At 72.9% G+C, this 168,176-nt stretch carries 156 protein-coding genes, 2 tRNA genes and 1 riboswitch (1 of these 159 cut by a window edge); of the genes, 96 read left to right on the forward strand and 62 right to left on the reverse strand.

Annotated elements, in window-relative coordinates; all coding sequences use genetic code 11:
• From NOCJ54_RS0100505 to NOCJ54_RS0100515, 3 genes are all read right to left on the reverse strand, one after another.
• Window positions 1-1,287 carry the 5' portion of a hypothetical protein gene (locus tag NOCJ54_RS0100505; protein ID WP_028653879.1) on the reverse strand. 237 nt of this gene lie to the left of the window's left edge, so only the first 1,287 of its 1,524 coding nucleotides appear in the window; it begins with the start codon at window positions 1,285-1,287; its stop codon lies beyond the left edge, outside the window.
• Window positions 1,280-1,789 (reverse strand): RNA polymerase sigma factor, encoded by a 510-nt coding sequence (locus NOCJ54_RS0100510; protein ID WP_028653880.1) that lies wholly within the window; start codon window positions 1,787-1,789, stop codon window positions 1,280-1,282. Before NOCJ54_RS0100510 ends, NOCJ54_RS0100505 begins: the two co-directional genes overlap by 8 nt.
• A 105-nt stretch (window positions 1,790-1,894) precedes the next feature.
• Window positions 1,895-3,835 (reverse strand): hypothetical protein, encoded by a 1,941-nt coding sequence (locus NOCJ54_RS0100515; protein WP_028653881.1) that lies wholly within the window; start codon window positions 3,833-3,835, stop codon window positions 1,895-1,897.
• A 173-nt stretch (window positions 3,836-4,008) separates the two neighbouring features.
• Here NOCJ54_RS0100515 and NOCJ54_RS23140 point away from each other — a divergent pair, with 173 nt between their 5' ends.
• The 5 genes from NOCJ54_RS23140 (at window position 4,009) to NOCJ54_RS29270 (ending at window position 9,379) form a co-directional block, all read left to right on the forward strand.
• Entirely contained in the window at window positions 4,009-5,328 is a 1,320-nt protein-coding gene (locus tag NOCJ54_RS23140) for a cell division protein PerM (RefSeq protein WP_051485315.1), read from the forward strand.
• Between the two features lie 235 nt (window positions 5,329-5,563).
• Window positions 5,564-6,178, forward strand: coding sequence for a phosphoribosylglycinamide formyltransferase (gene purN, locus NOCJ54_RS0100525; RefSeq protein WP_028653882.1), 615 nt, complete (start codon window positions 5,564-5,566; stop codon window positions 6,176-6,178).
• A 12-nt stretch (window positions 6,179-6,190) separates the two neighbouring features.
• Window positions 6,191-6,266: riboswitch (ZMP/ZTP riboswitch) on the forward strand.
• Between the two features lie 42 nt (window positions 6,267-6,308).
• On the forward strand, window positions 6,309-7,898 hold the full coding sequence (gene purH / locus NOCJ54_RS0100530) for a bifunctional phosphoribosylaminoimidazolecarboxamide formyltransferase/IMP cyclohydrolase (RefSeq protein ID WP_036516315.1): 1,590 nt from the start codon (window positions 6,309-6,311) through the stop codon (window positions 7,896-7,898).
• A 108-nt stretch (window positions 7,899-8,006) separates the two neighbouring features.
• Window positions 8,007-8,876, forward strand: coding sequence for a bifunctional methylenetetrahydrofolate dehydrogenase/methenyltetrahydrofolate cyclohydrolase (locus tag NOCJ54_RS0100535; protein ID WP_028653884.1), 870 nt, complete (start codon window positions 8,007-8,009; stop codon window positions 8,874-8,876).
• A gap of 194 nt (window positions 8,877-9,070) precedes the next feature.
• Complete coding sequence (locus tag NOCJ54_RS29270) at window positions 9,071-9,379, forward strand: DUF3017 domain-containing protein (protein ID WP_186449650.1); 309 nt, start codon at window positions 9,071-9,073, stop codon at window positions 9,377-9,379.
• A 197-nt stretch (window positions 9,380-9,576) separates the two neighbouring features.
• On the opposite strand, the gene NOCJ54_RS0100545 is transcribed toward NOCJ54_RS29270, so the two are convergent.
• Window positions 9,577-10,563: a malate dehydrogenase gene (locus tag NOCJ54_RS0100545; protein ID WP_028653885.1), complete on the reverse strand. Its 987-nt coding sequence runs from the start codon at window positions 10,561-10,563 to the stop codon at window positions 9,577-9,579.
• Between the two features lie 96 nt (window positions 10,564-10,659).
• On the opposite strand from NOCJ54_RS0100545, the gene NOCJ54_RS0100550 reads away from it, so the two are divergent.
• Window positions 10,660-11,328: a hypothetical protein gene (locus tag NOCJ54_RS0100550; RefSeq protein ID WP_157514748.1), complete on the forward strand. Its 669-nt coding sequence runs from the start codon at window positions 10,660-10,662 to the stop codon at window positions 11,326-11,328.
• 254 nt (window positions 11,329-11,582) lie between these two features.
• Here the strand turns inward: NOCJ54_RS0100550 and NOCJ54_RS23150 are convergent, their stop codons facing one another.
• On the reverse strand, window positions 11,583-12,668 hold the full coding sequence (locus tag NOCJ54_RS23150) for an MIP/aquaporin family protein (RefSeq protein WP_084254835.1): 1,086 nt from the start codon (window positions 12,666-12,668) through the stop codon (window positions 11,583-11,585).
• A 258-nt stretch (window positions 12,669-12,926) separates the two neighbouring features.
• Here NOCJ54_RS23150 and NOCJ54_RS0100560 point away from each other — a divergent pair, with 258 nt between their 5' ends.
• Window positions 12,927-15,116, forward strand: coding sequence for an NADP-dependent isocitrate dehydrogenase (locus tag NOCJ54_RS0100560; protein WP_028653887.1), 2,190 nt, complete (start codon window positions 12,927-12,929; stop codon window positions 15,114-15,116).
• A 191-nt stretch (window positions 15,117-15,307) separates the two neighbouring features.
• The gene (locus NOCJ54_RS0100565) at window positions 15,308-18,853 is read left to right on the forward strand and encodes an ATP-binding cassette domain-containing protein (RefSeq protein ID WP_051485316.1); all 3,546 of its coding nucleotides are present in this window, start codon (window positions 15,308-15,310) and stop codon (window positions 18,851-18,853) included.
• A gap of 188 nt (window positions 18,854-19,041) precedes the next feature.
• Here the strand turns inward: NOCJ54_RS0100565 and NOCJ54_RS0100570 are convergent, their stop codons facing one another.
• Entirely contained in the window at window positions 19,042-19,650 is a 609-nt protein-coding gene (locus NOCJ54_RS0100570; RefSeq protein ID WP_028653889.1) for a TetR/AcrR family transcriptional regulator, read from the reverse strand.
• A gap of 108 nt (window positions 19,651-19,758) precedes the next feature.
• Here NOCJ54_RS0100570 and NOCJ54_RS0100575 point away from each other — a divergent pair, with 108 nt between their 5' ends.
• From NOCJ54_RS0100575 to NOCJ54_RS0100605, 7 genes are all read left to right on the forward strand, one after another.
• The gene (locus NOCJ54_RS0100575) at window positions 19,759-21,096 is read left to right on the forward strand and encodes a cytochrome P450 (protein WP_028653890.1); all 1,338 of its coding nucleotides are present in this window, start codon (window positions 19,759-19,761) and stop codon (window positions 21,094-21,096) included.
• A 26-nt stretch (window positions 21,097-21,122) separates the two neighbouring features.
• Window positions 21,123-21,980 carry an SDR family oxidoreductase gene (locus tag NOCJ54_RS0100580; protein WP_028653891.1) on the forward strand — a complete coding sequence of 286 codons (858 nt, stop codon included), beginning with the start codon at window positions 21,123-21,125 and terminating at the stop codon, window positions 21,978-21,980.
• 61 nt (window positions 21,981-22,041) lie between these two features.
• On the forward strand, window positions 22,042-23,271 hold the full coding sequence (locus NOCJ54_RS0100585) for an MFS transporter (protein WP_232221636.1): 1,230 nt from the start codon (window positions 22,042-22,044) through the stop codon (window positions 23,269-23,271).
• A gap of 33 nt (window positions 23,272-23,304) precedes the next feature.
• Complete coding sequence (gene trpS, locus NOCJ54_RS0100590; protein WP_028653893.1) at window positions 23,305-24,393, forward strand: tryptophan--tRNA ligase; 1,089 nt, start codon at window positions 23,305-23,307, stop codon at window positions 24,391-24,393.
• Entirely contained in the window at window positions 24,393-24,896 is a 504-nt protein-coding gene (locus NOCJ54_RS0100595; RefSeq protein ID WP_028653894.1) for a 2'-5' RNA ligase family protein, read from the forward strand. The genes trpS and NOCJ54_RS0100595 overlap by 1 nt, the downstream gene beginning before the upstream one ends.
• Window positions 24,897-24,927: 31 nt before the next feature.
• Window positions 24,928-25,830: a YihY/virulence factor BrkB family protein gene (locus NOCJ54_RS23155; RefSeq protein ID WP_036516317.1), complete on the forward strand. Its 903-nt coding sequence runs from the start codon at window positions 24,928-24,930 to the stop codon at window positions 25,828-25,830.
• Window positions 25,827-26,054, forward strand: a complete 228-nt coding sequence (locus tag NOCJ54_RS0100605; RefSeq protein WP_028653895.1) for an SCO4848 family membrane protein — start codon at window positions 25,827-25,829, stop codon at window positions 26,052-26,054. The genes NOCJ54_RS23155 and NOCJ54_RS0100605 overlap by 4 nt, the downstream gene beginning before the upstream one ends.
• 250 nt (window positions 26,055-26,304) lie before the next feature.
• On the opposite strand, the gene NOCJ54_RS27890 is transcribed toward NOCJ54_RS0100605, so the two are convergent.
• From NOCJ54_RS27890 to NOCJ54_RS0100630, 5 genes are all read right to left on the reverse strand, one after another.
• Window positions 26,305-27,591 carry an adenylate/guanylate cyclase domain-containing protein gene (locus tag NOCJ54_RS27890; protein WP_051485318.1) on the reverse strand — a complete coding sequence of 429 codons (1,287 nt, stop codon included), beginning with the start codon at window positions 27,589-27,591 and terminating at the stop codon, window positions 26,305-26,307.
• Between the two features lie 106 nt (window positions 27,592-27,697).
• A complete protein-coding gene (locus NOCJ54_RS0100615; protein ID WP_028653896.1) occupies window positions 27,698-28,441 on the reverse strand; it encodes a succinate dehydrogenase/fumarate reductase iron-sulfur subunit in 744 nt (247 codons plus the stop codon).
• The gene (locus tag NOCJ54_RS0100620) at window positions 28,438-30,501 is read right to left on the reverse strand and encodes a fumarate reductase/succinate dehydrogenase flavoprotein subunit (protein ID WP_036516318.1); all 2,064 of its coding nucleotides are present in this window, start codon (window positions 30,499-30,501) and stop codon (window positions 28,438-28,440) included. The genes NOCJ54_RS0100615 and NOCJ54_RS0100620 overlap by 4 nt, the downstream gene beginning before the upstream one ends.
• Before the next feature lie 16 nt (window positions 30,502-30,517).
• Window positions 30,518-31,159: a succinate dehydrogenase cytochrome b subunit gene (locus NOCJ54_RS0100625; RefSeq protein WP_232221646.1), complete on the reverse strand. Its 642-nt coding sequence runs from the start codon at window positions 31,157-31,159 to the stop codon at window positions 30,518-30,520.
• A 214-nt stretch (window positions 31,160-31,373) separates the two neighbouring features.
• A complete protein-coding gene (locus tag NOCJ54_RS0100630; RefSeq protein WP_028653899.1) occupies window positions 31,374-32,759 on the reverse strand; it encodes an FAD-binding oxidoreductase in 1,386 nt (461 codons plus the stop codon).
• A gap of 261 nt (window positions 32,760-33,020) precedes the next feature.
• On the opposite strand from NOCJ54_RS0100630, the gene NOCJ54_RS0100635 reads away from it, so the two are divergent.
• Both NOCJ54_RS0100635 and fdhD read left to right on the forward strand, forming a co-directional pair.
• The gene (locus NOCJ54_RS0100635) at window positions 33,021-35,324 is read left to right on the forward strand and encodes an FdhF/YdeP family oxidoreductase (RefSeq protein ID WP_232221637.1); all 2,304 of its coding nucleotides are present in this window, start codon (window positions 33,021-33,023) and stop codon (window positions 35,322-35,324) included.
• Window positions 35,325-35,349: 25 nt separating this feature from the next.
• Window positions 35,350-36,195, forward strand: a complete 846-nt coding sequence (gene fdhD / locus NOCJ54_RS0100640) for a formate dehydrogenase accessory sulfurtransferase FdhD (protein WP_028653901.1) — start codon at window positions 35,350-35,352, stop codon at window positions 36,193-36,195.
• 4 nt (window positions 36,196-36,199) lie between these two features.
• Here fdhD and NOCJ54_RS0100645 read toward each other — a convergent pair whose 3' ends face one another.
• The 3 genes from NOCJ54_RS0100645 to NOCJ54_RS0100655 all read right to left on the reverse strand — a co-directional run bounded on the left by NOCJ54_RS0100645 (window position 36,200) and on the right by NOCJ54_RS0100655 (window position 38,937).
• Complete coding sequence (locus tag NOCJ54_RS0100645) at window positions 36,200-37,120, reverse strand: LysR family transcriptional regulator (protein ID WP_028653902.1); 921 nt, start codon at window positions 37,118-37,120, stop codon at window positions 36,200-36,202.
• Window positions 37,121-37,155: 35 nt separating this feature from the next.
• Complete coding sequence (locus NOCJ54_RS23165) at window positions 37,156-38,208, reverse strand: glycosyltransferase (protein ID WP_051485320.1); 1,053 nt, start codon at window positions 38,206-38,208, stop codon at window positions 37,156-37,158.
• Between the two features lie 75 nt (window positions 38,209-38,283).
• Window positions 38,284-38,937: a hypothetical protein gene (locus NOCJ54_RS0100655; RefSeq protein WP_028653903.1), complete on the reverse strand. Its 654-nt coding sequence runs from the start codon at window positions 38,935-38,937 to the stop codon at window positions 38,284-38,286.
• A 106-nt stretch (window positions 38,938-39,043) separates the two neighbouring features.
• On the opposite strand from NOCJ54_RS0100655, the gene NOCJ54_RS0100660 reads away from it, so the two are divergent.
• The 10 genes from NOCJ54_RS0100660 (at window position 39,044) to NOCJ54_RS0100700 (ending at window position 49,523) form a co-directional block, all read left to right on the forward strand.
• Window positions 39,044-39,418, forward strand: coding sequence for a hypothetical protein (locus NOCJ54_RS0100660; protein WP_028653904.1), 375 nt, complete (start codon window positions 39,044-39,046; stop codon window positions 39,416-39,418).
• Window positions 39,419-40,403: 985 nt separating this feature from the next.
• Window positions 40,404-40,802, forward strand: a complete 399-nt coding sequence (locus NOCJ54_RS30635; protein WP_442937257.1) for a histidine kinase — start codon at window positions 40,404-40,406, stop codon at window positions 40,800-40,802.
• Window positions 40,793-40,990 carry a hypothetical protein gene (locus NOCJ54_RS30640; protein ID WP_084254837.1) on the forward strand — a complete coding sequence of 66 codons (198 nt, stop codon included), beginning with the start codon at window positions 40,793-40,795 and terminating at the stop codon, window positions 40,988-40,990. Before NOCJ54_RS30635 ends, NOCJ54_RS30640 begins: the two co-directional genes overlap by 10 nt.
• A gap of 63 nt (window positions 40,991-41,053) precedes the next feature.
• The gene (locus NOCJ54_RS23175) at window positions 41,054-41,626 is read left to right on the forward strand and encodes a response regulator transcription factor (RefSeq protein ID WP_232221638.1); all 573 of its coding nucleotides are present in this window, start codon (window positions 41,054-41,056) and stop codon (window positions 41,624-41,626) included.
• 64 nt (window positions 41,627-41,690) lie between these two features.
• Window positions 41,691-42,080 carry a VOC family protein gene (locus NOCJ54_RS0100675; protein WP_028653906.1) on the forward strand — a complete coding sequence of 130 codons (390 nt, stop codon included), beginning with the start codon at window positions 41,691-41,693 and terminating at the stop codon, window positions 42,078-42,080.
• A gap of 58 nt (window positions 42,081-42,138) precedes the next feature.
• The gene (locus tag NOCJ54_RS0100680; RefSeq protein ID WP_232221639.1) at window positions 42,139-43,869 is read left to right on the forward strand and encodes a methylmalonyl-CoA mutase family protein; all 1,731 of its coding nucleotides are present in this window, start codon (window positions 42,139-42,141) and stop codon (window positions 43,867-43,869) included.
• A 23-nt stretch (window positions 43,870-43,892) separates the two neighbouring features.
• Window positions 43,893-46,019 (forward strand): methylmalonyl-CoA mutase, encoded by a 2,127-nt coding sequence (scpA, locus tag NOCJ54_RS0100685; protein ID WP_396954675.1) that lies wholly within the window; start codon window positions 43,893-43,895, stop codon window positions 46,017-46,019.
• A 10-nt stretch (window positions 46,020-46,029) separates the two neighbouring features.
• A complete protein-coding gene (gene meaB, locus NOCJ54_RS0100690) occupies window positions 46,030-47,022 on the forward strand; it encodes a methylmalonyl Co-A mutase-associated GTPase MeaB (protein WP_028653909.1) in 993 nt (330 codons plus the stop codon).
• 171 nt (window positions 47,023-47,193) lie between these two features.
• A complete protein-coding gene (locus tag NOCJ54_RS27895; RefSeq protein ID WP_051485322.1) occupies window positions 47,194-48,255 on the forward strand; it encodes a ScyD/ScyE family protein in 1,062 nt (353 codons plus the stop codon).
• A gap of 71 nt (window positions 48,256-48,326) precedes the next feature.
• Window positions 48,327-49,523, forward strand: a complete 1,197-nt coding sequence (locus NOCJ54_RS0100700) for an amidohydrolase (RefSeq protein WP_028653910.1) — start codon at window positions 48,327-48,329, stop codon at window positions 49,521-49,523.
• Between the two features lie 120 nt (window positions 49,524-49,643).
• On the opposite strand, the gene NOCJ54_RS0100705 is transcribed toward NOCJ54_RS0100700, so the two are convergent.
• From NOCJ54_RS0100705 to NOCJ54_RS0100725, 5 genes are all read right to left on the reverse strand, one after another.
• Window positions 49,644-50,609 (reverse strand): hypothetical protein, encoded by a 966-nt coding sequence (locus NOCJ54_RS0100705; protein ID WP_028653911.1) that lies wholly within the window; start codon window positions 50,607-50,609, stop codon window positions 49,644-49,646.
• A gap of 181 nt (window positions 50,610-50,790) precedes the next feature.
• On the reverse strand, window positions 50,791-52,083 hold the full coding sequence (locus NOCJ54_RS0100710) for an ABC transporter permease (protein WP_028653912.1): 1,293 nt from the start codon (window positions 52,081-52,083) through the stop codon (window positions 50,791-50,793).
• Window positions 52,080-53,450 carry an ABC transporter permease gene (locus NOCJ54_RS23185; protein ID WP_232221640.1) on the reverse strand — a complete coding sequence of 457 codons (1,371 nt, stop codon included), beginning with the start codon at window positions 53,448-53,450 and terminating at the stop codon, window positions 52,080-52,082. The genes NOCJ54_RS0100710 and NOCJ54_RS23185 overlap by 4 nt, the downstream gene beginning before the upstream one ends.
• Complete coding sequence (locus NOCJ54_RS0100720; RefSeq protein WP_028653913.1) at window positions 53,447-54,961, reverse strand: ABC transporter ATP-binding protein; 1,515 nt, start codon at window positions 54,959-54,961, stop codon at window positions 53,447-53,449. The genes NOCJ54_RS23185 and NOCJ54_RS0100720 overlap by 4 nt, the downstream gene beginning before the upstream one ends.
• 190 nt (window positions 54,962-55,151) lie before the next feature.
• The gene (locus NOCJ54_RS0100725; RefSeq protein WP_028653914.1) at window positions 55,152-56,234 is read right to left on the reverse strand and encodes a BMP family lipoprotein; all 1,083 of its coding nucleotides are present in this window, start codon (window positions 56,232-56,234) and stop codon (window positions 55,152-55,154) included.
• 197 nt (window positions 56,235-56,431) lie between these two features.
• Here NOCJ54_RS0100725 and NOCJ54_RS0100730 point away from each other — a divergent pair, with 197 nt between their 5' ends.
• From NOCJ54_RS0100730 to NOCJ54_RS0100745, 4 genes are all read left to right on the forward strand, one after another.
• Window positions 56,432-56,827: a cytidine deaminase gene (locus NOCJ54_RS0100730; protein WP_232221641.1), complete on the forward strand. Its 396-nt coding sequence runs from the start codon at window positions 56,432-56,434 to the stop codon at window positions 56,825-56,827.
• Complete coding sequence (locus NOCJ54_RS0100735) at window positions 56,820-58,109, forward strand: thymidine phosphorylase (protein ID WP_028653916.1); 1,290 nt, start codon at window positions 56,820-56,822, stop codon at window positions 58,107-58,109. The genes NOCJ54_RS0100730 and NOCJ54_RS0100735 overlap by 8 nt, the downstream gene beginning before the upstream one ends.
• A gap of 32 nt (window positions 58,110-58,141) precedes the next feature.
• A complete protein-coding gene (locus NOCJ54_RS0100740; protein ID WP_028653917.1) occupies window positions 58,142-58,657 on the forward strand; it encodes a hypothetical protein in 516 nt (171 codons plus the stop codon).
• Between the two features lie 70 nt (window positions 58,658-58,727).
• The gene (locus tag NOCJ54_RS0100745; RefSeq protein WP_028653918.1) at window positions 58,728-59,807 is read left to right on the forward strand and encodes an adenosine deaminase; all 1,080 of its coding nucleotides are present in this window, start codon (window positions 58,728-58,730) and stop codon (window positions 59,805-59,807) included.
• A gap of 100 nt (window positions 59,808-59,907) precedes the next feature.
• Here the strand turns inward: NOCJ54_RS0100745 and NOCJ54_RS0100750 are convergent, their stop codons facing one another.
• Together NOCJ54_RS0100750 and NOCJ54_RS0100755 are read right to left on the reverse strand one after the other, a co-directional pair.
• Window positions 59,908-60,429, reverse strand: a complete 522-nt coding sequence (locus tag NOCJ54_RS0100750) for a hypothetical protein (RefSeq protein ID WP_028653919.1) — start codon at window positions 60,427-60,429, stop codon at window positions 59,908-59,910.
• Window positions 60,413-61,042, reverse strand: coding sequence for an ATP-binding protein (locus NOCJ54_RS0100755; protein ID WP_028653920.1), 630 nt, complete (start codon window positions 61,040-61,042; stop codon window positions 60,413-60,415). The genes NOCJ54_RS0100750 and NOCJ54_RS0100755 overlap by 17 nt, the downstream gene beginning before the upstream one ends.
• 110 nt (window positions 61,043-61,152) lie before the next feature.
• Between NOCJ54_RS0100755 and NOCJ54_RS0100760 the strand changes: the two genes are divergently transcribed.
• Both NOCJ54_RS0100760 and NOCJ54_RS0100765 read left to right on the forward strand, forming a co-directional pair.
• The gene (locus tag NOCJ54_RS0100760; RefSeq protein ID WP_028653921.1) at window positions 61,153-62,688 is read left to right on the forward strand and encodes a protein kinase domain-containing protein; all 1,536 of its coding nucleotides are present in this window, start codon (window positions 61,153-61,155) and stop codon (window positions 62,686-62,688) included.
• A complete protein-coding gene (locus tag NOCJ54_RS0100765) occupies window positions 62,681-63,916 on the forward strand; it encodes a dipeptidase (RefSeq protein WP_232221642.1) in 1,236 nt (411 codons plus the stop codon). Before NOCJ54_RS0100760 ends, NOCJ54_RS0100765 begins: the two co-directional genes overlap by 8 nt.
• 15 nt (window positions 63,917-63,931) lie before the next feature.
• On the opposite strand, the gene NOCJ54_RS0100770 is transcribed toward NOCJ54_RS0100765, so the two are convergent.
• From NOCJ54_RS0100770 to deoC, 3 genes are read right to left on the reverse strand one after another with little or no spacing between them, the layout of a single operon-like run.
• A complete protein-coding gene (locus NOCJ54_RS0100770; RefSeq protein ID WP_028653923.1) occupies window positions 63,932-64,801 on the reverse strand; it encodes an aldehyde dehydrogenase family protein in 870 nt (289 codons plus the stop codon).
• A complete protein-coding gene (locus NOCJ54_RS0100775; protein WP_028653924.1) occupies window positions 64,801-66,237 on the reverse strand; it encodes an aldehyde dehydrogenase family protein in 1,437 nt (478 codons plus the stop codon). Before NOCJ54_RS0100775 ends, NOCJ54_RS0100770 begins: the two co-directional genes overlap by 1 nt.
• Before the next feature lie 5 nt (window positions 66,238-66,242).
• Entirely contained in the window at window positions 66,243-67,226 is a 984-nt protein-coding gene (deoC, locus tag NOCJ54_RS0100780; protein WP_028653925.1) for a deoxyribose-phosphate aldolase, read from the reverse strand.
• 24 nt (window positions 67,227-67,250) lie between these two features.
• Between deoC and NOCJ54_RS0100785 the strand changes: the two genes are divergently transcribed.
• Window positions 67,251-67,808, forward strand: a complete 558-nt coding sequence (locus NOCJ54_RS0100785; protein WP_028653926.1) for a hypothetical protein — start codon at window positions 67,251-67,253, stop codon at window positions 67,806-67,808.
• A 133-nt stretch (window positions 67,809-67,941) separates the two neighbouring features.
• On the opposite strand, the gene NOCJ54_RS0100790 is transcribed toward NOCJ54_RS0100785, so the two are convergent.
• Window positions 67,942-69,612, reverse strand: a complete 1,671-nt coding sequence (locus tag NOCJ54_RS0100790) for a phospho-sugar mutase (protein WP_028653927.1) — start codon at window positions 69,610-69,612, stop codon at window positions 67,942-67,944.
• A gap of 104 nt (window positions 69,613-69,716) precedes the next feature.
• Here NOCJ54_RS0100790 and NOCJ54_RS27900 point away from each other — a divergent pair, with 104 nt between their 5' ends.
• Window positions 69,717-70,634, forward strand: a complete 918-nt coding sequence (locus NOCJ54_RS27900; RefSeq protein ID WP_051485324.1) for a YitT family protein — start codon at window positions 69,717-69,719, stop codon at window positions 70,632-70,634.
• Between the two features lie 30 nt (window positions 70,635-70,664).
• On the opposite strand, the gene NOCJ54_RS0100800 is transcribed toward NOCJ54_RS27900, so the two are convergent.
• Entirely contained in the window at window positions 70,665-71,651 is a 987-nt protein-coding gene (locus tag NOCJ54_RS0100800; protein ID WP_036516321.1) for an aldo/keto reductase, read from the reverse strand.
• 73 nt (window positions 71,652-71,724) lie between these two features.
• Between NOCJ54_RS0100800 and NOCJ54_RS0100805 the strand changes: the two genes are divergently transcribed.
• Window positions 71,725-72,162, forward strand: a complete 438-nt coding sequence (locus tag NOCJ54_RS0100805) for an SRPBCC family protein (protein WP_028653929.1) — start codon at window positions 71,725-71,727, stop codon at window positions 72,160-72,162.
• Here NOCJ54_RS0100805 and NOCJ54_RS0100810 read toward each other — a convergent pair.
• From NOCJ54_RS0100810 to NOCJ54_RS0100820, 3 genes are read right to left on the reverse strand one after another with little or no spacing between them, the layout of a single operon-like run.
• Entirely contained in the window at window positions 72,148-72,720 is a 573-nt protein-coding gene (locus tag NOCJ54_RS0100810; RefSeq protein WP_028653930.1) for a VanZ family protein, read from the reverse strand. The genes NOCJ54_RS0100805 and NOCJ54_RS0100810 overlap by 15 nt on opposite strands.
• Window positions 72,721-72,763: 43 nt before the next feature.
• Window positions 72,764-73,579, reverse strand: coding sequence for an SDR family NAD(P)-dependent oxidoreductase (locus NOCJ54_RS0100815; protein ID WP_028653931.1), 816 nt, complete (start codon window positions 73,577-73,579; stop codon window positions 72,764-72,766).
• Window positions 73,576-74,304 (reverse strand): SDR family NAD(P)-dependent oxidoreductase, encoded by a 729-nt coding sequence (locus tag NOCJ54_RS0100820; RefSeq protein WP_028653932.1) that lies wholly within the window; start codon window positions 74,302-74,304, stop codon window positions 73,576-73,578. Before NOCJ54_RS0100820 ends, NOCJ54_RS0100815 begins: the two co-directional genes overlap by 4 nt.
• Before the next feature lie 140 nt (window positions 74,305-74,444).
• Here NOCJ54_RS0100820 and NOCJ54_RS23195 point away from each other — a divergent pair, with 140 nt between their 5' ends.
• The 3 genes from NOCJ54_RS23195 to NOCJ54_RS0100835 are packed head-to-tail and all read left to right on the forward strand — an operon-like array spanning window position 74,445 to window position 77,340.
• Complete coding sequence (locus NOCJ54_RS23195; protein ID WP_036516324.1) at window positions 74,445-75,785, forward strand: flavin-containing monooxygenase; 1,341 nt, start codon at window positions 74,445-74,447, stop codon at window positions 75,783-75,785.
• Window positions 75,782-76,411: a TetR/AcrR family transcriptional regulator gene (locus NOCJ54_RS0100830; protein ID WP_145723739.1), complete on the forward strand. Its 630-nt coding sequence runs from the start codon at window positions 75,782-75,784 to the stop codon at window positions 76,409-76,411. Before NOCJ54_RS23195 ends, NOCJ54_RS0100830 begins: the two co-directional genes overlap by 4 nt.
• Window positions 76,408-77,340 (forward strand): alpha/beta hydrolase, encoded by a 933-nt coding sequence (locus tag NOCJ54_RS0100835; RefSeq protein ID WP_028653934.1) that lies wholly within the window; start codon window positions 76,408-76,410, stop codon window positions 77,338-77,340. The genes NOCJ54_RS0100830 and NOCJ54_RS0100835 overlap by 4 nt, the downstream gene beginning before the upstream one ends.
• Here NOCJ54_RS0100835 and NOCJ54_RS0100840 read toward each other — a convergent pair.
• Window positions 77,325-77,996, reverse strand: coding sequence for a biliverdin-producing heme oxygenase (locus NOCJ54_RS0100840; RefSeq protein ID WP_232221643.1), 672 nt, complete (start codon window positions 77,994-77,996; stop codon window positions 77,325-77,327). The genes NOCJ54_RS0100835 and NOCJ54_RS0100840 overlap by 16 nt on opposite strands.
• A gap of 181 nt (window positions 77,997-78,177) precedes the next feature.
• On the opposite strand from NOCJ54_RS0100840, the gene NOCJ54_RS0100845 reads away from it, so the two are divergent.
• The 6 genes from NOCJ54_RS0100845 (at window position 78,178) to NOCJ54_RS0100870 (ending at window position 85,257) form a co-directional block, all read left to right on the forward strand.
• Window positions 78,178-79,296 carry a heme/hemin ABC transporter substrate-binding protein gene (locus NOCJ54_RS0100845; protein ID WP_036516326.1) on the forward strand — a complete coding sequence of 373 codons (1,119 nt, stop codon included), beginning with the start codon at window positions 78,178-78,180 and terminating at the stop codon, window positions 79,294-79,296.
• A gap of 92 nt (window positions 79,297-79,388) precedes the next feature.
• Window positions 79,389-80,408, forward strand: a complete 1,020-nt coding sequence (locus NOCJ54_RS0100850) for a FecCD family ABC transporter permease (protein WP_269634504.1) — start codon at window positions 79,389-79,391, stop codon at window positions 80,406-80,408.
• Entirely contained in the window at window positions 80,405-81,220 is an 816-nt protein-coding gene (locus tag NOCJ54_RS0100855; protein ID WP_051485326.1) for a heme ABC transporter ATP-binding protein, read from the forward strand. Before NOCJ54_RS0100850 ends, NOCJ54_RS0100855 begins: the two co-directional genes overlap by 4 nt.
• Window positions 81,217-82,359, forward strand: a complete 1,143-nt coding sequence (locus tag NOCJ54_RS0100860; protein WP_051485327.1) for a hypothetical protein — start codon at window positions 81,217-81,219, stop codon at window positions 82,357-82,359. Before NOCJ54_RS0100855 ends, NOCJ54_RS0100860 begins: the two co-directional genes overlap by 4 nt.
• Window positions 82,349-83,791: a hypothetical protein gene (locus tag NOCJ54_RS27905; RefSeq protein WP_157514750.1), complete on the forward strand. Its 1,443-nt coding sequence runs from the start codon at window positions 82,349-82,351 to the stop codon at window positions 83,789-83,791. Before NOCJ54_RS0100860 ends, NOCJ54_RS27905 begins: the two co-directional genes overlap by 11 nt.
• 41 nt (window positions 83,792-83,832) lie before the next feature.
• The gene (locus tag NOCJ54_RS0100870; RefSeq protein WP_028653941.1) at window positions 83,833-85,257 is read left to right on the forward strand and encodes an HtaA domain-containing protein; all 1,425 of its coding nucleotides are present in this window, start codon (window positions 83,833-83,835) and stop codon (window positions 85,255-85,257) included.
• Window positions 85,258-85,303: 46 nt separating this feature from the next.
• On the opposite strand, the gene NOCJ54_RS0100875 is transcribed toward NOCJ54_RS0100870, so the two are convergent.
• The 5 genes from NOCJ54_RS0100875 to NOCJ54_RS23210 form a co-directional block, all read right to left on the reverse strand.
• Window positions 85,304-85,879 (reverse strand): TetR/AcrR family transcriptional regulator, encoded by a 576-nt coding sequence (locus NOCJ54_RS0100875; RefSeq protein WP_028653942.1) that lies wholly within the window; start codon window positions 85,877-85,879, stop codon window positions 85,304-85,306.
• 109 nt (window positions 85,880-85,988) lie between these two features.
• Entirely contained in the window at window positions 85,989-86,813 is an 825-nt protein-coding gene (locus NOCJ54_RS0100880; RefSeq protein WP_028653943.1) for a purine-nucleoside phosphorylase, read from the reverse strand.
• Window positions 86,814-86,850: 37 nt separating this feature from the next.
• Window positions 86,851-88,443, reverse strand: a complete 1,593-nt coding sequence (locus tag NOCJ54_RS23205) for a hypothetical protein (RefSeq protein WP_051485329.1) — start codon at window positions 88,441-88,443, stop codon at window positions 86,851-86,853.
• A 54-nt stretch (window positions 88,444-88,497) separates the two neighbouring features.
• Window positions 88,498-88,950, reverse strand: a complete 453-nt coding sequence (locus tag NOCJ54_RS0100890; RefSeq protein ID WP_028653944.1) for a gamma-glutamylcyclotransferase family protein — start codon at window positions 88,948-88,950, stop codon at window positions 88,498-88,500.
• An 89-nt stretch (window positions 88,951-89,039) separates the two neighbouring features.
• On the reverse strand, window positions 89,040-90,230 hold the full coding sequence (locus NOCJ54_RS23210) for a S8 family peptidase (RefSeq protein WP_084254839.1): 1,191 nt from the start codon (window positions 90,228-90,230) through the stop codon (window positions 89,040-89,042).
• 117 nt (window positions 90,231-90,347) lie between these two features.
• On the opposite strand from NOCJ54_RS23210, the gene lpdA reads away from it, so the two are divergent.
• From lpdA to clpX, 16 genes are all read left to right on the forward strand, one after another.
• Window positions 90,348-91,748 (forward strand): dihydrolipoyl dehydrogenase, encoded by a 1,401-nt coding sequence (gene lpdA, locus NOCJ54_RS0100900; protein ID WP_028653945.1) that lies wholly within the window; start codon window positions 90,348-90,350, stop codon window positions 91,746-91,748.
• 119 nt (window positions 91,749-91,867) lie between these two features.
• Complete coding sequence (locus tag NOCJ54_RS0100905; RefSeq protein WP_028653946.1) at window positions 91,868-92,608, forward strand: hypothetical protein; 741 nt, start codon at window positions 91,868-91,870, stop codon at window positions 92,606-92,608.
• A 43-nt stretch (window positions 92,609-92,651) separates the two neighbouring features.
• Window positions 92,652-94,019, forward strand: coding sequence for an NAD(P)H-quinone dehydrogenase (locus NOCJ54_RS0100910; protein WP_028653947.1), 1,368 nt, complete (start codon window positions 92,652-92,654; stop codon window positions 94,017-94,019).
• A 79-nt stretch (window positions 94,020-94,098) separates the two neighbouring features.
• The gene (locus tag NOCJ54_RS0100915) at window positions 94,099-94,602 is read left to right on the forward strand and encodes a ribose-5-phosphate isomerase (RefSeq protein WP_028653948.1); all 504 of its coding nucleotides are present in this window, start codon (window positions 94,099-94,101) and stop codon (window positions 94,600-94,602) included.
• On the forward strand, window positions 94,602-95,459 hold the full coding sequence (locus NOCJ54_RS0100920; RefSeq protein WP_028653949.1) for an Fpg/Nei family DNA glycosylase: 858 nt from the start codon (window positions 94,602-94,604) through the stop codon (window positions 95,457-95,459). The genes NOCJ54_RS0100915 and NOCJ54_RS0100920 overlap by 1 nt, the downstream gene beginning before the upstream one ends.
• On the forward strand, window positions 95,456-96,505 hold the full coding sequence (locus NOCJ54_RS23215) for a PP2C family protein-serine/threonine phosphatase (protein WP_157514751.1): 1,050 nt from the start codon (window positions 95,456-95,458) through the stop codon (window positions 96,503-96,505). Before NOCJ54_RS0100920 ends, NOCJ54_RS23215 begins: the two co-directional genes overlap by 4 nt.
• Window positions 96,506-96,616: 111 nt before the next feature.
• Window positions 96,617-96,687: transfer RNA gene (locus NOCJ54_RS0100930), tRNA-Gly, on the forward strand.
• A gap of 38 nt (window positions 96,688-96,725) precedes the next feature.
• A tRNA-Pro gene (locus tag NOCJ54_RS0100935) sits at window positions 96,726-96,801 on the forward strand.
• A gap of 163 nt (window positions 96,802-96,964) precedes the next feature.
• Window positions 96,965-97,714, forward strand: a complete 750-nt coding sequence (locus NOCJ54_RS0100940; RefSeq protein WP_028653950.1) for an Ig-like domain-containing protein — start codon at window positions 96,965-96,967, stop codon at window positions 97,712-97,714.
• Window positions 97,715-97,838: 124 nt separating this feature from the next.
• Window positions 97,839-99,242 carry a trigger factor gene (gene tig / locus NOCJ54_RS0100945; protein WP_028653951.1) on the forward strand — a complete coding sequence of 468 codons (1,404 nt, stop codon included), beginning with the start codon at window positions 97,839-97,841 and terminating at the stop codon, window positions 99,240-99,242.
• A gap of 63 nt (window positions 99,243-99,305) precedes the next feature.
• Window positions 99,306-100,484: a PGAP1-like alpha/beta domain-containing protein gene (locus NOCJ54_RS23220; RefSeq protein WP_036516328.1), complete on the forward strand. Its 1,179-nt coding sequence runs from the start codon at window positions 99,306-99,308 to the stop codon at window positions 100,482-100,484.
• Window positions 100,485-100,539: 55 nt separating this feature from the next.
• Complete coding sequence (locus tag NOCJ54_RS29275) at window positions 100,540-100,890, forward strand: hypothetical protein (protein ID WP_028653952.1); 351 nt, start codon at window positions 100,540-100,542, stop codon at window positions 100,888-100,890.
• 89 nt (window positions 100,891-100,979) lie between these two features.
• On the forward strand, window positions 100,980-101,462 hold the full coding sequence (locus NOCJ54_RS0100960; RefSeq protein WP_145723753.1) for an SRPBCC family protein: 483 nt from the start codon (window positions 100,980-100,982) through the stop codon (window positions 101,460-101,462).
• A 131-nt stretch (window positions 101,463-101,593) separates the two neighbouring features.
• Window positions 101,594-102,199, forward strand: coding sequence for an ATP-dependent Clp protease proteolytic subunit (locus tag NOCJ54_RS0100965; protein WP_051485336.1), 606 nt, complete (start codon window positions 101,594-101,596; stop codon window positions 102,197-102,199).
• A 15-nt stretch (window positions 102,200-102,214) separates the two neighbouring features.
• Window positions 102,215-102,820: an ATP-dependent Clp protease proteolytic subunit gene (locus tag NOCJ54_RS0100970; protein WP_028653955.1), complete on the forward strand. Its 606-nt coding sequence runs from the start codon at window positions 102,215-102,217 to the stop codon at window positions 102,818-102,820.
• Between the two features lie 137 nt (window positions 102,821-102,957).
• A complete protein-coding gene (gene clpX / locus NOCJ54_RS0100975; RefSeq protein ID WP_028653956.1) occupies window positions 102,958-104,238 on the forward strand; it encodes an ATP-dependent Clp protease ATP-binding subunit ClpX in 1,281 nt (426 codons plus the stop codon).
• A 678-nt stretch (window positions 104,239-104,916) separates the two neighbouring features.
• Here clpX and NOCJ54_RS0100980 read toward each other — a convergent pair.
• Both NOCJ54_RS0100980 and valS read right to left on the reverse strand, forming a co-directional pair.
• Window positions 104,917-105,135, reverse strand: a complete 219-nt coding sequence (locus NOCJ54_RS0100980; RefSeq protein WP_028653957.1) for an amphi-Trp domain-containing protein — start codon at window positions 105,133-105,135, stop codon at window positions 104,917-104,919.
• A gap of 10 nt (window positions 105,136-105,145) precedes the next feature.
• Window positions 105,146-107,764: a valine--tRNA ligase gene (valS, locus tag NOCJ54_RS0100985; protein ID WP_028653958.1), complete on the reverse strand. Its 2,619-nt coding sequence runs from the start codon at window positions 107,762-107,764 to the stop codon at window positions 105,146-105,148.
• 59 nt (window positions 107,765-107,823) lie between these two features.
• On the opposite strand from valS, the gene NOCJ54_RS23225 reads away from it, so the two are divergent.
• Window positions 107,824-108,975, forward strand: coding sequence for a SpoIID/LytB domain-containing protein (locus tag NOCJ54_RS23225; protein ID WP_051485337.1), 1,152 nt, complete (start codon window positions 107,824-107,826; stop codon window positions 108,973-108,975).
• A 30-nt stretch (window positions 108,976-109,005) separates the two neighbouring features.
• The gene (locus NOCJ54_RS0100995) at window positions 109,006-110,193 is read left to right on the forward strand and encodes a calcium-binding protein (protein ID WP_028653959.1); all 1,188 of its coding nucleotides are present in this window, start codon (window positions 109,006-109,008) and stop codon (window positions 110,191-110,193) included.
• Here NOCJ54_RS0100995 and NOCJ54_RS23230 read toward each other — a convergent pair.
• The gene (locus NOCJ54_RS23230; protein WP_084254842.1) at window positions 110,133-111,350 is read right to left on the reverse strand and encodes a benzoate/H(+) symporter BenE family transporter; all 1,218 of its coding nucleotides are present in this window, start codon (window positions 111,348-111,350) and stop codon (window positions 110,133-110,135) included. The two genes, NOCJ54_RS0100995 and NOCJ54_RS23230, sit on opposite strands and share 61 nt — an antisense overlap.
• A gap of 77 nt (window positions 111,351-111,427) precedes the next feature.
• Between NOCJ54_RS23230 and NOCJ54_RS0101005 the strand changes: the two genes are divergently transcribed.
• Entirely contained in the window at window positions 111,428-111,958 is a 531-nt protein-coding gene (locus NOCJ54_RS0101005) for a helix-turn-helix domain-containing protein (RefSeq protein WP_028653960.1), read from the forward strand.
• Between the two features lie 325 nt (window positions 111,959-112,283).
• On the opposite strand, the gene NOCJ54_RS0101010 is transcribed toward NOCJ54_RS0101005, so the two are convergent.
• Both NOCJ54_RS0101010 and NOCJ54_RS0101015 read right to left on the reverse strand, forming a co-directional pair.
• The gene (locus NOCJ54_RS0101010) at window positions 112,284-112,568 is read right to left on the reverse strand and encodes a DUF4873 domain-containing protein (protein WP_028653961.1); all 285 of its coding nucleotides are present in this window, start codon (window positions 112,566-112,568) and stop codon (window positions 112,284-112,286) included.
• A complete protein-coding gene (locus NOCJ54_RS0101015; protein ID WP_028653962.1) occupies window positions 112,565-113,269 on the reverse strand; it encodes a TetR/AcrR family transcriptional regulator in 705 nt (234 codons plus the stop codon). The genes NOCJ54_RS0101010 and NOCJ54_RS0101015 overlap by 4 nt, the downstream gene beginning before the upstream one ends.
• Window positions 113,270-113,307: 38 nt before the next feature.
• On the opposite strand from NOCJ54_RS0101015, the gene NOCJ54_RS0101020 reads away from it, so the two are divergent.
• Window positions 113,308-114,213 carry an AurF N-oxygenase family protein gene (locus NOCJ54_RS0101020; protein WP_051485339.1) on the forward strand — a complete coding sequence of 302 codons (906 nt, stop codon included), beginning with the start codon at window positions 113,308-113,310 and terminating at the stop codon, window positions 114,211-114,213.
• 27 nt (window positions 114,214-114,240) lie between these two features.
• Here the strand turns inward: NOCJ54_RS0101020 and NOCJ54_RS0101025 are convergent, their stop codons facing one another.
• From NOCJ54_RS0101025 to NOCJ54_RS0101040, 4 genes are all read right to left on the reverse strand, one after another.
• On the reverse strand, window positions 114,241-114,669 hold the full coding sequence (locus NOCJ54_RS0101025; protein ID WP_028653964.1) for a type II toxin-antitoxin system PemK/MazF family toxin: 429 nt from the start codon (window positions 114,667-114,669) through the stop codon (window positions 114,241-114,243).
• Window positions 114,666-116,219, reverse strand: a complete 1,554-nt coding sequence (locus NOCJ54_RS23235; protein WP_157514752.1) for a PH domain-containing protein — start codon at window positions 116,217-116,219, stop codon at window positions 114,666-114,668. The genes NOCJ54_RS0101025 and NOCJ54_RS23235 overlap by 4 nt, the downstream gene beginning before the upstream one ends.
• Window positions 116,216-116,701, reverse strand: coding sequence for a PH domain-containing protein (locus NOCJ54_RS0101035; RefSeq protein WP_028653965.1), 486 nt, complete (start codon window positions 116,699-116,701; stop codon window positions 116,216-116,218). Before NOCJ54_RS0101035 ends, NOCJ54_RS23235 begins: the two co-directional genes overlap by 4 nt.
• 131 nt (window positions 116,702-116,832) lie before the next feature.
• Window positions 116,833-118,617 carry an acetyl/propionyl/methylcrotonyl-CoA carboxylase subunit alpha gene (locus tag NOCJ54_RS0101040; RefSeq protein ID WP_028653966.1) on the reverse strand — a complete coding sequence of 595 codons (1,785 nt, stop codon included), beginning with the start codon at window positions 118,615-118,617 and terminating at the stop codon, window positions 116,833-116,835.
• Window positions 118,618-118,913: 296 nt separating this feature from the next.
• Here NOCJ54_RS0101040 and NOCJ54_RS0101045 point away from each other — a divergent pair, with 296 nt between their 5' ends.
• The gene (locus tag NOCJ54_RS0101045; RefSeq protein WP_036516331.1) at window positions 118,914-120,113 is read left to right on the forward strand and encodes an acyl-CoA dehydrogenase family protein; all 1,200 of its coding nucleotides are present in this window, start codon (window positions 118,914-118,916) and stop codon (window positions 120,111-120,113) included.
• A 23-nt stretch (window positions 120,114-120,136) separates the two neighbouring features.
• Here the strand turns inward: NOCJ54_RS0101045 and NOCJ54_RS30450 are convergent, their stop codons facing one another.
• From NOCJ54_RS30450 to NOCJ54_RS0101075, 5 genes are all read right to left on the reverse strand, one after another.
• Window positions 120,137-120,925, reverse strand: coding sequence for a hypothetical protein (locus tag NOCJ54_RS30450; RefSeq protein WP_157514753.1), 789 nt, complete (start codon window positions 120,923-120,925; stop codon window positions 120,137-120,139).
• A 501-nt stretch (window positions 120,926-121,426) separates the two neighbouring features.
• Window positions 121,427-122,026 (reverse strand): Maf family protein, encoded by a 600-nt coding sequence (locus NOCJ54_RS0101060; RefSeq protein WP_028653970.1) that lies wholly within the window; start codon window positions 122,024-122,026, stop codon window positions 121,427-121,429.
• A gap of 41 nt (window positions 122,027-122,067) precedes the next feature.
• Window positions 122,068-123,153, reverse strand: a complete 1,086-nt coding sequence (locus NOCJ54_RS0101065; protein ID WP_028653971.1) for a DNA glycosylase AlkZ-like family protein — start codon at window positions 123,151-123,153, stop codon at window positions 122,068-122,070.
• A 7-nt stretch (window positions 123,154-123,160) separates the two neighbouring features.
• Entirely contained in the window at window positions 123,161-124,831 is a 1,671-nt protein-coding gene (locus NOCJ54_RS0101070; RefSeq protein ID WP_028653972.1) for a DUF885 domain-containing protein, read from the reverse strand.
• 10 nt (window positions 124,832-124,841) lie between these two features.
• Complete coding sequence (locus NOCJ54_RS0101075; protein ID WP_028653973.1) at window positions 124,842-125,807, reverse strand: helix-turn-helix transcriptional regulator; 966 nt, start codon at window positions 125,805-125,807, stop codon at window positions 124,842-124,844.
• A gap of 108 nt (window positions 125,808-125,915) precedes the next feature.
• On the opposite strand from NOCJ54_RS0101075, the gene NOCJ54_RS0101080 reads away from it, so the two are divergent.
• Window positions 125,916-127,031, forward strand: coding sequence for an epoxide hydrolase family protein (locus tag NOCJ54_RS0101080; RefSeq protein ID WP_028653974.1), 1,116 nt, complete (start codon window positions 125,916-125,918; stop codon window positions 127,029-127,031).
• Between the two features lie 111 nt (window positions 127,032-127,142).
• Here NOCJ54_RS0101080 and NOCJ54_RS0101085 read toward each other — a convergent pair whose 3' ends face one another.
• Window positions 127,143-127,424 (reverse strand): acyl-CoA carboxylase epsilon subunit, encoded by a 282-nt coding sequence (locus NOCJ54_RS0101085; protein ID WP_084254844.1) that lies wholly within the window; start codon window positions 127,422-127,424, stop codon window positions 127,143-127,145.
• Window positions 127,421-129,025: an acyl-CoA carboxylase subunit beta gene (locus tag NOCJ54_RS0101090; protein ID WP_028653976.1), complete on the reverse strand. Its 1,605-nt coding sequence runs from the start codon at window positions 129,023-129,025 to the stop codon at window positions 127,421-127,423. Before NOCJ54_RS0101090 ends, NOCJ54_RS0101085 begins: the two co-directional genes overlap by 4 nt.
• Window positions 129,026-129,095: 70 nt before the next feature.
• Here NOCJ54_RS0101090 and NOCJ54_RS0101095 point away from each other — a divergent pair, with 70 nt between their 5' ends.
• The 7 genes from NOCJ54_RS0101095 (at window position 129,096) to NOCJ54_RS0101125 (ending at window position 134,898) form a co-directional block, all read left to right on the forward strand.
• Window positions 129,096-129,920, forward strand: a complete 825-nt coding sequence (locus NOCJ54_RS0101095) for a biotin--[acetyl-CoA-carboxylase] ligase (RefSeq protein WP_051485341.1) — start codon at window positions 129,096-129,098, stop codon at window positions 129,918-129,920.
• An 84-nt stretch (window positions 129,921-130,004) separates the two neighbouring features.
• Complete coding sequence (locus NOCJ54_RS0101100; RefSeq protein ID WP_028653978.1) at window positions 130,005-130,526, forward strand: PH domain-containing protein; 522 nt, start codon at window positions 130,005-130,007, stop codon at window positions 130,524-130,526.
• Window positions 130,519-131,481, forward strand: a complete 963-nt coding sequence (locus tag NOCJ54_RS23240; RefSeq protein ID WP_157514754.1) for an adenylate/guanylate cyclase domain-containing protein — start codon at window positions 130,519-130,521, stop codon at window positions 131,479-131,481. The genes NOCJ54_RS0101100 and NOCJ54_RS23240 overlap by 8 nt, the downstream gene beginning before the upstream one ends.
• 111 nt (window positions 131,482-131,592) lie before the next feature.
• Window positions 131,593-131,919 (forward strand): winged helix-turn-helix domain-containing protein, encoded by a 327-nt coding sequence (locus NOCJ54_RS23245; protein WP_051485343.1) that lies wholly within the window; start codon window positions 131,593-131,595, stop codon window positions 131,917-131,919.
• Between the two features lie 76 nt (window positions 131,920-131,995).
• On the forward strand, window positions 131,996-133,174 hold the full coding sequence (locus NOCJ54_RS0101115) for a 5-(carboxyamino)imidazole ribonucleotide synthase (protein WP_028653979.1): 1,179 nt from the start codon (window positions 131,996-131,998) through the stop codon (window positions 133,172-133,174).
• Between the two features lie 16 nt (window positions 133,175-133,190).
• The gene (purE, locus tag NOCJ54_RS0101120) at window positions 133,191-133,685 is read left to right on the forward strand and encodes a 5-(carboxyamino)imidazole ribonucleotide mutase (protein WP_028653980.1); all 495 of its coding nucleotides are present in this window, start codon (window positions 133,191-133,193) and stop codon (window positions 133,683-133,685) included.
• A gap of 7 nt (window positions 133,686-133,692) precedes the next feature.
• Window positions 133,693-134,898, forward strand: a complete 1,206-nt coding sequence (locus tag NOCJ54_RS0101125; protein WP_028653981.1) for a heparan-alpha-glucosaminide N-acetyltransferase domain-containing protein — start codon at window positions 133,693-133,695, stop codon at window positions 134,896-134,898.
• Here NOCJ54_RS0101125 and NOCJ54_RS0101130 read toward each other — a convergent pair.
• Window positions 134,855-135,292, reverse strand: a complete 438-nt coding sequence (locus tag NOCJ54_RS0101130) for a CoA-binding protein (protein ID WP_028653982.1) — start codon at window positions 135,290-135,292, stop codon at window positions 134,855-134,857. The genes NOCJ54_RS0101125 and NOCJ54_RS0101130 overlap by 44 nt on opposite strands.
• Before the next feature lie 11 nt (window positions 135,293-135,303).
• Complete coding sequence (locus tag NOCJ54_RS23250) at window positions 135,304-135,987, reverse strand: TetR/AcrR family transcriptional regulator (protein WP_051485347.1); 684 nt, start codon at window positions 135,985-135,987, stop codon at window positions 135,304-135,306.
• A 109-nt stretch (window positions 135,988-136,096) separates the two neighbouring features.
• On the opposite strand from NOCJ54_RS23250, the gene NOCJ54_RS0101140 reads away from it, so the two are divergent.
• The 3 genes from NOCJ54_RS0101140 (at window position 136,097) to NOCJ54_RS0101150 (ending at window position 139,260) form a co-directional block, all read left to right on the forward strand.
• A complete protein-coding gene (locus tag NOCJ54_RS0101140) occupies window positions 136,097-137,251 on the forward strand; it encodes an acyl-CoA dehydrogenase family protein (RefSeq protein ID WP_145723794.1) in 1,155 nt (384 codons plus the stop codon).
• Window positions 137,252-137,389: 138 nt separating this feature from the next.
• Window positions 137,390-138,613 (forward strand): sensor histidine kinase, encoded by a 1,224-nt coding sequence (locus NOCJ54_RS0101145; RefSeq protein WP_051485348.1) that lies wholly within the window; start codon window positions 137,390-137,392, stop codon window positions 138,611-138,613.
• Complete coding sequence (locus NOCJ54_RS0101150; protein ID WP_028653985.1) at window positions 138,610-139,260, forward strand: response regulator transcription factor; 651 nt, start codon at window positions 138,610-138,612, stop codon at window positions 139,258-139,260. Before NOCJ54_RS0101145 ends, NOCJ54_RS0101150 begins: the two co-directional genes overlap by 4 nt.
• Before the next feature lie 3 nt (window positions 139,261-139,263).
• Here NOCJ54_RS0101150 and NOCJ54_RS23255 read toward each other — a convergent pair whose 3' ends face one another.
• A complete protein-coding gene (locus tag NOCJ54_RS23255) occupies window positions 139,264-140,151 on the reverse strand; it encodes a phosphotransferase family protein (RefSeq protein WP_051485349.1) in 888 nt (295 codons plus the stop codon).
• Between the two features lie 202 nt (window positions 140,152-140,353).
• Here NOCJ54_RS23255 and NOCJ54_RS23260 point away from each other — a divergent pair, with 202 nt between their 5' ends.
• Both NOCJ54_RS23260 and NOCJ54_RS23265 read left to right on the forward strand, forming a co-directional pair.
• Window positions 140,354-142,477, forward strand: coding sequence for an MMPL family transporter (locus NOCJ54_RS23260; protein ID WP_198020045.1), 2,124 nt, complete (start codon window positions 140,354-140,356; stop codon window positions 142,475-142,477).
• Complete coding sequence (locus NOCJ54_RS23265; RefSeq protein ID WP_051485351.1) at window positions 142,474-143,817, forward strand: Dyp-type peroxidase; 1,344 nt, start codon at window positions 142,474-142,476, stop codon at window positions 143,815-143,817. Before NOCJ54_RS23260 ends, NOCJ54_RS23265 begins: the two co-directional genes overlap by 4 nt.
• Here NOCJ54_RS23265 and NOCJ54_RS23270 read toward each other — a convergent pair.
• Window positions 143,790-144,317: a GNAT family N-acetyltransferase gene (locus tag NOCJ54_RS23270; RefSeq protein ID WP_051485352.1), complete on the reverse strand. Its 528-nt coding sequence runs from the start codon at window positions 144,315-144,317 to the stop codon at window positions 143,790-143,792. The genes NOCJ54_RS23265 and NOCJ54_RS23270 overlap by 28 nt on opposite strands.
• 81 nt (window positions 144,318-144,398) lie before the next feature.
• Window positions 144,399-144,794 carry a hypothetical protein gene (locus tag NOCJ54_RS0101175; protein WP_028653986.1) on the reverse strand — a complete coding sequence of 132 codons (396 nt, stop codon included), beginning with the start codon at window positions 144,792-144,794 and terminating at the stop codon, window positions 144,399-144,401.
• 156 nt (window positions 144,795-144,950) lie between these two features.
• Here NOCJ54_RS0101175 and NOCJ54_RS0101180 point away from each other — a divergent pair, with 156 nt between their 5' ends.
• Entirely contained in the window at window positions 144,951-145,613 is a 663-nt protein-coding gene (locus tag NOCJ54_RS0101180; protein WP_145726411.1) for a GNAT family N-acetyltransferase, read from the forward strand.
• Window positions 145,610-147,118, forward strand: a complete 1,509-nt coding sequence (locus tag NOCJ54_RS23275; protein ID WP_198020047.1) for a multicopper oxidase family protein — start codon at window positions 145,610-145,612, stop codon at window positions 147,116-147,118. Before NOCJ54_RS0101180 ends, NOCJ54_RS23275 begins: the two co-directional genes overlap by 4 nt.
• A gap of 354 nt (window positions 147,119-147,472) precedes the next feature.
• On the opposite strand, the gene NOCJ54_RS27910 is transcribed toward NOCJ54_RS23275, so the two are convergent.
• Complete coding sequence (locus NOCJ54_RS27910; RefSeq protein ID WP_028653988.1) at window positions 147,473-148,390, reverse strand: S41 family peptidase; 918 nt, start codon at window positions 148,388-148,390, stop codon at window positions 147,473-147,475.
• 267 nt (window positions 148,391-148,657) lie between these two features.
• On the opposite strand from NOCJ54_RS27910, the gene NOCJ54_RS23285 reads away from it, so the two are divergent.
• The 5 genes from NOCJ54_RS23285 (at window position 148,658) to NOCJ54_RS28820 (ending at window position 152,745) form a co-directional block, all read left to right on the forward strand.
• Window positions 148,658-150,199 (forward strand): PxKF domain-containing protein, encoded by a 1,542-nt coding sequence (locus NOCJ54_RS23285; protein WP_028653989.1) that lies wholly within the window; start codon window positions 148,658-148,660, stop codon window positions 150,197-150,199.
• 187 nt (window positions 150,200-150,386) lie between these two features.
• Window positions 150,387-150,956 carry an LPXTG cell wall anchor domain-containing protein gene (locus NOCJ54_RS0101200; protein ID WP_028653990.1) on the forward strand — a complete coding sequence of 190 codons (570 nt, stop codon included), beginning with the start codon at window positions 150,387-150,389 and terminating at the stop codon, window positions 150,954-150,956.
• Between the two features lie 105 nt (window positions 150,957-151,061).
• Window positions 151,062-151,829: a class E sortase gene (locus NOCJ54_RS0101205; RefSeq protein ID WP_084254847.1), complete on the forward strand. Its 768-nt coding sequence runs from the start codon at window positions 151,062-151,064 to the stop codon at window positions 151,827-151,829.
• 83 nt (window positions 151,830-151,912) lie between these two features.
• Window positions 151,913-152,479 carry a hypothetical protein gene (locus NOCJ54_RS0101210; RefSeq protein WP_028653992.1) on the forward strand — a complete coding sequence of 189 codons (567 nt, stop codon included), beginning with the start codon at window positions 151,913-151,915 and terminating at the stop codon, window positions 152,477-152,479.
• A gap of 122 nt (window positions 152,480-152,601) precedes the next feature.
• Entirely contained in the window at window positions 152,602-152,745 is a 144-nt protein-coding gene (locus NOCJ54_RS28820; protein WP_084254848.1) for a DUF1059 domain-containing protein, read from the forward strand.
• 36 nt (window positions 152,746-152,781) lie between these two features.
• Here NOCJ54_RS28820 and NOCJ54_RS0101220 read toward each other — a convergent pair whose 3' ends face one another.
• Both NOCJ54_RS0101220 and NOCJ54_RS0101225 read right to left on the reverse strand, forming a co-directional pair.
• Window positions 152,782-153,645, reverse strand: a complete 864-nt coding sequence (locus NOCJ54_RS0101220; protein WP_036516336.1) for a crotonase/enoyl-CoA hydratase family protein — start codon at window positions 153,643-153,645, stop codon at window positions 152,782-152,784.
• Between the two features lie 16 nt (window positions 153,646-153,661).
• Window positions 153,662-154,834 (reverse strand): LCP family protein, encoded by a 1,173-nt coding sequence (locus tag NOCJ54_RS0101225; RefSeq protein ID WP_028653994.1) that lies wholly within the window; start codon window positions 154,832-154,834, stop codon window positions 153,662-153,664.
• Window positions 154,835-154,857: 23 nt separating this feature from the next.
• Here NOCJ54_RS0101225 and NOCJ54_RS0101230 point away from each other — a divergent pair, with 23 nt between their 5' ends.
• Window positions 154,858-155,361 carry an acyl-CoA thioesterase gene (locus tag NOCJ54_RS0101230; RefSeq protein ID WP_028653995.1) on the forward strand — a complete coding sequence of 168 codons (504 nt, stop codon included), beginning with the start codon at window positions 154,858-154,860 and terminating at the stop codon, window positions 155,359-155,361.
• 4 nt (window positions 155,362-155,365) lie between these two features.
• Here the strand turns inward: NOCJ54_RS0101230 and NOCJ54_RS0101235 are convergent, their stop codons facing one another.
• The gene (locus NOCJ54_RS0101235) at window positions 155,366-156,247 is read right to left on the reverse strand and encodes a LysR family transcriptional regulator (protein ID WP_028653996.1); all 882 of its coding nucleotides are present in this window, start codon (window positions 156,245-156,247) and stop codon (window positions 155,366-155,368) included.
• Window positions 156,248-156,334: 87 nt separating this feature from the next.
• Here NOCJ54_RS0101235 and NOCJ54_RS23290 point away from each other — a divergent pair, with 87 nt between their 5' ends.
• Together NOCJ54_RS23290 and NOCJ54_RS23295 are read left to right on the forward strand one after the other, a co-directional pair.
• Entirely contained in the window at window positions 156,335-157,324 is a 990-nt protein-coding gene (locus tag NOCJ54_RS23290) for a threonine ammonia-lyase (protein WP_036516337.1), read from the forward strand.
• Between the two features lie 99 nt (window positions 157,325-157,423).
• Window positions 157,424-158,833 carry an LCP family protein gene (locus tag NOCJ54_RS23295; RefSeq protein ID WP_232221644.1) on the forward strand — a complete coding sequence of 470 codons (1,410 nt, stop codon included), beginning with the start codon at window positions 157,424-157,426 and terminating at the stop codon, window positions 158,831-158,833.
• A 103-nt stretch (window positions 158,834-158,936) separates the two neighbouring features.
• Here NOCJ54_RS23295 and NOCJ54_RS0101250 read toward each other — a convergent pair whose 3' ends face one another.
• Complete coding sequence (locus NOCJ54_RS0101250; protein ID WP_028653997.1) at window positions 158,937-159,701, reverse strand: inositol monophosphatase family protein; 765 nt, start codon at window positions 159,699-159,701, stop codon at window positions 158,937-158,939.
• Between the two features lie 54 nt (window positions 159,702-159,755).
• Here NOCJ54_RS0101250 and NOCJ54_RS0101255 point away from each other — a divergent pair, with 54 nt between their 5' ends.
• The 3 genes from NOCJ54_RS0101255 (at window position 159,756) to NOCJ54_RS28825 (ending at window position 162,053) form a co-directional block, all read left to right on the forward strand.
• Complete coding sequence (locus NOCJ54_RS0101255; protein ID WP_036516342.1) at window positions 159,756-160,148, forward strand: hypothetical protein; 393 nt, start codon at window positions 159,756-159,758, stop codon at window positions 160,146-160,148.
• Between the two features lie 100 nt (window positions 160,149-160,248).
• Window positions 160,249-161,157, forward strand: coding sequence for a glycosyltransferase family 2 protein (locus tag NOCJ54_RS0101260; protein WP_232221645.1), 909 nt, complete (start codon window positions 160,249-160,251; stop codon window positions 161,155-161,157).
• Window positions 161,154-162,053 (forward strand): glycosyltransferase family 2 protein, encoded by a 900-nt coding sequence (locus NOCJ54_RS28825; protein WP_084254849.1) that lies wholly within the window; start codon window positions 161,154-161,156, stop codon window positions 162,051-162,053. Before NOCJ54_RS0101260 ends, NOCJ54_RS28825 begins: the two co-directional genes overlap by 4 nt.
• On the opposite strand, the gene NOCJ54_RS0101270 is transcribed toward NOCJ54_RS28825, so the two are convergent.
• Window positions 161,962-163,122, reverse strand: coding sequence for a phosphatase PAP2 family protein (locus NOCJ54_RS0101270; RefSeq protein WP_145724523.1), 1,161 nt, complete (start codon window positions 163,120-163,122; stop codon window positions 161,962-161,964). The two genes, NOCJ54_RS28825 and NOCJ54_RS0101270, sit on opposite strands and share 92 nt — an antisense overlap.
• A gap of 86 nt (window positions 163,123-163,208) precedes the next feature.
• Here NOCJ54_RS0101270 and glf point away from each other — a divergent pair, with 86 nt between their 5' ends.
• From glf to NOCJ54_RS23300, 4 genes are read left to right on the forward strand one after another with little or no spacing between them, the layout of a single operon-like run.
• The gene (glf, locus tag NOCJ54_RS0101275; RefSeq protein WP_028654002.1) at window positions 163,209-164,402 is read left to right on the forward strand and encodes a UDP-galactopyranose mutase; all 1,194 of its coding nucleotides are present in this window, start codon (window positions 163,209-163,211) and stop codon (window positions 164,400-164,402) included.
• Window positions 164,399-166,408, forward strand: a complete 2,010-nt coding sequence (locus NOCJ54_RS0101280) for a glycosyltransferase (RefSeq protein ID WP_028654003.1) — start codon at window positions 164,399-164,401, stop codon at window positions 166,406-166,408. Before glf ends, NOCJ54_RS0101280 begins: the two co-directional genes overlap by 4 nt.
• Window positions 166,401-167,306 carry an ABC transporter permease gene (locus NOCJ54_RS0101285; protein WP_028654004.1) on the forward strand — a complete coding sequence of 302 codons (906 nt, stop codon included), beginning with the start codon at window positions 166,401-166,403 and terminating at the stop codon, window positions 167,304-167,306. Before NOCJ54_RS0101280 ends, NOCJ54_RS0101285 begins: the two co-directional genes overlap by 8 nt.
• Complete coding sequence (locus NOCJ54_RS23300) at window positions 167,306-168,082, forward strand: ABC transporter ATP-binding protein (protein ID WP_036516345.1); 777 nt, start codon at window positions 167,306-167,308, stop codon at window positions 168,080-168,082. Before NOCJ54_RS0101285 ends, NOCJ54_RS23300 begins: the two co-directional genes overlap by 1 nt.
• The last annotated feature ends 94 nt before the right edge of the window (window positions 168,083-168,176 follow it).

The following is a 168,176-nucleotide window of genomic DNA, read 5'->3' on the forward strand; positions in this document are numbered from 1 at the left end:
GTCCTCGACCTTCCAGTTCGGCGTGTAGCCGTCCTCGCGGACCTCCTCCACCGGGCACCCGGAGTAGAGGTCGCGCAGCGCCGTGGTCATCGCCGTGGCCTCGGCGACCGTCGCGTAGACGGTCAGCTGCCGGGTCCGGTAGTCCTCGACGTCCTCCCACCGTGCGGTCAGCCGGTCGGCGTGGTCGAGGTCCGGCTGGTCGGTCCCGCAGGCCGAGAACGCCAGCGGGTCGAGGCCGCGCTCCGGGCCGGTGAGGCCGTTGCCGGACTCCGCGGTCCCGGGCTCCGGCCAGCCGGAGGCGAGCGGATAGCCGTCGGGGATCCGGACGTCGCCTGCGGCCTGGCCGTCGCCGTCCTGCCCGTCGCCGTCCTGCCCGTCGCCCTCCGCACCGTCGGTCTGGCCGGGGTCGGCCTGGGCGGTGGCCAGCAGCGAGGCGGCGGGCGGGATCATCTGGTTGACCGGCGTGCCGCCCTCCTCGGGCAGGAAGTCGTAGTCCTGTCCGACGATGCGGGAGTCGAGGACGGCGATCCGGTCGCCGACCCGGACCAGGCCGGTCTCGGCGAGGTAGGCCTCGTCGAGCTCCGCGTCGGGCACGGGGCCGTACTGGGAGTCGAGGATGACCGCCTCGCTGTCGCCGCCGAGGCCGGTGTCGGCGTCGTAGGCCTGGTTGTAGCGGTACTCCGGCGTGCCGGCCGCCGTCGCGGCCTCGGTGCAGTCACGGATCCACTCCGCGATGGTGTCGTAGGCGGCCGATGCGGTGGCCACGTCGGGGAACTGCGCGATCGCCTCGCGGAACCGGTCGCCGGTGACCTCGGGCGGGGTCTCGCCCTCCTCGAGCTGCGCGTTGCGGAGCTCGAAGTCGCGCTGGACCACGGCCGTCGCGCCGAGGTCGGTGAGGCTCTCCCGGGCGCACATCTGGAAGGGGTCGTCGCCGTCGCCGACGAAGGTGTCGGTCGCGAACCAGTCGGCGCCGTCGTTGTAGACGGTCTCGGCGTCGCTGAGCAGGTTCGCCTCGCTGATCACGGACGAACCGCCGTCGGGGTCACCGGCGACGTGGTCGCCGTTGCGGTCGGCGTCGCCGCCGATGACGGCGAACACGGGGACGCTGACGGCTGCGGCGGCGAGGGCGGCACCGCCCGCCACGAGGGCGGTACGACGGCGTCGGATCTGGTCGCCGCGGCGCCGTACGTCGGCTGCGGAGAGCGGCATGTCTCCTCCAGGGTTCGCGGCGCCGAAGCCGGCGCCGAAGCGGGCCAGCTCGTCGATGGGGTCGTGCTGCTCAGGCATGGGACACCCCTCCTCCGGCGAGCCCGGCGTCGTCGGCGAGCAGCTCCGCGAGGGCTGCCCGGCCGCGGCTGAGCCGGGCCTTGATGGTTCCTTCGGGAACGCCGACCTCGGCAGCGACCTGCTGCACCGGGAGGTCGGCGATGTGGTGGAGGACCAGCGCCTGGCGCTGGGCCTCGGGCAGCTGGCGCAGGGCCGCGACGAGCGCGACGTGCGACTCGTCCACCGCGGCCACGGTGCCAGCACCCTGCAGGGCCCGGTCGGGGGAGCGCTCGCCGCGCTTGCGGCGGCGCCAGCGGCTGACCGCGAGGCGGTAGGCGGTGGTGCGTACCCATGCTTCGGGGTACTCGGCCCGGTCGAGCTTGCGACGGTGTGCCCAGGCGCGGGCGAACGCCTCCTGGGTGCACTCGGTGGCCTCCTCGAGGTCACCGATCATCGCGTAGACCTGGCCGGTCACCCTGCGGAACGACGCGGTGTAGAACTCGTCGAATTCGCTGGCCTCCACGTCGACCCTCCTCTCGGACCGTCCTGCGCGGCCCCCGTCGGCGGGGGCTGTCAGGGGGTATACGCCCGCTGCCGGGAGCCGGTTGCACCCGATCCGAGGAAATCTCTACCCGCTGTAGGGCTTCATCGCGCGCAACCTGTCCAGGGCGCGCTCGGCGAGGGCCACGAAGTCGTCGTCGGCGATCCGGGCGCGGGGTGCGGCGACGTAGACCACGACTGCGAGGGCGGTGCCGCTGCGGACCACCGCGACGTCGTACTCCACGGTGCGGTCGCCGGGCAGGGCGGTGCTGAGGTGCCAGGCCGACAGGGACGTGGTCCGCGTGTCGCGGGAGGCGATCTCGTCGACCTCGGTGCCCGCGGTGGCGTCGGTGTCGGGGCACGCTGCCACCTGCTCGCGGAACCGGGCCACGAACGCACGGGCGGCCCGCGGCGGGAGGGTGCCGACGGTCTCGGTGAGGCCGACCTCGGGCGGCAGCTTCGCCGCGCTCAGCACGAACGTGCGGAACCGGTTGCCCTGGATCTTGCGGTCCCGGAAGGAGCCGAAGAGGTGGACGGTGGCGCAGCCGATCGCGCCGGAGTCGATCCGGTCCTCCTTGAGGGCCGCCGGCGGGGTCCCGACCCACGGCCCCTGGTCGGTGTTGAGCGGCGGCAGGTCGATCTCGGACAGCATCCAGCGGACCTTGCCGACGGGGTACGCCGCCCGGTCGACCACCTTGGGCCGGGCCGGCGCGCAGCCACCGCCGTCGGCGAGCGGGCAGAGCCGCCCGACCGCGGAGGCGACGAGGCGGGCCACCCCGCGACGGTCGGCCCTGTCCACGGGGACCCGGGTGGTCAGCGAGGTCGCCGTGGTGAACAGGCCGGTCCGGGCGAGCGCGACGACGTGGACCAGGCGGGAGTCGCGCGGGCGCAGCACGACGAGGGACGCCTCGTCGCCGACACCGGGCAGGTCGGCGGTGCTGACCAGCTGGACCCGCGGCACGGTGGCGTCCTCGTCCTCCGGGGTGGGGCAGCTCGTGAGCCAGGTGAGGGTACGGCGGTAGGTGCCGGTCGCGCGGCGCTCGTTCATCGACGCCTCGGCGAACTGCACGACCGCCCGGGCGGGCTTCACGCCCGGGGTGCGGAAGGTGCGCACCCAGGCGGCGGTGCCGCGCGGGTCGGCGTACCGGTCCGCCTGGCAGGGGAGGACCCGGCCGTTCCCGGTCGAGTTGTCGCTGGTCGCGCCCTGGCGCCAGCCGCGGCCGCGGAGCACCTCCCGGACGGCGTCGACCGGCAGCAGCGCGGTGTCGGGCAGCGTGGTGACGGCGGGCCCGGCCCCCGGCGGGGCACCGGACGGCGTCGGGAGCGGCTCGCGGTGCAGGGACGGTCGGACGCCGGTCGCGTCGGTGGCGACGGCGCCGCCGGCCACGAGCGCGACCACCGCGGCGGTGGCACCGATGACGGTGTGCGCACGGCGGCGGGCGCTGCCGGCGCGGCGGATGATCGTGACCCGCGGCCAGGCGACGGCCCGCGTGACCGATGCCAGCGAGCTCAGCGACAGCGGGATCGCGGAGGTCGGGATGCCCAGCTGCATCGCGAACTGCGCCGCGCCGAGCTGCAGCTCGCGCTCGGCGGCCTCGAGCGGCAGGCCGACCTCCTGGGCCATCTCCTCCATCGTGACCGCCGCCAGCTGGGTCAGCAGCAGCGCCTTGCGCTGGGGGAGGGGCAGGGCCGCCACCGCGTCGAGCACGGAGCGCACCTCGGCGTCGAGGTCCTTCTTGCGGTGGAACGGCCGCGTGCTGTTGCGGCGCAGCGCCTTGCGCCACGCGTTGGGTCGCACCGCCATCTCCGGGTCGTCGAGGCGTGACGTCTTGCGCCAGTGGTGCCAGGCGACGACGAACGCCTCCCGCACGGCGGCCCGGGCCACGGCCAGGTCACCGGTGAGCGCGAAGGTCTGCAGCAGCAGCCGGTCGCGGGTGTCCTTGTAGAAGGCGTCGAAGCTGGTCGCGAGGTCCGCCGTCATCACGTACCCGTGCTCGGGTGAGGGCGTGCGGTCGAGCGGCTCGGTCATGGCCGGACCACCGTACGACGTCGGCGGGAATCCTCACGACCGGGTCCGGGACCGAGTCCTGGCAGCCGTCGTACCGGCGCCGGGGCACTGTGACGGGGATCAGGTCCCGAACCGGGGTGCCGTCGGCGTGCCTGCCCGTCCCGGCGCCGTGGCGGCGTGAAGATGGACGGACCATGACGTCGCTCCAGGACCCCGCGGTGCGCCGTGCCGCCGGACGCAACGGCAAGGGCACGGCCCGCAGCGACGCCGAGCTGCGCCACGAGCTGGCCACCAGCCGTCCGCTGGTGCCCACCGCGACCCTCGGTGGTGCCGTCGCCGCCGGCGGCCCGCTGCTGGTGTGCATGGCCCTCGCGGTCGTCGGCTGGTTCCTCACCGACGCCGGCGCCGACGGCAGCCCGAGCGGGGCGCTGCGCGTCGGCGCGCACGGCTGGCTGGTCGCGCACGGCTCGACCGTCGCCGTGGAGGGCATCCGGATCACCGCGATCCCGCTCGGCCTGACCCTCGCCTGCGCCTGGGCGGCGTGGCGGGTCGGCCACCGGGTGGGAGAGTCGGTCTCCGGGCACGGCCCCGACGCCGACCGGATCGCCGACGGCGCCCGCGACTGGACCGTCCCGCTCGCGGCGAGCCTGTTCGCGCTCGGGTACGCCGTGGTCGCGGTCGTCACCGGCGCGGTCGCCGCCACGCCCGCGTCCTCCCCGGCCCAGGCGCCCGTCGTGCTGTGGTCGGTCGTGCTCGCCGGGCTGGTGGGCGGCGCCGCCGTCGCGTTCGGCTCCGGGCGCGCCGCGATCTGGCTGCCGCTCGTCCCCGCCGCCGTCCGCGACGCCGCGCTCGTGGCCCGCCGGATCCTCGGGCTGTGGGTGGCGATCAGCCTGCTGGCGCTCGCGGCCGCCTTCGTCCTCGACTTCTCCACGGCCGCCAACGTCGTGTCCCAGCTGCACGCCGACGCCGGCGCCGTGACGCTCATGCTCGTCGTCACGCTGCTGGTGCTGCCGAACGCGGTGCTCTTCTCCAGCTCCTACCTGCTCGGCCCCGGGTTCACCGTCGGCACCGGCACCACCGTGTCCACCAGCGCCGTCGTGCTCGGCCCGCTGCCGATGTTCCCCCTGCTCGCCGCCCTGCCCGACCAGGGCGTGCAGCCGTGGTGGACCGAGTGGCTCATGCTCACCCCGGTCCTGCTCGCCGCACTCGTCGCCGCGAAGGTCCAGCGCGACCGCCCCGTCCTCGGGTGGGACCAGGCCGCCATCCGCGGTTGCGCCGGCGGCATCCTCGCCGGCGTCGGCCTCGCCGTCCTCACCGCCCTCGCCGGCGGAGCCGTCGGCCCCGGCCGGATGGCCCACGTCGGCCCCTACACCTTCGAGGTCCTGCTCCACGCCATCACCTCCTTCGGCATCGGCGGCCTCGCCGGCGCCGTCCTGGTGTGCTGGTGGCAGCGGGACGGCGACGGGTGGCTGCGGACGCGGCTCGGAGTGCTGCGGGAGCGGGTGCGGCGGTAGGCCGGGAATCACCGCCTGGGCGGTGATTCCCGAACTTGTTGACTGCTGCAGCGGCCAACAAGTCCGAGTAACGGCCACCAAGTGGGACCGGGGCTCGGCGCGGCGGCTCGGGAATCGCCTCCTCAGAGGTGATTCCCACACTTCCTGACCGTTGCAACGGCCAGGAAGCAGCAGGGACGGTCAGGAGGTGCGGCCGTCGGTGGTGGCCCGGCCCGCCCGTCCTAGACTTCCGCCCGTGCCCGCACCCGCCCGCCTCGTCGTCCTCGTGTCGGGCTCCGGCACCAACCTCCAGGCGATCCTCGACGCCAGTGCCGACCCGGCGTACGGCGCCCGCGTGGTCGCCGTCGGCGCGGACCGCGACGACATCGAGGGGCTGCGTCGTGCCGAGCGTGCCGGCGTACCGACCTTCGTCACGAAGGTGAAGGACCACCCGACCCGCGAGGACTGGGACCGTGCCCTCGCCGCCGAGGTCGCCGCGCACGAGCCCGACCTGGTCGTGCTCGCCGGGTTCATGAAGCTCGTGGGGGAGTCCTTCCTCGACGCGTTCGGCGGGCGCACCGTCAACACCCACCCGGCGCTGTCGCCGTCGTTCCCGGGCATGCACGGCCCCCGCGACGCGCTGGAGTACGGCGTCAAGGTCACCGGCGCCACCCTGTTCGTCGTCGACGCCGGGGTCGACACCGGCGCGATCGTGGCCCAGGCCGTCGTCCCGGTCGAGGACGACGACACCGTGGAGTCGCTGCACGAGCGGATCAAGGTGGCCGAGCGGGCCATGCTCGTCGACTCGGTCGGGCGGATGGCCCGGGAGGGCTTCACCGTCGACGGCCGTCGGGTTCGCCTCGGCGGCTGAGCGGCCGTAGAATCGGCGGCACACGACTGGCGCAGGTGGGTCACCACCAGGGAGTGACGAGTCGGCATCGATCGCCTGGGTGCCCTCATCGAGATCACCGACCGATGAGTCCACCCTGAGGAGCCCCTCGATGTCTGCCACGCCCGACCGGATCGAGATCAAGCGCGCGCTGGTCTCCGTCTTCGACAAGACCGGCCTCGACGAGCTCGTGACGGGCCTGGCCGCCGCCGGCGTCGAGCTGGTCTCCACCGGCGGCTCCGCCGCCCTCATCGAGTCCCTCGGCCTGCCGGTCACGAAGGTCGAGGACCTGACCGGGTTCCCCGAGTGCCTCGATGGCCGCGTGAAGACGCTGCACCCGCGCGTGCACGCCGGCATCCTCGCCGACCGCCGCCTGCCCGAGCACGTCTCCCAGCTCGAGCAGCTCGACGTCGCGCCCTTCGACCTGGTCGTCGTCAACCTCTACCCGTTCGCCGCCACGGTCGCCTCCGGCGCCGGCGTGGACGACTGCATCGAGAAGATCGACATCGGTGGCCCCTCCATGGTCCGGGCCGCGGCGAAGAACCACCCCTCCGTCGCGATCGTCACCGACGGTGCCGACTACGCCCGCGCCCTCGACGCCGCCCGCAACGGCGGCTTCACCTACGCCGAGCGCAAGGAGCTCGCCGCCAAGGCGTTCGTGCACACCGCGACGTACGACGTCCAGGTCGCCTCCTGGATGGGCAGCGTGCTGACCGACACCTCCGAGGGCACCGGCTTCCCGGCGTGGATCGGCGGCACCTACGACAAGTCCGCCACGCTGCGCTACGGCGAGAACCCGCACCAGCCGGCGGCCCTCTACACCGCCGGCGCCGGCAACGGCGGCCTGGCCGCCGCCGAGCAGCTGCACGGCAAGGAGATGTCCTACAACAACTACGTCGACACCGACGCGGCCCGCCGCGCGGCGTACGACCACGGCGACCAGCCGACCGTCGCGATCATCAAGCACGCCAACCCGTGCGGCATCGCGGTCGGCGCCGACGTCGCCGAGGCCCACCGCCGTGCGCACGAGTGCGACCCGGTCTCCGCGTTCGGTGGCGTCATCGCCACCAACGTGCCCGTCTCGGTCGAGATGGCGCGCCAGGTCGCCGAGATCTTCACCGAGGTCATCGTGGCGCCGGGGTACGACGAGGGCGCGGTCGAGGTCCTCCAGGGCAAGAAGAACATCCGGATCCTCGTGGCCGAGCCGCTGACCGCCGGTGGTGTCGAGACCCGCCCGATCAGCGGTGGCCTGCTCGTGCAGCACGTCGACCAGTTCCAGGCCGAGGGCGACGACCCGGCCGGCTGGACGCTGGCCACCGGCGACGCGGCCGACGAGCAGACCCTCGCCGACCTCGCCTTCGCCTGGCGTGCGGTCCGGGCCGCGAAGTCCAACGCCATCCTGCTGGCGAAGGACGGCGGCGCCGTCGGCATCGGCATGGGCCAGGTCAACCGTGTCGACTCCTGCAAGCTCGCCGTCGAGCGCGCCAACACCCTCGTCGAGGGCCAGGAGCGTGCCCGCGGTGCGGTGGCCGCCTCCGACGCGTTCTTCCCGTTCGCCGACGGCCCGCAGATCCTCATCGACGCCGGCGTGAAGGCGATCGTGCAGCCGGGCGGCTCGGTGCGCGACGAGGAGACCATCGCAGCCTGCGCCGCGGCCGGGGTGACGATGTACTTCACCGGCACCCGCCACTTCTTCCACTGAGCCGGACCGAGCGAGCCATGTCGCCCGTCACGTCCGGCCGGTCCGGCGGCACGGGCGCGTCCTGCTCCGACCTGACCCCGACCTGACCGATCTGGAAGGATCAACGACGTGACTGCACAGAAGCTCGACGGCAACGCGACCGCTGCCGCCATCAAGGACGAGCTGCGCGTCCGCATCGAGCGGCTGCACGAGCAGGGCATCACCCCCGGGCTCGGCACCGTGCTGGTCGGCGACGACCCCGGCTCGCGCTGGTACGTCAACGGCAAGCACAAGGACTGCGCCGAGGTCGGGATCGCCTCCATCCGCGTCGACCTCCCCGAGGTCGCCACCCAGGAGGAGATCGAGGAGGCGGTCGCCACGCTCAACGCCGACCCGGCGTGCACCGGCTACATCGTCCAGCTGCCGCTGCCGCGCGGGCGCGACGAGAACCGCGTGCTCGGCCTGATCGACCCCGCCAAGGACGCCGACGGCCTCCACCCGACCAACCTGGGCTGGCTGGTGCTCGGCAACGAGGCGCCGCTGCCGTGCACGCCGTACGGCATCGTCGAGCTGCTGCGCCGCCACGACGTCCCGATCGCGGGCGCCGAGGTGGTCGTGGTCGGCCGCGGCGTCACCGTCGGCCGCCCGCTCGGCCTGCTGCTCACCCGCCGCAGCGAGAACGCCACCGTGACCCTGTGCCACACCGGCACCGTCGACCTCGCCGCGCACGTGCGCAAGGCCGATATCGTGGTCGCCGCCGCGGGCGTGCCCGACATCATCACCGGCGACATGGTCAAGCCCGGCGCGGCCGTCCTCGACGTGGGCGTGAGCCGCGTCGACGGCAAGATCGCCGGCGACGTCGCCGCCGACGTCTGGGAGACCGCGGGGTGGGTCTCGCCCAACCCGGGTGGCGTCGGCCCCATGACCCGCGCCATGCTGCTGGCGAACGTGGTCGCGATGGCCGAGACGCAGGCCGAGGGCGGGAAGGCAGCGCACTGAACGAGGAGCCGCACGTCGCGGAGGAGCCCGGGGAGGGCAGCCCGCCCGACGCCACGGACACCACCGCGCCCGAGGAGGCCGGTGGTGACGGGGCCGGTGCCGACGGGACCAGTGCTGACGGGGCCGGCGCCGACCAGCCCGGACCCGCGGGCCAGGCCGGTGAGGTCGAGGCGGGCGAGGTGGAGCCTGGCGAGGTGGAGGCTGGTGAGGCCGAGCCGCCCGCGCCGCGCCGCTACCCCTCCACGATCGGCGGTGCCCTCTACATCGTCGTCGTGGCGCTGACCATCGTCGGCGTCGTCGTGGCCGCCGCGTCCGACTGGCGCACCGGCATCCGCATCGTCGCCGGCGCGCTGACCGCCGCGGCCGCAGGACGCCTGGTCCTGCCCGACCGCGACGCCGGCATGCTCGCCGTCCGCCACCGCGTCCTCGACGTCGCGATCCTCGTCGTGATCGCCGGTGCGCTCTTCGTGCTCGCCGCGAGCATCCCCGACCAGCCGGTCTGAGCAGCCCAGCAGGAACGGTCAGGAGGACCGCCGCGAGGCGGGTGTGGGGCGGCGCCGGGAATCACCGCCTGGGCGGCGATTCCCGAGCTTGTTGGCCGCTGCAGCAGCCAACAAGTCCCAGCAACGGCCACCAGGTACGACGAGGGGCCGGTGCCCGACGGCACCGGCCCCTCGTCGTACGACCCGTCAGGTGGGCCTCAGATGAGACCCAGCTCGGTGACGGCGGCCTTCTCGTCGGCCAGCTCGGCGACGGAGGCGTCGATCTTGCCGCGGGAGAACTCGTCGATCTCCAGGCCCTGGACGATGCTCCACTCGCCGTTCGAGGTGGTGACCGGGAACGAGGAGACCAGGCCCTCCGGGACGCCGTAGGAGCCGTCGGAGACGACCGCCATGGAGACCCAGTCGCCCTCGGGGGTGCCGTGCAGCCAGTCGCGGGCGGCGTCGCAGGTCGCGGACGCGGCCGACGCGGCCGACGAGGCGCCACGGGCGTCGATGATCGCGGCGCCGCGCTTGGCGACGGTCGGGATGAAGGTGTCGGCGATCCACGCCTGGTCGTCGACGACCTCGGCGGCGTTCCGGCCGCTGATCTCGGCGTGGAAGATGTCGGGGTACTGCGTCGCCGAGTGGTTGCCCCAGATCGTCATCTTCTTGATGTCGGTGACCTTCGCGCCGGTCTTCGCCGCGAGCTGCGAGATCGCCCGGTTGTGGTCGAGGCGGGTCAGCGCCGAGAACCGCTCCTTGGGGATGTCGGGCGCGTTGCTCGCCGCGATCAGCGCGTTGGTGTTGGCCGGGTTGCCGGTGACGCCGATGCGCACGTCGTCGGCGGCGACCTTGTTGAGCGCCTTGCCCTGGGCGGTGAAGATCGCGCCGTTGGCGGAGAGCAGGTCGCCGCGCTCCATGCCCGGGCCGCGGGGGCGCGCGCCGACGAGGAGGGCGAGGTTGACCCCGTCGAAGATCTTCTCCGGGTCGGCGCCGATCTCGATGCCGGCGAGGTTCGGGAACGCGCAGTCGTCGAGCTCCATGACGACGCCCTCGAGGGCCTTGAGCGCGGGCTCGATCTCCAGCAGGCGCAGCTCGACGGGACGGTCGCCGGCGATCGCGCCGCTGGCGATGCGGAACAGCAGGCTGTAGCCGATCTGGCCGGCGGCGCCGGTCACGGCCACCTTGAGCGGGGTGGTGCTCACAGGACACTCTCCTCAGGGGTCTGGGCTGTCTCCGTGACGCTAGCAGCGGATGGCCCGTCGCGGGGGCGTAGCCACGCGTGCGAGACCATGGGCCGCATGCGAACCCGGGCCCCCCTCGCCACGGCGGCGCTGGCGGCCCTGCTGGCCACGACGACGACCCTCGCCGGCTGCGGCTCCGGCTCCCCGCCGAGCCCCCCGTCGGGCGTGGACCTGCTCGTCGTCCCGACCCCCGACCCTGACGCCGACGACTTCGTGGAGGTCGTCGACAACCCGTGGTTCCCGCTGCTGCCCGGCACGCGGTGGGAGTACGACGTCCCGCGAGCCACGACCGAGACCCTGGTCGTCGAGGTCGCTGCCGGGCCGGACGTCGCGGGCGTCGCGACCACCGACCTCGTCCGCACCTCCGCCGACGGCACGGTGGTCCGCGACCACTACGCGCAGGACACCGCCGGCAACGTGTGGTGGTTCGGCCGCGAGGGGGAGTGGACCGCCGGTGTCGACGGTGCCGAGGCGGGCCTGGCCATGCCGGCCGACCCGCGGCGCGGCGACGGCTTCGTGACCGGCCGCTCGACCAGCGGCGACGAGGTCGCGACCGTGGAGCGCCTCGACGGGGGCGCCGTCGTACCGCAGGGGGAGTTCGACGACACCGTCGAGCTCGAGGTCCGTGACGCAGCCGGGCTGCCGCGGCGCGAGGTCTACGCCCGCGGCGTCGGCCTGGTGCTGGTCGGCGAGACCGCGCTGGTCGACCTCACTCGGCCGGAGTAGGAACCGTCTGCAGGAATCCCCGCCTGGGCGGGGATTCCCGCGCTTGTCGACGCTTGCAACGGCCAACAAGCGCAAGAAGACGTCGACAAGTCCGGCCCGGAACCGGCCCCGGACAGCCCCTGCCGCGGCGGGCGCGGCAGGGAGAACGCGGAGCGGGGCCCACCCCGGAGGGTGGACCCCGCTGTCGGGTCGACGTCAGGACCTCGGCGAGGCCCCGGTGCCGACCGGTGTCACTGCGTCACTGTCTCACTGCGTCACTGCTGCGGCGGACGGACCTGGGTCTGGTCGCTCGCCGGAGGCGCCCAGCCGCCACCCTGGCCCTGGTCGGGTGCGGGGGAGGGCGAGGGAGCCGGGGCGGACGAACCCTGCGCGCCGGGCTGCTGGGCCGGGATCCACTGCTGCGAGGCGGGGTCCCACTGCCAGCCGTCCTGGATGATCGGCTGGTCCTGCCCCTGGCCGTAGCCGGGCTGCTGCTGGCCGCCGAAGTCCTGCTGCTGGCCGAAGTTCGGCTGCGGGTAGCCCTGGTTCCACTGCTGGGTGAAGCCCGGGTCGGACGAGCCGCCGCTGCCGAAGCTGAGGCCGGAGCCCGCGACCGGGTCGGCGTCGCGGCCGAACAGCACCGGGTAGAGCAGGCCGGCCGCCGCGCCGCCGACGAACGGGGCGATGAGGAACGGCCAGACCTGGACGATCCAGTCACCGCCGCTGAACAGCGCCGGGCCGAGCGAGCGGGCCGGGTTCACCGAGGTGCCGGTCAGCGGGATCAGCATGAAGTGGATGACCGCGAGGGTGACGCCGATGGCGAGCGGCGCCAGGGCGGCGATCGCCCGGTTGCGCTGGTCGGTGACCGCGAGGATCACCAGGATGAACATGAAGGTCATCAGCAGCTCGACCAGGAACGCGGCCCACCAGGCGTAGTCGTAGTCGCCGTGGCTGAAGCCGTTGGTGCCGAGGGCGAAGCGGTCGTCGAAGGCCTCGAAGCCGTCGACGCCGAACATCAGGATCATCAGCACCAGCGCGCCCACGATGCCGCCGGCGAACTGCACGGCGACGTACACGCCGGTGTCACGCCACGAGATCCGGCCCGCGAGCGCCGCGCCGACGGAGACGGCGGGGTTGAAGTGCCCGCCGGAGATCCGGCCGAACGCGTAGGCCATCAGCGTCACCGTCAGGCCGAAGGCGAGCCCGGTCTGGACGACGGAGCCGCTGTTGACCACGGCCACGCCGCAGCCGAACAGGACCAGCGCGAAGGTGCCGATGAACTCGGCCAGCAGCTTCTGCAGGGTGGTCGGTGGGGTCTCAGGAGTGTCGGCCGACTGGTCGGCCATCGCTTCTTGCGTCATGGGGTCAACCCTTCCTCGGTCCGGCTCCCGAAAACCAGCCGGGTCACTGGAATTCCAGCCTAGACCCGTCGGAGCCCGGCCCCGGCGAGGCACGCGGCCGCCCTGGCGAGGCATGCGGCGGCCCTCGGGCCGGGGGAAACGGCCGTCCCCGGTTCCCCGGGACTCCGCCTAGGGTGGCCACGAAGGGGGCTCCCGCCCCGACATCAGGTATCTTGACGTCAAGAATCCCACCAACGGCCCCAGGAGTGACGCCCGAACATGTCGAGCATCATCTACACCCACACCGACGAGGCGCCGCTGCTCGCGACGTACTCCTTCCTGCCGATCGTCGAGGCGTACGCCGCCAAGGCCGGCGTGAACGTCGAGACGCGCGACATCTCGGTCGCCGCCCGCATCCTCGCGCAGTTCGGCCTCGCCGACGACGCGCTCACCGAGCTCGGCGAGCTGGCCAAGACGCCTGAGGCCAACATCGTCAAGCTCCCCAACATCTCCGCCTCGATCCCGCAGCTCAAGGCCGCGATCAAGGAGCTGCAGGCGCAGGGCTTCGACGTCCCGGACTACCCCGAGTCGCCCTCCACCGAGGAGGAGAAGGAGATCCGGGCCAAGTACGACAAGGTCAAGGGCTCCGCGGTCAACCCGGTCCTGCGCGAGGGCAACTCCGACCGCCGCGCGCCGGCGTCGGTGAAGAACTACGCCAAGACCCACCCGCACACCAACAAGCCGTTCTCCGACGGCTCGAAGACCAACGTCGCCACCATGGGCGAGCACGACTTCGCGAGCAACGAGAAGTCGGTGACCCTGGCGCAGGACGACGTCCTCTCGATCGTGCTGGAGACCGAGGCCGGTGAAAGCGTCGTCCTCAAGGAGGGCCTGAAGGTCCTCGCCGGCGAGATCGTCGACGCCACCAAGATGGAGGCCGCGCACCTGCAGGGCTTCCTGCGCAACGCCATCGCCCAGGCCAAGGCCGAGGACGTGCTGTTCTCGCTGCACCTCAAGGCGACGATGATGAAGGTCTCCGACCCGATCATCTTCGGCCACGCGGTCAAGGCCTACTTCGCCGACGTCTTCGCCCAGTACGGCGACCAGCTCGCCGCTGCCGGCCTCTCGGCCAACGACGGCCTCGGTGCCATCCTGTCCGGCCTCGACGCCGTCGAGAACGGCGCCGAGATCAAGGCCGCCTTCGAGGCCGCCCTGCAGGACGGCCCGCGCCTGTCCTACGTCAACTCCGACAAGGGCATCACCAACCTGCACGTGCCGTCCGACGTCATCGTCGACGCCTCGATGCCGGCCCTCATCCGCAACGGCGGCCGCCTGTGGGGCGCCGACGGCGGCGAGGACGACACCCTCGCGGTCATCCCGGACTCCTCCTACGCCGGCGTCTACCAGGCCGTCATCGAGGACGTGAAGAAGAACGGCCCGCTCGACCCGGCCACCATCGGCACCGTCCCGAACGTCGGCCTCATGGCGCAGGCGGCCGAGGAGTACGGCTCGCACGACAAGACCTTCGAGATCCCGGCCGACGGCACCGTCCGCGTGCTGGCCTCCAACGGCGACGTGCTGCTCGAGCACGACGTCCAGGCCGGCGACATCTGGCGCGCCTGCCAGACCAAGGACGTCCCGGTCCGCGACTGGGTCAAGCTCGCCGTCACCCGGGCCCGTGCCTCGCAGACCCCGGCGATCTTCTGGCTCAACGAGTCGCGTGCCCACGACGCGGAGCTGATCAAGAAGGTCAACGCCTACCTGCCCGAGCACGACACCGAGGGCCTCGAGATCCAGATCCTCTCGCCAGAGCAGGCGACGGCGTACTCCCTCGAGCGGATGCGCAAGGGCCTCGACACCATCTCGGTCACCGGCAACGTGCTGCGCGACTACAACACCGACCTGTTCCCGATCCTCGAGCTCGGCACGTCGGCGAAGATGCTCTCGGTCGTCCCGCTCATCGCCGGCGGCGGCCTCTTCGAGACCGGCGCGGGCGGCTCGGCGCCGAAGCACGTGCAGCAGCTGGTCGAGGAGAACTACCTGCGCTGGGACAGCCTGGGCGAGTTCTTCGCCCTCGTCCCTTCGCTGGAGAAGTACGCCGAGCAGGCCGACGCCCCCGCGGCGAAGGTGCTCGCCGCCGCCCTCGACCGCGCGACCGGCACCTTCCTCAACGAGGACCGCTCGCCGGGCCGCAAGCTCGGCACGACCGACAACCGGGGATCGCACTTCTACCTCGCCCTCTACTGGGCCGAGGAGCTCGCCTCGCAGACCGACGACGCTGCGCTCGCCGAGGCGTTCAAGCCGCTGGCCGAGACGCTGCGCAGCAACGAGCAGAAGATCGCCGAGGAGCTGATCGCCGTCCAGGGCAAGCCCGCCGACATCGGTGGCTACTACCGCCCCGACGCCGAGAAGACCGCGGCCGTGATGCGGCCCAGCGCCACCCTCAACGAGGCGCTCGCGGCGTTCTGAGGCACCACCGGGAGCCCGCCTGACGCGGGCCTCCAGCAGCACCGGGACGAGCCGGTCGCGCACCCTGCGCGGCCGGCTCGTTCGTGTGTTCGCCGCCCCTGCCACGACGCCGCCGGAAGTCTTCCGGCAGTGACGGGGATCGCCCAGAAAATCAGGGGCGTCCGTCGGCGACGACCATTACGATCGATCCAGTGACCACGACCCTGGACCGGGCCCCCGCGGCAGTTCCTGAGCCGGTCCGACCGGTCGATCCCGCCCGCCGCGTCGACTGGCGCCGGCTGCGCACCCCTGCCGCCGGCTTCGCCGTCGCCGCCGTCGCGCTGGGCGCCCTCGGCCAGGCGCTGGGGACCGTCGTCGCGGGCCGCATCGCCGACCACCCGACCGCCTCCCTGGTGTGGTGGCTGGCCTTCCTCGTCGTCGGGGCCGCCGCCGTCGACACCACCGGCCGCGTGGTGTGGGCAGGCGTGGTCGACCGCGCCGAGGGCCGGCTGCGCGGCGACCTGCTCAGCGCTGCGCTGCACCAGCCCCTCGAGCACCTCACCGAGCAGGCCGTCGGCGAGGTCCTGGACCGCGTCGACGACGACACCCACGAGGTCGGCACCCTGCTGCGGCAGCAGATCTGGATGGCGATGCGCACCGCCTTCGCCTCGGTGCCCATGTGGCTGGTCGCTGGCTTCACCTGGTGGCCGGCCTTCTTCCTGTTCCCCGTCGTCGGCGGCCTGACGGTCTGGCTGATGCGCCCCGCGCTGGTCGAGATCGCCCGCCGGAAGGTGGTCGAGGAGGCTGCCTGGACCGACCACGCCGCTGCGCTGGAGGAGGGTGTCGCCGGACGCGACGACCTGCGCACCAGCCTGGGCCAGGCGTTCGCCGTACGACGCCTCGCGCAGCTCTCCGCCGACGTGCACGAGAAGTTCCGCAAGGTGCTGGCGGTCGAGGCCCGCCTCGCGGTGAAGGTCGGCCTGGTGCTGCACGGGCTGCTGGCCGCGATCGCCGTCTCCGGCGTCCTGCTCGTCAGCGGCGACCGGCTCAACGTGGCCGAGCTGGTCACGCTCTTCCTCGTCACCACGATCTTCGTCGGCCAGATCAACCAGCTCGCCCACCAGCTCCCCGACATCCAGGCCGGGCTGGGCGCGGTGCTGCGCCTGCGCCAGCTGCTGGCCGTCGAGGCCGAGCCGGTCGGCGGCGAGGACCTCCCCGCCGGCGCGCTCGACCTGCGCATCCGGCACCTCGACTTCTCCTACGCCGAGGGCTCCTTCGCGCTGCGCGACGTGAACCTGTACGTCGAGGCGGGACACACGCTCGCGCTCGTCGGCCGCACCGGCTCCGGCAAGTCCACGCTCGCCTCGCTGCTCTCGCGCGCCGCCGAGCCGTCGCCGGGGACGATCTTCCTCGGCGGGGTCGACATCACCACCCTCGACCTCGACGGGCTGCGCCGCCGCGTCGGCGTGGTCACCCAGCGCACCGAGATCCTCGCGGGCACGCTCGCCGAGAACATCACCCTCTTCGCGCCGGTGCCGCGCGAGGAGGTCGAGGCAGCGGTCGAGGAGCTCGGCCTCACCGAGTGGGTCGCCGGCCTGCCCGACGGGCTCGACACCCTGCTCGGCCCCGGCGGCACCACGCTGTCGGCGGGGGAGGAGCAGCTGGTGGCGTTCGCGCGCCTGCTCGTGCGCCACGTCCAGGTCGTCGTCCTCGACGAGGCCACCGCCCGCATGGACCCCGTCACCGAGGCGCGGGTGGTCGCCGCCGCCGACCGGCTGATCAGCGGCCGCACCGGCATCCTGGTCGCCCACCGGCTCAGCACCATCGAGCGCGCCGAGGCCGTCGCCGTCCTCGACCACGGCGAGGTCATCCAGCACGGCCCGCGCGACGACCTCGCCGTCGTCGACGGCCCGTTCCGCCGGTTGCTCGCGGCCAGCGACACCCACGGCTTCGACGACGTCGAGGCCGCGGCAGCCGCCAGCGCCGCGGTGAGCAACGCCGCGACCGACCCCGAGGCGGGAGCCGTCGGCGGGCGCCGTCGTACGGGCGAACCGCCGCAGCGGCCCGAGGTCCCGGAGGGCTCCTCGCTCGCGCGCGGCACCTGGAACGCCTTCTGGGTCCGCCCGTGGTGGGGCGCCTGGTCGGTGGTGCTCTTCCTGGGCGGCACCATCTTCGCCCCGCTCGGCGCGGTCACCGGCTTCCTCTGGGGCCGCGTCGTGGAGCGGCTCGAGGCCGACGGTGACGTCACCACGCTCGTCGTCGTCCTCGTCGGTTCGCTGCTGCTCGCGCCCTTCCTGCTCGCCGACGCCTTCCGGCGCTACCCCCGCTGGTGGATCGAGGTCATGCTGCGGGTGCGGATGGCCGTCCTGCTGGGGCAGGTGCGCACCCACCGCCTGGAGCGCACGCCCGCCGGCGAGGTGGTCGCGCGGTCGATGGACGCCGACCGCTACGCGCGGTACGCCGACCGCTGGGTCGACTTCGTCAACGGACTGCTCATCGCGGGCATCACCATGCTCGCCGGCGGCACCTGGCTCGCCGGCGCGGTCCTGCTCGTCGTGATGGTCACCAGCGCGCTCGCCTCGTCGCTGGGCCGCCCGATCGCCGGCCGCTCCGCCGCCCGCTCCTCGGCAGCCCGCGCCCGCTTCGGCCGGGCCGTCGTGTCCGCCGTGGAGTCGGCGCGGACGGTCAAGCTCGCCGGCCGCACGCCGCACGTGCACGCCCACCTGCGCAAGGTCGACGACGGCCGCGTGGAGGCCGCCGTCTTCGAGCACCGGGTGCAGGCCGTGCTCGACGGCGTCCCGATCGTGATGGTCCAGGTCGGCGTCGTCGCCGCATGGGCGCTCTACCTCGCCGACGTGTGGGGCCTGGCGACCGCGCTGCTCGTCGCGACCGCGGTCAACGGCTTCGACTGGTTCGGCCGTGTCGCCGGCGCCGTCGTCACCGAGGCCCCCGGCGTCCGGTCGTGGCAGCGTGCCACCTCCCGCTTCGCCGGCGGCACCGACCTGATGGCGATGCCCGACGGCATCGACCTGGTCGCGGGCACCGCCCCCGACCCGGTGGCACCGCAGCGGGTCGCCCTCGAGCGGCTCGAGCTGTCCGGCTACAGCGCGATCCACGACGACGGCACGATCGGCGCCACCGGCGTCGACCTCACCGTCGAGCGGGGTGAGCTGGTGCTGCTCGTCGGCCAGGTCGGCTCGGGCAAGTCCAGCCTGCTGTCCTCGCTCGCCGGCCTGATCGAGCACCGCGGCTCGCTGCGCTGGAACGGCCAGGAGGTCGCCGACCCGGAGGCCTTCCTGCGCCCCGGCCAGGTCTCGCACGTCGCGCAGGTCCCGCGGGTGCTCTCGGGCACCTTCGCCGACAACATCCTGCTCGGCCACGACCGGCCGATCGACCAGCCGGTCGAGACCGCCCGGCTCTCGCTCGACGTCGCCGAGGCCGGCGGCGCGGACGCACTCATCGGCCACCGCGGCGTGCGGCTGTCCGGCGGCCAGGTCCAGCGCCTCGCGCTGGCCCGCGCCCTCGCGGCCGACTCCGAGCTGCTGCTGGCCGACGACGTCTCCAGCGCGCTCGACGCGGCCACCGAGATCGAGCTGTGGGCGGCGCTGCGCGAGCGGCACACCACGGTCATCGGTGCCACCTCCAAGCGGGCCGCGCTGGCCCAGGCGGACCGGGTCGTCGTACTCGTCGACGGGCAGCTCGCCGCGGTCGGTCCGTGGTCGGAGCTGTCGGCCGACTGGGCGCACCTGGCCGGCTGACCATCGCCGTTCGGGCACCACTTGGTGGCCGCTTCCCGGACCTGGTGGCCGCTGCAGCAGTCAACAAGTCCGGGAATCGCCGCCCAGGCGGTGATTCCCGGGCCACTTCCTGACCGGTTCCGCTGCTTCCTGACCGTTGCAACGGTCAGGAAGTGAGGGAATCACCTCTGAGGAGGTGATTCCCACCCCTACCCGTACAGCCCCAGGAAGCTCCGGCTCGCGGTCTCCACGATCTCGTCCGGGGTGGTCTCGAGGACCCCGTCGAGCCAGGCGGTGACGAGCTCGGCCATGCCGCCGATGAAGAGCAGGCCGGCGAGGTCGGCCTCGCGCTCGCGGCGCTGGAGGCCGGCGCGCTCGTGGGCCTCGACGCTGGCGAGGTGGGCGAAGTGGCGCAGCAGGTCGGTACGACGCCCGCGCAGCGACGGCATCGTGCCGGCCTCGATGATCGCGACCCGGCCCTTGCGGGGGTCGGCGACGAGCAGTTCGAGGAAGGCGCGGATCGCGGCGCGGATGCGGGTCGCGGGGTCCGTGCCGGCGGCCTGGGCGGCGTCCTGGGTGACCTGCTCGATCTCGGTCGCCACGGCCTCGAGGACCGCGGACTGGGCCTCGTCGAGGTTCTTGAAGCTCTCGTAGAAGTAGCGCTCGGTGAGGCCGGCGGTGGCGCACACCCCGGTCATCGTCGTGCGCTGCTCGGGGTCGGCCCACACGGACAGGGTCGCGTCGAGCAGGCGGGAGCGTCGCTCCGCCATCCGGTCAGCGGCGCTGACCCCCTTGTAGATCCCTGACTGCACGGCCACGGGGACCACCTTGCCGGAAAGTCGCTGGAAAAGGAAGGTTGACAGGACGCCCTTCCTGAATCACTCTGGTGCCCGAACCCAGCGTCTCCCCAGCGTCGAGGAGTAGTGATGGCAGCAGCAGAGGTCCTCCCCCTACCGTCCGTGGCCCCCGGTGACCGTGGCCTGCCCGTGCTCGGGCGCAGCCTCGCCTACGCCAAGGACCCGGTCGCGCTCATGCAGCACCAGTGGGGCACCTACGGCCCGGTCTCGCCGCTGCGCTTCCTCGGGCAGGACTACGTCGTCCTGCTCGGCCCCGACGCCGTCGAGGAGGCCTTCCGCAACCCGGAGAAGGCGTTCGCCAACGGCCCCGCCTGGGGCAAGCTCGTCGGCCCGTTCTTCCGCCGCGGGCTGATGCTGCTCGACTTCGAGGAGCACCACGCCCACCGGCGGATCATGCAGGAGGCGTTCACCCGCGCCCGGCTGACGTCGTACGTCGGCCTCATGCACCCCGCGATCGCGCGCGGCCTCGCCGAGTGGCAGCCGGGGGAGGGCTTCCAGTGCTACCCGGCGCTCAAGCAGCTGACCCTCGACGTCGCCGCGGACATCTTCATGGGCGGCGCCGCCGACACCTCCCGCGCGGAGATGGACCGGGTCAACAAGGCGTTCATCGACTGCGTCCAGGCCGCTGCGGGCGTGGTGCGGGCGAACGTGCCGCTCACCAGGTGGGGTCGTGCGTTCCGGGGCCGCAAGGTGCTGGAGGACTTCCTGCGCCACTACCTGCCGCAGAAGCGGGCGCACGCGACCGACGACCTGTTCTCGGTGCTGTGCCACATCGAGACCGACGACGGGCAGCGGTTCTCCGACGACGACGTCGTCAACCACATGATCTTCCTGATGATGGCGGCCCACGACACCTCCACGATCACCACGGCCACCATGCTGCAGCTGCTCGGCCAGCATCCCGAGTGGCAGGAGCGCTGCCGCGAGGAGTCGATGGCCCTCGGTGACGAGCCGACGCTTGAGGAGCTCGAGGGCCTCACGTCGCTCGAGCTCGTCATGAAGGAGAGCCTGCGCCTGCGTGCGCCGGTGCCGACGGTCGCCCGCCACGCGGTGAAGGACACCGTCGTGCAGGGCGTGCGCATCCCGGCCGGATCGCCGGTCGCCGTCGGGGTGCAGTTCACCCACCTCATGCCGGAGCTGTGGCCGGACCCGCTGCGCTTCGACCCCGAACGGTTCTCCCCGGAGCGCCGCGAGGACAAGGTGCATCGCTACGCCTGGTCGCCCTTCGGCGGCGGCGTGCACAAGTGCATCGGCCTGCACTTCGCGGGCGCCGAGGTGAAGGCGATCATGCACCGCCTCCTGCGCACCCACCGCTGGCACGTCGATCCGTCGTACGTCGCCCCGCTCGACAACCACTCGCTGCCGTTCCCCAAGGACGGCCAGCCCATCGACCTCGTCCGACTCTGACCCACCAACAACCGGAGGCACCCCTCATGAGCCGCTCCATCGCCGGCCTGTCCGTCATCATCACCGGAGGCGCCCGCGGCATCGGCCGCGCGACCGTCGACCGCTTCGTCCGCCAGGGCGCCCGGGTTGCGATCGGTGACCTCGACGCGAACCTGGCCGCCTCCGTCGCCGCCGAGTACGGCGACCAGAAGGTCACCTCGGCGCGGCTCGACGTCGGCAGCCGCGAGTCGTGGGAGGCCTTCCTCGACGAGGTCGGCCACTTCGGCCCGTGGGACGTGCTGATCAACAACGCCGGCATCATGCCGCTCGGCCCGGTGCTCGAGGAGCCCGACGGGGTGACCAAGGCGATCATGGACGTCAACGTCTACGGCGTCATCCACGGCACCAAGCTGGTCGGCCCCGGGATGGTCGAGCGCGGCAGCGGCCACATCATCAACGTCGCCTCCGCGGTGGGCCGGGTCGCGCTGGCCAACGGCGCGACCTACTCCGCGTCGAAGTTCGCGGTCGTCGGGTTCACCGAGGCGGTGCGCCAGGAGCTCGCGCCCGCCGGCGTCGACGTGACGATGGTCCTGCCGAGCGTCGTGCAGACCGAGCTCGCCACCGGCGTCCCGGCCGCCCGCGGCGTCAAGAAGGTCACCGCCGACGACGTCGCCGAGGTGATCGAGTCGGCCGTGCGCAAGCCGCGCGCCGAGATGTGGGTCCCGCGCTGGGGCCAGGCGATCAGCAAGCCGACCCTCGCCCTGCCGCGCGTGGTCCAGGACGGCATCACCCGCATGATCAAGGCCGACGAGGTGCTCAACTCCGCCGACCTCTCGGCCCGCGCCGCCTACGAGGCCCGCGCCCGTCGTACGGCCGAGGAGCCGGTCGAGGCCACCCAGGAGTGACGGTCCCCACGCCCGGGACCACCACGGAATAGCCGTCGCGGCGCAGGGGTTGCAGCCACACGTGACCTCTGCGCCGACGACGACCCCCGACGACGTCCGCCCCGAGGTGCCCCACGCCCGGCCGGTGCTCGCGATCCTGGCCCTCGCCGTCGGCGGGTTCACGATCGGCACCACCGAGTTCATGACCATGGGCGTGCTGCCCGAGGTCGCCGAGGGTGTCGACGTCTCCGTCCCGACCGCCGGCCACGTCATCTCGGCCTACGCCCTCGGCGTCGTCGTCGGCGTGCCGATCCTCGCCTTCTTCGGCGCCGCCCTGCCGCGGCGCGGCATGCTCGTCGGCCTGATGGGTGCGTACGCCGCCTTCAACATCCTCAGCGCCGCCGCTCCCAGCTACGAGGTGCTCACCGCCGCGCGCTTCCTCGACGGCCTCCCGCACGGCGCCTACTTCGGCGTCGCCAGCCTCGTCGCGGCCAGCCTGGTCTCGCCCGAGCGTCGCGGCCGGGCGGTCGCCAGCGTGATGCTCGGCCTGTCCGTGGCCAACGTCGTCGGCGTACCGCTGGCGACGTTCCTCGGCCAGCAGGTCGGCTGGCGCGCGACCTACCTGCTGGGGGGACTGCTCGCCCTCGCCACCGCCGCGATGGTGCTCGCCGCCGTCCCCTCCATGCCCGGCGACCCCGAGGCGAGCGGCCGCAAGGAGGCCCGGGAGTTCTTCGGCAGCCTGCAGGTCTGGCTGACGATGGCCGTCGGCTCGGTCGGCTTCGGCGGGATGTTCGCGGTCTACTCCTACATCGCGAAGACGGTCACCGTCGTCGGCGACCTCGAGCGCGGCACCGTGCCCTTCTTCGTCCTCGCCCTCGGCCTCGGCATGGTGGCCGGCACCTGGCTGGCCGGCGAGCTGGCTGCGTGGTCGGTCTACCGCAGCCTGCTGCTGTCCAGCGCGACCGGGATCGTGCTGATGCTCGTCTACTTCGTGGCAGCTCCCCACGGCTGGGTGCTGATGCCGGTCGCCTTCCTCGTGACCGCCACCGGGTCGGTCCTCGTGGTCAACCTCCAGCTGCGCCTGATGGACGTCGCCGGGGGAGCGGTGACCCTCGGCGCCGCGATGAACCACGCCGCCCTCAACATCGCCAACGCCCTGGGCGCCTGGCTCGGCGGCATCGTCATCGCCGCCGGCTACGGCTACCGTGCTCCGGCGCTCGTCGGTGCCGCCCTCGCGACGGTCGGGCTGGCGATCCTCCTGGTCTCCGCGACCGTCCACCGGCGCCAGGTCGCGGCCGCCGCACCCGCGTGACCCGGCGCGCCGTCGCCTGAGAGAATCGGAGCCATGTCCGCCACGACCGAGCACCCGCCCGTGCCGGAGACCGCCCAGCCGGCCGTGCCCGAGGGGGTCGCCCGCCCGCGCGTCCTCTCCGGGATCCAGCCGACCTCGGACTCCTTCCACCTCGGCAACTACGTGGGTGCGGTCCGGCAGTGGGTGGACCTGCAGCGCGACCACCAGCCGTTCTTCTTCATCGCGGACATGCACGCGCTGACCGTCGACTGGGACCCCAAGGCCCTGCGCGAGCGCACCCTGCGCGGCGCGGCCCAGCTGATCGCGGCCGGTGTCGACCCGGAGCGCTCGGCGATCTTCGTGCAGAGCCACGTGCCCGCCCACGCGCAGCTGGCCTGGGTGCTCAACGGCCTCACCGGCTTCGGCGAGGCGCGCCGGATGACCCAGTTCAAGGACAAGTCGGCCAAGGAGGGCGAGGGCGCCGCGAGCGTGGGCCTGTTCGCCTACCCGGTGCTGATGGCCGCCGACATCCTGCTCTACCGCCCGCACTACGTGCCGGTCGGCGAGGACCAGCGCCAGCACCTCGAGCTTACCCGCGACCTCGCCCAGCGCTTCAACAGGCGCTTCAAGAAGACTTTCCGGCTCCCCGAGCCGTACATCCTCAAGGCGACGGCGAAGCTGTACGACCTCCAGGAGCCGACGAAGAAGATGTCGAAGTCGAGCTCGGCCCCCGGCGGCATCATCGACATGCTCGACGACCCGAAGGTCACCGCGAAGAAGATCCGCTCGGCGGTCACCGACTCCGGCACCGAGGTCCGCTTCGACCAGGAGGAGAAGCCCGGCGTCAGCAACCTGCTCACGATCTACTCGGCCCTCACCGGCGAGTCGGTCGCTGCGCTCGAGGAGCAGTACGCCGGCCGCATGTACGGCGACCTCAAGAAGGACCTCGCCGAGGTGGTGGTCGAGTTCGTCACCCCGTTCCGCGAGCGGACCCTCGAGCTCCTCGACGACCAGGACCACCTCATGCAGGTCCTCGCCAGGGGCGCCGAGACGGCCGGTGCCGTCGCCGAGGCCACCCTGCGCGACGTCTACCAGCGGGTCGGCTTCGTCGCCCCCACCGCCCTGCGCTCCCCGGAGTCCTGATGACGGTGATCGGCGTCGCCATCGCGGTGCCGGAGCCGTGGGCCAGCCAGCTCTACGACTACCGGCTGGCCATCGGCGACCCCACCGCCGCCGGCGTGCCGAGCCACATCACCCTGATCCCGCCGACCGAGGTCGACGGGGACCTCACCGAGGTCGAGGAGCACCTCGCCGAGGCGGCGCGGAGCGTCGCCCCGTTCACCGTGCACCTGCGCGGCACCGCGACCTTCCGGCCGGTCTCGCCGGTGGTCTTCGTGGGCCTCGTCGAGGGGATCTCCCAGTGCGAGCAGCTCGCCGAGGCGGTCCGGCGCGGCCCGCTCGCCGTCGACCTGCACTTCCCCTACCACCCGCACGTCACGATCGCCCACCACCTCGACGACGCCGCCCTGGACCGGGCCTTCGAGGAGCTCGCCGGCTTCGACTGCCGCTTCGACGTCACCGACTTCCACCTCTACGTCCACGACGAGCAGGAGGGCTGGCGCTCCGCCCGCACCTTCCCGCTCTGACGCCTGCCGCACCTCCCCACCGGACCCTCCCGTGCCCGCCCCCGCCGCCCGCGCCCGCGCCGTCCTGGCCCGCGCCCGGCGGCGCTCCGCGGCGGTCGACCACGCCGCCCGGGCGGGTGAGCACTACCTGCGGGTCGAGGGCAACCAGCAGGCCGGCGGGGTCACCTACTACGGCTTCCTGTCGGTCTTCCCGCTGCTCGCGCTGGCGTTCTTCGCCGTCGGCTGGGCCTCCCGGGTCTTCCCCGACGCCCAGGACGCCCTGGTCGACGCGATCGACGCCGTGCTGCCGGGCCTGATCGGCTCCGGCGAGCACGACGTGTCCCTCGAGGACATCGAGGCTGCCGCCGGCAGCGTCGGGCTCGTCGGCGTCCTCGGCCTGCTGTACGCCGGCCTCGGCTGGGTCTCGTCGATGAGGTTCGCCCTGTCAGTGATGTTCGGCCTCCCGCGCGCCGAGCGGCCGTCGTACCTGCGCGGCAAGGGACGCGACCTCGGCGCGCTCTGCGTCCTGGGCCTCGTGCTGCTGCTCAGCGTCGCCGTCTCCGGTGTCGTCACCCGCCTCTCCGGGGAGGTGCTCGAGCTGGTCGGCCTGGCCAGCAGCCTCGGCTGGTTGCTCTCGATCGCCGCGCTCGCGCTCGGCGTCGCCATCGGCACCCTGCTGTTCTTCCTCATGTTCCGCCTGCTCGCCGAGCCACCGGCGCCCTCGCACGCGCTGTGGTCCGGCGCCCTGCTCGGTGCCGTCGGCTTCGAGCTGCTCAAACAGGCCTCCGGCCTGCTGCTGACCCTCACCCAGGGCCGGCCTGCCTTCCAGGCCTTCGGGATCGCGCTGATCCTGCTCGTCTGGATCAACTACTTCTCCCGGGTGGTGCTGCTCGCCGCCGCCTGGGCGCACACCGACGCGAGCCACAACCATCCCGTGGAAGGGGACACCCCGTGAAGCTCGAGCGCAAGCACGCGCTGCTGCTCCTGGCCGTCGCAGCCTGGAACGTCGTGACCTTCGGCAACTTCGCCAGGAACCTCTACGACGCCTGGGACGCGGGGGAGGACCGCGCCACCGGCTACTGGGTCGCGCACAGCGTGCTGATCGTCGTGAACTTCGTGATCGCCGTCCTCCTCGGCTCCCTCGGCTGGAAGGCCCTCCGCGCCAGCAAGTCCTCCTGACCCGTCGAGACGTCAGTTGTGGCGGGTCGAGGCGTCACTTGTGGCGGGTCGAGACGTCACCTGTGGCGGGTTGAAGCGTCAGTTGTGGCGGGTCGAGACGTCAGGCGCTCGTACTGACCTCTCGACGTGCCGGAAGTGACGCCTCGACGTGCCGGAAGTGACGCCTCGACGTGCCGGAAGTGACCGCTCGACACGCCACATCTGACGCTTCAACATGCCGGATCTGACCACTCGACACGGGAGGGGCGGGTCAGAGGTTGCTGCCGAGGAGGAAGTACGTCGTCATCGGGCCCTTGCCCTTGACGTCGACCACCTGCGGGTCGCTGAAGGTGTAGCGGCTCTCGAGGAGGGCGTGGGTGGCGGCGGAGACCTGGATGCGGTGGGGGCGGCCGTGCGACTCCATCCGGCTCGCGGTGTTCACCGTGTCGCCCCACAGGTCGTAGGTGAACCGGCGCCGGCCGATGACACCGGCGACGACCGGGCCGGAGGCGATGCCGATCCGCATCGCGATCGGGCTGGGCCAGGCGGGGGAGAGGCGGGCCAGCGTGCGCTGCATGTCGAGCGCCAGCTCGGCCAGGGACGCGGCGTGGTCGGGGTCCGGCTCCGGCAGCCCGGCGACGGCCATGTAGGCGTCCCCGACGGTCTTGATCTTCTCGATGCCGCGCGCCTCGCAGAGCTCGTCGAACTCGCGGAACATCGTGTCGAGCAGCTGCACCAGCTCCTCGGGCGCGAGCGCCTCGGAGACCGGCGTGAAGCCAACGATGTCGGAGAAGAGCACGCTCACCTCCGGCGCCGAGTCCGCGATCGCGCCCGGCTCGGTGCGCAGCCGGCGCGCGATGGGGGCGGGCAGCACGTTGTGCAGCAGCTCGTCGGAGCGGGCCTGCTCGGCCTCGACCTCGCGCTGGCGCAGGTAGTCGGTGCGGCGCAGCTTCTCCAGCGAGAAGCCGATGACGACGGCGATCGCGGCCAGGCCGAGCGTCGGCGCCACGTTGCGCGCCAGGGCGTCCACGCCCTGCAGCGCGCCGGGGAGGCTGAGGCACACCGCCGAGTAGACCCCGGCCATCACCAGCACGGCGTGCATCCGCAGCCGCAGCAGGCCGATCGCGCCGAAGAGGGTGACCGTGCACGAGGTGGTGAGGTACTCGGTCGGGAAGTCGGCCGCGCGCCCCAGCGTCGTGCCGAGCATCAGCAGCACGACCGTCAGCAGCACCACCGAGGACACCTGCAGGTGCCGGCCGACCCAGATGGCTCGCCCGGTGACGACCACCGCACAGGCGAAGAGCAGCACCACGGCCAGCCGGACCAGGCTGACGTCGAGCTGGAGCTCGTCGAGGACGAGGACGTCGACCACGCCGTAGGCGAGGGTGAGCGCGATCCCGATGTAGAGCGCGAAGCGTCCCTCGGCGAGGCCGCGCACGTCGTCGTACGACGTGAACTCCCGCTCCGCGCGGGCGTCGTCGAGCTCCAGCAGCCACCGCCCCATGTGCAGCTGCACGTGCTGCTCCTGCAGCCAGCCGCCGATCGTCCTCAGCCCCACGCGCCGATCGTGGCAGACCCGGGCGGCCTGGTCCCGCACCGGGCGGAAAAGCGACGCCGGCCCGTCGCGTGGTGCGACGGGCCGGCGATGAGGAGGTGCGCGGGGCTCAGTGGCCGTTCTTGAGCGCGGTGCGCAGGTCCTTGTTGAGCTGCGAGATCACGTCGAGCGGGATCTCCTTGGGGCACGCCGCCGCGCACTCACCGATGTTGGTGCAGCCGCCGAAGCCCTCCGCGTCGTGCTGGCCGACCATGTCGACGACGCGGGACCACCGCTCGGGCTGGCCCTGCGGGAGCTCGCCGAGGTGGGTGATCTTCGCGCCCATGAACAGCGAGGCGGAGCCGTTGGGGCAGGCCGCGACGCAGGCGCCGCAACCGATGCACGTGGCGACGTTGAACGCCCGCATGGCCTTGTCGCGCGGGGCCGGGACCGAGTTGGCCTCGGGCGCCGAGCCGGTGTTCGCGGAGATGTAGCCGCCGGCCTGGATGATGCGGTCGAACGCGGAGCGGTCGACGATCAGGTCCTTGAGCACCGGGAACGGCTCGGCGCGCCACGGCTCGATGGTGATCGTGTCGCCGTCGTTGAACGAGCGCATGTGCAGCTGGCAGGTCGTGGTGACCTCCGGGCCGTGCGCCTGGCCGTTGATCATCAGCGAGCACATGCCGCAGATGCCCTCGCGACAGTCGGAGTCGAACGCGACCGGCTCCTCGCCCTGGGTGACCAGCTGCTCGTTGAGCAGGTCGAGCATCTCCAGGAAGGACATGTCCTTCGAGACGCCATCGAGCTCGTAGGTCTTGATCGCGCCCTCGGCAGTCGGGCCCGCCTGCCGCCAGATCTTGAGGGTGAGCTTCACTTGTAGGACCTCTGCTTCATCTCGATGGCCGTGTAGATCAGGTCTTCCTTGTGCAGGACCGGCTGGCCGCCCTCGTTCGAGTCGCCGCCCCACTCCCACGCGGCCACGTAGGCGAACTCGTCGTCGTGGCGCAACGCCTCGCCGTCCTCGGTCTGCGACTCGGCACGGAAGTGGCCGCCGCAGGACTCGCGCCGGTTGAGCGCGTCGATGCACATCAGCTCGCCGAGCTCGAGGAAGTCGGCGACCCGGCCGGCCTTCTCGAGGTCCTGGTTGAGGGAGTCGGCCGAGCCGAGCACCTTGACGTTCTTCCAGAAGTCGGCGCGCAGGTCGCGGATCTTCTGGATGGCGGTCTTGAGGCCCTCCTCGGTGCGCTCCATGCCGCAGTACTCCCACATGATCGAGCCGAGCTCCTTGTGGTAGCTCTCGACCGAGCGGGTGCCGTTGACCGACATGAACTTGTTGACGCGCTCCTGGACCGACTCGAGCGCCTCGACGACCGCGGGGTGGCTCTCGGAGACGGGCTCGAACGGGCCGTCGGCGAGGTACTCGCGGATCGTGTTCGGGAGCACGAAGTAGCCGTCGGCCAGGCCCTGCATCAGGGCGGAGGCGCCGAGGCGGTTCGCGCCGTGGTCGGAGAAGTTCGCCTCACCGGCGACGAACAGGCCCTCGATGTTCGACTGCAGCTCGTAGTCGACCCACAGGCCGCCCATCACGTAGTGCACGGCGGGGTAGATGCGCATCGGCACCTGGTACGGGTTCTCGCCCGTGATCCGCTCGTACATGTCGAAGAGGTTGTCGTACTTCTCGCGGACCGCGTCCTCGCCGAGGCGGGCGATCGCGTCCTTGAAGTCGAGGTAGACACCGCGACGGACGAGGCGCTCCTCGCCGTCGGCACCGACCTCGGCGACCTGGGGACCGACACCGCGGCCCTCGTCGCACATGTACTTCGCGGCACGCGAGGCGATGTCGCGGGGGACCAGGTTGCCGAAGGAGGGGTAGATCCGCTCCAGGAAGTAGTCGCGGTCCTCCTCGGGGATCTCGCGCGGGTCCTTGTCGCAGTCCGCGGCGTTCTTGGGTACCCAGATCCGGCCGTCGTTGCGCAGCGACTCCGACATCAGGGTCAGCTTCGACTGGTGGCTACCGGTGACCGGGATGCAGGTCGGGTGGATCTGCGTGTAGCAGGGGTTCGCCATGTAGGCGCCCTTGCGGTGCGCACGCCACGCGGCGGTGACGTTCGAGCCCATCGCGTTGGTCGACAGGTAGAAGACGTTGCCGTAGCCGCCGGAGGCGAGGACGACGACGTCGGCGAGGTGGGTCTCGATCGCGCCGGTCACCATGTCGCGCGCGACGATGCCGCGGGCCTTGCCGTCGACGACGATCAGCTCGAGCATCTCGTGGCGGGTGAACTGCTCGACCGTGCCGGCCGCCACCTGGCGCTCCATGGCCTGGTAGGCACCGAGCAGCAGCTGCTGGCCCGTCTGGCCGCGGGCGTAGAAGGTGCGGGACACCTGGACGCCACCGAAGGAGCGGTTGTCGAGCAGGCCGCCGTACTCACGGGCGAACGGGACGCCCTGGGCGACGCACTGGTCGATGATGTTCGCCGAGACCTCGGCGAGGCGGTAGACGTTCGACTCGCGGGCGCGGTAGTCGCCGCCCTTGACCGTGTCGTAGAAGAGGCGGTACGTCGAGTCGCCGTCCTCCTTGTAGTTCTTCGCCGCGTTGATGCCGCCCTGGGCGGCGATCGAGTGGGCGCGACGCGGGGAGTCCTGGTAGCAGAAGGACTTCACGTTGTAGCCGGCCTCGCCGAGCGTGGCGGCGGCGGCGCCGCCGGCCAGGCCGGTGCCGACGATGATGATCGACAGCTTGCGGCGGTTCGCCGGGTTGACGAGCCGGTTCTCGAACTTGCGGGTCGTCCAGCGCTCGGCGATCGGGCCGGTCGGCGCCTTCTCGTCGACGAGCTTCTCGCCGAGCTGGTAGAAGCCAGCGGCGTCGTCGGACTTCTGGACGGGAGCCTCGTTGGTCGGGGTCAGACCGGGGAGGTAGTGGGTTCCTGCAGCCATGGTTTCGTGTGGCCCCTTACTTCTCGATGATGCCGACGAGCACGGACAGCGGAACCAGCGAGAAACCGCCGGCGATGACGATGGCGACGACCCAGCCGGCCGCGCGGGCCCGCGCCCGGGACGCGGCCGAGTTGGTGAGGCCAAGCGTCTGGAGCGAGCTGAACGTGCCGTGGTGGAGGTGGAAGGCGAGGGCGAGCATGGCGACGAGGTAGATGATCGTCATCCACCACAGGTCGAAGGTCTCCACGAGCAGGGCGTAGGGGTTCTCGCCGCCGGTCTCGCCGTTGCTCGGGTTGATCTTGACGATGGTGAAGTTGAGCAGGTGCCACACGACGAAGGCCAGCAGCGTCAGGCCGCCCCAGCGCATGGTGCGCGAGGACAGCGACGAGCCGACGTTCTTCTTCGCCACGTACTTCACCGGGCGGGCCTTGGCGGCGCGCTTCCACAGCGCGACCGCGGCGCCCACGTGGGCGAGCAGCGCCACGATGAGGCCGACCCGCATGATCCAGAGGAAGCCCTCGTGCGGGAGCATCGGCTCACCGAGCTCGCGCAGGTGGTGCGCGTACTCGTTGAAGGACTCCTCGCCGGAGAAGGCCTTGAGGTTGCCGTACATGTGCCCCAGGACGAAGGCGATGAACAGCAGGCCGCTCACGGCCATCAGGATTTTGAGGGCGATGGTCGTGCGGGCCGCACGAGAGCCCTTGACCAGTTGAGGTCGCGTCGTCGTTGCCACGGAGGGCCACGCTACTCCCGCTACTGGGCGGTAGGTGACCCGGATCATGTGAGATATGCACGTAAGGCAAGCCTTACTCGCGTGGACACTGCGCAACCGGAGGGGCTCGCCCTGGTGACGCGGCCACGGGTTCTGCAGCTCAGAGCACCGCGCCGGGGTTGAGGATCCCGTCGGGGTCGAGCGCGTCCTTGATCCGCCGGTTGAGGGCCATCACGTCGGGCCCGAGCTGGTCGGGCAGCGGCCCTTTCTTGGCGCGGCCGACGCCGTGCTCGCCGGTGATCGTGCCGCCGAGCCGGATCGCGAGCGCCATGACCGCGTCGAACGCCCGCCGCGCACCGGCCGCGGAGGCCGGGTCGGCGGCGTCGTACACGACGAGGGGGTGGGTGTTGCCGTCACCGGCGTGCGCGACGAGGGCGATCTCGACGCCGCACTCGCGGGCGACCTCGCCGATCCCGTCCACGAGGTCGGGCAGCAGCGGCACCGGGACGCCGACGTCCTCGAAGAGCACGCTGCCGCGCGCCTCGAGGGCGTGGAAGGCGTTGCGGCGCGCGGAGACGAACAGCTCGGCCTCGTCGGCGTCGGTGGTGGTGAAGACCTCGTCCGCGCCGGCGGCCTCGCAGCACTCGCGGACGATCGCGACCTCCTGCTCGCACGATCCCGGCGGCGCGTCGGACTGCGCCACGAGCAGCGCACCCGCCGTGCGGTCGAGGCCGTGCGAGCGCCAGTCCTCGACGGCGTTGATGGTCACGCCGTCCATCAGCTCCAGCATCGAGCAGCGGACCCGGCTTCGGATCGCGACCACGGCCTCCGACGCCGCGACCACGGACGGGAAGGTGCTGACCAGGGTGGCGCCGGCGACCTGGCGGGGGATCAGCCGCAGCACGGCCCGGGTGATGACGCCGAGGGTGCCCTCGCTGCCGACGAAGAGCTTCATCAGCGACAGCCCGGCGACGTCCTTGATCTGCTTGCCGCCGAGCCGGACCAGCGTGCCGTCGGCGAGCACGACGTCCATGCCGAGCACGTAGTCGGTGGTGACGCCGTACTTCACGCAGCACAGGCCGCCGGCGTTGGTCGCGAGGTTGCCGCCGATCGAGCAGATCTCGTACGACGACGGGTCGGGCGGGTACCACAGCCCGTGCTCCGCCGCGGCGCGCTTCACCTCCGCGTTCAGCGCACCGGGCTCGACCACGGCGACCTGGCTGGCCGGGTCGATCTCGATCGCACGCATCCGGTCCAGCGAGATGGTGATCCCGCCGTCGACCGCGGACGAGCCGCCGGACAGGCCGGTGCCGGCGCCGCGGGGCACCACCGGGACGCGGTGCCGGGCGGCCCAGCGGACCGCGGCCTGCACCTGCTCGGCGTCCTCCGCGCGCACCACCGCGACCGGTTGCCCGGCCGAGCCGTCGCGGGCGAAGTCCTCGCGGTACTTCTCGACCTCCGCGGCACCGGTGACCACCACGCCGGGCGGCAACGCGGCGACGAGCTCGTCGAGAGGTGCTTCGACCATCGTGGCGTCGGCCTCCATGGGCCGAGTCTGCCAGCCGTCGTGGCCGGGCACAGGAGGTTGCGCACGTGGTTCCCGTGGGGGCTCCAGGACGGCGCGGTCGGGGGCGGGTGGTTGTCGCGGGTTGTCGCGGGTTGTCGCGGGTCGTCGCGGGTACCGGCGCGTGATCGACGCCGCTTATCGGGCGATGGAAAGGGCGTCTTTGACTTGCCTCGGGGCGCAGGCCACGCTGAAGGCGGCGCTGGATCGGGACGCGGACTGCACGACGGACCAGGAAGTGGGATGGCACGCATGGGCTCGGACAAGGACCCGAAGGACGACCTGCAGGTCTCGGCGCCGAAGAAGTGGGCCGCCGGCGTTCCCGCCGTGGCGCACGCGATGGAGTTCTCCCTCGCCCAGGCCGGCCCACGCCGTACGGCGCTGACGCTGTTCAACCTCAACCAGACCGACGGCATCGACTGCCCGGGCTGCGCCTGGCCCGACCCGAAGCACCGGCACCGCAACGAGTACTGCGAGAACGGCGCCAAGCACGTCGCTGACGAGGCGACCACCCGCCGCGTCACGCGCGAGTTCTTCGCCGAGCACGCGGTCGCCGAGCTCGACCAGAAGTCCGACCTGTGGCTGAACCAGCAGGGCCGGCTGACCGAGCCGGTGGTCAAGCGCCCCGGCGGCACGCACTACGAGCCGATCAGCTGGGACGACGCCCTCGACCTGGTGGCGGGCGAGCTCACCTCCCTGGGCTCGCCGGACGAGGCAATGTTCTACACCTCCGGCCGGGTCAGCAACGAGGCGGCGTTCCTGCTGCAGCTGCTCGCCCGCACGTACGGCACCAACAACCTGCCGGACTGCTCGAACATGTGCCACGAGTCGAGCGGGTCCGGGCTCGGGGAGACGCTCGGCGTCGGCAAGGGGACCGTCTCGCTGGAGGACATCCACCAGGCCGACCTGGTGTTCGTGGTGGGCCAGAACCCCGGCACCAACCACCCGCGGATGCTGACCGCGCTCGAGGAGACCAAGCGCAACGGCGGCAGGGTGATCGCGGTCAACCCCCTGCCCGAGGCCGGGCTCTTCCGGTTCAAGAACCCGCAGAAGCCGCGTGGCGTCGTGGGCCGCGGCACCCCGATCGCCGACCGCTTCCTCAAGATCCGCCCGGGCGGCGACCTGGCCCTGTTCCAGGCGCTCAACCGGCTGCTGCTGGAGGCCGAGGACGACGCCCCGGGCACCGTGCTCGACCACGACTTCATCCAGTCCGACACCACCGGCTTCGACGAGTTCGCCGCCCACACCCGCACCGTCACCTACGAGCACGTGCTCGAGGCGACCGGCCTGGCCCGCGACGAGATCGAGGCCGTGCACCGCGAGGTCCTCGCCAGCCGGCGGGTCATCGTGTGCTGGGCGATGGGCCTGACCCAGCACCGCCACGGCGTGCCGACGATCCGCGAGATCGTGAACTTCCTGCTGCTGCGCGGCAACCTCGGCTGTCCCGGCGCGGGTGTGTGCCCGGTCCGCGGTCACAGCAACGTGCAGGGCGACCGCACGATGGGGATCTGGGAGCGACCCACCGACGAGTTCCTCGACGCCCTCGGCAGGGAGTTCTCCTTCGAGCCGCCGCGCGAGCACGGCTACGACTCCGTCGCCGGCGTGAAGGCGATGCTCGAGGGCAGGGCGAAGGTCTTCATCGGCTTCGCCGGCAACTTCGTGCGCGCCATGTCCGACAGCGCCGTGACCGAGGACGCCCTGCGCCGCTGCCGGCTGACCGTCCAGGTCTCGACGAAGCTCAACCGGTCCCACACCGTGTGCGGCGAGACCGCGCTCATCCTGCCGACCCTCGGGCGCAGCGACCGCGACGTCCAGGCCAGCGGCGAGCAGTTCGTCACCGTCGAGGACTCGATGAGCGAGGTCCACCAGTCCCGCGGCCGTCTCGACCCTGCCTCGCCGCACCTGCTGAGCGAGGTCGCGATCATCTGCAGGCTCGCCCGCCGCACGCTGCGCGAGGGTACGCCGGGCGCCGCGATCCCCTGGGAGGACTTCGAGGCCGACTACAGCCGGATCCGCGACCGGATCTCCCGCGTCGTGCCGGGCTTCGAGGACTTCAACGCCCGGGTCGCCGAGCCCGGCGGCTTCCGCCTGCCGAGCCCGGTCAACGAGCGCCGCTACCCGACGCCGAGCGGCAAGGCGGTCTTCTCCTGCAACGACCTGGACATGATCACCGCCCCGCCGGGCCACCTGGTGCTGCAGAGCCTGCGCTCGCACGACCAGTGGAACACCATCCCCTACGCGATGAACGACCGCTACCGCGGCGTCCACGACGCCCGCCGGGTGGTGATGGTGAACCCGGTCGACCTGGCCGAGCTCGGCCTCGAGGACCGCCAGCTCGTCGACATCGTCAGCGTGTGGACGGACGGCTCCGAGCGGCGCGCCGAGGGCTTCCGGGTCGTGTCCTACCCGGCCGCGCGCGGGTCCGCCGCGTCCTACTACCCCGAGACCAACGTGCTGGTCCCGCTCGACAGCATCGCCGACGTCAGCCGCACGCCGACCTACAAGGGCGTCATCGTCCGGCTCGAGCCGGCCGGCAGCGCGGGCTGACCGCGCACGAGGAGAGGAGCCGCCGATGGGCCGCGTGACCGCACGGCGCAGGGTGCTGCGCATCCGCGACGGGGTCGTCGACCAGCGTCCCGACACCCTCGCGGCCGAGGAGCCGATGGAGATCCGGGTCGGCGGCCGGCCGCTCACCGTGACCATGCGCACGCCCGGCGACGACTTCGACCTCGCCGTGGGCTTCCTGGTCGGTGAGGGCGTGGTGCGCACCGCCGCCGACGTGGTGACGGCGCGCTACTGCGCCGGCGCGACCGAGGACGGCACCAACACCTACAACGTCGTCGACGTCGCGCTCGCGCCGTCCGTGCCGCCGCCGGACGCGTCGCTGGAGCGCAGCTTCTACACCACCTCCTCGTGCGGCCTGTGCGGCAAGGCGAGCCTCGACGCCGTGCGTACGGCGTCGGCCTGGTCCGTCGCCGACGACCCGCTCCGCGTCACGCCGGAGCTGCTGGCCGCCCTGCCCGTGCGGCTGCGCGAGGCGCAGCGGGTCTTCGACCGCACCGGCGGGCTGCACGCGGCGGGGCTGTTCTCCGCCGACGGCGAGCTGCTCGTGGTGCGCGAGGACGTCGGGCGCCACAACGCGGTCGACAAGGTCGTCGGCCACGCGCTGCGCAACGACCTGCTGCCGCTGCGCGGGACGGTGCTCGCCGTCAGCGGGCGCGCGTCCTTCGAGCTCGTGCAGAAGGCCGTGATGGCAGGGATCCCCGCACTGGCGGCGGTCTCCGCGCCCTCGTCGCTCGCGGTCGACCTGGCCGAGGAGCAGGGGATGACCCTCGTCGGGTTCCTGCGCGGTGCGTCGATGAACGTCTACGCCGGCGCCGGGCGGGTCGTCGTCGACGAGCCCGCACTGCTCGGCTGACCGCTCAGCCGGCGACGCCGGCCGTGCTCCCGGCGACCTCGCTGAGGTCGACCTCGCGGGCGACCTCGACCAGCGCGCGGGTCAGCAACGACTCGGGGCCGTGGCCGGCGAGCACGAGCCCGACCTGGTAGCTGCGCCGCGGTCGGGGGAGCGGCAGCGCACGGATCCCCTCCGGCACGCCGAAGCTCGGCAGCCAGGTGTGCGGGACGACGCTGGACAGGCCCATCGACACCACGTGGTCGTAGATCGCGGAGATGGTGTCGGTCTCGACGACGACGCGGGCCTCGGTGCCGGTGTCGGCGAGGTGGCCGTCGATGATCCGGCGGTTCTGCATGTCCGGCGTCAGCAGGCACAGCGGCGCCGCAGCGGCGTCGGACCAGTCGGCGCCGTCCCGGCGGCCCAGCGCCCCGTCGGCCGGTGTCAGCAGGAGGTAGCGCTCGCGGTAGAGCGGCACCACCCGGACCGGGCCGAGCGGCTCCCCGTCCACGTAGGTCATGCCCACGTCGATGTCGAAGTCGTTGAGCCGGCGCACGATCTCCCGCGAGGACGTCGACTCCAGCAGGAAGCGGACCAGCGGGTGCCGCTGGCGCAACGGCGTCGTGAGCAGCGACGCGACGCTCAGCGCCGTCGGGATCGCGCCGATCCTCAGCGTCCCCGACAGCTCGCCGCGCATCGCCGCGAGCTGCTGGTTGAGCGCCGCCCGCTCGGCGAGCATCTGCTGCGCCCAGTGCAGCACCTCCTCGCCCTCGGGGGTGAACCCCTCGAACCGCTGGCCCCGCTTGACGACCTGCACGCCGAGCTCGCGCTCGAGCTTGCGAATGCCGGCCGACAGGGCGGGCTGCGTGACGTGGCAGGACTCCGCAGCCCGGCCGAAGTGGCCCTCGCGCGCCAGCGCGGCGAGGTACTCCAGGCGACGCAGCAGCATGCGCCATGCCTACCACGGCGGCGGGCGCCGTCCGGTCAGGCGCGAGCCCCCGCACGCACCGCGAGGTGGCGGGTGAGCAGCTCGTCCACCGCGTCGGCCCACGTGCGCCGCAGCGCCCACGAACGGGCCTCGCTGCCGAGCAGGTGCCGGTGCGGGTCGGCCGCCACCGCGGCCACCGCACCGACCAGGTCGCGGGTGCTGCCCGGCGGGTAGAGCACCCCGGTCGAGAGGTGGTCCACGACGCTGCGGGCGCCACCGGAGCGCGGCGCGACGAGGGGTACGCCGGACGCGGCGGCCTGCCGCAGCGTGTGGCAGTCGGTCTCGTGCTCGCCCGGGTGCACCAGCACGTCGAGCGAGGGCAGGGCGACCGTCAGGTCACCCGTCGACAGCCCGCCGGTGAAGCGGGCGGTCGGCAGCCGGCGGGTCAGCCAGCCGCGCTCGGGTCCCTCGCCGACGACCACGACGCGGAGCCCGGGCAGGGCGGCGAGGCCGGCCAGTCGTCGTACCCCGGCGGGCTTGTGGAGGCCGCCGACGTAGCCGACCACCACCCGTGGGCCGCCGGGCGAGCTCGCCCGCGACCACACCGAGTGCAGCCACGGGTCGCGCAGCCGCGGGGTGAAGGCGCGCACGTCCACGCCGGGCTCCCACAGGTGGGCGACGACACCCATCTCGGCTGCCCGGCCGACCATCCACGGCGACGTGACCAGCACCGTGTCGGCGTGCTCGACGACGCGCGAACGCCAGTGGTCGGCGGCGAGGTCGAGGACCGCGGACTGCTCGACCACGATGCTGCGGACGCCGGTGCGGGCGGCGTGACGCACCGCCTTGCGCCCGACGTGGCGCGGGGTGTGGGCCTGGACGACGTCGGGCTCGAAGGCGTCGACGGCAGCGCGGACCTGGCTGCCGGTGGACTCGGGCTGCCGGACGCGGACGACCTCACAGCCGCGGTAGCTGCGCAGGCCCGGCCCCGGGGCGACGATCCGCACGGTGTGGCCGAGGTCGACGAGCCGGTCCACGGTCGCCTTGATGGTGACCGTCGTGCTGTCGACCGTGGGGTAGAAGCTGTCGGTCGCGAGCAGGATCCTCATGGGCTCCACGGTCCGCCGTGCGTGTGACGTGCTCCACCACCCGCAGGTAGCGGAACGGTGAACTCCAGGGGGCGCTCAGGGGCGGCGCAGCAGGCCGAGCGCCGCGACCACGACGGCCCACACCCCGAGCAGGCTGCTGACGGGGAAGAGCGGGTCGAAGGTGTCGACGAACGCGATCGTCGCCGACGCCACCGCGAAGGCGACGCCGCCGACGGTGCCGGCGACGGCGAGCACGCGGTTGCCGAGCGCACCGGTCAGGCCGCCGACGACGGCGAGCGCGGCCATCGCCAGGCCCCACACCGGGTTCACGAGCGTCTCCACGCCCATGAACAGCCCGGCGAGCGGGGTCATCTCGCCGTCGGCGATGCCGTCAGCCTGGGTGCCCGCCAGCAGGTGCACCAGCGCGCCGGCGGTCGCGACGACGGAGACGATCGTGGCCACGCGGAGCGTGCGTCGTACCGGCGCCGGCCAGCCGGCCTGCCGGTAGAGCGCGACGAGGCCGGCGGCGAGGCAGGCGAAGCCGAGCAGGCCGACGGCGTGCGCGGGGTACCAGAGGTCGTCGACGAGCATCGAGTGCAGCTGGGCGGTCTTGTCGCCCTCGTCGCTGCCCTGGGGGTGCATCGGGCCGCTGGCGACCCAGGCGACGCCGCCCACGACGAGCAGGGCGGCGCCGAGGCGGTCGAGGATCGGGGAGGTCCGGGACGTCGCCCGGTGGTCGGTGGAGGTCATGCCTCCACGCTCGCCCCGGCAGGCGTCCGGCACATCGGGGGCGGCCCTCGCCGGTTCGAGGGAGAACCCTCGTGCGCCGGGGCCGCCGGCGTGCCAGCATCAGGACATGGTGCCCACAGCCGGGCGCGAGGCCGCCGTCGCCGCGGTCGCGGTCGTCGTCCTGGGCCTGGTCAGCGGCGGGTTCTCGCTCGGCTTCGCGTGGAGCAACCTGCACAACGCGCTGCTCGCCGTCTCCTTCGCGGCCGTGGGCCTCTACGTGCTGCGGGCCCGGCCGCGCCACCTCATCGACGGGCTCTTCGTCGTCGCCGGCGTGCAGTCGGCGGTGATGTTCTTCGGCCGCCAGTACGGCCTGCACGAACCCGCGCTGCCCGCCTCGGACTGGCTCGCCTGGCTCTCCATCTGGCAGGTGCCGCTGGAGATGGCCCTCGTCGGGACCGCGCTGCTGACCTTCCCGAGCGGCCGGCTCCTGTCGCCGGCCTAGCGCTGGCCGCTCGGCGCGATGCTCGGCCTGTGCGGGCTGCTCGCACTGGCCTCGGCGCTCTGGCCGATCGAGGACGACTGGCGCCACGGCGACATCGAGTTCCCGTTCGTGCTCGGCGACCCGGAAGCGGCGCGCGCGGTGCTCGTGCCGGTCCAGCTCACCTGCTACCAGAGCTTCCTGCTGCTGTGGGTGGTGGCGGTCGTCGTCCGCGCGCGGCGGGCCGGCGACGACGAGACCCGCCAGCTGCGGTGGCTGGTCTCCGCGGTGACGCTCATGGCCGTCGTGCTGGTCGTTGGCACGGTCGTGGCCGGCACCGTCGTCCCCGGGCTGCTCGCCGCCTCGCTGATCCCTCTCGCCGCCGGGGTCGCGGTGGTCAAGCACCGGCTCTACGACATCGACCCGGTCATCGACCGCACGATCGTCGTCGGTGCGCTGGCGGTGCTGGTGACGGCCGGCTACGTCGTGCTCGTCGTCGGGGTCGGCCAGCTCCTGCCGGTGCCCGAGGGCGTGCTGTCGGTGGTGGCGACGGCCGTCGTCGCCGTCGCCTTCGAGCCCGTACGACGCCGTGCCCAGCAGCTGGCGACCCGGCTCGTGCACGGCCGGCGTGCCACCCCCTACGAGGCGCTGGCTGCGCTGTCCGAGCGGGTCGAGGACTCCCCGGACGACCTGCTCGCCGGCGTCGCGGCCACCGTCGCGAACGCCGTGGGTGCCGAGCAGGTCGTCGTGTGGGCCGGTGCCGAGGACCGGCTCCGGGCGGTCGCGGCTTGGCACCCACGGCGAGCTGCCCGAGCGCCCGGCGCCGGGCACGCTGTGCCGCGAGGCCCGGCTGGCGGGGGAGGTGCGCGGCGCGGTGTCGGTGCACAAGCCGGCCGGAGCCCCGCTGACCGCCGCCGAGGTGCGGCTGCTCGCCGACCTCGCCGGCCAGGTCGCGCTGGTGATCGACCGGCAGGAGAAGGACGAGGAGCTGCGCGCCGCCGCCCGCCGCGTGGTCACCGCGCAGGACGCGGCGCGGCGCCGGATCGAGCGCGACCTGCACGACGGCGCCCAGCAGCGCCTGCTCGCCCTGGGGGCCGAGCTCGGCGGCATCGCCCAGCGAACGTCGTCGGCCGACGACGACCTCGCCCGGGCGCGGCGCGGGACCGGCTGCTGGAGGCGACCGCGGAGCTGCGGGTGCTCGCCCGCGGGCTCCACCCGCAGGTGCTCGCTCAGGACGGGCTCGCCGCCGCCCTCGCGTCGCTGGCCGACACCGCGCCGCTCCCGGTCCGCCTCGACCTGCGCCTGCCCGACCGGCTTCCGGCGGAGGTCGAGGCGACGGCGTACTTCCTGGCGAGCGAGGCGGTCACCAACGCCGCACGGCACTCCGGCGCGGGCGTCGTGTGCCTGACCGCGCGCCGCACGCGCGGCGGGCTCGAGGTGGAGGTGGCCGACGACGGGGTCGGTGGCGCCGACGCGAGCCGGGGGAGCGGGCTGCAGGGCCTGGCCGACCGCCTGGCGGTGCTGGGCGCCCGGCTGGTCGTGTCCAGCCCCACGGACGGCGGCACCCGGGTGCGGGCGGTGATCCCGTGCGCGTGATCCTGGCCGACGACGGCGTGCTCTTCCGCGAGGGCCTCGCCCGGCTGCTGCAGGAGGCGGGGGGTGGACGTGGTCGGCCAGGCCGGCGACGCCCCCGGCCTGCCCGCGCTCGTCGAGGCCGACCCTCCCGACGCCGTCGTCGACCTGCGGATGCCCCCTGGCTTCGGCACCGAGGGCATCGACGTCGCGGTCCGGATCCGCGAGGCGCTCCCGCAGGTCGCCGTGATGCTGCTGTCGCAGTACGTCGAGGCGCACCACGCGTTGCGGCTGATGACCGAGTTCGACGGCCGGGTCGGCTACCTGCTCAAGGACCGGGTCTCCGACCCCGCCGTGTTCGCCGGTGACCTGCGCCGCATCACCGCGGGCGAGGTCGTCATCGACGCCGAGCTGGTCACCCGGCTGCTCACCCGACGCCGCGAGCGCGACCCGCTGGAGGCGCTGACCGCCCGCGAGCGGTCGGCGCTCGGGCTGATGGCGCAGGGCCTGTCGAACGTCGCGATCGCCGACGAGCTCTGCCTGAGCCCGAAGACCGTCGAGGCGCACGTCAGCAGCATCTTCACCAAGCTCGACCTGCCGCCGAGCGAGCGGGACAACCGCCGCGTGCTCGCCGTGCTGCGCTTCCTCCGGCAGCAGTAGCCACGAGCGGGTGGGAGCGCACCGGCCCCGTCCCGGTGTCGGTGGTCGCACCTAGGTTGGCGGGATGGACATGAAGCTCGAGCTGGTGATGGTTCCGGTGACCGACGTCGACCGGGCCAAGGAGTTCTACGTGCGGGCCGGTTTCAACGCCGACCACGACCAGACGGTCAGTGAGGAGATCAGGTTCGTGCAGCTCACCCCACCGGGGTCGGGCTGCTCGATCGCGGTCGGCAAGGGCTTGACCGGGATGGCGCCGGGCTCGCTCGACAACCTGCAGATGGTCGTCGCCGACGCCGACGAGACCCATGCCGAGCTGACCGCTCGTGGCATCGACGTCTCGCCCGTCGAGGACCTGGCGTGGGGACGGTTCGTCCGCTTCGCCGACCCCGACGGCAACCGCTGGGCGCTGCAGCAGCTCCCGGACTGGAGCGGGTCGTCGGCTACTGCCCGGTAGCCGGACATATCTCACACCGGCAGTAACCGGGGTCATGTCGCGGTTAGGCTTGACCCTCGTGACTGACTCGCCCCTGACGTTGGCGCAACCCGAGGACGCGCACACGCGCGCCGAGTGGGAGGCCGCCACCGCCGCCGTGCTGCGCAAGACGCGCAAGCTCGGCGACAACGACCCTGACAGCGCCGTGTGGGACAAACTGACCCGCACCACGCTGGACGGCATCGGCATCACGCCGCTGGGCATGCCCGGCGGCGAGCCGACCCCCGTCCGGCCGACCCGGCAGGGGGCGTGGGACATCCGCAGCCTCGTCAGCGGGCCCGACGCGAAGCTCGCCAACGAGGCCGCCCTGGTCGACCTCGACGGCGGCGTCACCAGCCTGTGGCTGGCCGCCGACGAGCAGACCGACGTCGCGGGCGTGCTCGCTGGAGTGCTGCTCGACCTCGCGCCCGTCGTCCTCGACGCCCCGAGCGCGACCACCGCGGTCGCCGAGGCCTTCCTCGCGCTCCCCGGCGCCAAGCACCCCGACAGCAACCTGGGCATCGACCCGCTCGGCGTCATGCTGCGCGAGGTCCCGATCGCCGTGGACGAGGCCGTCGCCGAGCTGCAGGTGCTGGCGCGCAAGGCGCACCAGAACGACGTCCGCGCGATCGTCGTCGACGCCACCGCGGCGCACGACCTCGGCGCCAGCGACGCGCAGGAGCTCGGCTGGTCCATCGCCGCCGGCGTCGCCTACCTGCGCTGGCTCACCGACCACGGGCTCTCCGTCGACGAGGCCGCGGGGCAGCTCGAGTTCCGCTACGCCGCGACCGACGAGCAGTTCCCGACCATCGCCAAGCTGCGCGCCGCCCGCGTCCTGTGGGCTCGCGTGCTCGAGCTGAGCGGCGCCACCGCGACCGGCCAGCGCCAGCACGCCGTCACCAGCCGACCGATGCTCAGCAAGTACGACCCGTACGTGAACATGCTGCGCGGCACGGTCGCTGCCTTCGCGGCCGGCGTCGGCGGCGCGGACGCGGTCACCGTCCTGCCGTTCGACAGCGCCAACGGCCTGCCGGACGCGTTCGGCAGGCGGATCGCGCGCAACGTCAACCACCTGCTCATCGACGAGTCCCACGTCGCCGCCGTCGCCGACCCGGCCGGTGGTGCGTACGCCGTCGAGCAGCTCACCGCCGACCTGGCCGAGGCCGGCTGGGCGGAGTTCCAGCGGCTCGAGCAGGAGTGGGAGAACGGCCACGACTTCGACCCGTTCCGCGCCCGGATCGCCGAGGTGGTCGCGAAGCGCGAGGCGGAGATCGCGCGCCGCAAGCGCCCGGTGACCGGCCTCAGCGAGTTCCCGAACCTCACCGAGGCGCTGCCCGAGCGCGCGCCCGACCCGCTCAACGACCGGGTCCGCCGCTACGGCGCATCCTTCGAGGCGCTGCGCGACGAGCCCGCCGCGAAGCCGGTCTTCCTGGCCACGCTCGGCACCATCGCCCAGCACACCGCCCGGGCCACGTTCATCAGCAACCTGCTCGCCGCCGGCGGCATCGCGGTCGAGCCCGCGGGCGCCACCTCCGGTGTCGAGGACCTCCTGGCGGCCTACCAGGGCCAGCCGGTCGTGTGCCTCGCCGGCACCGACGCGGCCTACGGCGAGTGGGGCGCGGCGGCCATCGCCGCGCTGCGTGAGGCCGGTGCCCAGCACGTGATCATCGCCGGCAAGCCGGACGCCGTGGACGCGGAGGTCGACGACGCCGCTGCCATGGGGGTCGACGCCCTGGCGTTCCTGACTGCGACGAGGGAGAAGTTGGCGTGAGCATCCCCAAGAGCTTCGCGGGCCTGTCGCTCGCCTCCGACCGGGCCGCCACCGGCGCGCCCGACCTCCCGGGCGGCGAGGGCTGGAAGAGCCCCGAGGGCATCGAGGTCAAGCCGTCGTACGGCCCGGCGGACGTCGCCGGCCTGGACGCGCTGGACACCTACCCGGGCCTGAGTCCGTTCCTGCGCGGGCCCTACCCGACGATGTACACCACCCAGCCCTGGACCATCCGGCAGTACGCCGGCTTCTCCACCGCCGAGGAGTCCAACGCCTTCTACCGCCGCAACCTCGCGGCCGGCCAGAAGGGCCTCTCGGTCGCGTTCGACCTCGCGACCCACCGCGGCTACGACTCCGACCACCCGCGCGTGCGCGGTGACGTCGGCATGGCCGGCGTGGCGATCGACTCGATCTACGACACCCGCACCCTGTTCGACGGCATCCCGCTCGACCAGATGTCGGTGTCGATGACGATGAACGGCGCGGTGCTGCCCGTCCTCGCGCTCTACATCGCCGCGGCCGAGGAGCAGGGGGTGAAGCCGGAGCAGCTCTCGGGGACCATCCAGAACGACATCCTCAAGGAGTTCATGGTCCGCAACACCTACATCTACCCGCCGGCGCCGTCGATGCGGATCATCTCCGACATCTTCGCGTTCACCAGCCAGCGGATGCCGCGGTTCAACTCGATCTCGATCTCCGGCTACCACATGCAGGAGGCTGGGGCGACCGCCGACCTCGAGCTGGCCTACACGCTCGCCGACGGCGTCGAGTACATCCGCGCCGGCCTCGAGTCGGGCCTGACCATCGACCAGTTCGCGCCGCGCCTGTCGTTCTTCTGGGCGATCGGCATGAACTTCTACATGGAGGTCGCGAAGATGCGCGCGGCCCGGGCGCTGTGGAGCCGGCTGGTGCGCCAGTTCGACCCGCAGAACCCGAAGTCGCTGTCGCTGCGCACCCACTCGCAGACCTCCGGCTGGTCGCTGACCGCGCAGGACGTCTTCAACAACGTGGGCCGCACCGCGATCGAGGCGATGGCCGCGACCCAGGGCCACACCCAGTCCCTGCACACCAACGCCCTCGACGAGGCGATCGCGCTGCCGACCGACTTCTCGGCCCGCATCGCCCGCAACACCCAGCTGCTGCTGCAGCAGGAGAGCGGCACGACGTTCACGATCGACCCGTGGGCCGGCTCCTACTACGTGGAGAAGCTGACCCACGACCTCGCCGAGCGCGCGTGGGCGCACATCCAGGAGGCCGAGGCCGCCGGAGGCATGGCCGCCGCCATCGAGCAGGGCATCCCGAAGATGCGCATCGAGGAGGCCGCCGCCCGCACCCAGGCGCGGATCGACTCCGGCGCCCAGAAGGTCATCGGCGTCAACACCTACCGGCTCGAGGCCGAGGACCCGCTGGAGGTCCTCAAGGTCGACAACGACGAGGTCTACCGCCAGCAGGTCGCCAAGCTCGAGCGGCTGCGCGCCGAGCGCAACCAGTCCGACGTGGACGCCGCGCTCGAGGCGCTGACCCGCTCCGCCGACACCGGCGACGGCAACCTGCTCGACCTCGCCGTCGCGGCTGCGCGCCACAAGGCGACCGTCGGCGAGATCTCCGCCGCCCTGGAGAAGGTCTACGGTCGCCACCAGGCGGTCATCCGTACGATCAGCGGCGTGTACCGCGACGAGGCCACGGAGGCCGGAGACACCCTGCTCGGCCAGGTGCGCCAGGCGACCGACGAGTTCGCCGAGGCGGAGGGCCGCCGGCCCCGCATCCTGGTCGCCAAGATGGGCCAGGACGGCCACGACCGCGGCCAGAAGGTCGTCGTGTCCGCGTTCGCGGACATGGGCTTCGACGTCGACGTGGGCCCGCTGTTCTCCACCCCCGAGGAGGTCGCGCAGCAGGCGATCGACGCCGACGTGCACATCGTCGGTGTGTCGTCGCTCGCCGCCGGCCACCTCACCCTGCTCCCGGCGCTCAAGGCGGCGCTGGCCGAGCAGGGTCGTGACGACATCATGGTCGTCATCGGAGGCGTGATCCCGCCCGACGACGTACCGACCCTGAAGGAGATGGGCGCCGCGTCCGTCTTCCTGCCGGGCACGGTCATCGCCGAGTCGGCGCTCGACCTCCTCGCCAAGCTCCGCGACACCCTCGGCCACTGACGGCCACGGGATGGACGTCGCGGCCCTGATCGACGGGATCCGCGAGGGCCGGCGCGCGCAGGTCGCGCGCGCCATCACCCTCGTGGAGTCGACCGCGCCCCGCCACCGGGCGGCGGCCCGGGAGCTGCTCACCGAGCTCGCTCCCGGCGCCGACGGCCCGACGGCGGTGCGGGTCGGGATCTCGGGCGTCCCCGGCGTGGGCAAGTCGACCTTCATCGAGTCGCTCGGCGGCCAGCTCACCGCCGGCGGGCACAAGGTCGGCGTGCTCGCCGTGGACCCGTCGTCGGTGCGCACCGGCGGCTCGGTGCTCGGCGACAAGACGCGGATGGCGGAGCTGTCGGCCGACCCGAACGCCTTCATCCGGCCCTCGCCGTCGGCGGGGACGCTCGGGGGAGTGGCCCGCGCGACCAGCCAGGCGATGACGGTCCTCGAGGCCGCCGGGTACGACGTCGTGCTGGTCGAGACCGTCGGCGTCGGCCAGTCCGAGGTGACCGTCGCGGGGATGGTCGACACCTTCCTGTTCCTCACCCTCGCCCGCACCGGCGACCAGCTGCAGGGCATCAAGAAGGGCATCCTCGAGCTCGCCGACGTCATCGCGGTCAACAAGGCCGACGGGGACCGCGAGGGCGAGGCCCGAGCGGCCGCCCGCGAGCTCGCCGGCGCGCTGCGGATGGTGCGCGGCCACCACGAGTGGGCGACCCCCGTCGTCACCTGCTCCGGACTCACCGGCACCCGCGTCGACGAGGTCTGGACCCAGGTCCTCGCGCACCGTGAGCACCTCGGCGACGCCGGGCTCACCCGCAAGCGAGCCCGCCAGCAGCTCGACTTCACCTGGGCCCTCGTGCGCGACGAGCTCGACCAGCGCCTGCGGCACGACCCCGGCGTCCGCGCCGTGCAGGAGGAGGTCCGCGAGGCCGTGCTCTCCGGCGACCTCAGCGCCCCGCTCGCCGCCGACCGGATCCTCGCGGCCTACGACAGCAGGGACGGCTCCGGCCAGTCCTGACCGGCCAGTCCGGCCGACCGCCACTGGTCCGGACATTTGGCGGGCGTTTCGCAAAATTGCGACCGTTCCTCTGACAGGTCTGGTGGGCGACCGCACGATCGTCCGGTCGTCACTCCCGCGACACCTGCCGGCTCGGGTCCGGCAGCCATCCGAGACCCGGAGGTTGCCTGAATGTCCTTCAACCGCCTGCGTCGTGCCCTCGTCGCCACCGGCCTCGCCGCCGCCGTGGCCGGCACGACCCTGGTCCCCAGCACCGCGGCCGCACCGGTCGCCACGCCGGTGGCCAAGAACCTGTTCAGCCCGCTCAGCGTGGCCGTCGGCGGCGACGGCACGCTGTACTACACCGAGAACTTCGCCGGGAATCTGTGGATGAAGAAGCCCGGCAAGCCCCGCAAGGTGCTCTACTCCGCCCCGGAGGCCGAGGTCGGCGGCGTGTCCGTCGAGGGCATGACCGTCTACTTCATCCGCAACGCCAAGGTGATGAAGAAGGTCGGCTCCAACCGCGCCAAGCTCCTCGCCGACCTGGGCGCCTACGAGGCCGCCCGCAACCCCGACAAGGACGTCCGCTACGGCGCGGTCGGCCTCTCCCCGGAGTGCGCGGACTCCTGGCCCACCGGGGAGGGCTCCTTGCCGCTGTCCTACACCGGCATCGTCGAGTCCCACCCGTACGCCACGGCCGTCCACAAGGGCGTCGTCTACGTCGCCGACGCTGCCGCCAACGCGGTGTTCCGGATCCGCGACGGCAAGGTGAGCACGACCGTCCTGCTGCCCGCCGTGCCGGTCAAGATCACCCCCGAGGTCGCCGAGGAGGCCGGCCTGCCCGACTGCGCGATCGGGGCGACGTACCGCTTCGAGGGCGTGCCGACCGACGTCGAGGTCCACGACCGGAAGCTCTACATCAGCGGCCTGCCCGGTGGTCCCGAGGACGGCACCGCGCCCGGCTCGGTCTACCGCTACGACCTGGTGAAGAAGACCCGCAAGAAGATCCTCACCGACCTCGTCGCCGCCACCGGCGTCGGCGTCGGTCCCGACGGATCGGTCTACGTCAGCGAGCTGTTCGCCGGCAAGGTCACCCGGTTGAGCCCGACCGGCCACCGCTCGACCTTCCGCCGCATGGTGCTCCCGGCCGCCGTCGAGGTGGCCCGGGGCAGGCTGTGGGTCACCGAGAACGTGCTGAGCGGCTTCGAGCCCGGCGAGGCGCCCGCCGGCAAGGTCGTCCGCTACACCCGCTGAGCACACGCACCGGGCGTCCCGTCCCCTGACGGGGCGTCCGGTGCGCTGGCCGGACGGCGTAGGTTGGGACCGTGGCCCTCCGTGAGACCTCCGACCTGCTGGCGCTCGTCGCCTCGGTCGTCGACAAGTACGACGACGACCTGGTGGAGCTGCGCCGCGACCTCCACCGGCACCCGGAGCTGGCGTGGCAGGAGCAGCGCACCGTCGAGCGCCTCGTCGAGCGCCTCGAGGGCACCGGCTGGCGGCTCACCCGGACCCCACGCTCCGGCCTCGTCGCCGACATCGGCGACCGCGGCCCGATCGTCGCGCTGCGCGCCGACCTCGACGCCCTGCCGGTCGACGACCTGACCACCGACCCGTGGCGCAGCACAGTCCCCGGCGCCGCCCACGCCTGCGGCCACGACGTCCACGTCGCCGCCCTCGTCGGCGCCGCGCACGCCATCGCCGAGCTCCACCAGCAGGGCCTGCTCGCCGGCCGCGTCCGCCTGCTCTTCCAGCCCGCCGAGGAGGTCATGCCCGGCGGTGCGAAGCACCTGATCAGCCACGGCGCCCTCGAGGGCGTGCAGCGCATCTTCGCCCTGCACTGCGACCCCTCGGTCGACGTGGGCGCGGTCGGCGTGCGCCCCGGTGCCATCACCAGCGCGGCCGACCGCATCGACGTACGCCTCGAGGGCAACGGCGGCCACACCTCCCGGCCGCACCTCACCGGCGACCTCACCTTCGCGCTCGCGAAGATCACCAGCGAGCTGCCCGCGGTCCTGAGCCGCCGGATGGACCCGCGCGCCGGGGTCAGCGTCGTGTGGGGCGTCCTGCGAGCCGGCTCCGCCCCCAACGTCATCCCCGACCGCGGCATCGCCAGCGGCACCGTCCGCATCCTCGAGGCCGGGGCCTGGGCGTCCTGCGAGCCGGTCGTGCGCGAGGCCGTCCTCGACATCGTCCGCCCCTACGGCATCACCGCCACCGTCGACTACCTGCAGGGCGTCCCGCCCGTCGTCAACGACGGCGTCTGCACCGCGATGGTCGCCACCGCCGCCGACGAGCTCCTCGGCCCCCACCACCGCACCGAGGTCGAGCAGAGCCTCGGCGGCGAGGACTTCGGGTGGTACCTCGAGGACGTCCCCGGCGCCATGTTCCGCCTCGGCACCCGCACCCCCGGCGGCGCCCGCTTCGACCTCCACCAGGGCGACTTCGAGGTCGACGAGCTCGCCATCGGCTACGGCGCGAAGATGCTGGCCGGGGTCGCTGTCGTCGCGCTCGCGGCCGGGTGAGGAATCACCTCTTCGGCGCGCTGGGAATCACCGCCTAGGCGGTGATTCCCGAACTTGTTGACCGCTGCAGCCGCCAACAAGTACCAGAAGCGGCCAACAAGTACCACCGCTGGGGCCGGCTCAGGAGGCCCGTCGACGGCGTTCGCGCTGGACGGATGCGATGAACTCACGGAGACGACGCGCGAGGCGTTCGGGGTCCGCAAGGTCGGACCACGTGATCCGGAAGCACCGCCACCCGGTCAGCTCGGCCACCAGCTGCTCGCGTTGCTTCTCCCGTACGACGACATCGGCCGGGGACTCGCCCGGGCGCAGGTACTTCTCGTACTTCGCCCGACCGTCGAACTCGATCCACACCCCGAGGTCGGGCAAGGCGAAGTCGAGGCGGGCCACCTCCACGCCCCGGTCGACCACCCCGTACTGCGCGGTGGCCCGCGGGAAGCCGTGCTGGAACATGAAGTACTCGGTGCGACTCTCGCCGACCGACTCGACACACGGGTTCGCCAGCCGCAGCACGACATCGGTCGCCAGCGTGTGGGGCCAACGATCCATCGTGAGCTCGTAGCGTCCCCAGAGCTCCTCGAGGACCACGTCGCCGCGATGGAGGAGGTGGTTCACGACGACGAGCCCGGCCTCGGCGGAGCCGAGCATCGTCGCCTCGAGTGCGGCCCGGACCGGTGACATGACCAGCAGACCGTGCGTCTCGTGCACGTCACCGGGCAGCAGGCGACCACGGTGGCGGCGGACCCCCCGCTCCCGTCGGCCGCCGAAGCCGTCCTCGCGCGTGACGTGCACCTCGGACAGGTCGAGGCCCCACAGCGGTGCATCGAGGAAGGGGAGCGCGGAGACGTGGCTCAGGACGACCTCCGTGTGGGCCTGCGCGAAGACGGCGCGGCAGCGTACGGCGTACTGCTGCTCCTGCGACAGGGTCTCCCAGGTCGGTCCGTCGCAATAGGCGCCGCGACGGGGACGGGCGAGGATCCCTCGGCGGACGCTTCGCGCGAGGGATTCGTCGGTGTGGCCAAGCGTGAGGAGCTCGCCGCGCAGGGCCAGCGGGGTGAGGCGCGGGTCGTCGGGAGGCAGGTCCATCGGCACAGGATGCATGCCGAGGACGCTCCACCGCTGAGACGAGCTCCGGGCCTGTGGACAGCCGCCTGCCGAGGAGGCTACTTGGTGGCCGCTTCCTGGACTTAGAGGCTTCTGCAGCGGCCAACAAGTCCAGGAATCGCCGCCTAGGCGGTGATTCCCGGGCCGGACCCAGCCACCCCGATCAACCCTTCCGGTACGGCACCCCGTCCGCGGCAGGGGCGCGGGAGTGGCCGACGAGGCCGGCGACGGCGATGATCGTGACGACGTACGGCAGCATCAGCATGAACTGGCTGGGCACGGGGGAGCCGATGACCGACAGCACGCCGGAGAGGTTCGTCGCGAAGCCGAAGAGCAGGGCGGCGAGGGTGGCGCGGATCGGGTCCCAGCGGCCGAAGATGACCGCCGCGAGGGCGATGTAGCCGGCGCCGCCGGTCATCTCCTCGCCGAACTGCGGCACCGAGACCAGCGTGTACGTCGCCCCGCCGATGCCGGCGATCAGGCCGGCGATGATGAGGGTGGTGTAGCGGGTGCGGTTGACCTTGATGCCGACGGTGTCCGCGGCCTTGGGGTGCTCGCCGACGGCGCGCACGCGCAGGCCCCACTTGGTGCGGTAGAGCGCCCACGCGACGAGGCCGACGCCGACGTACATGATGTAGACGAGGATGGTCTGGCGGAACAGCACGGGGCCGATGATCGGGATCTCGCCGAGCAGCGGGATCGGGATCCGGCTGAAGTGCGGCGGGTCGTTGAGGCCGGTCGGGTTCTCGGTCATGACCTGGCCGAAGAGGAAGCTGGTCAGGCCGATCACGAGGACGTTGAGGACGACGCCGACGATGACCTGGTCGACGAAGTAGTTGATCGCGAAGAACGCGAGCACCAGCGCGACCAGCGCTCCGGCGCACATTGCGGCGACCAGGCCGCCCCACGGGGAGCCGACGATGGTGCCGAACATCGCGGCGGCGAAGGCGCCGAAGAGGAGCTGGCCGTCGATGGCGATGTTGACGACGCCCGCCCGCTCGCCGAGCACGCCGCCGAGGGCGCCGAAGACGAGCGGGACGGCGAGCGCGATGGAGCCGCTGAGCAGGCCGACCATCGGCACCGCCTCGCCGGCCGCGGCCCAGGCCAGGAAGCCGACCACGGCGAGCACGGCGAACACCGCGACCAGCCACAGCGGCGTACGACGGTTGCGGGATGCCAGCAGCGTGGACGCCGCCGTGCACACGGCCAGCAGCACGATCACCGTCGCGAGCGACGGCGTCGAGGGGACGGTGATCTCCGGCAGCTCGAACAGGTCGGTGTCGGCGGCGATGCGGAAGGTGGTGTCGCCCTCGCGGGACTTGAACGCCAGCAGCAGCGCGACCAGGACGGTCACGACGCCGAAGACGATCGGCGTCTTGAGCAGGCCCTTGGTGGACGTGACGACGGGGGCGTCGGGGTCCGGGACGAACGGCGTCTTCTCGGTCAGCGTGGTCATGCCGTCGCTCCCTTCGGCAGTCGGAAGATCGCCCTGACCAGCGGTGGGGCGGCGATGAACAGGACGATCAGGGACTGGATGACCAGCACGATCTCGACCGGGATGCCCTCCGCGGCGGCCATCGAGAAGCCACCGGCCTTGAGGGCGCCGAACAGCAGGCCGGCCGCGAGGATGCCGACCGGTCGCGAGCGGCCGAGCAGCGCGACGGTGATCGCGTCGAAGCCGATGCCGGCGTCGAGGTCGACGGTGACGCCGCTGGTGGCGGTGCCGAGCACCTGGTTGACGCCGGCGAGGCCGACGAGCGCACCGGCGATGAGCATCACGGTCGTGTACGTGCGACCGACGTGGATGCCGGACGCGCGGGCTGCCTCGGGGTTCTCGCCGACGGCACGGAACCGGAAGCCGAGCGCGGACTTGTTGAGCAGCCACCACACGAACGCGACGGCGACCAGGGCCAGCACGAACCCGGCGTGCAGGTTGAAGTCCTCACCCAGCAGCTTCGGCAGCTTCGCCGACTCCGGCATCGCCTCCGACTTCGGGTTGCCCGAGCCCGGCGCCTGCAGCAGGCCCTGGCGCGAGAGTGCGTAGAAGACGAGGTAGAAGCCGACGTAGTTGAGCATGATCGTGACGATCACCTCGTGCGCGCCGGTGCGGGCCTTGAGGAAGCCGGCGAGGCCGGCCCACAGGGCACCGGCGACGGCGCCGGCGAGCACGGCGAGCGGCAGGTGCAGCACGAGCGGCAGGTCGACGGTCACGGCGACCCAGCCGGCGGCTGCGCCGGCGAGCAGCATCTGGCCGCGGCCACCGATGTTGAACAGCCCGGCGCGGAACGCGAGTCCGACGCCGAGGCCGGCGAGGATCAGCGGGCCGGAGTACTTCAGGGTCTCGGTCAGCGGCCGGATGCGGCGGTCGAAGCCCTCGACGTTGGTGTTGTAGATCGAGCCGCGGAACAGCGCGGTGTAGGCGTCGACGACCGCGTCGCGCACGGCGTAGAAGAAGTCGCTGGGCCGGGCGCCGATGTAGCCGGCGGACTCCCGGACCGTCTCGTCGGTCAGCAGGATCATCAGCGAGCCGACGACCACCGCGAGGAAGACCGAGAGGACCGAGACCAGCAGGCTGCCGGTGGCGATCTCGCGGAACACCTCGCGCCAGCGACTCGACGGCTCCGGCGGGGTGTCACCGCCCGACGCCGGTGCGGAGCCGGCGCCAGCGCCACCCCCGGACGACTCGGGCTCGGGCTCGGGGGAGCCGTCCTGGGGCACCGACGGCCACGGGCCGGAGGGGGCCTTCTCCAGGGACGGTCCGGGCTCCGGCGCGGAGCCGCCGCCTCCCGGGGTCTCGGGGGTCTGGGGCGTCTCGTCGTTCACGCCACGACTCCTTCCGGCCGCTCGCCGGCCATCATCAGCCCGAGCGTCTCCCTCGGGGTGTCGGCCGGGACGATCCCGACGACCTGGCCGCGGTAGAGGACCATGATCCGGTCGGAGAGCGCGACGATCTCGTCGAGCTCGGTGGAGACCAGGAGCACCGGGACCCCGCGGTCGCGGGTCGCCACGATCTGCTTGTGGATGAACTCGATGGAGCCCACGTCGACGCCGCGGGTCGGCTGCGCGGCGACCAGCAGGCGCAGGTCGCGGGACAGCTCGCGGGCGACGACGACCTTCTGCTGGTTGCCGCCGGAGAGCTGGCCGGCGGTCGCGTGGATGCCGGAGGCGCGCACGTCGTACTCGACGAGCTTCTCCTCGGCGAACGCCTCCAGCACCTTGCGCTTGATCGTGCCCATCCCGACGAAGGGCTCGCCGTGGCTGCGGTTGAGCATGAGGTTCTCGGCGATGGTCATGCCGGCCACGAGCCCGTCGACCTGGCGGTCCTCGGGGACGAAGCCGACACCGGCGTCGAGGACCTTGCGCACCGAGCGGCCGACGAGCTGGCGCCCGTCGAGCTCGATCGAGCCGGTGACGTCGGACTGCAGGCCGAGGACGGCCTCGGTGAGCTCGGTCTGGCCGTTGCCCTGGACGCCTGCGACGCCGAGCACCTCACCGGCGGCGATCGAGAAGGTGATGCCGTCGAGGTGGACGTGGCCGGTGTCGTCGACGACCCGCAGGTCCGTGACGGTGAGCGCGGCCGGTCCGGGCTGCGCCGGGTCCTTCTGCACGGTGAGCTCGACGGGGCGGCCGACCATGAGGGCAGCGAGCTCGGCGTTGGTGGCGCTGGGGGAGGCCTCGCCGACGACGGCGCCGCGGCGGATCACGGTGATCCGGTCGGCGATCGCGCGGACCTCGCGCAGCTTGTGGCTGATGAAGACGATGGCCGTCCCGGACTCCCGGAGCTGGCGCATGATCTCCATGAGCTCGTCGGTCTCCTGCGGTGTCAGCACCGCGGTCGGCTCGTCGAAGACGAGGACGCGGGCGTCGCGGGAGAGCGCCTTGATGATCTCGACGCGCTGCTGGACGCCGACCGGGAGGGTCTCGACGACCGCGTCGGGGTCGACGTCGAACCCGAAGCGCTCGGAGATCTCGCGCACCCGGGCGCGCGCGGCGTCGATGTCGAGCTGGCCGGCGAATCCGGTCGCCTCGTTGCCGAGCATGACGTTCTCGGCGACGGTGAAGACCGGGATGAGCATGAAGTGCTGGTGCACCATGCCGATGCCGGCGGCCATCGCGTCGCCGGGGCCCGTCATCTCCAGCGGCTTGCCGTCGAGGAGGATCTCGCCCTCGTCGGCCTGGTAGAGGCCGTAGAGCACGTTCATCAGGGTCGACTTGCCGGCCCCGTTCTCACCCAGGAGGGCGTGGATCTCGCCCTCGTTGACGGTGAGCGAGATGCGGTCGTTGGCGACCAGGGGGCCGAAGCGCTTCGTGATGCCCCTGAGTTCGAGCGTCATGGGCCGATCCTCTCCGAGCGGGCGGGCAGATGCCAGCAGCGGGGCCGTGCGCCGCGGGCGGGACTGCCGGCGGGCGGCCGGCAGGACTGCGGGCGGGGGTGCTGGCGGGCTGCCAGCGAGGTGCTGGCGGAAGCAGTCCGGGGGAGGTCGGTTGCGGGAACCGACCTCCCCCGGACGTTGCTTGCCGGTACTACTGGTTGAGGTACGACGTGACCGGGATCGAGCCGTCGATGATGCCGGCCTTCACCTCGTCGAGCTCGGCCTGGAGGCTGTCCGAGATCTTGTCCTCGAAGTTGTGGAACGAGGCGATGCCGACGCCGTCGTTCTCCAGCGTGCCGATGTAGGCCTCGGCGTCGAACTCGTCCTGACCAGCGGCCACGACGGCCTCGAAGGTGGACTGCTTCATGTTCTTCAGGATCGAGGTGAACACGACGTCCTGCGTGTTCGGGTCGGTCTCGAAGAAGTCGGCGTCCACGCCGACCAGCGCGATGTCCTTGCCGGAGTCCTCGATGGCGGTGAGCGCACCCTGGTAAATCGGGCCGCCGACCGGCAGGATCACGTCGGCGTTCTGCGCGATGATCTGCTTGGCGGTGTTGGTGGCCTTCTCGTTGGCGTCGAAGCCGCCGGTGAAGGTGCCCTTGTCGCCGCCCTGGAAGCCGACCAGCTTGACGTCCTTGCCCTTCTCCTTGGCGTAGTACTCGACGCCCTGCTTGAAGCCGTCCATGAAGATGGTGACGGTCGGGAACGGCTGGCCGCCGTACGTGCCGACGACGCCGGTCTTCGTGTAGTCAGCCGCGGCGTAGCCCGCGAGGAACGCGGCCTGGGCCGTGTCGTACAGGATCGGCTTGATGTTCTCCGCGTCCTTGGTGCCGTCGAAGTCGTTGTCGGCCGCGTCGTCGATGAGGATGTACTCGATGTCGGGGTTCTGCTTGGCCGACTCGACGGTCGCGGCGGAGAGGGCGAAGCCCACCGTCACGATCGCGTCACAGCCCTGGGCGACGAAGTTCTCGAGCGCGCCCGCGTAGTCGTTCTCGTTCTTGGACTCGAACTCCTTGAACTCGCTGTTGAGCTCCTCGGCCGCCTCCTTCACGCCCTCGTAGCTGAGCTGGTTGAACGACTTGTCGTCGAAGCCGCCGGCGTCGGACAGGATGCAGGGGAGGAAGTCGCTCTTCTCCTCGGCCGACTCCTCCGGCGCGTCGCCGCACGCGGCCAGGCCGGCGCTCGCGATCAGGGCAACGGCGGCAGCAGCCGACGTCCTCTTCCAGGTCTTCACAAATTCCTCCAGATCGACGCCCGGCACGCTGGCAGGGCTGGTGACGGCGGGTGGTTCCGGTGCATCCTCACCCACCGGGCCCGGCTCGGGAAGCACATTCGGCGAAACGGTTATCAACTTGGGACATTTGCTCCGGGTGGCCGGTCTGGCCGACGATCCTCGCGCGCAGGTGGGGGCCGACGAGTAGGTTGGCCTCCGTGGTCGACTGGGAGTCCCTGCAGCGAGCGGCGAGCGAGATCGCCCAGCGTGCGTACGCGCCGTACTCCGGCTACCGGGTGGGGGCTGCGGCCCTCGCCGACGACGGGCGCCTGCTGGTCGGGTGCAACGTCGAGAACGCGGGGTACGGCGTCACCCTCTGCGCCGAGTGCGGCCTGGTGTCGCAGCTGCACGCCACCGGCGGCGGCCGGCTGACGCACTTCGTGTGCGTCAACGGGGACGGCGAGGTGATCATGCCGTGCGGCCGGTGCCGGCAGCTGCTGTGGGAGAACGGCGGCGCCGCGCTGGAGGTGCTCACCCCCGAGGGGCTGCTGACGATGGCGCAGGTCCTGCCGCAGGCGTTCGGGCCCGACGACCTAGGGTTCCGGCATGGCTGACAACCACGACGCCGTCTCGGTGATCCAGACCAAGCGCGACCGCGGCACGCTGACCACGAGCCAGATCGACTGGGTCGTCGACGCCTACACCCGGGGCGCGGTCGCCGACGAGCAGATGTCGGCCCTCGCAATGGCGATCCTGCTCAACGGCATGGACCGCCGCGAGATCGCCGACTGGACCGCCGCGATGATCGCGTCCGGTGAGCGGATGGACTTCTCCTCGCTGTCGCGCCCCACCGCGGACAAGCACTCCACCGGCGGCGTCGGCGACAAGATCACCTTGCCGCTGGCCCCCCTCGTCGCCGCGTGCGGCGTCGCCGTGCCGCAGCTGTCCGGGCGCGGCCTGGGCCACACCGGCGGCACGCTCGACAAGCTCGAGTCGGTCCCCGGCTGGCGGGCCCTGCTGTCCAACGGCGAGATGATGGCGCAGCTCGAGGACGTCGGTGCCGTCATCTGCGCCGCCGGTGACGGCCTCGCCCCGGCGGACAAGAAGCTCTACGCCCTGCGCGACGTCACCGGCACGGTCGAGGCGATCCCGCTCATCGCCTCCTCGATCATGAGCAAGAAGATCGCCGAGGGCACCGGCGCGCTGGTGCTCGACGTGAAGGTCGGCAGCGGCGCGTTCATGAAGTCGGTCGACCGCGCCCGCGAGCTCGCCGAGGTGATGGTCGGCCTCGGCGCCGACGCCGGGGTGCGCACCGTCGCGCTGCTCACCGACATGGAGACCCCGCTCGGCCTCACCGCCGGCAACGCGATCGAGGTCGCCGAGTCGGTGGAGGTGCTCGCCGGCGGCGGCCCGGCCGACGTCGTCGAGCTCACCGTCGCACTGGCCCGCGAGATGCTCGCCGCCGCCGGTCGCGACGACGTCGACCCCGCCGACAAGCTGGCCGACGGATCGGCGATGGACGTGTGGCGCCGGATGATCGCCGCCCAGGGCGGCGACCCGGACGCCGAGCTGCCGGTCGCGAAGGAGCGCCACGTCGTGGCCGCTCCCTCCGACGGCGTGCTGACCCGTCTCGACGCACTGTCCGTCGGCGTCGCGGCGTGGCGCCTCGGCGCCGGCCGCGAGCGCAAGGAGGACCCGGTGCAGGCGGGGGCCGGCGTGGTCTGGCACGCCCGCCCGGGCGACGAGGTGCGCGCGGGGGAGCCCCTGTTCACCCTGCTCACCGACACCCCGGAGCGCTTCGACCGCGCGGTCGCCGCGCTCGAGGGCGGGTACGACGTCGCGCCGCTCGGCACCGCGTTCGAGCCCCGCCCGCTGGTCATCGACCGGGTCGGCTGAGCCGGCCGGAAGGGTCCGGGGAGGGCGGCCGGATGGCCTGGCGCACCGCGCTGACCGTCGTACGCGGCGCCTCGGCGGGCGACCTCGCCCGGGTGGGGTACGCCCCCGGCGGCGCCACGACCACGCCCGACGGCGCGATCGCCGCCGGGCTCGGTGACCAGCTGTGGCTGGTCGAGCACGGCGCCGACCTGGTGCTGGTCGGCCGCGGCCCCGACCCCGAGCTGCCGCGCACGCTGCACGCCGCGCTGGGTGTGGAGGTCGTGCACGCCTTCTTCATGGGCAACCTCGACTTCTACACGTGGCAGGTCGCGCACGCGGGCGGCCACCGGACGTGGTCGTGCGGCGAGGGCGAGGTCGTCGTGGACGACGGCACCCCGCTGCCCGAGGAGGCCGGCATCCACCTGCTCGACGAGCGGCGGCTGCGCCGGCTGGTGGAGGCGCGGGTGGAGTTCGCGCTCGCCGACATCGCCGGCAGCGCCGCGCACTCGCTCACCTCCAGCACCCCGGAGCGGGGCCGGGGGCGGCGGCGCTGGTTCGGCCGCGGCTGAGTCCGCGCTCCCGCCCGGGCCGGTGCCGACAAGGCGTGCGGGCGCTGGACCACTGCTGTAGTAATGGTCCATGGAAGCCACCCTTCTCCCCACCGCCGACCTGCAGGCCGCACCCAAGGTCCTGCTGCACGACCACCTCGACGGCGGACTGCGCCCCGCGACGATCGTCGACCTCGCCGCCGCCGTGGACCACCAGCTCCCGGCCACCGACCCGACCGCGCTCGCCACCTGGTTCGCCGAGGCCGCCGACTCCGGCTCGCTCGAGCGCTACCTGGAGACCTTCGCCCACACCGTCGGGGTGATGCAGACCGCCGAGGCGCTGACCCGCGTGGCGCGGGAGTGCGTGGAGGACCTCGCCGCGGACGGGGTGGTGTACGCCGAGATCCGCTACGCCCCTGAGCTGCACGTCGAGGGCGGGCTCGAGCTCGACCAGGTCGTCGCCGCCGTCCAGGCCGGCTTCGAGGAGGGCATGGCCGCCGCCGGTGGCCGGATCGTGGTGCGCCACCTGCTCACCGCCATGCGCCAGGCCGCCCGCGCGATGGAGATCGCCGAGCTCTCGATCCAGTGGCGTGACCGCGGCGTCGTCGGCTTCGACATCGCCGGCCCCGAGGCGGGCTACCCGCCGACCCGCTTCATCGACGCGTTCGAGTACCTCCAGCGCGAGAACTCCCACTTCACCATCCACGCCGGCGAGGGCTTCGGCCTGCCGTCCATCTGGGAGGCGGTGCAGTGGTGCGGCGCCGACCGGCTCGGCCACGGCGTGCGGATCGCCGACGACATCGCCGTCGCCGAGGACGGCACCGCGAAGCTGGGCCGCCTGGCGTCGTACGTCAGGGACAAGCGGATCCCGCTCGAGATGTGCCCCTCGTCGAACGTGCAGACCGGCGCCGCGCCGTCGCTGGCGGAGCACCCGATCAAGCTGCTCGCGTCGCTGCGCTTCCGGGTCACCGTCAACACCGACAACCGGCTGATGAGCCGCACGTCGCTGAGCCGTGAATTCGGGCTGCTCAACGAGGCCTTCGGCTACGGCTGGCGGGAGATCGAGTGGCTGACCGTGAACGCGATGAAGTCGGCGTTCATCCCCTACGACGAGCGGTACCGGCTGATCACCGAGACGATCAAGCCGTGGTACGCCGAGCGGCAGGGCTGACGGCGCGGAGCGCGGACTTCCTGACCGTTCCTGCTGCTTCCTGGCCATTGCAACGGTCAGGAAGCGAGGGAATCACCTCTGAAGCGGCGATTCCTGCCCCTCACACCACGAACCAGAAGTGGCTCCACCCACCGATCCCGACCCGGTGCTCGGCCCAGCGGGCGCTGCCGATGGTGAGCACGGCGCCGGCGGCGGGGTCGAAGACCTCGATCGCGTCGCCGGTGACGCCCACGGCGAGGGCGACGTGGCGGGGGAGCCAGCGGTTGCCGACGTAGACCGCGACCGGGCGGGTGGCGAGGTTCTCGCGGAGCACCTCGTAGCCGATGGCGGGGCGGGGGCGCACGTGCACGGTGGCGACGTGCTCGCCGGTGAGGGCGCGCAGCGCGTTGGCGACGGCCCACGGCGGGGTGCCGAGGGCGCGCGGCCAGGGGAGCTGGAAGCGGTCGCGGGGGCTGCGGGTCGAGGTGAGGTGGCGGTGCTCCTGGCGGATCTCGGCGCCCACGTCGTCGTCCGGGCGCCACGGCGAGAGCAGGACCCGCGCCGCGACCACGGACGCGGCGCCGCAGCTCACCCGGTCGGGCTGCCGGAGGGTGTCCGGGGGGAGGTCAGCCGGCCACCGCATGGTCGTCCTCCGTCGAGGCGTTGAGCTCGGCGAAGGCGCGGTCGCCGGTCGCGACCCGGCAGCCGACGGCGACCGCGCGGCGCACGACCTGCCGCTGCGCGCGGGCGAGGGCGATGCCGCGGCGGAGCAGGACCAGCGGGGGCTTGCGGTGCTCGCGCAGGTCGCGGGTCAGGCGCCGCCAGAAGGTGAGGCCTGGGTGCTGGGTGACGCAGTACGCCGCCGCGAGGATCCCGCGCTCGCGGCACTCCTCGACCACCTCGGCCGCGAAGATCCCCTCCGCGCAGAAGTGCGTGGCGCCGCGCAGGTCCAGCCGCTGGCTGCCGGTGCGCCGGCTCTCGGAGATCGAGTAGACCGGGATGTCGGCGAACCCGTGGGCACACAGTGACTCGAGCGCGGCGAGGGCGTCCTCGTGGTGCCAGGTCGCGGGGTGGTCCCAGTCGACGAGTCCGGCGTTGCTGCCCGTCGTGATCCTCGGCAGCCCCGGCTCGTCGCCGTCGCGGTAGAAGTCGTCGAGGCGCAGCGTCGGCCAGCCGCGTGCCCGGGCCATCCGTTCCGCGAGTCGCGACTTCCCGGCGCCCGAGGGGCCGGCGAGGACGATGACACGGGCGGGCACCGGACGAGCCTACGACGCGGCCCGGCCGGACCCACAACGGCCGGTGACCGTCTGCGTGCGCATGCTGGAATCCGCCCCGCCGCGTCGCCGGCCACGGCAGGATCGGCGCCATGAACACCGAGGGGGAGGGCGCGGAGGGGCTGGCGCGCGTGACGGCACCGGTCGTCCACGGGTTCGAGGTGACCGGCCGCGTGGGCGAGGAGGGGCCGTGCGCCCTGCTGGAGGCCCGGACCGCCGACGGCGACCCGGTCGCCCTGCGCCCGCTCAGCGAGGAGGAGGCCGCGGCGCTGGCCGACCGCGTCGGTCGGCTCGCTGCCCTCGACGAGGAGCACCTCGTGGCGGTCCGCGGCCTCGCGCACGGCCCCGGTGCGTCGTACCTCGTCACCGAGCGGGTCGAGGCGGCGAGCCTGGCCGACCTGCTCGACCGCGGCCAGGTGCTCGTCGTCGGGCAGGTCCTCGGCGTCGCCCGTGCGGTGCTGCTCGGCCTCGCGCACGCCCACGAGCGTGGCGTCGTCCACGGCCGGGTGGCGCCGGCGGCGGTGCTGCTCGGGACCGACGGCACGGTGCGGCTGACCGGGTTCGGCCTCGGACGCCCGGCGCCGGCCTACCTGGCGCCCGAGGCGGTGCGCCACCCCGGCGCCGAGCTCACCCGCACCGCCGACGTGTACGGCGTCGCCGCGCTCCTCGTCCACCTGCTCACCGGGCAACCGCTGTCCGAGCAGAAGCGGCACCTGCGCGCCGTCGACGCGACCCTGCGCACCGTGCTGAGCAAGGCGCTCTCGAAGGCGCCCGCCGACCGCCACCCCGACGCGCAGGCCTTCCTCAACGCGCTGGGCCGCGCCGCCAAGCGCGCCTACGGCCCGGCCTGGTGGACGGAGGCCGGGCTCGCCGCGCTGGCCGGCCAGGCCGTGCCGGAGGTCGTCGCGCTCGACCCGCCGCCACCGACCGAGGTGAGCCGGCCCGCCGGTCCCTCGCCGTGGCGCCGCCGCGTCCTCGTCGGCGGTGCCGTCGCGGTGGTCCTCGCCGGAGGCGGTGTCGCGACGATCGCGCTCGGCGACGAGCCGCCCCGGGCCCCCGCGTCGTTGCGGACCGACCAGTTCTGCGACGAGGTCGAGGCCGACGTCGTGGTCGTCGCCGGCACCGGCACCGACGCCCGGTTCGACTCCTCCGGTGCCCGTGCGACGGGACAGCCGTCCGGGCAGCGCGCCTCGGCGACCTGCTGGTGGGGCAACGGCGCGTCCCGCACGGTCGTGACCCTCTCCGTGGGTGCGGCGGCCGCGGTCGAGCAGGCCGGCGCGACCGACTCCGAGCAGGTGCGGGCGCAGCTCGACAACACGGCCCTGCTCGCCGTCCGCGACGCCGGCCGGGACTGGGACGCGTCGTACGCCACCCGGTGCCGCGACCTCGACGACCATGGCTACGACACGGCATTCAGCTGCCTGGCCCCGCCGGTGCGGCTGGCGCGGGGCCAGCAGCACCCCGGGGTGGCCCGGGTCGTGCACGCCGTCACCGAGCTCGACCAGGTGCTGGTCTGCAGCGTGAACCGGCCCCTCGCGTCACCGGCCGACGTCGATGCAGCCGCCGACCTGGACGCCGCGGCGGGGGACCTGTGCGCCACCGTCCTGCAGGAGGTACGACGTGACTGAGTCCGACGACGCGACCAGCGAGACCCGCCCGGCCCGTCGCCGCTCCCGGCTCGGCCGGCGGGTCCGGGTGGGTGCGCTCGGCCTCGGCGTGGTCCTGCTGGTCCTCGCCGTCGCGTTCTTCACCTACGCCCCGGGCAAGCTCGAGCGGATGCGCAACCGCGTCGAGCCCGCCGACCTGCCCACGGTCAGCCCGGCGACCCAGCGACTGCACGACTCGCTGCAGGTCGTCGACCTGCACTCCGACACGCTGCTGTGGGACCGCGACCTGCTCGAGAGTGCCGACCGCGGGCACATGGACCTGCCGCGGCTGGAGGAGGGCAACGTCGCGCTGCAGGTCTTCTCGTCGGTGTCGAAGTCGCCGAAGGGCCAGAACTACGACAGCAACTCCGCCGACAGCGACAACATCACGCTGCTCGCGATCGCGCAGCTGCAGCCGTTGCGCACCTGGCGCTCGTTGCTGCAGCGCTCGCTCCACCACGCGCAGAAGCTCCACGACGCAGCCGAGGGCTCCGGGGGCCGGCTGCGGCTGGTCCGCTCGGTGGCCGACCTCGACGCCGTGCTCGCCGCCCGCGCCGCGGGCGAGCAGGTCACCGGTGCCCTGTTCTCGGTCGAGGGCCTGCACAACCTCGAGGGCGACATCCGCAACCTCGACCGGCTGGAGGCAGCGGGCATGCGGATGGCCGGGTTCACCCACTTCTTCGACAACGAGGTCGCCGGCTCCATGCACGGTGAGGACAAGGGCGGGCTCACCGACCTCGGCCGCGAGGTGTTCGCCGAGCTGGAGGAGCTCGGCATCGTCGTCGACATCGCCCACGCCAGCCACGAGGCCGTCGCCGAGATGCTCGAGCTCGCCACGAAGCCGCTCGTCCTCAGCCACGGCGGGGTCCAGGCGACCTGCGACGTCAACCGCAACCTCACCGACGACGAGATCCGCGGTGTCGCCGCCACCGGGGGAGTCGTCGGCGTCGGCTACTGGGACGCCGCGGTCTGCGAGCTCACCGTCTCTGCCGTCGTCGACGCCATCGACCACGTCGTCGCGGTCGGCGGCATCGAGGCCGCCGCGCTCGGCAGCGACTACGACGGCGCCACCACCGTGGGGTGGGACACCACCCACCTCGCCGCGATCACCCAGGAGCTTCTCGACCGCGGGTACGACGAGCAGGAGGTCGCCGCGATCATGGGCGGCAACACCCTCCGGGTGCTGCGGAGGGTGCTGCCGGCCGGCTAGCCGCAGGCGGCGCCGTCAGGTCCCGATCGGGTGCCAGACCGTCTTGGACTCGATGAAGTCGGTCATCGTGCCCAGGCCCGGCTCGGCGGCCCAGTCCGGCTCGGCGTCCGGCGCACGCCGGACCCGCTTGAGGTTGTCGGCGGCCGCGACCTCGAGGGAGGTCGCGAGCTCCGGCGAGCCCGCCACGCCGCACAGGTCGATCGCGTTGACGTCCATGTGGGCCGCCAGCCACGGGCCGAGCGCCGCGGCGTCGCCGGTGAGGATGTTGACCACGCCACCGGGCACGTCGGAGGTCGCCAGCACCTCGGAGAAGGTGACGGCGGGCAGCGGACGCTCGAAGGACGACACCACGACCGCGCTGTTGCCGGTGACGACGACCGGTGCCACGACCGAGACCAGGCCCAGCAGCGAGGACTGCTGCGGGGCGAGGACGCCCACCACGCCGGTCGGCTCGGGCGCGGTGTGGTTGAAGAACGGACCCGCGACGGGGTTGGCGTTGCCGACCACCTGCGCGAGCTTGTCCGCCCAGCCGGCGTACCAGACGAGGCGGTCGACGGCGGCGTCCACCTGGCCGCGGGCGGCGCTGGCGGAGGCGCCCTCGGACTGGCGGACGGCCTCCTCGAACTGCGGGCGGCGGTCCTCCATCACCTCGGCGATCCGGTAGACGACCTGCCCCCGGTTGTAGGCGGTGCGGGACGACCACGGTCCGAACGCCTTGCGCGCCGCGACGACCGCGTCGCGGACGTCCTTGCGGGAGGCGAGGGCGGCGTTCGCCACGAACTTCCCCTTGCTGTCGGTGACCTCGTAGGAGTGGCCCGACTCGGAGCGCGGGAACGCGCCGCCGATGTAGAGCTTGTAGGTCTTGCGCACGTCGATGCGAGCCATCAGCCCTGCGCTCCCTTCAGGTACGCGGCGAGGCCCTGGCGCCCGCCCTCGCGGCCGTAGCCGGACTCCTTGTAGCCGCCGAACGGGCTGGCCGGGTCGAACTTGTTGAACGTGTTGGCCCACACCACGCCGGCGCGCAGCTGCGAGGCCATGTGCAGGATCCGCGAACCCTTCTCGGTCCACACGCCCGCGGACAGGCCGTACGGCGTGTTGTTGGCCTTCTCGACCGCCTCGGCCGGGGTGCGGAAGGTCAGCACCGAGAGCACCGGCCCGAACACCTCCTCGCGGGCGATGCGGTGTGCCTGGGTGACGCCGGTGAAGACGGTCGGGGGGAACCAGAAGCCCGACGTCGGCAGGTCGCACGCCGGCGACCAGCGCTCGGCGCCCTCGGACTCGCCGACCTCGGACAGCTCGCGGATCCGGTCGAGCTGCTCGCGCGAGTTGATCGCGCCGATGTCGGTGTTCTTGTCGAGCGGGTCGCCGACGCGCAGCGTGCCCATCCGGCGCTTGAGCTTCGCCATCACCTCGTCGGCGACGGACTCCTGCACCAGCAGGCGCGACCCGGCGCAGCACACGTGGCCCTGGTTGAAGAAGATGCCGCTGACGATGCCCTCGACGGCCTGGTCGATCGGCGCGTCGTCGAAGACGATGTTGGCCGCCTTGCCGCCGAGCTCGAGGGTGACCTTCTTGTCGGTGCCGGCGACCGCACGGGCGATCGCCTTGCCGACCTCGGTGGAGCCGGTGAAGGCGACCTTGTCGATGTCGGGGTGCGACACCAGCGCCTGGCCGGTCGAGCTCGCGCCGGTGACGATGTTGACGACGCCCGGCGGCAGGTCGGCCTGCTGGCAGATCTCGGCGAAGAGCAGCGCGGTGAGCGGCGTGGTCTCGGCCGGCTTGAGGACGACGGTGTTGCCGCACGCCAGCGCCGGGGCGACCTTCCACGCCAGCATCAGCAGCGGGAAGTTCCACGGGATGACCTGCCCGGCCACGCCGAGCGGCTGCGGGTTCGGGCCGAGGCCGGCGTACTCGAGCTTGTCGGCCCAGCCGGCGTAGTAGAAGAAGTGCGCGGCGACGACCGGCACGTCGACGTCGCGGCTCTCCTTGATCGGCTTGCCGTTGTCGATCGACTCGAGGACCGCGAGCTCGCGGCCGCGCTCCTGGATGATCCGGGCGATGCGGAAGAGGTACTTCGCGCGCTCCTTGCCCGACATCCGCGACCACCCGCGGAAGGCACGGCGGGCGGCCCGGACGGCGAGGTCGACGTCCGCCTCGGACGCCTCGGCGACCTCGGCGAGGGTCTCCTCGGTGGCGGGGTTGATCGTCTTGAAGGACGTGCCGCGTCCGTCGACGAACTCGCCGTCGACGAAGAGGCCGTAGGACGGCTTGATGTCGACGATGCTCCGCGACTCCGGAGCCGGTGCGTACTCGAAGGCCATGAGGATCAGTCCAGGGTGAAGTAGTCGGGACCGCTGTAGCGGCCGGTGGTGAGCTTGGTGCGCTGCATCAGCAGGTCGTTGAGCAGCGTCGAGGCGCCGAACCGGAACCAGTCCGGGTCGAGCCAGTCGTCGCCCGCGACCTCGTTGACCATGACGAGGTACTTGATGGCGTCCTTGGCGGTGCGGATGCCGCCGGCCGGCTTGACGCCGACCTGCACGCCGGTGGCCTCGCGGAAGTCGCGGACGGCCTCGAGCATGACGAGGGTGACCGGCAGGGTCGCCGCCGGCTGCACCTTGCCCGTGGAGGTCTTGATGAAGTCGGCGCCGGCGAGCATCGCCAGCCACGACGCGCGGCGCACGTTGTCGTAGGTCTGCAGCTCACCGGTCTCGAAGATGACCTTGAGGTGGGCGTGCGAGCCGTCGGGGCGCGCGCAGGCCTCGCGGGTCGCGACGATCTCGTCGAAGACCTGCAGGTAGCGCCCGGCGAGGAAGGCGCCACGGTCGATGACCATGTCGATCTCGTCGGCGCCGTTCGCGACCGCGTCGCGGGTGTCGGCGAGCTTGATGTCCATCGACGCCCGACCGCTGGGGAAGGCGGTGGCCACGGCCGCCACGTTCACCTGGTCGCCGAGGACCGCCTTGACCTCGCCGACGAGGTCGCCGTACACGCAGACCGCGGCCACCGACGGGCACGACGGGTCGGACGGGTCGGGGCGCAGCGCCTTGTTGGCGAGCGCGCGCACCTTGCCGGGGGTGTCCTGCCCCTCGAGGGTGGTCAGGTCGACCATCCGGATCGCGAGGTCGAGCGCCCACGCCTTGGCGGTCGTCTTGATGGAGCGGGTCCCGAGCCCGGCGGCCCGGGCCTCCGCACCGACCTGGTCGACGCCGGGCAGGCCGTGCAGGAACCGGCGCAGCGACGCGTCGCTGGCCGTGACTTCGGAGTACGCCGCGAGTCCCGGGACGGGGTCGGTGGTGGCGGAGGTCGGCATCCGCCCAGCATAGGGTTGGGGACCATGCAGAGCGAAGGTGTCGAGAAGGCCGAGCGGTACAGCTCGGGAGGACTCGTGTCCGGCTTCCTCGGGATCGGCACCGTGCTCGCCCTCCTCGTCTTCGCCGTGCTCTCCGACGACGACGGCTTCGCGCCCTGGGCGTTCCCGGCGCTGCTGCTCGCCGCGGTGCTGATGTGGGCCGTCCTGCTGCGCCCCGCGGTGGTCCTCCACCCCGGCGAGCTGGAGCTGCGCAACGTCCTGCACAGCCGGTTCATCCCCTACCCCCTGATGACCGACGTGCAGGTCAAGCAGGTGACCGTCGTGGAGGTCGGCGACGAGCGCTTCGTCGGCGCCGGCCTGGGCCGCAGCCGCGGGACCATGCGCAGCGACGCGAAGGCCGGGCCGGACATCACCGCCGACCACTCCATCGGCTGGCTCGTGGAGGAGAAGGTGCGCCGCCGGATGAACCCGCACGACCCCGTGGCCGACCCCGGCCCGGTGCGCCGGGTGTGGGCGCTGCCCGAGGTCGGCGCGATCGCCGTCCTCGCCGTCGTGACCCTGGTGCTCGCCCTCGTCGCCTGAATCGTCGCCTGTGGACGACGGGGCGGTAGTCCCTGACGAAAAGCACCGGGGAACGGCGTGTCGCGGTGCTTTTCGTCAGGGACTACCGCGCCGGGCTGTGGAGGACGGAGGACGGCCAGCGTGAGGTCGAGCGTCAGATGCCGGCGGCGATGGCGATGTCGGTGCGCAGCACGGCCAGCTTCTCCGCTGCCACCGCGCGGGCGACGGCCACGTCGCCGTCGGCGACCGGCACCACGACCTCGAGGTAGCACTTGAGCTTCGGCTCCGTCCCGCTCGGCCGTACGACGACCCGGCTGCCGTCCGCCGTCCGGTAGCGCAGCCCGTCGGTCGGCGGCAGGTCCGCGGAGCCGAGGGTGAGGTCGTCCACGGCGGTGACCTCGACCCCGCCGAGGGAGGCCGGGGGAGTGGCGCGCAGCCGCTCCATCGCCGCGGCGATCCGGGACAGGTCGGTGACCCGCACCGACAGCTGGTCGGTGGCGTGCAGGCCGTGGCGGACCGCGATGTCGTCGAGCAGGTCGAGCAGCGTGCGACCGGCAGCCTTGGCCTCCGCGGCGATCTCGCACAGCAGCAGCGCGGCCGAGACGCCGTCCTTGTCGGCCACGTGCTCCGGGTCGACGCAGTAGCCGAGCGCCTCCTCGTAGCCGAAGGCCAGGTCGGGGACCCGGCCGATCCACTTGAACCCGGTGAGGGTCTCGGCGTACCGCTGGCCGGCCGCGCTCGCCATCCTGCCGAGCAGCGAGGAGGAGACGATCGAGGTGGCGTAGACGCCCTCGCGTCCGAGGCGCAGCAGGTGGTCGGCGAGCAGTGCACCGACCTCGTCGCCGCGCAGCATCCGCCACCCGTCCGGTCCCGGGACGGCGAGGGCGCACCGGTCGGCGTCCGGGTCGTTGGCGACCACCAGGTCCGCGCCGGTGCGCTCGGCGAGCGCGACCGCGCGGTCGATGGCGCCCGGCTCCTCGGGGTTGGGGAAGGCGACGGTCGGGAACTCGGGGTCGGGCTGCTCCTGCTCGGGCACCACGGTCGGCGGCTCGAAGCCGGCGGTCTCCAGCACGGCCGGCAGCGCACCCCCACCCACGCCGTGCAGCGGCGTGTAGACGATCGCGAGGTCGCGCGGGCCGTCGCCGGCGAGGGAGGCGACGGTGTCGAGGTAGGTGTCGACGATGCCCTCGTCGAGGACCCGCCCACCGGTCGTGGTCAGCGGCACCCGCCGGACCGTCGACAGGCTGCCGATCGCCGCGATCCTCGCCGCGATCCCGGAGTCGGCCGGCGGCACGATCTGGCTGCCGTCGCCGAGGTAGACCTTGTAGCCGTTGTCCTCCGGCGGGTTGTGGCTCGCCGTCACCATCACCCCGGCTGCGCAGCCGAGCTCACGGATCGCGAACGCCAGCAGCGGCGTCGGCAGGGGACGCGGCAGCACCAGTGGCCTGAGCCCCGCGCCGGCGATCACCTCCGCGGTGTCGTGGGCGAAGACGTCGGAGCAGTGCCGGGCGTCGTACCCGATGACGACGGGGGTGCCCGGCTCGGTGCCCTGCTCGAGGAGGTACGCCGCCAGGCCGGCCGCGGCGCGGATGACGACCACGCGGTTCATCCGGTTCGGCCCGGCGCCGAGCGCGCCGCGCAGCCCGGCGGTGCCGAACTCCAGCGTGCCGCGGAACCGGTCGGCCAGGTCCGCTCGTGCGTCGGCGTCGCCGGCCTGGACCGCGGCGACGACCCGGGTGAGCTCCTCGCGGGTGTGCTGGTCGGGGTCCTCGGCGAGCCAGGACTGGGCCCGGGTGATCAGGACGTCGGTGTCGGGCGTGGTCACCGGGCCACCGTAGCCCGCTGTCCGGCCGCGGTGGAGGCCCTCACGTCCACTAGCATCACCGGGCACTTTCCTGACGACCGCAGGCTGACGACCGAAGGGCCCCCATGACCCAGACCGCCACGCCGCAGGCCCAGCCCCTGGTGGCCCGGGCCGGCAAGCACCCCGTGATCGCCGAGGCCTACAAGCTGGTCTCGATCGTGGTCGGTGCGATCGTGTTCGCGATCGGCCTCGAGGGCTTCCTGATCCCCAACGACTTCCTCGACGGCGGCATCGTCGGTGCCTCGATCATCATCACCCAGTTCGTCGACCTGCCGATGGGTGTCTTCATCGGCCTGCTCAACGTCCCGTTCGTGGTGCTGGCCTGGGTGATGATCGGGCACCGCAGCGCGCTGCGCTCGGGCCTGGGCATCGCCACCCTGTCCGCCGCGACGATCGTGCTGCACCACATGCACGCGATCACCGACCAGTCGTGGCTCGCGCTGGTGTGCGGCGGCGCGATGATCGCGCTCGGCATCGGCGTGGCCCTGCGCCACGGTGGAGCCCTCGACGGCACCGAGGTGCTGGCGACGATCCTGGCCTCGCGCACGCAGTTCACCGTCGGCCAGCTGATCCTCTACATCAACCTCGGCATCTTCACGATTGCCGGCTTCGTCATCTCGTGGGAGTCGGCGCTGCTGTCCGGCGTGCTGTTCTACGTCGTGGTCAAGGACCTCGTCGACCAGATCGCGCACGGTGAGTCCGGGGTCCGCAAGGCGCGCGTCACCACCACCCGCCACGCCGAGGTCGCGACGATGATCTCGGCGCGGATCAACCGGCCGGTGCTCGTCGACCAGCACCAGCACTGGTACGCCGACGGCCCGGGTGAGGACGTGTGGGTCGTGAACTTCACCTGCTCCCGGATGGAGGAGGCGACGATCGTCGAGGACATCGAGGCGCTCGACCCCGATGCCAACGTGACCTTCTCGGACATCACCAACCTGCACGGTCCGATGTTCGAGTCGATGACCAACGCCGGCCACTAAGCGAGCGACCGGGCCGGCCGCGGCGGACGGTCAGCCGTCGACCGAGCTCATGTCGGCGTACCGCTGCCCGGCGACGGCGCCCCGCGGCACGGCGCGCTCCAGCGCGGCGAGGTCTGCCGTGCTCAGCGTGACGTCGAGGGTCGCGACGTTCTCCTCCAGGTAGCGCACCCGCTTGGTCCCCGGGATCGGCACCACGTCCGGGCCCTGCGCCAGCACCCAGGCCAGGGCGAGCTGACCGGGCGTGCAGCCCCGCCCCTCGGCGAGCGCCCGCACCCGCGCCACGAGGCGCAGGTTGTGGTCGAGGTTGTCGTCGGCGAACCAGGGGAACGCGACGGCGCTGCGGCCGGGACCCACGGGTCCCTCGGTCCGCGTCGCCGTGAGCAGGCCCCGGCCGAGCGGGGAGTAGGGAACCAGCCCGATGCCGAGCTCGCGCAGCGTCGGCAGCACCTCGTCCTCGACGTCGCGGCAGAACAGCGAGTACTCCGACTGCAGCGCGGTGATCGGGTGTACGGCGTGCGCCCGGCGGATCGTCGCGGCCGACGCCTCGGAGAGGCCGAGGTGGCGCACCTTGCCGGCCTCGACGAGCTCCTTCATCGCCCCGACCGTCTCCTCGATCGGGACCGTCCGGTCGACGCGGTGCTGGTAGTAGAGGTCGATGTGGTCGACCCCGAGCCGCGAGAGCGACGCGTCGCAGGCGCTGCGGACGTACTCCGGACGCCCGTTCACGCCGACCCGGGTGCCGTCGGGGAGCCGCTCGTTGCCGAACTTCGTGGCGACCTGCACCTCGTCGCGACGGCCCGCGAGGGCCCGGCCGAGCAGGCGCTCGTTGGTGAACGGGCCGTAGGCGTCGGCGGTGTCGAGGAAGGTGACGCCGAGGTCGAGCGCGCGGCGGATCGTCGCGGTGCCGCCGGCCTCGTCCGGGCCGCCGTAGAACTCCGACATCCCCATGCACCCCAGGCCCAGCGCGGAGACGGTGAGCGGTGACGTGCGGCCGAGGGTGCGGGTGGGGATCGCCATGGCCGTAGCCAACACCGGGCCCGGGCCGGTGGGCCACGGGGGTCGGGTCAGGCGAGCGGGGCATGCTGGGGCCATGGACCCGGTGGCCCGCGACTTCCGCTTCACCGACGCCTGGCAGGTCCCGGCGCCGGTGGACCGGGTCGCGGCCGTGCTGACCGACCTCGAGCACTACCCGCGCTGGTGGCCGCAGGTGCGGGCGGTGGCCAGGCTCGGGCCCGACACCGCGTGGGTCCGGTGCCGGTCCGCCCTGCCCTACACGCTCGACCTCGTGCTCGACGCGGTCTCCCGCACGCCGCCCGTCGTCGAGGTCGCGCTGGGCGGCGACCTCACCGGGTTCGCCAGGTTCACGCTCACCGCGGTCGACAGCGGCACCCGGCTGGACTTCGCGCAGGAGGTGCTGGTGGACGGCGCGCTCGCGCTGGCGTCGTACGTCGGCCGGCCGGTGCTGGTGTGGAACCACCGCCGGATGATGGCCGGCTGTCGCCGCGGGCTCGCGTCAGCGCTGGACTGAGCGCTTGCGGCGTCGGTGCCGCCAGGGCTGGAGGACGACGAGCAGCACCAGCCCGATCCCGGCGCCGATCGCTGCGCCGGTGGCGTTGTCGACGATGTCGGTGACGTCGCAGGCGCGGTCGATCCGGGCGAGCTCGAGCTGGGTCTTCTCGATCAGCGCCGAGTAGCCGGCCAGCGCCAGCACGCCGAGCGGCGCCAGGACCCAGCCCGCTCGCCACCGGCCGATGGCGAGCACGAGCAGGGCGCCGGACGGCACGAAGAGCGCGGTGTTGAGCGCGCGCTGGCCGGACTGGAAGATCCAGAAGCCCTCGGGGGCGGGGCCGCCGATGTCCCACGAGCACGAGGTCAGCCGGCCCTCGGCCGGGACGATGCCGGGGTCCGCCGACGTGGGCACCAGGGTGACCAGGCCGATGACCGCCAGCGACCACAGGAACCCGCCGATCGCTCCGGCCGACACCCAGCCGAGCGGGCGCAGGAGGAGCAGCGCGAGCACGCCGCACGCCACCGCCGCGACGGCGATGCCGAGCAGCATCACGCCGATGCCCCCGAACCCGACCATGCGCGGGAGACTAACGCGCAGCCGGTCGCGGGGCCGAGCCGGCTCAGGACACCCGGGCGCGCTGCCGGGCCACGAAGCGGGTCGCCAACCGATTGACGAGGGTGGGGGAGAGCCGCCCGAGCCGCCAGGCGATGCGCGCCTGCCGCGGCTCCACGACGATGGCCTCGTCGCGCTCGACGGCCGCGAGCACCCGCTCGGCGAGCCGGTCGGGGTCGACGGGTCGCCGTACGCCCTGGCCCTCGAGGTAGAAGTCCCGGCCGCGGTAGCGGCCGATCTCGCCCTTGTCGAGGATCGGGGTGTCCACCGCGGCCGGGCAGACCACGGTCACGCCGACCCCGTGCGCGGCGGCCTCGGTGCGCAGCGCGAGGGACAGCCCGACGACGGCGTGCTTGGTGGTGACGTAGGACGTCATCAGCCCGGCCGCCATCAACCCGCCCATCGACGCGGTGTTCACGATGTGCCCGCCGCCCTGGGCGAGCATCCGCGGGTAGGCCGCGTGCACGCCGTGCACCACGCCACGCACGTTGACGTCGATGATCGCGTCCCACTGCTCGAGGCCGAGGTCCTCGGTGTTGCCGAGGAAGGTGATGCCCGCGTTGTTGAAGAGCAGGTCGATCCGGCCGTGGGCGGCCACGACGTCGGCCACCGCCGCGGCGACGTCGCCGGCCGAGGTGACGTCGACGTGGCGGGCGGTCGCGGTCCCCGGGCCGGAGGTGGTGGCGACGACGGACTCGGCGCCCGCGAGGTCGACGTCGGCGCACACGACGTGCGCCCCGCGTCGTACCAGCGCGCGGGTGAGGGCAGCGCCGATGCCGGACCCGCCGCCGGTCACCAGCGCGGTGCGCCCGGCGAGGCTCACGAGAACGCCGCCTCGACGAGCCGGACCAGGTCCGGGTAGCGCTTGAGGTGCGCGCCGCCGTTGACGTCCATGGTCTCGCCGGTGATCCAGCGGGAGTCGTCGGAGAGCAGGAAGCGGATCGCAGCGGCGACCTCGTCGGGCTCGCCGGAGCGCCCGAGCGCGGTGTTCTCGAGGTACTCCTCCCGCACGCCGGGGATGTCCATCGCCGGTGCGGTCAGCGGCGTCACGACCAGGCCGGGGGCGACGGCGTTGACCCGCACGCCGCGGTGCCCGAGCTCGAGCGCGGTCACCTCGGTGAGGGCGACGAGGCCTGCCTTCGCCGCGCAGTACGCCGCCAGGCCGGTGCCCGGCTGCCGGGCGTTCAGCGACGACAGGGACACCAGCGAGCCGCCGTCGGCGACCCGGCGCCCGGCGTGCTTGAGCACCAGGAAGGCGCCGGTCAGGCAGACGTCGACGACCCGCCGCCACTCGTCCGCGTCGTGGTCGACCACCCGGGACAGGGTGCTCACGCCGGCGGCGTTCACGACCCCGTGGAAGGCCCCGTGGTCGGCGACGACCCGGTCGAAGAGCGCGGCCACCGAGTCCTCGTCGGTGACGTCGACCGGCACGTCGGCCGGGGTGCCCGGGAGGTCCGCGACCACCACCTCGTGGCCTGCCTCGCGCAGCACGGCGGCGCTCGCCGCCCCGATCCCGGAGGCTCCTCCGACGACGACGCTCACCTGCACGGGCCCACTCCTGACGTCCGTCTGTGTCTGTTGACACGTGTCAACTACCGCGCCTAACGTGACGGCGGTCACGCCGTCCTGTCAAGGGGCGGCTCGCACACGAGCGTCACGCGTCGGGGGCTCCCGGCCGGGAGGAAGAGATGAGCGGTCCCACCGTCGCCGTGATCGGCGCAGGCATCAGCGGCCTGACGACGAGCAAGATGCTGGCCGACTACGGCCTGGACTTCACGACCTTCGAGTCCTCGGACCGGGTCGGTGGCAACTGGGCCTTCGGCAACCCCAACGGGCACAGCAGCGCCTACCGCTCGCTGCACATCGACACCTCGAAGCACCAGCTGTCCTTCAAGGACTTCCCGATGCCCGAGGAGTACCCCGACTTCCCGCACCACACGCAGGTCAAGGACTACCTCGACGCCTACGCCGACGCCTTCGACGTCCGGCGGCGCATCGAGTTCGAGAACGGCATCGTGCACGCCCGCCGGCTGCCCGCCGAGGAGGGCGGCGGCTGGGAGCTGGAGACCCAGCGCACCGGCACGCGGCGCTTCGACCGGCTCGTCGTCGCCAACGGCCACCACTGGGACCCGCGCTTCGCCGACAAGCCCGGGGAGTTCACCGGCCTGACCATGCACTCCCACGCCTACATCGACCCGCGCACGCCGTACGACCTGACCGGCAAGCGGATCCTCATCATCGGCCTGGGCAACAGCGCCGCCGACATCGCCGTCGAGCTCTCGAGCCGCACCCTCGACAACGAGGTCGTCATCTCGACCCGGTCGAGCGCGTGGATCGTGCCGAAGTACTTCGCCGGGACGCCGGCCGACAAGTACTACCGCACCTCCCCGCACGTCCCCTTCGCCTGGCAGCGCAAGTTCGTCCAGGTCATGCAGCCGCTGACCGCCGGCCGCCCGACCGACTACGGCCTCCCGGAGCCGAACCACAAGTTCTTCGAGGCGCACCCGACCCAGTCGGTGGAGCTGCCGCTGCGCCTGGGGTCGGGCGACCTGCGGGCCAAGGGGGACATCGAGCGCTGGGAGGGCTCCACCGTCCACTTCGTCGACGGGACGAGCGAGGACTTCGACGTCGTCATCCACGCCACTGGCTACAACATCACCTTCCCGTTCTTCGACGAGGACTTCATCAGCGCGCCGGAGAACCACATCCGCCTCTACAAGCGGATCTTCAAGCCGGGCATCGACGACCTCGCCTTCGTCGGCTTCGCCCAGGCCACGCCGACGCTCTTCCCGTTCGTCGAGTGCCAGACCCGCCTCGTCGCGGCCTGGCTGGTCGGGCGCTACCAGCCACCGCCGCCGGCCGAGATGGAGCGGGTCATCGACGAGGACCAGCAGAAGTACACCGCGCACATGGTGCAGCGGCCCCGGCACACCCAGCAGCTCGACTACTTCCTCTACGAGCACGATCTGCGGGTCAAGGAGATCCCGGCCGGGGTGGCCCGTGCCTCGGCCGGCACGGGGGCGCGGTGAGCGAGGAGCGCCGCTGGGCGCGGATGGTCGACCGTCGCAGCGTCAACCGCGGTGACGCCCGCCGGGCCGCGCTGCTGACCGCCTTCGACGAGCTGTTGCGCGAGCAGAGCCTGGAGGAGGTCAACGTCGCCGAGGTCTCCCGCCGCGCCGGGGTGACCCGCTCGGCGTTCTACTTCTACTTCGAGAGCAAGGCGGCCGCCGTGCTCGCCCTCATGGCCGACCTGTACGACGACGCGTCGGCCGCCACGGACCTGCTGGTCAAGGCCGAGGGGGAGCCGGAGCCGCGGCTGCGGCAGGTGGTCACCGCGCTCTTCGACTCCGTCGACCGGACGCCGCACACCTACCGCGCCCTGCTCGAGGCGCGCGCGACCAGCCCGACGGTGCGCGAGCTGTGGGAGGAGGGGCGCGCGGAGTTCGCCGGCATGGTCGCCGAGACGATCGAGCGCGAGCGCACCCTGGGCCGCGCGCGACCCGGCCCCGACGCCGGCGCACTGGCAGCCGTCCTCCTCGACGTCAACGACCAGGCCGTCGAGCGACACGCGCTCGGGGTCGGCCCGCCGCGCGCGCAGCACATCGACGCACTCGTCCACATCTGGATCCAGAGCATCTACGGGAGCACCTCGTGAGCACCACCTTCGACTTCACCTCCGCCGGCATCCGCTGCGCCGCCACCCACTTCCCGGGCGAGGACGGCGCCCCGGTCGTCGTCCTCGCGCACGGCCTCGCCGGCACGCAGGACGCCGGCATGTGGCCCTTCGCCGAGGCGTACGCCGCCGCCGGGTTGCACGCCGTCACCTTCGACTACCGCTGCTTCGGGGCCAGCGACGGCCAGCCGCGCCAGGTCGTCTCGCTCGCCGGCCAGCTCGCGGACCTGCACGCCGCCGTCGACGCCGCGCGGAGGCTGCCCGGCGTCGACCCGGACCGCGTCGTGCTGTGGGGCGCCTCGCTGGGCGGCGGGCACGTCGTCTCCGCCGCGGCCGGGCGCACCGACGTCGCGGCCGTCGTGTCCGTCGTACCCATGGTGGACGGGGTGGCCGCCGCCCGGCTGGCGGCGAAGCACCACGCCCCGGCGCAGCTGCTCGCCTCCACCGGTCGCGGTGTGGCCAGCGCGCTGCGCCGCCGGGCCGGCCGCGGCCCGGCGATGATCCCGGTCGTGGCGCGGCCGGGGGAGCCGGGCGCCCTCACCCTCCCCGGCGCCTACGAGGACTACCTCGCCATCGCCGGCCCGACGTGGCGCAACGAGGTCGCCGCCGACGTCGTGCTCGAGCTCGGGACCCGCGCACCCCTCAAGGCGGCGGCGCGGCTGGGGGAGCAGGGTGTCCCGTGGCTGGTGCAGGTCGCCGACTTCGACCGGAGCGCCCCGCCGCACGCGGCGATGAAGGCTGCCGTCGCCGGTCGGGCCGAGGTCCGCCACTACCCGGGCGACCACTTCGACCTGTTCGCCGGCAAGCCCTTCCACGAGCCGGCCGTGCAGCACGCGCTGCACTTCCTGCGCCGGGCGCTCGGCCTCGCGCCCGCCGCTGCGCCGACGTCCGGGGCTCAGGCGGTCCGGTAGTCGTCCAGGTCCTGGCCCAGCTCGACGAACAGCGCCTGGTTGAGCGCGAAGACGGCCTTGACCTCGTCGACGACCCGCGCGACCTCGTCCTGCGAGAGCGGCAGTGCGTCGAGGGCGGCGCGGTAGGTGTCCTTGAAGAGCTTGGGCTTGGGGATCCCGGTGAACTCGTAGAACGCCGTGCCCCGGCCCTCGGGGATGTCGTAGGTGCGGCGCAGGATGCGGCCGATCACCTGGCCGCCCGAGAGGTCGCCGAGGTAGCGGGTGTAGTGGTGTGCGACGAGGGCGCCGGTCCACTCGGCGGAGGCGATGCGCTCGGCGTACGCCGTCGCGGCGGGGGACTCGATGGCGTCGGCGTCGACGCCCGGCGCCCAGTGGGCGAGGTCGGCGTCGATCGCAGCGAGGCGCTCGAGCGCCGGGTCGTGCAGGGGAGCGATGAGCTCGTCGTCGGCGTGCTCCGCGACGGCCTTCTCGAGCGCCGCGTAGATCCGCCGCAGGCGAAGGAGCAGGTCGGTGTGGGCCTGCGAGGTGAGCCTGCCCTCGAGCAGCTCGGCCATGAAGGACGAGTTCTCCGCGGCCTCGTGCTCGCTGCGCGAGCCCTCCCGCATGGCGACCGACAGCGGGACGGCGGCGGTCGGGGTCTCGGTCACAACGGTCACGTGCGCTCCTGCAGTCGGGAAGGTGTTGACAGATTGTCAGCAAGTTTGTGACAGGTTGTCAAGAAGAATCCTTGGATAGGCTATCCTAAGTAAGGATGTGCTACCTTCCTGCACGCCGGCCTCGGGACCCCGGCGAGCAAGCCTGCTGGCGTGAGCCCTGTCGCTGAGGAGCGAACCCTTCATGACCCACCCCCCGGTCCGTGGTGCGCGGGCGCTCGTCCCGCTGGTCGTCGCCGTGCTGGTGCTCGCGCTGGCCGGGTGCGGGCTGTCCGCGCCGGACTCGGGCAACGGCGGGGACCGGGAGGCCGGCAAGGCCGCGCCGCGCCTCGCCGACGTCGAGCCGCTGGCGGACCCGCGGGAGTGGAAGGGCGCGTCGAGCGCGGTCGTCGCCGACTCGGCGGTCGAGCCCGTCGCCTCGCCCACCCCGGAGCTGCCCGTCACCGTCACCGACAACCAGGGCACCGAGGTGACGGTGGAGGACGCCAGCCGGATCCTCGCCCTCGACGTCTACGGCACCCTCGCCCGCACCGTGTTCGAGCTCGGCCTGGGCGACAACGTCGTCGGCCGCGACACGACCACCCAGTTCGCCGAGGCCGCCGACCTGCCGCTCGTCACCCAGAACGGCCACGACCTCTCCGCCGAGGCGATCCTCGAGCTCGACCCCACCGTGATCCTCACCGACACCTCGCTGGGCCCGTGGAACGTCGTGCTGCAGATGCGCGAGATCGGCATCCCCGTCGTGGTGCTCGACTCCCACCGCGGCCTGGGCAACGTCGACTCCCTGATCACCGACGTCGCCGAGGCGCTCGGGGTGCCGGAGGCGGGCCGGGCGCTGGTCGAGCGCACCAGCGCGGAGGTCGACGAGGTCCGCGCGGTGCTGGAGGAGGTCGCGCCCGAGGACGTGACCGACCAGCTGCGCGCCGTCTTCCTCTACGTCCGCGGCCAGGCCGGCGTCTACTACATGTTCGGCGCCGAGTCCGGTGCCGAGGGCCTGATCGACGCCCTCGGCCTGTACGACGTCGCCGCCGAGATCGACTGGAGCGGGATGAAGCCCGTCACCGACGAGGCGATCATCGCCGCCCAGCCCGACGTCGTCCTGATGATGAGCGGCGGCCTGGAGTCCGTGGACGGCGTGCCCGGCCTGCTCGAGCGGCTGCCCGCCCTGGCCAACACCCCGGCCGGCGAGCGCGAGCGGTTCGTCGACATGGAGGACTCGCAGATCCTCGGCTTCGGACCGCAGACGGCCGAGGTGCTCAACGCCCTCGGCGTCGCCATCTACGCACCCGAGGCGCTGAGGTGAGCGCCGCGCCCGGCACCCTGCCCGAGGCCCCCGACGCCCGCCAGCGCGAGGCCGGTACGCGCGGCAGCTGGCGCACCAGCCTCACCAACCGTGTGGGCCTGATCTCCACCCTCGCTGTCCTGCTGGTCGTCGCGGTCGTGCTCGGTGCCGGCCAGGGCCAGATGCAGATCCCCGCCTCGGAGGTGCTCGGCTCGGTGCTGCACCGCCTGGGCCTCGACGTCGGCCCGCTGCCCAGCCACCCCCGTGGCGAGGGCACCCTCTGGGACGTCCGGTTCCCGCGCGTCGTGCTCGCCGTGCTGGTCGGGGCCTCGCTGGCCACTGCCGGTGCGGTGATGCAGGGCGTGTTCGGCAACCCGCTGGCCGAGCCCGGCGTCGTCGGCGTCGCCTCCGGCGCCTCGGTCGCCGCCGGTGCGGTCCTCGTCTTCCACATCTCCTTCCTGGGCTCCTGGACGATCGCGTTCGCCGCGTTCCTCGGTGGCCTCGCCGCTACCACGCTGGTCTACCTGCTCTCCCGCGCGGGCGGCCGCACCGAGGTGGTCACCCTGGTGCTGACCGGCGTCGCGATGAACGCGATGACCTCGGCCGCGCTGGCCTTCCTCATGTTCCTCGGCGACCAGCAGGCCCGCGAGGAGATCGTCTTCTGGACCCTCGGCAGCCTCAACGGCACCCGCTGGGAGGCCGTCGCGGTGGTCGCACCACTCGCCGCCGTCGGCATCGTCGCCGCCCTGCTGCTGGCCCGCTCGCTCGACCTGCTCGCACTCGGCGACCGCGCTGCCTTCCACGTCGGCCTCGACGTCGAGCGGCTGCGGATGCTCGCCATCGTCGTGGTCGCCGTGCTCACCGCCGCCGCGGTCGCCTTCGCCGGGACCATCGCCTTCGTCGGCCTCGTCGTGCCGCACCTGGTGCGGATGATCGCCGGCCCCGGCCACCGGCTGCTGATCCCGGCCAGCGCGCTCGGCGGCGCGGTGCTGCTGACCTTCGCCGACCTGTGGGCGCGCACCGCGATCGACAACGCCGACCTGCCGATCGGCATGCTCACCGCGCTGGTCGGCGGTCCCTTCTTCTTCTGGCTCATCCGGCGCTCGCGCCGCTCCGCGGGAGGCTGGGCATGAGCGCGATCGAGGCACGTGGCATCGAGGTCGTCCTCGGCGGGAACCAGGTCCTGCGCGGCGTCGACTTGGCCGTCGAGCCCGGTGAGCTGGTCGCGCTGGTCGGACCGAACGGCGCCGGCAAGTCCACGCTGCTCTCGGTGCTCTCCGGTGACGTCGCCGCCACCGCGGGCAGCGTCGACCTCGACGGCCGACCGCTGGCGTCGTACTCGGCCCGGGCGGCGGCACGCCAGCGCGCGGTGCAGCTGCAGCACCAGGGCCTGGCCTTCGGCTTCCGCGTCCACGACGTCGTGATGATGGGCCGCAGCCCGTGGTACCGCACCCCCCGGTCGGCCGACGACGAGGACGTGGTGGCGGACGCGATGCGCCGCACCGACGTCGGCCACATGGCCGAGCGCTCCTTCCCGACGCTGTCGGGCGGGGAGCAGGCGCGCACGTCGTTCGCCCGCGCGCTGGCCCAGCAGACCCCGGTGCTGCTGCTCGACGAACCCACCGCGGCGATGGACATCCGGCACCAGGAGGCGGTGCTCGAGGTCGCCCGGACCCTGGCGCGCGAGGGAGTCGCGGTGGTCGTCGTGCTGCACGACCTGTCGCTGGCCGCGGCCTACGCCGACCGGATCTGCGTGCTGAGCTCCGGCACCGTGCGCGCCGAGGGCCCGCCCGCCGAGGTGCTCACCTCGTCCCTGCTCACCGACGTCTACCAACACCCCGTGGAGGTGCTCGTGCACGACGGCTACCCGGTGGTGGTGCCGGTCCGGCGCCGCAGCCCCGAGAACCCGGTCGGTGGACCCGTCGTCGAGGAGGCGCTGCGATGACCGCCCGCCGTCCCGCCCGGCTCGCGGCGCTGGCCCTCGTGCTGGCGCTCGTGGGCCTGTCCGGCCTCGCCCCGGTCCCGGCTGCGCACGCCGCGGCCCGGGTGACGGTCGTCAACGACCAGGGCACCGCGGTCATCGACCCCACGTACGCGACCCGGCTCAGGGTCAGCGGGCGTGGCTTCCAGTCGGTGCGGGGCGGCCACGGCGGCATCTACGTCTTCTTCGGCACCGTCAGCGGCCAGTGGCGGCCCAGCAAGGGCGGCTCGACCGGCGAGAACTACTTCTACGTGCCGGACAGCGAGTCGAGGAACAACGCCGGCCACCAGGCCTACGTCGCCTTCCCCGGCTCCGACACTGCAGGCTCCGCCAACGGCGGCGTCGTGACCGCGGACGGCCGCTGGTCGACGACCATCAACGTGCCCGGTGCGACCTTCCGGTCCGTCGACCGCAAGGGGAAGATCCGGACCGTCGACTGCCGCAAGGTGACCTGCGGGATCATCACGGTCGGCGCCCACGGTGTCGCCAACGACGCCAACGAGACCTTCACCCCGGTCGCGGTCCGGGACCTGTACGGCGGGAGTGCGCCCTCCGGCACCAGCGGCGCCGAGTCCGACGACGTCGCCACCCCGAACGCGGCCGTGGAGGCTGCCGACGACACCGCCAGGCCGGGGAAGCCCGCGAAGCGGGTGAAGCCGGTGCTGTCCGTCGATCGCCGCGCCGCCGTCGCCGGACGGGTGCTGTCCTTCACCGCCCGCGGCCTGCCTGCGGGCGCCCAGGTCTCCGCCGTGCTCGACGACGGCGTGGTCGCCGCCGGCCCGTTCCTCGTCGGCGACGCCGGCCAGGTCACGGGGGTGCTGACCCTGCCGCTCGACCTCGGCTCCGGCACCCACGAGCTGCGGCTGTTCGGCCTCGACGCCGGCGCGGGCGCCGACGGCGAGGACGCCCCCGTCGTGCGGTTCGCGGTGGCCGCGGCCGACGACACCGCGCCGGCTGCCGCCGAGACCACCGACGCGGACGACGAGGTGGCAGCCGACCGGCTCGGCATCGCCTTCTTCGTGCTCGCCGCGCTGGTCCTGCTCGGTGCCGTGGCGCGCCTCGTCCTGGTCGCGCGGCCGCGGAGGTCCGCCGATGCGGCCTGAGACCTCGCCGACGACGATCGTGCGGCGCTCGCTCGCTGCGGTCCTGGCCGTGCTCGGCCTCGTCGCCTGCGCCATCGGCATGGCCTCCGTCGGGGCCGGCGCCGCGGTCGCCGGCGAGCCGGCCGCAGAGGCGACGAGCACGACGGAGCCGACGCAGCCGACGGAGCCGACGGAGCCGACGGAGCCGACGGAACCGACGGCGACCGGGGACCCCACAGGCGATCCGGACGCGACGGACGGCCCCTCCGTGCAGCCGTCGGACGACCCGCCCCAGGACCCGACCGACGAGCCGAGCGACGAGCCCAGCTCACCGCCCGCCGACACCCTCGAGCACCTGACGAGCGCCGTGCTGCGCTGGGGCCTCAACAACGAGTCCAACACTGCGGCGTACAACCCCGGCACCTACAACTTCCTGGTCGCCGGCCGGATCCCCGACCCCGGCAAGGGCGGTCAGCTCATGCCGGCGTCGCGCTGGAAGCAGAAGGTCGGCAACGTCGCGGTGGAGAAGTGGAACGCCGCGAAGAAGGCCTGGCGCCCGGCCACCTGGAAGGGCCTGCGCACCGACAGCGGCGGCAAGGACCTGCGCATCGGGACCCCCAGCGAGCACCAGCTGGTCTTCTCGCGTGGCACCGGCACGCTCGACCGCGCCGCCGGCACGGCCCGCATCGCCTGGGACGGCGACGCCACCGTCGTCTACTACTCCGGCGTCAGCTTCTTCTACCTCTCCGACCCCGTGCTCACCATCGCCGAGGGACGCGGGACCCTGACCGCGACCCTCGGGGGCTTCGGGTCGTCCCAGGAAGACATGTCCCTCTGGCTGCCGCTGCCCGAGACGGAGGTCACCGTCGCCACGCTCTCGAACGTCCGCCTGGTCGGGGACGGCTTCACGGTGACGCCGGACTACCGCGGCGTCGCCGTCGAGCTGGAGACAGGCACCCAGAAGCGCGACGCGAAGGGGTGGGGCGCCTTCCCGCAGGGCTGGGTGAGCTTCATGGAGCAGGTCGGCACCGCGAGCTTCTGGTACACCAGCGGTGGTTTCGCCGACCCCAACAAGGAGCCCCTGCCCGTGACGGTGGCGTGGCGTGCCGACCGCGCCGTGGCACCGACACCCGCGCCGACGGCAACGGCACCCGCCGAGGTCGAGAACAGCGCGCCCCCGCCGCCCGGCGCCGGCGGGGCTCCGCTGGCCGTGGGCGGCCCTCCCGTCGGCAGCGGCGCACTACCTCCCGTCGCGGCGTCGGCCGCGCCCGGCGCCCAGCCCGGGTCGCTGCTGGCGCGCCCCGAGCCCCACGTGGCCCTGCAGCCGATGTCCGCCCCGGTGGCTGCACCCGCCGACCGTGCCTGGACGTGGTGGGGCGGCGGCGCGCTGCTCCTCCTCGCCGCGGCCGCGCTCCTCGTCCCCGGACCGCTCCCGGTCCGGGGACGTCCCTGAACCCCGTCTCGACGACGAGAACCCCAAGAAAGGGAGATCCCATGTCCACTCTCACCCCACGGCGTCGCTCCCGGCTGCGTGCCGGTGTCGCCGCGGCGGCGGCCGCAGGCCTCACCGCTGCTGGTCTGAGCCTCGTCCCCGGCCTCACGGCCCCGGCCCAGGCCTCCGCCGCCAGTCCGGAGCTGACCTGGAAGGTCTCCGGGTGGTTCGACAGCCACCTGGGTACCCACAGCTGGACCGGTGGCGTCACCGAGAGCGAGGACGGCGTGCTGACCTTCCGCGGCGGTGAGCGCCGCCTGGTCGAGGGCGTCGAGCAGGTCGAGTACGACGGCTCGGTGACGGGTGCCTTCGTGTACGGGGGCACGCGACACTACTCGGTCACGATCGCCGATCCGGTGGTCGTGATCGACGGCGCGGAGGGCGCGATCAAGGCGACCGTGTCCGCGACCGTCAACGAGGAGCCGGACACCCCCGCAGCGCAGGTCACGCTGACCACGTTCGACGCGAGCGCGGCGACCGGGACGCCGGGAGAGGGTCTCGAGTCCCTCGTCGCCACCCCGCGCTGGGCTGACGTCCTGCAGGCGGCGGACGCGCCGGAGGGCCTGCTCGACGCTGACAAGCCGCTCGAGGGCAAGTCCTGGGACATCTCGCTGCTGTCCCACCTGCCGAAGAGCCTGCGGGCGCACTTCCACAAGACCTCGACCTCGGCGAGCCAGGAGACGAAGGCGCCGGCCGAGTTCACCGCCGAGGTCCCGGACACCTACACGGTCGACTCCAACGTCACCGTGACCACGACCTCGCAGGGCACCTCGGGCGCCACGATCCGCGCCACGGGCACCGGCTTCGTCCCGCCGGTGATCGGCGACTTCGGCATCTACGTCGTGGTCGGCGTGGCCGGTGGCCGGCCTGAGGGTCAGTCCGCAGCAGAGGGCATCGAGAACTCCGTCGCTGCGGCCTGGCTGGCGAAGACGCCCACCCCGGGTGCCACGGGTCACCTGGACAACGGTGCCTTCACGCTCGACCTGACCCTGCCCGCCAAGAAGCTGGTCAAGGGCAAGAAGTACGCCGTCTACACGTTCCCCGCCCACTCCGGGCCGCGGACCTACGAGACCGAGACCCCGATCTCGATCAGCTGGGACAAGGTGTTCCCGAAGGCCGCGACCACCGCGAAGATCAGGGTCGTCAAGGCCCCGACGACCAAGGCGAGGGGCAAGATCGTCGTCACGGTCAAGGGTGGCGCGAAGAAGCCCTCGGGCAAGGTGCGGGTCACCTACGGCGGCGGTCGCCTCAACGGCAAGGTCGTCAAGGTCGCGAAGAACGTGCGCCTGAACTCCCAGGGCGCCGTCACGGTGGTCCTGCCGAAGTCGGCCAGGGGCAAGCGCACCGTCAAGGTGCGCTACCTCGGCGACAGCACGCACAAGGCCAGCGCGACGGTCGCGAGGACGATCACCGTCAAGAAGAGGTGAGCCGTCGGGTCGGTCCCCGCGCAGCGGGGACCGGCTCAGGCCAGCCTCACGCGCCCGGGCCCCCGGCGCCGACCGCCCGCAGCACGAACGACTCGATCGCTGCCGGCGGCAGGTGCCGGGGGCTCAGGCACGCGTGGACCAGCGACAGCGTGGAGTCGAGGTCGTCGAAGGCCATCTGACCGCCGTCGCGGCCGCGCTCGAGGATGCCGCGCAGCACGCCCTCGACCGCGACCACGTGGTCGCGGATCTCCAGGCGGGCGGTGGGGGAGAGCACGCCGTACAGCGCGGGGCCGAAGCCCATGTGGAACTTCTCGCCCGCGGCGAGGTGGTGGCGCACGTAGGTGCGCAGCTGCTGCACCGGGTCGTCGGACCCGGCGAGCGCCGCCTTCAGCTCGGACATGTAGGCCTGCGTCTCGTGCGTGGCGAACGCGACGAGCACGGACTCCTTGTCCGGGAAGTGGTGGTAGATCGCGGTGCGCCCGATGCCGGCGCGCTCGGCGATGTTGCGCATGGTGATGGCATCGAAGCTGCCCTCCACCATGAGCTCGGCGAACGCCTCGAAGATGCGTCGCTGCAGCTGCTCGCGATGAGCGCTGAGCGTCTCTCCCTCGATGCGTGGCACGTGTCGAAGCGTAGCGCCGGCGTCCACGGCACCCGTGGTCGTGCGTCGCTGCCGCCGCTGCCCGTCGCCCGCCAGGGCGACCGCGGGGTGCTTCCCGTCCGGGTGCGGGTCAGATGCGGGGCACGACCCGGCCGAGCAGGTCGCCCATCCGGGTGGCGGCGGCACGACCGGCCTCGAGCACCTCGGCGTGGTCGAGCGGGGCGTCGCTGATCCCGGCAGCGAGGTTGGTGACCAGGCTGATGCCCAGCACCTCCATGCCGGCTTCGCGGGCCGCGATCGCCTCGAGCGTGGTGCTCATCCCGACCAGGTGGCCGCCGAGGATGCCGGCCATCCGGACCTCGGCGGGCGTCTCGTAGTGGGGGCCGGGGAACTGCACGTAGACGCCCTCGTCGAGGCCCGGCTCGACCTCGCGGCACAGCTCGCGCAACCGCGAGGAGTAGAGGTCGGTGAGGTCGACGAACTTCGCGCCGACGATCGGGGACCGGCCGGTCAGGTTGATGTGGTCGCTGATCAGCACCGGGGTGCCCGGGGTCCACGTCTCCTTCAGCCCGCCGCAACCGTTGGTGAGCACGATCGCCCGGCAGCCTGCGGCCGCCGCGGTGCGCACGCCGTGCACCACGGCCGCGACGCCGTGACCCTCGTAGTAGTGGGTGCGGCTCAGGAAGGCCAGCAGGTGCCGGTCGCCGTCCTCGCCGGGGAGCCGGATCGAGCGGACCTTGCCGGAGTGCCCGACGACCGCCGACGCCGCGAAGCCGGGCAGGTCGGTCACGTCGATCTCGGTGGTGTTCTCACCGGTCGGGTCCAGCGCCTCGGCGGCCGGCAGCCAGCCGGAGCCCAGGACGAGCGCGACGTCGTGGCGGGCGACGCCGGTCAGCTCGGCGAGGCGGGCGGCGGCCTCATCGGCCAGGGCGTACGGCGTGGGGGAGTCGGTCACGGCGCGAGACTACTCGCCGCAGCGAGGGCCGGTCCGCTCACCACGTGGCGACGACGGACTCGGGGACGTAGCCGTGCCGCACCCGCTGCGGGTGGTTGCCGACCTCGAGGTAGGCGAGCTCCTCGCCGGTGCGGGTGGAGAGCACCGCGACGGCGTCGTCGTCGGACAGCGAGACCCAGCAGGTGTCGTCGAGACCCTCGGTCGACCAGTACGGCTTGCCGTAGCCGTGGCCGGTCGTCTCCTCGTCGAAGTACGTCGCCTCGCCGGTCTCGGCGTCGACCAGGGCTGCGTAGTCGTCCATCGTGCCGGCGACGCACAGCGTTCGCCCGTCGCCGCTGATCGCGATGCCGTGGTGCGCGGAGTCGTTGACGTAGGCCTCACGCATCATCGTCGGCACGCGGTTCTCCAGCTCGACGACGTCGACGACGGCGCCCTTCGCGGGCTCCGGCATCCCGCCGAGGGTGTAGTCGGTCGTGCCGTTGAGGTCGGCCGCCTGGGTGTCGAACACGACGTAGCCGTGCAGGAAGGACACCTGCAGGTAGAGCAGCCGGCCGTCCGGGTGCACCGCGACCGGGCGGACCGCGCTGCTCATGCCGGGGTGGCCGGCCTCGGCGAGCTCCTTGCCCAGGTCCCAGCGCTGGAGGACCTCGAAGGTCCCGGCATCGACGTACTGCATCCACCGGTCGGCCTTCACGGCCGCCTCGAGCTTCGACCACGGCAGCGTGCCGAGCAGCTTGTCGAGGCTGAGCAGGTTGACGAGATTGCCGAGGTTGCCGAGGTTGCCGAGGTTGCCGAGGCCCGGCAGGCCACCGAGGAGGCCGCCCAGGTTCAGCTTGTCCAGCGGCAGCCCGAGGAGGTCCCCGTCGGCGGGGTCGAGGTCGTCGAGCGGCGTGTAGACGCGGCCGATCGAGGCGTGCAGGATCCGCTCGCCGTCCTCGGTGTAGTTGCTCTCGTGCGGCGTCTCCCCGGAGGGGAAGGTGCGCAGCCGGTCGCCGACGCGGACCGACTTCCCGTCGAGGGTGCCGTCGATCATCGAGTACTCGATGACCTGGCGGGCGGTGGAGTCGGAGACCAGCAGGCGGGTGCCGTCGTTGGAGACCTGCATGTGGTCGGTGCGGTAGCCGTCCATCTGCTGCTCGCGCACGATCGAGTCGGTGCGGCCGGCGGTCGCCCTGGCGATGTCGATCCAGACCACGTCGGCGAAGCTCGGCCGGGAGACGGCGAGGTACTTGCCGTCCATCGTGGTGAACATGTCGTCGACGTACTGGTTGTGGCCCTGGCCCGGCCCCGCGTTGATCGCGAGGTAGAACACCAGCGCCACCGGGTCACGCAGGATCCGGTTGGTCTCCTCGGCCTTGTCGGGGATGAGGTCCACCCCGCGCTTGAGCACCTCGAGGGTGCGGGCGTCGACGATGCTCGCGGTGCCGTCCCAGTTGTTGCCGACCCACATCACCGAGCGCTGGCCCTCCCCGGCCGGGCGCAGCGCGACGGGCAGGTCGAGGGCCGCGTCGTCCTCGTGGACCCGGGCCTCCTCGGGCACCGGCGAGGTGCCGCAGGCGGCGAGGGCGACGGCGGTGAGGCCACCGGCCACCGCGGTCAGGACACGGGTGAGGCGGGACGTGGTGCGCACGAACGTGACAACGATTCAGGTTCCCCCGAGGTCACGCCCCCGGGGTGGCCGGCGTCACAGCCCGGTCGAGCGGCAGGCGCGTCGGCGCAGCGCCTCGACGTAGTCGGCCGGGGCGTCGGCGGCCTCGGCCGCGTCCGCGATCACGCCGAGGTACGACGCCGAGGGCAGCCCGCCCTCGTAGGCGTCGAGCACGTAGGTCCACGCCACGATCTCGCCGACCATCGTCGAGACCCGCACCTTCGTCTTGCGGTAGAGGCCGGAGTCGGCCGACTCCCACTGGTCCAGGTGCGGCTCGTCGAGCGGGCTGACGTCGTACACGGCGACGAACACGGCGGTCGTCGGGTCCTGCACGATCGTGGCGAGCGCGCCGTCCCAGCCGTGCTCCTCGCCGCCGAAGGTCAGCCGCCAGCCGGTGAGCCAGCCCGTCGTGCGCATCGGCGAGTGCGGGCACCGCTCGGCCATCCGGAGCGGATCGAGGTTGGTGCCGTAGGCGGCGTACGACGTCACCGGGTCAGGTTAGTGCGTCGGCCGGACGATCCCGGGAAGCACGACGCCTCCCGCCCGGGGAGGGCAGGAGGCGTCGTGCCGGTGGCGCGTCAGGCGCCGGTGTAGAGCAGGTGGTTCTCCGGGGTGGCGGGGGAGCAGATGATCAGCAGGATGCAGCTGCGAGCCGTGCCGCTGATCTTGTTCTTCGTCGTGGCGGCGAGGATCGCGTTGCCGACCGCGCTCGGCGACGCCGACGGGTGCGACTGCAGGTAGAGCGCCGCGGCGCCGGCGACGTGCGGGGAGGCCATCGACGTGCCGCTGATGGTGCGGTTGCCGTTGGACAGCCACGCCGAGGTGATGTCGACGCCGGGGGCGAACAGGTCGACGCAGGTGCCACGGTTGCTGAAGCTGGCACGGGCGTCGTTGCGGTCGCTCGCGGCGACCGTCAGCGCGGCGGGCACGCGGGCGGGCGACTTCGAGCACGCGTCGGTGTTCTCGTTGCCGGCCGCGACCGCCATCGTCACGCCGTCGGCGATGACGCGGCTGACCGCGGCGTCGAGGGTGCTGGACGCCCCGCCGCCGAGGCTCATGTTCGCCACGGCGGGCTTGCCCGCCTGGTGGTGGGAGACGACCCAGTCGAGGCCGGCGATGACGGCCGAGGTCGCACCTGAGCCGTTGCAGTCGAGGACCCGGACGCCGATCAGGCGCGCGCTCTTGGCGAGGCCGTAGGTGCCACCGCCGATCGTGCCGGCGACGTGGGTGCCGTGGCCGTTGCAGTCGGTGGCGTCGCTGTCATTGTCGATCTTGTCGGTGCCGGAGGTCGCGCGGCCCTGGAAGTCCGGGTGCGAGGTGAGGATGCCGGTGTCGACGACGTAGACGTCGATGCCGGAGCCGGTGGCGCCGTACGAGTAGGCGTTGTCGAGCGGCAGGTTGCGCTGGTCGACGCGGTCCTGCCCCCAGCTCGGCGTGGGCGTCTGGGTGTCGCTGATCCGCATCGGGCGGTCGAGCTCGACCGCCTTGACCCGCGCGTCGCCGCGCAGGATCGAGAGCAGGGAGTCGGTCAGCGTGGCGGCGAACCCGTTGACGACGTTGTCGTAGACCTGCGTGACGTCGCCGCCCTTGCGGGTGACGAGCGCGTTGGCGGTGGCGCGGGCGTCGGCGCCCGGCTGGAGGGTGACGATCACGTCGAGCAGGCCGGCCGCCTCCGCCTTCGCGGGGGCGGCCTGGGCGGCCGTCGGGACGTGGGTGAGGCCCGCGAGCGCGAGCGCGCAGGCAGCAAGGAATCCGAGAATCCGAGACATGAAGGGAGCACTCCTGTGTCGTGGCGACGGCCCGGTCGGCCGTCGTACCCATGAGTAGGAGGCACTCTGCACCAACGTGATGTGAGACACAAGCACACCCCCGACTAGGCTGGCGCCGTGACCCACTTCGATGTCCTCGTCCTCGGTGCCGGCCCCGGTGGGTACGTCGCCGCGATCCGCGCCGCCCAGCTCGGCAAGTCCGTTGCCGTGATCGAGAAGCAGTACTGGGGCGGGGTGTGCCTCAACGTCGGCTGCATCCCGTCGAAGGCCCTGCTGAAGAACGCCGAGCTCGCGCACACGCTGACGCACGAGAAGGCGAAGTTCGGCATCGAGGGCGACGCGACGATGGCCTACGGCCCGACCCACAAGCGGTCGCGCCAGGTGAGCGCCGGCATCGTCAAGGGCGTCCACTACCTGATGAAGAAGAACAAGATCACCGAGATCGACGGCTGGGGCACCTTCACCGGCCCGAAGACGATCACCGTCGAGGGCGGCGACGGCTCGACGACCGATTACACCGCCGACGACGTGATCATCGCCGCCGGTGCGACCGTGCGCACCGTCCCGGGCGTCGAGGTCAACGGCAAGAACATCGTCAGCTACGAGGAGCAGATCCTCGACGAGAACCTCCCGTCGTCGATCATCATCGGCGGCTCGGGCGCGATCGGCGTCGAGTTCGCCTACGTGATGAAGAACTTCGGCGTCGACGTCACGATCGTCGAGTTCCTCGACCGGATGGTGCCGACCGAGGACGCCGACGTGTCCAAGGAGCTCGCCAAGCACTACAAGAAGCTCGGCGTGAAGGTGATGACCTCGACCGCCGTCAAGGGCGTCGAGGACACCGGCTCCGGCGTCAAGGTCCGCGTCGCCCCGGCCGACGGCGGCGACGAGCAGGTGCTCGAGGCCGACAAGTTCCTCGCCGCGTTCGGCTTCGCGCCGCGCGTCGACGGCTACGGCCTGGACAAGGCCGGCGTCGAGCTCACCGACCGCGGCGCGATCGCGATCGACGACTACTGCCGCACCAACGTCGACGGCGTCTACGCCATCGGTGACGTCACCGGGAAGATGATGCTCGCCCACGTCGCCGAGGCGATGGGCATCGTCGCCGCCGAGACCCTCGCCGGCGCCGAGACCATGCCGGTCGACTACGACTTCATCCCGCGCGCCACCTACTGCCAGCCGCAGATCGGCTCGTTCGGCTACAGCGAGCAGCAGGCGAAGGACAAGGGGTACGACGTCAAGACCGCGTCGTTCCCGTTCTCGGCCAACGGCAAGGCCCAGGGCCTCGGCGAGGCCGTCGGCTTCGTCAAGATCGTCGCGGACGCGGAGTACAACGAGATCCTCGGCGCCCACATGATCGGCCCCGACGTGACCGAGCTGCTCCCCGCGCTGACCCTGGCCCAGAAGTGGGACCTCACCGCCGACGAGGTGGGCCGCAACGTCTTCGCCCACCCGACGCTGTCCGAGGCGGTCAAGGAGGCGATCCACGGGATCGCCGGCCACATGATCAACCTCTGACCAGCCTCTGGACCAGCCTCTGGCGAGCCCGGTCGCAGCCACGACCGAGGACCTTCGGCCCCGTCGGTTGAGTAGGGGGACTCACGCGCGCGTGGGTCCCCCTGCGCGACTGTTCAGGCATGAAGGATCTTCGCCGGGTCGTCGTCACCCTCGTCATCGGTTCGTTCTCGCTCGCCGCGCTGCTCGGCATCGCCGCCCTGCTCGGGGGAGGTGAGTTCACCGAGACGCAGGGGCGCGTGCTGCTGACGACGGTCGTCGTGGGCGTCGAGTCCACCGTCGTCCTGTGCCTGCTGGCCCTCGCCGGGCACCGGTTCTTCCCGGTCTCCGTGGTCGGCGGCCTCGCCTCCGTCGTCGCCACCGGCGCCGCGCTCACCCTCACCTGGGCCGACTTCGCGTGGGACTCCGGCGCGTGGGACACGCTCTGGAAGACCTTCGGCGTCAGCGGCGTCGTCGCCGGCACCGGCGCCCAGCTCGCCCTCCTGGTCGCGCTCACCCTGCGCCCGGGCCGGGCCGCGGGCACCCTGGGCCTCTTGCTCGCCGGCACCGCCGCGGCCGCCGCCGTCGTCGCCACGATGGTGGTCGTCCCGATCCTCGGGGAGTCCGACCCCGGCGGCACCTACTGGCGCACCTTCGGCGTCCTCGCGATCCTCGACGTCCTCGGCAGCGTGGTGCTCACCGCGCTCGGCGCCTTCGGCCGGGCCCGCGTCCCGCGCCCGACCGACGCTGCGGCGACGCCGGCCGAGCCGCTGGCGCTCACCCCCGACCTGCAGGAGCGGGTGGCGTCGTACGCCCGCAGCCGGGGGACGACGCCGGAGCGGGTCCTGGCGGCCGCGGTCGACCGCTACCTTGCGGCCTCCTGACGCGGGACCGGCGGCGCGCGGCGCGGCTGCAAGAATGGCGGGCATGACCCGCGTGGTGATCATCGGTGGAGGACCCGGCGGCTACGAGTCGGCGCTCGTCGCGGCGCAGCTCGGCGCGGAGGTGGTCGTGGTCGACTCCGACGGGATCGGCGGGTCCGCGGTCCTCACCGACTGCGTGCCCAGCAAGACCCTCATCGCCACCGCCGAGGTGATGACCGAGATGTCCGGCGCCAACGAGCTCGGCATCATCGCCGAGCCGCCGCGGATCGACCTCGGCCGGATCAACCAGCGGGTCAAGGCGCTCGCGCTGCGCCAGTCCGCCGACATCGAGCGCCGCCTGGCCCGCGAGGGCGTGCAGGTCGTGCGCGGGCGCGGCCGGCTCGACGGGCCGGGGCGCGTGGTCGCCACCGCGGACGACGGCACCGAGACGTCGTACGACGCCGACGCGGTCCTGCTGGCCACGGGCGCCTCGCCCCGCACGCTGCCCTCGGCCCAGCCCGACGGGGAGCGGATCCTCACCTGGGAGCAGGTCTACGACCTCGACGAGCTGCCGGAGCACCTCATCGTCGTCGGCTCCGGCGTGACGGGCGCCGAGTTCGCCAGCGCCTACCAGGCCCTCGGCATCCCGGTCACCCTCGTCTCCTCGCGCGACCGCGTGCTGCCCGGCGAGGACGCCGACGCCTCCCTCGTCCTCGAGGAGGTCGCGAAGCGGCGCGGCATGACGGTCCTCGGCAAGTCCCGGATGGAGTCGGTGACCCGTGACGGTGACGTCGTCACCGTGCGCCTCACCGACGGTCGCGAGGTCACGGGCTCGCACTGCATCCTCGCCCTCGGCTCGGTCCCGAACACCGAGGGCATCGGGCTGGAGGAGGCCGGCGTGATCCTCAAGGACGGCGGCTTCGTCAACGTCGACCGCGTCTCGCGCACCTCCGCCCGCGGGGTGTACGCCGCCGGCGACTGCACCGGCGTCTTCATGCTCGCCTCCGTCGCCGCCATGCAGGGCCGGATCGCGATGTACCACTTCCTCGGCGACGCGGTGGCGCCGCTGGACCTGAAGAAGGTCGCCTCCAACGTGTTCACCGCCCCCGAGATCGCCACGGTGGGCTGGACGCAGAACGCGATCGACGCCGGCGAGATCGAGGCGGCCTCGATCATGCTCCCGCTGCGCGGCAACCCGCGCGCCAAGATGCAGGGCGTCGCGGACGGCTTCGTGAAGCTCTTCTGCCGCCCCGGCACCCGCATCGTCGTCGGGGGAGTGGTGGTCGGCCCGCGCGCGAGCGAGCTGATCCACCCGGTCTCGCTCGCGGTCGCCGAGTCGCTGACCGCCGACCAGGTGGCGCAGGCGTTCACCGTCTACCCGTCGATGAGCGGCTCGGTCGCGGAGGCGGCGCGTCGCCTGCACCAGCACTGACCTCGCAGCACCGGGCACCACTGTCCACGACCTCCGGCCACTTCCGCCGGCACCGGGACGTGGTGAGAGAATCGGGGCCATGCGCGTGCACCTCGGCTGCGACCACGCCGGCCTCGAGCTCAAGTCCCACCTCATCGGCTGGCTGACCGAGCACGGCTACGAGCCGGTCGACCACGGTCCGTTCACCTACGACGCCCTCGACGACTACCCGGTGTTCTGCCTGCGGGCGGCCGAGGGCGTCCGTGCCGACCGCGAGGCCGGCCTCGACAGCCTCGGCGTCGTCATCGGCGGCTCCGGCAACGGCGAGCAGATCGCCGCCAACAAGGTGAAGGGCATCCGGGCCGCGCTGGCCTGGTCGGAGGAGACCGCGAGCCTGGCCCGCGAGCACAACAACGCGCAGGTCGTCGCCGTCGGCGGCCGGATGCACACCCTGGACGAGATGACCCGCCTGGTCGAGGTCTTCCTCACCACGCCCTTCCCGGGCGACGAGCGGCACGTGCGCCGGATCGGCCAGATGGAGTCCTACGAGACGACCGGAGAGCTCCCGCCGCTGCCCGAGAGCGCCCTCGGGCACGAGGCCTGATGCCCGAGGGGCACACCCTCCACCGCCTGGCCGACCAGCTGACCGCCGTCTTCGGCGGCCACCTCGTCCGTGCCGGCAGTCCCCAGGGACGCTTCGAGGCCGGGGCCGGGCAGGTCGACGGCACCCGGCTCCTCGACGCCGACGCGTGGGGCAAGCAGCTGTTCATCCGCTTCGAGGCCGACCGGCTCGTCCACGTCCACCTCGGGCTCTACGGCCTCTTCGACGTGTACGACGACGTCGACTCCGTGCCCGACCCGGTCGGCCAGGTGCGGCTGCGGCTGGTGCGTCCGGAGGCCGAGCGGCCCGCGGCGTACGCGGACCTGCGCGGCGCCACCCGCTGCGAGCTCGTCACGCCGGCCGAGCGGGACGCGGTCGTGGCGCGGATCGGCCCCGACCCCTTGCGCGAGGACGCCGACCCGGACCGGGCGTGGCAGCGGATCTCCCGCAGCAGCGCCCCCATCGGCACCCTGCTGATGGACCAGTCGGTGCTCGCCGGGGTCGGCAACGTCTACCGCGCCGAGGTGCTCTTCCGCCACCGCATCCACCCGCTGCGCCCCGGCAACACGATGCGGGTCTCGCAGTGGCGCGCGATCTGGGACGATCTGGTCGTGCTGATGCAGGAGGGCGTGCGCACCGGGCGGATCGACACCGTCCGCCCCGCCCACCTGCCCGAGGCGATGGGCCGGCCCCCGCGGGTCGACGACCACGGCGGCGAGGTCTACGTCTACCGGCGGGCCGGCCAGCCGTGCCACGTGTGCGCGCGGCCGGTGCGCACCGAGGTCCTCGGCGGGCGCAACCTCTTCTGGTGCGCCCGCTGCCAGCCGGCCTTCCGCAGCCGCGCAACGGGGCGCCGATGAGGCGCGGGCGGCGCTGGCTGACATCGGACCGCGGCACGGCGCTGCTGCTCGGCGGGTTCTCGACGGCCGTGCTCGTGCTGATGGCCGTGCTGCCCGACGACGTGCCGCTCGCACTGGTCTTCCTGCCGATCGTCCTGGCCGTGCTGCTGCTCGGCAACAGCGTGCTGCCCTGGTACGCCACGTGGATGCTCGCGGCCCTCACCGTCGCGGCCTTCCTGCAGGACTCCTGGTCGGCGCGCACGATCGTCGGCCTCGTCGTCATGTACGCCGTCACGCTCGTCGTGCTCGTCGTGACCGTGCGCCGCCGCGGCGGCCTCGGCGTCGCCCGGCAGCGGGGCGAGTCGATGCTGGTCGACCTGCGCGACCGGATCCTCGCCCAGGGCGAGATCCCGCAGCTGCCGTCGTCGTGGCTCGTCGAGTCCGCGCTCTCCTCGGCCGGTGGCTCGGCATTCGCCGGTGACTTCTTCGTCGCGACGGGGAGCGACCACGGCCGCCGCATCGACCTCGTGGTCGTCGACGTGTCCGGCAAGGGGGAGGCCGCGGGCACCCGCGCCCTGCAGCTGTCCGGCGCGATGGGCGGCCTGCTCGGCGCGCTGCCGCCGGACCGGTTCCTCCCGGCGGCGAACGGCTACCTGCTCCAGCGTGCGTGGGAGGAGGGCTTCGCGACCGCGGTGCACGTCTCGATCGACCTCGCGACCGGGCTCTTCGAGCTCCGCAGCGCCGGGCACCCACCCGCCGTCCAGCGCCACGCCGGTTCCGGCCGGTGGGAGGTGCTGCGCGCCGACGGTCCGGTGCTGGGCATCGTCGAGGACGTGGAGTACGACGCCTGCCACGGCCGGCTCGACCCCGGCGACAGCCTGCTCCTCTACACCGACGGCATGGTCGAGGAGCCCCGGCGCGACATCGAGCTCGGCATCGACCACATGATGGGGGCGGCCGAGTCCCTGCTGCGCCGCTCCTGGGACGGGTTGACCGGCCGGCTGGTCGGCGCCGTCGGCTCGCCGGACGACGACCGCGCGCTGCTGCTGGTGCACCGCCGGCCCTGAAGCCCAGCAGCGGGGTCCGGGGCGGACGCACCGCCCGCGGCCCGGTTGGGGCGCCGTGCGCGCGGTGTGGCACGATTGCCTCTGCTCGGAGGGCCGTCGGCCCCCGCGCACGGGGATGTAGCTCAATGGTAGAGCCCCAGTCTTCCAAACTGGCTACGCGGGTTCGATTCCCGTCATCCCCTCGGAGTGCGGCCGTGCGCAGCGTCGGCAGGGCGCACGACGGGGCGTAGCGTAGTGGCTAGCGCGCCTGCTTTGGGAGCAGGAGATCGCAGGTTCGAGTCCTGTCGCCCCGACCACCGCCTGCCTCGCGCCCCCGCAGGGGCAGCCGCCCGCGTCACGCCGGACCACCCGGACGAACGGACCCACCGGCCCGACCCGCCGGATCCGCGGTTTCCCGGCCACGCCGCCGCGCGCGCCGCTACGGTGCGGTCCGGGGAGGCCGTTGAGAGGACCCTGCCTGTGCACCCACGCCACCTGCTCCGCGCCGGGCTCGCCACGCTGACCGCGCTCCTGCTGACCGGCCTGGCTGCCGGGTCGCCGCTCGCCGTACCCGCAGGTGCGGCCGGGGAGCCCGCGACGACCACCACGCTCGTGGTCTCCGGCGGCACCAGCTACGGCGTCGACATCGTGCTCACCGCGCACGTCACCAGCGAGGCCGGCGTGCCCGTCGGCACCGTCACCTTCAGCATCGACGGCGGCGAGGTGCTCGCCGAGGACGTCCCGGTCGACGCCTCGGGCACCGCGTCCGCCACCGTGCCGGCCGACTACATCGCCCTCGCCCGCTACCGGGCGGCCTTCACCGGCGACGGGTTCGGCGACAGCGAGGCCGCCGAGTTCACCTACGTCCCCCGGGCGGCCGTCCGGCTCGACGCGGAGCCCACCGTCCTGAGGACCAGCGGCGTCGGCAGCCCGCTCACCCTCACCCTGGCCGCCTGGGTGCGCCGGGCCGACGACGGCCGACCGGTCGCGGGGGAGCCGGTCACCTTCAAGATCCTCGGCGGCCAGCCCGACCTGTTCTCGATGAACGGCGGCTCGGTCGTGTGCGACGCCGTGACCGACGCGCGCGGCTACGCCACCTGCGGCGGCAAGGCCACGCTCGCAGCCGTGCTCTCGCTGCTCACCGGGGGAGCGTGGGTGAGCCACCCGCGCCTCGGCGGCTACGAGTTCACCTCCGCGAAGGTGCCCGTCATCGGTCCCGGGGCCGGCTGAGGCCCGTTCGCCTGTCGTCGTCAGTTCGGTGGGCCCCCGGGCCCGGCGGTAGTGTGGGCCAGTCCCGGCGCGGTGAGTCCTGCCTGCGCCCATCGCACCACCCACTGACAGTAGGAGAACACCTGTGAAGAGCGCCGTCGAGACCTTGAGCCCGACCCGGGCCAAGCTGACCGTCGAGGTGCCCTTCGAGGAGCTCAAGCCGAGCCTCGACGCGGCGTACCAGAAGATCGCGAAGCAGATCAACGTCCCCGGCTTCCGCCGTGGCAAGGTCCCGCCGCAGGTGATCGACCGCCAGGTCGGCCGCGGCCTCGTGCTCGACGAGGCCGTCAACGACGTGCTGCCCAAGGCGTACGTCGAGGCGCTCCAGGAGAACAACCTGACCCCGCTGGCCCAGCCGGAGATCGAGGTCACGAAGTTCGAGGACAACGAGGGCCTCGAGTTCACCGCCGAGGTCGACGTCAAGCCCGAGATCGACCTGCCGTCGTACGAGGGCCTGACGGCCTCCGTCGACGACGTCGAGGTCAGCGACGAGGACGTCGCCGAGCAGGTCGACGCCCTCCGCCAGCGCTTCGGCACCCTGATCGACGTCGAGCGCCCGGTCCAGGACGGTGACTTCGTCGTCATCGACCTGGTCGCCCGCCACGACGGCGAGGTCGTCGAGGGTGCGGAGATCTCCGGCTTCTCCTACCAGGTCGGCAAGGGCGGCATGGTCGACGGCCTCGACGAGGCGCTGGTCGGCATGTCCGTGGACGAGGAGAAGGTCTTCACGACCCAGCTCGTCAGCGGCGACCTCGTCGGCCAGGACGTCGAGGTCTCCGTCAAGGTCACCCAGGTCCAGGAGCAGGAGCTCCCCGAGCTGGACGACGACTTCGCCCAGGAGGCGTCCGAGTTCGACACCCTCGACGAGCTGCGCGCCGACGTGCGCGAGCGGCTGGTCCGCGGCAAGCGCCTCGAGCAGGCCGCCGCCGCCCGTGACGCCGTCCTCGAGGCGCTGCTGGAGAAGGTCGAGGTCCCGCTGCCCGAGACGATGGTGACCGAGGAGCTCAACGCCCGCCGCGCCAGCCTCGAGCAGCAGCTGCAGTTCTCCGGCCTGACCCTCGAGAAGTACCTCGAGGACGAGAAGCAGACGCAGGAGGAGTTCGAGGCCGACCTCGAGCGCCGCGTCCGTGACGCCGTCGCTGCCCAGTTCCTCCTCGACGAGATCGCCGACAAGGAGGAGATGGGCGTCGACCAGGGTGAGCTGACCCAGCACATGATCCGCCGCGCCCAGCAGTCCGGTCAGGACCCGCAGGAGTTCGTCAACCACATGTTCGAGCACAACCACGTGCCGGACCTGATCCAGGAGATCCGTCGCGGCAAGGCCCTCCAGCTGCTCGTCGAGGGCGCTGAGGTCAAGGACGGCTCCGGCAACGTCGTGGAGCTGAAGAACCTCCAGGCCGACGGCAGCATCGGTGAGCCCCAGGATGAGGTCGACGAGGCCGCCGACGAGGCGCCCGAGGCTGCTGCCGAGGAGACCACCGAGGCCTGAGCCTCGCCGGACTACCCCGTTGGGTGCACAACTGTGCACTCAACGGGGTAGTCTCAATTTTCCATGAGGCCCGAACCGACCCTCGTCGACGCTGCGGCGCTGGCCACCGCCGTCCTCGACGACCTGGTCCTCGCGACCGCGCGCGACACCCACACCGCCGTCTCGCGACGCGTCCACGGCCTCGTGGGGCTCGGCCTCGGCCCGGTGGGCAGGCCCGCCGAGGTGGTGCACCGCGGCATCGCCGCGACCGTGTACGGCGCCCTGGGGCTCTCGCTGCGCGGCGCCAGCGCCGGCCTCGCCCGGCTCGCCGAGGCCGGCGTGGGGCCCGGCCTCGAGGACGGCCCGCGGGGGCGCTTCGTCAGCTCGGCCGTCAACGGCCTGATCGGCGAGGAGCTGCGCCGCGACCGGCCGCGGCTCGCGATCGAGATGGGCGTGCGCCGCGACGGCCGCGACGTCGTCCTCACCCCCGACGGCGTGGCTGCGGCGTTCCCGGCCGCCACTGGCCGCCTCGTGGTCTTCCTGCACGGCCTGTGCGAGACCGAGGACTACTGGCGCCGGCACCGCGACCGGGTCGGCGCGACGTACGGCGAGACGCTGGCCGGCCGGGGCTGGACGCCGGTCTACCTGCGCGCCAACACCGGCCTCGCCCTGCGCGAGAACGGCGTCGTCCTCGCCTCCCTGCTCCAGCGGCTCGTGGACGCCTGGCCGGTCGAGGTCGAGCAGGTCGCGCTCGTCGGGCACTCCCTGGGCGGCCTGGTCATGCGCGCGTCCTCCGCCGTCGTCGCGGACGGCGACGCCCCGGCTGCGTGGACCCGGCTGGTCAGCGACGTCGTCACCCTCGGCACCCCGCACCTCGGCTCGTGGTTCGCCGTCAGTGCCGACCACGCCAGCCGGGGCATGGCCCGCCTGCCCGAGGTCGCCGCCTTCGGACGGATCATCGACCGCCAGGCGCCCGGCATCCGCGACCTCGTCGAGGGCCTCGCGCAGGACGTCCCGCCGCTGCCGCACGCCCGCTACCGCCTCGTCACCGCCACGCTCACCCGCTCGCCGCGCCACCCCGTCGCGAGCACGATCGGCGACCTGCTCGTCACGCCGCGCTCGGCGACCGGGCGCGACCGGCGCGGCACCGAGCTCTTCCCGGGCGCCGAGGTGCTCCACCTCGGCCGCACCGACCACTTCGGGCTGCTCAACCACCCCGACGTGCACACCGCGCTGGTCCGCTGGCTGGCCGAACCCGTGTGACCGGTTGAGCCGTCGTACTCAGGCACCGGGGTCACCGCGCCGCGAGGCTGGACCCATGACCGTGCCTGCGACCGCCGCCCCTGCCCGCTCCGCCAGCCCGACCCGCACCGGCGCCCTGGTGACCGCCGGCGTGGCGCTCGTGATCGCCCTGCTGGAGACGGCCTTCGGCGCCTGGTGCTGGATGGAGACCGAGGCGGCGTCGGTGACCAACGACGACCCCCTGGTCGGGATCGGCTTCCTCATCGCCCTCTTCATCGGCGTCCCCGGCCTCGTGGGCCTGCTCCTCGCGGTGCTCGGCTGGGTGTTCGCCCGGCACGTCGCCGGCCTGGTCCTCGCGATCCTCGCGGCCGTCGTGGTGAGCGCACCGCTGCTGTTCCTGCTCGGCACCGGCTCCCTCGCCTACTGACCGGCTGCTCCCGACCACCGGTGCAGACCGGGTACGTCGCCACCCGGACGCCCCTGCCGCCGGTCGGCGTCGTGCTGCAGGATGAGGGCATGGCGACACCGAACGCGGCCCGCGAGCTCCGCGCCGAGGCCGACATCGACGCTCCTGCCGACCACGTGTGGGCACTGCTCACCGACTTCGCGCAGATGGCCCGCTGGAGCCCCGAGACGGTCCGGATGGTGCCGCTCAAGCCCGGCGGCCTCCGGGTGGGGCAGTGGTACCTCGGCATCAACCGCCGCAAGGCCGTCGTCTGGCCGACCCGCTCCGTGGTCGCCGACGTCGTCCCCGCCCGCCGCCTGGTCTGGGACACGCCGTCGAGCGGCGCCCAGTGGGTCTGGGAGATCGAGCCGGTCGCGGGCGACCCGAGCCGCACCCACGTCGTGCACCGCCGACCGGTGCCCCGCCACCTCAGCCTCGGCAGTCGCATCGTCGCCCCGCTGCTGCTCGGCGGCACCGAGGCGCACGCCGACGAGCTCGAGCAGGGCATGGCCACCACCGTCGCCGGCCTCAAGGCCGCCGCCGAGGGCACCTGATCCGACAACACCGGCCCGGGGCGTTTCCGCCGTCGGCGAACAGCGGCGTCCAACGCGTGGATCTGCCGGTGCGGGCGGCTAGTGTCACTGACGTGACTCAGAATCTTCCCGGTGGCCACGGTGGCCATGAGATGAACGGTGCCGCGGGGATGAACTTCCTCGACGACAACATCTACAGCCGGCTGCTGCGTGAGCGGATCGTGTTCCTCGGGTCCGAGGTCCGCGACCAGAACGCCAACGCGATCTGCGCCCAGCTCCTGCTGCTGTCCGCGGAGGACCCGGAGGCGGACATCTTCCTCCACATCAACAGCCCCGGTGGCTCCGTGGACGCCGGCATGGCGATCTACGACACCATGAATTACATCCCCAACGACGTCGCCACGGTCGGCATGGGCCTGGCCGCCTCGATGGGCCAGTTCCTGCTGTGCGCCGGCGCAAAGGGCAAGCGCTACGCGCTCCCGCACGCGCGGATCATGATGCACCAGCCGTCGTCCGGCATGGGCGGCTCGGCCTCGGACATCAAGATCCAGGCCCAGCAGTCGCTGCACATCAAGAAGGTGCTGCTCGAGCTCATCGCCGAGCACACCGGCCAGAGCGTCGAGCAGGTCACCGAGGACGCTGACCGCGACCGCTGGTTCACCGCCCAGGAGGCGCTGGAGTACGGCCTGGTCGACCAGGTCATCAAGAGCGCGAAGGAAGCCTCCGACGAGGGCCGGCCGGCCCACAAGAAGGACTGACGGGAAGGACCGGGCATGAACTACTACATCCCGCAGTGGGAAGAGCGCACGTCGTACGGCTTCCGTCGCATCGACCCCTACGCCAAGCTGTTCGAGGACCGCATCATCTACCTCGGCACGCCGATCTCCGACGACGTCGCGAACGCCGTCATCGCGCAGCTGCTGTGCCTGCAGTCGATGAACCCCGACCAGGACATCAGCATCTACATCAACAGCCCCGGTGGCTCGTTCACCGCGCTGACCGCGATCTACGACACGATCCAGTTCATCAAGCCGGACGTGCAGACCGTGTGCATCGGCCAGGCCGCCTCGGCCGCCGCGATCCTGCTCGCCGCCGGTGCGCGGGGCAAGCGCCTCGCGCTGCCGAACAGCCGGATCCTGATCCACCAGCCCTACACCGAGGGCACCTTCGGCCAGACCTCCGACATCGAGATCCAGGCCAACGAGATCCTCCGCATGCGCGAGATGCTGGAGAAGATGATCAGCGACCACTCCGGCAAGCCGATCGACGAGGTCAGCAAGGACATCGAGCGCGACAAGATCCTGACCGCCCAGGGTGCCGTCGAGTACGGCCTGATCGACTCGATCCTCGAGTCGCTCAAGACCCCCGCACTGGTCTGATCCGGACCAGACCTGCCGATAGAAGACGACGGACCATTCGATGAGCTCCCCGAACCGGTACCGGTACCCCCCGTGTCACGCTGCACTTGCGGCGCCACAGGGGGTACCGTCGGGGAGTTCACATGTGAGGAGGACCCGTGGCACGCATCGGTGACGGTGGCGACCTGTTGAAGTGCTCGTTCTGCGGAAAGAGCCAGAAGCAGGTCAAGAAGCTCATCGCTGGTCCGGGTGTCTACATCTGCGACGAGTGCATCGACCTCTGCAACGAGATCATCGAGGAGGAGCTCGCCGAGGGCTCCGACGTCGACCTCGCAGAGCTCCCCAAGCCCAAGGAGATCTTCGAGTTCCTGAACTCGTACGTCATCGGGCAGGAGCAGGCCAAGAAGTCCCTCGCGGTCGCGGTCTACAACCACTACAAGCGGGTCCAGGCCGGCGTGCAGCCGGTCTCCGGCAAGCACAGCAAGGACGAGGCGGTCGAGGTCGCCAAGTCCAACATCCTCGTGATCGGGCCGACCGGCTGTGGCAAGACCTACCTCGCCCAGACCCTGGCCCGGATGCTCAACGTCCCCTTCGCCATCGCGGACGCCACCGCCCTCACCGAGGCCGGTTACGTGGGCGAGGACGTCGAGAACATCCTCCTCAAGCTGATCCAGGCCGCTGACTACGACGTCAAGAAGGCCGAGACCGGCATCATCTACATCGACGAGATCGACAAGGTCGCCCGCAAGGCCGAGAACCCGTCGATCACCCGCGACGTCTCCGGTGAGGGCGTCCAGCAGGCGCTGCTGAAGATCATCGAGGGCACCACCGCCTCGGTCCCGCCGCAGGGCGGCCGCAAGCACCCGCACCAGGAGTTCATCCAGATCGACACCACGAACATCCTGTTCGTGGTGGGCGGCGCCTTCGCCGGCCTCGAGCACATCATCGAGCAGCGCGTCGGCAAGAAGTCCCTCGGCTTCACCGCCGAGCCGCGCGGCGAGGCCGAGCGCGCCGCCGAGGACCTGCTCGCCCAGGTCCGCCCGGAGGACCTCACCAAGTTCGGCCTGATCCCCGAGTTCATCGGCCGCCTGCCGCTCATCGCGAGCGTCAGCCCGCTGGACCAGCAGGCCCTCGTCCAGATCCTCACCGAGCCCCGCAACGCCCTGGTCAAGCAGTACAAGAAGCTGTTCGACCTCGACGGCGTCGAGCTCGAGTTCACCGACGACGCCATCGCCGCCATCGCCGACAAGGCCCTCGAGCGCGGCACCGGCGCCCGCGGACTGCGCGCCATCATCGAGGAGGTCCTCCTCCACGTGATGTACGACGTCCCGAGCCGCGGCGACGTGGAGAAGGTCGTCGTCACCCGCGAGGTCGTCGACGACGACGTCGCGCCGACCCTCGTGCTGCGCGAGACGAAGCCGAAGAAGAAGTCGGCCTGAGTTGAATTGCGCGAGCGTGTCGCCTGTCGACACCAGCCGCACGGGCACTCGCTGCGCTCGGCCCGCGGGCAGGTGTCGACGCGCCTTCGGCGCGGGCGCCACGCTGCCGCGCCGCNGTTGGCTTGCGTAGGTCCAGCCTTGGCCTGGCGGCAAGCCTGCGTCGGTTCGCGCGAGCGTGTCGCCTGACCGGCGTCTGACTGCGCGAGCGTGTCGCCTGTCGACACCAGCCGCACGGGCACTCGCTGCGCTCGGCCCGCGGGCAGGTGTCGACGCGCCTTCGGCGCGGGCGCCACGCTGCCGCGCCGCNGTTGGCTTGCGTAGGTCCAGCCTTGGCCTGGCGGCAAGCCTGCGTCGGTTCGCGCGAGCGTGTCGCCTGACCGGCGTCTGACTGCGCGAGCGTGTCGCCTGATCCGCGTCTGATGGCGCGAGCGCCGCGGTTGGCTTGCGTAGGCCGCGCCGCCGCCTGGCGGCAAGCCTGAGTCAGGGGGCGCGAGCGTGCCGCAGGTGGCTCGCGTAGGTCCAGCCGTGGCTTGGCGGCAAGCCAGAGCGGTGTCTCGTGGCTTGCCTGAGTGCTCCCTGACGGCGTACGCCGAGTGCACTGCGTGGGCGCGAGCCACCCCCTCCGGAACGGATAGGGGCGACGCGGTCAGGAGGGTGGTGCCGGCCCGGGGGCGGGGGTCACCAGGTGAGCTCGATCTCCAGCTCGTTGTCCTCGCCGATCTCGAGCTCGACCTTCAGCTCGACCTCGTCGGGGATGCGGACGGTGACCTGCTTGCCGCCGCGGACGAACTCGACGGAGTTGTTCCGGGCGAGCATGTCGGCCAGCGCGCGCAGGCGGGCGGCAGCCTCCTCGCGGCGCAGGGTACGGGTGTCGTCGATCTCGAACAGCTCACTCATGGGCGAGACCCTACTCAGCGGGCTCCTCGGCGATCTCGGCGGTCACGCTCAGCTCGGTGGCCTGCTCGTCGACGGTGAAGACCAGGTCGCCGACGATCTTGCCGGCAGCGACGAGGTCCGCGGAGGCGGCCTCGGCGTTGCGGACGGCCTGCTCGGGGCCGGTGACCTCGACCCGCGCGAGCGGGGTCTTCATGTTGACCTTGGCCTGCGACTTGGCGCCACGGATGCCGGCCAGCGCGGTGGCGACCGCGTCGATCGCGCTGCCGTCGGAGGCGGCGGCGGAGCCGAGCTCGGCGACCGTCGGCCAGGCGGCGCGGTGGACCGAGCCCTCCTGCCACCACGACCAGACCTCCTCGGTCACGTAGGGCAGGAAGGGCGCGAGCAGGCGCAGCTGGACCTGCAGCGCACCGGCGAGCGTGGCCCGGGCGGAGTCGGACGCGTCACCCTGGTCGGCGTACGCACGCTCCTTGACCAGCTCGAGGTAGTCGTCGCAGAACTCCCAGAAGAACTTCTCGGTGACCTCGAGGGCGGTCGTGTAGTCGTAGGCCTCGAAGGCCTCCGTCGCCTTGTTGACCACGGTGGCGAGCCGGCCGAGCAGGGCGGTGTCGACGGGCTGGCTGACCCGGGCCGGGCTGAACTCGGTCGCACCGACGCTGCCGAGGACGAACTTCGACGCGTTGAGGACCTTCATCGCCAGCCGGCGGCCGACCTTCATCTGCTTCTCGTCGAACGGCGAGTCGAGGCCCGGCCGCGCGATGGCGGCGCGCCAGCGGACCGCGTCGGCGCCGTACTTGTCGAGGATCTCGTCGGGGACGACGACGTTGCCCTTCGACTTCGACATCTTCTTGCGGTCCGGGTCGACGATGAAGCCGGAGATCATCGCGTGCGACCACGGCGCGACGCCGTTCTCGAAGTGGGCGCGGACGACGCGGCTGAACAGCCAGGTCCGGATGATGTCGTGGGCCTGGGTGGCCAGGTCCATCGGGAAGACCCGCGACCACAGGTCGGGGTCGGACTCCCAGCCGCCCGCGATCTGCGGGGTGAGCGAGGAGGTCGCCCAGGTGTCCATCACGTCGGGGTCGCCGATGAAGCCGCCCGGCTTGCCGCGCTGGTCCTCGGTGTAGCCGGTCGGGGCCTGGGTCGACGGGTCGACCGGCAGCTCGGCCTCGGTCGGGAGCAGCAGGCGGCCGTAGTCGGGCTCGCCCTCCTCGTCGAGGGGGTACCAGACCGGGAACGGGATGCCGAAGAAGCGCTGGCGCGAGATCAGCCAGTCGCCGTTGAGGCCGCCGACCCAGTTGTCGTAGCGGTGCTTCATGTGCGGCGGCAGCCACTGGATCTCCGCGCCGCGGGCGAGCATCTGGTCGCGGACGTCGGCGTCGCGGCCACCGTTGCGGACGTACCACTGACGGGTGGAGACGATCTCGAGAGGCTTGTCGCCCTTCTCGTAGAAGTTCGCCATCCGCTGGGTCGGCTTCGGGTCGCCGTCGAGGTCACCGGACTCCTTGAGCTTGGCGACCATCGCCTCGCGGGCGGAGTGGACGGTCTTGCCCTTGAGGTCCTCGTACGCCGCCGCGGCCTGCTCCGAGGACAGCCACTCCGGCGTCTCGCGGGAGAACCGGCCGTCGCGGCCGATGACCGTGCGGACCGGCAGCTGCAGCTCGCGCCACCACTGGACGTCGGTGAGGTCGCCGAAGGTGCAGCACATGGCGATGCCCGCGCCCTTGTCCATCTCCGCGGCCGGGTGGGCCAGGACCGGGATCTCGACGCCGAAGACGGGCGAGGTGACGCTCTGGCCGAACAGGTCGGCGTACCGCTCGTCGTCGGGGTGCGCGATCAGGGCGACGGCGCTGGCGATCAGCTCCGGACGGGTGGTCTCGACGTGGACCGGCGTGCCGTCGGCCTTGTGGTAGGCGACGCGGTGGTAGGCGCCGGGGTAGTCACGCGCCTCGAGCTCGGCCTGGGCGACGGCCGTCTGGAAGGTGACGTCCCACAGCGTGGGGGCCTCCTGCAGGTAGGCCTCGCCGCGCGACAGGTTGCGCAGGAACGCGCGCTGGCTGACGGTCTGGGCGTGCTCGCCGATCGTCGTGTAGGTGATCTTCCAGTCGACGCTGAGGCCGAGCGTGCGCCACAGCGCCTCGAAGACCTTCTCGTCCTCCTCGACCAGCTTCTCGCAGAGCTCGATGAAGTTCGGCCGGCTGATCGGGACCTGGCGCTTCGGGTCCGGCTTCTCGGGGGGCGTGAAGTCCGGGTCGTACGGCAGCGACGGGTCGCAACGGACGCCGAAGTAGTTCTGGACGCGGCGCTCGGTCGGCAGGCCGTTGTCGTCCCAGCCCATCGGGTAGAAGACGGACTTGCCCTGCATCCGCTGGAAGCGGGCGATCAGGTCGGTGTGCGTGTAGGAGAAGACGTGGCCGACGTGCAGGCTGCCGCTGACGGTCGGCGGCGGGGTGTCGATGGCGTAGACGTTCTCCCGCGGCTGCGTGCGGTCGAAGCCGTAGGTGTCCTCGGCCTTCCACCGCTCGGCCCACTTCTTCTCCAGCCCCTCCAGGGCCGGCTTGTCCGGTACGACGACAGCGCGGGTGTCCGTGCTGGTCGGGTCCGGGGTCTGCTGGCTCTCGAGGTCGGTCATGGACATGAATCCTAGTTTGCGACTGCGGAGACCCTTGAACCACGGGTTATCGTCGGACGATGCGCCTGCCCGCCCGCGCCCTCCTGGCCGCCCTCGCGACCGTCCTCCCGCTGGCGGTGGTACCGGTCGCGACGAGCTCTCCAGCCGCCGCTGCACCGACCTCCTGGTCGCTCGAGGGCTACGGCAACGGGCACGGCCGCGGCATGTCCCAGTGGGGTGCCGAAGGGGCCGCGTCGAAGGGCCTGACCTACCGGCAGATCCTCGCCTTCTACTACCCGGGCACGTCGGTCGGCACCGCCAAGGGCGCCGTCCGGGTGCTGCTCACCGCCGCCACCCGGCCGGGCCTGGTGATCGACCACCGCAAGGGGCTGACCGTGCGCTCGACACGCACCGGGACGTCGTACCCGCTGGAGCAGAAGGACGCCTGGCGCTGGCGGCTCTCCGGCTCGGCCGACAACTCCACGACCGTGGTGTCGGTGCGCGGCAAGGACACCGGCTGGACCGTGGTGCGCCGCATCCCCGGTGAGGCCGAGTTCATGGCGACCTCGATGAGGCTCTACCTCGGCTCGGGGGCGAAGGTCTACCGCGGCCGGTTGCGCTCGGCGGCTGTCGACGGCAAGCGCGTCGTCGTGAACGTGCTGAGCATGGACAACTACCTCAAGGGCGTCGTGCCGCTCGAGGTCTACCCGACCTGGCACCGCGCGGCCCTGCGGGCGCAGGCTGTCGCGGCCCGCACCTACGCCGCCTTCGAGCGGGACGCCGGCGGCCGCGGCCACTTCGACGTCTACGACACCACCCAGTCGCAGGTGTACGGCGGGGTCGGGGCCGAGGTGGCGTCGACGACCGCTGCGGTCGCCGCGACCGCCGGCGAGGTCCGCACCTACGGCGGGAAGCCGGCATTCACCCAGTTCAGCTCCAGCAACGGCGGCTGGACGGTGGCCGGGACGCAGGCCTACCTGAAGGCGAAGCAGGACACCTACGACCCGCTGCGCCCGTGGACCGACACGGTCACCGCTGCCGAGGTGCAGCGGGCCTGGCCCGCGGTCGGCACGGTCACGGGTCTCGCGGTCACCGAGCGCGACGGCAACGGCCGCTACGGCGGGCGCGCGCTGAGCGTGCGGATCACCGGCACGAAGAAGACGCTGACGGTCGACGGCTCCGACTTCCGCTCGCGGATGGGGCTGTTCTCCACCCTGTTCCGGTTCGTGTAACGACCGGGGCCGCTCGCGACAGGTAGGGGTGTGCGTACCTCGCCCCTCGTCGTACCGGTCCTGCTGGCCGGGCTCCCGCTCGCCCTCTCCGGCGTCGTCGGCATCGCCGCGCCGGCATCGGCGCTCCCGCCGACCTGCCACGGCCTCACCGCGACCATCGTCGGCACCGACGGCGACGACGACCTCGACGGCACGCCGCTCGCCGACGTCGTCTGGCTCGGCCCGGGTGACGACGTCTTCCGTGGCGGCGCGGGCGACGACGTGGTGTGCGGCGGCGGCGGTCGCGACACGCTGTCCGGCGGCTACGGCAACGACCTGCTCGACGGCCAGGGCGGCGCCGACCGGATCCCCGGCGGGCCCGGCAACGACCGCCTGCTCGGTGGCGGCGGCGCCGACGCCCTGAACGGTGGCGCCGGGGACGACGTCATCGACGGTGGGGCCGGCGACGACCTGCTGACCTACCTGACCTCGCTGCACCCGGTCACCGTCGACGGGGCGGCCGGGACGGTCGACGGAGACGGCCACGACACCTACACCCGCGTGGAGACCGTGCAGGGCACGGCGGACGCCGACACGATGGTCGGCGGACCCGGGCGCGACCGCTTCGTCGGCGTCGCGGGCGCGGACACGATCATCGGCAACGGCGGTGACGACGTCCTCGTCGCCGGAGGCGGCACGACGACCGGTGGCGCCGGCGACGACCTGCTGATCGTGCAGCGGGGGACCGCCCGGGGTGGTCCCGGGCGCGACGTGCTCCAGCTCTCGCGTGGTGCCCGCGGCCACGGCGGCGCGGACGACGACGAGATCCGGCTCCGGGACGGCCGGTCGGTCGCGTGGGGTGTCGGTGGCGACGACACCTTCGTCGTGCGGTCCGTCCACGCCCGGCCCACCGTCGACGGTGGCGCCGGTGACGACGCGATCAGCTTCCAGGGCTTCGCCCGCGGCGTGAGCGTCGACCTCGCGCGCGGGAAGGCCCGCTGGGGCAAGCGCGGCGTCGCGGCGCTGCGGTCGGTCAGCATCGCCCTCGGCTCCGCGCACCGCGACGTGCTGGCGGGTTCGGGGCGCAACGAGTACCTCTCCGGCGGTCCCGGCGCCGACCGCCTCCTCGGTCTGGGCGGCACCGACATCCTCGAGGGCGGCCGGGGCCGCGATGTCGCCTACGGCGGTGGCGGCGCCGACATCTGCTCGGCCGAGGTCCGGCGCGGCTGCGAGGTCTGAGCCTCCGTGTCCGGTCGACGCAGCACTGCCCGGCAGCCCAGGCCGACGACCAGCGCCCAGAACGCGGCGCCGATGCCCAGCACGGTGACCCCGGACGCGGCCACCACGAGCGTCGCGGCGGCGGCCTCCCTCTCGAGCGGGTCGGCCAGCGCCTCCGCGAGCGCCCCACCCAGCGTGCCGAGCAGGGCCAGGCCAGCCGCGGCCTGCATCAACCCGTCCTCCGCGGCCGCGACCATCGCGGCCAGGGCGCTGCTGGCGACCGCCAGGACGAGGTAGGTCACCGACGCGCTGACCGCGGCGACCCAGCGGCGGCTGCGGTCGGGTCCGGCCGCCGGACCGGCCGCGAGGGCGGCGCTGATCGCCGCGAGGTTGATCGCGTGGCCACCGGTCGGCGCGCCCACCACCGTGCCGATGCCGGTGACCGCCAGCGTCTCCCGCCACGGCACGCGGTAGCCGAAGGTCCCCATGACGGCCACACCGGGCACGTTCTGCGAGGCCATCGTGACGACGTACAGCGGGACGGCGACGCCGACCAGGGCCGGCACCGACCAGTGCGGCGTCGTCCAGGCCAGCGTCGGGGCGAGGGCAGCGGCGTCGACGTGGGCTGTCGCCAGCACGATCCCGAGCGCGACGGCCAGGGACGCGGGCACCGCCCACCGCGGTGCGAGGCGCAGCAGCACCAGCCAGGTCAGGACGACCGGCGCGACCGCCTCCGGGGCGTCGACGAGGGCGGTGACCGGCGCGATGCACAGGGGGAGCAGGACGCCCGCCAGCATCGCCCGGGCCAGGCTCGGCGGGATCGCCGCGACCAGGTCGCCGAGCCGTGGCACCAGCGCGGTGAGCACGATGAGCACACCGGTGGCGACGAACGCCCCGACCGCCGCCGGCCAGCCGCCGGTGACGCCCGTGGCGGACGCGAGCAGGGCGGCGCCCGGCGTCGACCAGGCCAGCACGACCGGGGTGCGGTGGCGCACCGAGAGCCACAGCATCCCGGCGGCCTGGGTGACCAGCAGCGTGAGCAGGCCGGACGCGGCCTGGTCGGGGGAGGCGCCGACCGCGGTCAGCCCGGCGAGGACGACCACGAAGGAGCTGCTGAAGCCCACGACCGCCGTGACCACGCCGGCCAGCACCGGCCCGTGGGTAGTCTCCTCGGACACGCCGCCTCCTCGTCCGCCCTGCCGGCGGTCACCCGCGCGGCGTTCTGTATACGGAACACTCTACGAGGGCGGCGGCGATGGCGCGAGCGGATTCACCCGGGGCGGGCGTGGGCGCCCGGATCCGGGCGCTGCGCGAGGCGCGCGGCCTGTCCCTGTCCGGCCTCGCCGCGGAGGCCGGCATCGGCAAGGGCTCGCTCTCGGAGCTGGAGACGGGGCGGCGCAACCCCACGCTCGACACGCTCTACGCGGTGGCCCGCCCGCTCGGCGTCCCCCTCGCCGCGCTGCTCGACGACCACGACGGCGCGGTCGTGTCGGGGGAGGGCATCGTCGCGACGCGCGTCCGCGTGGTCCGCGAGCCCGGCCGCACCACCGAGGTCTACCTGCTGCGCCTGGCCCCCGGCGCCGAGCGCCGCTCGCCCGCCCACGTGAGCGGCGTGGAGGAGCAGCTCGTCGTGCTCTCCGGGACCGGCGAGGTGGAGTACGACGACCGCCGCCTCCCGTTCGGGTCCGGCGACCACGTCCGCTTCCCCGCCGACCGCCCCCACGCTTACCGCGCCGCCCCCGACTCCGGCGTCGAGGCCGTCAACGTCATCGTCACCCCCGCCTGACCCGCCCCCTCGCCACGACGAGGTGCGTGTTGTGGCGCCGCGAGGTGTGAGGAATGGTGCCGCGAGGTGTGAGGGATGGTGCCGCGAGGTGTGAGGAATGGCGGCGCGAGGTGTGAGGGATGGCGGCGCCCGCGACGTCGGCGCGCGGCGTCGTACCGCCACGACCGACACCTCGGACCGCCACGACCGACACTTCGCGCCACCACAAGGCGCACCTCGCGCAGCCAGAACACGCACTTCGCGGCGCGAACCGTCACACTTCCCGGGGCGAAGTGTCACACCTCGCGGGGCGGAGGGGCGTGCGTCGTGGTGGGGGAGCGGTGGGTCAGAAGGGTGGGGTGCCGGTGCCGGTGAGGCGGTAGCGGCCCCAGATGTCCTTGTCGGAGAGGCGGGCGGTGGCGTGGCCGTGCGGGGTGCGCAGGACGACCTCGGTGCCGCTGCGGGCGTCGTCGACGGGGGTGCCGGGGGTGAGGCGGCCGTACCAGTGGAAGCGGCCGTCGAGGGGCTGGAAGGAGCCGCGCAGGGTGACGGTGACGTCGTGGGCGGCGCCGTCGAGGTCGACGGTCGCGGGGCCGTCGTAGGCCTCGCGGGGCTCGTGGACGAGGGTCACTGCTCGGCCTCGCGGCGCAGCGGGCGGACGTTGTCGTCCCCGCCCGGGTCGAGGGCGGAGAGGTCGACGCCGTGCTCGGCGGCCGCGCCGGAGAGGGCGTGCCAGATGAACTCGCCGAGGTACGACGCCGCAGCGGCCCGCGACATCGTGCGCCGCTCGAGCCACCACTGGCCCACCGAGCTGCCCAGGCCGACGATCGCGTGCGCCCACGGCTCGGCCGCGCCGGCGTCGCCGCCGAGCACCCGCAGCGCGTCGCCGAGCAGGCGGGTGAGCTTCGCGGCGATCTGGTCCTTGCCCGGCGCGAGCGGGTCGCCGCCCGCGTGCTGGCGGGTGAGCAGCAGGAACGCCTGCGGGTGCTCGGCGATGGTGTCGAGGTAGGCCTGGACACCCGCCGTGACCCGGTCGCGGGCGGGGGCGGGCACCAGCACCGACGCCATGACCCGCTCCAGCACGAGGTCGGTGCCCCAGGCGCCGACCGCGGCGTGCAGCTCGGACTTGTCAGTGAAGTAGCGGTAGAGGACCGGCTTGGAGACGCCGGCCTCGGCGGCGATGTCGGCGACCGACGCGTCCGGGCCGAGCCGGTCGATCGCGCGGATCGCGGCCTGCACGAAGTCGGCACGGCGGCCGGCGCGGTGCTCGTCCCAGCGGGTGGTGCGTCCGTCGCTCTTGACGTGGGGGGGGGCATGCGAACGACGATACACGTTACCGGGAGTAACATCTATCTGCGGAGGGCCGCCCGATGACGCTGACCGACCCCGCCCCGACCGACGGTGCCGAGGCGCTCGCCGCCCGGCTGCTGCGCTCGAGCGCTCGCCAGTCCTACGACCCCGACGTCGACCTCGACTGGGGCGCGCCGCCCGTTCCGGGCCTGTGGTGGATGCAGCCGGAGCGGATGTCGCTCCACGGCACCCCGCTGTGGCGCCGGCTGAGCGAGGAGCAGCAGCGCGAGCTGTCCCTGCACGAGGTCGCGAGCATGGTCAGCGTCGGCATCTGGTTCGAGCTCGTGCTCATGCAGGTCCTGCTGCGCGACACCTACGACGCCGACCCGCGCTCGGCGCGCACCCAGTTCATGCTCACCGAGGTCGGCGACGAGACCCGGCACACGGTGATGTTCGGCCGCGCCATCGAGGCGATGGGCGTGCCGGCGTACGGGCCGCGCCGGGTCCCGAAGCAGCTGGCGCGCCTGGGCCAGGTCGCCCTGCGCGGCCCGAGCGCGTACGCCGGCATCCTCATCGGCGAGGAGCCGGTCGACCGCTGGCAGCGCGACCTGATGCGCGACGAGCGGGTCCAGCCGCTGGCCCGGATGATCGCCCGGATCCACGTCACCGAGGAGGCGCGGCACGTCGCCTTCGCCCGCGACGAGCTCGCCGCCGCGGTGCGCGGAATGGGCCGCACGCAGCTGCGCTGGCACCAGGCGCTGACGGCGCAGGTCGCGTTCGTGACCATGCGCTCGCTGGTCCACCCCGAGGTGTACGCCGCCGTGGGCCTCGACCCGGCCGAGGCGCGGCGCCAGGCGCTGGGCAACGAGGCCTACCGCGAGACGATCGCGTGGATGGGGGAGAAGGTCGTGCCGGTCCTCGAGGAGGCCGGCATGGTCAGCCCGCGCGACCGCAAGACCTGGCGGGCGTCCTTCCTGCTCCGGTGACCGCTTGCCGGCCGGTGATCGGCCGGGTCAGGACACGAACGGGCGTCGCGCCTCGATCACCGCGGCGTAGACCTCCGGCGCGAGCGCGGCGCCCTCGCACCGCACCGTCGCGGCGGGGATGACCAGCAGCCGGTTCAGCCGGACCTCGCTGGGCCGCCCGCGCGGGTCCCAGGCGCCGCTGCCGACGTCCATCCAGTACCGGCCGACGGACGCCTCCTGCGCGGCGTCGCGGTCGTGGTCCTTGCTGGTCATCACCAGGCAGCGCACCATCTCCTGCCCGTCGGCGGCCGTCTCCGTGCCGATCACCAGCACCGGCCGGTCCTTGCCCTGGCTCGGGTCGTCCTCGTAGGGCACCCACGCCCACACGACCTCGCCCGGGTCCGGCTCGCCGTCACGCTCGGGCGCGTAGGTGCCGTCGGGGGTGCTGGTCGGTCCGGTGCTGGTCGGTTCGGTCATCGTTCCTCCAGGAACTCGTCGAGCAGGCCGGGGGTGGCGGCCTGGGCGAGGGCGAGCGCGTCGTCCTCGGGGACGTCGAGGGCGCGGACCTGGCCGTCGCCGCCGGCCGTCGTGGCGGCGACCGTGACCAGCCCGGCACGGCGCTGGAACCAGGTGGCGCGCAGGTTCCACCCGATCACGTGCTCGTCGGCCAGCGCGGCGCGGCGGCGCAGCAGCGAGCCGGAACGGGCGACGACGTGCCCCGCGAGGTGCGCGTGCCCCAGGGAGCGGGCCCGGTCCGCGGCGAGCGCCAGCGCGACCAGCACGACGAGCGCGGCCAGCACGAGCAGCCCGGCCGGGGCGCCGGCGGCGACGGCGACCACGACGGCGGCCACGAGGGGCAGCGAGCCGATCAGGGCGCGGGTGAACCGGCGGGTGGTCGCGGCGCGGCCGTGGCTGCGCAACAGGCCGGACGCCGGCTCGGGCGCGCCGAGCACGGACGCCGCTGCCGCGACGACGGTGTCGCGCGGTGCCGGCGGGAGGAGCACGGTCGAGGCCTGCTGGCTGCCGGTGAGCCCGGTGACGATGGCGGTGAGCCGGCGCCCGCGGGCCAGGCGGAGCGCCGCGGGTTCGGCGATGCTGACGCCGGCGAGGCGGACGACGTCGATGCTGGTCTCGCGGTGGGTGAGCAGCCCGCGGGCCACGTGCCAGGTGGACTCCTGGCGGGTCAGCGTGAAGCCCCCGTTGAGCACGAGGTACCCGGCCACCGCGAGCGCCGCGACGAGGACGAGCGCGCCGGCGGCCAGGGCGGCACCGAGGGCCGGGGAGAAGAAGTCGAGGTCCTCCTCGTCGATCCGGAGCTCGACCGACTCGAGCAGGGGCGCGGCCGTGCCGAGCACGGCACCGGTCGCCACCAGCACCGCACTGCTGAACGGCGCGTACCAGAGCCACCGCGGGGAGAAGCGCGCCACGACCCGCTCGGGTACGACGTCCGTCGTACCTGCTGCGCCGTCGGGCCCGGGCTCGCCGGTGGCCACGGAGAGCAGCCGGCCGCGCAGGGCGGCGGCCTGCTCGCGGGGCAGGGCGTCGAGCAGCAGCCGGTCGTCCTCGCCGGTGGCGACGCTGCCCGTGCCGATGACCGTCGTGGCGAGGCCGAGCACCCGGTGGATCGGGGACGCGGTGAGGTCGACGGTGCGCACCCGGTCGACCGGGGTGGACAGGGTGTGGCGGTGCAGCAGGCCACGGCGCAGCTCGACGCGCGCCGGTGTCACGCGGTAGGTCGTGGTCAGGTAGCGCAGCACGCCGAAGCCGACCGGGAAGCCGACGCCGAGCAGCGCCCACGGGCCGGTGCCGGACGCCCCGCCGGCGACCAGCAGGCCGATGAGGACGGGCAGGAACTTCACCAGCTCGGTGATCGGGTGCACCAGCAGCATCCGCGGGTCGAGGCGCTGCCACGCCGGCTCGTCCGGTCCGGCCGGCGCGTCCGGTGCCGGGGCCCAGTCCTGCGGCGGCGGTGGTGGGGGCGGTGGAGGCGAGCCGGGCGGGGGAGTCCCGGTCGGGTCCGTGCTCACGTCGCGTCGCCCTCCACGAGGTCGGCCTTGCGGGTGAGCTCGTCGACGAGGGAGAGGGCGACGGCCTGGTCGAGGCCGTCGATCTGCAATGGCCCGGCGGCCGAGGCGGTGGTCACCGTGACCGTGGCGAGCCCGAACAGCCGCGCCAGCGGGCCCTGCGCGAAGTCGACGGTCTGCACCCGCGACATCGGCGCGATCCGCCGCTCGCGGGCCCACCAGCCGCGTTGCGTGTAGACCGCGGTCGGGGACACCTCCCAGCGGTGGACCTGGTAGCGCCACAGCGGCACGATCGTGGCCAGGCCGGCGCACACGAGGACGAGCAGGCCCACCAGGGCCCAGCGCAGCGCGCCGCCGGGCAGCCAGAACAGGGCGGCGACGACGCCGACCGCGATCGTGAAGGTGGCCTCGGCGGCCGCCTCGAGCTGCCACAGGGTGCGGGCCCGGGGACTCACCCGGTGGGCGGGATCACGCAGCTGGCTCACGGCGCCACCCTACGGAACAACCCCCACCGGCCAGGGCCGGTGGGGGTTGTCGACGTCTTCTTGCGCTTGGTGGCCGTTGCAAACGTCATCAAGCGCGGGAATCCCCGCTCAGCCGGGGATTCCTGCAGCCGTCACTTGATCTCGGCGACGACCTCACCGTTGCCGACGGTGGCGCCGACCTCGGCCGAGAGGCCGGTGATCGTGCCGGCTTTGTGGGCCTTGAGCGGCTGCTCCATCTTCATCGCCTCGATGACCACGACGACGTCGCCCTCGGCGACCTCCTGGCCCTCCTCGACGGCGACCTTGACGATGGTGCCCTGCATCGGCGAGGTGACGGAGTCACCGGACGCGGCGGCGCCGGCCTTCTTGCCACCGGCGCGCTTCGGCTTCTTGGCGCCGGCCACGGCACCGCCGCCGAGGCCCGCGAGGCCGGCCGGGAGGGCGACCTCGATGCGCTTGCCGCCGACCTCGACGACGACCTTCTGCTTCTCGCCGGCCTCCTCGGCCTCACCGACGTTGCCCTGGTAGGGCTCGATGGTGTTGTCGAAGTCAGTCTCGATCCACGTGGTGTAGACGTCGAAGGAGCCCTCGCCGGTCGGGTTGGACGACGCCACCCAGGCGGGGTCGTTGACGATGACCTCGTGGAAGGTGATCGCGGTCGGCATGCCGTCGACCTCGAACTCCGAGAGGGCGCGGCGCGAGCGCTCGATGGCCTGCGTGCGGTCCTTGCCGGTGACGATGAGCTTGGCGATGAGCGAGTCGAACGCGCCCGGGATGGTCTCGCCGTTCTCGTAGCCGCCGTCGACGCGGATGCCGGGGCCCTGCGGCGGGTTCCACGCGGTGAGCGTGCCCGGGGTGGGCATGAAGTTGTTGCCGCCGTCCTCGGCGTTGATGCGGAACTCGATGGAGTGGCCGCGGACTTCCGGGTCGTCGTACCCGAGCTCCTCGCCGGCCGCGATGCGGAACATCTCGCGCACCAGGTCGATGCCGGTGACCTCCTCGGAGACGCAGTGCTCGACCTGGAGGCGGGTGTTGACCTCGAGGAAGGAGATGGTGCCGTCGGCGGCCACGAGGAACTCGCAGGTGCCGGCGCCGACGTAGCCCGCCTCGCGCAGGATCGCCTTCGAGGACTCGTAGAGGCGCTGGTTCTGCTCGTCGGTCAGGAAGGGCGCGGGGGCCTCCTCGACCAGCTTCTGGTGGCGACGCTGCAGCGAGCAGTCGCGGGTGGAGACGACCACGACGTTGCCGTACTTGTCGGCCAGGCACTGGGTCTCGACGTGGCGCGGCTTGTCGAGGAACTTCTCGACGAGGCACTCGCCGCGACCGAAGGCGGCGACCGCCTCGCGCACGGCGGACTCGTAGAGCTCGGGGATCTCCTCGAGGGTGCGGGCGACCTTGAGGCCGCGACCGCCGCCGCCGAAGACCGCCTTGATGGCGACCGGCAGGCCGTGCTCCTCGGCGAACGCGACGACCTCGTCGGCGTCCTTGACCGGGTCCTTGAGGCCCGGGGCGAGCGGGGCGCCGGCGGCGAGCGCGATCTGCTTGGCCTTGGCCTTGTCGCCGAGGCCGTCGATCGCCTCGGGGGAGGGGCCGATCCAGGTCAGCCCGGCGTCGATGACGGCCTGGGCGAACTGGGCGTTCTCGGCGAGGAAGCCGTAGCCCGGGTGCACCGAGTCGGCGCCGGAGCGCTTGGCGACGTCGATGATCTTGTCGATCACGAGGTAGGAGTCGGCCGGGGTCGAGCCCTCGAGGGAGTAGGCCTCGTCGGCCAGCCGCACGAACAGGGCGTTGGCGTCGGGCTCGGCGTACACGGCGACGCTGCCGATGCCGGCGTCCTTCGCGGCACGGATGACCCGTACGGCGATCTCGCCACGGTTGGCGACGAGGACCTTCTGCAACGGCTTGGTCTCAGGCACGCTGAAATCTCCTGCTCGGGGGGCGTGACGACTGACGTCACGACTGGCGTAACAACTGTTGTGCGAACTGCCCGGGCAGTCTAGGGGCAGGGTCGTCCGCGGCCGGTCGCGGTCCGTCCAGAGAACAGCACCGGACCCGCCGTCGGGGCCGCCCGCGGTCGATCCCCGCGTCGCGCGCAGCCAGGGGCCCGCGGGAGTGTGGCGAAGGCCACGCCCCGGGTGGTCCCGGCCTGCCGTCGTACCGCCCCACCTTCGGGGGTTAACAAACGTTAACCTCGGGCCGTAGGATGGCCCGCATGACCCAGTTCGAGCTGTCGCGCGAGCACGAGGAGTTCCGGCGCACCGTCCGGGACTTCGCCGAGGCCACCATCAAGCCCCACGTCGCCGGGTGGGACAAGGCCCACCACTTCCCGACCGACGTCGTCCAGAAGATGGGCGACCTCGGGCTGTTCGGGCTCACCGCGCCCGAGGAGTACGGCGGCGCCGGGATCGACCCGGCCGACGGCCCGTTCACCTCGCTGTGCCTGGCCATCGAGGAGCTCGGCCGCGTCGACCAGTCGATGGGGATCACCCTCGAGGCCGGCGTCGGCCTGGGCATCAACCCGATCCTCACCTACGGCTCGGACGAGCAGAAGCAGCAGTGGCTGCCCGACCTCGTCTCCGGCCAGCGCCTCGCCGGCTTCGGCCTCACCGAGCCGGGCGCCGGCTCCGACGCGGGTGCCACCAAGACCCGCGCCGAGCTCGAGAACGGCGAGTGGATCGTCAACGGCGGCAAGCAGTTCATCACCAACTCCGGCTCCGACATCACCTCCGTGGTCACCGTGACCGCGCGCACCGGTGTCGCCGAGAACGGCCGCCCGGAGATCTCCGCGATCATGGTCCCGGCCGGCACGCCGGGCTTCGTCGCCGAGCCGGCCTACGACAAGCTCGGCTGGCACATCTCCGACACCCACCCGCTGACGTTCACCGACTGCCGGGTGCCCGAGGGCAACCTGCTCGGCGAGCGTGGTCGCGGCTACGCCCAGTTCCTGGCCACCCTCGACGACGGCCGCGTCGCCATCGCGGCGCTGGCCGTCGGCCTCATCCAGGCCTGCGTCGACGTGTGCGTGGAGTACTCCCTGGACCGCCAGACGATGGGCGGCCCGATCGGGCGCAAGCAGGGTGTGGCCTTCCAGGTCGCCGACCTCGAGGTCATGCTGCACGCCTCGCGGATGCTGACCTACCGCGCCGCGGCGATGAAGGACGCGATGCTCGGTGGCCGCGGCCCGTCGATGAAGGAGTTCAAGCAGGCCGCGTCGGTCGCCAAGCTCTACACCAGCGAGTCCGCGGTCACCGCGACCCGGATCGCCACGCAGGTCTTCGGCGGCTACGGCTTCATGGAGGAGTACCCCGTCGCCCGCTTCTACCGCGACGCCAAGATCCTCGAGATCGGCGAGGGCACCTCCGAGGTGCAGCGGATGCTCATCGCCCGCGGCCTCGGCCTGCCGGTCGAGTAACCCGCACCAGCCCCGCACCAGTCTCAGCCACGGCGGCGCCGCAGCCAGAGCAGGCCCACGACGGCCAGCCCGGTTGCGAGCGCCGCGACGGCCAGCCCCCGCCCGCCCAGCGGTACGACGGAGTCGTCGTCCGCTGCGGCGGGCGGTCGCGCGTCCGGCCCCTGCGGCGCCGGCTCCGGCAGCGTGCCGTCGACCAGGCGCGAGCCAGCCTCGGGGGCGGGCAGGGTGGACGGGGTGTAGGCGGGGACGCCGCCGCCAGGCTCGCCGGTGGTGCGCAGCGTGAGCGTCGCGGCCACCCGCACGCCGCGCAGCTGCGCACCTGCGGCATCGCCCGCGGCCCACCGGACCAGCACGTGGTGGACGCCCGCGAGCGAGGCGCTGGTGAGGGTGCTGTCGTAGGAGTCGCGGTGCGCGTAGGCCACGACCTGGGACTGCGCGCCGGTGCGGAGCCGGCCACCGCGGACGCCCGGCGTCCGCCAGTCGGCCGGCCGGTCGGCCGACCCCTCCGCGAGGGGCACCGCGCTGGTGCCGAGCAACGGCGTGACGACCTCGACGTTGATGCCGCCGGGGTCGGGCGCACCCGCCGGGAGCCGGGCGTCGAGCTGGGCCTGCAGCGACTGGTCCCAGCCCAGCGGCACGGCGAGCACGGCGGTGCGGCCGGGCCGCAGGACCAGCCGGTGGCTGCCGTCGGTGACGACGGGGGCGTTGGTCGGCGTGGTGCCCGCGGCGACGGGACGCGCCCGGCCCGGCTCGAGCGGCTCCCATTCCGGCGCCGCCGGAGCGGGGAGCAGGCCGAGGTTGTGCTCGGACACCGCCGGCTCCTCGAAGACCCGCACCTCCACCGCCCGGCCCGCGTCGGCCGGGTCGGGCGGGGGCGCCGACGGGGAGGAAGAGCTCGTCGGCCGTCGCGCAGGGGTGGTCGCCGACGTCGGTCCAGGTCGAGGTGGCGGCGAGCAGCACCGGGGCCCGCTCGCCGAGGGTCGGCCGGAACACGCCGCCACTGCCGCAGCCGCGGTCGCCCGGCGTCGTACCGACCTCGATGCGCAGGCCGGTCCCGACGGAGTCGCCGGCGCCGACGTACATCGCGGCCACGTGGAAGGTGCTGCCGGGCGCGGTCCGCGGCAGCCGGTAGGTGCGCACGCCGTGCGCGGGCAGGCGGTCGAGGTAGCGGCCGGTCGCCAGCTCCGGTGCGTCCGCAGCGTCGCGCGCCGGGCTGCCGCTCACGGCGGTCCCGGCCAGCGGCGGTCCGGGCTCGTCGGCGGCGGCCGGGGCGAGCAGGCCCGGCGCGAGCGCCAGTGCGACCGCGAGCGCGGTCAGCGCGCCCAGAGATCGGTCCACGAGTGCCCGAGCTCCCGGACCAGGTCGCGGAGCAGGGGGAGGCTGACGCCGACGACGTTGTGGTGGTCGCCCTCGATGCCGCGCACGAACGCGCCGCCGAGGCCGTCGACGGTGAACGCGCCGGCGACGTGCAGCGGCTCGCCGGTCGCGACGTAGGCCGCGACCTCGTCGTCGTCCACCTCGGCGAAGTGGACGGTGGTCGAGGCGGTCGCGGCGACCTCGCGGTCGGTGGCGACGTCGCGCAGGCAGTGGCCGCTGTGCAGCACGCCGGAGCGGCCGCGCATCGCCTGCCACCGTGCCGTGGCCTCCTCGGGAGTGCCGGGCTTGCCCAGCGGCTCGCCGTCGAGCTCCAGCACCGAGTCGCAGCCCAGCACCACGGCGTCGGCGGGCACCTCGCCACCACCGGCGACGGCGCGGCACTTCAGCTGCGCCAGCCGCAGCGCCAGCTCGGCCGGCGGCACGCCGGAGACCTGGGACTCGTCGACGCCGGAGACCACGACCTGCGGGTCCAGGCCCGCGCTGCGCAAGGTCGCCAGGCGGGCGGGGGAGGCGGAGGCGAGCACGAGGGTCGGCACGCGCCCACCCTAACGACGCCGCCGGTGCGTCCCGGCGGGGATCAGCCCCGCACGACCTCGAGGCCGAGCCACGCGGCCAGCGCGTCGACCTCGGCCTCCACGGCGTCGCCGACCTCCGGGTCCCACGGGAAGTCCTCGTGGACCGCGTGCACCCGCAGCACCCCCGCCTTGCGGTCGGCCTTCGCGTCGAGCTTCCCGACCAGCCGGTCGTCGTGCAGGATCGGCAGCGCGAAGTAGCCCCAGCGCCGCTTCGCCGCGGCCTTGTACATCTCCAGCACGTACTCGAACCCGAACAGGTCGAGCGCGCGGTCCCGGTCGCTGACCAGGCGGTCGAGGGGCGAGAGCAGGGCGCAGCGGCCCTCGAACGGCTCGTCCGCCGCGGCGAGCGCGTCGGGGTCAGCGCGCCACGCGCCGGCCACACCCGCGACCGTGACCTCCTCGCCGGCCCCGCCGGCGCCGACCTGCTCCCCGCCGCTGTCCTTCGACGACGCCCGGGCGATGCCGAGCGAGGCGAGGCGGCGCTGCTCCAGCGCGGCCCGCGCCTCGTCGGGCGGCGGGACCACGAGGTCGGCGGGGTAGACGCGCTCGGCGAGGTCGTAGACCCGCAGGCGGCCCCGCCGCCCGCTCACCGCGACGTCGCCGAGGACGGTGAGCAGCTCGAGCATCCGGTTGACGTTCTTGTCGTTGTTCCACCCGCTCGACGCCCACGGCACCTGGCAGGTGTCGGGGACCCCGGGCGCCGTCTGAGGGCCCTCGGCCGCGAGCCGGGCCACCACGTCGGCGCGGAAGCCGGCGTTGGCGGCCAGCCACTCGTGCACGCTCGGGTGGAGGTCGCCCGGCATCGTCGCGAGCAGGAGGCCGACGTCGTCGACCGGCCGCACCCAGGACCAGTGCTCGACCAGCGAGCGCTCGGCCTCGAGGGCGAACGTGAGGTCGGAGCGCTCGTAGTCGCCACCCAGCCGGGACCACAGCACGAGGTCGACGTTCGGCGCGACGGCCGCCGTCGGGTCGACCTGCAGGACGAACAGCTCGTCGACGGCCTGCGGCACGGACCGGCCGCGCCGGCCGTCGAGCAGCTGGGCGCGCAGCGCCATCCGCCGCGCGACCTCCGGCTCGAGGGTGGTCACGACCCGGTCAGATCCGGGCGAGCGCGGCCCGCAGCGGGTCGAGCCCGAGCGCGCCGAGGTCCAGCGCCGCGGTGTGGAAGGCCTTGAGGTCGAAGGAGCTGCCGTGCCGGGCCTGCGCCTCCGCCCGGGCGTCCAGCCAGATCCGCTCGCCGACCTTGTACGACGGCGCCTGGCCCGGCCAGCCGAGGTAGCGGTTCACCTCGAAGCGCAGCGACCCGTCGTCCATCCGCGAGTGCGCCCGCATGAACTCGAGGACGAGGTCGGCGTTCCACGTCTCGCCGGGACGCCACCCGAACGGGTTGTCGGCCGGCACGGTCAGGCCGAGGTGGACGCCGATGTCGACGATCACCCGCGCGGCCCGGAAGCCCTGCATGTCGAGGAACCCCAGCCGGTCGCCCGGGTCCTCGAAGTAGCCGAGCTCGTCCATCAGCCGCTCGGCGTACAGCGCCCAGCCCTCGCCGTGCCCGCTGACCCAGCACAGCAGCCGCTGCCAGCGGTTGAGCAGCTCGGCGCGGTGCACGACCTGCGCGCACTGCAGGTGGTGGCCCGGCACGCCCTCGTGGAAGACGGTCGTGGTCTCGCGCCACGTGGAGAAGCGCTCGTGGTCGTCGGTGAAGGAGAACCACATGGTGCCGGGGCGCGAGAAGTCCTCCGACGGCGGCGTGTACCACGCGCCGCCGTCGTTGACCGGCGCCACCTTGCACGCCAGGGTGCGGATCGGCTCGGCGATGTCGAAGTGGACGCCGTCGAACGCCGTCAGGATCTCGTCGGACTTCGCCTGCATCCACGCCTGGAAGGCCTCGCGGCTGCCGCAGTCGCGCGCCGGGTCGGCGTCGAGGGCCGCGACGGCATCGGCGACGGACCCGCCGCTGACGATGCGCTGCGCGGTGGCCGCCATGTCGGCCTCGATCCGCACGAGCTCCTCCCAGCCCCAGCGGTAGGTCTCCTCGAGGTCGATCTCCGCGCCGAGGAAGTAGCGCGACGCCAGCGAGTAGGCCTCGCGGCCGACGCCGTCGACCTCGCGGCCACGCGGCTGGAGCTCGGTCTCGACGAAGCGGCCGAAGTCGGCGTACGCCGCCGAGGCCTGCTCGGCCGCCCGGGTCAGCGAGTGGCGGACCGGCTCGGGGGCGTCGGCCACGACGCGCAGGAAGTAGTCGCCGGCGCCGCCCTCCTGGCCGGTCCAGCCGCGGACCAGGGTCACCACCTCGGCGTACTGACGGCGGGCGGAGACCCGCCCCGCCCCCGCCTCCTCGAGCAGGGTGGTGCGGTAGCCCTCCAGCGCCGCGGGGATCCCGGCCATCCGGCTGCCGATCGCGTCCCAGTCGTCGGCCGTCTCGGTCGGCATCAGGTCGAAGACCTCGCGCATCGCGTGCGCGGCGCTGCTGATCACGGAGAACTCGCTGCGCTCGACCCCGGCGTCGGCGCGGGCGACGATCAGCCCGACCCGCTCCAGGAAGGCGTCCTTCGCCACCTGCTCCCGCTCGTCGACCGGCTCGATCGCCTCGACCTCCGCCAGCGCCCGGCGGTGCAGCTCCTCGCGCGCGGCGTAGCCGTCGGGGGAGAGGTCGGGCAGCTCGCCGTCGTGGCCGGCGATGCCGCTGAAGGTCGCGGTGAGCGGGTCGAGGGCGGCGATGTCCTCGACGAATTGGTCGGTGCGGGCGTCCACGAGTCGCGTCATGGCCCTGACCCTAGGAGGTGGAACCGACGACCGCACCGCTATATCGCTCGGCCAGGACGCGCAGGTGCTCGACCAGCTCCGCCGGGCTCTCGACGGTGAAGTCGAGGCCGAGCATCCCGATCCACACCGCGACCACCTCCAGGCTGTCGCCGCCCGTCACGAGCAGGCACCGCCCGTCCGCTCGGGGTTCGACCACGCCGACGGCGGGGTTGATCCGGGCGAGCACCTCCCCGGACGGGGCGTCGATGACCAGCCGGGCGTGCACCGCCCAGCCGGTGCGCGCCACCTCCCGCACGACGAGGTCGGTGAGGTCGCCGGGCAGCGGGGCAGGCGAGAAGCTGCGGCCACCGGGCAGGCGCAGGGTCAGCCAGTCGACGCGGTACGGCGACCACGTGTCCGTCGCGGGGTCGCGACCGACCACGAACCACCGCCGCTGCCAGGCGACCAGCCGGTAGGGCTCGACCTCGACCCGGGCCTCGTCGGGCCCGTAGAAGGCCCGCAGGCCGCGGTGGTCGCGGATCGCGTCGGCGATCTCCGCGAGCACGCCGGCGTCGACCTCGGGGTCCTCGACGCTGGAGTCGGTGTTGACCGGACCGGCCTCGGTCGCGTCGCGCAGGGCGGTGACCCGCCGGCGCAGCCGGTCGGGCAGCACGTGCTCGAGCTTGGTGAGGGCGCGAGCACCGCTCTCCTCGAAGCCGGAGACGCCGGTGAGGGTGCGCAGCCCGACCGCGACCGCGACCGCCTCCTCGTCGTCGAGCAGCAGGGGCGGCAGCTTGGCGCCGGCCCCCAGCCGGTAGTGGCCGGCCCGGCCGCGGATGCCGTCGACCGGGTAGCCGAGCTCGCGCAGGCGCGCCACGTCGTTGCGCACGGTGCGCGCGGTGACGTCGAGCCGGGCGGCGAGCTCGGGGGCGGTCCACTCCACCCGCGACTGGAGCAGGCCGAGCAGGTCGAGGAGGCGTCCGGAAGTCGTGCGCACATCGTTGGTCTATCAGGAACGAACCGTTCCGCAATGGCTTCTACCGTCGGAGACAGGAAGCAGGACACCCCCGGAATCCCCCGGAACCAACCAGGAAGAGGCACCGCCATGACCGAGCAGATCACCCCCTTCAGCATCGACGTCCCGCAGGCCGACCTCGACGACCTCCGCGAGCGCCTGGCCCGCACCCGCTTCGCCCCGGAGGTGCCGGGCGACTCGTGGGAGTACGGCACCCCGGCGTCGTACCTGCGCTCGATGGTCGCGCAGTGGCAGGACTTCGACTGGCGTGCTGTCGAGGCGCGGATCAACGCCCGTCCCGGCTTCGTGACCGAGGTCGACGGGCAGCGGATCCACTTCCTGCACGTGCGCTCGCAGCACGAGGACGCCACGCCGCTGCTCCTCGCGCACAGCTACCCCGGCTCGCTGCTCGACTTCCTCGACATGATCGACCCGCTGGTCGACCCCGAGGCGCACGGCGGTCGCGCGGAGGACGCCTTCCACGTCGTGGTCCCGTCGATGCCGGGCTTCGGCTGGTCGACGCCGGTCGTCGACACCGGCTGGACGATGAAGCGGGTCGCCGCGGCGTACGACGTGCTGATGCGCCGCCTGGGCTACGACTCCTACGGCGTCCACGGCAGCGACGGCGGCGCGATGGTCGGCCGCGAGCTGGCGGTCGCGAACCCCGACGGCTTCCGCGGCGCGCACGTGCTGCAGCTCTTCTCCTTCCCCTCCGGTGACCCGGCCGAGTTCGAGGGCTTCGGCCCGAAGGAGTACGCCGCGCTCGAGCACATGCAGTGGTTCCAGTCCGTCGGCGGCTACAACCAGATGAACGGCACCCGGCCGCAGACGGTCGCCGCCGCGCTCGCGGACTCGCCGGTCGGCACGCTGGCCTACAGCGAGCTCTTCGAGAGCTTCGGCAACGGCACCAGCCTGGTCACCGCCGAGCAGGTGCTCGCCCAGGCGACGCTGTACTGGCTGACCAACACCTACGGCTCGGCCGCGCGCTACCACTACGAGGAGCAGCACGCCGGCGCCGAGCCCGTGGTCAGCGAGGGCCGGATCGGGGTCGCGGTGTTCAAGGACGACTTCCAGACGATCCGCAGCCTGGCCGAGCGGGACAACAAGGGCATCGAGCACTGGAGCGAGCACCCGCGCGGCGGCCACTACGCCGCGCTGGAGGTCCCGCACGACGTCGTCGCGGACCTGCGGGTGTTCTTCGCCTGAGGCGGGGCGCAGGTCCCACAAAGCAGCAGCGCCCGGCCGGGAGGCCGGGCGCTGCTGTCGTCGATCCGTGGAGCAGTGGATCCGTGGGTCCGTGCGTTCGGTCGCGGATGCTCAGCGCGGCAGGCCGCTGGAGCGCCACGCACCCCGCCCGTGGGGGAGGCCCCGACCCGGGGTGCTCCGCACCTGGCGGGCCGGGTGGGCCCACTCCGAGCGCGGCGGCTCCGGCGCGGGGGCGCCACCGCCGACGGCGGCGAGGACCGCGACGATCGCGGCCACCTCCTCCGGCGTGGTGTGCGGCGTGATGATGCGCAGCACCGGCTGGGCCGGCTCGGGAGCCGGCTGCTCCGCCTGCCCGGCCTGCCCGGCCTGCCCGGCCGTCTCCTGCTCGCTCACAGCGGGATGTTCCCGTGCTTCTTCGGCGGCAGCGTCTCGCGCTTGGTGCGCAGCAGGCGCAGCGCCTTGACGACCTCGGCGCGGGTCTCGTGCGGCTTGATCACGCCGTCCACGTAGCCGCGCTCGGCCGCGATGTAGGGGTTCGCGAGCGTGGTCTCGTACTCGTCGATCAGCTCGGCACGCTTCGCCTCGACGTCGCCGCCGGCCTTCTCGACCTCGGCTAGGGTGCGCCGGTGGATGATGTTCGCCGCGCCCTGCGAGCCCATCACCGCGATCTGGCCGGTGGGCCAGGACAGGTTGATGTCGGCACCGAGGTGCTTGGAGCCCATCACGTCGTACGCGCCGCCGTAGGCCTTGCGGGTGATGATCGTGACCAGCGGCACGGTCGCCTCGGCGTAGGCGTAGATCAGCTTCGCGCCGCGGCGGATGATGCCGAGGTGCTCCTGGTCGACGCCCGGCAGGAAGCCCGGGACGTCGACGAAGGTCAGCACCGGGATGTTGAACGCGTCGCAGAAGCGCACGAAGCGCGCCGCCTTCTCGGAGGCGTCGATGTCGAGGGTGCCGGCGAACTGCATCGGCTGGTTCGCGACGATGCCGACCGGGCGACCCTCGACGCGGCCGTAGCCGGTGATGATGTTCGGGGCGAACAGCGCCTGGACCTCGAGGAAGTCCGCGTCGTCGACGATCGTGGTGATCACGTCGTGCATGTCGTACGGCTGGTTCGGCGAGTCCGGGATGATCGTGTCCAGCGCGAGGTCCTCGGCCGTGGGCTCGAGGTCGACCGGCTCGTCGTACGACGGTGCCTCGTCCAGGTTGTTCTGCGGCAGGTAGGACAGCAGCGCCTTCACGTACTCGATGGCGTCCTCCTCGTCGGAGGCCATGTAGTGCGCGTTGCCGGACTTGGTGTTGTGGGCCCGGGCGCCGCCGAGCTCCTCCATGGTGACGTCCTCGCCGGTGACCGTCTTGATGACGTCCGGGCCGGTGATGAACATCGCCGAGGTCTGGTCGACCATCACCGTGAAGTCGGTGACGGCGGGGGAGTAGACGTGGCCGCCCGCGCAGTTGCCCATGATCATCGAGATCTGCGGGATGACGCCCGAGGCGTGCACGTTGCGGCGGAAGATCTCGCCGTACAGGCCGAGCGAGACGACGCCCTCCTGGATGCGGGCGCCGGCGCCCTCGTTGATGCCGATGATCGGGCAGCCGGACTTGATCGCCAGGTCCATGACCTTGGTGATCTTCTCGCCGTAGACCTCGCCGAGCGAGCCGCCGAAGACGGTGAAGTCCTGCGAGAACACGCAGACCTGGCGGCCGTCGATGGTGCCGTAGCCGGTGATGACGCCGTCGCCGTACGGACGGGTCTTCTCGAGGCCGAAGGCGGTCGAGCGGTGGCGGGCGAACTCGTCGAGCTCGACGAACGAGCCCTCGTCGAAGAGCAGCTCGATGCGCTCCCGGGCGGTCTTGCGACCCTTGGCGTGCTGCTTCTCCTGCGCCTTCGCGGCGGGAGCGTGCACGGCCTCGTCGGTCCGGCGGTCCAGGTCGGCGAGCTTGCCGGCCGTGGTGTGGATGTCGATCTCTGCCGGCTGCGGCTGGGCGGTCACAACGTTGCCTCCTCGTTCTACGGCGCCCCCGGGGTTTCCTCGCGGCGCCTGCTGCGACAGGGTAGTGCCCGTGACTCTCGGCTCGAACCAGCACCCAGAGCGTGGACCACTCGACGGCGACCGGCTGGAGGCTGCGTTCGCGCTGACGCCCGGCGCGACGCTCGAGCTGCTGCCCGAGGCCCCCTCGACCAACGAGGTCGCCGCGGATCGCGCCCGCGCCGGTGCGCCGGAGGGGCTGGTCGTCGTCGCCGACCACCAGGCCGCCGGACGCGGCCGGCTGGACCGGACGTGGCAGACGCCACCCGGCACCGCGGTCACCTTCTCCCTCGTGCTGCGGCCCACCGTGCCCCCGGCCTCGTGGCCGTGGCTGCCGCTGCTGGTCGGCCACAACGTCACCAAGGCGCTGGTCGCCCTCGGCCACGACGCGAAGGTGAAGTGGCCCAACGACGTGCTCCTCGGCGACGACCGCAAGGTCGCCGGGATCCTCGTCGAGCGGGTCGAGACGCCCGACGGCCCGGCCGCGATCATCGGGGTCGGGATCAACGTGACGATGACCACCGACGAGCTTCCGGTCGAGACCGCGACCAGCCTCGCCATCGCCGGTCCCGGCACGCCGGACCGCACCCGCGTCCTCGTCGAGGTGGTCAACGCCATCCGCGAGGGGTACGACGTGTGGCAGGCCGGCGGCGACCTCGGCACCTGCCGGCTGGCGACCTCCTACCGCTCGCACTGCGCGACCCTTGGCCGCGAGGTGCGTGTCGACCTCCCCGGCGGCGGCCAGCTGACCGGCACGGCCGTCGACATCGACCCCGACGGGCGGCTGGTCGTGGAGACCGCGTCCGGCACCGAGCGCGTCGGTGCCGGGGACGTCGTCCACGTCCGGGCGACCGGCTGACGGCACGGCGCTGGCGGCGCGGGTGGGCCGCGCCGAGCGCACGGGACGCCCACGAACCGCGGCGAAGGGTGGGATGATCGTCCCGTGGCCATCTCGAAGAAGCTGCTCAACCCCGGTGAGCGCCTGGTGATCAGCACCCGCCAGCACCCCAAGGCGCTGTTCGTGCCGATCCTGGTGCTGGTCGTCCTCCTGGCGATCGGCGTGGTCGCCGAGGCGAACCTCGACGACACCGGCTTCCAGCAGGTGCTGGGCTGGGTGGTCTGGGCGCTCGTCGCCGCCGGCATCCTGTGGTTCACGGTCCGTCCGTTCCTGGTCTGGCTGACCACCGTGCACGGCTTCACCGACCGCCGGCTGATCACCCGCTACGGCATCCTGACCCGGCGCGGCCACGACATCCCGCTCGCCCGGGTCAGCGACATCTCCATCGAGATCAACCTCATCGACCGGCCGTTCGGCTGCGGCAGCCTGCTCATCGCCGACGCCTCGACGCACGGTCTCGTCCGGCTCAACGACATCCCGCACGTGGAGGCCGCGCAGCGCCAGCTCAACGAGCTGCTGCACGCGCTGCACCAGGGCCCCGCGGTGCGTCGCGACGAAGGTGTCTGACGAGAGCCCCGAGCTGTCCCTCCTCGGGGAGGAGCCGCAGCTCACCGCTGCCGAGGTCGCCGAGCGCGCCGGACTGCCGCTCGGGCGGGCCCGGCGCCTGTGGCGCACCCTGGGCTTCCCCGAGCAGGGCGACGCCCCGGCCTACACCGAGGCCGACGTCGAGGCACTGCGCCTGGTCACCGACCTCGTCGGCGAGGGGATCATCGACTTCGACATCGCCCTCAACGTCGCGCGCGGCGTCGGGCTGAGCATGTCCCGGCTCGCCGACTGGGAGGTGGGCGAGCTCGTCCACCACGTCGACGAGGCCTTCGTCGAGCACGGCGGTGACGAGGACGGCACCCCCGTCGACTGGGTGCTCGAGCGCTTCGGGCAGCGCTTCGAGGAGCTGCTCATCTACGCCTGGCGGCGCCACCTCGCGGCTGCGGTCGCCCGGATGGAGTCGCTGCGCGCGATCGACGCCGACCCGCACACGACCGACCTGAGCGTCGGGTTCGCCGACATCGTCGGGTTCACCGCGCTCTCCAACGAGGTGAGCCGCGACCGGATCGGTGAGCTGGTCGAGATCTTCGAGGCCCGCTGCGGCGACGTCATCGCCCGCGAGAACGGTCGGCTGATCAAGTCCATGGGTGACGCCGTGCTCTACGTCAACGACGACCCGCTGGCCGCCTTCGCGACCGCCGAGGGGATCATCAACGTCATCGGCCGCGACCCGCGGATGCCCGACGTGCGCGTCGGCCTCGCCACCGGCGGTGTCGTGCTCCGGCTCGGCGACGTCTTCGGTCCGCCGGTCAACCTGGCCGCCCGGCTGACCCAGGTGGCCCGCCGGAACCGGATCATCGTCGACCACGCCACGGCCGACCTGCTGCCCGCGGACCAGATCGAGTCCCGGCCGCTGCCGCCGCGCCCGGTCCGCGGTTTCGGCGTCGTGGAGCCGGTCGCCGTGCGCCGTGCCTGACCCCGGCGCTGACCCCGGCCCTGACCTGCGGCGATGTGAGTCGGGGAACAGATAGGCAAAATTCTCACCGTTTCGCTACGGCGGCCCGCGCCGGTCCTTAACTTGGGGCCCGTGATCGAGGTGCAGGACGTGCGGGTCGACCCTTCGACCCGTCGCGCATGGCGGGGGGACCGTGAGGTCCTGCTGTCGCGCAAGGAGTTCGACCTCGTGCACGCCCTCATCTCTCGGGCGGGAACGGTCGTGACCCGCGAGGAGCTGATGCGCGAGGTGTGGGGCGTGACCTTCTGGACGTCGTCGAAGACGATCGACGTCCACCTGGGGTGGGTGCGCCGCAAGCTCGGCGACGACACGCGCCACCCCCGGCTGATCACGACGGTGCGCGGCCAGGGGCTGCGCTTCGAGGCCGAGGAGCCGGCCGGCCTCACCGGCACCGCCTGAGCGTCGCGCCGGGCACTCGCGTCGGGCGTCCCGCCTGACGTCTCTCGCCGCGCCGCGCTGGCATAGGGTTCCGCTCGTGCCTGCGACCGAACGTTCCCCGCGCATCGCCGTCATCGGCGGTGGCCAGCTCGCCCGGATGATGGCCCAGCCCGCGATCGCGCTCGGTGTCCCGCTGCGGCTGCTCGCGGAGGCCGAGGGCGTCTCCGCGGCGCAGGTGATCCCCGACCAGCAGGTCGGCGACTACCGCGACCTCGCGACCCTGCGCGCGGTGACCGAGGGCTGCTCGGTGGTCACCTTCGACCACGAGCACGTGCCCACCGAGCACCTGCGCGCCCTCGCCGCCGACGGCGTGGTCGCGCACCCCGGGCCCGAGGCCCTCGTCCACGCGCAGGACAAGGTCGTGATGCGCGAGGCGATGGCGCGCCTCGGCGCCCCGCAGCCGCGCTGGGCCGTCGTGGGGTCGGCCGCCGACGTCGAGGCGTTCGGCCTGCCGTGCGTGCTCAAGACCAGCCGCGGAGGGTACGACGGCAAGGGAGTCTGGTTCGCCCGGACGGCCGACGACGTGGCCGAGGCCCTCGCCACCGCCGAGCAGACCGGCGTGCGCCTGCTCGCCGAGGAGCTCGTCGACTTCCGCCGCGAGCTCTCCGCACTCGTCGCCCGCGCCCCGAGCGGCCAGGCGGCGGCGTACCCGGTCGTCGCGACGCTGCAGGTCGACGGCATCTGCCGCGAGGTCGTCGCCCCGGCGCCCGACCTCGACCCGGAGCTGGCCGCCGGCGCCCAGGAGCTCGCGCTGCGGATCGCCGGCGAGCTCGGCGTCACCGGCATCCTCGCCGTCGAGCTCTTCGAGGCCGTCGACGCCGACGGCACCCCCCGGGTGCTGGTCAACGAGCTCGCGATGCGCCCGCACAACACCGGCCACTGGACCCAGGACGGCGCGGTCACCAGCCAGTTCGAGAACCACCTGCGGGCGGCGCTCGACCTGCCGCTGGGCTCGCCCGAGCCGCGGGCCCGCTGGACGGTGATGGTCAACATCCTCGGCGGTGACAACCCCGACGTCGGCCGGCTCTACGACGGCTACCCGCACGCCCTGGCCCGGGACCCGCGGCTGCGGGTGCACCTCTACGGCAAGGACCTGCGCCCGGGGCGCAAGGTCGGCCACGTCAACACCTTCGGCGACGACCTCGAGGACTGCCTCGAGCGGGCCCGGCACGCGGCGGCCTGGTTCCGGGGCGACCTCGGCAACCATTCCGAGTAGCCCTAGGGTCGTGCCCATGAGTGCGCGTGTGGGCATCGTGATGGGCTCGGACTCCGACTGGCCGGTGATGCAGCTGGCCGCGGAGGCCCTGCAGGAGTTCGACATCGCCTACGAGGCCGACGTCGTCTCCGCCCACCGGATGCCGGAGGAGATGCTCGCCTACGGCAAGGAGGCCGCCGGCCGCGGCCTGTCGGTGATCATCGCCGGTGCCGGCGGCGCCGCCCACCTGCCCGGCATGCTCGCGGCCGTCACGCCCCTGCCGGTGATCGGCGTGCCCGTGCCGCTGAAGTACCTCGACGGCATGGACTCCCTGCTCTCGATCGTGCAGATGCCGGCCGGCGTCCCGGTCGCGACCGTCGCCATCGGCGGGGCCCGCAACGCCGGCCTGCTGGCCGTGCGCATCCTCGCCGCCACCGACCCTGCGCTGCAGCAGCGGATGACCGGGTTCCAGGCCGACCTGAAGGCCGCCGCCGAGGCGAAGGGTGCCGTGGTCCGCGGCCACGGAGGCTGATCTCCCGATGGTCCCGCGGGTGGCGCCGCTGCGACCGGGCCGCCTCGTCGGGATCGACGTGGCGCGCACCGTCGCGCTGCTCGGGATGATCGCCACCCACGTCCTCGACGGTCGTACGGCGAGCGGCGACCTCACCCTCGTCCAGTCGGTGGCCGGCGGCCGGGCCTCGGCCCTGTTCGCCGTGCTCGCCGGGGTCAGCATCGCGCTGATCAGCGGAGGCACCGAGCCGGTCCGCGGGGCCGAGCGCACCCGCACGGTCCTCGGCCTGGCTGCCCGTGCGGTGCTGGTCGCGGCGATCGGGCTGGTCCTCGGCGGCCTCGAGACCGGGCTGGCGATCATCCTCGCCTACTACGGCGTCCTGTTCCTGCTCGGCCTGCCGTTCGTCGCGCTGCGCGCCCTGCCGCTGGCGGTGCTCGCCGGGGTCTGGCTCGTGGTCGCGCCCGTCGTGTCCCACCTCGTGCGCCCCGAGCTGCCCGAGCGGGTCTACGAGAGCCCCGACCTGGGCCGGCTGGCGGAGCCGGGGCCGTTGCTGGCGGACCTGCTGCTGTCGGGCTTCTACCCGGCGCTGCCGTGGCTGGCCTACCTGCTGGCCGGGATGGCGATCGGCCGCACGGACCTGTCCGGCTGGCGCACGCCGCTGCGGCTCGCGGCCGCCGGGGCCGGGCTCGCGGTCGTCGCGACCGCGGTGTCCCGGCTGTTCACCGCGTCCCTGGAGGTGCGCACCGCGCTGGTGCCGTACCGGGTGACGACCGAGGAGCAGGTGCTGCGGATCCTCGCCGACAGCCAGCACGGGAGCACCCCGACCGGCGGCGCCTGGCAGTGGCTGCTCGTGGTGTCACCGCACTCCGCGACCCCGCTCGACCTCGCGCACACCATCGGCACGTCGATGGCGGTGATCGGGGTGGCGCTCGTCCTCGTCGCGGTGCTGCCGCGGTGGGGGCGCGCCGGGCTGGCCGTCGTGGCCGGTGCCGGCGCGATGCCGCTGTCGCTCTACACGCTGCACGTGGTGATGCGCACGCCCGAGGTCTGGCCCGCCGAGGTGGAGGGCAGCTTCGGCCAGCACGTGCTCGTCGTGCTCGGGACCGGGGCGGTGTTCGCCCTGCTCGGCCGGCGCGGGCCGCTGGAGTGGGTCGTCGGCTGGCCGGGGCGGCGGCTGCGGCGGGGGAGGGTCAGGCCCCTCGACGCCACTCGATCTTCGGGCACGTGTCCATGACCATCGGCACGCCCGCGGCGGTGGTGCGCTCGAAGGCGTCGTGGTCGATCACGCCGAGCTGGAACCACACGCCCTTCGCGCCGATCGCGACGGCCTGGTCGGCGAACTGGCCGGCCTCCTCCGATCGCCGGAACACGTCGACGACGTCGACCGGGAAGGGCACGTCGGCCAGCGACGCGTAGCCCTTCTCGCCGAGGACCTCGGAGGGCCCGTCGGGGGAGCCGAACACGGGGTGGATCGGCACGATCTTCTTGCCGTCGGCCTGGAGGGCCGCAGCGATGTCGTACGCCGTGCGGTTGGGGTTGCCCGAGAGGCCGACGATCGCCCAGGTCCCGCACTCCTCGAGCATGAAGTCGATGGCGTCACGGGACAGGTGGAGCGGTGCGGTGGTCATGGGGGTCCAACTCAGCCGCGGCCCGTTTTCTTCCTCGCCCCGCGCGGCGTGAGCGCCTCGCGCACCTGGCGCACCACCTGCTCGACGTCGGTCGAGCCGCTGGTGATCACGATCGTGGGCCGCTCCGGGGTGCCCCCGGCGTGCAGCAGGGTGAGCGCCAGGCCGAGGGCCGGGCCGAGGAGCGCCTCGGGGTCGTCGGTGTCGCCGCGCAGCCAGCGCCGCAGCACGTGGTTGTGCGCGATCACCACCGAGGAGGCCACCAGCTCCGCGCGCAGCGCCCCGTCCGGCTCCGACTCCAGCCACGCGTGGATGTGCTGCGAGAACAGCCGCACGTAGCGCTGCACGCTCGCGACCTCGCGGTCGCGGATCGCCGGCACCCTGCTGGAGAGCCGGTAGCGCGCCCGCGCGGTCTCGCCCTCCGCGAGGTACTGCGCGAGGACCATCCCGGTCGCCTCCCGCAACGCGGTCTCCGCCCCGGACGGCGCCGCGGTCGCGAGCCGGCCGGCCACCCGCCCGAGCAGGGCGTCGTGGTCGGGGAGCACCACGTCCTCCTTGCCGCGGAAGTGGCGGAAGAAGGTGCTGCGGCCCGTCCCGGCGCGAGCGGCGATGTCGTCGACCGTCGTGGCGTCGTACCCCTGGGCCTCGAAGAGCTCGAACGCGGCGGCGACCAGGCGGTCGCGGGTGGAGGCGGGCACGGGCTGAGGCTAGCTCGACGGAACGCAGTCTCGCTAGTACGATACTGAGTACCACTCGATTCCGATCCATGATTCCGATCCACAGGAGTGCCGCGTGAGCGACTACCCGATGTACGCCCTCTCCGAGGAGCACCTGGCCATCCGCGAGGCCGTGCGCGCCGTCTGCGACGCCAAGGTCGCGCCCTTCGCCGCCGAGGTCGACGAGGAGGCCCGCTACCCGCGCGAGGCCCACGAGGCACTCCAGGCAGCGGACTTCCACGCCCCGCACGTTCCCGAGGAGTACGGCGGTGCCGGCGCCGACGCGCTCGCCACCGTGATCGTGATCGAGGAGGTCGCCCGCGCCGACGTCTCCGCCTCGCTGATCCCCGCCGTGAACAAGCTCGGCTCCCTGCCGGTCATGATCGGCGGCGGCGAGGAGATCAAGAAGAAGTACCTCTCGAAGCTCGCTGCCGGCGAGGGTGGCTTCTCCTACTGCCTCTCCGAGCCCGACGCCGGCTCCGACGCCGCGAACCAGAAGACCCGCGCGGTGCGCGACGGCGACGGCTGGGTGCTCAACGGCACCAAGCGGTGGATCACCAACGCCGGTGAGTCGGAGTTCTACACCGTGCTCGCGATGACCGACCCGGAGAAGCGCAGCAAGGGGATCTCCGCCTTCGTCGTCGAGAAGTCCGACGAGGGCGTCTCCTTCGGTGCCCCGGAGAAGAAGCTCGGCATCAAGGGCTCGCCGACCCGCGAGGTCTACTTCGACAACGTGCGGCTGCCCGCCGACCGCCTCATCGGCGAGGAGGGCAAGGGCTTCGAGTACGCCATGAAGACCCTCGACCACACCCGCATCACCATCGCCGCCCAGGCCGTCGGCGTCGCCCAGGGCGCCCTCGACTACGCGCTCGGCTACGTCAAGGAGCGCCAGCAGTTCGGCAAGCCGATCGCCGACTTCCAGGGCCTGCAGTTCATGCTCGCCGAGATGGGCATGAAGGTCGAGGCCGCCCGCCAGCTCACCTACGCCGCCGCCGGTCGCTCCGAGCGCGGCGACGCCGACCTGACCTTCTTCGGCGCCGCGGCCAAGTGCTTCGCCTCCGACGTGGCCATGGAGGTCACCACCAACGCCGTCCAGGCGCTCGGTGGCTACGGCTACACCCGCGACTACCCGGTCGAGCGGATGATGCGCGACGCCAAGATCACCCAGATCTACGAGGGCACCAACCAGGTGCAGCGCATCGTCATGGCCCGCCAGCTCCTCGCCGGCGTGCAGTCGGAGCTCTGAGCCCCCTCCCCGCCTGACCGGAACCCCGCGGCGCGCCCCTCGGCGCACCGCGGGGCTTCGTCGTACCCGCGTGCGGACGAGGCAGGTGTCGCTCCGCGTCGACGTCGCGCCGGCGGCGCTCGGCCTACCCTGCTGGGCATGACCGGCGTTGCCGAGACGGACCGGCGACCGGAGCCCCCGGCCCCGGCGCCGTGGGTGTACGACGTCCTGCTGGCTCTCGGCGTCACGCTGGTCGTCTCCCTGGTCATCGCCGCCGACGTGGACGGGGCGGGCGCGGCGGCGGCGGCGTACGCGTGGCCGGTCCTGCTGGGCGCCCTCCTGCTCCTCCGGCGCCGGTTCCCGGCGGTCGTGGCCGCGCTGTCGGGCGTCGCCGTGATCGGCTACCACGCCGCCGGCCACCCTGCGATCGGCGTGGCGGTGCCCGCCGCGGCGGCCGTCTTCTCGGCGGCCGAGCACGGTCGGAACGTCGTCGCCGCACTGGTGTCGTCGGCGCTGGTGGCCGTCTCGACCGGCTACCGCCTCGCCGCGGGCCAGGACCCGGCCTACGTGGTGGGCTACGAGCTGCCCAGCCACGCGATCATCCTGGCCGGCGCGATCGCGCTCGGTGACGGTGTGCGCTCGCGGCGCGCGCTGCGGCGCCAGGCCGACGAGATCGCCGGGCTGGTCGCCGAGCGCTACCAGCGCGAGGCGGAGCAGCAGGTGGTGACGGAGCGCCTCGCGGTGGCGCGCGACCTGCACGACTCGGTGGGGCACGCGCTGACGGTGATCAATCTGCACGCCGAGGTGGCCGAGGAGGCCGCGGCGGCCGGTGACGACGAGGCAGCCCGGCAGGCCCTGGCGGTGGTCTCCGAGACGACGGCGACGACCTTCGACCACCTGCGGCGCACGGTCACCAGCCTGCGCCGCGAGGGGCCGCCGGAGCGCTCGCCGCTGCGCATCGCCGACCTCGGGTCGGCGACCCGGCCGGCGGAGCAGGCGGGCATCGACGTGCGCACCGTCGTCGACGTCCGCTCGCCGCTGTCGCCCACGGTGGAGGCCGCCGTCTACCGGATCGTGCAGGAGTCGATCACCAACGTCGTCCGGCACGCCTCGGCCTCGCAGGTGCTCGTCCGGGTCGAGGAGTCCGGCTCGGCCGTCCGGGTCGTGGTGGAGAACGACACCGCCGGCGACCTGCCGCCCGCAAGCCCGGACCGCCCAGAACGCGCAGACCGTGCAGACCGCGCAGACCCCGTCGGGCACGGCATCCGCGGGATGCGGGAGCGGACCCACCTGCTCGGCGGCCGGTTCAGCGCAGGCCCGGTCCCGTCCGGCTTCTGCGTGCGCGCCACGATCCCGCTGACCCCGCTGGAGGTGACGACATGACGACGGTGGTCCTCGTCGACGACCAGGACCTGGTCCGCGCCGGCCTTCGTGCGCTGCTGACCCGGGGTGACACCATCCGCGTGCTCGCCGAGGCGACGGACGGCAGGAGCGGCGTGGCCGCCGCCCGCACCTACCGCCCCGACGTCGTCCTGATGGACCTCCGGATGCCGGTCATGGACGGCATCGAGGCGACCCGGCAGATCCGTGCCGACGACCGGCTCGAGCAGGTCCACGTGGTGGTGCTGACGACCTTCGACGACGACGCCGACATCGTCGAGGCGATCCGGGCCGGGGCCAGCGGCTACCTGCTGAAGAGCACGCCGCGCGAGGAGCTGCGGGACGCGGTGGTCCGGGCCGGGCGCGGGGAGCGGCTCCTCTCGCCCGCCGTGACCGAGCGGCTGATGGACCTCGTCTCGACCGGTCGCGCCACGGCGTCCCCCGACCCGCGGCTGGACCGGCTCAGCGAGCGGGAGGTGGAGGTGCTGACCCGGGTCGGCCTGGGCGAGACCAACGACGAGATCGCCTCCGCCCTGCACCTGAGCCCGGCGACGGCGCGCACCTACGTCAGCCGGATCCTCGCCAAGCTCAGCGCCCGCGACCGGCCCGAGCTGGTGGTCATCGCCCACCGGTCCGGCCTGGTGCGCTGACGGCTACCCGCCGGCGAGCACGGGCCCGACGACCGCGTCCCAGAGGCGGAGGCTCTTGTCGACGTACGCCGGGCGGGCCTCCAGCAACCCGTAGGTGAGGTCCTCGACCAGCCCGCAGACCGCGTAGAACCCGACACGGGGGAGGAGCGGCGCCGGGTCGCCGCCGTGCTGGCGGTAGACCCGCACCGCGTGGTCGAGCGCGTCCGGACCGAGGTCGCGCAGCAGCCGGGCCAGGTCCACCGAGGGGTCGGTCACCGCCGCGTCCGACCAGTCGATGACGCCGGTGACGCGCCGGGACGCAGGGTCGACCAGCACGTGCTCGACCCCGAGGTCGTTGTGCGTGAAGCAGAGGTCGTCCGTCGGCTCCGGGGCCGGCCGGGCCAGGAAGGCGGCCGCCTCGGCCTGCTGGCGGCTGTCGAGCGCGTCGCGGACCACGTCCAGCGACGCGGCGGCCTCGTCCCGCCACTCGGCGGGCGGGGTCGCGTCGACCGGCGCGAGGTCCGCCCACGTCGTGGACGGGCTGGCGTGGAGCTCGGCCAGCGTCCGGGCCACGGCCGTAGCCGCGGCGAGCCGGGTCGCGCCGTCCGCCCGTACGTCGAGCAGGCGACGCCCCGGCAGCGCCCGCACCACGACCAACCCCTCGTCCGGCACCCGGTCCACCACCTCCGGCACCGCGACGGCGACCACCCGGGCGACCGCGGCCAGCAACCCGCACTCCCGCTCGACGTCGCACGGCTCCCGGCGCACCTGCGGCCAGTCGAGGCCGACGGTCACGAGCGCGCCGTCGCCGGTGCGGAAGGTGCGGCTCTCGCCGCCGCGGTCGTGGGGGGCGACCTCCGCACCCAGGACGCCGCGGAGGCGGGCGGCCTGCTGCTCTGCCGTCGGTGCCATGCCCCGACCGTAGGCGCACCACGACGTCGACCGCATCGCCCCCGGGCGACAGCCGGGGCGCCGGCGGGCGACCCGGGTGACGCCTCCGGACGGACGGCCCGCGCCCGGCGCCCTGCCTACGGTCCCGGCGATCACTCACCGTCGGAACGGAGCAGCCATGGAGTCGTGGGCACGCAGGTGCGTCGTACATCGGGGACGGGTGGTGACGGCGTGGGTCCTCCTCGTCGTCGGCCTGGTCGCGGCCTCGGGGGCCCTGGGCGGCGCTGCCAGCGACGACTACGCACTCCCCGGGTCGGAGAGCCAGGCGGCGCTGGACCTGCTGGCGGACGCCGGCCTCGAGGTCAGCGGCGACCAGGCGCAGGTGGTCTTCCACGCCGCGGACCCGCTCACCGGCGGGCCGGTGCGGGACGCCGTGGAGGCGGCCACCGGCCAGCTGCGCGAGGTGCTTCCCGGGGCGACGGTGGTCGGCCCCCTCGATCCCCGGGGCGACCACCAGCTCTCGGCTGACGGGCGGACCGGCTACACCAGCGTGGTCCTGCCGGACCTCACCGCGGACGACCTGCACGACGTCGCCGACGAGCTCGCGGCCGTGCGGGACCGGTTCGCGGGTGCCGACCTCCAGGTCGAGGTCGGAGGGGTCCTCCTCGAGGCCGAGCAGGACGGTGGACCGCCGAGCGAGGTGGTGGGCATCCTCGCCGCGGTGGTCGTCCTCGTCGTGGCGTTCGGCTCGCTGTTCGCGATGGGGCTGCCGATCGTCGTGGGCGTCGTCGGCGCCGTGAGCGGCGTGGCGGCGGTCGGCCTGGGTGCGAACGTCGTCGAGATGCCGGCCTTCGCGGCCCCCGTCGCCGCGATGATCGCGATCGGCGTGGGCATCGACTACGCCCTGCTGGTGGTGACCCGCTACCGCGAGGCCCTGGCGGCCGGCACCGCGCCGGTGGACGCAGTGGCGCTCGCCCAGGCCACGGCCGGCCGGTCGGTCCTGTTCGCCGGTACGACGGTCGTGATCGCCTCCGGTGGGCTGGTGCTGATGGACCTCGCGGTGATCACCGGCGTCGCCCTCGGCATCGCGGCCTCGGTGCTGGTCACGATGCTCGCCGCGGTGACCCTGCTACCGGCGATGCTCGGCCTCCTCGGCGACCGCATCGACCGCTTCGGCCTGCGCCGGCGGACCACCCCCGGCGGGGAAGGCACCCTGGCCCGGCGGTGGAGCCGGCTCGTGCGACGGCGCCCGCTGCCGTGGGCGCTGGCCGCGACCGCGCTGCTCGTCGTGCTGAGCGTGCCGGCGCTGGACCTGCGGCTGGGGTTCGCCGACGCCGGCACCCGCCCCACGTCCGACAGCGCGCGCCGCGCCTACGACCTGCTCGCCGACGCCTTCGGTCCCGGCACCAGCGGCCCACTGGTGGTCGCTGCCGATACCGACGACCCGGCCGTCCTGTCCGAGCTCGTGACCGCCCTCGGCGACGACCCGGGCGTCGCCCACGTGACCCCCGCGGCGGTGGTCGGCGACGGCACGGCCGTCGTCAGCCAGGTCATCCCCACGACCGGTCCGAGGTCCGCGTCGACGACCGAGCTCGTGCACCGCATCCGCGACGTGCACGTCCCGGGGACCGTCGGCGACGGCACGTCCGTGCACGTCGGCGGGACCACCGCTGCCGCCGTCGACTTCGCCGACTACACCGCCGACCGGCTCCCGGTCTTCGTGGGCGTCGTCCTCGGCCTCGCCTTCCTGCTCCTGCTCGTCGTCTTCCGCGGCCTGCTGGTCGCGGTCAAGGCGGTCGTGGTCAACCTGCTCTCGATCACGGCGTCCCTGGGCGCGGTCGTCGCCGTCTTCCAGTGGGGGTGGGGTGTCGACCTGCTCGACCTCGGCGCCGCTGCGCCGGTCGAGGCCTGGGCGCCGATGATGCTCATCGCGATCGTCTTCGGGCTGTCGATGGACTACGAGGTGTTCCTGCTGTCCCGGGTGCGCGAGGTCCACGACCAGGGCCTCGGCCCCGGTGCCGCGGTCACCGAGGGACTCGCGCGCACCGCCCGGGTCATCACCGCCGCGGCGGCGATCATGGTGTGCGTCTTCGGCAGCTTCGTGCTCGGCTCGAGCCGCGAGCTGCAGCTCTTCGGCTTCGGCCTGGCCGCCGCGGTCCTGCTCGACGCCACCGTCGTGCGGATGGTCCTGGTGCCGGCGGTGATGGGCCTGCTCGGCCACCGGGCCTGGTGGCTCCCCGCTGCGCTGGACCGGCGCCTCCCGCACCTCACCGTCGAACGACCACCAGGCGGCGAGGCGTCGTACCCCTCGCACGACCTGCGCGACCGGAAGGAGCAGCCGGCATGAGCCCCGACCGCCGCCCGCACGACGCGGGCACGCAGCGCACCGAGCCGGACCGGACGCGGGGGACGGTCTCGCGGCGGCGCCTCCTCGGGGCCACGGCCGTCACCGGGGGTGCTGCCGCGGCGGGCTGGTTCGGTGCCCGCGGCCTCGCCGACCCCCGATCCCGCGAGCCCGGCAGCGGCGTGGTGCCGTTCGCCGGAGCCCACCAGGCGGGGATCGACACCCCGCCGCAGCGGTGCGCGATGTTCGTCGCCGCCGACCTCACTGTCCCCGACGCCGGGGGCCTGCGTCGCCTGCTGCAGGACCTGTCGGCCACCATCGCCCGGATCACCCGTGGCGAGGACCCGCCCGACTCGCCGCTCTTCCCGGACGGGGCCGAGGTCCCGACGGACTACGCGACCGGCCTCCCGCCGGAGCGGCTGACGGTGACCGTCGGCCTGGGGCCGGACGTCTTCGCCCTGCCCGGCACGGCCCCCGCGCCGCGCCGCCTGCGACCGCTGCCGGAGTTCGCCGGTGACGCGCTCGACCCCCGCTGGTGCGGCGGCGACCTGCTGCTCCAGCTCTGCGCCGACGACGCGCAGGTCGTCAGCTGGGCCTACCGCTCGCTGCGGGCCAGGTTGCCCGGGCAGGCCCGGGTCCGGTGGACCCAGTCGGGGTTCCTCAGCGCACCGCCTGACGGAGGTACGCCGCGCAACATGTTCGGCCACAAGGACGGCACGGCGAACCCGCGCCCCGGCACCACTGAGTTCGACGCGACCGTCTGGGCCCTCGACGACGAGCCCGACTGGTTCGCGGACGGCACCTACCTGGCCTTCCGCAAGATCCGGATGCGCACCGCCGAGTGGGACCTCTCGCCGCGGAGCGCCCAGGACGAGGTGATCGGCCGGCGCCGCTCCGACGGGGCACCGCTCACCGGCCGGCGCGAGCACGACGAGCCCGACTACGGGGCGCTGGCCGACGACGGCCAGCCGGTCATCCCGGTCGACGCGCACATCCGCCGCGTGCGCGGGGCCCCGATGTACCGGCGCGGCTACAGCTACGACTACGGCCAGCTCATCGCCTCCGCCGGCGGTCGGCCGGACCCGACGGCACCGGCCGACGACGGGCACGACCACGCGCCGGGGACGCCGGAGCACGACCACGGCGGCCACGGCGACCTCGACGCCGGCCTGCTCTTTTGCGCCTACGGCAACGACCCGGACAACCAGTTCGTCGCGGCCCAGCTGCGCAGCGCGGAGTCCGACCGGCTCAACGCGTTCGTCCAGCACACCGGCAGCGGGCTGTACGCCATCCTCCCGGGCTGCCGGGACGGCGGTTACCTCGGCGAGTCGCTGCTCGGCTGAGCCGGTAGCCGGAAGGAGAGGACGGGGAGCTGCCGGCCTGTCGAGGGGCTGGTGGCGTGGCCCTCCGGGACCGCGCCGTGGCGCCGGTAGAACGGTTCGGCGTGCGGGTCCGCCTCCAGGACCAGCCGCTGGAACCCCAGGCCGGCCGCGACGACGAGCGCATGGCGCAGGAGCAGGCCGCCCAGCCCGGTGCCGATGTGCTCGGGTGCGACGAACAGCGCCTCGAGCTCGCCCTCCGGCGGGTCACCGGCGACGAGGTGGAAGCCGACGACCTCCCCGTCCCGCTCGGCGACCCACATCGATCCCGCCGCGCACCGCTCCGGCGTGTAGGTGAGCTCGCTCCGGCACTGCTCGAGGAACTCGGGCGGGTAGCCCCAGTGGGCCTTCGAGCGCAGCGCGAGCGCCGACACCGCCCCCGCGTCGTCGGCGCGGGCCCGGCGGACCGTCGTACCCGGCGTACCGGGGAGGGAAGCGGTGGTGGGGGAGGGCGGCCTGGTCATGGCGCCACGCTAGGCGAGGGACCGGTGGCGCTCGTACGCCCCGGGGCGACAACCGGCACCGGGCCGGGGCGACATCCGCGCTCAGCCGCGTCGCCGGGCCTGGACCTGCTCGGCGAGGAGCCCGGCGAGCGCACCGAGGCCGGCGGAGCGGCCCACCTCGACGACGAGCACGAGCGCCCCCTCGCCGAACCGGTCGACGTGTCCGAGGTCGAGCACGACCGTGCAGGTCCCGAGCAGGGCACCGTGCACGACGCCGGCAAGGGCGAGGGTGGCCACCGGCCGCGGCACGCCCCCGAGCCCGGCCACGGCGACCCACACGACGAGCGTGGCGCCGTACGCCGCCAGCGCCGTCCCGAAGCCGCCGGCGACCGACTCGAAGCCGGCCAGGCGCAGGACGGGCCACAGCAGGCCGAGCGAGCCGAGACCGGCGACGACAGGCCAGGCCAGGCCCCGGCGTGGGCGGTTCGGTGCGCACATGGCCGGCAACCTAGGCCGGCGCCGTCGACCGCGACGACCGTCCGCGGTCGCTGCCGCGTGTCGCCCGACGGCGACCCGGCTGTCGCGCGGACGAGGTGTCCGGGACACCACTCACGAGGCCACCGTCGGTGGCCTGACGACGAAGGAGGACACCAGGTGGAGCCAGGGACGGAGCGGGCGACGGAGCGGCCTCGGCAGCGGGTGCAGGTCCGCCCCCTCGAGGTCGACGAGCTGGACGACGCGGCCGCGCTGCTGGGGCGCGGCATGGCCGACAACCCGATGCACGTGGCCGTCTACGGCGGTGACGACGCGAGCCGGGAGCGAGCACACGGCCGGTTGATGGGGGTGCTGCTGTCCATGTCGCCTGCGACGACGGTCGACGCCGCCGTACGCGACGGACAGCTGGTCGGGGTCGCCGCCGCCGCGCCGCCGGGCCACTGCCGCCCCGGACCGGCGGCCCGGCTGGCGCTGGTGGGGTGTGCCGCCGCACTCGGACCGCGGGTGGCCGTGCGGCTCGTGGCCTGGAGCCGGGGCTGGGCGGCGCACGACCCCGCCGAGCCCCACGTCCACCTCGGCCCGGTGTCGGTCGACCGCGGGCGCCGTGGCGAGGGCATCGGGCACGCCCTCCTGACCCACCACGTCGGGCACCTCGACGCGGCCGGCCTGGTCGGCCACCTCGAGACGGACCGCCCCGAGGCGGTGGGTTTCTACCGCAGGTTCGGGTTCGACGTGGTCCGGGAGCACGAGGTGCTCGGCGTGCGCACGTGGTTCATGCGCCGCGAGCCGGCCCGACCGGTCCCGGCCGGGAGCCGGCGGTGAGCCTCGCAGGGCCGGTGCTCGGTCGCCGGCGCTTCCTCGGCGTGCTCGGCCTGGGGGCAGCGGTCTCGGCGCTGCCCGCGTGCGGTGCGGACTTCTCCGAGCCGCGCCGCGCCTGGCGTCCCCTCCGCCCGCTGCGGGTGCCGGAGGAGGTGCGGGTCGGCGCCGGTCCGGTCCGGCTCACCGTCCAGCGGGGCACCACCGCGATCCTGCCCGGCACGCGCACGCCCACGTGCGGCGTCAACGGCAGCTTCCTCGGTCCGACCCTGCGGGTGCGGACCGGCCAGCAGGTGCGCCTCGACGTGGTGAACACCCTGGACGAGGTCACCACGCTGCACTGGCACGGCATGCACCTGCCGGCCCGGATGGACGGGGGACCGCACCAGCCGATCGCGCCCGGCGCCACGTGGTCGCCCCGCTGGACGGTGCAGAACCCGGCGTCCACGCAGTGGTACCACCCGCACACCCACGGCCAGACCGCCCGCCAGGTCTTCAGCGGCGTCGCCGGCCTCATCGTCGTCGACGACGACCACGCCGCCGCCCTCAGCCTGCCGGCCGAGTACGGCGTCGACGACCTCCCCTGCATCCTGCAGGACCGCACCATCGAGGACGACGGGTCGATGCCCTTCGAGACCGACGCGAGCTACGGCCAGATGGGCACCGACATGCTCGTCAACGGCACGATGGGCGCCTACGTCGAGGTGAGCCGCACCGTCGTCCGGTTCCGGGTGCTCAACGCCTCCAACGCCCGGCTCTACAACCTCGGCTTCGCCGACGACCGCGAGTTCACGGTGGTCGCCGGTGACCAGGGCCTCCTGCCGCAGGCGGTCCGGCTCTCGCGGCTCCGGCTCGGCCCGGCCGAGCGGGCGGAGCTCGTCGTCGAGCTCGAGCCCGGCGAGGTCGTCCGGATGACGACGAAGGCCGGCAGCGCCACGATCGACCAGGGCGACTTCGACCTCCTCGAGGTCCGGGTGGCAGCCGACGCCCGGCCGGGAGCCGCGGTGCCGACCGCGCTCGGGGGAGCGGCCCCCGTGGTGCCGCCGGCCGGCGCCACCGTCCGCCGCTTCGCGCTCAACGGCCACTCGGCCATCAACGGCAAGGAGATGGACATGACGCGCATCGACGAGGTCGTGCCCGCCGGTGCGGTCGAGGTCTGGGAGGTCGAGAACACCTACGAGGTGCACAACTTCCACGTGCACGGCTGCGCCTTCACGGTCATCGACCGCGACGTCGTACCACCTCAACCGTGGGAGACCGGGCGCAAGGACACCGTGCACCTGCCCGAGGGGTCGACCGCCCGGCTCGCCGTCCAGTTCGGCCCCGACACCGACCCGGACAGCCCGTTCATGTACCACTGCCACATCCTCCGGCACGAGGACCTGGGGATGATGGGCCAGTTCGTCGTCGTCGCCCCCGGCACCGAGGACTCGGTGTGCCGCACCATCGACGCCCCCGACCTCGCCGCCCACGACCACGACCACGGCGACCACGACCACGACCACGGCTGACCCACCGGCCCGTCGAGACGTCACCTCTGGCCTGTTGAGTGGTCACCTGTGGCGCGTTGAGACGTCACATCTGGCGCGTTGACTGGTCACCTCTGGCCCGTTGACTGGTGACTTCCGGCGCGTCGGGTGGTCAGGCTGTCGTCCGACCGCGGCGGTGACGTCGCGCGTGTCGGTGGCGAGAAACCGACATGCCCCGAAGCCACGTCTCGACGTGCCAGAAGAGACGTTTCGACGTGCCGGAAGTGACGTCTCGACGTGCCGGAAGTGACGTCTCGACGTGCCGGAAGTGACGTCTCGACGTGCCGGAAGTGACGTCTCGACGTCCCGGAAGTGACGTCTCGACGAGGGGGTGGGTCAGGTCGCCTCGGTGCTGGCGAGCGCGCGCAGCGCGACGTCGAGGGCGTCGGCGTCGTCGCAGGCGACGTCCGGCACGATCCCGACCTGGTCCCAGTTGGTGCCCGTGCGCGGGTCGATCGGTGCTCCGGTCGGCACGTAGACGTGGAAGCCGGAGCGGTCGGCGAAGAGCTCGACCGGGTTGGCCGCGCCCACCGTCGTACCACCGACCACGGTGGCTCGGGACAGGGTGCGCAACGTGTAGGCGAGGCTCTCGGCCGCCGAGGCCGTGCCCCGGTTGACGAGTACGACGACCGGCACGTCGTCGAGGCGTGGCGCGTCGGGGTCCGGGCGGGTCCAGGCGACCAGGTCGGGGTGGCCGGTGCTGCGGAAGGTCACCACGTGCACCGGCGTGGGGCCGGTGAACGGGGCGAGCAGGTACTCGACCATCGACGGCCAGCCGCCGTCGTTGTCGCGCACGTCGACCAAGACGCCGCGGGCGCCGGCGAGCCCGGCCAGCGAGCGACGGGCCAGCGCCGCCGAGGCCGGGTCGTCGAGGTCGTCGAAGCGAGTCACCCGGAGCACGCCGACCTCGCCGTGGCGCTCGACGGCCATCGCCGGTCCGACGTCGGGCCGGGAGGCGACCAGCTCGAGGCGCTCCGGCTCGCCCCACGTCACGGTGAAGTGGCGGTCGCGCTCGCGCAGGTGCCGGGTGAGGCGGCGGGCGAACCGGTTCGCCGCGACGACCCGGTCCGTGGCCGGGAACGCCCGGAGGTGGGTCGCGTGCGCCCGTCCGGCGTCGGGGAAGACGTAGTGCCCCTCGACGAGCGCCGCGAGGCCGTCCAGCACCCGTCGCTGCTCCGTCCCGTTCAGGAACGTCGGGTCGTCGGGCTCGCCGCGCCCGTCGTGGTCGGGGCGGTCGTGCGGTGTGGCTGCCACGGTGCGTCCTTCCGTCGGGGTGGGGCCTCCACGCTAGACGCGGAACGAGCTGTGGGGGACCCGTGCGGGATCGGCCGGGAGGTCGCCGCGGGGCGACGCCGGTGTCGCCACCGGACGACCCGGTGCGGCCTCCCTCGGATCCGATGTGATCGATCGAAGTGCCGGATGCGGGGGACGTCCGGGTGCGACGTTTTTCCAGCCGCGGGCAGGGGCCCGCGGCGGACCGGCCGCCTCCTCTCCCGGCGGCCCGCACCGGAGGGACACCCCGTGATCATCAACAAGCGCATGCTCGCGCTCGGCGCCGTGGGGGCGCTGGGCCTGTCGGCCGGACTCGCCGGGATGGCGTCCGCCGACGACATCTCTGCAACGCACACCGCCTTCGTCACCAACGGCGGGATCAAGACGCTGACCGCTGTCGCCGGCTCACCGGTGACCGTCGGGCTCGAGATCCAGCCCACCGGCGACGATCCTGACGACAACCGGGACAACGGTTGCAACCTCGCGGGCAGCGGCAGCCAGCTCGTGCTGGGTGTGACGCGGACACTCGAGTCCGACCCCGCTGTCAGCATCGCCGACCTGCCGGCGAACGTGACCTTCGGCCAGGGGTGCGGTGGCAGCAGCCTGACCTTCACGCCGTCCACGCCCGGCGAGGTCACGCTGACGTTCCCTGTCACCGGCCTGACCGCCCAGCCGGGCGTGGAGGAGGACGACTTCAGCACCTCGGGCGCGACCTTCAAGCTCGTCGTGGTGCCCGCCGACGTCGAGGTGGCGGACGCCGACGGGGACGGCGTCCCCGACGCGGAGGACAACTGCCCGGACGTCTCCAACGCTGATCAGGCGAACGCCGACGGGGACGCGCTGGGCGACCTGTGCGACCCGAACTCCAACGCTCCCGCGGCCGGCGACCTCGACGCCGACGGCGCGAAGGGCCTCGAGGGTGACACCCTGACGGCCAGCGGCTCCTTCACCGACGCCGACGGCAACGACACCCTCACCCTGAGCGTGGCGGCCGGCACCCCGGGCTCGTTCACCGACAACGGCGACGGCACCTTCGCCTGGTCGCTCCCGACCGACGACGACGTCGCCGAGGGCACGGTCACCGTGACCGCCACCGACGGCGAGCACGCCACGGCGGAGCTCTCCTTCGGGTACGGCGCGACCAACGTCGCGCCGTCCGTGACGGCCTCGTCCACCGCGACGGCGGCGTGCACCACCGAGCTGACCACGGCGTTCACCGACCCGGGCACCGCGGACACGCACGCCGCCACGATCAGCTGGGGCGACGGCTCGACCGAGGTGGTCGACCCGGCCGTCTCCGGCTTCAGCGCCTCGCACACCTTCGCCGGCAACGGGACCTTCACCGCGACCGTCACCGTCACCGACGACGACGGCGGCACCGGCAGCGACAGCGCGGACTTCGCCACCAAGGTGACCCCGAGCGGCATCCTCCAGCCGATCAACGCGAACGGCTCGCAGAGCACCTTCAAGATCGGCTCGACCATCCCGGTCAAGATCCGGGTCACCGGCTGCGACGGCGCGGACGTGACCTCCGTGACCCCGGCGGTCTCGCTGGCGAAGATCGGGTCCGACACCTCCGGCGGCGTGATGGAGGAGTCGGTGTCCGCGCCGGCGACCAACGGGCTAGCGATGCGCTGGTCCGCGACCGACGCGCAGTACATCTACAACCTGTCCACCAAGGCGGCGCAGACCAACCAGGGTGCCGCCCTGTCGGCCGGGGAGTACCGGGTCCGCGTGAGCGACCCGAGCTTCTGGGCGCCCGCCAGCGCGGACTTCATGCTCAAGAAGTGACCGCCTGAGGCGGCGCAGCACGAGGGGCCCGGCACGTCCGCCGGGCCCCTCGTCGCGTCCGGCTGACCGGATCAGAGAACAAAAATCGTGGTCGTGACGTAACTCTCGTCGCGGCGCGCGGTTGATCGGTCGAAGCCGCCCCCGCTCGGGTCGGGGTCACCGTTCATCACGTCCGGAGATGGGGCCCATGCGCCGACTGCTCACCGCCCTCGCGACGGTCGTCGTGCTGCTCGTGCCGGCTGGCACGGCCGCGGCCGGGACCGAGGACTACCCGCCCACCTTCCCGTCGAGCTGCAACATCAACGCACCTCAGGTGGCGGTCGGCCAGCGGGTGCACCTCGTCATCGAGGTGGCAAGCAATTCGAACGTGCCCGAGGTCGGCACCGTCGCCCTCACCGTCTCCACGGTGGACGCCCGCGCCGCGCGGGCCGCCCGCGTCGCGCCGCGCGCGGTCGTCTGGACGCGGTCCGTGCGCTACGAGGGCACCCCCCTCGAGGTCGTCGGGCCGGAGCTGCCCCGCGGCCGCTACCGGGTGACGATGGCCTTCACCCCGGACAATGCCGAGCTCGTCGGGTGCCGCAACGCCGCCGTCCTCCGGGTCGGTGGGGGCGGCGGTGACGACACCGGCGGCGTGACCGAGCCCGGCGCGCTGCCCAACACCGGCGGCCCGCACCTGTGGCTGCTCCTCGCCGGGCTCGGCCTGGTCGTGGCCGGCGGCGGCCTCGCGGGCGGCAGCCGCCGTACCCGCCTCGCCTGAGCACCCGGCCCGGCGTCCCGCGTTTCGGGCCGATCCCGTGACGCCGGCGGCAGCATGCCGTTGGATGGTGTGGGAGCTGGATCCGGGACTTCAGGAGGGACACGCATGCCGCAGGTCGACGCACCGGAGGAGTCCGGGGACGCGGGCCGCGTCCGCCGACGCCGCCGCCGTCCGGTGGACCCCGACGCCGACGGCACGCAGCCGGCCTCGCCCCGGCGCCGCATCTCCTTCTGGCTCGGCTGCGGCCTGATCGCCGCCGGCCTCGCCGTGCTCGCGTGGGTGGCCTGGCAGTTCTGGGGCACCAACTGGCAGTCCGGTCGCAAGCACGAGGAGGTGCGCAGCTCGCTGCTCGACGGCTGGACCGACGGCCAGGACGTCGTGCGCACGGACTTCGGCAACGCCAGCGCGATCCTGCGCATCCAGCGGTTCGGCAAGGACTACGCCGTGCCGGTGCTGGAGGGCTCGACCGACGAGGTCCTCGCCGCCGGCGTCGGCCACATGGAGGACACCGCCGATCCGGGTGCCGCCGGCAACTACGCCCTCGCCGCGCACCGGGTGACGCACGGCGAGCCGTTCGCCGACTTCCCCGAGCTCGAGCCCGGCGACGAGATCATCGTCGAGACCCGGGCCGCGACCTACACCTACGTCCTGGACACCGGGGGAGAGGACCTCATCATCCCCTTCACCCAGACCTGGGTGCTCGACGAGTCGCCGGCGAACCCCTCCGGAGGGACCGAACCACCGGCCCGGGTCGACGGCAAGCCGAACGACCACATCATCACGTTGCTGACGTGCTCGGAGATCTTCCACACCGACAACCGCTCCGTGGTTTTCGGCCATCTGGTGGAGACCTCTCCCACGAATCGCGGCTGACCCACTAGGATCAAGCGCAACGCACTTCCCGTCATGGGGTAACGAGCCGGGTCGTTGCATGGGGAAGGCTCTAGGAGGAAGTAGTGCTGAGAAAGCTCGTCGCGCTCACCGCGCTGTCCGTCGCAGTCGCCGTGGCGCCTGTGACGACCGCGTCCGCGGAGCCGTACACACCGAAGATCCCGACGGAGACGCAGATCGTCGTCGTCGACGCGCAGGTGGGCAAGCCGGTCGAGCTGGAGGTCAGCGCGAGCGCCAACTACCCGACGCCGCCCGAGGGTGACATCAAGGTCCAGGTCCTCGCCGCGTCCAGCACCGCCCGCGGTGCGCGCGCCGTCGCCGCTGCGCCGTTGTTCACCACCACGGTGCACTTCGTCGACGAGGCCGTCGCCGTCACCGGTCCTGCGCTCCCGCAGGGCCGTTACATCGCGACCGCCGCGTTCACGCCCGACGACGCGGGCCTGTTCCTCCCCTCCGACGCGAGCACCGCGTTCCGCCTCGGAGCGGGTGCTCCCGACGACGGCGACGACGGCGGCCTGCCCGGCACGGGTGGCCCGAACCTGATGTGGCTGCTGCTGGGCACCGCGCTCGTCGGCGCCGGTGCCGCCGGGGTCGGCTACGGCCGACGTCGCCAGCAGGGCGCCACCGCCTGACGCTGCACCACGTACGACGCTCCGGCCGCCCTCGGGCGGCCGGAGTCGTTTCCGCCTGCTCCTGACGCTGCTCCCGCCTACAGTGGAGTGGTCGTCACCCGACCGACCCTCCGGAGGTTCCGATGCCCTCTCTGCGTTGCCCCTGCGACACCACCCTGCGCGGCGAGACCGACGACGAGCTCGTCGAGAAGGTCCAGGCGCACCTGGCCGCCGAGCACCCCGGCCGCGAGTACTCCCGCGAGGAGATCCTCTTCATGGCGATGTGAGCCGTCGGCCCACCGCCACCCGCCCCGGCAGGCCGGTCAGGTCAGCCGGGGCAGGTCGGACGCCCTCGAGGTGAATTGCGGCGTCCGCTTCTCCCGGAAGGCCGCCACGCCCTCCTTGCCGTCGCCGATCGAGGTCCAGTACATCGCCAGCGAGTCGGTGAGGTGGGCCTCCAGCGGCTCCGCCGCCGCGCTGTTGCGGTAGAGCATCTGCTTGGCCAGGCCCAGCGCGACCGGCGATCGGTCCTTCACGAACGACCGGGCCAGCTCCTGCGCCGCCGGCAGCAGGTCCTCGGGCGCGTGCACGCTGCGCACCAGCCGGCCCGCCAGCGCCTGCTCCGCGGAGAGGATCTCGGCGGAGTAGACCCACTCCAGGGCCTGCTGGATCCCGACGATGCGCGGCAGGAACCAGCTCGAGCAGGCCTCGGGCACGATGCCCAGCCGCCCGAACACGAAGCCGATGCGGGCCTTCTCCGAGGCCATCCGGATGTCCATCGCGAGCGTCATCGTCGCGCCGATCCCGACCGCCGGGCCGTTGATCGCGGCGATGACCGGCTTCGGCAGCGCGTGGATGGCGAGCGTGACCTTGCCGCCGGTGTCCCGCACGCCCGTGTCGAACGGCTCCTCGTCGTACGACGCGCGGAACTGCTCCGGCGTGGGCCGCAGCGACTCGTCGAGCCCGAACACGTTGCCGTCCGCGCTGAGGTCCATCCCCGCGCAGAACGCCCGCCCCGCGCCGGTGACCACGACCGCGCGGACCGCGTCGTCGCGGGCGTCGGTGAGGAAGACCTGCTCGAGCTCGCGCGCCATCGTCAGGTCGAAGGCGTTGAGCGCCTCCGGCCGGTCGAGGGTCAGGGTGGCCACGCCGTCGGCGTCGACCTCCCAGGTCAGGGTCTCGTACACGTGGATTCCTCGGTGGCTACTGCGGCGGGAGGCCGGTGGGGGTGCACAGCTTGCGGGTGATGTCGTCGGTGCGGTCCTCGGCGATGATGTCGAAGAGCTGCTTGGCGCGCTCGTCGTCCCACGTCGCGTCGCCGCCCGCGAGCGGGACGGTGCAGGACTTGCCCTTGTCGGTCATCGCCAGCGCCCACTGCCCGGCGTCCCAGGGGCCCATGCCCTCGCCGAAGCGGAAGAAGTCGGGCACGGCGCTGTTGAGGCGCCAGTAGCGGACCGGGTTGATGACCGACCACGGCGAGAGCACCTTGTCGCCGACCGCCGCGACCACCTCGCGCTGCTGCTGCACGCGGGCCAGGTCGGAGATCGGGCTGTACTTGCGGGCCCGGGAGTAGGCGAGGGCGGTCGCGCCGTCGACCTCCTGGCAGCCCTTCTTGACGTTGAGGCCGGCAGGCCGGTCCCGGATCCGCTGCTTGGGGCAGATCTCGATGCCGCCGACGGCGTCGACGACGCCGACCAGGCCACCGAGCCCGATCTCGACGTACCCGTCGATGCGCAGGCCCGTGGCCTGCTCGAGCGTCTGCACGAGCAGCGGCGTGCCGCCCTTGGCGTACGCCGAGTTCACCTTCGACCGGCCGTGGCCGGGGATCTCGAGCGGGGAGTCACGGGGGATCGACACCAGCGTGGTGGGGCCGTCGCCGGTGTGCAGCAGCATGATCGTGTCGGTGAGCTCGCTCTCGAAGTCACCGGTGTTGAGCCTGCGCCGCTCCTCCTTCGACAGGCCCTTGCGCGAGTCGTTGCCGACGAGCAGGTACGTCGTGCCGGGCTGGTCGCCGGGTCGCTCGCCCTTCGGCTCGAAGTCGACCTTGTCGACCTTGGTCCACGTGAAGACCGGGACCGCGACGAGGAAGACCAGCCACACCACGAGCAGCAGGAGGACGAGGCGCACCCACGTGCCGGGACGCTTCCAGCGGCTGCGCTTCGGGGCCCACGGCGGCGGGGCCGGCGGCCCGCCCGGCTCCGGTCGGGCGCCGTACTGCTCGGCGGGCGGGAGGCGGTCCGGCTTCCGCGGCGGCGACACGCCGTCGCGCGGCTGCACCGGCAGGCGGCGGGTGGGCTCGGGGTCGTCCCCACCCTGGTCGGGACCCGAGCCGTACATCCAGTCGAAGTCGCCGTCGTCGTCGCCGCGTCCTGCCATGCCCGTGACGCTACCGTTTGGGGGTGGACGAGATCGTGGCGGCACGCACACCGTCGTACTCCCGGATCGAGCTGGCGAGCGTGACGTCGCGGGCCCAGGCCAACCTGCTCGGCAACATCCACGGCGGCGAGATCATCAAGCTCGCCGACTCCACTGCGGGCGTCGTCGCGCAGCGGCACAGCGGGGGACCGGCGGTCACCGCCGCCCTCGACGAGATGGCCTTCCTCGAGCCGGTCCGGGTCGGCGACATCGTGCGCACCTTCGGCCAGATCAACTGGGTCGGGACCTCCTCGATGGAGATCGGGGTCCGCATCGAGACCCAGCCCTGGGACGCGACCACCGAGCTGCGCCACATCGGGTCGGCCTACTTCGTGTTCGTGGCGATCGACAGTGCGGGTGGGGCCCGCCGGGTGCCGGCGCTCGAGCCGGAGACCGAGGACGACCACCGCCGGATGCGCGAGGCCGAGATCCGTCGCGCGCACCGGCTGGCGCAGCGGCAGGAGATCGAGGCCGCTCGTTGGTCCTGACGCTTCAGGCGCCGGCCGCGACCTCGGTGAGCGCCGCCGCGACGGCGTCGACCGCGGCAGGGCGCGGGGGAGCGCCGTACGTCGACAGCTGGACGTGCCGCCGCGCCGCGAGCTCGCGGGTGGCGACGCCGCGGTGCTGGTGCGCCCGCAGCGCGAGCCCGGGCAGCACGGTGACGCCCAGCCCGGCGGCGACCAGCGACTGCACCGCCACGTAGTCGTCGCTGGCGAACGCGATCGCGGGCGTGAACCCGGCGTCGGCGCACAAGGCCAGCAGCTCGCGCCGGCAGCGCTCGCAGCCGGTCACCCAGGGCTGGTCCGCCCACCGGGCGAGGTCGACCGCGCCCGGCCCGGGGCCCGCGGCGGCCGGCGTCACCAGGTGGAGCGGGTCGTCGAGCACCGGCACCGAGGTGACCTGCTCCGGCTCGGGCTGGTCGGGGTAGGCGAAGGTGAGGGCGAGGTCGACCGACCCGGCGCGCAGCAGCTCGTAGGCCTCGGGCGGCTCGGCCTCCGTCAGCTCCAGCTCGATCCCGGGGTGGCGGTCGGCGAGCAGCGCCAGCGCATCCGGCACCAGCGTCGCCGAGCCGGACGGGAAGGCCGCGAGGCGGACCCGGCCGGCCTGCAGGCTGGTGGCCGCGGCCAGCTCCGCCTCGGCGCGCGCGAGCAGGCCGAGCACCTCCTCGCCGCGCCGGGCGAGCAGCACGCCCTCGGGCGTGAGCCGCACGCCGCGGCCGACCCGTTGCAGCAGCACGGCGCCGGTCTCCGCCTCCAGCCGGCGCAGGTGGTGCGAGATGGTCGGCTGGCCGTAGTGGAGCTCGGCAGCAGCCGCGGAGACGGACCCGGTGCGGTGGACGGCCACCAGGGCCTCGAGCCGGCGGAGGTCGATCATGGCGTCGAGCATAGATCGACGGCATCGATGATTTCGAGCGATGAAGACTATTGGACCGATAGGTGCTCCGACCGGGAGCATGGGCGCATGGCCGCCGACCTCCCCGACCTGTCCTACGACGACGTCCTGCGCGCCGCCGAGGTGGTCGCCCGCGAGCTCCCGGCCACCCCGCTGCAGTCGCACCCGCTCCTCGACGCCGCCGTCGGCGCCGAGGTCCTGGTCAAGCACGAGCACGTGCTGCCGACGGGCTCCTTCAAGGTCCGAGGCGGCGTGCACCTCGCCTCGACCCTCACCGACGCCGAGCAGCAGCACGGCCTGGTCACCTGCTCGACCGGCAACCACGCGCAGTCGGTGGCGTACGGCGCCCGGCTGGCCGGCGTACGCGCCGCGATCGTGATGCCGTCCACCGCCCCGGCGGTCAAGCAGGACGCGGTCGCGGCGCTCGGCGCCGAGGTCGTGGTCCGGGGCGAGACCCTGGGCGAGGCCGGTGCGGCGGCCCGCGAGCTCGCGGCGCGGTCCGGGGCCACCTTCGTGTGCCCCACGGACCCGCGCATCGTGCTGGGCCACGCGACGGCGTACCTCGAGCTCTTCCGGCAGGCCGCCGACCTCCCGGTGCCGCTGGCCGCGGTGCTGGTGCCGATCGGCAGCGGCACCGGCGCGGCCGGCGCCTGCCTGGTCCGCGACGCGCTCGCGCCCGGGACCCGCGTCGTGGGCGTGCAGTCGGCCGCGGCGCCGGCGGGCTGGCGCTCCTGGCGCAGCGGCACCATCGAGACCGCGCCGGCGACGACCCGCGCCTCGGGACTGGCGACCACCACGGGGTACCCGCTGCCGCAGGGGATCCTGCGCGGATCGCTGGACGACTTCGTCCTCGTCGACGACGATGTCATCGACGAGGCGGCCCGCCTCCTCGCGACGCGGGCGCACACCCTCGCGGAGGGTGCCGGAGCCGCCGCCCTGGCCGGTCTGCTCTCCCCCGGGCGGTCGGGGCGGTCCGGGCCGGTCGCGGTCGTGTGCACCGGCGCGAACGCCTCCGCCGAGGAGATCGCCCGGCTGGGCGCCGCGTCCCCGGCCGCCTGACGCGCCCGCCGCCGTCGGCGACGCCCTGAGGTCGTCGTCACCGCGCGCCCCCGGCGCGTCGCCACCCGTGGGACGCATGTGACTGGTGATACTTGGCCCGTGGCAGGGGATCGCATGCTCGTCGCCGAGCGGGCCGCGCGGGTGCGCTTCCGCCGGGCGCTGACGCTCATGGCGTTCACCCTCGTCGTCCCCGGCTCCGCACAGCTCATCGCCGGCAACCGCAAGGTCGGCGTCGTCGCCGTACGCGTGTGGCTCGCGACCCTCGCCGTGGTCGGCTACCTCGCCGTCCGGCTCGCCATCGACAGCACCTATGCGCTGACGCTGACGCTGAGCCCGACCTTCATGCTCATGGTGCGGCTCTACCTGATCGCCGGCGCGATAGCCTGGGCCGCACTGTTCGTCGACGCGTGGCGCATCGGCCAGCCGCTCAGCCTGCGGCTGCAGCACCGCCGCGCGATCGTCGGGGTCAACGGCATCCTCTGCTTCTCCATCGCCGGCACCATGCTCTTCGGCGCCCACCTCGCCGCGGCGCAGCGCGACCTGCTGCTGCAGTTCGTCGACGGCGAGCTCGGGAAGGCCAACGACGGTCGGTTCAACGTGCTCCTCCTCGGTGGTGACTCCGGCGCCGACCGGTGGGGCCAGCGCCCGGACTCGCTGACCGTCGCCTCCATCGACGCCACCACCGGCAAGACGGTGATGATCGGCCTGCCGCGCAACATGCAGAACTTCCGGTTCCGCGAGGGCTCGGTCATGGACGAGCAGTTCCCCGACGGCTTCGACTGCGACGAGTGCTACCTCAACGGCGTCAGCACCTGGGCCGAGGACCACACCGACCTGTTCGACTCCGACACGCCCGGCATCGACGCGACCGTGATGGCCGTCGAGGGCATCACCGGCCTCGACCTGAACTACTGGGTCATGGTCAACATGAAGGGCTTCCGCCGCCTGGTCAACGCCTTCGGTGGCGTCACCCTCAACGTGCGCGACCGGATCCCCGTCGGCGGCCTCGGCTCCGACGTCACCGGCTACATCGAGCCCGGGCGCCGCAAGCTCACCGGCTACGAGGCGCTGTGGTTCGCCCGGTCCCGCGAGGGCAGCGACGACTACTCGCGCATGGCCCGCCAGAAGTGCGTGATGACCGCGCTGCTGACCCAGGTCAGCCCGACGCAGGCGCTCACCAACTTCCAGGAGATCGCCCAGGCGTCCGCGGCGATGATCCGCACCGACATCCCCGGCGGCGCGCTCGACGACTTCGCCAAGCTCGCGCTGCGCGCCCGGGAGCACAAGGTCGCGACCGTCTCGCTCGTCCCGCCGCAGATCGACACCGCGCACCCCGACCTCGACAAGGTGCACACGATGGTCGAGAAGGCCATTGCCCGCTCCGAGGGCCACGGCGCGGAGAACGGCCGGGGCAAGAAGCGCCCCGCGAAGGTCACCGGCGGCTCGCTCGGCTCGCGCGACGACGGCTACGTCGCCAACGAGACCGACGACGTCGCGGCGGCCTGCTGAGGTCCGTCGTACCGGACTTCCTGGCCGTTCCTGCTGCTTCCTGACCGTTGCAACGGTCAGGAAGCGACGGAATCACCACTGGGGAGGTGATTCCCGCACCGCCTCACACCGGCAGCGCCGCCACCACCGCGTCGTACGTCTCCCGGTCCGGCGCGGCCACGATCCCGCCCTCGAGCAGCCGGGGGACCAGCGGAGCGCCGTCGTGCCCGCCGATGGTGCCGCCGGCCTCGGTGAGGATGAGCGCGCCGGGCAGGTGGTCCCACGGCATGCTGCGGCTGTAGAGCAGCGCGGCCGCGTCACCGGCGATCAGGTGCGGGTAGTCGACGCCGCAGCAGGCCCAGGTCAGCTCGAGCGTGCCGAGGCCCCCGAGCTCCTTGCCGACCCACTGCCGCCGCGCGGTGCGGTACGGCGCGGTGCCGGTGCCGGACACGGTCAGCCGCTCGCCGTTCAGCCACGCGCCGGCGCCGCGCTCGGCGACGTACGAACGCTCGTGCTGGGGCTGCCAGATCCAGCCGCGGGTGATCTCGCCGGAGACCACCTCGGAGACCATCACGGCGTGGTCGGGGGAGCCGTTGACGAAGTTCTTGGTGCCGTCGACCGGGTCGACGGTGAACGCGTGCGGGGCGTCGGCGAAGGCGTCGATCAGCCGCGCGTCGGCCGACATCGCCTCCTCGCCGAGCACGAGCGCGTCGGGGTAGGCCGCACGCAGGGCCGCGGTGATCAGCGCCTCGGACTCGTGGTCGGCGACGGTGACCAGGTCGCCGGGGTTCTTCTCGCTCACCTGCTCCTCGCCGAGCGCGCGGAAGCGGGGGTTGATCACCTCCGCGGCGACGTCCTGGAGCAGGGTCAGCACGGCGGCGGTGTCCACGCGGCCACGCTAGTGGATGCCCGGGAGGCGGGAGGCATCCGGGACACTGGGCCCATGCGCTTCACCGAGCACGAGCTGACCGCAGCCCTCAACGGGGTGGCGAAGCAGCTGCTGGCGTCCGACCGGAAGCTGCGCCGCAAGGGCGTCGACCCCGAGACCGCCTGGGCCGAGATGGACCGCTACCAGCGGTTCCGGATGCTCGACGCGCTCGGTGACCAGGTGCTGCCCGTGCTGGTCGCGCTGCCCGACGTCGACGTCGCACCCGGCACCCGCCCGACGTACGACGACAAGGTGGTCTCCGAGGTCGTCTCCGGCCTGCTGGGGGAGGGTCGGGGCCGGGTCCGCCGCGCGGCCGAGGTCAAGGCGCGCACCGCCCTCGTCCAGCTGGCCCTGGCCAGCATCCCGCCGCGGCTGGACCCCGACGCCCTGCTCACCGGCGAGTCCTGACCGGCCCGACCCGCTCGACCGGCCCCGATCGACCCCGGCCGGTCCGGCGGGCCCGGTCACGAATCCGGCTCCGACCCGCCCGGCCAGTAGGGTGACCGCCGTGCGCGTGCAGGCAGTCGTGGTGACCTTCAACAGGTTGGCGATGCTGCAGCGGCTGGTCCCGAGGCTGCTGGCGACGCCCGGCCTCGAGCAAATCCTCGTCGTCGACAACGCCTCCACCGACGGCACGGGGGAGTGGCTCGCCGGGCTCGGCGAGGACCTGGTGCGCCACGAGACGCTGCCGACGAACACCGGCGGCGCGGGTGGCTTCCACCACGGCCTCGGCTGGGCCGTGCGCGAGGGCGCCGACCTGGTCTGGTTGATGGACGACGACGGGCTGCCCGAGCCCGACTGCCTCGAGCTGCTGCTCGACCGCGTCGAGCGCGACGGCCTCGAGTTCTGCGGTCCCGCCGTGCTGTCGGAGCAGGACCCGGGCCGGTTGTGCTTCCCGATCCGGCTGCCCGGCAGCACCCGCGTCGTGCACGAGATGGCGTCCGTCGAGGCTGCCGCGCGCGACGGCCTCATCGAGGGCGTGGTGATCCCGTTCAACGGCGTGCTGGTCACCCGCGAGCTCGTCGAGCGGATCGGGCTGCCCCGCGAGGAGTTCTTCATCTGGGGCGACGACGTGGAGTACCTGTGGCGCGCCGAGCGGGCCGGTGCCCGCATCGCCACGGTCGTCGACGCCCACTTCCTGCACCCGGCCACCGACGACCTCGGCACGCCGATGATGCTCGGGCGCACGACGTACAACCACACGCCCAGCGACCTCAAGCACTACTGCATGGCCCGCAACAACACGCTCAACCTGCGCGCCTACCGCGGCTGGGTGCACGTGCTGCTGTTCTGGCTGAAGACGGTGTGGTTCTACCTGTTCACCAGGCCGCAGCCGGCGCGGATCCCGCTGAGCGCCCGCGCCGCGCTCGCCGGCCTGCGTGGTGACTTCACCGGCCACCGGAGGTACCTGCGATGACCCGGGCGCAGGAGCAGGTCGCGGTCGTCGTCGTGACCTTCAACCGGGCCGACCTGCTCGAGCGCATGCTCGCCGGCCTGGCCGCGCTGGAGCGCGCCCCCGACGCGGTGTTCGTCGTCAACAACGCCAGCACCGACCACACCCGTGAGGTCCTCGACCGCAGCACCCTGCCGGGCCTGGTCGCGATCCACACCACCGAGAACCTCGGCGGCGCGGGCGGCTTCCACCTCGGGCTCCGGACGGCGCACGAGAAGGGCTACGACGTCATGTGGCTGATGGACGACGACGTCGTCCCGGCCCCCGACTGCCTCACCCGGCTGCTCGAGGCCGACGGTTCCTGCCTGGTCGCAGTCCGCGAGGACCTCACCGGCGCGCTGGTGGAGAAGGCCGCGGTGCGCTTCGACCTGCGCAACCCGCTCGCGATCCGTCCGAAGACGGCCAGCGTCGACTCGACCTGGGCGACTCGCGCCGAGATGCCGCCGACGGTCGAGGTCGAGAACGTGGCCTTCGAGGGCTTCCTGGTCCGCCGCGAGGTGGTCGACCGGATCGGGTTGCCCGACCCGTCGTACTTCATCTTCTACGACGACGTGGACTTCGCCATCCGCGCCCGCCGCGCCGGCTTCCCGATCCGCGCCGTCCGCGACGCGGTCCTCGTCCGCCAGCTCTCCTTCGACCAGCAGCACGACCTGGCCGGGTGGAAGGGCTACTACATGTACCGCAACCTGTTCGCGGTGCACTTCCGGTACGGCGAGAACGTGCTGGTGCGCCTCAAGCCGTGGCTGGTCGCGCTCGTCGTCGTCGCGCTCAGTCCCCTGCGGGGTGGTCGGGCAGAGGCGCGGAACGTGACGCGAGCGCTCCGGGATGCCCGGGGGATGCGGACTCCGCCGTCACGCTGACCGGCTCACCCGCCGGCTCCTCGACCCGCTCGGGCACCAGCCGCGCCCGCCAGCCGATCCGGTTGCCGGTCGCCATGCCGGCGATCCACACCGCGGCCGCACCGAGCGCGAAGCCGCCGAGGACGTCGACCACGAAGTGCCAGCCGAAGTAGACCGTCGAGACGCAGGTCAGGGCGAGGAACACCCACGACGAGACCCGCACCCAGCGCGGCAGGCGGACCAGCTCGACCACCAGGCAGATGGTCACCATGATCCCGACGTGCAGGGACGCGAACGCGGCGACCGTCTGCAGGGTGCCGGCGGCGACCGGGTCGGCCATCACCGCCACGCGGTCGGTCCACAGGCTCTCCTGGAGCTGGCTGACGTGGGTGCTCGGCAGCGAGGCGAAGGTGCGCGGGTCGGAGTAGATCGGGCCGACGGTCGGCAGCAGGACGTAGAGCACCGCGCCCAGGGCCCAGTCGACGGCCACCGCGGTGACGAACCACTCGCCGGCCCGCGTGTGCCTGGTCCAGACCAGTGCGATCGCGATCGACACCGGCACCAGCGCGATCCAGATGATGTAGACCGCGGACAGGACGTGCGCGGCGATCCCGGTGCCGAACCACGCGTGCAGGGTCGCTGCCGGGTCGTGGCCGGCGAAGAGGAACCGGTCGATGTCGGACAGCGGGGCGTCGTAGATCTTCTCGTGGACGAACGGCGCCATGCTCTTGACGTTGCGGAAGGCGGCGTAGCAGAGGTACCAGGCGATCACGCCGTTGAGCGCGAACTTCCAGTGCGCCAGCGGCCAGCGCTCCCGCACCACGGTCCGGCCGGTGCTCCCCAGGCGGCGCAGCCAGCCGCCGCCGGGGCGGCCTGCGGCCAGCAGCGTGCGCGGCACGACGTCCAGCGCGATGGCGCCCAGGACGATGGCCGGGAAGCGGATGTACCCGGGCAGGACGTTGTCGGGGTCCCGGATCGGGATGTCCTCGACCAGCGAGAACACGACGGTCAGCACCGCCAGGCCCAGGCCCGCCGCCCACGCCAGTGCGAACGTGGGAGCCGTCCGTCGCGTGGTCTGGTGGTCTTTCACCAGAACAGGATATTGGTCACGTTCCTCCGCGCGTGCACGCGCGCCAGATGTGTCCGGCAGCGCTCACGTCCGTAAACTCACCCTCCGTGACCCTCCCTGCGTCGAACCCCGACCTCGTCGTCGTCGGCTCCGGCTTCTTCGGCCTGACCATCGCCGAGCGCTGTGCCGCCGACCTCGGGCTGAAGGTGCTCGTCATCGAGCGGCGCTCCCACCTGGGCGGCAACGCCTACAGCGAGCCGGAGCCCGAGACCGGGATCGAGGTGCACAAGTACGGCGCCCACCTGTTCCACACGAGCAACGAGCGGGTCTGGGAGTACGTCAACCGGTTCACCGCCTTCACCGGCTACCAGCACCGCGTCTACAGCACCCACGACGGGCAGGTCTACCCGCTGCCGATCAACCTCGGCACGATCAACCAGTTCTTCGACGCCGCCTACAGCCCCGCCGAGGCGCGTGCGCTGATCAAGGAGCAGGCCAGCGAGCTGGGCGACAAGGAGCCGGAGAACTTCGTCGAGAAGGGCATCTCGCTCATCGGCCGCCCGCTCTACGAGGCGTTCATCGCGCACTACACCGCCAAGCAGTGGCAGACCGAGCCGGAGAAGCTGTCGGCCGACATCATCTCGCGGCTCCCGGTGCGCTACACCTACGACAACCGCTACTTCAACGACAAGTACGAGGGCCTGCCCGTCGACGGGTACGCCGCGTGGCTGGCGAGGATGGCCGACCACCCGAACATCGAGGTGGTCCTCGAGACCGACTTCCTCGCCGACGGCATCGCCGAGCGCTACAAGGGCAAGGTCCCGATCGTCTACACCGGGCCGGTCGACGAGTACTTCGGCAACTGCGAGGGCCGCCTGTCGTGGCGCACGGTCGACCTCGAGCCCGAGGTCCTCGAGGTCGACGACTTCCAGGGCTGCTCGGTGATGAACTACCCCGACCCGGACGTGCCGTTCACCCGGATCCACGAGTTCAAGCACTTCCACCCGGAGCGGTCCTACCCCGAGGGCAGGACGGTCATCGTCCGCGAGTACAGCCGCTTCGCCGAGGAGACCGACGAGCCGTACTACCCGGTCAACACCGCCGAGGACCGCGAGAAGCTGCTGAAGTACCGCGACCTGGCCGAGCGCGAGCCGATGGTGCTCTTCGGCGGCCGCCTCGGCACCTACAAGTACCTCGACATGCACATGGCGATCGCCTCCGCGCTGTCCATGTACGACAACAAGCTCAAGCCGCACTTCGCCGACGGCGCGGAGCTCAAGAGCGGCGGGGTGGACGCATGAGCCAGGCCCCGACCACGGGCGGCACCGTGCGCCGCCTGCTCCAGCGCCAGATCCTGCCGATCGACCGCGACCCCGACGTGTTCGCGCTCTACGTCGACCTGGCCGACCAGGACCTCGACGAGGACAAGTACGTCGTCGGCGGCAGCCGCGCCGCCCGTGAGCTCAACAACACCAAGATCCGTCAGGCCAACGGCGCCAGCGACCGGCTGCGCGTCGACCAGGTCCTCGACCGCACCCGCCTGCGCGTCGACGCCGACCAGACGATCAGCCTCGGCTCCTACTTCAACGCCTTCCCGGCCAGCTACTGGCGCCGCTGGACGGTCGTCGACCAGGTCCGCCTCGCCGTGACCGTCGAGGGCGCCGGCGCGACCGTCGTGGTCAACAAGTCCCTCGCCAACGGCAACAGCCAGCGCGTCGAGGCCGTCGAGTCCACCAGCGAGGGTCCGGAGACCTTCGAGTTCGACCTCACCCTCAAGCCGTTCATCGACGGCGGCTGGTACTGGTACGACGTCCAGGCCGGCGACCAGCCGGTCGTCGTCTCGGCCGAGTGGACCGCGGAGGTCCCGGCCGACCGTGCCCAGCACGGCACCGTCGACCTCGCCATCACCACGATGAACCGCCCGGAGTTCTGCTCCGAGCTGCTCGTCCAGCTCGGCGACGAGGACCTCACGCCGTACCTCGACACCGTCTTCGTGATGGAGCAGGGCACGCAGCTGGTGGAGGACGCCGAGGCGTTCCCGCAGGCGGTGGAGGCGCTCGGTGACAAGCTCCGCATCGTCAAGCAGGGCAACCTCGGCGGCTCCGGGGGCTACGCCCGTGGCCAGCTCGAGTCGCTGCGCAAGGGCACCGCGACGTACACGCTGCTCATGGACGACGACGTCGTTTGCGAGCCCGAGGGCATCATCCGCCAGGTCACCTTCGGCGACCTCGCCCGGCGGCCCACGATCGTCGGCGGCCACATGTTCAACCTCTACGCCCGCTCGCGGCTGCACAGCTTCGGCGAGGTCGTCCACCCGTGGCGCTTCTGGTGGAAGACGCCGGAGGACGGCTACCAGCAGTGGGACTTCTCCCGCCGCAACATCCGCTCCGCCCGCTGGCTGCACAAGCGCGTGGACGTCGACTTCAACGGCTGGTTCTCCTGCCTGATCCCGCGCGAGGTCATCGACCGGATCGGCCTGTCCCTGCCGCTGTTCATCAAGTGGGACGACGCCGAGTACGGCCTGCGCGCCCGCGCCCACGGCTTCCCGACGGTCACCTTCCCCGGGGCTGCCGTGTGGCACGTGCCGTGGACCGACAAGAACGACGCGCTCGACTGGCAGTCCTACTTCCACCTGCGCAACCGGCTCGTCGCGGCGCTGCTGCACTCGACCTTCCCGCGCGGTGGCCGCGTGCTGCGCGAGCTGTTCAACAACCAGGTCGCCCACCTCGTCGCGATGCAGTACTCCACCGCGGAGCTGCGCCTGCAGGCGATGGAGGACGTGCTGCGCGGCCCGCAGGCGCTCCACGAGATGCTGCCGACCCGGCTCGCCGAGGTGAACGCCACCCGCAAGGAGTTCTCGGACGCCCAGCTGGTCACCGACGTGGACGCGCTGCCGCCGCCGCGGATGGAGAAGCCGCTGAAGAAGGACCTCACCCAGGTCCCCAGCCGCAAGTCGCAGCTCATCAGCGCCGGCCTCGCTCCGCTGCGCCAGCTCAGGCGGCCGCGCCCGCTGTCGCGGACCAACCCCGAGGCCGTGATCCCCGCGATCGACGCCAAGTGGTACCGGCTCGCCGGCTTCGACTCCGCGATCGTGTCGATGAACGACGGCACCTCCGCCGCGCTCTACCGCCGCGACCCCGAGAAGTACCGCGACCTGCTCAAGCGGTCCGTCGACCTGCACGTGCGCTTCGCCCGCGAGTGGCCGCAGCTCGCGCAGCAGTACCGCGACGCGCTGGACGAGATCACCTCGCCGGAGGCGTGGGAGAAGACCTTCGCGCCCTGGACCGAGGGCAAGGCCGATGGCTGAGGTCGCGACCACCACCGCCCGTGAGGACGTCCCGCTCCGCTCGCCGTCGCCGCCGAGCGGGCTGTTCGCCGTCTTCCGGCAGCGGTACGTCCTCAAGCTGCTGGTCAAGCGCGAGATCAGCGCCCGCTACCAGGGCTCGTTCCTCGGCCTGCTGTGGTCCTACATCAACCCGCTGACCCAGTTCTTCATCTACTGGTTCGTCATCGGGTTCCTGTTCCAGCTCCACAAGGACGTCCCGAACTTCCCGATCCACCTGTTCGCGGCGCTGATCCTCGTCCACTTCTTCAACGAGACCTTCGCCGCCGGGACCCGGTCCATCATGCGCAACAAAGCGCTGGTGGTGAAGATGGCCGTGCCCCGCGAGATGTTCCCCGTCGCCACGATGCTGGTCTCGCTCTACCACGTGGGCCCGCAGGTCGTCGTCCTCGTCGTCGCCTGCCTGGCCAGCGGCTGGTCGCCCGACCCGCTGGGCCTGGCCTGCCTGGTGCTGTCGCTGCTGATCATCGCCGCGGTCGGGCTCTCCGGCGCGCTCATGTTCAGCGCCGCCAACGTCTTCTTCCGCGACTTCGGCAACATCGTCAACGTCCTGACGAACTTCGTGCGCTTCGGCGTCCCGATGATGTACCCCTACGCGATCGTGGAGGAGCGGTTCGGCCGGTTCGCCGACTACTACCTGCTCAACCCGCTCGCCGACGCGGTCATCCTCTTCCAGCGTGCCTTCTGGTACCCCACCCTCACCGACGGCGACCTCACCCGCCTCGAGGCCAAGGGCCACGTGGTCATGCCGGACAACCTGCTCCTCCACGGCGGCCTGGCGCTGCTGGCCTGCGTGCTGCTCCTCGGCATCTCGCAGTGGGTCTTCAGCCGGCTGGAGAACAAGATCCCGGAGCGCCTCTGATGGTTACCTCGATCGTCGCGGAGAACATCACCAAGGAGTTCACGCTGCGCTACCACCGGACCTTCAAGGAGGTCACGGTGGCCAAGGTGCGCGGTCACAAGACGAGCGACAAGTTCAACGCGATCGAGGACGTCTCGTTCACGATCGAGGAGGGCGAGTCGATCGGCCTCATGGGTCTCAACGGCTCCGGCAAGAGCACCCTGCTCAAGATGATCAACGGCGTCATGCGCCCCGACAAGGGCACCCTGCTGACCCGCGGCCGCATCGCGGGCCTCATCGCCACCGGCGCCGGCTTCCACCCCCAGCTCAGCGGCACGGAGAACCTCGTCCTCAACGCCGCCATCCTCGGCATGAGCGAGCGCGAGCTGAAGCGGAAGTACGACGACATCGTCGAGTTCGCCGACCTCGGCCGCACCCTCGAGGCCCCCGTCGGCCACTACTCGTCCGGCCAGAAGGCCCGCCTGGGCTTCGCGGTCGCCATCCACGTCGACTCCGACATCTTCCTCGCCGACGAGGTCCTCGCCGTCGGGGACAAGCCGTTCCGTGCCAAGTGCATGAAGCGGATGATGGAGATCCGCGACTCCGGCCGCACCCTCGTCTACGTCAGCCACTCGCCGGCCTCCGTCGAGCGCATGTGCAGCCGCGTCCTGGTGCTGGAGAAGGGCCGCCTCGGCTTCGACGGCGCCCCCAAGGACGCCATCCACTACCTGAAGTACGACGCTCCCGACGACGCCCAGAACGACCTCTCCGACGCCGAGATCGGCAACGACATCTGAGTCTTGCGCGAGCGTGTCGCCTGTCGAGGGCTGCGCGCAGGCCTCGCAAGCTCGGCCCGCACTTGCCCTCGACGCCGCTGGCGCGGCGGGCGCC

This window comes from Nocardioides sp. J54 (assembly GCF_000519005.1).
Lineage (GTDB): Bacteria > Actinomycetota > Actinomycetes > Propionibacteriales > Nocardioidaceae > Nocardioides.

Excerpts from the sequence above, each read along its gene's own strand:
- NOCJ54_RS0100515 (WP_028653881.1), bottom strand. The coding sequence starts at position 3,835 with ATGACCGAGCCGCTCGACCGCACGCCCTCACCCGAGCACGGGTACGTG.
- NOCJ54_RS23140 (WP_051485315.1), top strand. The coding sequence starts at position 4,009 with ATGACGTCGCTCCAGGACCCCGCGGTGCGCCGTGCCGCCGGACGCAAC.
- purH (WP_036516315.1), top strand. The coding sequence starts at position 6,309 with ATGTCTGCCACGCCCGACCGGATCGAGATCAAGCGCGCGCTGGTCTCC.
- NOCJ54_RS0100550 (WP_157514748.1), top strand. The coding sequence starts at position 10,660 with ATGCGAACCCGGGCCCCCCTCGCCACGGCGGCGCTGGCGGCCCTGCTG.
- NOCJ54_RS23150 (WP_084254835.1), bottom strand. The coding sequence starts at position 12,668 with ATGACGCAAGAAGCGATGGCCGACCAGTCGGCCGACACTCCTGAGACC.
- NOCJ54_RS0100560 (WP_028653887.1), top strand. The coding sequence starts at position 12,927 with ATGTCGAGCATCATCTACACCCACACCGACGAGGCGCCGCTGCTCGCG.
- NOCJ54_RS0100575 (WP_028653890.1), top strand. The coding sequence starts at position 19,759 with ATGGCAGCAGCAGAGGTCCTCCCCCTACCGTCCGTGGCCCCCGGTGAC.
- NOCJ54_RS0100580 (WP_028653891.1), top strand. The coding sequence starts at position 21,123 with ATGAGCCGCTCCATCGCCGGCCTGTCCGTCATCATCACCGGAGGCGCC.
- trpS (WP_028653893.1), top strand. The coding sequence starts at position 23,305 with ATGTCCGCCACGACCGAGCACCCGCCCGTGCCGGAGACCGCCCAGCCG.
- NOCJ54_RS0100595 (WP_028653894.1), top strand. The coding sequence starts at position 24,393 with ATGACGGTGATCGGCGTCGCCATCGCGGTGCCGGAGCCGTGGGCCAGC.
- NOCJ54_RS0100620 (WP_036516318.1), bottom strand. The coding sequence starts at position 30,501 with ATGGCTGCAGGAACCCACTACCTCCCCGGTCTGACCCCGACCAACGAG.
- NOCJ54_RS0100625 (WP_232221646.1), bottom strand. The coding sequence starts at position 31,159 with ATGGCCGTGAGCGGCCTGCTGTTCATCGCCTTCGTCCTGGGGCACATG.
- NOCJ54_RS0100630 (WP_028653899.1), bottom strand. The coding sequence starts at position 32,759 with ATGGAGGCCGACGCCACGATGGTCGAAGCACCTCTCGACGAGCTCGTC.
- NOCJ54_RS0100635 (WP_232221637.1), top strand. The coding sequence starts at position 33,021 with ATGGCACGCATGGGCTCGGACAAGGACCCGAAGGACGACCTGCAGGTC.
- fdhD (WP_028653901.1), top strand. The coding sequence starts at position 35,350 with ATGGGCCGCGTGACCGCACGGCGCAGGGTGCTGCGCATCCGCGACGGG.
- NOCJ54_RS0100645 (WP_028653902.1), bottom strand. The coding sequence starts at position 37,120 with ATGCTGCTGCGTCGCCTGGAGTACCTCGCCGCGCTGGCGCGCGAGGGC.
- NOCJ54_RS23165 (WP_051485320.1), bottom strand. The coding sequence starts at position 38,208 with ATGAGGATCCTGCTCGCGACCGACAGCTTCTACCCCACGGTCGACAGC.
- NOCJ54_RS0100655 (WP_028653903.1), bottom strand. The coding sequence starts at position 38,937 with ATGACCTCCACCGACCACCGGGCGACGTCCCGGACCTCCCCGATCCTC.
- NOCJ54_RS0100660 (WP_028653904.1), top strand. The coding sequence starts at position 39,044 with ATGGTGCCCACAGCCGGGCGCGAGGCCGCCGTCGCCGCGGTCGCGGTC.
- NOCJ54_RS0100675 (WP_028653906.1), top strand. The coding sequence starts at position 41,691 with ATGGACATGAAGCTCGAGCTGGTGATGGTTCCGGTGACCGACGTCGAC.
- meaB (WP_028653909.1), top strand. The coding sequence starts at position 46,030 with ATGGACGTCGCGGCCCTGATCGACGGGATCCGCGAGGGCCGGCGCGCG.
- NOCJ54_RS27895 (WP_051485322.1), top strand. The coding sequence starts at position 47,194 with ATGTCCTTCAACCGCCTGCGTCGTGCCCTCGTCGCCACCGGCCTCGCC.
- NOCJ54_RS0100705 (WP_028653911.1), bottom strand. The coding sequence starts at position 50,609 with ATGGACCTGCCTCCCGACGACCCGCGCCTCACCCCGCTGGCCCTGCGC.
- NOCJ54_RS0100710 (WP_028653912.1), bottom strand. The coding sequence starts at position 52,083 with ATGACCACGCTGACCGAGAAGACGCCGTTCGTCCCGGACCCCGACGCC.
- NOCJ54_RS0100720 (WP_028653913.1), bottom strand. The coding sequence starts at position 54,961 with ATGACGCTCGAACTCAGGGGCATCACGAAGCGCTTCGGCCCCCTGGTC.
- NOCJ54_RS0100735 (WP_028653916.1), top strand. The coding sequence starts at position 56,820 with ATGGCTGACAACCACGACGCCGTCTCGGTGATCCAGACCAAGCGCGAC.
- NOCJ54_RS0100740 (WP_028653917.1), top strand. The coding sequence starts at position 58,142 with ATGGCCTGGCGCACCGCGCTGACCGTCGTACGCGGCGCCTCGGCGGGC.
- NOCJ54_RS0100745 (WP_028653918.1), top strand. The coding sequence starts at position 58,728 with ATGGAAGCCACCCTTCTCCCCACCGCCGACCTGCAGGCCGCACCCAAG.
- NOCJ54_RS0100750 (WP_028653919.1), bottom strand. The coding sequence starts at position 60,429 with ATGCGGTGGCCGGCTGACCTCCCCCCGGACACCCTCCGGCAGCCCGAC.
- NOCJ54_RS0100760 (WP_028653921.1), top strand. The coding sequence starts at position 61,153 with ATGAACACCGAGGGGGAGGGCGCGGAGGGGCTGGCGCGCGTGACGGCA.
- NOCJ54_RS0100770 (WP_028653923.1), bottom strand. The coding sequence starts at position 64,801 with ATGGCTCGCATCGACGTGCGCAAGACCTACAAGCTCTACATCGGCGGC.
- NOCJ54_RS0100775 (WP_028653924.1), bottom strand. The coding sequence starts at position 66,237 with ATGGCCTTCGAGTACGCACCGGCTCCGGAGTCGCGGAGCATCGTCGAC.
- deoC (WP_028653925.1), bottom strand. The coding sequence starts at position 67,226 with ATGCCGACCTCCGCCACCACCGACCCCGTCCCGGGACTCGCGGCGTAC.
- NOCJ54_RS0100785 (WP_028653926.1), top strand. The coding sequence starts at position 67,251 with ATGCAGAGCGAAGGTGTCGAGAAGGCCGAGCGGTACAGCTCGGGAGGA.
- NOCJ54_RS27900 (WP_051485324.1), top strand. The coding sequence starts at position 69,717 with ATGACCCAGACCGCCACGCCGCAGGCCCAGCCCCTGGTGGCCCGGGCC.
- NOCJ54_RS0100800 (WP_036516321.1), bottom strand. The coding sequence starts at position 71,651 with ATGGCGATCCCCACCCGCACCCTCGGCCGCACGTCACCGCTCACCGTC.
- NOCJ54_RS0100805 (WP_028653929.1), top strand. The coding sequence starts at position 71,725 with ATGGACCCGGTGGCCCGCGACTTCCGCTTCACCGACGCCTGGCAGGTC.
- NOCJ54_RS0100810 (WP_028653930.1), bottom strand. The coding sequence starts at position 72,720 with ATGGTCGGGTTCGGGGGCATCGGCGTGATGCTGCTCGGCATCGCCGTC.
- NOCJ54_RS23195 (WP_036516324.1), top strand. The coding sequence starts at position 74,445 with ATGAGCGGTCCCACCGTCGCCGTGATCGGCGCAGGCATCAGCGGCCTG.
- NOCJ54_RS0100845 (WP_036516326.1), top strand. The coding sequence starts at position 78,178 with ATGACCCACCCCCCGGTCCGTGGTGCGCGGGCGCTCGTCCCGCTGGTC.
- NOCJ54_RS0100855 (WP_051485326.1), top strand. The coding sequence starts at position 80,405 with ATGAGCGCGATCGAGGCACGTGGCATCGAGGTCGTCCTCGGCGGGAAC.
- NOCJ54_RS0100860 (WP_051485327.1), top strand. The coding sequence starts at position 81,217 with ATGACCGCCCGCCGTCCCGCCCGGCTCGCGGCGCTGGCCCTCGTGCTG.
- NOCJ54_RS27905 (WP_157514750.1), top strand. The coding sequence starts at position 82,349 with ATGCGGCCTGAGACCTCGCCGACGACGATCGTGCGGCGCTCGCTCGCT.
- NOCJ54_RS0100870 (WP_028653941.1), top strand. The coding sequence starts at position 83,833 with ATGTCCACTCTCACCCCACGGCGTCGCTCCCGGCTGCGTGCCGGTGTC.
- NOCJ54_RS23210 (WP_084254839.1), bottom strand. The coding sequence starts at position 90,230 with ATGTCTCGGATTCTCGGATTCCTTGCTGCCTGCGCGCTCGCGCTCGCG.
- NOCJ54_RS0100905 (WP_028653946.1), top strand. The coding sequence starts at position 91,868 with ATGAAGGATCTTCGCCGGGTCGTCGTCACCCTCGTCATCGGTTCGTTC.
- NOCJ54_RS0100910 (WP_028653947.1), top strand. The coding sequence starts at position 92,652 with ATGACCCGCGTGGTGATCATCGGTGGAGGACCCGGCGGCTACGAGTCG.
- NOCJ54_RS0100915 (WP_028653948.1), top strand. The coding sequence starts at position 94,099 with ATGCGCGTGCACCTCGGCTGCGACCACGCCGGCCTCGAGCTCAAGTCC.
- NOCJ54_RS0100920 (WP_028653949.1), top strand. The coding sequence starts at position 94,602 with ATGCCCGAGGGGCACACCCTCCACCGCCTGGCCGACCAGCTGACCGCC.
- NOCJ54_RS23215 (WP_157514751.1), top strand. The coding sequence starts at position 95,456 with ATGAGGCGCGGGCGGCGCTGGCTGACATCGGACCGCGGCACGGCGCTG.
- NOCJ54_RS23220 (WP_036516328.1), top strand. The coding sequence starts at position 99,306 with ATGAGGCCCGAACCGACCCTCGTCGACGCTGCGGCGCTGGCCACCGCC.
- NOCJ54_RS29275 (WP_028653952.1), top strand. The coding sequence starts at position 100,540 with ATGACCGTGCCTGCGACCGCCGCCCCTGCCCGCTCCGCCAGCCCGACC.
- NOCJ54_RS0100960 (WP_145723753.1), top strand. The coding sequence starts at position 100,980 with ATGGCGACACCGAACGCGGCCCGCGAGCTCCGCGCCGAGGCCGACATC.
- NOCJ54_RS0100965 (WP_051485336.1), top strand. The coding sequence starts at position 101,594 with ATGAACGGTGCCGCGGGGATGAACTTCCTCGACGACAACATCTACAGC.
- NOCJ54_RS0100970 (WP_028653955.1), top strand. The coding sequence starts at position 102,215 with ATGAACTACTACATCCCGCAGTGGGAAGAGCGCACGTCGTACGGCTTC.
- NOCJ54_RS0100980 (WP_028653957.1), bottom strand. The coding sequence starts at position 105,135 with ATGAGTGAGCTGTTCGAGATCGACGACACCCGTACCCTGCGCCGCGAG.
- valS (WP_028653958.1), bottom strand. The coding sequence starts at position 107,764 with ATGACCGACCTCGAGAGCCAGCAGACCCCGGACCCGACCAGCACGGAC.
- NOCJ54_RS23225 (WP_051485337.1), top strand. The coding sequence starts at position 107,824 with ATGCGCCTGCCCGCCCGCGCCCTCCTGGCCGCCCTCGCGACCGTCCTC.
- NOCJ54_RS0101005 (WP_028653960.1), top strand. The coding sequence starts at position 111,428 with ATGGCGCGAGCGGATTCACCCGGGGCGGGCGTGGGCGCCCGGATCCGG.
- NOCJ54_RS0101020 (WP_051485339.1), top strand. The coding sequence starts at position 113,308 with ATGACGCTGACCGACCCCGCCCCGACCGACGGTGCCGAGGCGCTCGCC.
- NOCJ54_RS0101025 (WP_028653964.1), bottom strand. The coding sequence starts at position 114,669 with ATGACCGAACCGACCAGCACCGGACCGACCAGCACCCCCGACGGCACC.
- NOCJ54_RS0101045 (WP_036516331.1), top strand. The coding sequence starts at position 118,914 with ATGACCCAGTTCGAGCTGTCGCGCGAGCACGAGGAGTTCCGGCGCACC.
- NOCJ54_RS0101070 (WP_028653972.1), bottom strand. The coding sequence starts at position 124,831 with ATGACGCGACTCGTGGACGCCCGCACCGACCAATTCGTCGAGGACATC.
- NOCJ54_RS0101080 (WP_028653974.1), top strand. The coding sequence starts at position 125,916 with ATGACCGAGCAGATCACCCCCTTCAGCATCGACGTCCCGCAGGCCGAC.
- purE (WP_028653980.1), top strand. The coding sequence starts at position 133,191 with ATGAGTGCGCGTGTGGGCATCGTGATGGGCTCGGACTCCGACTGGCCG.
- NOCJ54_RS0101125 (WP_028653981.1), top strand. The coding sequence starts at position 133,693 with ATGGTCCCGCGGGTGGCGCCGCTGCGACCGGGCCGCCTCGTCGGGATC.
- NOCJ54_RS0101130 (WP_028653982.1), bottom strand. The coding sequence starts at position 135,292 with ATGACCACCGCACCGCTCCACCTGTCCCGTGACGCCATCGACTTCATG.
- NOCJ54_RS0101140 (WP_145723794.1), top strand. The coding sequence starts at position 136,097 with ATGTACGCCCTCTCCGAGGAGCACCTGGCCATCCGCGAGGCCGTGCGC.
- NOCJ54_RS0101145 (WP_051485348.1), top strand. The coding sequence starts at position 137,390 with ATGACCGGCGTTGCCGAGACGGACCGGCGACCGGAGCCCCCGGCCCCG.
- NOCJ54_RS0101150 (WP_028653985.1), top strand. The coding sequence starts at position 138,610 with ATGACGACGGTGGTCCTCGTCGACGACCAGGACCTGGTCCGCGCCGGC.
- NOCJ54_RS23255 (WP_051485349.1), bottom strand. The coding sequence starts at position 140,151 with ATGGCACCGACGGCAGAGCAGCAGGCCGCCCGCCTCCGCGGCGTCCTG.
- NOCJ54_RS23265 (WP_051485351.1), top strand. The coding sequence starts at position 142,474 with ATGAGCCCCGACCGCCGCCCGCACGACGCGGGCACGCAGCGCACCGAG.
- NOCJ54_RS23270 (WP_051485352.1), bottom strand. The coding sequence starts at position 144,317 with ATGACCAGGCCGCCCTCCCCCACCACCGCTTCCCTCCCCGGTACGCCG.
- NOCJ54_RS0101175 (WP_028653986.1), bottom strand. The coding sequence starts at position 144,794 with ATGTGCGCACCGAACCGCCCACGCCGGGGCCTGGCCTGGCCTGTCGTC.
- NOCJ54_RS0101200 (WP_028653990.1), top strand. The coding sequence starts at position 150,387 with ATGCGCCGACTGCTCACCGCCCTCGCGACGGTCGTCGTGCTGCTCGTG.
- NOCJ54_RS0101205 (WP_084254847.1), top strand. The coding sequence starts at position 151,062 with ATGCCGCAGGTCGACGCACCGGAGGAGTCCGGGGACGCGGGCCGCGTC.
- NOCJ54_RS28820 (WP_084254848.1), top strand. The coding sequence starts at position 152,602 with ATGCCCTCTCTGCGTTGCCCCTGCGACACCACCCTGCGCGGCGAGACC.
- NOCJ54_RS0101225 (WP_028653994.1), bottom strand. The coding sequence starts at position 154,834 with ATGGCAGGACGCGGCGACGACGACGGCGACTTCGACTGGATGTACGGC.
- NOCJ54_RS0101235 (WP_028653996.1), bottom strand. The coding sequence starts at position 156,247 with ATGATCGACCTCCGCCGGCTCGAGGCCCTGGTGGCCGTCCACCGCACC.
- NOCJ54_RS23290 (WP_036516337.1), top strand. The coding sequence starts at position 156,335 with ATGGCCGCCGACCTCCCCGACCTGTCCTACGACGACGTCCTGCGCGCC.
- NOCJ54_RS0101255 (WP_036516342.1), top strand. The coding sequence starts at position 159,756 with ATGCGCTTCACCGAGCACGAGCTGACCGCAGCCCTCAACGGGGTGGCG.
- NOCJ54_RS28825 (WP_084254849.1), top strand. The coding sequence starts at position 161,154 with ATGACCCGGGCGCAGGAGCAGGTCGCGGTCGTCGTCGTGACCTTCAAC.
- NOCJ54_RS0101280 (WP_028654003.1), top strand. The coding sequence starts at position 164,399 with ATGAGCCAGGCCCCGACCACGGGCGGCACCGTGCGCCGCCTGCTCCAG.
- NOCJ54_RS0101285 (WP_028654004.1), top strand. The coding sequence starts at position 166,401 with ATGGCTGAGGTCGCGACCACCACCGCCCGTGAGGACGTCCCGCTCCGC.
- NOCJ54_RS23300 (WP_036516345.1), top strand. The coding sequence starts at position 167,306 with ATGGTTACCTCGATCGTCGCGGAGAACATCACCAAGGAGTTCACGCTG.